We start from the raw sequence: 229,428 nt of genomic DNA on the forward strand, positions 1-229,428 counted from the left end.
GCGGGCACGGTCGAGTTCATCGTCCCCGGGGGCGACCCCTCCTCGTACTACTTCATGGAGATGAACACCCGCCTCCAGGTCGAGCACCCGGTGACCGAGCTGGTCACGGGCGTCGACCTGGTGGAGTGGCAGCTGCGGGTCGCGGCGGGCGAGCGGCTGGCCTTCGGGCAGGAGGACGTCACGCTCACCGGGCACGCGGTCGAGGCCCGTGTCTGCGCCGAGGACCCGTCCCGGGGCTTCCTCCCCTCCGGCGGCACGATCCTGCGGTTGCGCGAGCCCCAGGGCGCCGGTGTGCGCACCGACTCCGGTCTCACCGAGGGCACGGAGGTCGGCTCGCTCTACGACCCGATGCTCTCCAAGGTCATCGCCTACGGCCCCGACCGGCCCACCGCCCTGCGCAGACTCCGCGCGGCGCTCGCGGAGACGGTCACCCTGGGCGTGCAGACGAACGCCGGCTTCCTGCGGCGGCTGCTGGCCCATCCGGCGGTGGTGGCGGGCGAGCTGGACACCGGGCTGGTGGAGCGCGAGGTCGAGCGACTGGTCCCGCGGGAGGTGCCGGTCGAGGTCCACGCGGCGGCGGCGCTGCTGCGCCAGGCGGCTCTGACCCCGGCCCGCGTCGACGGCACCGGCTGGACCGATCCGTTCGACACGGCGGTCGGCTGGCGGCTGGGCGGCGAACCGGCCTGGACGGCCCACCACCTGCGGCTGCCGGGCCACGACCCGGTGACCGTACGGGTGCGCGGCACAGCGGACGGCGGGACGGAGGTACTGCCGGACGGGGCCGAGACGCCTCTGCGGGGGTCCGGGGGCATGCCCCGGCCCGGCGGGGACACGGGCCGGTTCACCTTCCTTCTCGACGGCCTCACCCACACCTTCCACCACGCGGGCGAGTGGCTGGGCCGCGACGGAGACGCCTGGCAGGTGTCCGCTCACGACCCGGTGGCCACGTCGCTGAACCGGTCCGCCCACGCGGGCGCCGACTCGCTCACCGCCCCCATGCCCGGCACCGTCACCGTCGTGAAGGTGGCGGTGGGCGACGAGGTGATGGCGGGTCAGAGCCTGCTGGTGGTGGAGGCGATGAAGATGGAGCACGTCGTCTCCGCGCCGCACGCCGGGACGGTCGCCGAGCTGGACGTGACGCCGGGCGCGACCGTCGCCATGGACCAGGTGCTGGCCGTGATCGCACCGCACGAGGAGCAGGAGCAGCAGCACGAGGAGGTGGCGCGGTGACCCTGCCCATGACGGTCCCCGAGCCCGGTCTGCCGGCCCGGGTCCGCATCCACGAGGTCGGCGCCCGTGACGGCCTGCAGAACGAGAAGTCGACCGTGCCCACCGAGGTCAAGGCGGAGTTCGTCCGCCGCCTGGCCGACGCGGGGCTGACGACCATCGAGGCCACCAGCTTCGTCCACCCCCGCTGGGTGCCTCAACTGGCCGACGCGGAGCAGCTGTTCCCGCAGGTCGCCGACCTGGCCGTGGACCTCCCGGTCCTCGTCCCGAACGAGCGGGGCCTCGACCGCGCCCTCGCCCTCGGCGCCCGCCGGGTCGCCGTCTTCGCCAGCGCCACCGAGTCCTTCGCCAAGGCCAACCTCAACCGCACGGTCGACGAGGCGCTGGCGATGTTCGAACCGGTCGTCGGCCGGGCGAAGGCCGACGGCGTCCACGTCCGCGGCTACCTGTCGATGTGCTTCGGCGACCCCTGGGAGGGCGCCGTCCCGATCCCGCAGGTCACCCGGGTCTGTCACGCCCTGCTCGACATGGGCTGCGACGAACTCAGCCTCGGCGACACGATCGGGGTGGCGACCCCGGGGCACGTGGGGGCGCTGCTGAGCGAACTCGACGTCCCCGTGGAGAAGCTGGGCGTGCACTTCCACGACACCTACGGCCAGGCGCTCGCCAACACCTACGCGGCGCTGCGGCACGGCGTCACCACCGTGGACGCCTCCGCGGGCGGCCTGGGCGGCTGCCCGTACGCGAAGTCCGCCACCGGCAACCTCGCCACCGAAGACCTCGTCTGGATGCTGCGCGGCCTCGGCATCGACACGGGCGTCGACCTCGGCCGCCTCGTCGCCACGAGCGCGTGGATGGCCGGACACCTGGGCCGACCCAGCCCGTCCCGCACCGTACGAGCCCTGTCCCACGAGGACGACGAGGGCATCGAGGACAGCAAGGAGCAGTGACGTCCATGAACCACCGCCTCTCCCCCGAGCTGGAAGAACTCCGCCGCACGGTCGAGGAGTTCGCGCACGAGGTCGTCGCGCCCAAGATCGGCGACTTCTACGAGCGGCACGAGTTCCCGTACGAGATCGTGCGCGAGATGGGCCGCATGGGGCTGTTCGGGCTGCCGTTCCCCGAGGAGTACGGCGGCATGGGCGGCGACTACCTGGCGCTGGGCATCGCGCTGGAGGAGCTGGCCCGGGTGGACTCGTCCGTGGCCATCACCCTCGAAGCCGGGGTCTCCCTGGGCGCGATGCCGATCCATCTCTTCGGCACACCGGCCCAGAAGGCCGAGTGGCTGCCGCGTCTGTGCTCCGGCGAGGCGCTGGGCGCGTTCGGTCTCACCGAGCCCGACGGCGGCTCGGACGCGGGCGCGACCCGGACGACGGCCCGCCTCGACGAGTCGAGAGACGAATGGGTCATCAACGGCAGCAAGTGCTTCATCACCAACTCGGGCACGGACATCACGGCCCTGGTCACGGTGACGGCGGTGACCGGCCGCACCCCGGAGGGCAAGCCCCTCATCTCCTCGATCATCGTCCCGTCCGGCACCCCGGGCTTCACGGTGGCCGCCCCCTACTCGAAGGTCGGCTGGAACGCCTCCGACACCCGTGAGCTGTCCTTCTCGGACGTCCGGGTCCCGGCGGAGAACCTCCTCGGCGAAGCCGGCCGCGGCTACGCGCAGTTCCTGCGCATCCTCGACGAGGGCCGCATCGCCATCTCGGCGCTCGCCACGGGTCTCGCCCAGGGCTGTGTGGACGAGTCGGTGCGGTACGCCAAGGAGCGGCACGCGTTCGGGCGTCCGATCGGCGCCAACCAGGCCATCCAGTTCAAGATCGCCGACATGGAGATGAAGGCCCACACGGCCCGCCTGTCCTGGCGGGACGCGGCCTACCGCCTGGTCGCCGGCGAACCCTTCAAGAAGGAGGCGGCGCTGGCGAAGCTGTACTCCTCCACCGTCGCCGTCGACAACGCCCGCGACGCCACCCAGATCCACGGCGGGTACGGCTTCATGAACGAGTACCCCGTCGCCCGTATGTGGCGCGACTCCAAGATCCTGGAGATCGGCGAGGGCACCAGCGAGGTGCAACGCATGCTGATCGCCAGGGAGTTGGGCCTCGTCGGCTGACGGACAGCCCCGACAGACAGCTTGTGTTCGAATGATGGTCGGAGCGCGCCGGGACGGCGCTGCTCCGGCATCCCCCCACCCGGCCCGCCGCCAGCGAGCCGGGTTCCCTTTCGTCCGCTACGAGAGGCCGTCCAACCACGGACGAAGCCCTGCGCATCAGCGACACAACCCAGCACTTGAAAGATCAATGACACCCCGCGAGCCCGACCGACCTTTGATTCACAGGTAATTCAAAGATTGAGGTGGAGCTGGACGCGGGAACTCCACTTCCTGGAACCCCTCGCTGGACAAGCAGTGAGGTTAGGCTAACCTACCTTCGAACTCGCCCTCGGGCGGCCCGCCGCCCCGTTCGAAAGTAGCCATACACATGTCCAACGCCAGAGCCGCTCACCTCACCCGCCGTGGCGTCCTCGCCGCCGGTGGCGCCCTCGGTCTCGGCGCCGCGCTCGCCGCCTGCGGGGACGAGAAGTCGACGAGCGGCGGCACTGGCTCCGGCAAGGAGACGGCTGCCGCCACGTCCGGCCCCTGGTCGTTCAAGGACGACCGCGGCGTGACCGCCAAGACCGACAAGGTCCCGGCGAACATCGTCGCCTTCGTGGGTGTCGCCGCCGCGCTCCACGACTACGGCATCGGCGTCAAGGGCGTCTTCGGGCCCACCAGAACGGCCGACGGCAAGGCCGACGTCCAGGCCGGCGACCTCGACATCGGCAAGGTCACCGTCCTCGGCAACGTCTGGGACGAGTTCAACGTCGAGAAGTACGCCGCCCTGGCGCCCGACGTCCTCATCACCACGATCTTCGACGACGCCGGCACCCTCTGGTACGTGCCCGAGACCTCCAAGGACAAGATCGCGGGGCTCGCGCCGAGCGTCGGCATCTCCGTCTACGACCGCCAGATGACCGAGCCCCTGCAGCGCATGCTGGAGCTGGCCAAGTCGCTCGGCGCGGACACGGGGTCGCAGAAGATCACCGCCGCCAAGAAGCGGTTCGAGGACGCGGCGGCCCGGCTGCGCGCGGCCACCAAGGCCAACCCCGGCATCAAGGTGCTCGCGGGCTCCGCCAGCCAGGACATCTTCTACGTCTCCGGCTCCAACCTCTCCATCGACCTGGAGTACTTCAAGGCCCTCGGCGTGAACTTCGTCGAGCCGAGCGCCGCCGCGCTGAAGGCCAGCGGCGGCTGGTTCGAGAACCTCAGCTGGGAGAACGTCGACAAGTACGACGCGGACCTCATCATCATGGACAACCGCACCTCGGCCATCCAGCCGGACGCCATCGAGAAGGCGACCTGGAAGAAGCTTCCCGCGGTGAAGGCCGGTCAGGTCATCGGGCGAAACCCCGAGCCGATCCTGTCCTACGACAAGTGCGCGCCGCTGCTGGAGGAGCTGGCCGAGGCGATCGAGAAGGCGAAGAAGGTCGGTTAGGGCCGAGACCGTGGGTGAGCTGCGCGTGCGTCGGGGTCGCTCGTGAAAGCAACGGCCCCTGCGGGCCGCTGAAGAAGCACGGGGCGCAGCCCCTGCTTTTCAGGGGCGCGGGGAACTGCGCGACCAGCCCCCACCGGACCCGCACGCGCACCCGCACCCGCACCCGCACCCACCGACGAACCCGCACCCCCGAGTCTCCCGGGCCAGCCCTCCCGCGCACACGCTCCCGCCCCCTATCCAGGAGCCCCCATGACGACGGCCGTAGCCGCTCCCTTCCGTTTCTTCTCCCTCCAGGTCGTGCGGACGGAGCGGCTGGGGCCGTCTCTCGTGCGTGTCTCGTTCGCGGGGGACGACCTCAGGTTCTTCCTCTCCGACGGCAAGGATCAGTCGCTCTCCCTCTTCCTGCCGCACCCGGGGCAGGAAGCCCCGGCCGTGCCCTACGAGTTGGGCGACGGCTGGTGGCAGGCGTGGCGGGAACTGCCGGACGACGTGCGGGCGGTGATGCGCTCGTACACGCTGCGGGGGCTGCGCTCCGACGCCCACGGCGACACCGTCGAGATCGACATCGACTTCGTGCTGCACGGGGTCGAGCCGGGGGCCGCCGTGCCCGCCGGGCCCGCCTCGCGGTGGGCGTCCGAGGCCGCCACCGGCCACCGGGTCGTGCTGCTCGGGCCCGCGATCGCCGACAACCGCGCGATCCGTTTCCGTCCGCCGGCCGACACCGACCTGGTGCTGATCTGGGGCGACGACACCGCGCTGCCCGCCGCCTCGGCGATCCTGGAGTCGCTGCCGGCCGGTACGCCGGCCCGGGTCTGGCTGGAGGTCCACCACGCGGGGGACATCCAGGACCTGGCCACCGAGGCCGACGCCGAGATCACCTGGCTCGTGCGGAGCGAAGGGGCGCCGGCCGCCCTCGACACCGTCCGTGCCGCGCGGTTCCCTGCCGGCCAGTCGACGTACGCCTGGATCGCAGGCGAGTCCGGCCGGGTGAAGGAGTTGCGCCGTCATCTCGTGCGGGAGCGCGGGATCGACAAGCGGCGCGTCACCTTCGTCGGGTACTGGCGTGAGGGTCTGACGGAGGAGCAACTGCGGGAACGCGGCGCGTAGTCAGGCTCGCGCGGACGCCGAAGCCGGAGTGGGTGAAGTGATCACAGTCACGGCAGGGCCAGGGCTTCGCGCAAGTTAGTTAGGTTAGGCTTACCTAAGTTGGACGATGTGATGTCACCCCCTCACCTCTCCGTCCCATCCGGACCGCCCCGCTCGGAGGACCTCCCCATGCGCTCGCACCTGCTCAATGACACGACCGCGGAGCGGTACCGCCGCACCGTGACCGAAGGCGTGGAGCGGGTGGCGGCCAGAATCGCCACCACCGACCGACCGTTCACCGGTGTCACCGTCGACGCCCTCTCCCCCGCCATCGAGAGGATCGACCTCGACAAGCCGCTGCACGACACGGCCGCCGTCCTCGACGAGCTGGAGGACGTCTATCTGCGCGACGCGGTCTACTTCCACCACCCGCGCTACCTCGCCCACCTCAACTGCCCGGTCGTCATCCCGGCCGTGCTCGGCGAGGCCGTCCTCTCGGCCGTCAACTCCTCCCTGGACACCTGGGACCAGTCGGCGGGCGGCACCCTGATCGAGCGCAAGCTCATCGACTGGACGAACGAGCGCATCGGCTTCGGACCGTCCGCCGACGGCGTGTTCACCTCCGGCGGCTCGCAGTCCAACCTCCAGGCCCTGCTCCTCGCCCGTGAGGAGGCGAAGACCGACGACGCCGCGAAACTGCGGATCTTCGCCTCGGAGGTCAGCCACTTCAGCGTGAAGAAGTCGGCGAAACTGCTGGGCCTCGGCCAGGACGCCGTCGTCTGCGTCCCGGTCGACGGCAACAAGCGCATGCAGACGGTCGCCCTCGCCCGTGAGCTGGAGCGCTGCCGGAACGACGGCCTCGTCCCCATGGCCGTCGTCGCCACCTCGGGCACCACCGACTTCGGCTCCATCGACCCGCTGCCCGAGATAGCCGAGCTGTGCGCCCAGTACGACACCTGGATGCACGTCGACGCCGCCTACGGCTGCGGCCTGCTCGTGTCCCGCAAGCGCCGCGACCTGCTGAACGGCATCGAGCGCGCCGACTCCGTCACCGTGGACTACCACAAGTCCTTCTTCCAGCCGGTGAGTTCGTCCGCCGTGCTGGTCCGCGACGCGGCCACGCTGCGCCACGCGACCTACCACGCGGAGTACCTCAACCCCCGCCGCATGGTCACCGAGCGCATCCCGAACCAGGTCGACAAGTCATTGCAGACCACCCGCCGCTTCGACGCGCTCAAGCTGTGGATGACGCTGCGCACGATGGGCGCCGACGGCGTCGGACAGCTCTTCGACGAGGTCTGCGACCTGGCCCGGGAGGGCTGGCGGCTGCTCGCCGCCGACCCGCGCTACGACGTGGTCGTCGAGCCCCAGCTGTCCACGCTGGTCTACCGCTACATCCCCGAGGCCGTCACCGACCCGGCCGAGATCGACCGCGCCAACCTGTACGCCCGCAAGGCCCTGTTCGCCTCCGGCGACGCCGTGGTCGCGGGCACCAAGGTGGGCGGCCGCCACTACCTGAAGTTCACCCTGCTCAACCCCGAGACCACGGCCGGCGATATCGCCGCCGTGCTCGACCTGATCGCTGGCCATGCCGAGCAGTACCTGGGAGAATCCCTTGACCGCGTCGCTTCCTGAACCCGCCGAATCCACGTTGCGCGTCCACGACTTCATCGGCATCGGACTGGGACCCTTCAACCTCGGCCTCGCCTGCCTCACCGAGCCCATCGCCGAACTCGACGGCGTCTTCCTGGAGTCGAAGCCGACCTTCGAGTGGCACTCGGGGATGTTCCTCGACGGCGCCCACCTCCAGACCCCGTTCATGTCGGACCTGGTCACCCTCGCCGACCCGACCTCCCCGTACTCCTTCCTGAACTACCTCAAGGACTCGGGCCGGCTGTACTCGTTCTACATCCGCGAGAACTTCTACCCGCTGCGGGTCGAGTACGACGACTACTGCCGCTGGGCCGCGAACCGGCTGAGCAACGTCCGCTTCGGCACGACGGTGACGGAGGTGACGTACGAGGACGAGGACGAGGTCTACGCCGTACGGACGGCCGACGGCGATGTCCTGCGCGCCCGGCACCTCGTCCTCGGCACGGGCACTCCCCCGTACGTCCCGGAGGCGGTCCAGGGCCTGGACGGCGACTGGATCCACAACTCCCGCTACCTGCGGCACAAGCGGGAGCTGCAGCGCAAGGAGTCGATCACCCTCGTCGGCTCGGGGCAGTCGGCCGCCGAGATCTACCTCGACCTGCTCAGCGAGATCGACGTCCACGGCTACCGGCTGAACTGGGTGACGCGCTCCCCGCGCTTCTTCCCGCTGGAGTACACCAAACTCACGCTGGAGATGACCTCCCCGGAGTACATCGACTACTTCCACGAGCTGCCGGAGCCGACCCGCTACCGGCTGACCCAGGAGCAGAAGGGGCTGTTCAAGGGCATCGACGCAGACCTCGTCAACGAGATCTTCGACCTGCTCTACCGGAAGAGTCTCGGCGGCCCGCTCCCCACCCGGCTGCTCACCAACTCGGCCCTGCACAGCGTGCGTCACGAGAACGGCACCTACACCCTCGGTCTGCGTCAGGAGGAGCAGGAGAAGGACTTCGAGCTGCACTCACAGGGCCTGATCCTCGCCACCGGCTACAAGTACGCCGAGCCGGAGTTCCTCAAGCCCGTCCGCGACCGTCTGCGCTACGACTCCCGGGGCAACTTCGACGTCGCCCGCAACTACGCCATCGACACCACCGGCCGGGGCGTCTTCCTGCAGAACGCGGCCGTCCACGCCCACAGCATCACCTCACCCGACCTCGGCATGGGCCCGTACCGCAACGCGTACATCATCCGCGAGCTGCTGGGCACGGAGTACTACCCGGTGGAGAAGTCCATCGCCTTCCAGGAGTTCGCCGTATGAGCGGCCCGCACGGCACGTCCTTCACCTTCCGCCCCCTCGACCCGCCGCACGACGCCGAGCTGCTGCACCGCTGGGTGACGCACCCCAAGGCGGCGTACTGGATGATGCAGGACGCCCGGCTGGAGGACGTCGAGCGCACCTACCTGGAGGTCGTGGCCGACCCGCACCAGCAGGCCCTGCTGGGGCTGCTGGACGGCGAGCCCGTGTTCCTCATGGAGCGGTACGACCCCGCCCACCGCGAACTGGTCGGCCTGTACGAGCCCGAGCCGGGTGACGTCGGCATGCACTTCCTGGTGCCGCCGACCAACACCCCGGTGCACGGCTTCACCAGGGCCGTCATCACCGCCGTGATGGCGCACCTCTTCGCGGACCCGGCCACCCGCCGGGTCGTCGTCGAGCCGGACGTGTCCAACAAGGCCGTGCACGCCCTCAACGAAGTCGTCGGTTTCGTCCCCGACCGCGAGATCGACAAGCCGGAGAAGCGCGCACTGCTGAGCTTCTGCACGCGAGAGCAGTTCGTCGAGGCTGCCCGAGGAGTCACCGTATGACCCTGTCCGATGCCGTGGCGCATCTGTCCCCCCACCGCTGGGCGCGGGCCAACCGCCTGCTGATCCGCAAGGCCCTCGCGGAGTTCGCCCACGAGCGGCTCCTCACACCGGAGGCCACCGCCGACGGCCGCTTCGAGGTCCGCAGCGACGACGGTACGACCCGCTACGGATTCACCGCCGTCCGGCGCGCCCTCGACCACTGGCAGGTCGACGCCGACTCGATCACCCGTCACCGGGACGGCGTCGACCTCCCTCTGGCCGCGCTGGACTTCTTCGTCGAGCTGAAGCGGTCCCTCGGCCTGAGCGACGAGATCCTCCCGGTCTACCTGGAGGAGATCTCCTCCACCCTGGCCGGCACCTGCTACAAGCTGACCACACCGCAGACACCGGTCGCCGAGCTGGTCGACGCCGGCTTCCAGGCCGTCGAGACCGGGATGACCGAGGGCCACCCCTGCTTCGTCGCCAACAACGGCCGCCTCGGCTTCGGTGTCCACGAGTACCTCGCGTACGCCCCCGAGACGGCGAGCCCGGTCCGCCTGGTCTGGCTGGCCGCGCACCGCTCACGGGCGGCGTTCACGGCGGGCGTGGGCATCGAGTACGAGACGTTCCTGCGTGACGAGCTGGGCGCGGAGACGGTCGCCCGCTTCCACGCCGTCCTCACCGGCCTGGGGCTGGACCCCGCCGACTACCTCTTCATCCCGGTGCACCCCTGGCAGTGGTGGAACAAGCTCACCGTCACCTTCGCCGCGGAGGTCGCGCGGCGGAACCTGGTGTGTCTGGGCGAGGGCGACGACGAATACCTCGCCCAGCAGTCGATCCGGACCTTCTTCAACAGGTCCGCCCCCGAGAAGCACTACGTCAAGACCGCCCTCTCCGTCCTCAACATGGGCTTCATGCGCGGCCTCTCGGCGGCGTACATGGAGGCGACCCCGGCCATCAACGACTGGCTCGCCGGGCTCATCGACAACGACCCGGTCCTGAGGTCGACGGGCCTGTCGATCATCCGCGAGCGGGCCGCCGTCGGCTACCGGCACCTGGAGTACGAGGCCGCCACCGACACGTACTCCCCGTACCGCAAGATGCTGGCCGCGCTGTGGCGCGAGAGCCCGGTCGCCTCGCTCCGGGAGGGCGAGTCCCTGGCGACGATGGCCTCCCTGGTCCACGTCGACCACGCGGGCAAGGGTTTCGCGGCGGCCCTGATCGCCCGCTCGGGCCTGCCCCCGACGGAGTGGCTGCGCCGCTACCTGCGGGCCTACTTTACCCCGCTGCTGCACAGCTTCTACGCCTACGACCTCGTCTTCATGCCGCACGGCGAGAACGTGATCCTGGTCCTGAGGGACGGCGTGGTCGAGCGGGCGATCTACAAGGACATCGCCGAGGAGATCGCGGTCATGGACCCGGACGCGGTGCTCCCGCCGACGGTCGAACGCCTGCGCGTGGACGTCCCCGAGGACATGAAGCTCCTCTCGCTCTTCACGGACGTCTTCGACTGCTTCTTCCGCTTCCTCGCGGCGAACCTCGCGGAGGAAGGGGTCCTGGGCGAGGAGGAGTTCTGGCGCACGGTCGCCGAGTGCGTCCGTGACTACCAGCACGCGATGCCCGAACTCGCCGACAAGTTCGCCCAGTACGACATGTTCGCCCCCGAGTTCGCACTGTCCTGCCTCAACCGTCTACAGCTCCGCAACAACAAGCAGATGGTCGACCTGGCCGACCCCGCGGGCGCGCTCCAGCTCGTCGGCACCCTGAAGAACCCCATCGCGGGCCTGTAGCCCCGGGCACGGCCCCGACGAGCAGACGGGCACCTCGCAGTACGGTCCTGCGAGGTGCCCGTCGCGTTCCGCCGCTCCCCGTACGGGCGCGGCCTCGTCGTCAGTACCCGTGGGGAGGCCGGTTGGGGTCGAACTGCTGGACCCTCCTGGCGAGATTGGACCCGTCGATGGCGACGCCGTACCGGTTGCGGACGTACCGCATCGCGGCGGCGATGCACGCCACCGGGTCATAGATGTTCACCGAGGTACCGGGGGCGTGACGCTGGGCGAACGTCTGCGGGATGCACTGCACGATGCCCCGGGAGCACTGGAAATGCGTGAGCGCGCCGTTCAGCCGCACGATCCCGTCCCTCCGGTAACCGTCCCCGTAGTCCTTGACCTTGCTGAAGCCGGCAGGTGTCCTGGCGTTGGAGTCCCACAGATTGCACGCGTTGGGGTTGCCTGACGACTCACGCGAGACGGCCAACGTGAAGCCATTCACCCAGTAGCGGCTCGCCTGGACTCCGGCCGCCCTGCTCGCCTGGTCGATCCACTCCTCCAGCGTGCCCTCGCCCGTGAACCGGTGGAACGTCACCTGCTTCGGGTCGATCTGACCCAGGTCCTCGATGCCGCCCCCACCCGACGGCCCGCCCGCCGGGAACCCTGCACGGACCCGGAACAGCCCGGCGCGCTGCCCGAGTTCCGTCAGCGACTGCATGCCGGGGGTCCCGACGGCGTCGCTGCCGGAGAAGTGCAGCACCGTCCGGCGGAACTCGTCGTAGAGGGCCTGGGTCCCGGTTTCGAAGATCCCGCGTTCGTCGGCCACGTCCGTGTGCATGACCTTCTCCAGCCCGTCCTGCACCAGCGTCACATCGGCCTTCGGGCCGGCGTCCCCGCCCGGCTGCGCCCGCTCCTCCTCGGCACTGTGCGTCGAGGCCCAGACCACCTGGTTCAGGCTGACGAAGGGCTGCTCCGCGGCCGGGGAGGATCCCGCTCGGACGTTGAACAGGTCCGACCGCCTGCCCAGTTCGGCCAGCTCTCCCGCCTGGGGAACGCCGTGGCCGTTCACGCCGGAGTGCCCCAGTTTCTCCGCACGGAACCGCTCGAAGAGTTCCTGGGTATCCACCTCGAACACGGAGTGCGGGTCGTCCGGGGCGACGCCCATGACCTTCTCCAGTGCGTCCTGGACGAGAGCGACGTCGTCCGCCGTCGCGCCGTGGCCGTTGCCCGTCACCTGGTCCTCGGCCGTGGGGTGCGTGGCCGCCCAGGTGATCTGGTGCGCGGACACCCAGGGCAGCGCCTCCTCGGCCTCCGCCGCGAACAGACCGTCGGACTCACGGGAGACGGCGGTGGCCATGTAGGTGAATCCGGGTCTGTTCTTCAGCCCCGGATCGGCCGTGACGACGCCCTCCTCGAACTGCGGCAGCCCGTATCCATAGAGATGGGAGTCGCGGCGGGCACGCTTCTTCAGATACACCCCGTTGCCCTCGGCCGAACCGTTGGCGTTGGTGTTTCCCTCGATGGTGTACGTGTAGTCCGCGTCGTACTTGTGGACGAGTCCGACGTGCTGCCCTCCCGAAGGGCCGAAGAACACCATCGCCCCGATCGCGGGATAGTACGAGAACCTGCCGCGGCTCTTGTACCAGTTGACCGCCGCGACGCAAGAGGCGGTCACAGGAGCCAGGCTCTTCACGCCGGCCTGCTGGAAGGCCCAGGACTGGAAGGTCTGGCACCAGGCCTGGTTCTGGGACCACTCCAGTCCGGGAACTGCGGGGGAGAACTTCTGATGGTTGTTGTAGTGCCCGTTCGAGAAACCTTCGCGGTATCCCACTTCGGTGGTCTCGATCGCGATGAGGGTGTCCGTCTGACCCATCGTGTCCCATCTCCTCTCCCGCGGTGTGCGGGCCCAGGGAACGGGAGGAACACTCAGGCGCGCGAAGGATCGAACACGAGGAACGCAAGGAAACGCCACGGGGATTCGGCACCTGACACTGGGCTCGCGCGGCTTTCGTTCATGCTATCGCCGGGCCCACGACGCCGCATCTCACCCGCCCGGCGCCCGAGAAGCCCCCGACTTCTACCGCGCGGGCCACGGCACCTGTGACGTCCGGAAGTACCCGATCCCGAGCGCCTCCCACCTCGGCCCCTGCGAAGCGAGCCGCACCCGGTACCCCGCCCAGTCGAGCGCGGACACCGGCGACCACCCCAACTCCGCGACCCCCGGCAACCGTGGAAACACCATGTACTCCACGTCCGCCGAGGAATCGATCGTCTCCGTCCACAGCGGCGCCTCGACCCCCCGCACCGCGGCCCCCGGCACCCCCGCCAGATACGCCCCCGGATCCCAGTCGTACGCCCGCCGCACATCCACGTACCCGGCCCAGTCGAGCCCCAGCGGCGTGTCCTTGTCGTACTTCATGTCGAGGTAGATCCGGTCGGCCGGCGACAGAACGATCCCCGTCCCGTTCCGCGCGGCGGCGGCCACCCGCTCCTTCTCCTCCGCCTCCGTACCGTCCAGCCCCCAGTACTGCGCGAGAGCGCCCCGCACCGGAGTGGCACCGGTCAGCTGGTGCCACCCGATGACCGTCTTCCCGTACTTCTCGACCACCGGCTGCACCCGGTCCATGAACGTCGCGTAGTCCTCGTGGCTGGTGGAGTGCGCCTCGTCACCGCCGATGTGCAGGTACCGCCCCGGCGTGAGCGCGGCCAGCTCCCGTACGACGTCCTCCACGAAGTCGTACGTCACGTCCTTGTCGACGCACAGGGAGCTGAAGCCGACCTCGGTGCCGGTGTAGAGCGGCGGCGCGACCCCGTCGCAGTTCAGCTCGGCGTAGGACGCGAGGGCCGCGTTGGTGTGGCCGGGCAGGTCGATCTCGGGGACGACCTCCAGATGGCGGGAGGCCGCGTACCGGACGATCTCCCGGTAGTCGGCCTTCGTGTAGTACCCGCCGGGACCACCGCCGACCTGCGTGGAGCCGCCGTACGAGGCCAGCCGCGGCCAGGAGTCGACGGCGATGCGCCAGCCCTGGTCGTCGGAGAGGTGCAGGTGCAGCTTGTTGAACTTGTAGAGCGCCAGCTGGTCGATGTAGCGCTTGACCTGGTCCACGCCGAAGAAGTGGCGGGAGACGTCCAGCATGGCGCCGCGCCAGCCGTAGCGCGGGAGGTCCCTGACGGTGCCGCCCGCGACCAGCCAGGGGCCCGGTTGCACGGAGTCCTTCTCGACGGCGGCGGGCAGCAGCTGACGCAGGGTCTGCACGGCGTGGAAGAGACCGGCGGGCGCGCGGGCGGTGAGGGTCACCCCGGAGGGGCGGCTCTCCAGGCGGTAGCCCTCCTGGCCGAGACTCGTCTCCTCTGCGGCCAACCGCAGGCGGATTCCGGCCTCCTGGCGGTCGGTCACCGGCAGCCGGTATCCCGTCGAGGGCCGCAGGACGCCCGCGAGGTACTCCCCGATCCGGCGGGCCTCGGGCCCGCCGTCCACGACGATGCGCGCGGCGCCCGTCAGCCGGTACGGCGATCCGGCGGGCCGGACCGAGGCGGGGGCCGGGATGACCTGCCCGAGCGGGATCGTGACGGCGGCGGCTTGCGTGTTCTCGGACACGGGTGCGGCTCCCACGGCGAACATCCCGGTCGCCACCAGCAGCAGCGAGCCGAGCAGGCGGGTCGATCTGTGGCGCGGATTCACGGCGTGCTCCCTCCACCCATCGAACTGTGCGCTCCCCACCCTCGCCCCTGCACCCCCTCCAGGTCTAGACCACATTGCCCCGCAGCCGGTGGAACAATCCTGCGCATGGCGGAAATCATCCAGCGGGACGGCACGTGGACCTTCGACGGCGACACCCTGCGACTGACCCCGGGCCGCGACAAGGGCGTGAGCCTGCTCCGCAAGACCCTGGGTGAACTCACCGTTCCCCTGGGCGCGTTGGCGGGCGTCTCCTTCGAGCAGGGAAGGAAGTCGGGACGGCTGAGGCTGCGGCTGCGCGACGGCTCCGACCCGCTTCTGCAGGCCACCGGCGGCCGGCTCACCGACTCCGACGACCCGTACCAGCTGAGCGTCGACTCCGACCGGTACGGCGTCGCCGAGTATGTCGTGGACGAGGTGCGTAACGCGCTCCTCCTGGACGAGGTGCCGGGCGACGCGGTGGACACGTATCTGCTCGCCGGGCCGGCCGTCCCGCTCTCCGTCTCCGCCGGGGACGGCACCGTGAGCTTCGACGGCGACCACGTACGCCTGGAGTGGAACTGGAAGACCGAGGACGCGAAGGCCTCGTCCGGGCCGCGGACGCTGCCGCTGGCCGACATAGCCGGCGTCGAGTGGCACCCCTCGGTCGGCCTGGAGAACGGCAGCCTACGCTTCACCGTGCGGAACGCGCCGACCAAGGCCCCGCCCAAGTACGACCCCCACTCCGTGGAGCTGTGGGGCTTCAAGAAGGACCCCCTGATGGCCCTGGTCGCGGCGGCCGTCCAGGCACGGCTCCCGCACCCCGCGGCCCCGGCGCCGAAACGGCTCGCCCCGTCCCCGTCGCCCCAGGACCGGCCCGCCCCCGAGGTGGACCACGACGCCCTGCTGCGCCGGCTGCGCGAACTGGGCGACCTCCACCGGTCCGGGGTGCTCACGGACGAGGAGTTCACGAGAGCCAAACAGGCGGTCCTCAAGCGCATCTGACGCGCGGATGGACCGCCTGCCCGGCACTGCACGGATCAGGTCGACGGGGCCGGGAGGCGCGCAGGAGGGCGGCGGCCGGGCCGATCGCGCCGGGCCCGAACCTCTTGCGGATGCGGTCGCTGACCGCTTCCGCGACCAGCCGGTCCTCCCGCGCTTGGTCGAGGCTGATCTGCTCAGCGACCTGGTCGGCGTCGGCCAGGTCGTCGCCGCGCAGGGCGAGTCCGGTCAGGCGGCCACGCTGGAGACCGGCGGCGTCGATCAGCCGGTAGGCCAGGGTGCGCAGGTCGTCGTCGTGCGCGGAAGCTTCCGGCAGGCGGCGCGTTCGGGCCGAGGGCATCCGGTCGGTTGCGCGTTCTTCGGGGGGAGGGGCGCCCGGCGGCTTCGCCGCCGTGAGGCGATGCCGCCCGCCGGGCTGCACCGGCCGTCCGGCCGACGCGGCCGCCGCCTGTGGCGGCGGCCGGCACGATGCCGATGGCGCCCGGCATCGGCAGACGCGCGCTGCCCCGGCCGGACGGCCGTCGCCGCCCGCGGGGCGACGCCGCTGATCCGGCCGAAGGGCACCCCGCTGGGCTACGCGTTCGGGTCGAACGTGATGCCCGACGGCATCGCCGCCGTGAGGTTGGACGCGAAACTGCCGTCCTTGAGGCCGAAGTTGGCGCTGCCGAAGTCGTAGGCGACGAGGGTGTCGCGGATGGCGGTCGACGGGTAGCCGTTCCAGCCGACGAGCGGCGGGTACTGCCAGGTGCCCTTGTGGTTCTCCGGCGGCTCGTCGTTGGAGCCCGCGAGGCGGAAGCAGTGCGTCCGGATGCCGTCCTTGTGGTAGACGATCTTCGCGTGAGTGCCGTCCCAGCGCACCGACGACGCGGCGTGCACGGTGAAGCCGCCGTGGTTGGAGGTCGAGACGTACCGGGCCGTGCCGTTCTGCACCCAGACGACGACGTGCTCCCAGTCGTGGCGGTGGCCGCCGATGCTGCTGCCCGCGACCGCCTGGTCCTTCTCGAAGTAGAGGTCGTACATGATCGCGCACCAGCCGTTGTTGCACTTGTAGCGCGAGTAGCCGTTGGTGTTGTCCAGGTCGGACGCGTCCCGGCAGTCACCGCTGAGCGAACCCGTCGGGTTGAGGCCACCGTTGACCGTGCCCGTCGGGCCGATCGCGGGGGTCGGGTAACAGCCGTCCGTGTCGTAGTCGTACGCCGGCTGCCACGTCTTCTCCAGCGTGTCCGCGTTGGCCGGCAGTGCGGCGGGCGGTGCCGCGTACGCGCTGCCCGCGACACCGACGACCAGCGCGACGGTGGCGCCCAGGGTGACTGCGGATCTGCGGAAACGACGCGAAGTACGCGTGCGCGAACCTGTCTTCACTGCGACCTCCTGATGGACCGCGGCGCGGGGGGAGACGGCCGGGAGCCGGGTGGGGGCACGCCGACGGGGGATGGCATGCGCAGGTCAGGTTCGCCTTACTCGCGGGTAATGCACAAGGGTCGGGAGGTGTCGGAGTGATGAAGAATCAATCAATGTGGAAAGCCTGTGGGTTGGCTGTCGGGCCCCGCGACCCGGCGTCACAGCACAGGGAGATATCCGCCACGTAGTTGTCGTGTGCGAAGTCGCCGCGCACGCCCGCTCGGAGATCGTTCCGCGCCCGCCCGCGTGCATAGTGGTCTCCGCCCCAGTCAAGCGGGGGCATGACAGGTTTCGTCGTCCGTGCCCACGGCCCGGGGCTGACCGACGCCCACGCGTCGTCCACGACCGGGAGATCTTCCTCCAGGGCCCTTTTACATAGGCTCATCACACTGATCAAGCAGCTCTCACCAACCAACGGGAGAACCCATGAACGACGCCTTGAGCCGCCGCACCCTGCTCCGCGCGGGAGGAGGTCTCTCACTGGCCGCGGTAGGGCTCGGATACGGCACGGGGGCCGCGTCGGCCGCGGTACCGACCTCTCAGCGGTTCACGCTGACCACGACCTCCTCGAACGACCTCTACCGGGGCCGGGCGCTTCGGGACGGCACGGTGATGCAGAGCTTCGCCTTCGACCAGACCAACCAGCGGTTGTTCGTGGCCCAGTTGCGCCAGGGCTCGGGGGCCGACTCGGGCGACCTGTGCATCACCGAACTCTCCTGGTCGACCTGGAACGCGATCGGCCACATGTACCTGACGGGCTTCGGCCACGCGGTCTCCATAGGCGCGCAGGCCGTGGGCTCCTCGACGTATCTGTGGGTCGACGCGGTCGCGGACACCAGCGGCTTCGGACAGCGGCTGGGGCGCTTCAAGTACACCGCCGGCACTACGCTGAGCGCCTCGTCGTCGGCGGTCACGAAGCACACGCCCGTCTCCTCGGCGAACCGGCACACCTGTGCCATCGACCCCACGCACAATCGCCTGATCGTGCGCTACCGGCCGACGGGCTCGGCCACCCACCGCTTCGCCGCGTACGACCTGACCGACGCCACCAACGGCAACTTCGGCAGCCGCCTGGTGGACTTCCAGGAACCGTCCCGGATCGACGCCGCGAACTTCCAGGGGTACACGGCATACGGCCAGTACCTGTACTGCCTCACGGGCCACAGCAAGGACGTCACCGGCGAGGCCAACACAGACGCGGTGCTCTGGAGCGTCAACATGAACACCGGACAGATAGCGGAGGAGTTCCTCACCGGGGCCGGCTCCACCCTCGCCTTCCGTGAACCGGAGGGCATGGCCGTCTACACCACCGCCGGAGGAGAGCCCCGCCTCTTCTTCGGCTTCGCCTCCGGTGAGGAAGAGGGCGAACGCCTCTCCAACGTCTTCTACAAGAACGTCCTCGTCTGACGGTCGTCCGGTCCGGTCGACCTGGCCGGACCGGCAGCCCTGAAGTCGCGTCAGACCCACCGGGGAGAAGGGGCTCTCGAGGGATGTACGCGAAGGCGGAATGGCCGATTTCCCGTGCCTCGTGCGCCTGCCGTGACAGAAAAGCATTCTTGTGGTGAGTGGGAGATCGTGTGACGGTTAGGGAACTGACCTGTACATGCGGTCAATGCCTGACCAGTGAATTCACCGCATGCGCCGTATCGGAACGGGCCGGTCGACCATCGGCCCGGAATGGGGGAAAACATGAACGCATTGCGTGCATCAGCCGGATCGGTTCTCGCTGCAGGCCTGTTGTTCGGCGGCGTCGTCGCCGTACCGGGACAGGCAGGGGCTGCCGAAGGGACCAACGGACACTGCGTGTACAACGTGTCCACGGGTGCTACGGCATGTCACAGCACCTTCCGCGCGGCCGTCGTCGACGCCACCAACGGGAAGGTGACCAACGCGTCGCCCGTGGCCCGTACAGCCCTTTCCGACACGTCGTTCCTGAGGCGGCTGGAGGGGCCCATGCCCGCGAGGGAGTCCACCGCCGCAGCGGTCGACTACGTCCTGTCCATCGAGTACGACATCGCCAACCTCAGCCCCTCCGGCGGCTCCCTCACCATCACGGCGGGCGGGCCCTGCGTGGAGGACGGGCAGCGGGACTTCACCGTGAACGACGTCCGGGACGCCTGGCCCTCGTGGAACGACCGGATCTCGTCCTTCCAGGGCTTCAACACCTGCGACGTCAACCACTACGAGCACCAGGTCCGCAACGGCGGTGACACCACCGGCCCGAAGCGCTCCATGACGACCATGGGCGACATGTCCAACAAGACGACCGGGCTGACCTTCGGCTGACCCGAGCCGATCGCCCGCCGGGCCGGTGGCGTCCCTTGCCACCGGCCCGGCGCACGCGTGTACCGCCGGCGCGAACCCGCGCACCACCGGGACGGCCGGTCGGGCGTGACCCCGACCGGCCGCATCCCGCACGGGTCGGCATGGCGCTGTCGACGACGAGCGGGCGCACCCACGGCACTACTTGGCCCTGCGCGCCACCGTGAAGTGGTCGACCCGCGCCCCCGTCTCCGCGATCCCCCGCACGGTCAGCGTGGCCCAGTGCCCCTTCGGCGCGGGCTTCACGTCCACCCGCAGGAAGGAGTAGTCGAGGTACCGCACCCGCGACCAGGTGACGGTCTCGTTCTGCTTGCCCGCCTTGGTGTTGATGTAGGAGGGGACGGACTCGACCTCGTTCTCGTGGCCCTCGTACGACAGCGGGGCGGTGAAGGAGTAGAGGCTGCGGCCGGCCGCGCCCGCCGTCACGTAGACCACGCCCTCGGTCTCCGGGTACGCCGTGCCGCCGATCGGGAGCTTCTTGGTGACCGCGCCCGCCTTGATGACGTCGGTGCGCTCGTACTGGTGGTTGTGGCCGTTGATGACGAGGTCCACGGAGTACTTCTCGAACAGCGGCACCCACTCCTGGCGCACACCGCCCTCGGAGGCGTGCGCGGTGGAGGTGCAGTAGGCGCAGTGGTGGAAGAAGACCACGACGAAGTCGACGTCCTTGGAGGCGCGGAACCTCTTGAGCTGTGCCTCCAGCCACGTGGTCTGGGTGCCGCCGGAGATGCCGAGGTTGGCCGGGATCTCGAAGGAGATGTCGTTGGCGTCGAGCGAGACGACGGCCGTGTTGCCGTAGACGAAGGAGTAGACGCCCGGCAGGTTCTTCGGGTCGGGGCCGTTGTCGGGGAGGTTCCAGCGGGCCTCCTCGCCGCCGTAGCCGTTGGGCGAGTACCAGGCCTCCATGTCGTGGTTGCCGTAGGCGGGCATCCACGGGACGGACTTGGCGACGGACTCGGTCTGGGCGAGGAACTGGTCCCACACGCGGGAGTCGAAGCCGGTGTCGGCGGTCTTGCCCTGGCCGGCCGGGTCGGCGTAGGCGATGTCGCCGGCGTGCAGGTGGAAGGCCGGGCTCTGGCCGAGGAGGAGGCTGTTGTTGGCGAGGCCGTGGTAGCCGACGCCCTCGTCGCCGAAGGCCGTGAAGGTGAAGGGCTCCTTGTGGGCGGGGGCGGTGGTGAAGGTGCCGATCGTGCCGGCGAACCGCGGCGAGGCCGGGTCGAAGCCGTCGTGGCCGACGCCGTAGAAGTAGGTCCTGCCGGGCTTGAGGTGGGTCAGCTTGGCGTGCACGTAGTACTGGGTGTGGTCACCGCTCGCGCCGACGCCGGCCGGCGTGTGGAGGGTGCGGACCTCGGCGTCGATCTTGACCGAGAGGTGTGAGGCGTGGGTGCCGACCCGGACGAAGGGCTTCTTCACCGGGAGCGGGACCTGCCAGGAGACGGTGATCTCGGTGCGCGGGTCGTTGCCGTAGGCGAGGTGGCGGCCGAAGGGGGCGACGAAGGAGCCGTCGACGTGCTCGGCGCTCGCGGTGGCCCGGGCGGGCGCCGAGGTGCGGAGGGCGGCCGGGGTGGCGGCCTGGGCCGCGGCCGGGACGAACGCGCCGCCCGCGACGGCGCCGAGGGTGACCGCGCCGCCTCTGATCATCGAGCGCCGGGAGAACGTGGAGCGCAGGTACTCGTGCTGCTCGGCCATGCTCATGCGCTCGGCCAGCCGCTCGGGTACGCCCATACGAGGTGTGTCCATGGTGTCCGAAAGTCGTCGCCTCAGGCGACGAGATGCGGGACGCCGGATGGACGGCGCACGAACAGCCACTCATAACACATTCAACGTTCCCCCAAGAGGCGGTAACTGCGCCCTGCCCGATATCGGGCAGGATTCTTGCGAAACGCCCGCCGTTCCCCCAGGATCTACCGAGTGCACGACGACCTCGTTGATCATTTGACGCGATCCTCGCCCCTCAACCGGGGCGAGGCGCTGCGGGTGATCCAGGACGTGCTCGCCTACTTCGACGAGACGACCGAGGCCTACGTCCGTCGCCGCCACCGCGAACTCCAGGCCCAGGGCCTGGTCAACGCGACGATCTTCGAACGGATCGAGGCGGACCTGAAGTACCGGGCGGTCGCACCGCCGGAGCTCACGCTCCGGCAGCTGCGCCGCATCGTCTACGGCTGACCGGCCGCGACCGGCCGGCCGGGGCCGACCACCTACAGCTAGGGGATACGTCTATATGTGCGGGATCGTCGGTTACATCGGCAAGCGCGACGTGGCGCCGCTGCTCCTCGAAGGCCTGCAGCGCCTGGAGTACCGGGGCTACGACTCGGCGGGCATAGTGGTCACCTCGCCCAAGACGGCCGGTCTGCGGATGGTCAAGGCCAAGGGCCGGGTCCGCGACCTGGAGGCCAAGGTCCCCGCGCGCTTCAAGGGCACCACCGGCATCGCGCACACCCGCTGGGCCACCCACGGCGCCCCGTCCGACGTCAACGCCCACCCGCACATGTCGGGCGACAACAAGGTCGCCGTCGTCCACAACGGCATCATCGACAACGCCTCCGACCTGCGCAGGAAGCTCGAAGCGGACGGCGTGGAGTTCCTCTCCGAGACGGACACCGAGGTTCTGACCCACCTCATCGCCCGCTCCCAGGCCACCACCCTGGAGGAGAAGGTCCGCCAGGCGCTGCACATCGTCGAGGGCACGTACGGCATCGCCGTCATGCACGCCGACTTCAACGACCGCATCGTCGTCGCCCGCAACGGCTCCCCGGTCGTCCTCGGCATCGGCGAGAAGGAGATGTTCGTCGCCTCGGACATAGCCGCTCTGGTCGCCCACACCCGCCAGATCGTCACCCTCGACGACGGCGAGATGGCCACACTGAAGGCCGACGACTTCCGCACCTACACCACGGAGGGCACCCGCACCACGGCCGAGCCCACCACCGTGGAGTGGGAGGCCGCCTCGTACGACATGGGCGGCCACGACACGTACATGCACAAGGAGATCCACGAGCAGGCCGACGCCGTGGACCGGGTGCTGCGCGGCCGGATCGACGACCGCTTCTCCACCGTGCACCTCGGCGGCCTCAACCTGGACGCCCGCGAGGCGCGCCAGATCCGCCGGGTGAAGATCCTCGGCTGCGGCACCTCGTACCACGCGGGCATGATCGGCGCCCAGATGATCGAGGAGCTGGCGCGCATCCCCGCGGACGCCGAGCCGGCGTCGGAGTTCCGCTACCGCAACGCGGTCGTCGACCCCGACACCCTCTACATCGCCGTCTCCCAGTCCGGCGAGACGTACGACGTGCTGGCGGCCGTCCAGGAGCTGAAGCGCAAGGGCGCGCGGGTCCTCGGTGTGGTGAACGTCGTCGGTTCGGCGATCGCCCGCGAGGCGGACGGCGGCATCTACGTGCACGCCGGCCCCGAGGTCTGCGTGGTCTCCACCAAGTGCTTCACCAACACCACCGTCGCCTTCGCCCTGCTGGCGCTGCACCTGGGCCGCACCCGCGACCTCTCCGTCCGCGACGGCAAGCGGATCATCGCGGGCCTGCGCAAGCTCCCCGCCCAGATCGCCGAGATGCTGGAGCAGGAGGAGGAGATCAAGAAGCTGGCCGCGAGCTACGCCGAGGCCCGTTCGATGCTCTTCATCGGCCGCGTCCGGGGCTACCCGGTGGCCCGTGAGGCCTCCCTGAAGCTCAAGGAGGTCTCGTACATCCACGCCGAGGCCTACCCCGCCTCCGAGCTGAAGCACGGCCCCCTGGCCCTCATCGAGCCCGCCCTGCCCACGGTCGCGATCGTCCCGAACGACGACCTGCTGGAGAAGAACCGCGCCGCCCTGGAGGAGATCAAGGCCCGCAGCGGCAAGATCCTCGCCGTCGCCCACCAGGAGCAGGAGAAGGCCGACCAGACGATCGTCGTCCCGAAGAACGAGGACGAGCTGGACCCGATCCTCATGGGCATCCCCCTGCAACTCCTCGCCTACCACACGGCGTTGGCCCTGGGCCGTGACATCGACAAGCCGCGCAACCTGGCGAAGTCGGTGACCGTGGAGTAGGTCCCCCGCGCGACACACGACAACGGACCCCCACGTGATGCCCCATCACGTGGGGGTCCGTTCACGACGCGCCGGGGTCGCCCAACATCCCGACGCCGCTGCCAACTACCCGTGGCCGTCACGCCACTTTGTCAGGCATCACGCGGGTTATGCCCTTCACAAGGGCACAAACACCTCTACGCGCCAGTAGACTTACGCGCTTCGGGAAGCGGGCGGAAGGACGCCCGGATGAACGGAAGGGCGGACGGAACGTCACGGAATGACGATGACCGGCCGCTGCGCCCGCTTGGCGAGCCGCCCCGCGACGGATCCGAAGATCCGCCCGACGATCCCGTGCGTGGACCCGACGACGATCGCGTCGGCCTCGTACTCCCGCCCGACCTCCTCGAGTTCGTGGCAGATGTCGCCACCACGCTCGACGAGGATCCAGGGCACCTCGGCGAGATAGTCGGCGCAGGCGAGTTCGAGGCCGAGGACCTCGGTCCGGTGATCGGGGACGTCCACGAACACGGGCGGCTCGCAGCCGGCCCACACGGTCGTGGGCAGCCGGTTGGCGACATGCACGATGATCAGGCCCGAGCCGGAGCGGCGGGCCATGCCGATGGCGTACGCGAGGGCGCGCTCACTGGACGTCGAACCGTCGAAGCCGACGACGACGCCGTGCTTGAAGGCGGGATCACAGGAGGGACGTGCCTCTTCCGCCGCAAGGGGTTCGGCCGCCGTGTGATCGGCGACGGGCCGCCGCTCGCGGTCCGCGGATTCGAAGAATTCTTGACCGGCCATGGGTGTCTCGGCGTTCGGATCCTCGTGTGGGACGACGTGGATGGGATGTCAGTGTGCGGCGGAGCGGTGTCCGGGAATCATCTTCCCCACCCCATACCCCCAAGGGTACGACCGCACGCCTCCTCCGCCCAGATCCCGCACCGGCTGCGCGGGGTTCCAGGGAGCATGCACGAGCACCACCCCGTAACGCAATGGTTGCTGCCACGTACAGCCGGTTCACCCGGTCCGCCGGGTCTCGGTGCCCGGCGCGGGTGAGTGAACCCGGGCCCCGCGGCAACCCGATCAAGCGGTACCAGTGACCGACAGGTCGAACACGCGTTGAACCCCGGTAAGCCGATCGCACGGGAGCCAGGAGGGAGCCCGCAGTGTCCGCGCACCGCACCGCGCCCCAGTCCGCCCCTGAGACCGACACCGGCGAGATCCCCCCGCAGCCGCCGCGCGCCCCCGAACGCACTCCCGAACGCGCCCCCCAGCCCGCACCGCATCTCGCCGACCCCGCCACGGACGTGGTTCGCTGGGCGGCGTTCAGCTGCGTCCTCGTGCCCATCGTCCTCGTCTGGTACGGCACCTCCCTCGCCGGCGCGACGGGCGCGGCCCTGGGCCTGGCCGCGGTCACCGGCGTCTGCCGCGTCCTTCTGCGCCAGTCCGAACGCGGCGCGGCCCGCGCGGCCCACGCCACCACGGCCCGCCCGCCGGCGCCTCGCGCAACGCCCGCCCATGCGACGTCCGCCCGCACGACACCCGCCCATGCGATGCCCGCCCGTTCGATGGCCGAAGATCGCGCCCCGCAGCGCGGCCGGCACGGACGCCCCGCTTCCGGGGCGCACAGGGGCGGACGGAATCCGGGTCCGAGTACGCCGGTCGACTGACCGGTTTCCGCGCACACTCCCGTATCTTTTCAGCCAACTTCGGTTACCTGCGTGTTCCTTGGTCGAACACCCCCCCACCCCCCGTTCGACCTGCGCCGAAAGGGGTCCGGGGGCCTCGCGCACCCTACGTGGACCGGCCACGGGGACGAGGCGTACTTCCCTGCACGGCCCACGAGTGCAACGCTTCGTGATCGAATGCTTTACGCCAAGTTGCCATGTCGACAATGTGCCGGTTGGCGATCTGGTCACGTCGGCACCACGGGACACAGTAGATTCGATCATGACTGTCTTACGGCGGGGGACTCGTGCAGGACCAAGGGGAAACGTGCAGGAGCGACACAACCGAGGAGCCGCGACCACCGAGGGGGGCTTAGCAGTATGAGCCACGACTCCACCGCCGCGCCGGAAGCCGCGGCCCGGAAACTGTCCGGGCGACGCCGCAAGGAGATCGTCGCGGTGCTGCTGTTCAGCGGCGGCCCCATCTTCGAGAGTTCCATACCACTGTCGGTGTTCGGGATCGACCGCCAGGACGCCGGCGTACCGCGCTATCGGCTGCTGGTCTGTGCGGGCGAGGAAGGCCCGCTGCGGACCACGGGGGGCCTGGAACTCACCGCACCGAACGGCCTTGAGGCGATCTCGCGTGCGGGCACGGTGGTCGTGCCCGCATGGCGTTCGATCACCTCACCGCCGCCGGAGGAAGCGCTCGACGCACTGCGCCGAGCGCACGAAGAGGGAGCCCGCATCGTCGGGCTGTGCACCGGCGCATTCGTGCTGGCCGCCGCCGGCCTGCTGGACGGCAGGCCCGCGACGACGCACTGGATGTACGCGCCGACGCTGGCCAAGCGCTATCCGTCCGTCCACGTCGACCCACGAGAACTCTTCGTGGACGACGGTGACGTACTGACATCGGCCGGCACCGCGGCCGGAATCGATCTCTGTCTGCACATCGTGCGGACCGACCACGGGAACGAGGCGGCAGGCGCGCTGGCCCGCCGGCTCGTCGTCCCGCCCCGTCGATCGGGCGGCCAGGAGCGCTACCTCGACCGGTCTTTACCGGAGGAGATCGGCGCCGACCCACTGGCCGAGGTCGTCGCCTGGGCGCTGGAGCACCTCCACGAGCAGTTCGACGTGGAGACGCTCGCGGCGCGGGCGTACATGAGCCGTCGTACGTTCGACCGCCGGTTCCGCTCGCTCACCGGGAGCGCTCCCCTGCAGTGGCTGATCACTCAGCGCGTACTGCAGGCGCAGCGTCTGCTGGAGACGTCGGACTACTCGGTGGACGAGGTCGCGGGCCGGTGCGGCTTCCGTTCGCCGGTGGCGCTGCGCGGGCACTTCCGGCGGCAGCTGGGTTCGTCCCCGGCGGCGTACCGGGCGGCCTACCGCGCCCGTCGCCCCCAGGGCGAGAAGCACAGCGACCACCATGACGGTCCGCACGGCGTGCCGGGGCCCTCGGTGTCGCCGGAGCACGCTCCGGTGCCGCTCCAGGCACGGCGCACGGCCGCGGCGAGCGCCCTGGCACCGTCGGCGTCGCTGTCCACGGAGGGCGCCAAGCCGGAGCTGTACGCGACGGGCCGCCTGCCGGGCCAGCGCAGCGCCCCGTAGCACCGATCGGCCCGTACGGCCCGGTCCCGCACCTGATCACCCCGGTGCAGGACCGGGCCGTACGGCTGTCACGGGCCGTAAGGTGAGACACATGAACGATCGCATGGTGTGGATCGACTGCGAGATGACCGGCCTCTCGCTGTCCGACGACGCGCTCATCGAGGTGGCCGCCCTCGTCACCGACTCCGAGCTGAACGTGCTCGGCGACGGTGTCGACATCGTCATCCGCCCGCCGGACTCGGCGCTGGAGACGATGCCGGAGGTGGTGCGCGAGATGCACACCGCGTCCGGCCTGCTCGACGCCCTGGCCGGCGGCACGACACTGGCCGACGCCGAGGCGCAGGTCCTGGCGTACGTGCGCGAGCACGTGAAGGAGCCGCGCAAGGCCCCCCTGTGCGGCAACACGGTGGGCACGGACCGCGGCTTCCTCCTGCGGGACATGCCGACGCTGGAGAGCCACCTCCACTACCGCATCGTGGACGTCTCCTCGATCAAGGAGCTGGCCCGCCGCTGGTATCCGCGGGCGTACTTCAACAGCCCCGAGAAGAACGGCAACCACCGGGCCCTCGCCGACATCCGCGAGTCCATCGCCGAGCTGCGCTACTACCGCGAGGCGATCTTCGTCCCGCAGCCCGGCCCCGACTCGGACACGGCCCGCACGATCGCCGCGAAGCACGTCCTGCCCGCGCTGTAACCCCGTCCACCGGGCCCCTCCGGGCCCCCGAACGCCCCCCACCGAAACGTGTGCGCGGGCACCCCTTCGGACCCTGTACACTTTTTCTCGGCCGGTCGGTGAAACCTTCGGATGAACCGCCGGTCATGGTGGGTGTAGCTCAGCTGGTAGAGCACCTGGTTGTGGTCCAGGATGCCGCGGGTTCGAGTCCCGTCACTCACCCTGAAGTACGAGCCCCGACCTGGGAACAGGTCGGGGCTCGTTCGTGTGCCCCCCGAAGGACACTCAGCAGTCGTCGTAGCGCCGGACACCGGCCTCGCGCGTCCACCGCGGCCGGAGGGCATCCTGACACGGCCGGGGCGGGGGGACTTCAGGCCCCCGTGGCCCTCAGCCAGGCGTCCGCGAACTCCCGTACGGCCGCGAACCGTTCGCGGGGATCCGGGTGCGTGGCCCGCTCCAGCACGCCCAGCTGGGCCGCCGAGCCCCGCCAGGCGCGCTCCTCGTCCTCCGCGTCCAGCAGAAGCCGGGCCATACGGCCCAGCGCGTGCACGGTGGTGCGGATGTCGATCGTCGCACCGCGCTCGAACTCCTCCGGGGCCATGAACCGGGTCGACCCCGGCAGCCGGTCGGCGTCCAGCACGAAGGGGCCGGGCCGGTACTCGTCGAGGTCGATCAGCCGCATCTCCCCGGCCCCGAAGTCGTACAGCAGGGCCCCGTCGTAGAGATCGACGGCGACGTAGCCGGCGTCCTCGACGGCGAGGTGGGCGTCGAGGACGCGGGCGAAGGCCGCCTCGATCCGGTCGACGGGCAGGGAACGGAAGCGTGTCATCGGGCTGCCGGGGCTCGTACGGTCCCCGCTGCCGCGCTCGGCGGGGTCGTACAGCACCTCGCCGTCCAGCCACGGCATGACCACGGCCGTCCCGTCCCGCAGGGCGATCCGGTGCACCTGCGGGACGATCGCCGGGTGCCGCACGGCCCGGTGGAAGTCCCAGGCCCGCTCCAGCGACCGCCGGCCCACGGCGGAGAACGCCGTCTTCACGAACCACCGCTCACCGCGGTCCGGCAGCCGCACGCCGTAGGCCCTGCACCCCGAGTCCTGTCTCCCGAACACCCGGAAGACGTCGCCGATCCGGGCGAGACACTCCGTTGCCGGGCCGTCGATCCGTTCCAGGCCCAACAGCGGGTGGCTGCCCGCGCTTTGCCCTCCACCAAGGTTCTCCATGGAGGCCAGGCTGCCAGCAGCACGCCCCCGCCACAGCGGGGTGTGCCGCCACAGGCGCCCGGACGTCAGGCCCGCCGCTACAGCCTCTCGCCTCTCGACCGCGCGTTGCTCCTGGCGACGCCCTCACTCAGCGCTGCGGACCGGGTCACCGACATGAGCCGTTCCGGTCGGGCGTCCCACTCCCGCCCGCCTCCGACCGGACGCAGTTGCGCGTACGGGCCGACGAATCCCATCCCCTTGCCGATCCGTCCGGTTCCCTCGTCCCGCACGGTGTCGCCGACGCCCACCAGCGGCGTCCCGGGGTGGTGGGGAGGTTCGCGGGCGCCCCTCATGCCACCGCCTCCGCGCCGATGACGTGCGCATCGAGGTCGATACCGAAGTCCGCCGCGAGCACCAGCGCGAGCCTGCGCCGAGACTGCCGGTGCTGCTCCCGCTCGGCCTCGACCACGTACGGCCGGACCATGACGGCGGCCCCGCCGTCGAGCGGGTCGTGGAGGCCGTAAGGGGATCGCTGGGACAAGGGTCGTGGCGGAGCCGCAGCCGCCGTGCAGGGACGGGAGATCGGCGGTGATACGGCGGGGAGGGCGGCCCGGCGCCTCCCGGTGCCGGGGACGAGTACGCCCAGGGCCCATCGCAGGAACGCGTGGATAATGCTCGCTGTCGTCGGCTCCTTCGAAGCTGGTGGCCACGCCCCCGGACGTTCGCCGCGTCGCGGGGGTCGTTTCGTGTCACACCCGACGTTGGCGCAACCTGGTCATGCCCTGCCCTGCCATGGCATGACACAGAAGAACACTGTTTTGCATGGGCACATACGGTCTAGCCATGGTGGACATCCCAAAGGGTTACGGCCCGGACTCCGAGCTGGACCCGGAAGCGGCCGACCCGCTGTACCTTCAGCTCGCGGCAGTGCTCATCGCCCGGATCGGCAACGGCACCTACGCACTGGGCCGCGCGGTGCCCGGCGTCGACCGGCTGACGCAGGAGTTCGGGATCGCCCGCGGAACGGCCCGCAAGACCTTGGTGCTGCTGGCCGAGATGGGTTACGTGCGGACGGTCGTCGGCAAGGGCTCGTTCGTCATCGAACGCGCCGCCGCCGAGCCTGCCGACGACGCCGGTTGACAACACATCGTCAGCAGCCCCGTCCGAGCGCCCAAGAGCCGGGTGCACCCCCGGCCCCGCACCCGCCCTCAGGACGAGTCCCGCCCCACCAGCTCCGTAGGCAGCACCACCTGCCGCCGCTCCAATCCCCGTGACACCGCCGGCCGGCGGTCCGCGATCTCGTCGAGGAGGAGGTCGATCATCGCGCGGCCCATCTCCTCTATGGGCTGGCGGACGCTGGTGAGGGGCGGGTCCATGTGGCGGGCGATCGCCGAGTCGTCGTAGCCGACCAGCGCCACGTCGTCGGGTATACGGCGGCCCGCCTCGCGCAGGATCTGGCGGGCGCCGGCGGCCATGACGTCCGACTCGGCGAAGACCGCGTCGAGGTCCGGGCAGCGGGCCAGGAGTTCGCGCATCGCCCTGCGTCCGCCCTCCTCGGTGAAGTCGCCGGGGGCGATGAGGCGCTCGTCGACCTCGCGGCCCGCGTCCTCCAGGGCGTCGCGGTAGCCCTCGATGCGCCGCTGGGCACCGTAGACGTCCAGGCGCCCGGTGATGGTGGCGATCCGGGCGCATCCCCGGGCGATCAGGTGCTCCACCGCCGAGCGGCCGCCGCCGTAGTTGTCGGAGTCGACGGAGGGAAGCGTCTCGTGCTCCGAGCGGGGGCCGCTGATGACCGCCGGGATCTCCAGTTGCGACAGCAGATCGGGCAGCGGGTCGTCCGCGTGGACCGAGACCAGGAGGACACCGTCGACGCGGTGCGCGGCCAGGTACTGGGCGAGGCGCCGGCGCTCGCGGTCGTTGCCCGCGAAGATCAGCAGAAGCTGCATCTCCGTGTCGGACAGCTGCGCGCCGACACCCTTGAGGATGTCGGAGAAGTACGGCTCCGAGAAGAACCGGGTCTCCGGCTCGGGCACGACCATGGCGATCGCGTCGGTGCGGTTCGCCGCGAGCGCGCGGGCCGCCGTGTTCGGGACATAGCCCAGCTCCGCGACGGCCGCCTCGACCACCGCCCGGGTCGCGTCGCTGACCCGGGGCGAGCCGTTGATCACCCGCGACACCGTCCCCCGGCCCACTCCGGCCCGTGCGGCCACCTCTTCCAACGTGGGCCGCCCACCGCTCCGGCCCCGTGCTCCGTGGCCTGCCACCATGGTCGCCTCCCGTCAACACCGCGCTGGCGTGGAATCTAACAGTCCTGATCCTCGTACGACGTCCCGGAAGTGCTCGTCCGGGACTCGGCGCCGTCGTGACGCCGGTCCGGCTCCCGCGCCGGCCGTCCCGCGTGGGACGGCCGTTCGACGACTGGTTACACGAGTCCAACAGTGCCGCCGTCCCGGAATCCGGCGTTCCGGCGGCGGGCCGGCGCCGTCGCCCCGTCCGTCCGTACCGGCCCGGGCACCCCGTACAGGGGCCGTTCCGTCGATCTTCGACGCCCCGTGGGGCCCCGCCCGACCGATTTCGGGCATGATCGGCCACCGGCACCGGGTTAGTTAACAGCCCGATAACCGAAGACATCTCTCCGCGTTCGCTCCCTTGACACCCCCGCACGAACCGACGACTCTTCAACACATCACTCGTGGGAGCGCTCCCACAGTACCTGGCACTTACACATCCCGCACGTTCCCCGCCCGAGCCGCAGCATGAACGACAGGGCCCAACAACGCAGTTGGCCGGGGGGTCGGCACGTCAGGGCATCAGGAGGACGCAATGCGAGCACGTACCCTCCCGCACTCCCGGCTCCGGTCGGGCGGGGGCACCCGCACCGCCCGCAGGACGCGCAGGGCGGTGGTCGTCGCGACCGTCGCCGCGCTGGGCGCCGGGCTGCTGGCCGGCTGTGCCGATGACGGCAAGAACGAGTCCGACGACCCGGCGTCGGGCGGCGGCAAGGGCAAGACCACGATCACGCTCGGCCTGTTCGGTACCTTCGGCTATCAGGAGGCCGGGCTCTACGCCGAGTACGAGAAGCTCCACCCCGACATCAAGATCGCCCAGAACGTCACGGTGGAGAACGCGAACTACTACCCGGCGCTCGTCAACCACCTCACCACCAACAGCGGCCTGTTGGACATCCAGGCCATCGAGGTGGGCAACATCGCCGAGGTCGTGGCCACCCAGGCGGCCAAGTTCGAGGACCTGTCGAAGGTCTCGGGCATCGACAAGAGCCAGTGGCTGGAATGGAAGTGGTCGCAGGCCAGCACCAAGGACGGCCAGACGATCGGGCTCGGCACCGACGTCGGCCCGATGGCCCTCTGCTACCGCAAGGACCTCTTCAAGGCGGCCGGTCTGCCCACCGACCCCGAGAAGGTCGGCGCGCTGTGGTCGGGTGACTGGAACAAGTTCATCGACGTCGGCGAGCAGTACAAGAAGAAGGCCAAGGCGGGCACGTTCTTCATGGACTCCCCCGGCGGCCTGCTCAACGCCGTCCTCAGCAGTGAGAAGGAGAAGTTCTACGACGCCTCCGGCGAGATCATCTACAAGACGAACCCGGCGGTGAGGGACGCGTTCAACCTGACCGCGAAGGCCGCCGAGAGGGGCCTGGTCCAGCCCCAGTCGCAGTTCACGCCGGCCTGGAAGACGACCATCTCCCAGAGCAAGTTCGCCACCGTCGCCTGCCCGCCGTGGATGCTCGGCACCCTCAAGGAGAGCGCGAAGGCCGAGGACGCCGGCAAGTGGGACGTGGCCGTCGCGCCCAAGTCCGGAAACTGGGGCGGCGCCTTCCTGGGTGTGCCCAAGAGCGGAAAGCACGTGAAGGAGGCCACGGAGCTCGCCAAGTGGCTGACCGCGCCCGAGCAGCAGGCGAAGCTGTTCAAGGTGCAGGGCAACTTCCCGAGCGCGCCGGCCGCGTACGCGATGCCCGAGGTCACCGGCGCCAAGAACGAGTTGACCGGTGACTCACCGATCGGCACGGTCTTCTCCGAGGCCGCCAAGACCGCCCCGGTGCAGGTGATCGGCCCGAAGGACCAGGTCATCCAGGACGGCCTGGCCAACAACGGCGTCATCCTGGTGACGAAGGGCAAGTCGGCGGCGGAGGCCTGGGAGACGGCCACCAAGACCATCGACAACAACCTGGACAAGTGACCCGGATGACCACCCGCCACGTCACCGCCGCGTCCCCCGTCAAGGAGGGGGGCGCGGCCCCGGGCCGCCCGCCCGCCGTTCCCACGGAGGCGGAGCAGCGGCGCCGGGACCGGTTGTCCCGCCGCTGGCGGCGGGACAAGCGCTGGAGCCCGTACGCCTTCGTCTCGCCGTTCTTCCTGCTGTTCGTCGCGTTCGGCCTGTTCCCGCTGGTCTACACCGGCTGGGCGTCGCTGCACCAGGTGGAGCTGACCGCGCCCACCGACATGACGTGGGTGGGGATGCGTAACTACTCGCGCATCTTCGACGACGACTTCTTCTGGAACGCGGCGCAGAACACCCTGATGATCGGGGTCATCTCGACCGTTCCGCAGTTGGCGATCGCGATGGGCATCGCGCACATCCTCAACTACAAGCTGCGCGCCTCGACCTTCTACCGGGTCGTGATGCTCGCGCCGTACGCGACCTCGATCGCGGCCGCCTCGCTGGTCTTCGTGCTGCTGTTCGGGCGCGACTACGGCATGATCAACTGGGCGCTGCACTTCGTCGGGATCGACGCGATCGACTGGCAGAACGACAAGTGGCCGTCGCAGATCGCGGTGTCGACGATCATCATCTGGCGGTGGACGGGCTACAACGCGCTGATCTACCTGGCCGCGATGCAGGCGATCCCGCAGGACCTGTACGAGTCGGCGGCGCTGGACGGCGCGAGCCGCTGGAGGCAGTTCCTGCACGTGACGCTGCCGTCGCTGCGGCCGACGATCCTGTTCACGGTCGTCGTGTCGACGATCGGCGCGAGCCAGGTCTTCGGCGAGCCGCTGCTGTTCGACACCAACAAGGGCGCGTCGGGCGGCGCGGAGCACCAGTTCCAGACGCTGGGCCTGTACCTGTACGAGCAGGGCTGGGTGAACCAGCACCTGGGCCGGGCGTCGGCCATCGCCTGGGCGATGTTCCTGATCCTGATCGTGATCGGCATCGTCAACTACGTCATCTCGCGCCGGCTGCGCGCCAGTAGTTAGGAGTACCGGCCGTGACGACGACGACAACGACCGCGAAGTCCGTGGAGCCCGAGGACGCCGTGCCGACGGCCCGGAAGGCGCTCCGGCCCAAGTCCGCCCGGGCCGGCGGGCACATGCACGCCGGACCGATCGCCTACATCATCCTGGGCGTGTTCACCATCGTTTCGCTGTTCCCGCTGGTGTGGACGGCGATCGCCGCGTCCCGCGACAACAACCGGCTGGCGGAGAACCCGCCCCCGTTCGTGTTCGGCTCCAACCTCTTCCACAACCTGGATCTGGCCTGGAACGACGCGAACATGGGTAAGGCGTTCTTCAACACGACCATCGTGGCAGGGACTTCGGCGGCAACCATCGTCTTCCTGTCGACGATCGCCGGATTCGCCTTCGCCAAGCTCCGGTTCCGGGGCAGGGGCGCGCTGATGCTGATCGTGATCGGCACGATGATGGTGCCGCCGCAGCTGAGCATCATCCCGATGTACATGATGGTCGCCAAGCTGGAGTGGACGGACCAGCTTCAGGCGGTGATCCTGCCGTCGCTGGTGAGCGCGTTCGGTGTGTTCTTCATGCGGCAATACCTCATCCAGGCACTGCCCGACGAGATCATCGAGGCGGCCCGGATGGACGGCGCGAGCAGCTGGCGCGTGGTGTGGCACGTGGTGTTCCCCGCGGCGCGCCCCGCGATGGCGGTGCTCGGCATGCTGACGTTCGTCCAGACGTGGAACGACTTCCTGTGGCCGTTCCTGGTGCTGAGCCAGACCGGCAACCCGACCGTTCAGGTCGCTCTCGCGGGCCTGGGACGCGGGTACACCCCCGACCAGTCCCTGATCATGGCGGGTGCACTGCTGGGCACCCTGCCGCTGCTCCTGGTCTTCGCGATCTTCGGCAAGCAGATCGTGGGGGGCATCATGCAGGGCGCGGTGAAGGGCTGAGGCCCGGGTTCGCCCGCGTACGTCTTCTCACCGGGGGTCGGGTCACCGCCGCCTCGACCCCCGTTCTTCGCCTTCGTTCGCGCTTTCGCCTTCGCGCGTGCACCACTCCCCCCACCCACCTCCGTCGGTCCACACGACCACCAATGGGAGCGCTTCCATGCCTGAGCCCGTGAACCCGGCCACCCCGGTGACCTTTCCTCCCGCCTTCCTCTGGGGCGCGGCCACCTCCGCCTACCAGATCGAGGGAGCGGTGCGGGAGGACGGCCGTACGCCCTCCATCTGGGACACCTTCAGTCACACGCCGGGCAAGACCGCCGGCGGCGAGACCGGTGACATCGCTGTCGACCACTACCACCGCTACCGCGACGACGTGGCGATGATGGCGGACCTGGGCCTCAACTCGTACCGCTTCTCGATCTCCTGGTCGCGGGTGCAGCCCACGGGCCGGGGTCCCGCGATCCAGCGCGGCCTCGACTTCTACCGCCGGCTGGTCGACGAGCTGCTCGACAAGGGCATCAAGCCGGCCGTCACCCTCTACCACTGGGACCTCCCGCAGGAGCTGGAGGACGCGGGCGGCTGGCCCGAGCGGGACATCGCGCACCGCTTCGCCGAGTACGCGCGGATCGTGGGCGAGGCGCTCGGCGACCGGGTCGAGCAGTGGATCACCCTCAACGAGCCGTGGTGCACGGCGTTCCTCGGCTACGGCTCCGGGGTGCACGCGCCGGGCCGCACGGACCCGGTGGCGTCGCTGCGCGCGGCCCACCACCTGAACCTGGCGCACGGGCTCGGCGTCTCGGCGCTGCGTTCGGCGATGCCCGCCCGCAACTCGATCGCGGTGAGCCTCAACTCCTCGGTGGTACGGCCGATCACCAGCGCCCCCGAGGACGTGGCCGCGGCCCGGAAGATCGACGACCTGGCCAACGGCGTCTTCCACGGGCCGATGCTGCACGGGGCGTACCCGGAGAGCCTGTTCGCCGCCACCGCGTCGCTGACGGACTGGTCGTTCGTGCAGGACGGTGACGTGGCGGCCGCCAACCAGCCGCTGGACGCGCTGGGGTTGAACTACTACACGCCGACGCTGGTGGGCGCGGCGGACGCCGACGCCGTCGGGCCACGCGCGGACGGCCACGGGGCGAGCAACCACTCGCCGTGGCCGGGCGCGGACGACGTCCTGTTCCACCAGACCCCGGGCGAGCGTACGGAGATGGGCTGGACCATCGACCCGACGGGCCTGCACGAGTTGATCATGCGTTACTCGCGGGAGGCGCCGGGTCTGCCGATGTACGTGACGGAGAACGGCGCCGCGTACGACGACAAGATCGACTCGGACGGCCGCGTCCACGACCCCGAGCGCATCGCCTACCTGCACGGCCATCTGCGGGCGGTCCGGCGCGCGATCGCCGAGGGGGCGGACGTGCGCGGGTACTACCTGTGGTCCCTGATGGACAACTTCGAGTGGGCGTACGGGTACGGCAAGCGCTTCGGCGCGGTGTACGTCGACTACGCGACCCTGACGCGCACCCCGAAGTCGAGCGCGTACTGGTACGCGCAGGCGGCGAAGACGGGCGCGCTGCCGCCGCTGGTGACGACACCGGCGTAACGGACCACAGGGCCGGGGGCTGGGGAGCCCCCTGGGGGGAACGGGGGGCCGGGGGTCCGGGGCGCGGCGCGCATAGGGGAAGCGCCGCGCCCCGGAGGGGGTGGTCAGAGCCGCCGGTAGTAGTGCGCGGTCGGGAACAGGACGCAGCCGAGGCTCTCGTAGAGGGCGCGGGCGGGAGCGTGGAAGGCGTCGCCACCGGTGCCGATCTCGACGAGCTTCGTGCCGCGTCCGCGCAGATCGGCGAAGGCGTGCTCGCACAGGGCGGTGCCGACGCGGTCGCCGCGGTGCTCCGCGTCCACGGCGAGCAGGGTGATCTCGCCGTGGCGGCGGGTGGGGCCGGCCCTCCAGGCGACGTAGCCGGCGATGACGCCGTCGGCCTCGGCGACGGCCACGTACTTGTCCTGGGCCGGATCGTGGAGGGTGGGGACCAGGGCGCGGTAGTCGTCACGCCAGTCGGCGTGCAGCGCGGCGAGGACGAGCCCGTCGAGCAGCGATCCGACGGAGTCCTCGAAGAACGGGCGGAACGTGTCGATGGTGAGTTCGGCCAGTCGGGCCACATCGTCCTGACCCAATGCGCGGACAAGCATGGAGTGGACCTCTTGGGAACCGAGGGAGGAAAGGGACGCCTCTGGCCCGCCGGTCACGTGAGACGTGTCGGTGGGCCGACCTCAGTGGCGGGTACGCCAGGACGCGAAGCACTCCATACGCGTCATGCTAGGGCCTGCCGACCAGAAAGGACGTGCCCGTGACGCTGTTGGTCGCCGCCGTCATCGTCCACGACCGGGCCGCGGGCCGGGTCCTCCTCCTCCAGCGGGGCGAGCACGCCAGGTTCGCCCGGGGAAGGTGGGATCTGCCCGTCGGAAAGAGCGAACCCGGGGAGCCCGTCACCGGGACCGCCGTGCGGGAGCTGTACGAGGAGACCGGGCTGACCGTGAAGCCGGAGGCGCTGGAGGTCGCGCACCTCATCCACGCGGCCCGCGGCGTCGATGCGCCGGACGGTTATCTCACCGTCGTGTTCGTCGCCCACGAGTGGACGGGCGAGCCCGGGAACCGGGAACCGCACAAGCACGCCCAGGTCCGCTGGTTCGCCACCGACTCCCTGCCCGAAGACTTCGTGGAGGGCAACGCCGGCGCGTTGCGCGGCTACCTGGCCGGCGGTTCCCGGATGTCCCTGTACGGCTGGGCGTGACGTCGGGGCGTCACCGCAGCAGCTCGTCGCGCCTCGGAACGCCGCAGGGCCGCGCCCCCGAAGGAGCGCGGCCCTGCGGCCGTCATGAGCGGGGTCAGCGGGGTTCGCGGACGACCGCCACGTCCCCGGCCGGTACCAGCACCGTCGCCGGGGCGTCGGTCGTGGTGACGGGCTTGCCCGTCAGCAGCTCGACGGACCCGGCGGCGACCTCGACCTCGGCGTCGTCGTCGCCGTGGTTGATCAGGAAGAGGTAGTCCGCCTCCGGGCCCCGGCGCAGGGCCGCCTCGACGTGTGCGGGGGTCGTACGCACCGAGGTCACGCCCGCCTCCTCGCGGACGCGGTCCAGGAGGGCGGCGAGGGTCGTCGGGTCCGGGCGGGTGGCGACGTACCAGGCGGTGCCCGCGCCATGGGTGTGGCGGGTGACCGCCGGGACCCCGGCCAGGGGGCCGGAGGTGTACGAGGTCACCGCCTCCGCGCCCGCCAGGGCGACCCGCTCCGACCACAGTCCGGCCGTACCGCCGTCGCTCAGGCCCACCGACTCGCCCGGCAGCAGCGGGAACAGCTCGTCCGTGCGCACGCCCAGCGCCTCGCGGAACGCGCCCGGGTAACCGCCCAGCCGGACGTGGCAGTTCTCGTCCACCGCGCCGCTGTGGAAGCCGACGGCGAGCGTGCCGCCGGTCTCCGCGAAACCGGTGAGGTTCGCCGCACCCGCGTCGTCCACCAGGTACAGGCTCGGCGCCAGCACCAGCTTGTACGCGGACAGGTCCGCGTCGGGGCGGACGAAGTCCACGGCCACGCCGGCCCGCCACAGCGGCTCGTACCAGGCGCGGACCAGGTCCTGGAAGCGGAGTTCGCCGCTCGGCTGGGACGGGAGTTCCACCGCCCACCAGGCGCTCCAGTCCCAGGCGATCGCCACCTCGGCGACGCCCGTGCTGCCCCGCACCTCCGCCAACGAGCCCAGATCCGCGCCCAGTCGCACCACGTCCCGCCAGATCCGGCTGTCGGTGCCCGCGTGCGGGAGCATCGCCGAGTGCCACTGCTCGGCGCCGGCCTTGGCCGCCCGCCACTGGAAGTAGGCGATGCCGTCGGCGCCCCGGGCCACATGGGACAGGGCGTTGCGGCGCAGCTCGCCCGCCGTCTTGGCCCGGTTGACCGGCTGCCAGTTGACCGCGCCGGTGGAGTGCTCCATCAGCAGCCACGGACTGCCGCCGGCCAGCGAGCGCACCAGGTCGCCGCTGATCGCGATGTCGATCTCGGACTCGGGGTCCGTCGACTGGAGGTAGTGGTCGTTGGAGACGATGTCCAACTCCGGTGCCCAGCGCCAGTAGTCGAGCTTGTCGAAGTTGAACATCACCATGAAGTTGGTGGTGGCGGGGGTGGTGGGGGCCGCCTCCAGCAGCACCTCGCGCTCCGCCTTGCACAGCGAGAGCAGCGCGTCGCTGCAGAAGCGGCGCCAGTCCAGCTGGTGGGTGGGGTTCGGGACCGCGCCCGTCGGGCGGGGCGGGATGATCTCGTCCCAGTCGTAGTACCACTGGCTCCAGAACGTCGTGCCCCAGGCGTGGTTGAGCGCCGCCAGGTCGTCGTACTTCTCGCGCAGCCAGAGCCGGAAGGCCGCCGCGCTCGTGTCGCAGTGGCACTCGCCGTTGTGGCAGCCGTACTCGTTGTGGACGTGCCACATGACGACGGCCGGGTGGTCGGCGTACCGCTCGCCCAGCACGCGGGCGATCCGCAGGGCGGCCTCGCGGTAGGCGGGGCTGGACGGGCAGAAGGTCTGGCGGCTGCCGTACGAGAGGGCGCGGCCGTCCTTGTCGACCGGCAGGGCGTCCGGGTGCTTGACGAAGAACCAGGCCGGCGGGGCCGCCGTCGGGGTCGCCAGGTCGGCGGCGATGCCGTTCTCGTGGAGCAGGGCGAGGATCTTGTCCAGGCGGGAGAAGTCGTACTCGCCCTCGCGCGGCTCCAGCAGCGCCCACGAGAAGATGTTGACGCTGACCATGTTCACGCCCGCCTCGCGCATGAGGCGTACGTCCTCGGCCCACACCTCCTCGGGCCACTGCTCGGGGTTGTAGTCCCCGCCGTAGGCGATGCCGGGGACGTTCAGTTCGCGCTTCATTCGGAGGCCTCCGGGCCCTTCGTCAGCAGTCGGCGGGTCGTTTCCACACCCCAGGTGTCCAGGGAGAGCAGGCGGTCGCTGGAGGCCGTCAGGCCGCCCGTCGCCTCGACGTGCGCCGCCCAGCGCTCGCGCGTCTCGACGGCGGGACGGGCCATCAGGCAGTCGGGGTCGTTCACCCAGAGGCGCCCGTGCTGCCACTGGCGGCCGGCGCCCGTGAACTCGGCGGAGTCCTGGCCGGGCTGGCTGTGGTCGTCCGCCTCGGGGCGGCGGTGCGGGGCCGTGTCGGGGCTGACCCGCATGGCGTCGAACAGGCCGAGGGACGGCAGGATCGGCGCGCCGCAGCCGAGGAGGTAGGCGTCGGGGCCGATGGCGTCGCGGATCAGCTCGATGCCCCGGCGGTACGCCGTGAGGGCGTCCACGGAGGCGTGGCGTACGCCGTCCAGCGCGCCCGCGTAGAGGAAGTCGACCTTGAAGTAGTCGTAGCCCTCCGAGCGGAGGGTGGTGAAGACCTCGGTGAGGTACGCCGCCGCCGCGGGGTGGGTGGTGTCGAGGACGTACAGGTCGTGGCCCCAGTTGTGGCCGGCGTGCGTGGGACCGCCGTCCTCGTCGCGCACCAGCCACTCGGGGTGCTCGGCGGCCAGGGCGCTCGACGGGTCGACGAGGAAGGGCGCCGTCCAGATGCCGGCGCGGCGGCCTCGGGCGCGGATGGTGTCGGCGATGCCCGCGCGGGAGCGGAAGCGGCCGGAGAGGGTGAGCCAGTCGCCGAGGGCCTTCTGGTAGCCGTCGTCGATCTGGACGACGTCGATGGGGAGGTCGAGGGTGTCCATCGCACGGAGGTTCTCGTGGATGTCGTCCTCGGTGACGGAGGTGAAGTACTCGTACCAGGAGCACCAGACGGTGGGGGCCGGGCGCGGGGCCGCGAGGCCGAGGCTCGCCGCCCACTCGCCCAGCACCGCCTGGATGTCCGTGCCGGTCCACTCCTTCACCGGGCCGTCGGAGGTGACCTCGGCGACCTGGTCCCTCACCGTCAGGCGGATCGAGGGGACCTGGTGGGCGGGGTCGGGGGCGGCCCAGAGGCGGACCGGTGTGCCGTCGCCCGGGTCGAGGGCCAGCAGTCCCTCGCCCTGGAAGGTGCCGGCCGGGGCGGTGACACCCGGGCGGTAGCAGACCGTGGCCCAGTTGTCGCCGGTCGGACGGTACGGGGTCGCGTCGAGGGCGTAGGAGCCGCTGGGGCTCCAGGACTGCCAGCCCTCCTCGTGGACCCGTGCCGTACTGGTGTCCACGGGCACGGAGGCCACGTGGGTGAAGGGGTGGTGCACGAGAACTTCTCTTTCACACAGTGGGCCGCCGCGGGAGCGGTCAGCCCTTGTTGGCGCCGAGGGTCAGTCCGCTGACGAACTGCCGCTGGAGCGCGAAGTACACGATCAGGGTGGGGATCGCGGTGAGCAGGGCGCCGGCGGCGACCAGGTTGGGGTCGGTGAAGTACTGGCCGGAGAGGTTGTTCAGGGCCGAGGTGATCGGCATGTTCTCGCCGGTGGAGATCAGTACGAGCGCCCAGAAGAAGTCGTTGTAGATCCAGATGGAGAGCAGGGTCGCCAGGGCGGCCATCGCGGGCTTGCACAGCGGCAGCACGATCTGCCAGTACAGGCGCCACACGGACGCGCCGTCGACGAGGGCCGCCTCGGTCAGCTCGTGGGGCAGGGAGCGCATGTAGTTGCTGAGCACGAAGGCGCAGAACCCGGACTGGAAGGCCACGTGGATGAGGACGAGGCCGAGCGCGGAGTCGTAGAGCTTGCCGGACATGGTGATGCCGGGCAGGTCGATGAGCAGGTACATGCGGTACAGCGGGGTGATGATGACCTGCTGCGGGAGCAGGTTGCCGGCCGTGAAGACCAGGAGCAGGAAGAGGTTGACGCGGAAGTCGAAGCGGCTGACGTAGAACGCCACCATCGAGGACAGGAACAGCGTCAGCAGCACCGCGGGGACGGCGATGATCAGGGTGTTCACGAAGTAGTGCGTCATGTCCGACTGGGTGAACGCGTTCGTGAAGTTCTCGAAGTTCAGCGTGTCGGGCCACGAGACGTAGCCCTTCTCGCTGGTCTCGCCGTAGGGGCGCAGGGCCGCGTACAGGGCCCACAGCAGGGGTCCCAGCCACGCCAGTGACATGCCGACGAGGAAGACGTGCAGCAGGATCCGGGCGGGGCGCAGGGGTGTGCGCTCCTTGGGAGCGACGGCCGCGGCGGTGGTGTCGACGGTGGTGCTCACGCTTGCCGCTCCTTCCGGAAGGTCGCGATCAGATACGGGATGATCACGGCGAGGGAGATCACCAGGAGGACGACGGCGATCGCCGATCCGTATCCGATACGGCTGGACTCTCCGATGATGTTGTTGGTGACGAGGATGGAGAGCAGTTCCGTGCCCTCGGCGCCCTTGTTGAAGACGAAGACGAGGTCGAAGGCGCGCAGGGCCTCGATGATGGTGACGACCAGGACGACGGTGTTGGTGGGGCGCAGGGTGGGGAAGATGACGTTCTTGAACGTCTGCCACTCGTTCGCGCCGTCCAGCGCGGAGGCCTCGCGCAGGGACGGGTCGACGCCCTTGAGGCCGGCCAGGTAGAGGATCATCATGTAGCCGGTGTGGCGCCAGGACGCGGCGATGAGGATGGCCCAGAGGTTGAGGTCCGGGTCGCCGATCCAGTCGATGTAGTGGCCCGGCTCGTTGGCGCCGATGAGGCTGTTGATCAGGCCCGTGTCGGGGTTGTAGATCAGCTGCCAGACGAAGCCGATGACCGCCAGCGACATCACGACGGGCAGGAAGAACGCCGTCTGGTAGACGCGGCTGAAGCGGATGTTCTTGTCCAGCTGCACGGCCAGGAACAGCCCCAGCGGCGTCGGGATCAGGATGAGCACGACGAACCAGATGATGTTGTGCTCGACGGCGGGCCAGAACTGCGGGTTGTTGGTGAACAGTTCCTGGAAGTTGTGGAGCCCGACCCACTTGATGGAGTCGAAGCCGATGCCGTCCCAGGTGGTGAAGGCCAGCAGGATCGACGCGAAGGCCGTCACCCAGACCAGGGCGACGTGCAGGAACGTCGGCAGACCGGCCATCAGGCCCAGCGTCAGCCGGTCCCGGCGGGTGAGGAGCCGCCGATGCCCCTGGGGCACCTTGGCGGCCTTCCCGTTCTGTGCGGTTTTTGCGGCAGGGCCGGAGCCCGGAGGCGGCGTGGCCGCCTCCGGGCTCTCGGTGGGGGTGGTCGTCATGTCAGGAGGTCATCCAGTCGTGAGGACGGTCGGTCGTCAGGACGGTCGTCAGGACGCGAAGATCGTCTTCTTCTGGCGCTCGATGGACGAGAGCAGGCTGTCGACGCCCTTGGGGTCGCGGATGAACTTCTGCAGCGCCGGCTGCATCACCGTGGAGGTGAAGTCGGGGCGGCTGTCGCGGTCCATGAACTGGGTGAGGCTCTTGGCGCCCGAGATCATCTCGTACGCCTTCTTCTGCAGCGGCGAGTACGAGGAGGTGTCCGCCTTGGTGGAGGCGGCGACCACGTTCGGGTCGGCCTTGAGGTAGATCTGCTCGGCCTCGGGGGTGCCGAGGAACTCCATGAGCTTGGCCGCGCCGGACTTGTTCTTCGGGGCCTTGCTCATCATGTAGCCGTCGGTGGGCGCCTCGACGGTGTCCTGGCCGTACGCCGGGTCTATCTCCGGGAAGGCGAAGAAGTCCAGGTCCTCCAGGTCGGCCTTGTTGGTGAACTGCTGGCCCACGAAGGTGCCCAGCAGGTACATGCCCGCCTTCTTCGACACCAGGGTCTGCGCGGCGTCCTGCCAGGTACGGCCGACGGCGCCCTCCTGGTGGTACGGCAGCAGCTCGCTCCAGTGGTCGAAGACCTTGCGGACCTTGGCGTCGGTCCAGGACGCCTTGCCCGCCATCAGCTCGACGTGGAAGTCGTAGCCGTTGGTGCGGAAGTTCAGCTGGTCGAAGGTGCCCATCGCCGGCCACGCGTCCTTGTCACCGAAGGCGATCGGGACGAGCTTGTCCTTCTGCATCTGCTTGCACAGGGCGATCAGCTGGTCCCACGTGGTGGGAACCTCGTAGCCCTTCTCCTGGAAGACGCTCTTGCGGTAGAAGAGCGCCCAGGGGTAGGTGTACAGCGGCACGAAGTAGTACTTGCCGTCCGCCCCCTTGCTGAGCTTCTTCATCGCGTCGGGGAAGTTGCCGCCGATCTTGTCCCACACGTCGTCGATCGGGCTGGCGAGGCCCTTGGCCGCGAAGAACTGCATGCGGTAGCCCGCGAACCAGTGGAACACGTCGTCCGGGGTGCCCTGGAGGTAGGAGTTGATCTGCTCCTGGAACGTGTTGTGGTCCTTGGTGTTCACGTCGACCGTGATCCCGGACTGCTTCTTGAACGCCGCGTAGATCTCGGCGAACGCCTTCTTCGGCACCGCGTCCGACGCGTTGGAGCCGAGCGAGACGGTCTTCGAGTCACCGGCCGAACTGCCACTGCCGCCACAGGCGCTGAGCAGGGGGACGCCGGCGCCGAGCGCCACCGCCCCGCCGACGCCGCGCAGCACAGTGCGGCGGCTCGGGCCGGGGACGGAGAGACCGGAAGGTGTGAGGTGCATGTACGGCTCCCTGGGGACAGGTCGTTCGGTCTCAATGGCCCTCGCCGGCGACTGATCGAAAACAATCAGAAACCAACTCGACCGAACATCGGTGGCCGCCATAACAGCTCTATGTCATGTCATGCGTCAAGACTTCTTGTCCCCCTTTGTTGAAACGTAATCCCTGGATGTCGAAACGTGACCGACACATACGTGACCCGTGTCACACCTGGGCGGGGCCGCATCCATGGAGCACGTGATCGCGCAAGATCGCCCACCGAGGTCAGCCACCGCCGTCCCCCACCCGCGCGGAGGCCGTTCCGAAGTGTTTGCGTCGGCGTATCGGCACTCCCCGGCGTCCCCTGCGCGCCGGCGCCCCGCCGCCGCCCGCAGCCCCGCCCCCGTCGAGCTGGATCCAGATCCGCACCTCGGTGCCGCCCAGCACCGACGACCCGAGGCGGACGTCACCGCCGGTCGACTCGGCGAGCCTGCGCACGATGTCCAGGCCGAGCCCGGTCGAGCCGTCGCTGCCGGAGCCCCGCCCACGGGCCATGGCGGCCTCGGGATCGGCGATGCCCGGCCCCGCGTCGGAGACCAGGACGATCACCGCGTCCTCGGCGTTGTGCACGTCCACCGCGAAGGCCGTGCCCTGGTCCGTGTGCCGGAAGACGTTGCCGAGGAGGGCGTCCAGCGCGGCGGCGAGGTCGGCCCGGGCGACGGGTATGCGGACGGGCCGCTCGGCCCCGGCCACCCGCCACGTGCGGCCCTCGTCCTCCGCGAGCGCCGACCAGAACGCCATCCGCTCCCGCACCACCTCGGCCGCGTCGCACCCGGCGCCGGGCCCCGCCACCGCCGTCCGGGGCTTGGCCTCCCGCGCCGTACGGATGATCGCGTCGACCTCCCGCTCCAGCTGCTCGACCGCCGCCCGCGTCTGCTCGGCGGCCGGCCCGTCGCCGAGCGAGGCCGCGTTGAGCCGCAGCACGGTCAGCGGTGTGCGCAGCCGGTGCGACAGATCCGCCGCCAACTCCCGCTCGTTCGCCAGCAGTTGCACCACCTGGTCGGCCATCGCGTTGAAGGCCGTCGCCGCCAGGCGCAGTTCCTTCGGCCCCTTCTCCGGAACCCTCGCGCCCAACTGCCCCTCCCCCAGTTCGCGGGCGCTCTCCACCAGCCGCCGCGCGGGCCGGACCATACGCACCCCGAGCCGGTCGGCCACCGCCACCGAGCCGACGATCAGCAGGGCACCCACCCCGGCGAGCACCGCCCACGCCGTGGCGAGCCCCCGGCTCACCTCCGACGCGGGCACGTACACCTCCACCACCGCTATCGCGCCGGAGCCGATCGCGGTCGGCTGGAGCAGCGTGGACCCGCCGGGCACCCGCGTGGTGGAGGCCCGGCCCAGCTCGCGGACCGTCGCGATGTCCCGGTCGGACGCCCGCTGCCGGCCCAGGTCGAGCGCGGCGGTCCCCGTGCCGTCCGCCGGCAGGTGCACCGCCATCCCGTCGTCCGAGCCGGCCGAGGCGACGACCCGCTCCAGCTGCTCCCGGCCGGTGGTGATGGAGAGCGCCGGGGCGATCGCGGCCGCCTCCCGCTCGGCATGGGAGAAGGCCCGGTCCCGTGCCATCTCCTTGACGACCAGCCCGAGCGGCACCGCGAAGGCCACCACGACCATCGCCGTCACCGCCAGGCACACCTTGACCAGGGCCCACCTCATGGCCCCGCTCCCGCCCCCGGCGGCTCCAGCTTCACACCGACCCCGCGCAGCGTGTGCAGATAGCGCGGCTCGGCCGCCGTCTCCCCCAACTTCCGCCGCAGCCACGACAGATGCACGTCGATGGTCTGGTCGTCCCCGTACGACTGCTGCCACACCTCGGCCAGCAGCTCCCTGCGCGCGACGACCACACCGGGCCGCCCGGCCAGGAACGCGAGCAGGTCGAACTCGCGCCGGGTGAGGTCGAGTCGTACGCCGTCCAGCGCGGCCTGACGGCGCAGCGGGTCGATCGCGAGGCCGCCGACCCGGATGACCGTGGAAGGGGGCCCCGCACCGGCGAAGGCGCGGGAGCGGCGCAGTACGGCGGCCATCCGGGCGGACAGGTGCTCGACCGAGAACGGCTTGGTCAGGTAGTCGTCCGCGCCCGCGTTCAACAGGCGGACGATCTCCGCCTCGTCGTCCCTCGCCGTCGCGATGATCACCGGGACGTCCGTGATGCCGCGCAGCATCTTCAGCGCCTCCGAGCCGTCGAGGTCCGGCAGCCCGAGGTCGAGGACGACCACGTCGAAACGGACGTGCGCGACCTCGCGCAGCGCCTCCAGGGCCGTACCGACGCTGCGCACGGTGTGCGCGGCGTCCGTCAGATGCCTGATCAGCGCCGAGCGTACGAACGGGTCGTCCTCGACCACGAGCACACTTGCCATGCGCCGCACCGTACGCCATGCGCGGGAGCCCGGTCGGGGCCTGTGGACAACTCACGCGGGAGCCCCGCGCGCAGGCCCGTGAACGGACCGGCGACCCCCTGCCCCACGACACCGCCGGGGCGCGTGGGGCAGGATGGCCGCGATGCGCAGAGGACTCCTACACGTACTGGCCTGGCTGCTCGCCACGGGCGCGGCGGTCACGGTGACGTGGTGGGGCGTCCACACGGTGATGGCCGGCACGGCCTACGACCCGCCCCGCGCCCTGCCCATCACGGCCGCCGACGCACGGGCCGAGGCAGCCCCGACGCCGGTCACCACGGCGCCCCTGCCGGAGCCCTCGAAGAGCGCCAGGGCACCGGCGAGGCGCGACGCGGACGAGCCGTCCCCCACCCCCTCGCAGCCGCCGGGGTCCGCGGAGCCCGGCCCCGGTCCGAGCACCGGCGCCCCGGCCGATGAGGGCGAGATCAAGGCGTACGACACCGAGGGCGGCCGGGTCGTCCTCTCGCTCGGCGAGCAGTACGCGACGCTCGTGTCGGCGACACCCGGCTCGGGCTGGTCGATGCAGGTGTGGAAGACGGAGACCTGGATCCGGGTCGACTTCGCCGCCGGCGCGGACCGGGTGTCGGTGTTCTGCACCTGGCACGACAGCGCGCCCCGGGTGGACGTGCAGAACTTCTGAGGAGGAGCGGCGCCTCCCGCGAGCCGGCGCGTCCCACGGGCCGACGCGTCCCACGGGCCGACGCGTCCACGAAGCGAGGCGTCCACGAAGCGGCGCCCTCAGGGCCGTTACTTCTGGAAATCGGGGAACCTCAGCGGAACGCCGACGACGGCGGCGCGGGTGAGGCCACCGCGCCCGCGTCCGTCACCGGCTGGGCCCCGCCCGTGAAGTCGGTGAGCGCCCTGCCGTGTTCGACCCGGCCGGGGTGCGGGTCGGAGGCGGCGCGGCGGGTCAGTTCGGCGACGGGCAGGGGCAGGCCGGAGGCGACGAGCACCGCGTTGCCGAACCGTCTGCCCCGCAGCACGGTGGGGTCGGCGATCAGCGCCAGTTCCGGGAAGACGACGGCGGCGGTGGCGATCTGGCCGCGCAGATGGGCCAGCGGCGGGCCGTCGGCGAGGTTGGCGGCGTAGTACCCGTCGGGCTTGACCACCCGCCGCACCTCCGTGAGGAACTCCGTCGACGTCAGATGCGCCGGAGTGCGAGCCTCGCTGAACACATCCGCTATGACCAGGTCCGCCCACCCGTCGGGCACCTTCGCGAGCCCCTCGCGCGCGTCCGTGGACCGCACGCGTACGCGCGCGTTGGGGTCCAGGGGCAGTTCGCGCCGGACCAGCCGGACGAGGGCCGCGTCCCGCTCGACGACCTGCTGGGTGGAGCGGGGGCGCGTGGCGGCGACGTACCGGGCGAGGGTGAAGGCGCCTCCGCCGAGGTGCACGGCGTGCACGGGCCGGCCGGCCGGGGCGACGAGATCGATGACGTGCCCGATCCGGCGCTGGTACTCGAACGACAGATACGCGGGATCGTCGAGATCGACGTGCGACTGCGGCGCCCCGTCGACCAGCAACGTCCACGCCCGGGGCCGGTCCCGGTCCGGCAGCAGCTCGGCGAGCCCCCCGTCGACCTCCTCGACGACCGCGTCGGCCCCCTGCCCACGCCGCCCCTGCCCCTGCCCCTTCTTCGACCTGCCCATTCACCCATTATCGAGGGTGGAGGGCCCCACGACGCACCGGGCACCTGGAAGGGCCCCTTCAGGGGCGCGGGGCTCTGACATATGCGGCTCCGCCGCGTGGGCGCGACAAGCCACGACGAATCCGCACCCGCCGACACCCGGAAGCCCTACGTCGAGGACGCGCACCTCAACGGCAGTTGTCCGCCGCCTCGATCAACCGCGCCGCCTCGCCCAGCGCGGCGCGCAGCACCGCCGGATCCGTCGCGAGGTCCGCCTCCCCCGGCGGCAGCAGCCAGTCCGCCCCGTCCGCGGGGACCAGGACCGCCCCGCGCCCGTCGCTCTGCGTGCACGTGCTCCCCGGTACGTCCCACGCGTCGGCCGTACCGGGCGGCACCAGGAACCCGAGGGTGTCGCAGGTGTCGTCGTGCAGTACCGGCCCGACCGCCATGACGGGCCCCACCACGTCGAGGGCGCCCCGGCGGAGGATGTCGACCGCCTCCAGCCCCTGCCGCGCGGGCACGGTCACCAGGTCGCACTCGGAACGGGGTTCGTGGTTCTTCATCCGGGCCTCCCACGCCTACCAGCCCCCTGCCCAACGCGCCGCCCCGTCAACGGCTACGGCGAAACTGCGCCGCAAAGGATGGCAGTTCATGGCATATCCGGGATGAGATATCCGGTTTGTAGCCAAACCTCGCGTGGGGGCCTCGATCGGGCGGGTACGTTCTTGCCCCGCCGGACACAGCGGAACCAACCGTGCAGCACGCACACAAGTCCTCCTGAATCCGGCATGGTTCGACGGTTCGCGAGAGAGGGCCCGGCCATGACGTCGTCATCGGTGACCTCGTCCCAGTTCCCCCGGCCACAGCGGCCGAACCTCGCCTTCAGACGGCTGCGCGGGCAGCGTTCGCCGGGCGAGTTCGCCTCGGCGGTGCGGCGGGCCGCGCTGGAGATCGGCGAGCGGGTGAGCTGTGACGCTCGTTACGTCGGGCGGGTCGAGTCGGGCGAGATCCGCTGCCCCAACTACGCCTACGAACGGGTGTTCCTGCACATGTTCCCCGGCCGGACACTGACCGACCTGGGGTTCGCGCCCCGCGCGGAGGTACGCGGTCGGGGGGCGCGCGCCGCCGAGGACGCGCCCTCCCCTCGCAACGAGAGCCGTTCTCACCCCGCACCCGGAGTGAGGGGTGAGACGGAAGGGACGTACGAGCCGTATGACACGCAAGAGATGTACGACATGCAGGACCCGCGGGGCGACACGGGCTATGTGCGCGGCCGGCGGGGCACGCAGCACACGTACCGGAACCACGAGGAGAGCGACGTGCAACGTCGCGCATTCATGACCGGGGGTACCGCCGCGATGGCGGCCGCCTCGCTCGGCCCCTTCACCCTGGGGGGCGCGGCCTCGGCCGCCGACCGCCCCGTCCACCGGGCGGGCACGGGGGAAGCGGGGGCGCTCGAAGCCGCCGTGCGCAAGATCCGGCTGCTGGACGACCGGCACGGGGCCGACGGGCTGTACCGCAGGGCCTCGGCACCGCTGCGGGCGGCGTACGCGCTGCTCGACGCGGGCACCACCCGGCAGGCCACCGCCGACCGGCTGTACGCGGGAGCCGGGGAACTGGCCATCTCCGTGGGCTGGCTGGCCCACGACTCCGGGCGCTTCGACGACGCCCGCTCGCACTACGCGGAGGCGCTCGCGACGGCCCGGATGTCGGGGGACCCGGGTCTGGAGGCGCACGCGTTCTGCAACACGGCGTTCCTCGCGCGCGACGCGGGCCGGCCGCGCGAGGCGGTACGGGCGGCGCAGGCCGCGCAGCGGGTCGCCCGGCCGCTCGGGTCGCCCCGGCTGATGTCCCTGCTGGCGCTGCGGGAGGCGGGCGGCTGGGCGGGGCTCGCCGACCGCACCGGGTGCGAGCAGGCGCTGGCCCGGGCGCACGCCCTGTACGGACGGGGCGCCGCCGAGGCCGACCCGGAGTGGATGAGCTTCTACGGGGAGGCCGAGCTGGAGGGCCTGGAGGCGCAGTGCTGGTCCACGCTGGGCGACTGGCCCCGGGCGGCCCGGCACGCGCGCCGGGCGGCCGGTCTGCAGAACCCGCACTTCACCCGGAACATCGCGCTCTACACGGCCGAACTGGCCGACGACCTCGCGCGCGGGGGCCGGCCCGACGAGGCCGCGGCGGCCGGCATGCGGGTCCTCGACCTCCTCGACGAGGTCCAGTCCTCCCGCGTCCAGCAGATGCTGGCGGGCACGGCCCGGGTGCTCCTGCCGCACCGCCGGGCCACGGGGGTGTCGGCGTTCCTGGAACGGCACGCGGGGGTCGCGCGGACGGCGTAGCGGGCCGTCCCCGGCCGCCGGGGTCCGTCAGTGGCCCGCCAGGTGCCCGGTGTCGTTCCAGGACTCGATCGCCGGGTCGCCGTAGGCCCAGCCGAGGACCGACAGGGACGTGGGGCTGAGGCGGATCCGGGCGGCGAAGGTGAGGTCGAGGCCCAGCCAGCGCGCGGCTATGGAGCGCAGGACGTGCCCGTGGGCGAAGACGAGGACGTCGCGTTCGGCGGAACGCGCCCACGCGACCACCTCGTCCGCGCGCGCGGAGAGCTGTTCGAGGGTCTCCCCCTCGGGAACACCGTCACGCCACATGAGCCAGCCGGGCCGGAAGGTCTGGATCTCGGCGGGGGTCAGCCCCTCGTACGCCCCGTAGTCCACCTCCATCAGCGTGTCCCACTCGGTGGCGCGGTCGCCGAAGCCCGCCAGATCGCAGGTCTCACGCGCGCGGGAGAGGGGACTCGTCCTGACGTCGACGCCGGGCAGCCCGTCCAGGGGTGCCCGGTGCAGGCGCTCCCCGAGAAGCTTGGCACCGCGCCGGCCCTCTTCGAGGAGCGGGATGTCCGTCCTGCCGGTGTGCTTCCCGAGCAGGGACCATTCCGTCTGTCCGTGTCGGGCCAGCAGGATGCGCGGTGCCATGAGCGACCTTTCGGGGGCCTTCTGCGAGAAGGAAGAATGGGGAGGCGGATGCGTCCATCATCGCTCACGCTGTCGGGGGGCAACCCGGGAGGCGATCTGTGCGTCTTGGACATCGTCTTGCACAAGGGCCACAGCCGAACCACATATGGATGAACACCGCACGCAGGTGACCACCGAGGCACGCAGATGGGGGAGACGTCGGATGCCGCAGACCGAGGCGACCGAGGCACCGGTTACCAGAAGGACCGGCGCACCGGTTACCGAGGAGGCGCCGGCCGCGCGGCCCCGCTGGTGGACCGAGCTGCCGCTGATCCTGCTGGTGTACGGGGCCTACTCGGCCGGCCGGCTCCTCGCGCGCGGTGACACCGCCCACGCCGTCGACCACGGTCTGTCGATCCTGCGGATCGAGAAGGCCCTGTGGCTCGACGCCGAGCACCCGCTGAACCGCCTGTTCACCCGGGAGCCCTGGATCGGGATACCCGCCGACTTCTGGTACGCGTCGCTGCACTACCTGGTCACGCCCGCGCTGCTGGTCTGGCTGTTCCGGTCCCGCGCCGTGCGCTACCGCGCGGCCCGCACCTGGCTGCTGACCTCCACCTTCATCGGTCTCATCGGCTTCACCCTGCTCCCCACCTGCCCGCCCCGGCTGCTGGACCCCGCCCACGGCTTCGTCGACACGATGGCCCAGTACAGCGCGTGGGGCTGGTGGGGCGGCGAGGCCAGCGCGCCCCGGGGGCTGGGCGGCATGACCAACCAGTACGCGGCGATGCCGAGCCTGCACGTCGGCTGGGCCCTGTGGTGCGGGGTGATCCTGTGGCGCTTCGGGAGCGGCTCGCGCCTGGTGCGGACGGCAGCCGTCGCGTACCCGCTGATCACCACGATCGTGGTGATGGGCACCGCGAACCACTACTTCCTCGACGCGGTGGCGGGCGCCGCCGTGATGGGGGCGGGTCTGCTGCTGACACCGCTGGTGCTGCGGACCGCGGACCGGTGCCGGGCGGCGCTCGGACTCGCGGCGGCGGCCGAGGACCGGTTCGGCGGCTTCGGCGGACGGCCCGCGGAGGAGCCCGTCGCTCCCGCCACCGCCGCCTCGCGGGGCTCGGTCTCCCCCATTGTCAGTGGGGAGTGCCAGACTTCCCCGGGTGAGCGAATTCCACGGCAGCGGATCATCGAGCCCGAGCCGGGTGCCGTCCCCGCGGAAGCAGGGGACGGCGCTGCGGCAGCGGCTCGCTGAGCTGCGCGGCCCCGAGGTCCCCCCCAAGGCGCTGGACGCGCGCGCCCTCGCCGCGCTCGCTGCCAACCCGGGCTGTGAGCGCCGCGCGCTGCTGGACGGCGCCGGGGTGAACAAGGCGGTGCTGGCCGACGCGCTCGGCTCGCCCTCCGCCTTCGGCCAGTCCCAGTTCGCCTTCATGCGGGGCAACGCCTTCGAGGCCCGCGTCAAGGCGGACGGCGGCGCCGAGCTGCTGCGGCTGGTGCACGAGAGACTGGACCCCGGCGCCGAGCCCCCGGCCTCGGCCTCGGTCCCCGACCTCACGGCCGTGGGCCCCGAGGGCCGCGCCGCCCGCACGGCCCTGGCGCTGCGCGAGGCCACCGACACCGGCGGCTGGACGCTGCTCGACCACCCGATGCTCGCGCTCGACGTCGCGGGTACGCCCGCGTTCCTGGAGCCGGACGCGGTGGTGGTCCACCCCGACGGCACCTGGTCGGTCGTGGAGATCAAGTCCTTCCCGATGCTGGACGGTTCGGCGGACGCGGCGAAGGTGAGCGCGGCGGCCCGCCAGTCCGCGGTGTACGTGCTGGCCCTGGAGGAGGTCGCCGCCCGGCTCGGCGGCGCGACGCGCGAGGGCGCCCCCGCGCCCGAGGTCCGCCACCGGGTGCTGCTCGTCTGCCCCAGGGACTTCTCCAACCTCCCGACGGCCGCCGCGGTGGACATCCGCAAGCAGCGGGCGGTCACCCGCCGGCAGCTGACACGGCTGACCCGGATCGAGGAGATCGCGGACACCCTCCCCGAGGGCACCTGCTTCGCCACCGACCTCCCGCGCGAGCGGCTGACGACGGCCGTCGAGGCGCTGTCCGCCACCTACGCCCCCGAGTGTCTCGCCGCCTGCGAGCTGGCCTTCCACTGCCGGGACCGCTCCCGTACGGAGGGCGCGGTGACCTCCCTGGGCCGGGGCGCGCGCGCCGAGCTGGGCGGCCTCACGACGGTCGACGAGGTCCTGGCGGCCGCCCACGGCAGGGCCGGCGACCCGGACGACCCCGCCGTGGCGGCGTTGCGCCGGGCGGCGGAGCTGCGGGCGGAGGCGCTCGGCACCGCGGGCGCGGCACGGGAGGGCGCCGCGTGTCGCTGATCACCACCCTCGCCCGCCTCGAAGCCGTCAGCTCGGGCCGCGCCCAGCCCACGGCCACCGTCCTGCACCGACATCTGTCGGACCGGCCCCTGGTCCTCGTGCCGCTCACCACCGCCGGTGAGGCCGGGGCCCCGCTCGGCGCGCTCGTCGGCACCGACCGGGACGCGCCCCGGCTGCTGGTGGTGCCCCAGCCCCGCGACCGCGACCTGCGATTCGCGTTCCTGGCCGAGCTGGCGGACATCGTGCTGCCGTACGTGGACTCGTACGCCGACGTCGTGGAGGCCGCCGAACGCAGCGAGACCGACCCGGAGACCGGCAAGCGGGTCAAGGTCGAGGTCGAACTGTGCGCGGACGCCCCCCAGTTGATCCTGCCGAGCCGGACGGGCATCGATCTCGTACGGCTCCTCGGGCGCTCCATGCGGTTCCGGCGCACCGCCGAGCAGGACCCGGAGGCTCCCCATCCGGCGCCGCCGCGCGTGCCGTTGCTCGGGCGGTGGCTCACCCACTTCGGGGAGCGCGCGCGGGTGCCGGGCTCCTCGCTGCTGCTCGCGCTGACCGATCTGCTGTCACGGCACTGGGCGACCGGGCAGTCCGGGGTGGAGGACCAGCACCTGGGGTCGCTGCTGGCCTGGATCGACCCCCCGGAGGGGGAGTCGGGGGAGGTGGCGGCGCGGCGGGCCGAGCTGGCGCGGGACGCCGAGGGCCAGTTGCTGTGCCCGCCCGCCGGGCCCGCGACCGACCCGGCGTTCGACAACAGGCTGCTGGCCCCGGCCATCGAGCGGTACGACCGGGCACGGCTCGCGCTGGCCGCCGCCGAGGACGGTCTGGAGGCGGACGACCGGCTGGGCTCCCTGACCGCCGCCGAGCGGGAGATCCGCGCCCTGGTGGAGAGCCGCACCCGGCCCACCTGGGACGCGGTCTGGCACGGCCTGGACCTGCTGCGCGCCCTGCCGGAGGGCGCCCACGCGGCCGACCGGTGGACCCGCGACCGCTGGTCCTTCACCGGCCACCGGGACCGGATCGTCGCCGGGGAACCCCCGCAGCCCCGGATCGACGACGCGGTCACGGCGGCGAACAAACTGGCCGCGCGCGAGCGGGAACAGGCCCGGCTCGACGCCCAGGAGGCCCTGGACGACCCCCTGGTCATGGCCGGGCGGCGGCTGGCCGGGGAGGCGTTCGCCGGTGAGGTCACGGACGTCGTGATGGCGTACAGCGAGGGCAAGCGGCCGAGCCCTCGGCCGCTGGTCACCGTACGGACCGAGGACCGGCCGCATCTCGGGGAGCGCGCGAAGGTGTACCGCTCGCTGGGCGGGAAGCCGCAGACGGCCGAGTTCGTGGGGTACGAGACGGACGCGGAGGGCGAGGGCCCGGACGGCGGCCTAGTGGTGCTGCGGATCATGGACAAGATGGGGCGGGGCAAGGAGCCGGAGGCGGGGTCGGTCCCCGAGAAGGGGGACGCGCTCTGTTTCACCCTGTTCGAGCACGACCAGCGGGGCGGGGCGAAGCTGCCGGACCCGGAGGAGACCCCGTGGACGCACGGCGGGCCGCCGGGTGAGCCCGGCGCCGTGCCGCTGCCGGACCCGGTGACCGAGGAGGACGTCCTGTGAGCCCCACCGAGGCCGTGCTCGACCCCGGGGCCGCGGCGGGCCGGGCCACCGACGCCATCCTGCGCGACACGCTGCACGGCGACGCGCGCGGTGTCGTCGTCGACTCGCCGCCCGGTGCCGGGAAGTCGACGCTCGTCGTCCGCGCCGCGCTCGAACTCGCCTCCGCCGGGCGCCCGCTGATGGTGATCGCGCAGACGAACGCGCAGGTCGACGACCTGGTGATCCGGCTCGCCGAGAAGGACCCTGACCTCCCGGTCGGCCGGCTGCACAGCAGCGACAGCGACCCGTACGACAAGGCGCTGGACGAACTCGCGAACGTACGGAAGTCGACGAAGGCGACCGATCTGGCCGGGCTGGACGTGGTGATCTCCACGGCCGCGAAGTGGGCGCACGTCAAGGGCGTCGAGCCGTGGCGGCACGCGATCGTCGACGAGGCGTACCAGATGCGGTCGGACGCGCTGCTGGCCGTGGCGGGGCTGTTCGAGCGGGCGCTGTTCGTGGGCGACCCCGGGCAGTTGGACCCGTTCGCGATCGTGGGCAGCGAGCAGTGGGCGGGGCTGTCGTACGACCCGTCGGCCTCGGCGGTGACGACGCTGCTGGCCCACAATCCCGAGCTGCCCCAGCACCGGCTGCCGGTGTCGTGGCGGCTTCCGGCGTCGGCGGCGCCCCTGGTGTCCGACGCGTTCTATCCGTTCACCCCCTTCCGCAGCGGTACGGGCCACGGGGACCGGCGGCTCGGGTTCGCGGTGCCGTCGGACGGCTCCGGTCCGGACCGGGTGATCGACGAGGCGGCCGAGTCGGGGTGGGGGCTGCTGGAGCTGCCGGCTCGGCACACGCCACGGACCGACCCGGAGGCGGTGCGTGCGGTCGCCCTGGTCGTACGGCGGCTCCTCGACCGGGGTGGGGCGGCCACCTCCGAGCGGTCCGAGGAGCCCGTGCCACTGACCGCCGACCGGATCGCCGTCGGCACGGCCCACCGCGACCAGGCCGCCGCGGTGCGCGCCGCGCTGGCCGAGCTGGGCGTCCGCGACGTGGTCGTGGACACGGCGAACCGGTTGCAGGGGCGGGAGTACGACGTCACGGTCGTCCTGCACCCGCTGTCCGGGCGGCCCGACGCGACGGCGTTCCACCTGGAGACCGGGCGGCTGTGCGTCCTCGCCTCCCGGCACCGGCACGCGTGCGTCGTGGTGTGCCGGGCGGGCGTCACCGACCTGCTCGACGACCATCCCTCGACCGAGCCGGTGCAGCTGGGGGTGACCGTGAAGTTCCCGGACGGGTGGGAGGCGAACCACGCGGTGCTGGCGGAGCTGGCGGAGCACCGGGTGGGCTGGCGGCCGTAGGTCCCCTCCCCCTTCGGGCTCGGGCGGAACTGAGCGGGGCGGCGCCTGCGGGACGTAGGTGTGTGGGGGGCCGCGGGTGGGGAGCCTGGGCAGGGTCGGTGCCCACTTGCGCGGTCACGAGAGAATGGACGGTGGCCCTCCACCCGGGAGACCCCCGGGGACCGGCCCACCGAACCGTCGTACGAGGAGGAGAAGACATGGCGGAGCCCACGTCGCGTCGGAACGAACCGCGGCTACGCCCCGCGCCCCTGCTCTTCGAGCCGGCGGAAGCGGCCGGCGATCCCGAGCACTTCTTCGATCTGGAGTCGATCGACGATCCGCGGGCCCTGCTGTCGCGGGCGACGGAGTTGGCGCAGGCGTTCCGGGCGGCGGCGGACCGGGCCGTGGAGTTCCAGGCGATCGCGGCGGCACAGCTGGCGGACCCCCGGCGGTTCGACCGGCTGACCTCGGCGGACATCGCGGAGCGGGCGGAGTGGACCGAGGACTACGCCAGGAAGATGGTGGAGTACGGGCGGGAGCTGCTGCGGGGGCGGGACGTGAGCGGGCCGGAGTCCCTCTGAGCGGGGATCGCGGGGCGGGATGATCCGAGGACCGGGGACGGACGGGCCGCGCGGACGCGGCGGCGGGTGATCCAGCCCGGTCCGAGCGCGGCCGGGTGTGGTGCACCGGCGCTCGACGGGCGCCCGCCGCCACTCTCGCCGTCCGGCGGCCACTCCCGCAAGGCCGCGGCCACTCCCGCCGCCCGTGCGGCACACCCGCCCGCAGCTGGGAGAACGGGGCCGAAAACAGCGTCTGGCATATGCCGGGTGGGCAAGATACCCCACTTGCCCACCTCCCGTCCCAGTTTCCTGCAACTGCCCGGAGTCGGGCGCTCACGGGCGGTAGATCTGGATGCATGAGCGCTGGAGTGGGGACGGGCAGGTACCCGCAGGACGGGGACGACGTCGCGGGGGTCACGGCGGACGGGGCGGCTTGGCTGGCCTCGGCAGGAACGTATCCGCGCAGCACCCTTGCCCTGTGGGAGGAGCGGCCGTCCGCGCCGGTGGTGCTGCCGTGCGGGAGCGTCTTCGATGTCGTCAGCGTGCCGGCGATCTTCGGGCGGCGCATGCTCGACCGGCTGTGGGGCGAGGGCCCCGGCTCCGGACCGGTCGCCGTCCACCGCGGGCGCATGCTGCTGTTCGCCTCCCCCGGCACCGCCCAACGGCTCCCCACCCTGCTGGAGTGGGAGGAGTGGGGCTCCCCCGGCCGCACCGGAGCCGTACCGCCCCTCCTCTGTCACGGCACCGGCGACGCGGTCACCGTCCCGGCCGTGCTGCGCACCGCCTCCGAGGACGGCGGAACCGACACCGGCGAGGGCTGCGGCGGCGCCCCGGACGGACCCGGAACCAGTCGGCTCGGAACCCGCTGGCTCGTCGCCCCGGACACCCGCCGACCTTGGCTTCCGGGGCCCGAGGTGGTGCTCTGGGCGGCCGTCCGGGCGGCCCGCGCGAGCGCCTCCGCGACCGTGCGCGTATCGATTTTTCCTCCCGCCGATCAGGGTGCTAAGGTCTACGACGTCAGCAGGCGCCGCTAGCTCAGTTGGTTAGAGCAGCTGACTCTTAATCAGCGGGTCCGGGGTTCGAGTCCCTGGCGGCGCACGACACGAAAGAAGCCCCTCGCGGAAGCGGGGGGCTTCTTTCGTCACGTCGGCACCGACCACTCCCCGCGCTCCGGCACCCCCCACTCCCCTGCGCCCGCTCCCTACACCCCCGTCGTGATCCGCACCGTCCAGGCCCCCGTCGCCGTGCGCCCCTCCACCGTCACCCGCACGTCCTCCCCCGGCACCGTGAAGCTCTCGCCCACCGCCACCGGGGCGTCGGCCAGCGGCGGATAGACGGACTCCTCCCAGCACGCCTCGGTGCGCGGATGCGCGTCGAGCACCTCGATGGGGCCGCCGCCCGACTCGGTCCCGCCGCGGATGCGGTAGACGAGGACGCCCTGCGTGCAGACGGACCCGTCGTTGCCGACCGCCCCGCGCGCCTCGATCGCGAGCACGCTGTCCGGACCGGTGCGGACGACCGCCAGCTTCGTCCCCCGTCCCGCGCCGAAGGCTCGCGCCCCGGCACCGGCCACCACCCCGCCACCGGCCCCGCCGCCCGCCCGCCCGACGACCTGACCGTCCCCGGCCTCGCCCGTCCCGCCCCCTTCGGCCTCCCCCTCGTACGCCCCCCTCGGCCCCGCACCGACCGCCTCCAGCGTCAACCGGGTGCTCCCCGCTCCCCGTACGCACATCACCTGGCGCGGTTCCAGCCAGCCCAGCTTCCACTTGTGCCAGGCGAACAGGTCCGGGGCGAGGGCGAACTGGCTGCCCATGAGGTCCCAGTCGCCGACGTGGGTGTCCCAGTCGCCCTTGCCGTCCGCGGGGCGGTGGTAGAGGTCGGGGAGGTCGAAGACATGGCCTGTCTCGTGGGCGAGGACGAGACGGTCCGGGGGGTGCCGCTCGAACACGGTGACGACCCGGCGAAGGCCCGTCCCGTCGATGTCCAGCGGGGTTTCGAGGTTGACCACCTTCGTCGCGTCCGAGTCGACACCGGGCGCGTGCGGGTCGGCGACGAAGTACACGACGTCGTAGCGGGAGAAGTCGACGTGCGGGTCGGCCGTGGCGAGCGCGTCCCTGAGGTAGGCGGCCCGGTGCGTCGCGTTCCAGTCACGTCGTATGGCGTACGCCGTCGACGGCCTGGGCATCTCCAGCCACTCACGGCGCGGATGGGGGTGGAGCGCGAACTTGCCGTACGACGCGCGTTCGAAGAACTCACTGGTGGCCGGAAAGTGATCCGCGGTCAGCTCGGCCGGTGTGGTGAGAGGGGCCGCGTCCGGGAATGACAAGAATACGAGTACGGCGTCGAGGTCGCGGGTGGGGCGCGGATACGCGGAGTTCCAGGTGTCGAGACCCTCCGAGTGGTGCGCCTGGGTGCGTCGCAGCGTGCACGGCTCCGACAGCGGCACGGCGGAGGGGGCCGCGATCAGGGAGGTCGCGGCGAGCGCGGTGAGGGAGGTGAGCATGGCCGCTGTACTGCGCAGAGCGGGCGCCCGGTCGCCGAGGAGTTCCTTCCAGAGGAGCGGACGCTGCACGGAGACCTCCGGATGCGGATCTTGTGGATACCGCATCCAGATTTTCTGAATTAGTAGTACTTTGCCCTGTTTGTCTGCACCAGAAGGGTGAGGACGAGGCGAGAGGGAGCCGGATGACCCCTGATGGCCGACACCCCGGACACTCACGGAACGTCACAAGCGGTCGACGGAGCGGGGAAGCCGTTCAGCTCGGGGCAGAAACGATCTGTCAGATCTGGTCGTTGTTCAGGGAGACTGGAGAGTGGCTGGAAGGCCTTGGGGGCAGCCTCTATGATCGGCACACTTTCCTGCACGGACACGGCTTGAGCGCCCCTACGTACCGGTTCGGCCGCTCCGACGAGACACATGAGATCCGTACGAAAACGAGTGCACTGCGGGAGCGAACGGTGAGCGGAACGTCCCAAGGGCCGGCGCCCGCGCCAGACCTCGCCCGGCCGGCGATCACAGAGCGTCACGCCAATGCGTCAGCTCAGCCGACACGGTCGTCGGAGGAGAGTCCCACGACACCCGCCGCCTTCTCCGTCGCGCCGCTGGCCATGGCCGTCGTCGACCGCGACGGGCTGGTCGTCACCGCCAACGGGGCGATGGGGACCCTGCTCGGCACGGGCGCGGAACCGCTGGCCGGGCGGGTCGCCGCCGATCTGGTGGACCTCGCCTCGGACACCCGCACCTGGCACGCGTACCGCGAGGTGCTGCGCGGCAGGCAGGCCCGGCTGCGTTGTACGCGCCGGCTCAAACAGCCCGACGGCACCTGGCTGTGGGTCCAGGTGTCGGTGGCTCCGCTGCCTGAGGAGGAGCGGGCGGTGCTTCTCTCGGTCGCCGACATCAGCGCCACCCGTCAGCTTCAGGCCAGGCTCCGTCACCTGCAGATGCACGACCCGGTGACCCGGCTGCCCAACCGCACCCTCTTCTTCGAACAACTCTCCGCCGCCCTCGAACGGGAGGCCTACGACGAGGTCGGCACCGGGCGGATCGGCCTGGTCTATCTGGACCTGGACGGGTTCAAGGCGGTCAACGACACCCTCGGCCACCGTGTCGGCGACCGGCTCCTCGCGGCCGTCGGCGAGCGGCTCACCCGGTGCGCCGACGAGGCCGCCCTCCAGCGCAAGGCCGGTACGACCGCCGGGGCGCCGTTGGTGGCCAGACTCGGCGGTGACGAGTTCGCGCTGCTGGTGGAGGACTCCACCGGCACGGAGCAGCTCGCCGACCTGGCCGACTCGGTCCTCAAGGCGCTGCAGGCGCCCTTCGACCTGGCCGGTCAGCGGCTGTCGGTCTCCGCGTCGATCGGGGTCGTCGAGCGGCAGTCGACGAGCACGACGGCGACCGGGCTGATGCAGGCCGCCGACACGACGCTGTACTGGGCGAAGGCCGACGGCAAGGCCCGCTGGACGCTGTTCGACCCGGAGCGCAACGCCCACCGGATGACCCGTCAGGCCCTGTCGTCCACCCTGCGGGCGGCCGTCGGGCGGGGCGAGTTCGTCCTGGAGTACCAGCCGCTGGTGGGCATGGCGCAGGGCGAGGTGCGCGGGGTCGAGGCGCTGGTGCGCTGGCATCACCCGCAGTTCGGCCTGCTGACGCCGAATCGGTTCATCTCACTGGCCGAGGAGGACGGCTCGATCGTCCAGCTCGGGCGGTGGATTCTGGCCACCGCCTGCCGGCAGGCCCGCCGCTGGCAGATCGACCACCCCGACCGGGCGCCGATCTTCGTCAGCGTGAACGTGGCCGTCCGCCAGGTCTGGGACTCCGACCTGGTCGCCGACGTCGCCGAGATCCTCGCGGAGACCGGCCTCGCCCCGCATCTGCTGCAGCTGGAGCTGACCGAGTCCGCGCTCATGGGCTCCGCCGGCCGCCCCCTCCAGGCGCTCAGGGCCCTCAGCGACATGGGCGTACGCATCGCCATCGACGACTTCGGCACCGGGTACTCCAACCTCGCCTACCTGAGCCGGCTGCCGGTGTCGGTGCTGAAGCTGGACGGGGCGTTCGTCCGGGGGTTCCAGTACGAGGGCGCGCAGGAGGGCCCCGCCGCGGGGGACGACCAGGACTCCGGGCAGCCCAACCCCGCCGACGAGATCATCGTCGAGGCGCTCGTCCAGCTCGCCCACCGGCTCGGGCTGTCGGTCACGGCGGAGGGCGTGGAGACCGACGCGCAGGCCTCCCGGCTGCGCAGACTCGGCTGCGACACCGGGCAGGGGTGGCTGTACTCCCGCGCGGTGTCGCCGGAACGGATCGCGGAACTGCTGGGGGCCGCGGCCTGCCCTCAGGCCTGAGGGGCGCCCCCGGCTCCCGGCAGGTCGTAGGCGTCGGCGATCAGTTCGTACGAGCGCAGGCGCAGGTCGGGGCTGTGGGCGTGGGAGGTGAGCATCAGCTCGTCGGCGCCCGTGCGCTTGTGCAGGTCGTCGAGACGGGTGCGGACCTCGTCGACGGTGCCGTGGACGACGTCGGCGTTCCAGGAGTCGATGAAGTCCTGTTCGACCGCGCTGAACTCGTACGCCTCCGCCTCCTCGGGTGTCGGGACCAGACCGGGGCGGCCGGTGCGCAGACGGACCATGTTGAGGGCGGCGGCCCTGACCTGGCGGCGGGCCTCCTTCTCCTCGTCGGCGGCGAGGGCGGAGACGCCGATCAGCGCGTACGGGGCGTCGAGGACCGGCGAGGGGCGGAACGACTCGCGGTACAGGTCGAGCGCCGGGATCGTGTTCCGCGCGGAGAAGTGGTGGGCGAAGGCGAAGGGCAGGCCGAGGGAGCCGGCCAGCCGGGCGCTGAAGCCGGAGGAGCCGAGCAGCCAGATCGGGGGGCGGTGCGGGGACTGGACGCCGCCGGGCGAGGTGCTCTGGACGGGACCCGGGACCGCGTGGATACGGCGGTAGGGGTGGCCGTCGGGGAAGTCGTCGTCCAGGAAGCGGGTCAGCTCCGCGAGCTGCTCGGGGAAGTCGTCGGCGCCCTCGTGGAGGCGGGCGGAGCGGCGCAGGGCGGCCGCGGTGGCGCCGTCCGTGCCGGGGGCCCGGCCGAGGCCGAGGTCGACCCTGCCGGGGGCCATCGCCTCCAGCGTGCCGAACTGCTCCGCGATGACCAGGGGGGCGTGGTTGGGGAGCATCACGCCGCCCGAGCCCAGGCGGATGCGGGTGGTGTGGGCGGCGAGGTGGGCGAGGATCACGGCGGGCGAGGAGGAGGCCACGCCAGGCATGGAGTGGTGCTCGGCGACCCAGTAGCGGTGGAACCCGCGGGCTTCGGCCTGGCGGGCGAGGGTGACGCTGGTGCGGAGGGCGTCCGTGGCGGTGCGGCCGGCGCCCACGGTGACCAGGTCGAGGACGGAGAGGGGGACCGGGGCGCTGCCCTTGGCTTCGCCTCGTATCTCGGCTGTGGTCACGGTGGGGCCTCCTGGGGCGTGCGGGGGTTCGGTGCCGGGGTTCGTGCGGGGTGCGCGCGTACGGGGTGGGGTAACAGGAGGGTGACTCCGGTTATTCCCTCGCCCCCGCCGCCCCTACCCGTCCCATCCCCCAGGGGCCGCGCCCCTTCGACCTCCAGCCGCCCGTCCGGTGGGGCTTCTCGCGCAGTTCCCCGCGCCCCTGAACGGCCTGCGGCCCGTCCAGGGGCGCGGGTGGTCACACCTGCACGATCGGTTCCCTGGTGAACAGTTGGCCCAGTCGTGGTGCGTTGACCCTCCTGTCGGCCAGCCTCAGGGCCTCCCAGACCGTGACCTGGTTGGCGGTGAGGACCGGTTTGCCGAGTTCCTTCTCCAGGGTGGGGAGGTGGGAGGCGGTGTGCAGGGCCGTGTCCGGGAGGAGCAGGGCCTCCGCCTCCGGGTGGTCGGCCGCGCGGGCGAGGGCGAGGATCTCGTCGAGACCCCAGGTGCCCACCTCCGCCGCCGTGACGATCCCGGCGCCCCGCACGGAGAGGACCTCGACGCCGGCCGCCGCCAGGAAGTCGACGAAGAGGCGGGCCACATCGTCCGGGCAGGTCGCCGCCACGGCGACCCGCGTGGCGCCGACCTCCCGTGTCGCGTGGGCGAACGCGAAGGACGTGGAGGAGGCCGGGAGGCCCGCCGCGCGGGCGAGGGCGCGGATCTGCTCGTGGGCGCCTTCGTAGCCGTGGACGAAACTGCCGCTCGTGCAGGCCCAGACGACGGCCTCCGAGCCGGAGAGGCGCAGGGCCTCGCAGCCGGCGGCCAGGCGTTCGGGGGCGCCCATCTCACGCAGGGCGTCCACGCGGTGGGCGTCCTCGCCGATGTCGGTGTGCACCACGTCCACCCGGATGTCGCTGCCGAGCAGTTGCTCCATGCGCGGATAGTCGTCCTCGGCGGAGTGGCCCGGGTAGAGGAAACCGAGTGCGGTCATGCCCAACCTTCCTGTTCTTCCGGCAGTACCGGCGGTGGCGGAACAGGCCCCGCACCGAACGACTGCCTGGCCGACTCGTCGAGCAGAGCCTGGTACGGACCCGCCGGCCGGGTACCCAGATGACGCAGTGCCGCCCACATCGTCACCTGGTTGGCCGAGATCACCGGCATCCGCAGCTCCGCTTCGAGCTGGGGGATGACGTCGTACGTGGGCAGATTGGTGCAGGAGATGAAGAGGGCGTCCGGGGTCGTGGCGCGGACGGCCCGATGGGCCATGGCGACCACGTCGCGGTAGGGCACCTTCCAGATGTGCCGGACCAGGCCCAGCGAGGCGCGGCCGGTGACCAGGATGCCCGCCTCGGCCAGGTACTCCTCCAGGGACCGGGTGACCGAGACGGTGTAGGGGGTGACGAGGGCGACACGGCGCGCGTGCAGCTCGGCCAGCGCGGTGAGCAGCGCGCCCGAGGTGGTGACCGCGTGCGCGGCGCCCGCGCGGGTCATCGCCTCGCCCATCGCGCGCTCCCCCGCGACACCGCCGACGAAGCTGCCGCTGGTGCAGGCGTAGGCCACGATCTCGGGCGCGACCTCGTTCAGGGCGCGGACCGCCTCGTGGAGCGTCTCGTGCTCGGAGACCAGGCGGGCCAGGTGGAGGCTCACCTCGACCGGGACGTACGGGGTCCGGGTGAGGTGCAGGGAGACGTCGTCCGGGACCCACCGCCACAGTTCGCGGTCGAGGGCGAAGTCGAAGGGAGCGATGACACCGATGCCGCGCTGCGGCCGGGGCCCACCGAGGAAGGAGACGTTCATGACGGTCACCGGCCTCACGGAGAGAGATGTGCGGACGACAGAACGTGCGCAAGTCCGTGTTGACGAAGGTAGGTTCGGGTGCGAGCGTGGTCAATCAGTGCACGTCACACGCATCTTCGTGGTGGCGGTAGAGCCGCTTTTCGATCGTGAGGGGTTGCCTTCGCCCATGACCTCGTCGCAGCGCCCGCGCCTCCTCGTCCTCGACACCGAACCACGTCCCCGGCTCGGGCGGCTCACCGGGCGGGCCACCGTCGAGTACGCCGACGCCTCGACGCTGGCCGAGCGGCTGCCGTACGCCGATGTGCTGCTGGTGTGGGACTTCGCGTCCCTCGCGGTGCGGGACGCCTGGCCGCGCGGCGGGCCCCGGCCCCGCTGGGTGCACACGGCGAGCGCGGGCGTGGACCATCTGCTGGGCCCCGGGCTCGTCGCCGACGAGGAGACGGTGGTGACGAACGCGCGCGGGATCTTCGAGGCGCCGATCGCCGAGTACGTCGCCGCGCTCGTCCTCTCCATGGCCAAGGATCTGCCGCGCAGCTGGGAGCTGCAGGGGCGGCGGGAGTGGCGCCACCGGGAGGCCCTGCGGGTGTCCGGTGGCCGGGCCTGTGTGGTGGGGTCCGGGCCGATCGGGCGGGCGATCGCACGGTACCTCAAGGCGCTCGGCCTCCACACGGCCGTGGTGGGCCGGGCCGCGCGGGCGGGGGTGCACGGCCCGGGGGAGCTGGACCGGCTGCTGGCCCGCGCCGACTGGGTGATCGCGGCCGCGCCGCTGACGGAGGCGACGTACGGCATGTTCGACGCCCGGCGGTTCGGGGTCATGCAGCCGTCCGCGTGGTTCGTCAACGTGGGGCGTGGGCAGCTCGTGGTGGAGGACGCGCTCGTCGAGGCGCTGCGCAAGCGGTGGATCGCGGGGGCCGCGCTGGACGTCTTCGACCGGGAGCCGCTGGGACCGGACGATCCGCTGTGGGAGGTGCCGGGGCTGATCGTCTCTCCCCACATGAGCGGGGACACGGTGGGGTGGCGGGACGAACTCGGCGCCCAGTTCGTGGAGTTGTTCGAGCTGTGGGAGGCGGGCAAACCGCTGCCCAACGTGGTCGACAAGCAGCGCGGGTACGTGCCCGGGCACTGAACTCCCCTGGGAGGGGCCGGATGTCGGAGCTCACGGAACTGTCCGCCGTACGACTGGTCGAGGGGTACCGCAAGGGCGAGTTCGGTCCCGTGGAGGTGGCGCGGGCGGCGCTGGAGCGGGCCGAGCGGGTGCAGCCGGAGGTGAACGCCTTCGTGCGGATCGACACCGGGTCCGCCCTCGCGCAGGCGCGGGAGTCGGAGGAGCGCTGGCGGCGCGGGGAGCCGGCCGGGGCGGTGGACGGGGTGCCCGTCACGGTGAAGGACATCCTGCTCGTGCGGGGCGGGCCGACACTGCGGGGCTCCAGAACGGTCTCGGCGGAGGGGAGTTGGGACGAGGACGCGCCCTCCGTGGCCCGGCTGCGGGAACAGGGGGCGGTCTTCCTGGGCAAGACCACGACGCCCGAGTTCGGCTGGAAGGGCGTCACCGACTCACCCCTCAGTGGTGTGACGCGCAATCCGTACGACCTCTCGCGTACGGCGGGGGGCTCCAGCGGGGGTGCCGCCGCGGCCGTCGCGCTCGGGGCCGGGCCGCTGGCGCTGGGCACGGACGGGGGCGGCAGTGTGCGTATCCCGGCCGCGTTCTGCGGGGTGTTCGGGATGAAGCCGACGTACGGGCGGGTGCCGCTGTATCCCGCGAGCGCGTTCGGCACGCTGTCCCATGTGGGGCCGCTGACCCGGGACGCGGCCGACGCCGCGCTGATGCTGGACGTCATCTCCGGGCCGGACGCGCGGGACTGGTCCGGGCTCGGACCGCCCTCCGGTTCCTTCGTGGACGCGCTCGACGGTGGGGTGCGGGGGCTGCGGGTGGCGTACTCGGCGTCGCTGGGCGGGCAGGTCGCGGTGCAGCCCGGCGTCGCGGGCGCCGTGCGGCGGGCGGTGGAGGGGCTCGCCGGGCTCGGCGCGTACGTCAGCGAGGCCGATCCCGACTTCTCCGATCCCTTCGCGGCGTTCCACACGCTGTGGTTCAGCGGGGCGGCTCGGGTGACGCAGCGGCTCGGGGCGGGGCAGCGGGGTCTGCTGGATCCCGGGTTGCGGGAGGTGCGGGATCTCGGGGCGCGGCTGTCCGCGCTGGACTATCTGGCCGCGGTGGATGTGCGGATGGAGGTCGGGCGGCGGATGGGGGCGTTCCATGAGCGGTACGACGTTCTTGTCACGCCTTCCCTGCCGGTGACCGCGTTCGAGGCGGGGGTGGAGGTGCCGGGGGGTTTCGGGGGGCGGCGGTGGACTGCCTGGACGCCGTTCACGTATCCGTTCAATCTGACGCAGCAGCCTGCGGCGAGTGTGCCGGTGGGGGTGGACGGGGGTGGGTTGCCTGTGGGGGTGCAGGTGGTGGCGGCTCGGTATCGGGACGATCTGGTGTTGCGGGTGGCTCATGCGTTGTACGGGGCGGGGGTTGCGGGGGTGGGGGTGCCGGGGGCCGTCGGTTCTTCGGGGGGTTGATCCGCCCCCGCCTCCCTCCCCTACCCAGGGGCTGCGCCCCTTCGACCCCCCGGCTGCCGGCACGGTGGGGGCTGGTCTTTCAGGGGCGCGGGGAACTGCGCGAGAAGCCCCACCGGGCCGCAGCCGGATGTCAGGCTCGGCGGAAGGTCAGGGTTTCGCCCAAGGCCCCCGATCGCCATAGATCGTTGCAGGCCTGGGCCATCTCGCGCAGGCCCTCGGTCACCTGGCCCCAGACGATGCCGGGTACCCAGCCCACGTCCCCGTTCAGCAGCAGGTTGTTGCGTTCGTAGAAGAGGGCCAGGTCGACGAGGGTCGCGTCGGGGCGGACGTCGCGGTCGTAGCCGTAGGCGCCGGTGGCCAGTTCCGTGCCGGCGAAGGAGAAGTAGCAGAGGTCGCCCGGGATGGGCGTGACCGTGGGGTTCTCCAGGGGCGGCTCGCGGTCGGCGAAGGGCGGGAAGAGGGCGTAGATCTCGTTGCGGGCGTACTTGGCGTGGTAGACGTCGCCGGACAGGGGCAGCGCGTCCCACACCGCGGCGCAGGTGATCGGCGCGCGGTCGTCGAGCAGCAGGGCCGTGCAGCGGACCCCGCGCCGGTCGAGCGCGATCTCGATGTGCCGTTCCGCCGGTTCCGCCACCGCAGCCTCCTCGCGTCGACACACCCGCCCCGCGCCTGCCCGGTATCCCGGGCTTCAACCCGCGCGTGAAGGACCGGAAAAGACCTGGCATACCCCCTGCCGCGTCGGGTAGCCGCGCGGCCATGGCTCGATTGCACACACACGACAGGAAAAGCCGACATCCCAGCAGACCCGGCATCCCCCGCCGCACCCTGCTCACCGGCACCGCCGCCCTGGTCGGCACGGGCGCGGTGGTGGGCGCGAGCAGTGGATGCAGCCGGGTGGCCACCGCGGACACCGGCGACGGCGGGCAGCTCCTGCAGCAGCTGCGCGCGAAGGGCACCGTACGGCTCGGCATCGCCGGCGAGCAGCCGTACGGCTACATAGGCAAGGACGGTCAGGTCACCGGCTCCGCGCCGGCCATCGCGACCCGGATCTTCCGCAGACTGGGCGTCGATCACGTCGAACCGTTCCCCACCGAGTTCGGTTCGCTGATCTTCGGGCTCAACTCGCTGCAGTACGACGTGGTCGCCGCCGGCATGTACATCAACCCGGAGCGCTGTGAGCAGGTGCTCTTCGCGGACCCGGAGTACCAGATGAAGGACGCCTTCATCGTGCCCAAGGGAAACCCGAAGAAGCTGCGCACCTACGCCGACATCGCCCGCACCGGCGCCCGGATGGCGGCCGGCATCGGCTACGCGGAGATCGACTACGCCAAGGAGGCCGGGGTGAAGCACATCGACACCCTGCCGGACCAGCTGGCCGGTCTCCTCGCCGTCGAACAGGGGCGCGTCGACGTGTTCGCGGGCACCGCCGTCACCGTGCGGAACGTGGTCGAGCAGACCGGGAGCACGAAGGCGGAGGCGACCGACGAGGTCACCCCGCTCGTGGACGGCAAGCCGGTCATCGACGTCGGCGGCTTCGCGTTCCGCATGCCCGAACGCAATCTGCGGGACGCCTTCAACCGCGAGCTGCACAAGATGAAGCGGAGCGGGGAGCTGCTGGAGGTCATGCGGCCCTTCGGGTTCACGAAGGACCAGATGACCGACATCAGGGCAGAGGAGAAGTGCCGCTCATGAGCGCCTTGAACGACACGGCGCACATGAGCGCCGCCCACGAGGCGACCACCGCCGGGTCTGCCCATGAGGTCACCACCGCCGGGCTCCTCGACGACTTCGCCTTCGGCTCGGGTCTGTGGGAGCTGCTGCTGCGCGGTGTGTGGATCACCGTCCAGCTGACCGTGTACGGCGCGGCCCTCGGCGCCGCCGTCGCCTTCGCCGTGGGCCTCGCCCGGCAGCACCGGCTGTGGGCCGTGCGGTTCGTGGCGGGCGCGTACTTCGAGATCTTCCGCGGCACCTCCGCCCTGGTCCTGATGATCTGGGTGTTCTTCGTGGTGCCGCTGACCCTCGGCTGGCAGCTCGTCCCGATGTGGGCCGCCGTGCTCACCCTGGGCTGCACCTACGGCGCGTACGGCTCGGAGATCGTGCGGGGCGCGGTGGCCGCGGTGCCGGCGGCGCAGCGCGAGGCGGGGGTGGCGCTGAGCTTCACGCCCGCCCAGCGGATGCGCAAGATCGTGCTGCCGCAGGCCTGGCCGGAAATGGTGCCGCCCTTCTGCAACCTGCTCATCGAGCTGCTGAAGGGCACCGCCCTGGTGTCCGTGCTCGGCGTCGCCGACACGACCTTCGCCGCCCAGCTGGTGCGCAACGCCACCGGGCAGAGCGCCCCGGTCTACACGGTGATCCTCGTCATGTACTTCCTCCTCGCCTTCGCCATCACCCGGGTGATGCGGCAGGTCGAGCGACGGGCCAAGGCCGGCGTCGGCCGGGCCCCCGCCGAGGGCGTCCCCGGGCCGCGCGCGGCCGTCACCGGACGCCCGCAGGACCTGGCCGGAGCGGGCGCCGCAACCGGTGGTGCCGGAGCCGGTGCCGCAGCCGGTGGTGCCGGAGCGGCCTCGAAGACGTCGGCCCCCGGAGGTGCCTCATGACCTGGAACTGGTCCACACTGGGCGACTTCATGCCGGCCTTCCGCGACGGCGTACTGGTCACCCTGCAAGCCCTGCTGTGGGGTGCGCTGCTCGCCTTCTCCCTCGGCCTGGTCTGGGCCCTCGCCCAGCGCTCGTCGCTGAAGGCGGTGCGCTGGCCGGTCAAGGCGGTCACGGAGTTCATCCGCAACACCCCGCTGCTGGTGCAGCTGTTCTTCCTCTTCTACGTGCTGCCCGAGTGGGGCCTGACCCTGTCCGCGCTGGCCACCGGCGTGCTCGGTCTCGGGCTGCACTACTCGACGTACACCGCCGAGGTGTACCGCGCCGGTATCGACGGCGTGCCCGCCGGCCAGTGGGAGGCGGCGACCGCGCTCAGCCTGCCGCGCTCGCGCACCTGGACCGCGGTGATCCTGCCGCAGGCGCTGCGCCGGGTCGTGCCCGCCCTCGGCAACTACGTCATCGCGATGCTGAAGGACTCGCCGATGCTCATGACCATCGGTGTCCTGGAGATGCTCGGCGAGGCCCGCCAGTTCGGCTCCCGGACCTTCCAGATGAACGAGGCCATCGTGACCGTCGGCCTCGCCTTCATCGTCATCGCCTACCCCGCCTCCCTCCTCCTGCGAGCCCTGGAGCGTCGTCTTGTCCGCTGACACCCCGCTGATGAACGAACCCGATTCCTCCGACGCGCGCGTGGCGGACACGAAGGAACTGATCCGCTTCGAGAACGTGACCAAACGATTCGGCAGCAACACCGTCCTCGACCGGCTGGACTTCTCGGTCGACGCCGGCAAGCACGTCACGCTGATCGGCCCGTCCGGCTCCGGCAAGACGACGATCCTGCGGCTGCTGATGACCCTCGCCAAGCCCGACGAGGGGAGGATCACCGTCGGCGGGCAGCAGCTGTACCCGGCGAGCGACAAGCAGTGCCGCGAGGTCCGCAAGAACATCGGGATGGTGTTCCAGCAGTTCAACCTCTTCCCCAACATGAAGGTGCTGCGCAACATCACCGAGGCGCCCGTCACCGTCCTCGGGCTGTCCAAGGACGAGGCCGAGGCGCGCGCCCGCGAGCTGCTCGACCTGGTGGGACTCGCCGACAAGTGCGACTCCTACCCGAGCCAGCTCTCCGGTGGACAGCAGCAGCGCGTGGCCATCGCGCGGGCGCTGGCGATGCGTCCGCAGGTGCTGCTCCTCGACGAGGTGACCTCCGCGCTCGACCCCGAGCTGGTCGCGGGCGTCCTCGACCTGCTCAGGGACATCGCGCGCACCACTGACATCACGATGCTCTGCGTGACCCACGAGATGAACTTCGCCCGGGACATCTCGGATCAAGTTCTGATGTTCGATTCCGGCCAGGTGATCGAATCGGGCAGTCCCGAGAAGATCTTCGGCGATCCGTCACACGAACGTACGCGCGAATTCCTCGGCGCGGTCAACTGACTACACCGAGTGAACGGGTGAACGCGTGGGAACATGCGAGGTCCGCTCGCCGGGCCATGCCCTCGACATATGCCAGAGTGCTGGTCCGGCAGTTGGGAGGCTCGGGGGCGGGCGGAAATTCTCGTGAACAACCCCTCCGTGCACGGCTCTTGGGCCGTATCGTGGGAAGCGGCAAGCTGTCCGAAAAACGGCCCGAGAAGCGCAGGGGGAAACCGTGGCGCTCAAGCACGAGCCGACCGCGCCGTACCACTCGGCCCAGGACGCCCTGCGCGTCCTGGAGACGGTGGCGCGGCACGCAGGTGGCGTCACCGACGCCGAGATCGCCCGTCGCACCGGCGTCGACAGCGAGCGGCTGACCGCGCTCCTGCGGATGCTGCGGCGCGAGGGGTATGTGGAGCAGACCACCGACGGTGCCTACGTCAGCGGTGCCGCACTCGCCCGGCTGGACTCCACGGAGGGTCATGACCAGGCCCTGCGCGAGCAGCTCCAGCACACCCTCGACCGGCTGCGCGACTCGGTGGGCGCCGCCGTCTACGTCACCCGCTATCTGGACGGGGAGATCCAGGTCACCGGCTGGGCCGACAGCGCGGACACGCCCGCGGTCCACGAGTGGGTCGACTTCCGCTCCTCCGCCCACGCCACCGCCTTCGGCAAGGGCCTGCTGGGCCAGCTCGACCTCAACGGCCGGCGCGACCATCTCTCGCGCCACCGCCCGGCCCGGCTCACCGCCCGCACGATCACCAACGAGAAGGTGCTGCTGAGCAAGCTCGACGCGCAGACCCCCACGGTCCCGGTCCTCGACCTCCAGGAGTACGCGCCGGGCACGGTCTGCGCGGCCGTCCCCATCACCGCGGGCTCCGCAGTCGGCTGCCTCGCGCTGTCCCTCCCGCTGGAGCACGCGCACCGGCTGCGCGCGGCGGCGAACACGTTGAACCGGGGGGCGGCGCCGGTGCTGCTGTCGTTGGCGATCTAGCGGGGCCGGGCGACTCGTCGGCGATCCGCCGTCCACCGCCCGTCGCCCGTCGCCCGTCGCCCGCCCCCCGTCGGAGATCCAGCTCACGTTTAAGTGGTCGAAGGCACCCCCGCGGACCAGGTAGTATTTTCTCTGTCGCCAGCCGCGAAAGCACGAAGGCGACAGAGTCTGCGCCGCTAGCTCAGTTGGTTAGAGCAGCTGACTCTTAATCAGCGGGTCCGGGGTTCGAGTCCCTGGCGGCGCACAGCAAGAAGGCCCCTCGCTCCGGCGAGGGGCCTTCTGCGTGTCTCCTCCTGCGCGGTTCTCCTCCTCCGCGCGTCACGTCACCCCCGCAGGTACGCCAGGACCGCCAGCACCCGACGGTGTGTGTCCTCGGCCGGTGGGAGGTCCAGCTTTCCCAGGATGTTGCCGATGTGCTTGCCGACCGCCGCCTCGGTGACGACGAGTTCGCGGGCGATCGCCCCGTTCGACCTCCCCTCGGCGACCAGCGCGAGCACCTCCCGCTCGCGCGGGGTGAGCGCCGCCAGCGGATCACGCCGGCGCCGCAGCAGCTGCCGTACGACCTCGGGGTCGACGACCGTCCCCCCGGCCGCGACCCGCTCCACCGCCTCCGCGAACTGCTCGACCTGGCCGATACGGTCCTTGAGGAGATAGCCGACGCCGGTGCCGTCTCCGGTGTCCAGCAGCTCGGCGGCGTAGGCCCGTTGGACGTACTGGCTGAGGACGAGGACGGGCAGGGCGGGGTTCGCGGCACGTAGTGCGAGGGCGGCGCGCAGACCCTCGTCGGAGAGGCCGGGCGGCATCCGTACGTCGGTGACGACGAGGTCGGGAACGTATGACCGTACGGCCGTGACCAGCATCTCCGCGTCCCCGACCGCCGCGACGACCTCGTGCCCGAACCGGGTCAGGACACCCACGAGTCCTTCCCGCAGCAGCACGCTGTCCTCGGCGAGCACGATCTTCAGCGCTGCGGGCACGGGATCTCCAGGGACAGGACGGTCGGGCCGCCGGCCGGGCTGCGGACGGACAGTGTCCCATCGAGCACGGCGAGCCGGTCGGCGAGTCCGGTGAGGCCGGTCCCCCGTGCGGGGTCGGCACCGCCCGTCCCGTCGTCCTCCACCTCCACCCGCAGCAGCCCGCCCGCGTACCGTCCGACGATCCGGGCCCGACGGGCCCCGCTGTGCTTGCCGATGTTGGCGAGGGCCTCCCGGACCGCGAAGTACGCGGCGGACTCGACGGATTCGGCGAACCGGGGGAGGTCGACGTCCAGTTGCACGGGTACGGCGGACCGGTCGGCGGCGTCGGCGAGGGCCTCCGGGAGGCCGTAGTCGGCGAGGACCTGGGGGTGGATGCCGTGGATCAACTCGCGTAGTTCGCCGAGGACCTGTTCGGCCTCCTGGTGGGCGGCGGCCAACCGGCCGGCCAGGTCCGGCGGGGCGTCGAGCCGGGCCAGGCCCAGGGTCATGCTCAGGGACACGAGCCGCTGCTGCGCCCCGTCGTGCAGATCGCGCTCGATCCTGCGCCGCTCGGCGTCGAAGGCCGCCACCAGCCGCGCCCGCGACCGCGTCACCTCGGCCAGCCGCCGTTCCGCCTCGGCCTCGCTGGGGCCGAGCAGCAGCCGGGCGAGCGCGGCGCGGGCCCGCGCGTACCGGACGAGGGGCCACAGCAAGGCAAGGAGGAGGACGACGCCGGCGAGCGTGCACAGCAGGGCCTGGCCGTAGGAGTCGATCAGCCAGAGCTTGGCGATCCGCGCGTCCGCGCTGTCACTGCCGCTGGTCGCCAGCTGCGCGGGCGCCGCGATCATCGCGCCGGGCAGGCCCAGCGCCCCCGCCACCACGATCGCGTCCAGCGGCCACAGCACGAGGCCGAGGAGCCCGGTGTACGCCAGCTCGCGCCAGGTCGCCCGCTCGGCCAGCCGCAGCCGGGCCCACGCGGCGAGTCCGGGTTCGGCCGGGGTGGCGTGCGGGTCGGGCGGCGACGGGGTGCGCGTCAGGGCCAGCCGCCGCCGTTCGAGCGCGCCGACGGGGATACCCGACAGGACGGCCACCGCGAGCAGCGGCAGCCCGACGAGGACCGGCGCCAGGGCGAGTCCCAGGGCACCCAGAACCAGGAGCACCAGCAGCAGCGGGGCACCCACCAGCACGCCGCTGAGCAGGTACGCCACCGCGCGCGGCACATCCCGTACGACCGTTCGGATCATGGTCGTCACGGTAGGCGGGGGCGGCCGGGGGTGGCCATGGGGGTGGGGGGTGTTCGGGGGGTGGGGCTGGGCATACCTGCCCGCCGCCCCGCCCGCCACCACCCCTCTACCGCACCAGCAACCCCTCCCGCCCCCGAGCCCGGTACTCCGTCACCAGCCGTGCCAGATCCACCGCCGAGAACTTCCGGTACGCCCACTTCCCCGGTGGACGCCACCAGACCGGATCCGGGCAGCGGAAGCCCTCCCGGCGGAGGGTGGCGCGCTGGATCTTGTTGGTGGCGGTGACGGGCATGGACGCGACGACGCGTACGAAGCGAGGGGTCATCTTGGTCCCCAGGTCGGGCTGGGAGACGAGGAACTCGGCGAAGCCGTCGGGGTCGAAGTCGCCCGCGATCGTCGCCATGACCTGGTCTCCGGCGACCGGGTCGGGGACGGCGTAGACGGCGACGGCCTCGGCGCCCTCGTAGCGGGCGAGGATGTTCTCGATGACGGCGGCGGCGAGGTTCTCGCTGTCGACGCGGAGGCGGTCGTCGGTGCGGCCGGCGAAGTAGAGGAAGCCGTCCGGGTCGCGGTAGAAGAGGTCGCCGGTCCAGTACCAGCCGTCGTGGCGGCGGGCGGCGTCGGCCTCCGGGTTGCGCCAGTAGCCCTCGAAGGGGTTGGGGCCGCGGTTGACCAACTCCCCTATCGCCGCACTGCCGTTGAGCAGGCGGCCGTCGTCGGCGAGGAGGGCGGGCGGGCACTCCTCGCGGGTCTGCGGGTCGACCACCGCGAGGTCGTCGCCGGGTGCCGCCCGACCGATCGCCCCCGGCGGCGCCCCGGGCGTCCGCTGGATCGCCGCCCCGCCCTCGGACGACCCGTACCCCTCCACGAGCCGGACCCCGAACCGCTTCTCGAACGCCGCCGCGTCCACGGCCCCCGCCTCCGTGCCGAAACCCATGCGCAGGGGGTGGTCGCGGTCGTCGGGGCGGGGTTCGGTGGCGAGGACGTACTGCACGGCGCGTCCGACGTAGGTGAAGTACGTGGCCCCGTACGCCCGTACGTCGTCCAGGAACCGGGAGGCGGAGAACCGGCGCCGCAACGCGATCCCGGCGCCGGCGACCAGGGCGGGGGCCCAGTCGGCGATGACCGCGTTGCCGTGGAACAGCGGCATGCAGATGTAGTGCACGTCGTCCCGCCGGACCCCGAAGCGGTCCACCAGTGCCCGGCCGGCCGCCGCGAGCCGGCCCTGGGAGCAGAGGGCGGCCTTGGGGGCGCCGGTGGAGCCGGAGGTGAAGTAGAGGAGAAGCCGGTCGGCGGGGGTGGCACGGGTCGGGTCGGGTGTGGCGTCGGCGTACGGGGCGAGCAGGTCGGCGTACGCCTGGGTGTCCGTCACCAGCACGCGCACGCCGATGAGGTCGAGGTTCTCCAGCAGGGGCAGGTGGGCCCGTTCCGTGATGAGGAGCCGGCATTCGGTGTGCAGGATGTCGCGGGCCAGCTCGGGGCCCCGGCGGGTGGGGTTGATACCGGCGACGGCGGCGCCCGCGAGGGCCGCCGCGCTCAGCCAGAGGGGGAATTCGGGGGTGTTGTCGAGGAGGACGCCGAGGTGCGGTTCGGCGTCGGGTGGCAGGAGGTCGGCGAGCAGGGCCGCGCGGGCGGCGGCTCCGGCGGCGACCTCGTGGTGGGTCAGGATCTGTTCCTCGAACCACAGCCCGGGCCGGTGGTCGTCCCACCGGTCGGCGACGAGCTGTGCGACCGTGCGCCTCGTGGACTCCATGTCCGCGCACGGTAGTTGACGGACCGTCAGTTGAGGAGGGTCACGGCGTCGGGAACGAGGAGTCCGTGGAGTACTGGTGGTAGGTGACCATGAAGAACACGCAGAACGCGAAGGCCACCCCGAGGAACGCCAGGATGCCGAGGCCGGCCGCGGCCTGCTTGACCCGCTCGCCGGGGGCGTGGGCCGTGGCGATCACGTTCGGGCCGTCGGTGTAGTACACGGTCACGAAGTCGCCTTCGACCGTCGCCATCGGCCCGTCCTCCTCCTCGAAGCGGATGGCGCGACCGTCCCGGGTCGTGAACTCGTACACGTGGTGGATCGTCGTGTGTACGCTGCTGTGCCCGCCCGCGTTCCGGCTGACCGTGGTGAACGTCCTCAGGCAGCGCGCCTCGGCCGTCAGCCCGCTGTTCCAGGCCCTTCTGATGCGCAGCCAGCGACTCAGTACCCGGAACGCCATGAAGCCGATGAAGGTCATCATGACCACGGGAATGAGGTAGAAGAAGGCGTCCATGGTGTTCCCCCCGGATTCGGCGGCCGCCCTGGTAGGCGGCGTGTGGGGAACGTACCCGGGTGGGGGCCCCGCGCAGCTCAAGTGAGGCTCAGAACTCGCGGGGCCGGCGGTGCCGAGGCTCAGAAGGTGACGTCCGAGCAGGCGTAGAACGCGTTGGTGGTGTCCGCGATCGTCCAGACCGCGAGGATGACGTGGTGGCCGCTCAGCCCGGACGGCAGACGGCCGGTGTGGGAGAGCGTGGACGGGGGGCGCTGCCCGTTGTAGGGGACGGTGAAGAACGGGGTCAGGTTGAGGTCGGAGCGGGTCAGGGCGTGATTCTGGTTCCAGCCCGCCCTGGTGACGTAGTACTTGAAGTCCGTGGTGGCGTGCATGGCGGTGAACTGCCAGCGGAACGTGTAGTTCTGACCGCCCGTCACCCTGGTGGTGGGCCAGGCGCCGCCGCCCGGCCTGGTGGACGCGTCGAGCTGGTTGAACCTGCTGTTGCCACCGGAGCACAGCCGGCCGTCAGCCGGCCCTGAGCCCGGGAAGCCCTTCGGTCCCTCGACGCTCTGCGGTTCCCACTGGATGTCGCCGCAGTTCGTCACGGAGCCGTTCTGGCAGAGCTTCTGCCGGCTGACGGGGAGGTCGGTGTAGCCGTGGCCGGTGGCGCCACCACTGGAGAGCACGAACGCTCCGGTGGTGGCCAGGCCGACCGCGGCCGCGTACCACTTGGTCCTGTTACGCGCGTGATGGCGCATGCTGCCGCTCCCTGGAGTACGTGGGGAAGTTTCCAGGTCTAGACCAAGTCCCAGATTATGGGCGACCGTTGGCCGTGTCCATATCAAAAGCACGGCCATGTCGATTCAGCGGTGCGGGGCGGCTTCGGCGGTTCGGGCAGACTCCGGCAGTTCAGGGCGACACCTCGCGACGCCCTGTGTAGAACGCCACCGTCAGGTCCTTCACCAGCGCCTTGCGCTCGTAGTCGTCCAGTTCGACCAGGCCGCGCAGGGTCAGCCGGGTCACCGTGTCCTCGACCGAGTCGACGACGGAGGTGAGGACGGTGTCGCGGTGCTGGGCGTCGAGCGCGGCGATCCGGCGGCGCTGCATCACGGCGGCCACCTCGGGCGCGTACTCGATGCGGGTCGGCTGGACCGAGAAGACCTCCACCCCGGCCGGCGCCGCGTCCGCCGCCACCAGCCGCGTCAGCGCCTCGCCCACCGCCTCCGTGTTCCGCAGCGTCGCGTCCCGGACCAGCGCGCCCGGCGGTACGTCCGCGGGCAGTTGCGCCAGCACCCGGGAGACCGCCGCCTCCACGCACTCCCGCAGATACCGCTCGTGGTCCTCGACCCCGAGCACCGCCCGCGCGGTGTCCCTGACCCGCCACGCCACCAGGACGACGACGCGCATCGCGACCCCGTTCGCGTCGACGGCCGCCATCGGCTCGCTGCGCCAGTGCCGCAGCCGTACGTCGACCCGGCGGCGCAGCACCAGGGGGTTCACCCAGAGCAGGCCGGTGCGGCGGACCGTCCCCCGGTAGCGCCCGAAGAGACCGAGCACCCAGGCCCCTCCGGTCCGCCCCCGCGCCAGCCCGCCGAACCCGAACATCGTCAGGGCCCCGGCCCCGGCGTACGCGGCCCACTGCGCCGGCCCGAGTCCGGCACCCGCGTACGCCGTCGGCAGTCCGAGCCCCCGCGCCGCGAGCTCCGGCAGCACCCCGGCCCACCAGGAGGTGAGGACGCATCCGGCCATCCCACAGGCCCCGCCCAGCACGCCCAGCACTCCGGGCACCACCCGCGCCGGCCGTTCGACCAGCTCGGGGTCGACCTCGACGGCGGGCCGCGGCTTGGCGGACGCGGGCCCCTGCCGCACCCGCGGCTGCTCGCCGGTACCCCGCCGCCGGCCCACGACGGCGGGCGTGACCGGGACTACGACCGGGACGGGGTCGTCCCGGAAGAGCAGGTGTACGGGGATCTCGGTGGTGGTCTCGTTCTGGATGAGCCGTGCGGGCCGCGCGGGCCGCGCGGGCCCCTCGGGCTCCGGTGTGAGTGGGGTGGTCGTACTCATACGTGCCTCCATGCCTCCGCGCAGGAAGAACCGTGCTGAGAGCTTTCGGTGGAGAGGGGGAGAAGAGCGTGGGAGAGGGCGAGGGGTGGGCCGAGGGCGAGGGGTGGGCCGAGGGTGGGAGAGGGCGAGGGGTAGGTCCGCGTTCTGGAGGGCGTGGGTCCGGAGGGAGCGGGTCTGGAGGGAGCGGGTCTGGAGGGAGCGGGTCCGGAGAGAGCGGGTCCGGAGGGAGCGGGTCCGGAGAGAGCGGGTCCGGCTGTCGGTCGTCTGCCGTCAGGAGAACAGCCGGCGCCAGGTCTCGGGGCCCGGATAGCCGTCCGCCGCGCCGCCCCGCCACCCCTGGGCCCGCTGGAACGCCTCCACGTTCCGCCGGTCTGACTCGCCCCAGCGCGACCCCGGGCCCGAGGTGTAGTACTTGCCGAATCCCTTCTTCACCAGCTGCTTCCCCAGCCGGGTGACGTACGCGTTGTCCGCGCCCGGCCGGAACATGCCACGCCCCGGATAGCCGAGGACGCCGTGCGAGGCGGGCGGCACGGGGGCCCTGGGAGCCATGGGGGCCCCTGGAGCCAGGGGTTCCCCGGCGATCCTCGGCGGGGCCGACTTTCCGGGGATCGCGGGCCGCTGCGGCGCGCCGGGCGGGGCGGGCCTTCCCAACGGGGTCCTGGAGGTGCCGGAGGTGCCAGTGGTGCCGGAGGTGCCGGGCGGGCGTGAAATCCCGGACGCTCCCAGCCTTCCCGACGGCCGGTGCACCACCGGCGGCTTGGGCGTCGCCGGCTTCCCGCTCGGGCCCGGGTTTCCGGCCGGCGGAATGTTCCGGCCCCGCCCGGTGACCAGATACGACCAGGTCAGGGGCCCCGGAATGCCGTCGGCGAAGTGGCCCGACCAGCCCTGCGCCCGCTGGAACGCCCGGGTGGCCCTACGGTCGGCGTCCGACCAGACCGGCCCCGGCCCGCCGGTGTAGAAGCGGGCCCCGCCGCGCTGCACCAGCATCTGCCCCAGCCGGGCCACGTACGTGTTCTGCGCGCCGGGCCCGAAGGCCTCGAGGCCCGGAAAGCGGTCCTCGCCGGACGGCCCGGCGGCCCCCTTCGCGCCCGGCGTCCGCGGTGCCTCCGGCGGTTCGGCGGACGTGCCGGTGCCCCCGGCGTCGTCCGTCCCGTCGTCCGGCCGCTCCGCGCCGTCGTCCGTGATCAGCCCCTTGTAGCGGTACGGCACATAGCGGGCGGCGTTGTCCCAGTACCCGTACGGGGTGGCCTGCCTGCGGGCGTACGGGCGGGCCGACTCGTAGGCGATGTAGCGGGTCTCCGCGTCGTCCGTCCAGCCGCCGAAAATGACGACGTGCGAGCCCTTCCGAGGGTCCTTCTGGTTATGGAAGAGCAGCATGTCGCCCGGCTCCAGCCGGTCCTTCGAAATGCGCTGCGCGAACTTGTCGAGGCTTCCCGTCCATTCGTTCCCGGGGAGGTTCCAGGCCATCGAGACGAACCCCGAGCAGTCCTGCCGATAACCGTCGGACCAGTACTCGCGCATGCTGTACGGCACCTCGGCCTCGATCCAGCTCTTGGCTCTCCTGATGATTTCGGCGCGGGTGGTGGGCGGCATCGTCACCTCCCTCGGCGGCTTCTCCCCGTCCGCCGGACGACCGCGGGGGCCGTGCAGCGGAGCCTTCTTACCCTGCGGGGTGTCAGGGCCCTCACCTGCGGGAACGACACCTGGGCGAGCCGGGCCATGGGCCGCCGCGACGGCCGGCACGACATGCCCCGCGCCGAGTGCGGCACCGGCGGCGGTGGCCACGACGAGGGCGTTCCTGACAGTTCTGGCCGCCGGGTGACTCGCATGGGCGTAGTGGGCCGCATAGGGCATGACCCGTCGCCAGTGGACACAGCCGGGGCATTCGCAATCGGTCCCGGGATCGATCTCCTCGAATACCGGAGTCCCCATACGATTCCCCTCGCGAACCGACCGAAGAATTGCACGCTTCTGCACGCCCGTCAGTTTCTCAACTGTCCTCCGGTGTCGCATGCTGACGGTCCAAATGATGTACACGCCCGCGCCGCGTCCGGTCGACACCGGCCGCGACGGAGTGACGGAGCCTCGGTGCCGCTCACTGTCGCCCGGAGTCCCCCGGTGCCGCCGGCCGGCGACCTCGGCGGGGCCTCGGGGGGACCTCGGAGGAGCCTCGGAGGGTCACCGACCGCAACCCGTGGGTGCGCCGAAAAAAGAAGAAACCTTTCAGCAATTCCCGGTTACCGGACGGTCCAGTAATGAATGGTTACCCGACGGTCCGGTAATTACGCGAAAGTGACTGCAGGGTAGCGTTTCGTTCATTGAGTCCGTTGACGACTGATCTTGACGCTCGGGCTCCGCCGGCTGCATGATCAGCGCTGCACCAGAGCCGTGTACCAAAGACCCCCCACCTTCTTTGGGAGCCGTAGAGCCACCCCCACCCACCCCCACCCGCACACGCGCAGAGCCACCCTTTTCGCGACCCCTTTTCGCGACCCCTTTTCGCGCCTTCTTCTCGCGACCCCTTTTCGCGTTTCCCTGCCCTTTTCCGGAGACGCTCAAGGGGTGCTTCGGCATGCCCGGGAATAGCTTTCTGACGCGATTTCAGAAGCCGCTCGAATAAGGTTCTTGAAGTCTTGACTTCACACCGCAAGGCGCTCCATATTGATGGCCGACCACCCCCCACCCTCGAATGCGGACCTCTTCGGAGGCCCGTTTCGCGGACCCCAAGGAGACATCAATGGCGATCGCACTCCCGTTCAGGCGCAAGGCGGTCCTGGCCGCTCTTGTGATCACAGCGGCGGCGGCCACCACGGTCACGCTGCCGGGCACGGCCGCGGCACAGTCGGGATCCCGCATCTGCGGGAACTACTGGGAGGCCCGTGCCAACGGCAAGACGGTCGGGATCATGGCCAAGGTGCTGGAGGTGCCCAAGGTCGACTTCGGCATCTGCCTGCGCGTCATCGACAAGACCAACAGCATCAACGGCCGGGAGCTGCCGGGCTACGGCAAGGTGACGTGGAACCCGCGCCAGCCCCTGCGGTCCTGGACCTGCGAGGACGCCGGCGACCTGTTCAACGACAAGTACGGCGAGGACCCGTGCCTGACCATGAACCGGGTGGACCTCATCGGCCAGGTGGCGAACCGCACGCCCGTCGAGTGGTCGCAGGTGTACTGACATGCGCGGCAGAACGATGTGGCATCGCGTCCTGATGTGCGGAGCGCTCGTCCTCGCGACGGTGGCCACGACCGAGGGCACGGCCAGTGCGGCCACCCAGTGCTTCGGCCAGAGCCATTCCGACGGCGCGCAGATCGTCCCCGGCACCGGCGGCGGCCAGGTCACCCGCTCGATCACCCGCCAGCGGGCGGCCAACACCTGGGACGACTGGATATGGCGCGGCACCGAATTCCAGTGCCCCCGAGGCCGGACCTGCGAATACGCGTGGGAGAAATCCAAGACGACCACGACCGGCTGGGCCATCGGCGGCGGCACCAATCTGGGCAACACCAGTTCTCCCTCCGGGAAGTGGTACAACGCCCTGATTCCACTGGTGGTCGGCTACCAGAAGACCACACAGATCAGGACCTCGTTCACCTGGACCGTCCATCTCAATGGCGGCGATATCGGCCAGCCCATTCAGGTAGCGGTTCGACGTTGGACCCAGGGCGATTTCTCCGGCGGCTGGGTACGGACGAACAGGGGTTGCCAGGGAGGCACCGTCTACGAATGGGACGGTGATATCAGGTTCGGCAGCTGGACCCGGAACGTATTCGAGAAGGAAAAGGTCGGCTACGCCGTCAACGGCCGTATGTGACCGCCCGCCTCCCGGCACGCTCGACATTCACGCGGTACATCATCCTCCAGGAAAGGACATGATCATGCCCGGTAAAGCGATGTGGCATCGCATGCTGATGTGCGGGGCTCTCGCCGTCGCCGCACTGGCCACGACCGAGGGCACGGCCAGTGCCGCCACCCAGTGCTTCAGCCAGAACTACTCCGACGGCGCGCAGATCGTCCCCGGCACCGGCGGCGGCCAGGTCACCCGCTCGATCACCCGCCAGCGGGCGGCCAACACCTGGGACGACTGGGTCTGGCGCGGCACCGAGTTCCAGTGCCCCCGGGGCCGGACCTGCGACTACGCGTGGTCGAAGTCGAAGACGACGAACACCGGCTGGGCGGTCGGCGGCGGTACCGATCTCGGTAACGCCAGCTCCCCCTCCAAGAAGTGGTACAACGTCGTCCTTCCGCTGGTCGGCGGCTATCAGAAGAACACCGAGATCAGCACCAACTTCACGTGGACCGTGCACCTCAACGGCGGTGACGTGGCCCAGCCCATTCAGGTCGCGGTCCGCCGCTGGACCCAGGGCGACTTCTCCGGCGGCTGGGTACGGACGAACCGCGGCTGCCAGGGCGGCACCACCTACGAATGGGACGGAAGCGCCCGTTTCGGCAGCTGGACCCGGAACGTGTTCGAGAAGGAAAAGGTCGGCTACGCCGTCAACGGCCGTATGTGACGCGGCAGTTCACTTACACATTCTTTTTCCGAGCCAAGGAGACACGCATGAGGATCAAGCTCGTGAAGCGGCGCACGGCGATGCTGGCCGCCGCCGGAATGGCGGCCGGGGCACTGTTCGCCCTCGCGGTCCCCGGCACGGCCGAGGCCCAGTCCGGCTCCCGTATCTGCGGGAACTACTGGACGGGCTACTACGACAACGGCCAGAAGGAAGTCACCTGGTCCCGGGTGATCGAGGTGCCCAAGAGCGATGGCGTCGCCTGTGACGTCGCCATCAACAGGACGGACCGGGTCGGCAACCCTCCGCAGGAGACCGTGAACCTCGGCGTGAGGTGGGGCTCGCGGCAGCGGCTGCAGAACGTGACCTGTGAGTGGTACTCCCAGGACGTCCTGAACTCCAGGCACGGGGACGACGTCTGCAACAGCATGCTGCGCGCGGACAACGTGTTCGAGGTCAGGAACCGGACGATCAGCCAGTTCTACGTCAAGGGCTGAGCACGCCGGCCGGTCGCCCGACTCCCCTGCCGGGAGCCGGGCGACCGGCCGTTTCCCGTCCGATGCGCCCGGGCGCAGGCGGTCAGGAGCACCCCCGCCCCTCCGCTAGACTTTTCCTCGCGCGCCGCTAGCTCAGTTGGTTAGAGCAGCTGACTCTTAATCAGCGGGTCCGGGGTTCGAGTCCCTGGCGGCGCACCACCTGGAGAGGCCCCTCGCGAGCGCGAGGGGCCTCTCCTTATGTGCGCCTATCCGCACGCGCACCCTCCCCTTCACGCCCCGACGGGTTCTCCGGCAATGCCCCCATGAGGGCGTTACGACCGGTAAGTACCGAAGACGCGCCCGCACTAAAACACATGACGTAGGCGCTCAGGAACAAAAGATGCCGAGGGGGCATCAATGCAACCGGATGGCCGCCGTCCCGTGTCTCCATGGTGTAGATCACATGGTGACGATGACGCACTGATGTGTCCGTAACGGTCGAGGGGGACCGATTCGGATGAAAGACCGACGAACACACACTCGATGTGTGTGCGGGGGGAATGACTCATGACGTCGACGCCGACGGGCGCCCGGCACAGCAACGATCCATCCGAAACGACCCGGCCCAAGATGCCGTCGCACCGGACCGGAGCATTCCGCAAGCTGCGCAAGAACCTTCCCAGATACGACTACGAGCACTACAGCCGCCTCGCGGGACCACTCACCCAGCCCGATCCGACCAAGCCCTACACGGTGCAGTACCGCTCCCTGATCTCGCAGGAGCCGCACCGCCTGCGGGTCGCCCTGATGCTGGCAGCGGCGCCGCTGCTCTCCCTGGTCCTGCTCGGCTGGCTGCTGCAGCAGGAACACTGGACCAAGCGCGACTACGTCGAGTACGACTTCCTGCCCGCCCTCGACATGGTCATGCTGGTCTCGATCGGCCTGATCGAGTTCTTCCGCTGCATGAACGTCCTGTCCAACGCGCACGCCACCCTGGTCGCCCGCGACCCGATCCCGGTGGTGCCCGAGACCGGCACCAGAGTCGCCTTCCTCACCTCCTTCGTGCCCGGCAAGGAGCCACTGGAGATGGTGACGAAGACCCTGGAGGCCGCGGTGCGGCTGCGCCACCGCGGGCTGCTGCACGTGTGGCTGCTCGACGAGGGCGACGACCCCGCCGTGAAGGCGGTCTGCGCGCGCCTCGGCGTGCACCACTTCTCCCGCAAGGGCATCGCGAAGTGGAACCAGCCGAAGGGCCCGCACCGCGCCAAGACCAAGCACGGCAACTACAACGCCTGGCTGGACGCCCACGGCGACGACTACGACTTCTTCGCCTCGGTCGACACCGACCACATCCCGCTGCCCAACTACCTGGAGCGGATGCTCGGTTTCTTCCGCGACCCGAACATCGGCTTCGTGATCGGCCCGCAGGTGTACGGCAACTACGACAACTTCGTCACCAAGGCCGCCGAGTCCCAGCAGTTCCTGTTCCACGCGCTGATCCAGCGCGCCGGCAACCGGTACGGCGCCCCCATGTTCGTCGGCACCTCCAACGCCGTGCGGATCAGGGCGCTCAAGCAGATCGGCGGGCTCTACGACTCCATCACCGAGGACATGGCGACCGGCTTCGAGATCCACCGGCACAAGAACCCGGCCACGGGCAGGAAGTGGCGCTCGGTCTACACGCCGGACGTGCTCGCGGTGGGCGAGGGACCCAGCGCCTGGACGGACTTCTTCACCCAGCAGATGCGCTGGTCGCGGGGCACCTACGAGACGATTCTCAAGCAGTACTGGAAGGGCTGGTACTCGCTGCCGCCGAGCAAGCTGTTCAACTACACGATGATGATCATCTTCTACCCGATGTCCGCCCTCAACTGGATCCTGGCGGCGCTGAGTTGCGCCCTGTTCCTGGGCCTGGGCGCCTCGGGCGTGAACATCGATCCGACCGTGTGGCTGATGCTCTACGGCAACGCCTCGGCGCTCCAGATAGGCCTGTACGTCTGGAACCGCCGGCACAACGTCTCCCCGCACGAGCCGGAGGGCTCCGGAGGTGTGGCCGGCATGGTGATGTCCGCGCTGTCCGCGCCGCTCTACGCGAAGGCACTGATCGACTCGGCCCTGCGCCGCAAGAGCAAGTTCGTGGTCACGCCCAAGGGCGACTCGGCGAGCCCCGACCGATGGTTCGGCACCTTCCGGTACCACTGGTACTTCATCCTCATCTTCGGGGCCTCGATCGCCGCCGGTTTCGTCTTCGGCAACTCGCACCCCGCGATGATCATCTGGGCCACCTTCGCCATGATGATCACCGCTCTTCCCATCGTCGCCTGGCGCTACATGCTGCGGCAGGACAGGAAGAAGGCCTCCGCGTCCGCCGAGCTGCGGGGTTCGATGGTGGCACCGCCCGAGGCGGCGCCCGCGCCCTTCGCGCCACAGCCCGCACCACACGCCCCACCCGCACCCCACGCTCCCCATCACAAGCCGAGCTGGGCCGCGTCCGGGTCAGGCAGCGGGGGTAGCGAGCAGACCATGCAGATCGCCCTGGGCGGACTGGGGGGACGTAAGGAATGAAGGACCGTGCAGGCCGCCGCCGCGCCCGTCGCCTCGCGATCGGCGGGGCGGTGGTCCTCGCGCTCGCGGGGACGAACGGGCCCTGGGTGTACCGCTTCAGTACGGAGAAGTACCACGAGTACAAGATCAACAGGCCGGAGTACAAGGCCGCCAACGGGCAGTGGAAGGTCGTCGAGTTCCCGCCGGAGTACCGGCAGAACACGATCCACGCCGCGCTTCTGCACACCGGCAAGATCCTGCTGATCGCGGGCTCCGGGAACGACGCCGACAACTTCGACAAGAAGAAGTTCGACACCCGCGTCTGGGACCCGGTCAAGCAGACGATCAAGCGGGTGCCGACCCCGGCCGACCTGTTCTGCACGGGGCACACCCAGCTGTCCAACGGCAATCTGCTGATCGCGGGCGGCACCAAGCGCTACGAGAAGCTGAAGGGTGACGTCACCAAGGCCGGTGGGCTGATGATCATCCACAACGAGAACCCCGACAAACGGATGAGGATCGAGGCGGGGACCCGGTTCGTCGGCAAGGAGAACGGCAGGACGTTCGTCCTCAAGGACACCGTCGACATCAAGAAGGCCGTCAAGACCTTCGATCCGGACACCGGGAAGTTCACCGGCAACAAGCCGGGAATCGCGCGCGCCTACGTCGAGGCCGAGCGGCGCGGCAAGAGGTACGAGACCGGTACGGAGGACAACTACCGGGTCGTGGGCCTGAAGGGCGAGGACGCGCGGAACACGTACGGCATCGCGCAGAAGCTCGCTCTCGACAAGAAGGACTTCCAGGGGATCAGGGACGCCTACGAGTTCGACCCGGTCGCCGAGAAGTACATCAAGGTCGACCCGATGAACGAGGCCCGCTGGTACCCGACGCTCACGACGCTGTCGGACGGCACCGTGCTGTCGCTGTCCGGCCTCGACGAGATCGGTCAGCTCGTGCCGGGCAAGAACGAGACCTACGACCCCAGGACGAAGAAGTGGACGTACACGAAGGGCGTCCAGCAGTTCCCGACGTACCCGGCGATCTCCCTGATGCAGAACGGCAAGCTGTTCTACTCGGGAGCGAACGCGGGGTACGGGCCGGACGACATCGGGCGCGACCCGGGTGTCTGGGACCTGAGGACCAACACGTTCACGAAGCTGCCCGGCATGAGCGACGGGAAGCTGCTGGAAACCGCCGGGACCGTGCTGCTGCCTCCGGCGCAGGACGAGAAGTACATGGTCATCGGGGGTGGCGGGGTCGGTGAGTCGGAGCGGTCCAGCAAGCGGACCCGGCTGATCGACCTGCTGGCCGACGAGCCGAGGTTCGTGGACGGGCCGGAGATGGCGAAGGGCACGCGGTATCCGCAGGCCTCGATCCTGCCCGACGACACGGTGCTCATCTCCGGGGGCTCGGAGGACTATCGCGGGCGCGGCGACTCCAACATCCTGGAGGCGCGGCTGTACGACGCGAGGACGGGCGGGATGCGGCGGGTGGCCGACCCGCTGGTCGGCCGGAACTACCACTCCGGGTCGATCCTGCTGCCGGACGGGCGGGTCGTCTTCTTCGGGTCGGACTCCCTGTACGCCGACAAGGCCAACACCAAGCCGGGGGAGTTCGAGCAGCGGATCGAGATCTACACGCCGCCGTATCTGTTCCGGGACGCACGGCCGACGCTGACGGGTGGGCCGAAGACGGTCGCGCGCGGCGGGACGGCGACGTTCGGTGCGCGGGACGCCTCGTCGGTCAGGTCGGCCCGGTTGATCCGGCCGAGTGCGTCGACGCATGTGACGGACGTGGACCAGAAGTCGATCGAGGTGGACTTCGTGGCGGACGGCGACCGGATCACGGTGACCGTGCCGAAGAACCGGAATCTGGTGCAGTCGGGGTGGTACATGCTGTTCGTGACGGACGAGGCGGGGACGCCGAGCGCCGCGCGGTGGGTGAAGGTGCCGTAGGGGTTGGTCGGGGGTTGGTCCTGGGGTCGTTTCCGGGTGCGGGGGCGTGGGGGCGGGTCGCGCGGTTCCCCGCGCCCCTGAAATTCAGGGGCGCGGGGAACCGCGCGACCCGCCCCCACCGGACCGTCAGTCGGACGGCTTGGTCTCAGTCGGACGCCTTCGCCAAGGCCAGCGCGTACTCCGGCCACCACTCCCCCGCCTTGGGCCCGCCCTTGCACTCGCCGTCGGACTCACCGGGGCGCTTCACCCACAGAAACGCGTCCACCAGTTCGTCCGGGGTCTTGGTCGTAGGGGTCTCCCCGAGGGCCCGCCCCGGGGGGTTGCACCAGCGTTCGTCCTCGTCGCCCTCGGTCCAGGGGCCGTTGCCGTTGCGGCTGGTGTCGATCACGAACGGCTTGTCGCCGATCTTCGAGGAGAGCTGCCTGCCGTACTCGATGGAGTCCTCGGTGGTGTAGAAGTTCGAGACGTTGACGGCGAAGCCGTCCGCCTGCTCGACCCCGGCCCACTTGAGGGGGTCGTAGATCTCCTCGGGGTCACCCCACCCGGCGTTGCCCGCGTCCAGGTACACCTTCGTGTTCTTCAGCGCGCCGAGCCTCTCGACCGCGCCTTTCAGCAGGTCGTACCGCTCGCCGTGGAACTCCTCCGGGGTGCAGCCGTCCACCACGTGGAGCACCGCGTCGGGCTCCAGGACGACCGTGGCCGCCCGGTCCCCGATGCCCCGGGCCACGCCGTCGATCCACGCCCGGTACGCGTCGCCGTCGGCCGCGCCGCCGCCGGAGTACTGGCCGCAGTCGCGGTGCGGGATGTTGTAGAGGACGAGGACGGTGTCCCGGTCCGCCTCCTTCGCGGCCTCGGTGAAGCCTCTGGCCTCCCGCTCCGGGTTCTCGGGGCCGATCCACTCGCCGGTGGGCTGCTCGGCGATCATGCGGATCAGCTGGGCGTCCTCGTCCTTGCCCGCCTTCTCGTAGGCGGCGACCTGGGCCGCCGCGTTCCCCCGCGGATTGACCCAGAACGGGTCCGTGCCGCTTGGCTGTTGGGTGATGCCGGATCCGGAGGCGCGGTTCTTCTCGCCGTCGCCGTCGTCTCCCCCGAAGCAGCCGGCGAGCGATAACGCCGCCACCACCGCCACGGACGCCCGAACCCCGGCCCCCCTACTGCCGTACATCCAACTCCCCCTTGGGTGCACCGTGTCGTAAGCCCCAATCCTGGCATAAATCCCGCCTCGCCCACGAGGTCGTCACGGCCTTGGCCAGGTGCTGTCGACTCCTGATCACGATGGTGGGGCGACACGTCCGGACAGGGGCGGAAACCGCTCGTACGGCCCCGCGGAGCACCGACCGGAGTGCGGGCTTCCGCCGCAACTCCTCATCCGTGCCGCGATTATGACGCCCAGTCACGGGCGCCGTTCCGGCAGCGGCCGACCTCTGGCCGGTGGCGCCCACGCGCTCTAGAGTCGGGAGGGATACGGCCCCGGCCTCGGCCTCTCGTGGCCCCGGGGCCGCCGCGTCGCGAACCTCCCGTGTCGGCGCCGGGTCACTCCCGCAGCCCGGCGCCCACGGTCGAGGACCGGCCCGGCCGACGGCCCCGGGGGGAGCGGGTCGTCGACCGGGCCAGGTGCCCGCTCAAGGTCCCGTGCCGCTCAGGTACGCGGAGACGACGACGTTCGCCGTGTAGGTGCGGGTCGTCTTGTCGAAGGTGCCGCCGCAGGTGACGAGACGGAGTTCGGCGCGCCCCGACTGCCGTACGCCGTAGGCCCGTTCGGCGTCGAAGTCGTCGCGGCCGATGACCTGGACGTCGTCCACGGTGAACTCGGCGATCCTGCCGTCGCTGCGGGTGACCCGGATCTTCTCGCCGATGCTCAGCGCGCTCAGCTTGTAAAAGACGGCGGGCCGGGTCTCGGTGTCGACGTGTCCGACGAACAGCGCGGCGCCCGTCGCCCCCGGCCGCGCACCGCCCGCGTACCAGCCGACGACGCCCGGCTGACCGTAGGAGGGCGGTTCGATCGCCCCGTCGCGGTCGAGGCCGCGCGCCACGACCGGCGCCTGTACGCCCATCGCGGGGATGTCCAGCCGCTGCGGCCGCGCGTCTCGCAACGGCTGTGCGGCGGGCGGCAGTTCGGCCTGGGCGGGGCGCCCGACCGCCGCGACGTCTCCGGTGGTGGGCGCGGACTCGCCCGCACGAACGTCGGTGATCTCGCGGCCCCACAGCCACAGACCGAGCAGCAACACGGCCCAGGCGACACCGGCGACGACGCGGCCGGTGCCGCCGCCCGACCGGCTTCCGGCGATCGCCCCGAGCGTGCTCCCGTCGTCGGAGTAGTCCCGTTTCGACACGGTGACCCCTACTCCGTACCGCGGCCGTGGCCGTGACTGCGGCTGCGGCGCGCGCCCCGCGCCACGACCACCGCCGCCGCGACCCCGGCGAGGACCAGGCCGACCACCGCGTGGCGGGCGCCGGGACCGGCGTGCCGGGCGTCGTCCATGGAGCTGGCCGGGTCGGCCGAGCCCCGCGCGTCCACCGGACCGGCCGCCGCGAGCCGTTCCGCGGCTCCGCCGCCGCCCGCGCGCACGGGGGCGACCGGGGAGGCCGGGGACATGGGCCGCCGGGGGGACTCGGACTCGGTGCCCGGCGGCCGAGGGGCCGAGGGGCCGGCGGCCTCGGGCCTGCCGTGACCGATCTTGACGGTCCCCCTGATCCGGTCCGCGGCCACTTCGCCGGCGCAGGTGAGCCGCACCTCGTAGGTGCCGGGTTCGAGCGAGGACCGTACGCGGGTCTCTCCGGCGAGCGTGCCGAAGCCCTCGGCGCCGGTCCGGGTGAGCAGCGCGTCCGCGACGAACGCCTCCGAGACGGCCGTCGCGGTCTTCCCCCCGCAGCCCGTGGCCCGCACCCGGATGTCGCTGCCGGGGGACGGCGAGGCCGGTACCACCGAGACGTTTCCCGGGTCGGCCGCGAGGGCCGGGGGTGCCGACGCGGTCAGTGCGGCGGCGACCACCGCACCGGCACAGAGAGTGACTCGTGGTGAGCCCATGGTGAACCTCCAGACACCCTGAGACTCCCCCACCGCCCGCCGGGCCGCACCCGGGGAGGGGCCGCGACTGCTCCGTCCGGGTGTCGGGGGGTTTATCCGGTGGCGGGAGTCGTGTTCAGGTGGCGGGAGTCGTGTTCAGGTGGCAGGAGTCGTCTTCAGGTGGCCGGAATCGCGTTCAGATGCGGTCGACCAGGTCCGCGATCGAGTTCACGACCTTCGACGGGCGGTACGGGAACTTCTCGATCTGCTCCGGGGTCGTCAGGCCGGTGAGGACGAGGTAGGTCTGCATCCCGGCCTCGATGCCCGCGAGGACGTCGGTGTCCATGCGGTCGCCGATCATCGCGCTGGTCTCGGAGTGCGCGCCGATCGTGTTCAGGCCGGTGCGCATCATCAGGGGGTTGGGCTTGCCCGCGAAGTACGGCTTCTTCCCGGTCGCCTTGGTGATCAGCGCGGCCACGGCTCCGGTCGCGGGCAGCGCGCCCTCGGCGGAGGGGCCGGTCTCGTCCGGGTTGGTGGCGATGAACCGGGCGCCGTCGTTGATCAGCCGGACCGCCTTCGTCATGGCCTCGAAGGAGTACGTGCGGGTCTCGCCGAGGACCACGTAGTCGGGCTCGTGGTCGGTGAGGACGTACCCGATGTCGTGCAGCGCGGTCGTCAGTCCGGCCTCGCCGATGACGTACGCCGTACCGCCGGGCCGCTGGTCGTCCAGGAACTGGGCGGTCGCGAGGGCGGAGGTCCAGATGTTCTCCACGGGCACGTCCAGGCCCATGCGGGACAGACGGGCGTGCAGGTCGCGCGGGGTGTAGATCGAGTTGTTGGTGAGCACCAGGAAGGGGCGCCCGGACTCGCGCAGCTTCTTGATGAAGGCATCGGCGCCGGGGATCGGCACGCCCTCGTGGATGAGCACACCGTCCATGTCGGTGAGCCACGACTCGATGGGCTTGCGCTCTGCCATGTGCGATCTCCTGCCGACCTGTGCTGATTCCCGCGTACGTCCATGCGTTCCGGGCCCGCCCCAACCCTAGTGAGGCCTGGCCGAAAAGAGGAGGCCGATCTTGGCCGCTGAGACCGTCCTCATCAGGTCAGCGGGGGTGTGTACGGGTCTCAGGCGTCGAGCCGCGTCCCGGAGTCAGCCGGCCCGCCGGCGGACCGCCGCGACCAGCAGCCCGCCGACGGACAGGAGCAGCAGTCCGGTCACGTACGGCAGCGCCGCGCGGACACCCGACGCGGCCAGCTCGTCCGGGCGCTCCTCGGGGTACGGCCTCGGCTCGCCGCGTACGACGCCGCCGCCCTCCTTCGCGGTCCCGCCGCCGTCCCGGCCGTTGCGCTCCTTGCCGTGCTCGTTCCCCTCCTCGTTCTCCTGCTCGCTCCCGTCCTCCTCCTCGCCGCCGGTGATCCGGAAGCGGTAGTCGCCGGACTCCCCCACCCACTCGCTGTCGTCGCCGCGCCGCTCGACCACGGCCGCGTTGGCCACGACGTCGTTCGGTACGACCGCGTCGGAGGTGACGGAGAGGCGGACCCGGACGGTGAGGGTGCGGCCCGCGGGCACGGTGAAGCCGGTTCCGTCTCCGCCGAGGACCCCGACCAGTTCGTCGGAGTCGGTCCGCTCGAAGGTCACCGGCCGGGGGGCCGTGTCCTCGGCGTCCGCGTAGTACTCCAGCTGCGGCTGCGTCCGCTTCAGCGTGCGCGCGGCGTCCACCAGCACGACCACCGGGTGGATGTTCCCGCAGGTCCGGGTGGTGGTGTTGGTCAACTCCAGCGCCCAGTCGTGGAAGCCGCCGCCGGCGACATAGGTGGCGGGCCCGCCGCGGATCCGGGTCCGGAGGGGAAAGGCTCCCCTGTCGGCACCGGCACACGTGGGCCGCCGGTCGTCCAGCACCGCGCGCGCGGGCCCACCGGGAGCGGGGACACTGCCGAGCGCCACCGCGGGACCGCTGACGAGGGCGGCTGCGCCGGCAAGAACAAGAGCGGTCAGACAGATAGACGGTCGCATGAACACATGACCATGCCATCTACTTGCGCGGGGGAGCGCCGCCACGCCTTGGGGCGATGAGGTTCGGGGCCAAGTCCGCTCGATCAGCGGAGTAGAAGGGGGAAGCCCGCAATGCCGCTGGGCGCCGCCCGTGGCTCACGGCAGCACCGGCTTTCAGGGGCGTGAGGCCCTGCGCGGGAACCTGCGCGAGGCCTACGCGGAAACCTGCGCGAGGCCTACGCGGAAACCTCCGCGGGCAACTGCACCCAACCCGCACTCACCCGCCCACCAGGCCCCCGCCCACCCCTCACCTCACCTCACCCGTCCTCCCGCCCGAACAGCGGCGCCAGCAGGAGCTGAGCCGCCCCCTCCGCAACCGCGGACGTCCCACCCCCCACCACCCGAACCGGAACCGCCGGATCCTCCCCCTGCCGCCGAGCCCACTCGTCGAGCACGAACCCCACCCCCCGCACGAACGCGTCGGGCCACGCCTCGACCGTGCGCCCGCCCAGCAGCACCAGCTCGATGTCGAGCAGCCCCACGAGATTCGCGACCCCCGCACCGAGCACCCGCGCGGCCTCGTCCACGTCCCCGCGCCCCACCGCCGCGAGGCACAGCGCCTCGATGCACCCCCGGTTCCCGCACTCGCACAGCGGCCCGTCCAGCTGGACGACCTGGTGCCCGAACTCACCGGCCCGGGTCCGCGCCCCCCGATGCACCGTCCCGTCGATCACGAGCCCCGCCCCCAGCCCCGTACCGAGGTGCAGATAGGCGAAGGACCCGTGCGCCCCGGCGGTCGCCGCGAGCCCCAGCGCCGCCGCGTTGGTGTCCTTGTCCACCACCACCGGCATCCCCAGCCGCCGCACCAGCGCCGCTCGCAGCGGGAACCCGTCCCACTCCGGGAACCCGGTGACCCGGTGCAGCACGCCGTGCAGATGGTCGAGGGGGCCGGGCAGGGCGACGCCGACGCCGAGCACAGGCAGGAGTGAGGAGCCGTGGGCATCGCCGTCGGGGTCCTTCGACGCCGCCGGACGCCCCTCGCTCGCCCGCGCCAGCAGCGCCTCCACCTCACGGGCCGCGCCCTCGACCACGGCGTCCGCCCCGGCCCCGAGGTTCAGCTCCGCCCGCCGCTCCCCGACCACCGTGCCGGTCAGGTCGCACAGGACGGCCGTCAGCTCGTCGCGGTCGAGGTGGAGACCGACCGCGTGCCCGGCGTCGGGCACGAGCCGCAGCACGGTACGCGGCTTGCCCCCGGTGGAGGCCCGGTACCCCGCCTCCGTCAGCAGCCCGTCCGCCCGCAGCCGGGCGGTGATCTTGCTGACCGCCTGAGGGGTGAGCCCCGTCCGCTCGGCCAGCTCCAGCCGGCTTATCCCGGCCGTCCCGGCGCCACGCAGCAGGTCCAGGACCAGCGCGCCGTTGTGGCTGCGCAGGGCGAGCAGATTCACACCGGTCACCCCTGGGGGACGGCCCCCGTTGCCCAGGCCGCCGCCCGCACCACCACCGTTGCCGATCCCGTTGCCGATCCCGTTGCCGTTCACCCTTCCATTGTCCCTCGCGCTTGCACTTTGGCAACAGCGTTGCTTAAGTGGGCGCCATGACAGGCACCAGCACAGGCAGAACCCCTCGCGTCGCGCTCGTCGGCTACGGCCTCGCCGGCTCCGTCTTCCACGCCCCGCTGATCGCCGCGACGGAAGGCCTGACCCTCGACACGGTCGTCACATCGAACCCGGAGCGGCGGGCCCAGGCCCGCGCCGAGTTCCCGGAGGTGCGGTTCGCGGCCACGGCCGACGAGCTGTGGAGCCGGGCGGACGAACTGGACCTGGTCGTCGTCGCCTCCCCGAACAAGACGCATGTCCCCGTGGCCACCGCCGCCCTGGAGGCGGGCCTCGCGGTCGTCGTCGACAAGCCCGTCGCCGGAACGGCGGCCGAGGCGCGCGAGCTGGCCGCCCTCGCGGACTCCCGCGGCCTGTTCCTGTCCGTCTTCCAGAACCGCCGCTGGGACAACGACTTCCTCACCCTGCGAGGGCTCCTCGCCGACGGCGAACTGGGCGAGGTCCGCCGCTTCGAGTCCCGCTTCGAACGCTGGCGCCCCCAACTGAAGGGCGGCTGGCGCGAGTCCGGCGATCCCACAGAGATCGGAGGTCTCCTCTACGACCTGGGCAGCCACGTCGTCGACCAGGCCCTCACCCTCTTCGGCCCCGCCGCGCTCGTGTACGCCGAGTCGGACCTGCGCCGCCCCGGCGCCGAGACGGACGACGACACGTTCATCGCCGTCACCCACGCGAACGGCGTCCGCTCCCACTTCTACGCCTCCGCCGTCACCCCCCAACTCGGCCCGCGCTTCCGCGTGCTGGGCTCCGAGGCGGGCTACGTCAAGTACGGCCTCGACCCCCAGGAGGCGGCCCTCCGCGAGGGCGAGCGCCCCGTCCCCGGCGCCGACTGGGGCGTGGAGCCCGAGGACCTCTGGGGCCACGTCGGCGCCGGCGACTCCCCCCTGACCGGCGGCGGCCGCCCCGTCCCGACCCTCCCCGGCGACTACCCCGCGTACTACGCGGCCGTGGCCGCCGCCCTGCACGGCACCGGCGAGAACCCGGTGACGGCGTACGAGGCGGCCGCCGCGCTGGACGTACTGGAGGCGGCACGCAGGTCGGCGCGCGAGGGCGTGGCGGTGAAGCTGTGACGACCGACGCGAACGCCCCCGCCGCCCCGACCATCGAGGAACTCGAAGCCCAGGAACGCCGTTTGGTGCTCCCCCGGTTCACGCACGACGACGCCTGGGCGCTGGGCTCCCTGCTGGTGGAGCTGGCCCGCGAGGGCGAGGCTCCGGTCGCCATCGACATCCGACGCGGCCCCCAGCAGCTATTCCACGCGGCCCTGCCCGGCTCGACCCCGGACAACGACGCCTGGATCGACCGCAAACGCCGCGTGGTGGAGCGCTACGCCCACGCCTCCTACCTCGTCGGCGCCCGATTCCGGGCCAAGGGCACGACCTTCGAGGCCTCGTCCCGCCTGGACCCCGACCGGTACGCCGCCCACGGCGGTTCGTTCCCGCTGGCCGTGGAGGGAGCGGGAGTGATCGGCACGGTGACCGTCTCAGGTCTTCCCCAACTGGAGGACCACGCCATGGTGGTGGAGGCCCTGGAGCGCTTCAAGGGCACGCTGTAGGCGCGGGGTTCGGGCCGCGCCCCCAGCCTTTTGTCTTTGTCTTTTGTCTTTGTCTTTGTCTTTCAGGGGCGTGGGGAACTGCGCGACAAGCCACGACGAACCCGCAGCCGCCAACGACCCGCAGTCCCCCCTCGGTTACCCGGCACCCGAGCGGAGCGCCTACGCGTCCCTGAACTCCTGCCTCTGCCGCCCGAGCCCGTCGATCTCCAGCTCGACCACGTCCCCCGCCCGAAGGAACGGCTTGGGCTCGGGCTCCCCCAGCGCCACGCCCGCCGGCGTCCCCGTATTGATGACATCCCCGGGGTACAGCGTCATGAACTGACTGACGTACCGCACGACCTCACTCACCGCGAAGATCTGCTCCCCGGTCGTCCCGTCCTGCTTCAACTCCCCGTTGACCCAGAGCCGAAGCCCCAGCTTCTGCGGATCGGGAACCTCGTCCGCGGTCACCAGCCACGGCCCCAGCGGATTGAACGTCTCGCAGTTCTTGCCCTTGTCCCACGTGCCGCCGCGCTCCAGCTGGAACTCCCGCTCGGACACGTCGTGCGACACCGCGTACCCGGCGACATGCGCGAGCGCCGCCTCACGCGACTCGACGTACCGGGCCGTACGCCCGATCACGACCGCCAGCTCGACCTCCCAGTCGGTCTTGGCCGACCCGCGCGGCACGAGGACCGTGTCGTGGGGCCCGACCACGGTGTCCGCCGCCTTGAAGAAGATCACCGGCTCGGCGGGCGGCTCGGCCCCCGTCTCGCGCGCGTGGTCGTGGTAGTTGAGCCCGATGCAGACGATCTTGCCGATACGGGCGAGCGGCGGCCCGACGCGCAGCCCCGCCGCGTCCAGGGCGGGCAGCTCACCGCTCTCGGCGGCGGCCCTGACCCGCCCGAGCGCCTCCTCGTCCGCGAGCAACGCGCCGTCGATGTCCGCGACGACGCCCGACAGGTCCCGCAGGACTCCCTCGGCGTCTAGCAGCGCGGGCCGCTCCGCACCCGCCGTACCGACTCGCAGCAGCTTCATGATGGCCATCTCCCTCGGTCGTCCGCCGCCCGACCGATGGGTGCAGCCATCGGAGGACTGGTCGATCGTCCAAGGTCACGGTCCACTCCGCAATACCCGGTTCACGTAGTGGACCGCCCTGCTCGCCCGGCTCGTAGCCGCCCGTCCCCGCCCGCCGCCCGCTACCGCGCCGTGGCGGTCGACGAGGCACCGGTGCCGGTACCCGCCGCGGCCCCGGCCGCCGCCGGCAGGGGGTAGAGCAGCGCCCGCTCCACCGCGCTCCACGTCGTACTGGTCACCACGTACAGCGCGGCCGCCAGCGGCACCACCGCCACGCTGAGCAGCGTGAAGAAGGACATGAACGGCATGAACTTGCTGACGGCCCCCAAGCTCGCCGCCATCCCGGGCAGCTGCTCGTCCGACCCGGCCGGCAGACCGGCCGTACCCGCCGCCATCATCCGCTTCGTACGGCGGAAGTTGAAGGTCGCGACCCCCGCGACGATCACGAAGAGGCCGACGTAGACGAGCCCCTGCGGCCCGAGCACGCCGCCGTGGCCGAGCGCGTCGGCGAAGCGGTCGCCGAGCGGGGCGGCGAAGAGGCGGTGGGTGAGGAGCGCGTTGGCCTCGCCGCCGATCGTCCGGTTGGAGAAGAGGTGGTAGAGGAGGAAGAAGGCGGGCAGCTGGCAGAGGCTGGGCAGGCAGCCGGACAGCGGCGACACCTTCTCCTTGGTGTGCAGCTCCAGCATGGCCTTCTGCAGCTTCTCCGGGTTCTTCGCGTGCTTCTTCCGCAGCTCCGCGATCTGCGGCTGCAGGGCGATCCGGGCCCGCTGCCCCCGCGCCGCCGCCCGGGACAGGGGGTGCACGAGCAGTCGTACGAGCGCCGTGAACAGGACGATCGCGAAGGCCGTCGCGGAGGCGTGGAACAGCGGCTGGAGCAGATCGGCGAGGTGTCCGACGAGGTCGGCGAAAACGGACATGGGTGGGAGCCCTCCAGGGGGTCTCGTCGTGCCAGGGACCCGTCCGTCCGGGACGGATCGGGGTCAGGAACCGGCGCGACGGCCCGCGCGAGGAGCACGTGCCTGGGAACAGCCTGCACAGCTTGCACAGCTGGGAACAGAGGAGGCGTGCCCTACGCGGTGGCCGTCAGGAGGGCGTGTCCGGGCGCCCGGGGCCGCGTACGGCCGCGTGCGTCGGGATCGCGTTGGGGCAGGAACGCCGTACGGCGCTCACGGTCCCGTATGGCCGTCCGTACGCGGGTACGAGGCACGACGGGGGCGCAGCGTGAGGCGATCACCGCACAGGCGGCGAACGCGGATCCGGCGGCGGCGGTCGCGGCGAAGGCGACGGCCGCGGAGAGCGTGCCGGTGTCGAGGACGGCGACCTCGAAGAGGAACAGCAGCAGCACGGCGGCGGGACGCAGGTCGATCCAGCTCCGGATCATCGCCACCCCTTCCTGCTCCGTGCTCTGGTTGCCGCACCGCGCTCTGTCGCACACATGCTCTCATCTGAGCCGCACCGAGCGTAGCTTCCCCCAGACTACGAGGCGGTACGTCGAGGTGTACGCGGGCGTGCAGGTGGTGAGCGTGAGGTAGTGGCCTCGCTCGGCGTACCCGTACGACGGCCGCACGTCGCTGCGCGGGACGGGCCGCAGAACCCCGCGGTCGCCGGGTGCGGTCTGCGGGAGCGTCCGGTCGACGACGTAGGTGTGGACGGTGTCCCGGGTCTCGATGTGGACCTCGTCACCGGGCGCGAGCCGGTCGAGGTGGCGGAAGGGCTCGCCGTGGGTGTTGCGGTGCCCGGCGAGGGCGAGGTTGCCGGGCCGGCCCGGCTGCGCGGTCCCCGGGTAGTGCCCGACGTACCCGCTGTCGAGGACGTCCGCCCGGCCGACCCCCTCGGCGACGGGCACGCGGAGGTGCAGGCGGGGGATGGCGAGGACGGCGTAGGCCCTGGCCGGGTGCTCCCGCTCCCCCCTTCTCTCCTCCCGCTCCCCGCTCCCCTCCGTGTCCGCGCCCCACTCCCTCTCCAGCGCGGCCACCTCGCGGGCCGCACTCTCCTGGGCCTGCCGGTTGGTCCACCACAGCTGATGGGCGAGAAGGAGCAGGAGGACGAGCCCGAGGGTGACGGCAGCCTCGGCGGCGACCTGGAGCGCACGGAGGTGGGCGACTTTCATCTCCCCTTCTCACAACCGTTGAAAGAAAGAGGAGAAAGCGCTGTCACACCTCTCGACAACCTCACCTTTCACCCCTGACTCTTCCGATGTCGCTACAGAGCAGTTGTCCCCACTGATGTCCCCCTGAGCAGTTCGGAAGGTGGCCGGTCCCCCAGCCCCACCTTTCCCTCCCCTCGGCACCCGCATCCCCCGGAGCTGACATGACTGCATCCCCCGAGCCCACGGACGACCGGACGAGACCGGCCGCGCAGACCCCGTCGGCCGAACGCCCGCCGGCCGCCTTCGGCCGCAGAGCCCTCCTCGCCGCGGCCGGCGGCGCGGTGGTCGGCACGGCCCTCGGCACCGGCACGGCCCACGCGGACGCGACCATCGCCGTCAACCCGGCCACCAAGTACGGCACTTGGGAGGGCTGGGGCACCTCCCTGGCCTGGTGGGCCAACGTCTTCGGTGCCCGGGACGACTTCGCCGACCTGTGGTTCACGACGAAGACGACGACGTACAACGGCACGGCCCTGCCCGGCCTGGGCATGAACATCGCCCGCTACAACCTCGGCGCGTGCAGCTCGAACTCCATCAACGGCGAGTCGATGGTGAAGTCCCCCAACATCCCCGCCTTCAAGCAGATCGAGGGCTTCTGGCAGGACTACACCAACGAGAACCCGACCTCCTCGGCCTGGAAGTGGACGGCGGACCCGAACCAGCGCGCGGCCCTGACGAAGGCCGTGGCGCGCGGGGCGACGACGGAACTCTTCGCCAACTCCCCCATGTGGTGGATGTGTTCGAACCACAACCCCTCGGGCGCCTCCGGCGGCGGCAACAACCTCCAGACCTGGAACTACCGCCAGCACGCCTCCCACCTCGCGGCGGTGGCCCTCTACGCCAAGAACAACTGGGGCGTGAACTTCGCGACGGTGGACCCCTTCAACGAACCGGCGTCCTCCTGGTGGACGGCGACCGGCACCCAGGAGGGCTGCCACATGGACCCGGCGGTCCAGGCAGCCGTACTCCCGTACATGCGCAGCGAGTTGGACGCGCGCGGCCTGAACTCGGTCCGCATCTCGGCCTCCGACGAGACGAACTACGACACGGCCCGCTCGACGTGGAACTCCTTCAACTCCGCCACGAAGGCCCTGGTCAGCCAGGTGAACGTGCACGGCTACCAGGGCGCGGACGGCCGCCGCGACCTCCTCTACACGGACGTGGTCACCACCGCCGGCAAGAAGCTCTGGAACTCGGAGACGGGCGACAGCGACGGTTCGGGCTGGACCCTCGCGCGGAACCTCTGTTACGACTTCCGCTGGCTGCACCCCACGGCCTGGGTCTACTGGCAGGTGATGGACCCGACGGCGGGCTGGGCGATGATCGCGTACGACCAGAACACCCTCCAGCCGACGACGGTCCAGACCAAGTACTACGTGATGGCCCAGTTCAGCCGCCACATCCGCCCGGGGATGACGATCCTGGACACGGGCTCCAGCTTCACGGCGGCGGCGTACGACGCGGCGGCCAAGCGCCTGGTGATCGTGGCGATCAACACCGCCTCCTCCGCCCAGACCTTCACCTTCAACCTCGCGAACTTCACGACGGTGACGGGCGGCGCGAACGGCCTGGTCCCCCGCTGGAACACCCACACCTCGGGCGGCACCGACCGCTACCGCGCGTACTCGGACACGCGCCTGAGCGGCAAGACGGTGGCGGTGCCGTTCGCGGCGGGCGCGGTGCAGACGCTGCAGATCGACGGGGTGACGATCTAGAAGGACCGGCGCGCGGGCCGGAGGGCGCCGGCCCGCGCCCCATGTGCCCCTGGCCCCACCCCCGGGAGAGAGCCGAGGCAAAGGTGGGGAGGTGGGAGGGAGCGCGCCCCTGGCCCGCTCCCTCCCACCTCAGCCCGTACCTCACCTCCATCCCCCTACCTCCCCCACGGGCAGTACGGTGTCGTCCATGCGCCCCGACACGCCTGCCGAGAACGTCGACCACAACGCCGAAGCGGCACGCCTGGAGCGGACCGCCGACCTCTACCCCGAGGACGCCGAGCACCTCCTCCTCCAGGCCGCCGCCCACCGCGAACTCTCCGGCGACCGCCCCACGGCGACAGCCCTCTACGACCGCCTGCTGTCCTCCTCCACCCCCCTGGACAACCCCCACCTCGTACGAGCGCTGAAAGCGTCCAACCTCTGGGAGTACGGCCACGAGGCGGAGGCCCGCGCGATCATCGACGGCGTCCGCGCGGCGGCCCCCCGCGACCCGGCCCCCTGGGTGATCGTCGCCGAGGCCCTGGAGGCCCACGACGAGCTGGAAGCGGCCCAGGACACGTTCACGGCGGCCGTGACCCTGCTGCTGACGGACGTGGCGGAGCCCCCGTACGCGACCCGCGCGCTGCTGTTCGGCCGCCACCGGGTCCGCCGCATGCTGGGCGCGATCCACGACGAGTGGGACGCCCTGGCGGACACCCAGCACTCCTCCTCGGTCTCCCTGGACGAGCTGCACGACCCGAAACGGGTCTGGTCCCTGGGCTCGGACAACCCGGCGGAGCTCCAGGCCGAGATCTCCCGCCTGCGCGCGGAGCTGGGCGCGTACCGGGAGGCTTTGTCCCGCCCGTTCCCGGTGGCGGTCCTGCACTGGCCGGCCGGCGAACTCGCGGAACTGATCTCGGCCTACCCGGGCCTGACCGCCGAATACCCGTCGCACGAGGAGCACCTGGCGACGATAGAAGCCTCGCTACGGGAACTGTCGACCTCCGGCACCCCGAACCTGGGCATCGTCACCGGCACGGTCCCGTCCTACGAGGCCTTCGCAGCCTCGGAGGGCTCATCCCCGGCCGACGCGACCCTGCTCCCGCAGTACGCGACGACTTTGGCTGCGCGGGGGTTGGCTGTGGAGTGGCCGCCGCAGCGGGGAAGCGCGTGCTGGTGCGGCTCGGGCCGACCGTACGAGACGTGTCACGGCGCGTAGCCGCAACCACTCCCACTCACCGCAAGCCGCCAAGCAATCCCGGCGTGCTTGCGAGACGCGAACGCGCCAGGCACCCCGCCCCACAACCCAGCCGACCTCGCCTCACCCAACCTGGACCACGCACCCTTCCGGGCCGCTCGCCCGCTTCTCCCCCCTCGCCGGAGCGGCCCGGGTCAAGGGTGGCCCGAAGGGCCATCGCCGCAGGCGACACGCAGCGCCCTTGAGGCGGGCCGCGGAGGCGCGACACTGCCATGAAGCGAGCGGCCCAACGGCACCTCGACAACCCTGTCCCCGCTCACGCCGCCATCTCGATCACCAAGATCCGGAGCGGCTGCCCCTTCCGCTGTGGTGGAATCGAGCTGCAACCGACCGGACCGAGCCGCGATCGTGAGGCACAGCCGCCTTGAGCACGATGAAGCCGTTGTCGCCCGCCGTCTCCGCACGCATGAGCAGGCAGGTCAGCAAGGACACGGCCGCCGAACTGGCCGTTCGTCGCCTGCTCCACGCTGCCGGGTTGCGCTACCGCGTGGAGTTCCCGGTCCCGGGCATGGCTAGACGCCGTATAGACGTGGCGTTCACCCGAGCCAAGGTGGCCGTGCTGATCGACGGATGCTTCTGGCACGGTTGCCCTGAGCACGCCACGCAGCCGAAGTCGAACGCAGAGTGGTGGCGCAACAAGCTGGACCGGAACATGGCCCGCGATCGGGAGACTACGGAGCATCTGACCGCGGCGGGGTGGACGGTGCTGCGGTTCTGGGAGCATGAAGCCCCTGAGGAAGTGGCCGTGCGGGTGACCGCAACAGTGGAACGACGTCTGACAGAGGGCACGAAGGGACGTGAAGCGTGGGGGGACTGACCTTTGTGGATGTGTGCTCCGGAGCTGGTGGCCTAGCCCTCGGCCTGGAGCGGGCGGGATTCGAACCGCGTCTGCTGCTGGACGAGGACGAGGTGGCCGTCAGGACCTTGAAGGCCAACCGGCCTCAGTGGAACGTACTCTGCGCCGATCTGCTGGACTTCGACCCGGCCGAGCACCCCATGAGCTACGACGTGGATCTCCTCGCGGCAGGCCTACCACGGGTGAAGTCGAGCGCGACCACCGAGCGGACAGATTCGGACAAAGAGGAAGAATTGCTGAGGGCGACCGTTCTGCTCGCCCATGCGATCAAGCCTCGGGCCATCCTCATCGAGAACGTCCCCGGGCTCGCCGACTCGGACAGGTACCAGCCCTTTCGCGACTTCGCCCGGGTCGAACTCGCCCATCTGGGATACGAGTTCAGTTGGTTCGTCGTCAATGCGGTCGACTTCGGCGTACCGCAGAACCGGAGGCAGGGAGTCCTCGTAGCAGTCGAACAGTCGCTGGCCGAAGCGTTCCGGCAGCCGACGCCCACGGTGAGCGAACCGGCTACGGTCGGCGTCGTTCTGGGGCCGTCCATGGCCGCACACGGGTGGCAGGATGCTGCGCGCTGGGCCGCCCAAGCCGATCAACCGGCTCCGACATTGGTCGGAGGCTCGAAGAACCGAGGCGGCGCCGACCTCGGCCCGACGGGCGCCAAGCGCAAGTGGGCGACCATGGGTGTCAACGCACACACGGTGGGTGACCGAATTCCCGGTCCGGACTTCGTATGGGATCCCGAGCTCGGCAGGGACAACATGGTGAAGATCACGACTGAGCAGGCCGCGCTGTTGCAGGGTTTTCCCGAATCATGGCAGATCGCCGGACTCAAGACCGCACGATATCGCCAGGTCGGACACGCGACACCGCCGCCCGTCGGAGAGGCTCTGGGGCGAGCCGTCGCCGAGGCGTTGAACCGGGATCCGGCAGCCTCCCCGGCCGGCTAGACTTCCGCCACATGACCAGCACGGCGCCACACCAGTCCATCCTCGACAAGCCTTTTGTCCTGGATCTCTTCGCGGGACCCGGAGGGCTGGATGTCGCGGGGCACACTCTCGACATCCCCAGCCTCGGCATCGAGTGGGACAGGAGCGCCTGTCTCACTCGATACGCGGCCGGGCTGGAGACGCTGCACGCCGATGTGAGCGCGGTCCGCAGAGACTCCTTCGAGTCGCTGCCCCCTGAGATCAATGTGCTGGCCGGTGGACCTCCCTGCCAGACCTACTCCGTTGCCGGGCACGGCGCCGGCCGTAAGAACCTGAACAAGGTCAAGGAGTACATCGAGCGACTGACGGCAGGCGAATCCGACGAGACGATCGACGAGGACCTGAAGACTCTCAGCGATCCACGCACCGCGCTGGTCCTCGAACCACTCCGATACGCCCTCCAGGCGACCAGAAGTCCGAACCGCGGCAGGCGCCCGTACGACGTGATCGTCCTGGAACAGGTCCCGGCGGTCGAGGAACTCTGGCACCACTACGCCAAGGTGCTGCAGGAAACGGGTCTTCCCGACGGCACCAAGTACAAGGCCGTCGTCGGCCTCCTCAACACCGAGACCTACGGCGTCCCTCAGAAGCGATCACGGGCGGTACTGATCGCTCGTCGTGAAGGACTCGATACGCCGTCACTTCCCAAGCCGACCCACCATTCCTACGAGGCCAAGGCGTGGAATCGTAGGAACGAAGATGATCAGGCCGCACCGAGCCAGGTTCATCAGCCGACCTTCGACGAGGACTCGGCGACCTTGGCGGAAGAACACGATGCAACCGATGACGAAGACCTGCAGCCCTGGAGGTCGATGGGTGACGTGCTTGCCGAACCGGTGGGCACACACCCGGGACGCGACACTCCGTTCCTGGTCCGCTCGAACTACGGCAGCTCCGGAATCCCCGGAAGGCGTGGAGTTCGGAGCGATCGGCAACCCGCGTTCACCGTCACCGGTCGCATCTCCCGCTTCGTGGTCTTCCAGCACCTCGACGCGAACTTCGTCTACGAGGGTGCGCGGTTCAGCATGAACGAGGCGGGGATGCTGCAGAGCTTCCCACCCGACTACCCCTGGTCCGGTAAGGCACAGGCGCAGCAGGTAGGCAATGCCGTACCCCCCCTGTTCGGGGCGCACCTGCTGAGCGCCGCGCTCGGGCTCCCCACACCGGACGCTGCTGCGCTGAGCAAGCCGTGGCCGGCGGCCACGGAGGAGCAGCGGGCCAAGTTGCGGAGTCACGGCTGCGGGGCGGCGGACGACTGCACCGCCAGGTGCCCGCGCCCGGAGGACCAGGCGCCGGCACCCTCCTCCGAACGGCCGCGCCGGAAGAAGAACTAGCAACACCGTTCGCGGGTACGGCTGTTCCTGGGCCGGCAGCCACGGCCGGTCAGTCCACGCTCTTCCTGCCCCGGACCGGCGCGGTCTCGAACAGCTCGGCGAAGTACTCGGTGAGTGAGGCCACGGACTTCTCCGGGACAGGATCCTCGTCGGGTCCGTCCGGGAGATGACGTCGATCAACCGGTGGTGCCGATGCGGCCTCCGCGATCCAGTCCCGCAGACGAGCAGGGTCCCTCGGCTCGTCCCGTGCGAGGACGTCGTACACCAGCGTCGCTCCGGCCGCATTGATCGCGACACTGAGGCCGAAGATCTCTCGCCCGGTGGTGATCTTCCCGCCTATCAGAAGACGGACGAGAGCCTGGGCAGTGGGACGATGGTCGATCAACTCCATCCGGAGAACCGTGTGGATGAGGTCCTGATTCCCACAGGCCGCGACAACCGGCTCGTAGTCCGGCCCGTTCCTGAAGAGTTCTGCCGCCCACCACAACCGGGAGAAGCACTGGCGGTCGGCCGGGCCCCGGAACCGTTCTGCGGCGATACGCCTCTCCGGCCGCTTCGCCGACGGCTCCGACAGGTGACGCCATGCGACGTAATCGGGAGCAACCGCCAAGGCGAGGTGGTTCCAGAGACGTTTGTCCGCCGCCTCCCGCCGTGTCAGACGCAGGGTGGCATGGAGGCGTGGCGCGAGCCACGCGTCAGCGCGGGTGCGGTCCGCCCGGAACTCGTACATGGCGTCCTCCACCAGGCTTCGGATCGGCTCGACCGACCACCTGGCGTCGTCCTCCGGGAGCGGCTCGACGACCTTGGCGAGATCGATGCCGCCATGCACCTGTTCGCCTCTCAGCAGCTCCTCCGTGAGGAACGGGTCGACGGCCGAGGTGGCGAGCAGCGCCAAGCGCTCCGGAACGTAGCTCGGTGCGGTGATCACGTCTCGCTCTCCCTGTTCATCTGTTCAAGACTGCGGATGGCGTAGGCGAGCGCCTTGTAGGCATCGGCACGGCGCACCGCCGCATAGTGGATGCGGGTCTGGAGCTCCACCCAGCCCGATTCGCCGGTACGTCGTCGATGCACCTGCCGTAGGGCCTCCTCGACGTGCACGCCGGGGATCACGTCCGGGAGCATCTCCCGCAGCACCTCGCCCTGCCAGTCGGTCGGGAACACCGGACCGCCCCCGGGCTCCATCTCCAGATCACCGATGGCGCCGTGGAACACCGCGGTCCAGACATCGGTGGCCATCTGGGCGACCAGAAGGTCTCGCACCTTGCTGTCCACTCCGGAGCCGTTGCTGTCCAACAGCCCTATGACTCCCTCGACGTCCGTGTTCACGAACACGGTGGGAACTCTGGTCGAGGTGTCCACGATCCAGGGAGCGTCCGCGTACGCCTGCAACCACTCCCGGGCACTCTTCTTGAACGAGGCTTTCTGGACGTCCAGTTGAAGGCCGCGAACCGGCTCTTCAGAGACTGTGTCGACGATCCAGCTCCGGTCGGTCTCCGCGATCGAGCGACCGGGTACCTCGTCCACCGTCCCGACGGCGTACACGGCGAGGGAGGCCCGACCCATGTGGTCGTCGCGGAACACTTCAAGGGAGCCCGACCAGTCACGACCGTCCTCCGCGTCCCGTGTGAGAGGCACAGAGGTGCGGACATTGGTCTCGCCGTCCGTCAGAACGGCGAGGACCTTCAGGTCGGACCAGGCGGCGTCCGGTGCATTCGCCCCGGGCGGCAGCGTCGCCGAGAGGCCGACCGTGGCGCTCACCCAGTCGGTGTGGCCGGCGATGCCGAGGGCGACCGTCTGCTGCTGGGTGGAGTAGGCGGTGGTCTCCAGTTGGTCGCGGGTGCCATCGGCGAGCTTGAGGGACACCGAGGTCACCCTGAGGACGACCGGCCGGTTGAGCCGCTTGTAGGGGTAGATCTTCACGTGCTCATTCCCCCTTGCCGGCGCGGAGTTCGACAACGAGACGCGTGAGCGCCGTCCTGACCGGGTGGCTGGTCACGTCGGTGGATCCCCGGAACTTCGCGCGACGGGTGCCGGGCGCGAAACGCAGGATGCCGTCCTCCACCTCACAGCCCTCTACCGCCTCCAGCTCGGCCCAGTCCAGTTTCGGGCGTCCGCCCGAACGCACGTCGAGTTGGGCGACCGGCGCCATCGGAACGATCTCGTCACCACGCGGGATGCTCACCTCCGCGGTGATCCTCCACTCCCCGTCGTCGCCAACTGTCGCATCAAGCCCGTCCAGGACCGGAACCACCGGTCCGGAAGGTGCCTTGGCCTTGGGCTTGGGCTTCACGGTCAACGCCTTGCGCAGAGCCTCACCGCCTTCGCTCCGGTTGGCGCGCTTCGGCCGCGCGACGAGTTCTCTCACCGCACTGTTGACCTCGGCGGTCAGCGTGTTGATCCGCCGGTACGCGGAGGGCGACCAGCGCAGGGTCAGCTCCTCGGTCTGCCCCCAGCGATCGTGCTCGGGTGGTTCCGCCGCGCGCAGGAACTCCTCAGCCTCCTTCGCGAAGGGCGCGGCTTCGCCGGCAGCCTCACCCACGAGCAGTACGGCCTGGAACAGGTTCGTGCCGAGCGGCAGGTTGGGGACCCCTGCCGTCTTGACGGTCATGCGGTTACCCCGTAGCGAATGCACCTGGTTCTTCGTTCCGCCTTCGCTCTCGGCGTCGTTGACCGACTCGGTGACCAGCAACACCGCTTGGTGTGTCCCGAGAGTGCCTCTGGCGCCTCCCGACAGCGGTAGCTTCAGCGGCACGTTTCGCGCCGCCACCTGGCCGGCCTCGACGAGCCTGTCCACGGTGGTGCCTTCGTAGTGCGCGCGCAGGGCACGGGTCCGTGCGGGCTGCTCGGCGGACGGGTCGACCTGCTTCTCCGGGACGATCACTTCGCCGTTGCGAAGGGCTCGGACGGAGACCTCCAGGAGGGGAAGCCGGTTGCCCCCGGCGGTCATCGCGGCCCAGAAGTCGCGGCCCAGCGCCTCCACCAGGCGTCGGTGCATCCTGCGGATGTCGCGCGTGTCCTCCGCGCTCTCCTCGTCCCTGGCCTCGTCCTCGGCGTCGACCCCGTTCTCCTCCAGGCTGGCCACGTCGTGCGCGCCAACGATGAGGAAGGAGGTACCGGGTTCGTCGCTCTCCCGGGCGAGATGCAGTCGCGCGACGGTCTCCTCGTCCGCCCACCAGGAGCGGGCGACCCTCGCGCCGGGAGAGTCGGGATCGGGGCGCCCCAACCAGGCGGGACCCGCGTACGACTCACCGTCCACCTTGCGCCAGGGGAGTTCGAGGCGCCCGATGACCCGTCGCTCGGTACGACCCTCGTGGGGCTCGGACAGAGTGGAGTTGATGAGTACGAGTCCCAGGGCGCTCGTGGCCCACAGGGTCGCCTTGCCGAGGCCGTACGAACCACCCGCGCTGTGCCCCGACTTGAGACTCTCCAGTTGCCGCCTGACCACAGCGGCGAACTTGCCGTCCTCGTAGTCGTCCCCGGTGAGCCCCGACGCGTTGTAGTCGTCGACACGCAGCAGGACCAGGCGGCCCTTCTCGTACATGTCGCGCACTCCGGCGTCCACGACCCGGCCGACCTTCTGACTGCCCGCCCCCTCGGAGACCGCGGAGTAGTGCGGAAAGAGATCGTTCCAGAGGATCGTCTCGCGGAAGGCGTCGAGCGTCTCGCCGGTCAGCTCGTGCAGGGTGTAGCGGACCCTGACAGGTCGGCCGTTCTCGGTGAGGCGCTCGTCGAGGCTGTTCTGACAGGTCTCTCGGGCGAGTACCTGCACGTCGGCGTCGAACGCGAAGGCCGCGGCGTTGCCCAGCTCACGACCGCCGTCGGGGTATCCGGGACGGTGGTACCAGGTGATCGGCAGACCGGCCTGGGTGTCGGTGGTACGGGTGTGCACCGTGCCGACGTCGGTGCCGAGCGCCTTGGCGATCTCCACCATGACGGTCGGGCGGGGGGTCGACCTTCCGGTGATCCACGCGGAGATGGCGGCCCGCGTCAGCTTGAGTTCCTGGGCCAGTTCGGCCTGTGTCTTCCCCGCGAGCTTGAGCTGACGGGCCAACCAGGGCCCGAACTCTTCACCTGTGTCCAACCCGTGCCACCCGCTCTTCCCTCGGCGTCGCCTGCGGCGCGCAGGCTGACCAGGAGGCTAATTTGACGCGACGAACGTTGTCAACCAAAAGTTGATCGGATCGAGGCGCCAGGATCACTTAGACCGATGGGCTGGGATGCCCGACTTTCACACACTTTGGGCGGATTCTCGAATGTGGAGGGTTCAATTCCCCGGCAACGAGAGGCAGTTGGGTTGACCCCCACGATCGACATCCGATAGGATTTTATGGACGGCATAGCTCTCGTCTCGCCCGGGAACTCGAAAAGTCGAGCGAACCAGGCGACCCTGTCAGAAGTGTGTCCAAAATCGACCGGCAAGCACGGTCTCCAGCCGCATATCGAGGCTCACGCAAGCGCCCTCCCCATTGATTCTGACGACTAGTCAGGCAGACCAGGATCCTGCTAGTCTGATTTTCATCGCGGAACGTTTTAACGAGATTTCTACACCTATTTCCACGAGGGGTCGATTGTTCCTTTACGCACCCCTGCGCGGCCGATGCGACAGGGGGACCTGATAATGGACGAGTACAGCAGTCACGACTTGGATTCGCAGCGTGGCCTGAGTGCACTCAACTCGGCCATCGCCATGGGGAGCATCGAACCCAAGGTTGCAGCGGACCTGCTGAGAGGGCACCCGTGCGAGGAGGAATTCCTGGCTCGGTTTCCGGAGCTGAGGGACTGTACGGAACCGCCGGACGACGACACCTCGTCCTCGGACTGACCTCCTCCGTATCCACCGCGCGCGAGAGACCTTCGAAGCATACGCCCTACTGCCTTCACCAGCACAAACATGCGAAGGCGGGAATTCTGCGCATCCACCGGCATCTCTCGCACGTCCCTGCGGGGCCGGCTGTACAAGGCGACAGTCGGCCCCACACGCACACCACCGCCCGAATTCTTGACAACTCAGGAGTGCAGGACCGTGTCACATTCATCCTCTCCGGTAATTGACACCGTTATCGAACAGTCTTCCCGTGTCCTCAAGACGTATGCCGTCGACCCCGGTCTCGTAGCCGAGCACGCCAACGGAGAGCGTCGCATCACTCAGGGCGGATACGGAGATCGCCAGCTTTTCGAACTCGTCCAGAACGCGGCCGACGAAATCGCTGACGAGCCCGGTGGTAGGGTCCACGTCGTCCTCACCAGTACCCACTTGTACTGCGCGAACGAAGGAAATCCTGTCACTCCCGAGGGCGCTGAGACAATTCTTCGGATGAGTATGTCGAAGAAGCGCGGCGGGCAGATCGGCAGGTTCGGCGTGGGCGTGAAATCAGTCCTCGTCGTGACCGACACACCGGAATTCTTCAGCAGCACCGGGAGTTTCGGTTTCGACCGTGCCTGGTCGTACGAACAAATCAAGAGCGTGCCCGGCGTGACCGCGCGATACGGTGCGGACTTCGACGCCCCTGTGTTGCGGATGGCTCGCCCTCTCGACGTGCAGGCCGAGCGTGCCGGCGACCACGTCCTGAACGAGCTGCTGACCTGGGCTACCACCGTCGTACGCCTGCCCTTGCTCCCGAAGGCGGACCGCCGGCTAGGGCTGGACATGCACGGTGGGAGCGCCAAGGAGCACGGCGAGCCTCGTGACGAGTTCCCGGTGGGCTTCCAGCTCTTCTCACCGCACGTCGCGAAGGTCTTTCTCGAGGACCGACGTCACGTTCCTGCGGCCCGTCGGGTCCTGACCACGCGGCAGACCGGTGATCTGCACACCGTGACCGAGGAGAGGACCGGCAAGACCACCAGCATCCACTGGCGGGTGTTCACCACCACCCACACACCCGGCCGAGCGGCACAGGCGGACGCCGGTGAACTGCACGACCGGGTCTCGCTCGACCTCTCCTGGGGTGTCCCCGCCCTGCGGAAGAACCCGGAGACCGGCCTGTACGTCACGCAGAGCCGTGGTCGCGGCAGGTTCTGGTCCTTCTTCCCGACCAAGTACGAGATGTCGTTGAGCGGCATCCTCAACGGCGCGTGGAAGACCAACGAGGACCGGCAGAACCTGCTCGACTCCTCGCCCTTCAACCAGGAGATGATCAGGGCGTCGGCGGCGTTGGTCGTCGACGCCCTTCCCGCTCTGTCGCCCGCCGAGGACCCGGCCGCCTACCTCCCGTTGCTGCCGGGGCGAGTCAAGGAGGCGATCAGCTGGGCCGACGAGTTCCTGACCCGGGAGATCTGGGCACGAGCCTCGACCCGTCCGTCGCTGCCCGACCAGGACGGTGTGCTGCGCGCCCCCGTCGAGCTGCGCGTGCACCCCCGGTTCGACAAGAAGGACCTGAAGAGGGTGGCCGGGTGGCTGCGGATGTGGCACGAGTGCCCCGGTCGCCCCTCGAACTGGCTGCACCCGAGCGTCGAGGCCGACTCCCTGCGTTCCGGAAAGGTCGAGCACATCCTCGACGCGGCCCGGCACGAGCGGGCGGATGTCCGCACATGGCTGGAAGCGCTGGTGGGGAGCGGTACCGCCGAGGCCTCGGCGACGGCGATCCGGATCCTCGCGAACATGATCGAGGTCGGCTCGCCTTACGCGGAGGAGGCCCGCAGGGCACACATCGTGCTCACGGAGGAGCACGGACTTGTCGCGCCCGTACGCGGCCGGGTGTTCCGTCGTGCCGACCAGGGCGGGCTGCGCGAGTCCCTCGTGTATGTGGACGACGCACTCGCCCAGGATCCGTCGTTGGCCCACGCGCTCAACGTTCTCGGCATCCGCGAGGCGGACCTCGAAGGGCGCTTCGTCAGCGTCCTCGACCAGGGCTTCGACGGCTACCGGGACGCGGAATGGCAGCGGTTCTGGGAGCTGTTCCGCAAGGCCGGGATCCGGCAGCTGGCGCACAGGGTGCTGGAGCGGGTCGCCACGCCGGGCTCCACTCTGCGCGTGCGTACCGCCGACGGGAAGTTCCGGCCCATGGAGGACTGCATGCTTCCGGGCAAGGTGGTCGACGCGCGGCGTGACCCGACCATCGCCGTCGACATGACGTTCCATTCAGACGATGTCGCCTTCTTCGCCCAGGTCGGCCTCAAGGACCGGCCCAGCACGGGAGTGCGGCCGACGGACGGCGAAGCGTGGTTCGAGGAGTACCGGCAGACGGTCCACTCGGCCTATCTGCGCACGTTGAAAAGCGACGCGCAGCGCCCCGCTCTGAGCCGGATGAGGGTCGAAGGGGCCGCGATCGGGGGGCCGCTCCACCTGTTCCGAGGGCTCTCCGACGAGTCCCGTGCCGCGTTCCTGAAGGCCGTTCCCGACGACGCCGTGGTGGACAACTGGACGCTCCAGATCGGCGCGCAGAGCAGCACGCGGCAAGCGGTGGCCTCGCCGATCCGTTGGATGCTGCGGACATACGGCACCGTCGCCACCTCGCAGGGCATCAAGCCGCTCAACGAAGCCGTCGGCCCTCAGCTCACCGCCTATCGCGACGTGCTCCCGGTCGCCGACCTGACCCCCGAGAAGGCTCGTAAACTGCGGCTTCCGGCGACGGTCGACGAGGTTCCGGCAGACCGCTGGAACGCGCTCCTCGACGAGGTGTCCCGGAGCGAGGACGACTCCTTCGTGGGCGCCACCTACGTGATGCTGACCCGGTTCGGCGCGGACTTCCCCGAGGACGCCCTCACCCGTTGTCGGATCGGGGACACCTGGGGAACCCGTCCCGACGACGAGATCACGCTCGCCGTCGGAACCGCCGAGTATCGGGTGCTCCGTGCCGAGCAGCTGCCCGCGCTGCTCGTGCCGACCGCGGGGGACGCTGAGCTGATGGTCGAGAAATGGGGCATGCGCCGCTACTCCGACATGATCAGCCGTGAGACCCGTGAAGTGGTGGAGGGCGATCCGGTGCCACTGGTCGAGCTGTATCCCGGCCTGCGTCGACACCTCAACAGCTCCAATCGGAACGCACTGGTGCAACGCTGCACCGAGCTGGAGGAGGTCACCCGCACGCCCAACGGCACTCAGGCCACTTCCCTGGACGCCGTCCGTCAGGACGCCACCGTCAAGGTTCGCGTCCCGCTGGACCCCGAACCGATGCTCCGCCTGATCGACCGGGAACTCGTGCTGGGCCTCGGTGCGTCCGGCTGCCGGGCCGTACTCGAACATCAGGACCGCATGGCTCGGGACAGCGCGATGCAGGCGGCCCGGAAGGCCGTGCGTGACACCGAGGACGTGGTCACCAAGATCGAGCTGCTGATCGGGGCGGAGGCGCTCCGGAGCGGTCTCCCCGAGGGGTTGATGGAGGCGGAGCTGCAGGCGACCGGTGGCGTACAGCCTTCGGGCCGGCGGATCGCGCAGATGGCTTTCAACGCCCACGGCGACGGTGTACTCCATCAACACGCCCGCGACATCCAGGCGCGGCTCCCCGACGCTCCCGTCGCCTACACCGGCTCCTCGCCCGCCGTCTCCTTCGTGTCGGACCTGAAGCTACCGGGGTCCTTCGCGGGCTCCCGCACCCCGCCCCGACCGGCGTTCGAGATCATCGAGGGTCCTCGCGACTTCCCGAGTCTCCACCCGTACCAGGAGGATCTGGTCCGCAACATCACCACCATGCTCGACCGCCTCGCTCCTCAGCGCGGGATGCTGTCGCTGCCGACCGGCGCGGGCAAGACCCGGGTCACCGCAGAGGCCGTGATTCGCTGGGTCAAGCGCGTCGGCGACCTGAACGGGCCGTTGCTGTGGATCGCGCAGACCGAGGAACTCTGCGAACAGGCCGTGCAGAGCTGGAAGTTCGTCTGGAGCAAGGTCGGTGCGGAGCGTCCGCTCACCATCAGCCGACTCTGGGGCGGCAACGAGGTCGGAAACGTCGTCGATCACCCCCACTTGGTGGTCGCCATCGACGCCAAGCTGGAGCGCTGCCTGGACACCGAACCGTACGCATGGCTGCGTCAAGCCTCGCTGGTGGTCGTGGACGAGGCCCACACCGCCGTCTCCCCACGGTATACCGCACTCCTGCGGCAGTTGGGGCTCACCCAGTACGAGACCGGTCGGCACCTCCTCGGTCTGACGGCCACACCCTTCCGCAACACCAACGAGGAGGAGACACGCCGTCTGGTCGGCCGCTTCGGGAACCGGCGGCTCGACGAGGGTGTCTTCCCGTCCGGTGATCCGTACCGGGACCTTCAGGACTGGGGGATGCTCGCGCAGGTGGAGCACCGCACCCTGGAAGGCGGCAGGATCGAGCTGACCCGTGACGAGAAGGCGCAGGCCGAACGGATGGCGGTGCTGTCCCGTGCCGCCGAGCAGCGGCTCGCCGACGACCACGCTCGAAGCAGGCGCATCGTCGACTCGGTGGCCGGTCTGGCCGACGAGGGCCCGACACTGCTCTTCGCCACCTCGGTCGACCATGCCAAGTACTTGTCGGCCATGCTCAACGACCGGGGGGTCCGATCCGCGGCGGTGGACTCGACGACCAGCCAGCAGGACCGCCGCACACGCGTCGAGCAGTTCCGCGAGGGACGCATCCGGGTGCTCACCAACTACGGCGTGTTGGCCCAGGGATTCGACGCCCCGGCCACCCGTGCCGTGGTGGTGGCCCGCCCGGTCTACAGCACCAACGTCTACCAGCAGATGATCGGTCGCGGTCTGCGTGGTCCGCTCAACGGTGGTAAGCCCACCTGCCTGATCCTCAACGTCAGCGACAACATCGCGAACTTCGACACCCGACTCGCCTTCACCCAGTTCGAGCACCTCTGGAGCAGAAAGTGACCGACGCCTACCTCGACAGTCCGCCGCTCACCGACGAGCAGCGGGCCGTGGTCGAGCAGCCCTGGGACGCGCGTGTCCTGGTCACCGCGGGAGCAGGTGCGGGAAAGACGCACACCCTGGTGCGCCGGCTAGACGCGCTGTGCGGTCACGAGGACCCCGACGAGGCGCTGGAGGCCGCCGAGATCCTGGTGCTCACCTTCTCCCGGGCCGCCGCCCGCGAGTTGCGCGAGCGCATCGTCCGGCACGGGGAGCGGGCCCACAGGGTGCGGGCCCAGACCTTCGACGCCTGGGCCTACGGGCTGCTCCTCCAGTCGCAGCCGGACGGCGAGTGGGGTGCGCTCGGCTTCGACGAGCGGATCGACGCAGGCACCCGTGCGATCGAGGCAGGTGTGTTGGAGGTCGGAGATTCCGTCCCGCCCTCCCATGTCGTGATCGACGAGGTACAGGACCTGGTGGGCCGCCGCCGAGAGCTGGTGGAGACGCTGCTCGACCGGTACCAGGACAGCTGCGGCTTCACCGTCGTCGGCGACGCCGCCCAGTCCGTCTACGGCTTCCAGATCGAGGACCCGGCCGAACGCGCGGACGAGACCGGGCGCTTCTTCGACTGGCTGCGTGGCTCGTACCTCGACGAACTCGTGGAACTGCACCTCACCCGGAACTTCCGAGCCGTCACCCCCGAGGCCCGCCTGGCGTTGCCGCATGGGCCCCGACTCCAACAGGTCATCACAGCGGACGAGGCGGCCACGCTCTACGAGGAACTCCGCGAGCTGCTCGTGGATCCGACGAACGACATGGGCGACCTCATTGATCCGTTCACCCTGGAAGGACTGCGGACCTTCCCCGACACCTGCGCGATCCTCACCCGCGACAACCGAGAGGCCCTGGTGGTCTCCGGCCTGCTCCACGAGCACGGCGTCGAGCACATGCTGCGGCGCCCGCTCGAAGAGCGGCCGGTGCCGTACTGGGTCGCCGAGCTGTTGCGCCGCACCGAGGCGACCGGCCTCACCGAGGACCGGTTCCGCTCGCTGCTCGCGGAGATCCCCCTGCCGTACGAACCGAACGTGACCGGCCTGTGGACGGTGCTGCGGCGAGCCGCGCGCTCGGCCGGGCGCGGTGTGCTCGATCTGGAGCGACTGCGCCGCTCGGTCACCGACGGCAGGTTTCCCGACGAGGCTGCCGACCCGGAGACCGCGCGTATCGTCGTCTCGACCGTGCACAGGGCCAAGGGCCTCGAGTTCGACCGGGTGATCGTCCTGACCCCCCCGACCGTCGCCGAGCTGCGCAGGCAGTACAAGGGCGACTTGGACTTCCCCGCCGAGGCCCGAGCCCTGTACGTGGCGATGACTCGCGCCCGTGAGGATCTGTACCACGCCCGGTCACCCGAGCTGCCGGTCCTCAAGCGGGCGGGCGGACGGACGAACGGCCGCCGCTACGTCGGCGGATGGCGGCCGTACGAGAGATACGGTCTCGTGGCCGAGGCGGGGGACATCTGCCGGGACAACCCACCCGGCCACGACTCCGACGCCGTGTCGGCCCAGGCGTACCTCCTGACGCAGGTCGCCTCCGGGCATGACGTGGTGCTGCGCAAGCGTCACGATCTGCCGATGGGTGAGTACCAGAGCCCGCCGTACGCTCTGATGCACGGCGGCCGTGAGATCGGTGAGGTTTCGGAGCGGTTCCGGGAGGATCTGTTCCAGGTGCAGAAGGTGAACAGGACGTGGGACCCCTGGTGGCCCGACGAGATTCGCGGCATCCGGGTCGACACTCTGGAGACGGTGACCGGCAGCGCCGCCGCCGGCGCCAACGCGGGCCTCGGTGACCGTGGGACGTGGATCGCCCCCCGGATCACCGGTATCGGAAGGTATCGGCGGGCCGACACGGACGAGGAGCAGCGCGCATGACGCAGGTGGCAGGTCGGCACTCCGAGCACTATCGGGTCCGGGACGAGGAACTGCTGGCGGGACTTCGCCGCGAGCTTCTCGGTCCGGCCACGGACGCCACGCCGGAGGACCGGGACGAGGTTCTCACCGAGGACGCGCCGATCGACCGCTATCTGACCGGCGTCCTCTACCCGCGATCGGCCGACCCGACCGCTGAGCAACGGATCCGTGAGGACGAGGCCGAGCACGACGGCCTCGACATCGCTCCGCTGCGCACGGGTGACAGCGTGGAGGAGTCGGGCACCGCTCAGGAGGTGGGAGCCGCCGGCTCCCGCCGCCCCTCTTCGATGGGCCTCACCTTCGCGGTCGACCCGGCCATAAGCGACACGGTCGTGATCTCGGCACGTGCGGCGGTCTACGAGCCCACCGATCCTGAGGGCAGGCCGATCTCGGCTCGGCGTGCCGAGGCTCGCACCACCTCCGAGCAGCGGGAGCGGTGGCGTCGCAAAGAACTCGTCCTTCCGGACTCCCCGGTAGACGTGACCTCACCCGCTCCTGACAGGAAGTTCGACCTCGGCGCGGGGGCCGCCTTGCGCGTCAACGTCCGGCGCCCTCACCCGACCACCGGCACGGTCACCGTCACGGTCACACTCGTCAACACCCACCAGGTCGGCGAGCGCGAACTACAGGACGCTTTCTCCCTGTTCCAGTGCGGTCTCACCGTCCGCGCGGTCGACGACTCCACCGCGTTCGTCGAACGTCCCGCCCCGACCTTCGCCCATGATGCCGACGTCGCGGCGAGCAGACTGCTCCACCGCCACGCCCCGACTTTCGCCGTCGGCCACGGCTGCGCCGCCGAATGGGACTGGACTCCGCCGCCGATCGGCATGACCGACACCCGAAGGGCCGCCGTCGCCGAGGTGCGGAGCGAGTTCGTTCCCACCCTGGAGGTACTGCTCACCGACTCCAATCCGGAGATCGACAGCTCGGCGCTGTCCATGCTGGGGCTTGCGGAGAGGTCCGAGACCGAGGTCCTGGCAGCTCTGGAGGATCTGGCCACGGGGTACGAGAGCTGGATCGAGCGCAAGGCGGTGGAAGCGGAGGCGCTCACGGGCGATACGCACGAGAAGCCCGCGCAGGCGCAGGTGAGCGCCTGTCGCGAGGCGCTCGACCGGATCCGCGAGGGCATCGAGCTGTTGCGGACCGAACCGGACCTGATGAGGGCGTTCCGACTGGCCAACCGTGCCATGGCCGACCAGCGCGCCCGCAGCGCCTGGGTGAAGAGCGGACGCGTGGGCGCCCCCGACCCCGCCGTCGGTCGCTGGCGCCCCTTCCAGATCGCGTTCGTGCTGCTCTGTCTGGCCGGCATCGACGACCCCGGCCACCGTGACCGAGAAGTCTCCGACCTGCTGTGGTTCCCCACGGGTGGTGGCAAGACTGAGGCCTACCTCGGGCTCATCGCCCTCACGTCCTTCCTCCGTCGCATCCGCAAGGGCGCGGACGGAGGTGGCGTCACCGTCCTCATGCGCTACACGCTGCGGCTGCTGACCCTCCAGCAGTTCGAGCGCGCGGCCATCCTGTTGTGCGCCATGGAGAACATGCGGCGTCACACGCCCGAGTTGGGGGACGAGGAGTTCTCCATCGGCATGTGGGTGGGACGTTCGGCCACCCCCAACACGCTGGCCGTGGCCGCCCAGAAGCTCGACGAGCTGCGCAAGAACCTCGACAAGCGCCTCGCCACCGAGAACCCCGTCCAGTTGCACGCCTGCCCGTGGTGCGGGACCCGCCTCGACGCCCGGAACTACGAGGCCGACGAGGACGCCGGACGGATGCACGTCCGCTGTTCCGGCACGAACTGCGAGTTCACCGACGGCCTGCCCGTCCACCTGATCGACGAGACGGTGTACGACGCGCGGCCCACGCTGGTGATCGCCACCGTCGACAAGTTCGCGTCGATGCCGTGGCGTCCGGCCACCGCGGCACTGTTCAACCTCGACGACCTGACGGGCGGCACTCCTCCCCCCGAGCTGATCATTCAGGACGAACTGCACCTGATCTCCGGCCCGCTGGGCACCCTGACGGGCCTCTACGAAACGGCTGTGGACGCGCTCGCGAACCGCCCCAAGGTGATCGCCTCCACGGCCACCATCCGGCGCGCAGCCGACCAGGGACGCCACCTCTTCGCGCGTGGTGTTCGCCAGTTTCCGCCCGCGGGTCTGGATGCCCGCGACTCGTGGTTCGCCGTGGAGACACCGCGCGAGGAGAAGGCGAGCCGCCGCTACGTCGGCCTCCTGGCCCCCGGCACCAGTCAGTCCACCCTGTTGATTCGCACCTACGCCACGCTGCTTCATCGGGCCGCGCACGCGAAGACCTCCGGCGAGGTGCGCGACGCGTACTGGAGTCTCGTCGGCTACTTCAACAGCCTCCGGCTGCTCTCCGCGGCCGAACTCCAGGTCCACGACGACGTGGTGGCCTATCTGGAGCTGCTCGCCGAACGCGAGGGGGTGACGGTCCGTTCGGTCGTCAACTACTCGGAGTTGACAAGTCGTGTCGACGCCAGCGAGATCCCGGCCCGCCTCAAGGGCATCGAGAAGAGGCTCCCGGACGAGGACACGGTGGATGTCCTCCTGGCGACCAACATGATCGCGGTGGGTGTGGACGTGGATCGCCTGGGGCTCATGGCCGTGATGGGCCAGCCGCAGACGACCGCCGAGTACATCCAGGCGACGAGTCGTGTCGGCCGCGCGCACCCCGGACTGGTCACGGTCATGCTCAACTCGACCCGCTCTCGGGACCGCTCCCACTACGAGAGCTTCCAGCATTTCCACTCGGCCCTCTATCGCGAGGTCGAGTCCACCTCTGTGACTCCGTTCTCCGCGCGCGCTCGTGATCGGGGCCTGCACGCGGTGATCGTGGCTCTCACCCGCATCCTGATCCCGGCCGCCCGCCCGAACGACGGCGCAGGCAAGGTCGACTCCTACGAGCACATCCTCCGGGGCCGTATCAAGTCCGTGCTGCTGGACCGAGTCGCTGCGGTCGCCCCTGAGGAGAGCGAGGCCGCGTCCCATGCCTTCGACGAGTTCGTCGAATGGTGGTGCGCGGAGGCCGACATCGACAGCGGCCTGCTCTTCGAACCTCAGAGGGGAAGCCACGCGCCCTCACTCCTGAAGGCGTACGACGACGAGTCCGAGGACGCCGAGGGGTGGGCCACACTGTGGAGCCTGCGCGATGTCGACGCCGAGTCCGCGCTGTTCATGGAGGCAAGCCGATGACCCCGCCCCCCGCCCGCCGTCGCCGGACCGGCGCGAGTGGCTCCACGCCTGCCCACAACCTGCCGCGGCGCGGTACGGTCCGCCGCGCCCAGGCGATCACCACCTACGGGGTCGGATCGCTCATCGCCGTCGACGCGGAGTCCTTCGTCGTATCCGGCCTGGACGACGCCGACCGGAGCTGGAGCGCCCACGAATCTCCCCGGATTCACGAACGACGCCTGGCGCGCCTGCTCGATGTCGACTACTTCCGGCTGCCGCCCGCGTCCGACGACAGCAGCAAGGACGGCCTCAGGGTCCGGCGCTTCCCGTTGATGCACTCCTGCCCCGACTGCGATGACCTACAGCGACACCGCGACTTCAATCCGCCGACCGGTCGAAGCGTCTGCGGCACGTGCGAGGTCGAGCTCGTCCCGTCCCGCTTCGTCGTCGCGTGCGAGGCCGGACACCTCGGAGAGTTTCCGTACTGGCAGTGGGTGCACCGGTCGATGGACCGCAGCGCCTCGACGACCGGGCAGTGTGGAGGGAAGCTCAAACTGCGTACGTCCGGCCGTACGTCCTCGCTCCGCTCGATCCTCGTCTCCTGCACCTGTGGAAAAGCTCCCGAGGTGTCGATGGAGGGATCCTTCCGCAGGACCGCCCTCAAGGATCTGGGCCTCAAGTGCTTCGGCCCACGCCCGTGGCTCGGATCGTCCGCACCCGCCCAGGAGTGCGGCCTTCCTCTGCGCACTCTGCAGCGAGGTTCCTCGGCGGTGTGGCAGCCGGTACTGAAGTCCGCGCTCTCCATCCCGCCATGGAGCAACGGCCGCGCGGATCCCCTCGCCGAACACTGGGACGCCCTTCGCGAGTACGACGAACGTGAGCACGTCGAGATCTATCTCAAGGGCGTTTTCAAGGGGAGGTGTCCTGTCCCCCTGGACGAGGTGATGGACCTGCTCGACGCGGAGCGCGAGGAGGACTCCGACGGCGAGGCGAGCCCCACTTTCGACCACCACTATCGCGCCCTGCGGAACAAGGAGTACGAGCGGCTCCGCTCGGGCAACGACGAGAGCGAGCACTCCCACGAGGAGCAGTTCGTCTGTGAGACTCCGCTGGGCGACCAGGGCATACTCGGTCCGCTCGGCGTCACCGGTCCGATGCTGGTCAAGAAACTTCGCGAGGTTCGGGCGCTCAAGGCATTCACCCGGCTGGCCGATCCCGACTCGACGACCGAGTCGAAGGAGATGCCGCTGTCCGGCTCCCCCCTGCGCTGGCTCCCGGCCATGGAGGTCCACGGCGAGGGGGTGTTCCTCCGCCTGGACGAGGACCGACTGGGCACTTGGGAGAAGACCGCAGCGGTGACCGCTCGGGTCGAGCGGATGCGGGCCGCTCACCAGCGAGTGCTGGAGCAGCGGGCCGGAGACCCCAGCCGTGTCGTTCCCTCCCCGGCCACCCCTCGCATGGTGCTGCTGCACACCCTGGCGCACGTCCTCATCAACGAGTGGAGCTTGGACGCGGGCTACCCTTCTGCCTCCCTGCGGGAACGCCTGTACGCCGCCGACGACATGGCGGGAGTGCTCATCTATACGGCGACGAGCGACTCGGCGGGCAGTCTCGGCGGGCTCGTGGCCCAGGGCGAGCCGGAGCGTCTCGACCAAGCTATTCGTTCAGCCGTCCACCGTGCCGAGTGGTGCTCCTCCGACCCGCTCTGTGTCGAATCCGAAGCGTCAGGCACAGGCGGCACGAACCTCGCCGCGTGCCATGCCTGTGTGTTGCTCCCGGAGACGAGCTGCGAGCAGAACAACATCCTGCTCGACCGCGCGCTGCTCGTCGGCACACCGGAAGATCCGAGTCCGGGCTTCTTCGCGCACCTGTTGGACCGGTGAGGTCAGTACTGTCCGATCGTGACCGACAGGAGAGCTGACCTCTCTTGTCCCTCGATCGCGGATCGCCAGTCGAGACGGCTCCCGCCAGACCCACACGGTATCCGGTGGCTCTGCTCGATGACCTGTTCGTCCGGGCGTGCCTCTGCGGCGTGCGCGCCCTCCTGCGGCGTTGAACGACTGGGCGGGATCAACCCTTCTCCGTGGCTCTCGGGTGCCCCGTGCCCGCGAAAGTGATCCAGCAGGTGTTGCGGGCCGTGTCCAGGAGGTACCAGACGCGACCGCCGCCGGTCACCTCGATCTGCCACTGCTCGCAGGTCTGTCCGCGGTGGGTACCGTGCGCCAGCGCACCCTTGAGCCGGTGGTGCCGGGGCGTCTCCATCGTCGGCCTGGGGTCCGTTCGCATGGCGAGCCAGGCTCGATAGGTGTTCTCCCGGACCTGCTGGGCGAGACTCTCCCAGCCTTTGGCCGATGCCGCGTCCGCGAAGCGCACCTCCCAGTGGCCGTGAGGTGCTGGTGGTGCGGCGCGGTCCCCGCGGCCCGTCGTCATGCGATGTCCCGAGGGTCCGGTACCGAGCCGTAGTCCTCGGAGTGGTGTCGGGTGAGTGCGGCGAGGAGTTCGGGGTCGGAGTGGACCTCCGCGGTGTGCTGCCAGGCGATGAGCAGTTGGGCGACGGACGCGCTGTTGCCGATCGAGTCGGCGGCGCGCATGGTGTCGACCAGTTCGACGGCGAAGGCATGGAGGTCGGACTCCGGCAGGAAGCGGACCCAGGGGAAGGCATCCGGCAGTATGTCGAGGAGGAGTTCCATGCTGCCGGGCTCGCGGCGAGCCATCGCGGTCAGCATGCGGGTGGCCGCGGACACCACGGTCTGGTCCTGCTCGGCCCGCGACGCCGTCGTGAGGATCAGATCCTCGCCGTCTCGGCGGTGAAGGAGCAGTCTTGGCGACTCTTGGAGGCGGGCCAGCGTCTGCTTGTTCTTGTTCACCAGCTCGGAGAAGTTCACGGCGGCGACGCCTTCGGTACTCATGAGTTTGAAAGTACTTCGAAACTGGCGGGACCGCCATCACTCGAAAGAGGGGCGCGGGGGCACTGGACCGGCACACGCCTCGCGAGCGACAGGCCGCCCTGCGGCCGTTCCCGACCTCCTCCGACCACGGCCGTCGGCTCCAACGCCGGGTCCGTGCCCGACAGTCCCACCGGGAACCATCCCGGGAAGTCACCCGACCGAGAGCGCCCGCGTCTCCGCGGCATCCGGGAACGCCTTGGCCCACCAGTGGTCGTAGCGGCGGTACGGCGTGGGGTCGGTCCGTGTGTTGAGGAAGGTTCGTAGGGCGGTCGCCTCTGTCGACAGGGCGTCCCAGACCGAGGCCGGGAGCGGACGGAAGGCCGTGGCCTCGATCGCGTCGGCGAGCGGGCGCCAGACCCCCGCCACGTAGCCGTCCACCAGGAGCGTCGGGAGGACGTCGCCGTTCATGCGGGTCACGTACCTGCGGTACTCGGCGGGGAGGAGGCGGCCCCGGTCGACGTAGGCCAGGAGCGTGCTGTCCCACATGGGCAGCAGGCGGGGTGGGGCGGGGGTGTCCTCCGAGGGGCGTCGGGCGCCCGGAATGTCGTAGAGGGTCTGGTCGGTGTCGGCGGCTTTGAGGGTTTCGAGTTCCTTCTTCAGGGCGGCCAGGGCCGTCTTGATGCGTCCCTGCTGGACCAGCGCGAACTGGGCCATGTCCGCCACCGATGCCGGGCCGAAGCCCTGGAGGTAGCGGCGGATGAGAGCGCGGAGGCCCTCGGCGGCAGCGTCCTGGTCGGTGAGGGTGGGGCGGGGGGACGCCGCCACGTACGACTGGCGGGTGTCGAAGGACCAGGGGCCGCCGGTGGGAGCGTGCCACAGGGGGGCGTAGTGGCGGAGCATGCGGTGGCCGCCGGTGTCCAGGGCGGTGGTGGTGCCGAGGTGGTCCTCCAGCCAGGTGCGGATCTCGGCGGCCGTCCGCACCGTGCCGTCGGCGTGGTCGAGGAGAGGCGGGAGGAAGGTGTCGGCGTCGGCGGGGGTCAGGCCGGAGGCGCGGTAGCGGGGGTCGCCCAGGCGGGAGCCGCGGAGGGTGGGTTCCATCGCCTCGCGGAACGGGGTGTAGTCGTCCGCGTGGACGGTGTGGACCGTGATCCGCATCAGGGTCGCCCTGACCAGGCTGTGGTCGGTGAACGCCGCGTCCAAAGCCGCCGGGTCGAAGGGGGACAGGCGGTTCCACAGGGCGATGTACGGGGAGGCCGGCTGCTGGGCCTGCAGCGCCACGACTCGCCGCACCGCCTCCGGCACGGTCAACGGCTCGCGTGCGAGGAGGAGTTGGCGGGCCAGAGTGGCACGGTTGAGTGCGCGGGCGGTGAGCTTCGGGGTCCCCATGGCGTGATTCTCTCCCCCCGCTCGGGTGGAGGGCCCTGTCCCATGCGGCGCGGGCCCTGCCCTCCGCGGAGGGCAGGGCCCGCGCCGCATGGGACAGGGCGACCAACGCAACTACACCTTCGCCTCGCCCTTCGTCAGCAGCCACTCCTCGTGCACCGCGCCGAGCGGGATCTTCTTCTGGAAGATCGGCGTGCCGAAGATGGAGAGCTGGATGTTGAGGGTGCCGGTGAGGTCGATGCCGCCGTACAGGGCCCAGGAGCCGGAGGCGGAGCCCGTGCCGTCGGCGGAGCCCTCGGCGGTCGCGTCGGCCTCGGCGCGGAGGTAGGGGGCCACGTCGGCGGTGACGCCGACCGTGCCGTAGAGGCCGACCGTCGCCTCAGCGCCCATGGCCGCCTTGACGTCGCCGACGGCGGTGACCGTCGTCTTCAGGGGCTCACCGGTCATGTGGGACTCGCTGACGCCCTGCCAGCCCTTGGACCAGGTGAAGTTGCCGCCGACCTTGAAGTCGCCCTTGAGGTCCTGCTCGACGTCGACCGTGACGCGGCCGTCGGCCTCCACCTGGAAGTAGCAGACGAGGTCGAGGTTGACGACGATCGGGACCGGGCCGACCTGGATCACGGGGTCGGCGTGCAGTTCGGCGAAGGGGATACGGATCGGCTTGCCGTCGGTCGAGCCGGCCGCGCGGCCCTTCAGCGACCACTGGGAGGCCCAGTCGCCGGTGAGGCCCAGGAACGCGCCGCCGGGCGAGGAACCCGTGCCGGAGCCGGAGCCGTCGTAGGAGAAGGCGACCTCGGGGGCGAGCTGGACGAAACCCTCGACCGACGCGGCGGCCGAGGCGGGGGCGCCGGGGGCGGTCTCCACGGCGGCGCCCACGTCGATGCGCAGGCTGCCCAGCGGGAGCTTCGCGCCCTCGGGGCCGAAGGCGAGGTCGCCGGTCTTCGCCCAGGAGACCTTCACGCCCTGGACGAGCGGGTCGACCTCCAGGGTGGACGGGTCGACGGGGACCGTACCGTCCGCCTTGCTCTCGCCCAGGACCGAGTCGAGCTTGGCCGGCTCCGTCTCGACCGTCGTACCGCCGTCCGCCGCCGTGTCGACGATCTCCGTCACCTCGGCCAGTACGCCGTCGGGGGCGCCGGGGGCGGGGGCGCTGGCGATGACGTCGCCCACGGCCACGGCGGCCTTGGGCTTCGCGGCGCCGGAGCCGGTGTCGGAGGGCGTGTCGGGGCGGTCCGGACCGGAGGTGGCGGGGGTGCCCGTCCGCGAGGGGGTCGCCGACGGCTCGGCGTCTGCGCCCGACGGCGGTGCCGCGATGACCGCCCGGCCGCTCCTCCTGTCGTACGACGCGACCTTGAGCGCGGACTTCTCGGCCTTGCCCCGGACGACGGCGTCCGCGTCGGCCACGGCGGTGGGGGTGGCGTCGCCGGTGGGGGCGGAGACGACGGCGAGTCGGTCCTCGGGCGCGCCGGGGGCGCCGGGCGCGCGGGTCTCGGCCGTGGTGGCGGCGGCCTTGTCGGTGGTGGCGGGGGAGTCGGTGGAGCAGCCGGTGGCCAGCAGGGTCGCGACGGTGATCGCCGACAGTGCCGTGACCAGGGCATGTCTTCTGAGCTTGTGCACGCGTGAGTCCTCGGGAGCGGTGACAGGGGGGTGCGCTTCAGGAGGGACGGCTGGTCGACCTGGCGCGGGGGCCGTGACGACATGCCGGAGAGCAGGCGCGAGTGGTGAGACGGCACCTGGCGGTGGGAGGTCGGCCGGGCGGCACAGCTGTCCTCATGACAGTGCGCACGCGGTGGTTACCTCCCAGTAGCCAGCCATGAGCATGCCAGGCTTCGCGGGGCTTCATGAACCACTTCCCCCGCGACCCGGGGGTGACGTGGGCCACATTCAGGCAGTCTCAACTGTCATCCACGGAGGGGGAGTTGAGGGATGCGAGGAATCCAGCCACTGCCGCGTGCGGACGTAGCGGCCGGTCCGGGTGCGTGTACGTCATGGCCCGGGTCCTCGACACATGCGGCAGGGGTGCCCGGCGCCACCGCCGGCCTCGGCGGCCTCGGCGGCAGGGCTCCGGGCACCCCTGCTGATGGTGCGCTGTCAGCGGTTGATCTGGCGCCGGCCGGTGCCGCCGCTCACCTGGATCTTGCGCGGCTTGGCCTTCTCGGCGACCGGGATGCGCAGGGTCAGGACGCCGGCGTCGTACGAGGCGTCGACGCGGTCGGCGTCGAGGGTGTCCCCGAGGAACAGCTGGCGACTGAAGACACCCGTCGGGCGCTCGGCGGCGACCATCTCGGCGCTCTCGGGAGCCGGGGAGCGGCGCTCGGCACGGACGTTCAGGACGTTGCGCTCGATGTCCAGGTCGATGGTCTCCGGATCGACGCCCGGGAGGTCGAAGTGGACGACGAAGTCGTCGCCGGACCGGTAGGCGTCCATCGGCATGACGGCGGGCCGGTTGTCGGAACCGAACACCTGCTGCGCGAGTCGGTCGAATTCGCGGAAGGGGTCGGTACGCATGAGCATCACGGGCACTCCTCTCTGCTGACGTTGGGTGCGATGCCCTCTGAATTCCTACGGCTTCTTATATAGCCCGGAGGAGGAAACTTGACAACCCCCGACTCAGGTTCGTCCGTCGTGGGCGCCCCGGAGCTAGCCTCGATCACGCCGGTCAGCCGGTCGGCAGCGGCGATGAGGGCATCGCGTGCGCGTCAGGAACAGCGGGAGGCAGTGATGGCGAAGGTCCCCACGGCGGCGGTGGCCGCGAGCGGGCTCATCGGTGGGTACGGCGTGGCCCGCTGGACGAAGAAGCGGCCGCTCGGCGGGGCGGTGCTGGCCGTCGCCGGGGCCGCGGCGGCTCGGCAGTGGCAGCAGGCGGCCGGGGGCAGGGCGGCGGGGGCGTTGACCGCGGGGTACGTGGCCGCGTTCGCCGGGTCGCATCCGCTGGCGAAGAAGGTGGGTGCCTGGCCGGCGGTGTTCGGGGTGGCCGGGGTGGTGGCGTTGGCCTCTTGGGTGGTGGCCGACCGGAAGGAGTAGGGGGATCTCGTCCGGCCGATGGGTGCGGGTCGTCTGTGGTCGCTCGCGCAGTTCCCCGCGCCCCTGACGAGGCTCTCAAGAGCGCCCTCCGGTCCCCTCCCCCCGAAAAACCCGCCGGTACGCGTGCGGGCTCGTGCCCACCACCCTCTTGAAGCGGTCCCGGAACGCCGTCGGGGAGCCGAAACCCGCCTGGGCCGCGACGCGTTCGACCGTGTGGTCGGTGGACTCCAGGAGGTACTGGGCGCGGCGGACCCGCGCCCGGTGCAGCCACTGCAACGGCGTCGTGCCGGTCTGTTCGCGGAAGCGGCGGTTCAGGGTGCGGGCGCTGGTGCCGGCGTGCAGGGCGATGTCGTCCAGGGTCAGATCCCGCTCCGCGTTCTCCTCCATCCAGCGCAGCAGGGGCTCCATCGTCGCGCCGGCGGGGGCCGCGGGCTGGTCCTGGACGATGAACTGGGCCTGGCCGCCCTCCCGTTCGAGGGGCATGACACACATCCGGGCGGTGAACGCGGCGACCGCCGAGCCGTGGTCCCGGCGGATCATGTGCAGGCACATGTCCATGGCCGCGGCGGCACCCGCCGAGGTGAGGAACTGGCCGTTGTCGACGTAGAGGACGTTCGGGTCGACGGTGATCTCCGGGTGGCGGGCCGCCAGATCGGGGGCCGCGATCCAGTGGGTCGTGGCGCGCAGCCCGTCCAGCAGGCCCGTCGCCGCGAAGAGGAACGCGCCGACGCAGATCGAGGCGATCCGCGTCCCGCTCGCCGCCGCCGCGTGCAGCGCCTCCGCCACCCCCGGCGGCAGCGGCGCGGTCGGGTCGGCCGTCCCCGGGAGGATGATCGTGTCGGCCTCGGCCAGCGCCTCCAGCCCGTAGGGCGCCCGCACGCTGAACGGCCCCGCCTTCACCTCCCCGCCCCCTTCCACCGAGCAGACCCGCACGCGGTACGCCTCCCGGCCGTCCGGCAGCCGGGCCCAGCCGAAGGTGTCGACGGGGGCCGACATGTCGAAGGGGATCACGTCGTCGAGCGCCAGTACGGCCACGATGTGCATGGCGGGAGCGTAGGCCTGCACCGGTTTTCCGCCAAGCGCTGCTCGCCCTGTTGAAACCGGCAGCGCTCCTTCCGACTGCCCGGAAACACGCTGGCGAGAATCCGTTGACCTCTGGCAATCTCGCCACTTCCATGAGATCTTGGCGCGTCCTACCGTCCCACCGTGACCAAGTTCCTGCTCTCCCTCCACGTCCTCGCCGCGATCATCGCCGTCGGGCCCGTCACCGTCGCGGCCAGCATGTTCCCGCCGAGCGCGCGCAAGGCGCTGGCCGAACCCGGTAGCGAGCGGGCGGTGGCGGCCGTACGGCTGCTGCACCGGATCTGCCGGGTGTACGGCGGTGTGGGCATCGCCGTGCCGGTGCTCGGGTTCGCCACGGCGATGAGCATGGGGGCGCTGAACGACACCTGGCTGATCGTGTCGATGCTGCTGACCGCCCTCGCGGCGATGGTCCTGCTGGCGCTGGTGCTGCCCCGGCAGGAGGAGATCCTCGCGGGGATCGGGGGCACCGCCGCCGGCCTCGGGGACACCACCACCGACACCGGCGGCACCACAGTCGACCTCGGAGGCACCACCACCGACACCGGAGCCACCACCGTCGACGCCAAGGGCACCACCGTCGAGGCCCGGACCACGGCCCGACTCGCCATGTTCACCGGGGTGTTCAACCTGCTGTGGGCGACCGTCACGATCCTGATGATCGTGCGGCCCGGTTCGACCACGGGAGCGTGACTCGACCCCGCCTTCCCAACGCCGGCCGGGTGGGGGCATGATCCGGCCATGCATCCACAGCAGTCGCCCTCCCAGGCCTACCTCGCCTCCGTGGCCGCCCGTCTCGCCGCCGACGAATGCCGTACGTGGTGGGAGGAGTGGGCCGGGGTGCCCGTGCTCGTCGGGCGCCGGGCCGACTTCCGGTGGAGCTGGATGGGGACGAAGCTGCATCTGTTCACGGTCGCGGCGGCGGTCCAGGAGATCACCATCCCCACCATCGAGACCTTCACCGACCAGGTGCTGACGTACGCGAAGAAGACCAAGGGCGGTCTGCCGGCCGGGATCCAGAACGGTGTCGGCGCCTTCCCCGTGCTGGTCAGCGACCGCGTGGACCCGGCGGCCGTCCGGTGGGCGGAGGCCCAGCAGCGCAACAAGTGGGCGTGCATGGCCCGGCCCGTGGTGGTCGACAGCACCCAGCAGTACGTGGGCTCGTACCGGGGCACCCCGGTCGTCGGCCTCGCCTACTCCTCGTACTTCGAGGAGAAGGCCCGGCGGTACTTCTACGGCTGACCGGTGGCCGAACGGTCCTGGGACCGGCTGTGGATCAGCCACCTCTCGTCCACCGGCTCCGTCCGGAACCGTCGCGCCACCGAAGCCGCGACCAGTACCCACGCGCCCAGGACCAGCGTGAAGAAGGCCCAGGACAGGGGCCATACGGCCGCGTCCGGGGGCTCGGCGGGGGCGTGGAAGGACACGTACATCAGCGCGGCCGGCGGGACGGCGACCAGGAGCACGGGCCAGGCCAGGGCGTCCCGGTGGCCGAAGTAGGCCGCGAGGAGCAGGAGGACGAGCGCGAGGACGATCACCCCCGTGACGGTCACGGGGGTCGTGTCCGTCGGAGAGCCCTCCAGTTCGGGCCGGTCGCGCAGGTCCCACGGGAGACAGAGGCGGTACGCGGCCGCGGCGAGGGCGGCGCCGAGCAGGCGGGTCAGCCAGCGTTCCGGCCAGGGGCGCGTGCGCAGGGGGCGGAGCAGCTTCTCGGTCATGCGTACGAGGGTTCCGGGGCGAGGGGCGGGCCGACAGAGTACGGGTACTCAGACCGGCCCGCTCCCTCGTACCCAGAAGGCGCCCGGACGGGCCGCGGCCCGCAAGGGGCGCGGCCCGAAGAGGGCGCGGGGAACCGTGCGACCGGCCACGACGGCGCGGCAGCCGACGAACGACCCGATCCGGCCCGCCCCGGCCTACCCCAACCCGACCCGCCCTGCCCCGACCCGCCCCCGCTAGGCGGGGCTCCGCGCCGACAGCGGCTCCGCGATGTCCTCCAGCGAGCGCTGCTCCGCGCGCACCGCGAGGAAGGCCGCCACCAGGCCCGCCGCGCACATCAGGCTCGCGCCGATCCGGAAGGCGAGGACGGTGTCGCCGACGACGCCGGACTCCGTCAGCTCGGCGAAGATCAGCGGGCCGCTGATACCGCCGGCGGCCGTGCCGAGGGCGTAGAAGAAGGCGATGGCCATCGCGCGGGTCTCCATGGGGAAGACCTCCGAGACCGTCAGGTAGGCGCTGCTCGCCCCGGCCGACGCGAAGAAGAGGACCACGCACCAGCAGGCCGTCAGGGTCACCTCGTCGAGCGAGCCCCGGCCGAACAGCCAGGCGGTGCCGAAGAGCAGCAGCCCGGAGAGCAGGTACGTCGACGAGATCATGATCTTGCGGCCGACCGTGTCGAACAGCTTGCCGAGCAGCAGCGGGCCGAGCAGGTTGCCGGCGGCGATGACGGCGAAGTAGTAGCCGGTGTCGGAGGTCGGGACGTCGTAGAACGTGGTGAGGATCGCGCCGAAGCCGAAGGTGATCGCGTTGTAGAGGAACGCCTGGCCGATGAAGAGGGAGAAGCCGAGGATCGCGCGGCGGCGGTACCGGGAGAAGACCGTACGGGCGATCGTGCCGAAGCCGATGCTCTCGCGCTGATGGACGGTCATCTCCTGGTCGGTCGTCGGCAGCGGGCGGCCCTTCTCGGCCTCGATCCTCTCCTCCGCCTCCCCCACGAGGCGTTCGGCCTCCTGTTCACGGCCGTGGATCAGCAGCCATCGTGGGCTCTCGGGGACGTTGCGGCGGACCAGCAGGATCACCAGGCCCAGGACGACGCCGAGGGCGAAGGTCAGCCGCCAGCCGACGTTCGCCGGGAAGAGGTCGGTGTTCAGGGCGACGATCGACAGCAGCGACCCGCCGATCGCGCCGAGCCAGAAGCTGCCGTTGATGACGATGTCGACGCGGCCCCGGTACTTGGACGGGATCAGCTCGTCGATGGCGGAGTTGATGGCCGCGTACTCGCCGCCGATGCCGAAGCCGGTGAGGAAGCGGAAGAGGAAGAACCACCAGGTGGAGAAGGACACGGCCGTCAGCGCGGTCGCCGCCAGATAGACCAGCAGGGTCACCATGAACAGCTTCTTGCGGCCGAACCGGTCGGTCATCCGGCCGAAGAAGAGGGCGCCCGCACAGGCGCCCGCCACATACAGCGCGGCCGCCATACCGGTGACCTGCGCGGACGTGATCGGCAGTCCGCTGCCCTCCTCGGAGAGCCGGCCCGCGATGTTGCCGACGACGGTCACTTCCAGACCGTCGAGGATCCACACGGTGCCGAGACCGATCACGATCGTCCAGTGCCAGCGCGACCAGGGAAGACGGTCCAGGCGCGCCGGAACGGCCGTGGTGATCACACCCGGTGACTTCGGGTCAGTGACGGACATGGGCTGGGGCTCCCTCCACCTGAGCGAACCCGATCCGTGTGCCCCGACGAACAGGGACTACGCCCCGGCCGCCGGCGGAGCACCGGGGCTCCCGCCGCCTCCTACGCCCCCAGCGCCCGCGACACCGTGTAGATCAGCAGGCCCGCCAGGGAGCCCACGACCGTGCCGTTGATCCGGATGAACTGCAGGTCGCGGCCGATGTTGGCCTCGATCTTCCTGGTGGTGTGTTCGGCGTCCCAGCTCGCGACGGTCTCGGTGATCAGAGAGGTGATCTCCGCGCGGTAGGTGGTGACGACATGCACCGCCGCCCCCTCGATCCACTTGTCGAGCTTGTCCTGCGCGCTCGGCTCGGTGGCCATCCGGGTGCCCAGCGACAGCAGGGACGAGCGGACCCGCAGCCGCAGCTCGCTGCGCTCGTCCTCGGCCGCGGACACGATCATCGACCGTACGGCCGTCCAGGCGGAGGCGATGAGGTCCTGGACCTCGCCCCGGCCGAGGACCTCGCCCTTCAGCCGCTCCACCCGCGCCCGGGTCTCCGTGTCGGACTGGAGGTCGGTGGCGAAGTCGGTGAGGAAGCGGTCCAGGGCGCCGCGCGCCGGATGGGTGGGCGAGTCGCGCATCTCGGTGGTGAAACGCAGCAGCTCCTTGTAGACCCGCTCGCCGATGCGCCGGTCGACGAACCGGGGGGTCCAGCCGGGGGCGCCGCCCTCGACCGCGTCCATGACCTGCTCGTCGTGCAGTATCAGCCAGTTCTGGGCGCGGGCGCAGATCAGGTCCACGATCCGCCGATGGCCGCCGTCCGTGACGATCTTTTCCAGCATCTTGCCGATACCGGGCGCGATCTCCTGGGCGTTCGCCCGCCGGGTGATCGCCTCCCCGACCACGGCCTGCACGTCCGAGTCGCGCAGCACGGTCAGCGCGCCCCGCAGCGCGGTCGCCAGCTCGGCCGTCACCCGGTCGGCGTTCTGCGGTTCGGCGAGCCAGGCACCGAGCCGGCTGCCGATGCCGACGGCCCGCAGCCGCTGTCGTACGACGTACTGGGAGAGGAAGTTCTCGCCGACGAACTCACCGAGCGAGACGCCCAGTTGGTCCTTCTTGGTGGGGATGATCGCGGTGTGCGGGATGGGCAGTCCGAGCGGATGCCGGAACAGCGCGGTCACGGCGAACCAGTCGGCGAGCGCGCCCACCATGCCCGCCTCGGCGGCCGCCGCGACATAGTCGGCCCAGGCGCCCGCGCCCTCGTGCGAGGCCCACTTGGCCAGCACGTACACCACGGCCACGAAGAGCAGCAGCCCGGCGGCGATGAGCTTCATCTGCCGCACGCCCCGCTGTTTCTCCTCGTCGGCGGCGCTGAACGTGGTCATGGTGCGGTGCGAGGCGGGCGACCGGGCACCGGCCGCCGCCTCCGCCGCCCGCCGGGCCCCTTCGGCCGGTTCCGCGGGTTCTGCCTGTTCCGCTTCCGTACGGTTCATTCGCTCCACCCGTTCCTGTCCCCCGTACACATTGTCCGTTCTTCGACGCCTTCCCCGGCGCTGCGACGCTTGGTGACGTACTCCATAGGCCTACCGAGACCTACTCCTGGAACGGAACAGGAGTTCCCCGCGTCTGTCCGGGCGGGGGAACCGATGGGGGTTCTCGCAAGCAACCCCCATCCCATGCCGCATCATGGGGTGATCACATCGGAGCCACCGGGCTCCACAGCCCGAGGAGTAACCCACCGCATGACCAAGCGTCACGGTTATGCACTTCTGGCGGCCGTCGCCGCCCTGGTCGTGGCGATCTCGGCCGCGATATACACCGGTGTCGGCACCGACCACGGCACCCCCCGGCAGGAGACCTTCGCCCGCGCGCCCCACAACAGCGCCGCCCCCGCCTCCACCGGCGTCTGGGTCGGCGCCTGGGCCGCGTCGCCGAGCGGCTCCGAGCCGGGCACCGAGCAGGACGGCCTCGCCGGCCGCTCGGTGCGCAACGTGGTGCACACGACCGCCGCCGGCACGAGTGCCCGCGTCACCCTGTCCAACCTCTACGGCCAGCAGCCGCTGACCATCACCCACGCCTCGCTCGCCGTGGCCGCCTCGACGGACACCCCGGCCGCGGCGGCCGACACCATGCGCCGGCTCACCTTCGGCGGCAACCCGACGGTCGTCGTCCCGCCGGGTCAGCAGGTGGTGAGCGACGCCGTACGGGTGGCGATCCCGCACGACGGCGACGTACTGATCACCACCTACTCCCCCACGCCCTCCGGCCCCGCGACCTACCACGCGCACGCCCGGCAGATCTCGTACACCGCCGAGGGCGACCGGGCCGAGGACGTCACCGGGGAGCCGTACACCACCCAGTCCCTGCACTGGCGTTACGTCACCGCCCTGGACGTCCTGAGCAACGAGTCCGACGGCACGGTCGTGGTCCTCGGCGACTCGCTCACCGACGGCGTCACCTCCACGGTCGGCGAGAACCGGCGCTGGACCGACGTCCTCTCCGGCCGCCTGCGCGCCGCCCCCGGCTCCTCGGACGTGCCCCGCTACAGCGTCGTCAACGAGGGCATCAGCGGCAACCGCGTCCTCACCGACGGCTACGGCCGCCCCGCCGAGAACCCCAGTGGCCTCGCCCGCTTCCAGCGCGACGTCCTCGGCCGCACCGGCGTCAAGGCCGTCGTCATCGACCTCGGCGTCAACGACATCCTCAAGAACCCCGGCCGCGCCGACCCCGACGCCATCACCGCGGGCCTGCGCCGGCTCGTCGACCTGGCCCACGCCCGCGGCCTGCGGGTGGTCGGCGCCACCCTCATGCCCTTCCACGGCCACCGCGGCTGGTCCGACCAGCGCGAATCCGTCCGCCAGGCCATCAACGCCCGGATCCGCTCCGGCCAGGTCTACGACACCTACGTCGACTTCGACAAGGCCCTGCGCGACCCCTACGCCCCCCGCCGCCTGCGTCCCGACTACGACTCGGGCGACCACCTCCACCCGAGCGACCAGGGCTACGAGCGGATGGCGGACGTCTTCGACCTGGAGAAACTGAAGGGCGCGGCACCGGCGGAGCTGTAGCCGGGGCCTGGGCCGGAGTCGTAGCCCGGTCCGGGTCCCCGGGAACCGCGCGACCGGCCGCGGCGCGACCGCGGCCGGACCCGGCCTACCGCTCCCGTCTGCGCCGCCGTTCCCGCTCCTCCTCGCGCCGCGAGCGCACCGCGTCCCGGATCTGGTCCATGGCCTCGCGGTGCGCCTCGTGCCTCTCGTGCGTGTGGTCACGATGGGAGGCGTGCAGTTCGCGGCGGGCCTGCCGGCGCTCCAGCCGCTCCTGGCGCCGCGCCTCCTTCAACCGCTGGCGCTCCGCCTTCGGCACCTTCCGCTCCACACCGACCCCGCCCCAGAACGCGAAGCCGGTGATGATCACGCGGGGCGCGCCGGGCTCACCCGGCACGCCCTCCTGGCCGTGGTCGAAGCCGCCCATGATCCCGACGCCCCGGACGACGACCTCGACCCCCGGCGGCACGACCACATTGATCCCGCCCATGATGGCCACGCAGTTGATCGTGACCTCACGGCTCGCGAAGTACGCGTCCCGCAGGTCCAGTTCGCCGCCGCCCCAGAACGCGAAGCAGTCGAACCGCTCGGGCACGGTCCACCGCCCCTTGCGCTCGAACCCGGACAGGACTGCCACGCCCCAGGTGGACGTCCCGTCACCGCCGACGATCCGCTCGGGCCAACTCACGTCCACGGCAGGCCCCTTGACCAGTGACACGGACGGCTGCGGCACGAGTTCCGGCGGTGCCACGGCCCCCGCACCGGGCAGGTCACGGGTGATCGGCGCCAACTCCCCGTAGGTCCGCGCCTTGTACGTGGCGTCCAGCCGCTCCTCGAACTCCTCCATGTCGAGCCGCCCCTCCGCGAGGGCGTCCCGCAACTGCTCGGAGACTCGTTCACGATCGGCGTCGGAGGCACGAAGATCCGCGGCGGCCGGAACATCCGGCAGGTCGTCCGTCATACGGATCAGCGTACGAGGAACCCCCGCGCCGGGCTATGACACGGCCTGTTCCGACTCCCCCACCCGCTCGGCCTGTTGCGCGTACATCCGGGCGATCACGGCCTCGATGTCCGGCTCCCGCACCGACAGGTCCACCAGCGGATACTCCGACGCGATCCGCGCCACCAGCGGGGCCGCCGACTCCGACGCCGGGAAGGCGAGCCACTGCCGGGGCCCGTCCACCCGGACGACCCGGGCGGGCGCGGCCTCGATCGGCGGCAGTTCGCGCTCCAGGTCGACCACGAGGGTCCGCTCGCTCTCGCCCACCTCGTGCAGCCCGGTCAGCGGCCCGTCGTACATCAGACGCCCGTGGTCGATGACCATCACCCGGCGGCACAGCTGCTCGATGTCCTGGAGGTCGTGCGTGGTCAGCAGCACGGTCGTGCCCTGCTCGGTGTTGAGCTCCCTGAGGAACTCCCGGACCTTGGCCTTGCTGATGACGTCGAGCCCGATCGTCGGCTCGTCCAGGTACAGCACCTCGGGGTCGTGCAGCAGGGCCGCCGCGATGTCCCCGCGCATCCGCTGGCCGAGCGAGAGCTGCCGTACGGGTACGTCCAGCAGGTCGCCCAGTTCGAGGAGTTCGACGCAGCGGTCGAGGTTCTCGCGGTAACGGGCGTCGGGGATGCGGTACATACGGTGCACCAGCCGGTAGGAGTCGATGAGCGGCAGGTCCCACCACAGGGTCGTACGCTGCCCGAACACCACCCCGATACGCCGGGCCAGCCGTGTCCGCTCGCGGGACGGGTCGATGCCGGCGACCCGCAGCCGGCCCCCGCTCGGCGTCAGGATGCCGGTCAGCATCTTGATCGTCGTCGACTTCCCGGCGCCGTTCGGCCCGATGTAGCCGACCATCTCGCCCCGCGCCACCGTGAAGGAGATCGAGTCGACCGCCCGCACCTCACGCCGCTCCCGCCGCAGGAACCCCGTCTTCTTGCGGACGTCGAAGACCTTCTCCACCTGGTCGAGTTCGATGAACCCGCTGTCCGTCACGCCTGTCCCGTCTGACTTCCTGCCTGGCTCCACGCTTGGCTCCCTAACTCCCCGTACTCCGATACGAACGCAGCCCCGCCCGCCACGCGACCCCCGCCAGCGCACAGCAGGCCACACCGACCAGCGGCGGCGCGAAGGCCAGCCAGGCCGGCAGGTCGAGGGGGTAGGGGCGGCCCAGGACATACAGCCCCGGCACCCAGTTGACGAAGGCGAGCGGCAGGACGAAGGTCACCCCGCGCAGCAGGTCCTTGGCGAAGAGGGCCGGGGGGTACTGCAGCAGGGTCGAGCCGCCGTACGTGAAGGCGTTCTGCACCTCGGAGGCGTCCTGGGCGACGAACTGGAAGGCCGCGCCCCCGACGAACACCGCCGCGAAGATCAGTCCGCCGCTGCCCACCATCAGCGGGATCATCAGCACCTTGGCCGGTGTCCAGGTGATGTCGAGCGTGGTCAGGGCGTATCCGAGGACGAACAGGCCCTGCGTGATCCGGCCGAGGCGGCGCAGCGCGAACTTGTCGGCGGCGACCTGGGCGAGCACCGGCACCGGGCGGACGAGGAGGGTGTCCAGCGTGCCGTCCCGGACCCGGCGGCCGAGCCGGTCCATCGAGCCGATCATCAGATCCGCGAGGCCGAAGGCGGCGGCGGAGGTGCCGTAGAGCAGGGCGATCTCGGACAGGGAGAACCCGCCCAGCTCGTCGACCTGGGAGAACATCAGCAGGATCGCGACGAAGTCGAAGGAGGTCGCCGCGAAGTTCCCGAAGGTCGTCATCGCGAAGGACGCCCGGTAGGCCATCGTGGAGCGGATCCACATGGCGGCGATCATGCGGTAGGCGCGCAGCCCGTCGCGGACTTGGCTGTACGTGCCGTACTCGGCGAACGGGTTCTCCCGCTCGGCGCCCGTGGCGGGGCGCTCGTCGACGTCAGCCACCCTGGACCACCACCTTCCGCGTCGCCGCCGACTGGATCATCCGCCCGGCCGCCAGCAATACCACCGCCCAGGCGAGCTGGAAGGCGTACGTCCGCCAGGGGTCGGCCTCGCCGAGCAGGACGTCCGCCGGGGCCTGAAGCAGCGCGGACCAGGGCAGGACGCGGGCGAGGTCGCCGAGTACACCGGGGAAGACGTTCAGCGGGAGGAGCATCCCGGAGAAGAAGACCCCGGTGAGCCAGGTGACCTGCATCGCTCCGGCGCCGTCGAGGAGCCAGAACCCCCACAGCGCGACGATGTACCGGATCGCGAAGCTGACGAGGGCGCCCAGGGCGACCGCGACGAGACAGGCGAGCCAGGGCAGCGGGCCGTCGGGCAGGGCCAGGTCGAAGAAGAGGGCGCCGCACGCCATGGGGGCGACACCGCGTCCGAGCAGCTGGAACAGGGCCCGGCCGAGGTCGGCGGCGAGCCACCACAGCTGGAGGTCGACGGGCCGGTACAGGTCGACCGCGATGTCCCCGGTACGGATCCGCTCGATCAGCTCCTCCTCGAAGCCGACGCTGCCCAGTACCATCACCGCGAACATGGCCTGGCCGACCCAGACATAGGTGAGGGCCTGCGCCTGGTCGTAGCCGCCTAGGTGGGGCTTCTCGTGCCAGAGCGCCAGGTAGGTGTATGCGAGGATGAAGCCGAAGACGGTGTTGGTGAACACCCCCGCGGCGGTGGCCACCCGATATGTCGCGTACCGCCTGAAACCACCGGCGGCGACGGCGGCGTACAACCGCCCTGTGCCCACGAGGAAACTCCCATCCGCTGCGAAGTGTTAGGCGAAAGGCCGAGGCCTGGACCGATTCGGGCCGAAGCGAAGAAGCCTAGTCCGCGGCCGGAGGGGCCTGCCACACGTTTTCGGGGGCGGACGGTGGTGCTCGTTGTGGTGTGCGGGGCACGTGCCGGGATCCGGGAACGGATCGAACGGAACGGGAGTCTTACTCCGGGGTGCAGAACCGACCCGGAGTGGGCGCAAAGCGTACGAGTCCGTACGGAAATGAACGTACGACGCGAAAACAGGAGCACGGCAGCACGATGAGCGACGAGCCGCAGCCGAAGCGGAACGGCCCGGGCTGGACACCGAGAGACCCGGAGCGACGCACTCCGGGCACGACTCCGGGGTCCGGCGACCACGCCGCCAAGGGGAACACCGACGGCCGACCCGGCCCGGCACCAGGCGACGGCCCGAAGGGGAGGCCCGACACGGCCGCCCCGCGCGGGGGCGCCGCGGCGTCCCCGGGGAAGCCTGTCGGGGCGTCAGCCGGGGGGCCTGACGCAGCGTCCACCGGGAAGCCCGGCACGCCGTCCACCGAGCGACCGGGCACGACGCCCGGCGGGGGGCGGGACGGCCGGTCCGATGGGCCGACCGGGGGGCGGTCGGGCGCGGCGGCCGGGGGGTCGTCGGGTGGCTCCGGCTCGGCGTCCGGGAGGTCGTCGGGTGGCCCCGGCTCGGCGCCCGGCGGGCAGTCCGGTGCGGCTGGCGGCGGGAGGCCCGATGGGAAGTCCGGCGCCGCCGATGGCGGGAGGCCTGGTGGGCGGTCCGGCTCGTCGTTCGGTGGACGGTCCGACAATCGGTCCGGTCCGGCCGGGGGCGCGTCCGGCGGCAAGCCGGGCGCGCAGTCCGGCTCGGCGTCCGGCGGCGGCTCCGGCGCCGTGACCGGCGGTGCGCCTGGTGGGCCGTCCGGCTCGGCAGCCGGTCGGCAGGTCGGTACACCGTCCGGTGCGACGTCGGGTGGACGGCCCGGCGCGGCGCCTGGCGGTAAGCCGGGCGCGCAGTCCGGTGCACAGTCCGGCGCGGCAACCGGTCGGCAGCCCGGCGCGCAGTCCGGCGCGGCGGCCGGCGGGAAGTCCGGGTCGGCTCCCTCCGGCTCGGCGCCCGGGGGGAAGGCCGGTTCGGGATCCGGCCGTACGCCGGAGGCCAAGGCCCCGGTCTTCGACGGCAAGCCCGTCGCCGGTGCCGCCGGCAGCCCCGCGGCCGCAGGCGGTGGCAGCGCCGCCGGTGTCCCCGACGCCAGGGCGGCCAGAGCCGCTCGGGCGGCCAGGGCCGCCAAGGCCGCCGGCGCGACCGCGGAGGGCGGCTCCGTCGGTGCCGCCCCCCGAACGGCGGCGGCCGGAGCCGGGGACGACACCCCCACCACCACCCTCGCCATCACCCCGGGCCGCAAGCCCGCCGCGGCGTCCGCGGGGGCCGGGGGCGACACGCCGACCCAGGCCCTGGGCGTCATCTCCGCCACGAAGGCCGCCGCCCCGGCGTCCGCCCCGGCGCCCGCCGTCTCCCCCGCCCCCCAGGCCGGGGGTGGCAAGGCCAAGAAGGGCAAGCGGCCCAAGCGCACCGGCTGGAGACGACTGTTCCCCACCTGGCGCATGGTGCTCGGCGCCTTCGTCATCGGACTCATGCTGATCGTCGGCGCCTTCGTGCTCGGCTACAACATGGTCCACATCCCCAAGGCGAACGCGTTCGCGACCAAACAGAGCAACGTCTACCTCTACGCCGACGGCTCCCAGATCGCCCGCGACGGCGAGGTCAACCGCGAGAACGTCCCGCTGTCGAAGGTCTCCAAGGCCGCCCAGCGCGCCGTACTGGCCGCCGAGGACCGCGACTTCTACTCCGAGCCGGCCATCGACCTCAAGGCCATGCTCCGCGCCGGCTGGAACACCGCCACCGGCAAGGGCAAGCAGTCCGGCTCGACGATCACCCAGCAGTACGTGAAGAACTACTACCTGGCCCAGGACCAGACCGTCACCCGCAAGGCGAAGGAGTTCTTCATCTCCATCAAGCTGGACCGCGAGGTGACCAAGGACGAGATCCTGGAGGGCTACCTCAACACCAGCTTCTTCGGCCGCAACGCCTACGGCATCCAGGCCGCCGCCCAGGCCTACTACGGCATCGACGCCGACGAACTCACCGCCGAGCAGGGCGCCTACCTCGCCGCCCTGGTCAACGCGCCGAGCATGTACGACGTCGTCGCCCACCCCGAGAACAAGAAGGCGGCGCTCGCCCGCTGGAACTACGTCCTCGACGGCATGGTCAAGGAGGGCTGGCTCAAGCAGTCCGAGCGGACCGGCGCGAAGTTCCCGATGCCGAAGCAGGCCACCACCTCCACCGCCTTCTCCGGCCAGCGCGGCTACCTCGTCGAGGCCATCAAGTCGTACCTCATCGAGCACAAGATCATCGATGAGAAGGCGCTGGAGAACGGCGGTGGCTACCGCATCACCACCACCATCCAGCCCAAGATGCAGGACGCCTTCATCAAGGCCGTCGACGACCAGCTGATGGACAAGCTCGACAAGAAGAACCGCAAGGCCGACAAATACGTGCGCGCCGGCGGCGTCTCCATCGACCCGAAGACCGGCAAGGTCATCGCGATGTACGGCGGCATCGACTACACCAAGCAGTACGTGAACAACGCGACCCGCCGTGACTTCCAGGACGGCTCCATCTTCAAGCCCATCGTGTTCGCCTCCGCCGTGGACAACTCCTCCAACAACCAGAGCGGCCAGGCGATCACCCCCAACACCGTCTACGACGGCACCAACAAGCGCCCCGTCGTGGGCTGGCCCGGCCCGGCGTACGCCCCCGAGAACGAGGACTACGTCAACTACGGCAACATCACCGTCCGTCAGGCCACCCAGAGCTCCGTGAACTCGGTGTACGCGCAGATGGCCGTGGACGTGGGCCCCGAGAAGGTCGAGAAGACCGCGATCGACCTCGGTCTGCCCAAGAACACCCCGGACATGAACCCGTACCCCTCCATCGCCCTGGGCACCGCCACCGCCAGCGTCCTGGACATGGCCGAGGTGTACGCCACGCTCGCCAACCACGGCAGGCACGGCACGTACACGATGATCGAGAAGATCAGCAAGGACGGCCAGGCGGTCGACCTGCCCTCCACGGAGTCCACGCAGGCCGTCAGCCGCCAGGCCGCCGACACCACCACCTCCGTGCTGCAGAGCGTCGTCCAGAGCGGCACCGCCACCGCCGCGCAGGCCTCCGGCCACCCGGTAGCCGGCAAGACCGGCACCGCCGAGGAGGACAAGGCCGCCTGGTTCGCCGGCTACACCCCCGACCTCGCCACCGTCGTCTCCGTCATGGGCCAGGACCCCAAGACGGGCGCCCACAAGCCCCTGTACGGCGCGATGGGTCTGCAACGCGTCAACGGCGGCGGGGCGCCCACCGACATCTGGGCGCAGTTCACCAAGACCGCCCTGAAGGGCAAGAAGGTCAAGCAGTTCGACCTCGACCTCCAGGTCGGCGCCGACGTCGTCTACACCCCGCCGAGCACGCCCGCCGACGAGCCGGGGGCCACCGGCGACGAGGAGACCGGCGGCGCCACGGGTGACGAGGAGACCGGCGGACCGTCCGACGACGCCACCGGCGACGGCACCACCACCGGCGGCACGCCCACCACGGACGGCGGCACGACCTCCACGGGCGGCGCGGCGACGGACGGCGGTGCCACGTCCACCGGCGGCACCTCGACGGACGGCGGCGCCACGTCGACGGGCGGCGCCACGACCGACGGGGGCACGGGCTCCACCGGGGGCCCCACCACCGACGGCGGTACGACGGACGGCGGAGCCACCACGCAAGGCGACACCTCGGTGGGTCCGTTCGGTTGACCGGGGCTGCTCAGTGGCCGGAGGTGGCCTTCAACCCCACCACGGCCACGAGCAGCAGACACACGAAGAAGATCCGGGCGGCGGTGGCCGGCTCCCCCAGCCACACCATGCCGCACACCGCCGCCCCGGCCGCACCGATCCCCACCCACACGCCGTACGCGGTACCGATGGGGAGCGTCCTCGCGGCGTGGGAGAGCAGCAGCATGCTGGCGACGATCCCGGCGCCGGTGAGCACGCTGGGCAGCGGCCGGGTGAAACCGTCGGTGTACTTCATCCCGATCGACCAGCCGACCTCCAGCAGTCCGGCGACGACGAGCAGAACCCAGGCCATGAGGGCACCTCCGTGATCCATGAGCGGAATCGGGGTGCGTCGTCTTTGCGGATCCCGGTACGGCGCGTCTCGTCGGGCTACGCCAAAGTTAGCAAAACGGAGGCGTGAGGGGCTGGTGACCATGGTCACCAGCCCCTCACGCCTGTGAAAGCAACGATGCAAAGATGATTCAGAGATGATTCAGAGATACAGGCCGGTGGAGTCCTCCGACCCCTCGAACCGGTCCGCGGCCACGGCGTGCAGATCGCGCTCGCGCATCAGGACGTACGCGACACCCCGGACCTCGACCTCCGCCCGGTCCTCCGGGTCGTAGAGGACACGGTCGCCGGGCTCGACGGTCCGCACGTTCTGGCCGACCGCCACGACCTCGGCCCAGGCGAGGCGCCGGCCCACTGCCGCGGTCGCGGGGATCAGGATGCCGCCGCCGGAACGCCGCTCGCCCTCGGCGGTGTCCTGGCGCACGAGCACGCGGTCGTGCAGCATCCGGATGGGCAGCTTGTCGTCGTGCTGGGTCTTCTCGCTCACGCCCCGAACCTACCTGCCTTCGTCCCTGTCCTCGTCCTGTCCTCGTCCCGGCCGGCGCCGCTGTCCGCGTCAGGCCCTGCGGCGCCGGGTGCCGAGGGCGAGAAGGCCGACGACACCGACGACCACGAGGGCCACCGGCACGATGCGCTCGACCCGGGGCGCCCCGTCCTCGTCGACGAACTGGCCCCTGACGTCGCTGACCACACGGTTGACCGAGACGTAGGCCTTGCCGAGGGTGTGGTCGATGTTCGAGACGACCTTGGCCTTGGCGTCGCCCACGATCGTCCTGGGGTGCACGCGGACGCCGATCTCGTCGAGCGTCTCGGCGAGGTTGTCGCGGCGGCGCTTGATGTCCGCCTCGATCTCGGCCGGGGTTCTGATGTCCGAGGTCTCCGCCACCGCGCGGCCTCCCGTTGTCGGTTGTCGGTGAATTCTCTTGGTTGCGGACAGTCTGTCAGCTCCACCCCGCGCCGCACCGCCAGGGCCCGCCATTACGCTGGACCGATGAGCGAGCGACTCCAGCCCGGCGACGTGGCCCCCGCCTTCACCCTCCCGGACGCCGACGGCAACGAGGTGTCCCTGTCCGACCACAAGGGCCGCAAGGTCATCGTCTACTTCTACCCGGCCGCCCTGACCCCCGGCTGCACCAAGCAGGCCTGCGACTTCACCGACAACCTGGAGCTCCTCGCGGACGCCGGGTACGACGTCCTCGGCATCTCCCCCGACAAGCCCGAGAAACTCGCCAAGTTCCGCGAGAAGGAGTCCCTGAAGGTCACCCTCCTCGGCGACCCCGACAAGACGGTTCTCGACGCCTACGCGGCCTTCGGCGAGAAGAAGAACTACGGCAAGACCTACATGGGCGTCATCCGCTCCACGATCATCGTCGACGAGGAGGGCAAGGTCTCCCGCGCCCTCTACAACGTCCGCGCGACGGGGCACGTGGCGAAGATCATCAAGGACCTGGGCATCTGACCCCACCAGCCCGCCCACCCGAGAACGGCTCGCACCGGAAACCCCGGTACGAGCCGTTCCGCATTCCGGACGTGACTGTCCGATGAACGGCTCGTTACTCCGTACGAGCCACGAACGGGTGGCCGGAACGGAGAGGGTTCCATGGGGGACAGCGTTTACAGCGAGGAGCGGCTCGCACCTGCCGTCGCCGAAGCTCGCAACCGGACCGACCTGATGCGAAAGCTCGGACTCAAGGCAAGTGGGGGGCAACGGCGCGTACTCCAGGAGAAAGTGGCGCGCCACGGACTCGACACGAGCCACTTCGCCAAGCGCAGCCCGTGGCGCAAGTACCCGGACGTCGCCATCGCCGAAGCCGCCGCCTCATCCTCCTCACTGCGCGAGCTGGCGCTGAAGCTGGGCGCCACACCGGCCACCGGCACGCTTTCCCATATCCGACGCCGCGTCGACGCAGCAGGAATCGACATCAGCCACTTCCCCGGCATCGACCGCGCCGAGCTGGACCTGCCCTTCAGCACGGAGGAGTTGAGCGCCGCCGCAGCCACAGCGCACAGCGTGCGCGGCGCGCGCACTGAACATCCCGGACGACAGCCGCTCGCGCGCCACACTGCTACGCATGTTGCGCGAGCAGCACATTGACACTAAGCACTTCACCCACGCCCGTGCACCAATTGACGAGGCGGCACTTCGCACCCTGATCCCCCAGGCATCCAGCTATGCCGAAGTGATGCGTGGCCTTGGTCTGGTTGTCGACGACACCAGCCATCGACGCGTGCGACGCACTGCGGCGCGCCTCGGATTCGACACCAGCCACTTCAAGCGCCGCGCCTGGGGCAAGCCGGACAGGCCAGCCCCCACACCGACGGCTCACCGCGTACTCGTCGTCCTGCCCGCGCATGCCGGACGAACAGGCAGGGCCCAACTCCACCGCGCCCTGACCGAAATCGGAGTGCCGTACGCGTGCGCAAGTTGCGGCAGCACCGGCGAATGGCTGGGACGCCGGATCACCTCGCAGATCGACCACGTCAATGGTGACTGGCACGACAACCGCCAGGAGAACTTGCGGTACCTGTGCCCGAACTGCCACGCGTTGACAGATACGTGGTGCCGACAGAAGGAACGAAGGTCACTCGCCGGATAGGCGCCGATCACCGTACACTTGCAGCCGCCCGTCATACTCGACGACGGGCGGCTAGCGGCCTTGGCGGAACTGGCAGACGCCTCGCGTTTAGGGCGCGATGGGAGCAATCCCGTGAGGGTTCGAATCCCTCAGGCCGCACCCACCTTCACTTTCAAGGTCTGGCTTGCGACTGCCGCAAGCCGGACTTTCCAGTGGGCACCTTCAGCCCACCAGCTCCCGCAGCACCGGCACCAGCCCCCGGAACGCCTTGCCCCGGTGGCTGATCGCGTTCTTCTCCTCCGCCGTCAGTTCGGCGCAGGTTCGGGTGTCGTCGTCCGGCTGGAGGATCGGGTCGTAACCGAAGCCGTTCGTGCCGACCGGGGTGTGGCGAAGGGTGCCCCTCAGCTGCCCCTCGACCACCCTTTCCGTGCCGTCCGGCAGGGCCAGGGCCGCCGCGCAGTTGAAGTGGGCGCCGCGGTGTTCGTCGGCGATGTCGCCGAGCTGGGCGAGGAGGAGGTCGAGGTTGGCCTTGTCGTCGCCGTGGCGGCCGGCCCAGCGGGCGGAGAAGATGCCCGGGGCGCCGTTCAGCACGTCCACGCACAGACCCGAGTCGTCGGCGATGGCGGGGAAGCCCGTGGCCGTGGCCAGGGCGTGGGCCTTCAGCAGGGCGTTCTCGGCGAAGGTGACGCCGGTTTCCTTGACGTCGGGGATGTCCGGGTAGGCGTCCGCGCCGACGAGCTCGTGCGCGAGGCCTGCGTCGGCGAGGATGGCCTTCAGCTCGGTGAGCTTTCCGGCGTTGCGGGTGGCGAGGATCAGGCGGGTCATGCCCACCAGTATCGCGATCCCCGCCGCCCGGTTCGCATGGGTTACGAGGTGCAGACCTTCGTCAGTTCGCCCGCCGCGTCCGTGATGCCGCTGATGTCGGGCGTCGCGTCGCCGTTCTCGACGGCGGTGCGGGTGTCGGTGACGGCCTTCTGGAGGGAGTCCACGGCCTTGTTGACGTCGGTGTTGTCCGTCTTGTCACCGATCTCGTCGAGGTTCTTGTCGATGGAGGCGAGGGACTCCTCCAGCTGCGTGGGGTCGTCCGCCGCGTTCTGCACGGCCTGCTGGAGGTCGTCCACGCTCCGGGCGATGGCATCGGCGGTCTGGACGCAGTCCAGGGCCTTGTTCACGGCGTCGCAGCCGGTGGTGAGCCCGGCCGTGAGGGCGACGGCAGCTACGGCTCCGGCGATGGTGGTCATGCGACGTCGTCGACTCGCGGCCATGGAACGGTCCTCCTACTGGTTGCAGGCCTGACGGCCCCGGGTACGGCTGGCGCCGTGTGGCCGGGCGCACGGAGGTGTGCCGTGCGCCCGTATGGGCAAGGACGCGGGCGGGGCCGCCGTGGTTGCCGTCCGCGGCCGCGCTCTTGGGGTGCCCTTTACCTTTCGAGGACCGTATCAAGCGCCTTGCGCTGCAGGAGGGCCAGCTCCGTGCAGCCCGAAACGGCCAGGTCCAGCAGCGAGTTGAGTTCCTCGCGGGCGAACGGCTCGGCCTCGGCGGTGCCCTGGACCTCGACGAAACGGCCGTCGCCGGTGCAGACGACGTTCATGTCGGTGTCGGCCTTCACGTCCTCCTCGTAGCGGAGGTCGAGGAGGGGGACGCCTCCGACGATCCCGACGGAGACCGCCGAGACGGTGCCGGTCAGGGGCTGGCGGCCGGCCTTGACCAGCTTCCGGCCCTGGGCCCAGGTGATGGCGTCGGCCAGCGCGACGTACGCGCCGGTGATGGCCGCCGTACGCGTGCCGCCGTCGGCCTGGAGAACGTCGCAGTCCAGGACGATCGTGTTCTCACCGAGCGCCTTGTAGTCGATGACGGCGCGCAGGGAGCGGCCGATGAGGCGGGAGATCTCGTGGGTGCGGCCGCCGATCCGGCCGCGTACGGACTCGCGGTCGCCGCGGGTGTTGGTGGCGCGGGGAAGCATGGAGTACTCGGCGGTGACCCAGCCCTCGCCGCTGCCCTTGCGCCAGCGGGGGACGCCTTCGGTGACGGAGGCGGTGCAGAAGACCTTCGTGTCGCCGAAGGAGACGAGGACGGAGCCCTCGGCGTGCTTGCTCCACCCGCGTTCGATGGTGACCGGGCGGAGCTGTTCGGGGGTGCGGCCGTCGATTCGAGACATGGCGCTGAGCCTATCGGCACATACGGAGGGGGCCCCTCCCCCGGCGGTCCGGGGAAAAGGGCCCGTGTGGGCGCGTGTGGCTCACATCATGTCTTCGATCTCCGCGGCGATGGGGTCGGCGTCCGTACCGATGACGACCTGGATCGCGGTGCCCATCTTGACGACGCCGTGGGCGCCGGCGGCCTTGAGGGCGGCGTCGTCGACGAGGGCGGGGTCTCGGACCTCGGTGCGCAGGCGCGTGATGCAGCCCTCGACCTCTTCGATGTTGTCGAGGCCGCCGAGCCCGGCGACGATCTTCTCAGCCTTACTGGCCATGGCCACTCTCCCTGTCTTGCCCAGCGGAACCTGGTGCGCAACCGTACGCGGGACAGTCTGCGGGACTGTCCCGGACTGGTCTACACCACTGAGGGAATGGTCGCCAAACGCGACCGGGGCTCAGCCCGATGTCGTGTCGGCGGTTTCGGAGCCCTGGCCGGGGGTCGTGGAGCCGGGACCGGGGCCGGGACCGATGCTCGCCGGGGTCACCGGGCCCGTGTCGAGGCTGCGGAGTGCGGGCAGGGCCCGGATCGCCGGGGCGACCAGGCACCAGGCGGCGAGGAGGCGGCCGGTCTGCCGCAGGCCGATCAGGTCCACGGCGAGCCCGGCGGCGAGGGTGCCGAGCGGAACGGCGGACATGGACACGGCGTCCTGGAGACCGAGGCCGCCCTCCGCCCATCGCAGGCCGCCCCGCCCCGCCCCGCAAAGGGACTCCCCCGCAGGTCCCGGACCGCCGCGCCGCTCACCTCACCGGTGTGCACTCGCACAGCGGTCTGGCTGAAATCGGTCCCGTACGGCGATTCCCGCTTGCGATGACCGACCTCCGGCGCGGTACTCGTAGAGGACCACGCGGTGCCCGTAGAGGACCACCGTGCACAGCGCCCCCGTACAACGCCGCACCCCGCACCGGAAGTTGATCACCATGACCACGGCTCCCACCGAGGACCAGCCCCGCACCGAGGACCTGCCGCCGTCCTGCCGCGATCTGATCGGCGTCCTCGCCCAGACCGACCGGCGCGACGCCTTCGCGGCTCTCGCGCTCGGCGCGACCTCCGTGACCGAGGTGGCTCAGCGGGCCGGCCTGCGCCCGGCGGCCGCCGCCGTCGCCCTGCAGAAGCTCGTCGACGGGCGGATCGCCGCGTACGACGCCGACGCGCACGCCTACCGGCTGATCGAGGACACGTTCCGGCTGGCCGTCCAGGCGGAGGTGCGGATCTCCGGGCGGGGCGGCGGTGACGGCGCGGGGGCCTACTTCCGCAAGGGGCGGCTGACGTCGATCCCCGGCAAGGCCGAGGTCCGCACCCGGGTCCTCGGCGTCGTGGCCGACTCCTTCGAGGCCGGGGTCCCGTACTCCGAGGCCAAGGTCAACGCGATCTGCGGGCAGTGGTTCGACGACTGGGTCACCCTGCGCAGGGCGCTCGTGGACGAGGAACTGCTGCGGCGCGACGAGTCGGGCACCCGGTACGCACGCGGATGACCGCATGACCCGGGTCGCGGCCGTGACGTCACCGCCGCCCCGGCGGGCCGGTCGGCCGAGGCCGTCGCCCACGGCCGCCACACCGGTGCCGCCGTCAGCGCGTTCTGCCGCCGCCGGGGTTGCGCGGCCCGGCCCGGACAGGTGGCCGCCGGCGGACGTTCGGCGGTGCTGAACGCGGGCCCGCGCGCGGGCCCGGCCCGCACGCTCCGCCCGGAACCCTCCCCACCCGGCGACGGCCTTCCTTCAGGACGTCGGACGTCGTTTCGCCCGCCGGGGTCCGCCGGACCCACCTGGACGTCGCCGCGCCCGCGTACGACGACGAGGGCCCGTACGCCGAAGTCCCCTACGACGGCACCGGGTTCGTGGTGCGCACGCCGGCCGAGACGCCGCACACGCCGACCGAGACGCCGCGCGCGCTGCGCGGCGGCGCACCGGACGCGGGCCCGGACCTGCGCGAGCCGTCCGGGAGCGGCGCGGAATCCCGTTCGGAATCCTGGTAAGAATCGAGGGTTCCTGATCCCGTCCCCCATCTGCTACAACAGGTCTACACCACTGAGTGGTGTAGACCACCACCCGATGGAGGAAGTCCATGAGCACTGCCACCGCGCCAACGGCGGCTCCCCCGAAGAAGTGGGGATCAGGCCTGATGCAGGGCCTGCAGAAGGTCGGACGCAGCCTGCAGCTGCCCATCGCCGTGCTGCCGGCGGCGGGCATCCTGCTCCGTCTCGGCCAGGCCGATGTCCAGGAGAAGCTGAACCTGCCCGACAAGGTCACGGCGGTCTTCGCCACGGCCGGTGGCGCGATCTTCGACAACCTGCCGATGCTGTTCTGCATCGGTGTCGCGATCGGCTTCGCCAAGAAGTCGGACGGATCGACCGCGCTGGCCGCCCTGGTCGGCTTCCTGGTCTACAGCAACGTCCTGAAGGCCTTCCCCGTCACCGAGGCCAAGGTGCAGGCCGGCGCCGACATCGCCGCGACCTACAACAACCCGGGTGTCCTCGGCGGCATCATCATGGGTCTGCTGTCCGCCGTGCTGTGGCAGCGCTACCACCGCAAGCAGCTGGTGGACTGGCTCGGCTTCTTCAACGGCCGCCGACTCGTCCCGATCATCATGGCCTTCGCCGGTACCGCGATGGGCGTCTTCTTCGGTCTGGTCTGGGAGCCCATCGGTGGGGTCATCTCCGACGCCGGCGAGTGGATCACCGGGCTGGGCGCGGCTGGTGCCGGTCTGTTCGGCCTGATCAACCGCGCGCTGATCCCGATCGGCATGCACCAGTTCGTCAACACCGTCTCCTGGTTCCAGATCGGCGACTTCACCAACGCCGCCGGCACCGTCGTGCACGGTGACCTGAACCGCTTCTTCGCCGGTGACCCGACGGCCGGTCAGTTCATGTCGGGCTTCTTCCCGATCATGATGTTCGGTCTGCCGGCCGCCGCGATCGCCATCGCGCACTCCGCCCGCCCCGAGCGCCGCAAGGCCGTGATGGGCATGATGATCTCGCTCGCGCTGACCTCCTTCGTGACCGGTGTGACCGAGCCCATCGAGTTCTCGTTCATGTTCATCGCCCCGCTGCTGTACGTGATCCACGCGGTGCTCACGGCCATCTCCATGGCGGTCACCTGGGCACTCGGCGTCCACGCCGGCTTCACGTTCTCCGCGGGCGTCATCGACTACGCGCTGAACTGGAACCTGGCCACCAAGCCATGGATGATCATCCCGATCGGTCTGGTGTTCGGCGCCATCTACTACTTCGTCTTCCGCTTCGCCATCGTCAGGTTCAACCTGCCGACGCCGGGCCGTGAGCCCGAGGAGGAGGTGGAGGACCTCACGAAGGCGTGAGCCGCGGCAGCCGAACGGCGGCGGGCCCCCGGAGCGTGTCGCTCCGGGGGCCCGCCGCCGTTCGCGTACCGGGCTCAGATCTCGTACGTCACCCTGGGCACCGCCAGCTCCACCGGGCCGTCGTACACCGCGCGGGCGTCGACGAGGTTGACCTGCGGGTCGGTCCACGGCGGGACGTGGGTGAGGACGAGACGGCGGGCACCCGCCCGGGCGGCCGTCTCACCTGCCTCGCGTCCGTTGAGGTGGAGGTCCGGGATGTCCTCCTTGCCGTGCGTGAAGGCGGCCTCGCACAGGAACAGGTCGGCGTCGCGCGCCAGTTCGTCCAGGGTGGCCGTGACACCGGTGTCCCCGGAGTACGTCAGGACCCGGCCGCCGTGCTCGATGCGGATGCCGTACGCCTCGACGGGGTGGGCGACCCGCTCCGTGTGGACGGTGAAGGGGCCGATCTCGAACGTGCTCGGCTTGACCGTGTGGAAGTCGAAGACCTCGCTCATGGAGGAGGCGGACGGGGTGTCGGCGTAGGCCGTGGTCAGGCGCTGTTCGGTGCCCTCCGGTCCATAGACCGGGAGGGGGTCGCAGCGGCCGCCGTCATGGCGGTAGTAGCGTGCGACGAAGTACGCGCACATGTCGATGCAGTGGTCGGCGTGCAGATGGCTGAGGAAGATCGCGTCGAGGTCGTAGAGACCGCAGTGGCGCTGCAGCTCGCCGAGGGCACCGTTGCCCATGTCGAGGAGCAGCCGGAAGCCGTCGGCCTCTACGAGGTAGCTCGAACAGGCCGATTCCGCGGAAGGGAACGACCCCGAGCAGCCGACGACGGTGAGCTTCATGAGAGCTGGAACCTCCGCGCTGGCGTGAAGTCGTGACAGTCGTGTCAGTCGTGACGTGCAGACGGGTTGCGGATTGCAGTTAGCGGGGTTGCGAAGTTCGGGCGTGGGTGCAACGAGAGTGGTGCGGTCCGTTGAGCGTAAGGCGCGAAAGGGTGGGTCGCTCCTCCGCCAGGGGCCGTTGTGGGCGAACTCACCTGTGCTGTCACCGGTTCGGCTGGTCATAGGGCCATTGGGGCGCGCGTGGGCCGGGGTGAGGTGGTGCTCAGGAGCGCGCGAGCGCGTGAGGGGGCGGACGTTGCGTGGTGTGCGCCGGTACGGTCGTGGCTATGGACACGTCATGGTGGCCGGCGCTCGCGGCCGTGGTGTTGCTGGCCCTGCTCGCCGCGGTCGTCGACGGGTGGGGGCGTTCGCGACGGCCGCCCCGGCGGAACGGGCGAACGGGACGGACGGGGCGGACTCGGCCCCCCGGGCGCCCCGAGCGGCAGCGCGGGCCGGTGCCGGGACCCAGGCCCGCCGAGATCTGGTGGGCGAGCGTGCCCTTCGAGGACGGGCCCGGGGAGAAGGACCGGCCCTGTCTCGTACTGGCGGTACGCGGGAACCGTGCCCGGGTCGCCAAGATCACCAGTCGCCACCGTGACGAACGGCCCGGCGTGATCCCGCTGCCCCCGGGCGCGGTCGGTGACGCACGCGGCCGTGCCAGCTTCCTGGAGACGGACGAGCTGCGGGAGGTGCGGCTGCGTGACTTCCGCCGCAAGGCGGGCGAGGCGGACCCGGCCCTGTGGGCCCGGGTCCGCCACCTGTCGAAGTGACGGGGACGGGCAGCAGTCCGACTACGGCGAACCAGCCCCTGCGCCCCTGAGAAGCAGTGGGCGCAGCCCCTGCTTCTCAGGGGCGCGGGGAACTTCGCGACCAGCCCCCACTCACCCGCACCCGGCAACGCTCCCGGACCCGCACCCGACCCCGCACCGCCGCGCGCTCACGCCCAGAGCTGCCCCTGCAACGTCTCGATCGCCTCTTCCGTCGTCGCCGCCGTGTAGACGCCCGTCGACAGGTACTTCCACCCGCCGTCGGCGACGACGAACACGATGTCGGCCGGCTCCCCGGACTTCACCGCCTTGTTCCCCACCCCGATCGCCGCGTGCAGCGCGGCCCCCGTGGAGACGCCCGCGAAGATGCCCTCCTGCTGCAGCAGCTCACGCGTGCGGGTCACCGCGTCGGCCGAACCGACCGAGAACCGGGTCGTCAGCACGGACGCGTCGTACAGCTCCGGCACGAACCCCTCGTCGAGGTTGCGCAGGCCGTACACGAGGTCGTCGTAGCGCGGCTCGGCGGCGACGATCTTGACGTCCGGCTTCTGTTCGCGCAGGAAGCGGCCCACGCCCATCAGCGTCCCGGTGGTGCCGAGACCGGCGACGAAGTGCGTGATCGAGGGCAGGTCCGCGAGGATCTCCGGACCCGTCGTCGCGTAGTGGGCGCCCGCGTTGTCCGGGTTGCCGTACTGGTAGAGCATCACCCAGTCGGGGTGCTCGGCGGACAGCTCCTTGGCGACGCGTACGGCCGTGTTGGAGCCTCCCGCCGCCGGGGACGGGATGATCTCGGCCCCCCACATGGCGAGCAGCTCACGCCGCTCCTGGGAGGTGTTCTCGGGCATGACGCAGACCATGCGGTAGCCCTTGAGCTTCGCCGCCATGGCCAGGGAGATGCCCGTGTTGCCCGAGGTGGGCTCCAGGATCGTACAGCCGGGAGTGAGACGGCCGTCCTTCTCCGCCTGTTCGATCATGTGCAGGGCGGGCCGGTCCTTGACCGAACCCGTCGGATTGCGGTCCTCCAGCTTCGCCCAGATACGGACGTCGGCGGACGGCGACAGCCGCGGCAGGCACACCAGAGGGGTGTTGCCCACCGCGGCCAGCGGGGAGTCGTAGCGCATGGGTGATCAGGCCATGCCGCCGGCCACGGCCGGCAGGATGGTCACGTTGTCGCCGTCGGTCAGCTTGGTGTTGATGCCCTCCAGGAAGCGGACGTCCTCGTCGTTCAGGTAGACGTTGACGAAGCGGCGCAGCTCACCGCCGTCCACGATCCGGGCGTGGATGCCCGTGTGACGGCTCTCCAGGTCGGTGAACAGGTCGGCGAGGGTGGCACCGGCTCCCTCCACCGCCTTCTGACCGTCGGTGTACTGGCGGAGGATGGTGGGGATGCGGACCTCGATGGCCATGGTGTGCGGCTCCTGTCGGGAGTGGTGGTCGGTGGCGCGCGGCAGCGCGAAGTGCGTGGTCACACGGGTGTCGGCTCCCCCGGTTCTCGACTCGCTCGAATCGGGAGGTACCCCCATCGGCTCACGGCCGTACGGCGGTGGGGCCGGCGTCAACAGATGGCGCTGGCAAGCCTGCACAGGTCGACGTGCAGCCGCGCCACGAGCAGTGCGCCCGGCGTCTTCTCGCTCACGTCGTCAAAAACCATGCGCTCATCGTATCGATTCCCGGTCCGGGTCCTGGAATGTGATCCCACATGCCGGACGGATTCGGGCCGGAGATTGAGACGGAGGGCGGAACCACCCCGTCGGACGCAGGTCAGGCCGACCGTCGGACGACCAGCCGCGTGGGGGTGACCACCGAGGCCAGAGGGCTTTCCGCCCCCGCCTCCCCCGGGCCCGCCAGGTCCTCCGTGTGACGGAACAGCAGCCGGGCCATCAGCCGGCCCATGCCCTCGATGTCCTGGTGGACGGTGGTGAGCGGGGGGTCGGTGTGCTCGGCGATGGGGGTGAGGTCGTCGAAGCCGACGACGGCCACCTCGTCCGGCACCCGGCGTCCGCGCTCGCGCAGCACCTGCAGCGCGCCGGAGGCCATCAGGTCGGAGGCGACGAAGACGGCGTCCAGGTCGGGGCGGCGGTCGAGGAGCGCGGTCATGGCGGTGACGCCGCCCTGCCGCGTGTAGTCGGAGTGCTCGATCATCTCGGGCGGCGCGTCCGGCAGAAGGTCCCGGTAGCCCTCCAGGCGGTCGAAGGCGGACGCCTCCCGCTCGACCGGGCCGGTGATCGTCGCGATGCGCTCCCGGCCCAGGGCGAGCAGGTGACGGACGGCCTCGCGGGCACCGCCCCGGTTGTCGGCGTCGACGTACACACGGTCGTGGACGGGTTCGCCGTCGCGCAGCATCGGCCGGCCGCCGAAGACGGCGGGCAGGCCGAGCCGGTCGATCATGCCGGGCAGGGGGTCGTCGGACCGCAGGGAGAACAGCAGCGCGCCGTCGACGTGGCCACCGCCCAGGAAGTCGCCCACGCGCGGGTACTCCTCGGGCTCCTCCAGGAAGAGGAGGACGGGCTGGGCCCCGTGGGCGACCAGTTCCTTGCGGATGCCCCTCAGGTGGAGGTCGAAGAAGGGGTCGATGAAGAGGCGGTTCTGCGGCTGGCTCGCGACGACGGCGATGGCGTTGTTGTGGCGGGTGACCAGCTGGCGGGCGGCGGAGTTCGGTACGTAGCCCAGCTCCGCGATGACCTCGCGGACCCGTTCGACGACCGCCGCGCGCACCTTGTCCTCGCCGTTGATCACTCGTGACACGGTGGACTTGGACACCCCCGAGCCGCGTGCGACGTCGTCGAGCGTGGGGCGCCGGCCGTGCGGTCGCCGCGTCTGTCGAGTCAAGACCGTCTCCGTGGCGGGCAGTTGTGTGAGCGTGCGTGCGCGCGCGTACGGACACCGTAGCCGCGAAATTCCTGTGCCGCCGGTCAGTAGGCCGCCACGATGCGCACCTCCTCCTCGGTCACCTCGCCCTCGACGATCCGGAACGAGCGGAACTGGAACTCGCCGAGACCGTCGGTGTCGGCGGTCGAGACGAGGACGTAGTGGGCGCCGGGCTCGTTGGCGTAGGAGATGTCGGTGCGGGACGGGCGGGCCTCGGTGGCGGTGTGGGAGTGGTAGATGACCACCGGCTCCTCGTCACGGTCGTCCATCTCGCGGTAGAGCTTGAGCAGGTCGCCGGAGTCGAACTCGTAGAACGTGGGCGACATGGCCGCGTTCAGCATCGGGATGAAGCGCTCGGGGCGGTCCGAGCCCGCAGGTCCCGCGACGACGCCGCACGCCTCGTCGGGGTGGTCCTTGCGCGCGTGGGCGACGATCTGGTCGACGAGGTCCTGGGTGATGGTCAGCATGGTCGCCAGGATAAGCAGAAGGGCTGTTCCGTACCGGGGGGTGGTACGGAACAGCCCACATGCTGGGACCAGGGCCGCGGAGGCCCGTGCTCGTCCGGTCAGCCGATCTTCTCGAAATCCGTCTCGCGGCGCTCGGTGACCGCGGGGTTGCGGCTCTTGAGCACGGCCCAGCCGATGCCGAGGGCCGCCGCCCAGCCCGCCATGACGTAGAGGCAGACGCGGGAGTCGGCGTCGTAGGCGATGAGGCAGGTGACGAAGAGCAGGAAGACGATGGCGACCCAGCTGCACTTCGCGCCGCCCGGGGCCGGGAAGGACGAGGCGGGCAGGCGTCCGGCGTCCACACCGCGGCGGTAGAGGACGTGGCTGATCAGGATCATCAGCCAGGTCCAGATGCCGGCGGCGGTGGCGACGGAGACGACGTAGCCGAAGGCCTTCTCCGGGACGATGTAGTTCAGGATCACGCCGATGCCCATGAAGAGCACGGAGACGGTGATGCCGAACGCCGGGGTCTTCGTCGACGACAGCCTGCTGAAGGCCTTGGGGGCCTCGCCGTTGTCCGCGAGGGTGCGCAGCATGCGGCCGGTGGAGTACATGCCCGAGTTGCAGGAGGACAGGGCCGCCGTCAGCACCACGAAGTTGACGATGCCGGCGCCCGCCGGGATGCCGATCTTGGCGAAGGCCTCGACGAAGGGGCTCACGCCGGGCGCGAACTCGGTCCACTTCACCACGCAGAGGATGACGGTGAGGGCACCGACGTAGAAGAGCGCGATCCGCCAGGGCAGGGTGTTGATGGCCTTGGGGAGGGTCTTCTCGGGGTTCTCCGACTCACCGGCCGTGACGCCGACCAGTTCGACGGCGAGGTAGGCGAACATCACGCCCTGGAGGGTCATCAGGGACGAGCCGACGCCCTTGGGGAAGACGCCGTCGAAGGCCCACAGGTTGGAGACCGCGGCGGTGTCGCCGGCGCTGCTGAAGCCGAAGGTGAGGACACCGAGGCCGATCACGATCATGCCGAGCAGGGCGGTGACCTTGACCATCGAGAACCAGAACTCGATCTCGCCGAAGAGCTTCACCGAGATCAGGTTGGCGCCGAAGAGGACCACCAGGAAGACCAGGGCGGTGACCCACCGAGGGATGTCCGGCCACCAGTAGTTGACGTAGATCGCGGCGGCCGTGAGTTCGGCCATGCCGGTGACGACCCACATCAGCCAGTACGTCCAGCCGGTGAAGTAGCCGAAGAACGGGCCGAGGAACTCGCGGGAGTACTCCGCGAACGAACCGGAGACCGGGCGGTACAGGAGCAGCTCGCCGAGGGCGCGCATGATGAAGAAGATGATGACGCCGGCGAGGGCGTACATGAAGATCAGGCTGGGGCCGGCCTTGGCGATGTTCGCCCCGGCTCCCAGGAAGAGGCCGACGCCGATGGCGCCGCCGATCGCGATCATCTGGACCTGACGGCTGCCGAGCCCGCGCTCGTACCCCTCTTCGGGTGCGTCGCCGCGCACGGCTTCGTCGCCGTTCTTGTTGACCTGAGCGGAGGTCATGTGTTGTGCGCCTTTCTCCACGCTGGGCCGATCCGGGCCGTTCGTCGACCCCGGATCGGGTTCCGATCCCCCCGGATGTGATGGAGCTGAGCGGGCTCAACGCCGAGCCCGCTCGTGCCTGGCCGACGGTCGTCGGCCGGTGGCGCACCCGAGCGGACATGGGTGTCGTCCGGTCGAGCGATCGTGCAGATCTATCACGGCCGCCATCTTGATCCACCGGTTCTCCTGTGGCGCACAACACAGGGAGAAGCGGACAAAGAACACCCGCGAGGGCATCCCTCGCGGGCGTGGTGACGCGATCGTTATCCGGATTTGAGTGTCCTCTGAGCGAACACTGAGCGTCCGTGGAGAAGACGTGGAACGCCCGTGCGGCGGGCGTGGAGGCCTCAGACCCCCGGGACCCCGGACCCCGGGACCCCAGACCCCAGGTACCCCGGACTCCCGGAACTCCGGACCTCCGGACTCCCGGAACCCCGGAGCCTCAGAGAAGCGGCACCCTCAGGGCATGAGTGTCGTGACGAGCGAGTCCTGGAGGCCGCCCAGCCACAGGTACGCCATCACCATCGGCTTGCGCGGGTCCTCGTCCGGCAGGCGGTAGAGGAGGTCGGTGTCCTCCTCGTCGACGACGTCCAGCCGGGAGCCGATGGCGAGCCGCAGGTCGTTGAGGCAGCCGAGCCAGTGCCGGGAGTCGTCCGCCGACAGCTTCAGCACGGCCCCGCCCTCCCCGGTCGCGGAGAGCGCGTCCAGGGAGTGGATCACCGCCAGGGCCTTCTCGCGCTTGCCGGCCCGCAGATCGTTCTCGGTGAAGCGGCGGAACTCCGAGGAGTACGCCCGCTGCTCCTCCGCCTCCCGGGCCGTCGGGGTGCCCTGGGGGTCGCTGTAGGCGTCCGGGAACAGCCGCAGCAGGACGGGGTCCTTGGGCGGCTCGCTCGGGCCCTCGGTGAAGAGTTCGGCGAGCGGGTCCTCGTCGGCGTCCTCGGCGGGGCCGGGGCCGATCAGCTCCAGGAGCTGTACCGCCAGCGAGCGGATGATGGAGATCTCGACCTCGTCGAGCGCGACGGCGGCGCCGCCGCCGGGGAGCGATTCGAATTGTCCTGGCATCAGGTGCGTCGCTACTTCCGGTCCTGCTGGAGGGTGGCCCACAGACCGTAGCCGTGCATGGCCTGTACGTCGCGTTCCATCTCCTCGCGTGATCCGCTGGAGACGACCGCGCGGCCCTTGTGGTGGACGTCGAGCATGAGTTTGTTGGCCTTCTCCTTCGAGTACCCGAAGTAGGCCTGGAAGACATACGTCACATAGCTCATGAGGTTCACCGGGTCGTTGTGGACGATCGTGAGCCACGGAACGTCCGGTTCGGGTACGGCGAAGGTCTCCTCCGCCGACTCGGTCTTCTCGATCTCCATGGGAACAGCTGCCGTCACACCGCCCATGCTGCCACCACAGGGGGGTCCCCGCACAAACGCGGCCCCGCGACCAGGGCACACGGGAAACGGCCACCCAGAAATCGTCAGATTGACGAGATGGGAGTACGATCCCTTGCCATGAACACAGCGGACCTCGGTTTGCCGGTCGACGTCCCCTCGACCGCGCTCTTCACGGACCACTACGAACTCACGATGCTGCAGGCCGCCCTGAAGGCCGGTACGGCCGAGCGGCGCTCGGTGTTCGAGGTCTTCACACGGCGGCTGCCGGAGGGTCGCAGGTACGGCGTGGTGGCCGGCACCGGACGGGTGCTGGACGCGGTCGAGAACTTCCGTTTCGACCCGGCCGTCCTCGGCTACCTGCGCGAGCGCTCCATCGTCGACGCGCAGACCCTCGACTGGCTCGCCGGCTACCGCTTCGCCGGAGACGTGTGGGGCTACCAGGAGGGCGAGGTGTACTTCCCGGGCTCGCCGATCATCCGGGTCGAGGGCACCTTCGCCGAGTGCGTCCTGCTGGAGACGGTGATCCTCTCCATCCTCAACCACGACTCGGCGATCGCGGCCGCCGCCTCCCGGATGTCCAGCGCGGCCGGGGGGCGCCCGCTGATCGAGATGGGCGCCCGGCGCACGCACGAGCTGGCCGCCGTGGCCGCCTCGCGCGCCGCGTACGTGGGCGGCTTCACCTCCACGTCGGACCTGGCCGCCGGCTTCCGCTACGGCATCCCGACGGTCGGCACCAGCGCCCACGCCTTCACCCTGCTCCACGACCGCGAGCGGGACGCCTTCCAGGCCCAGGTGGACTCGCTCGGCCGGAACACCACGCTCCTCGTCGACACCTACGACGTCACCGAGGCCGTGCGGACCGCCGTGGAGATCGCCGGGCCCGAGCTGGGCGCCGTGCGCATCGACTCCGGCGATCTGCTCCTCGTCGCCCACCGGGTGCGGCAGCAGCTGGACGAGCTGGGCGCGCGGGACACCCGGATCATCGTGACCTCGGACCTCGACGAGTACGCCATCGCCTCGCTGGCGGCGGCGCCGGTGGACGCTTACGGCGTCGGGACGCAGCTGGTGACCGGCTCCGGGCACCCCACCTGCTCGATGGTCTACAAGCTCGTCGCGAGGGCCGAGTCCGCGGACCCCACGGACCCGCTCGTGCCGGTGGCGAAGAAGTCCAGCGGCGGGAAGACGTCCATCGGGGGCCGCAAGTGGGCGGCCCGGCGGCTGGACGAGCACGGCGTCGCGCAGGCCGAGGTGATCGGCACCGGGCCGGTGCCCGAGGAGCTGCGGGAACATCAGCTCCTCGTCCCGCTGATCAAGGACGGCCGGGTGCTCTCCCGGGAGCCCCTGGACCTCGTACGCGAACGGCACGTGGCCGCCCGGGCGAAGCTGCCGCTGTCGGCGACGCAGCTGTCGCGCGGGGAAGCGGTCCTTCCGACGGAGTACGTCTGATCCATCCGCGGGCGCACACGGGGAGTGGGCCGGAGTGAACCTGTTCGGCACGCTCTCCCGCGAGCCCCCGAGCGCCCGCGTGTTCGGTTCGTGCTCCGGTCCGCGCACCGGGCGAGCGCCGGATGCCCCCTCCCGAACGGCTCCCGAAGTCTCTAGGCTCGGAAGTTCGTAGATGCGAAGCCCGGCGTTCGCGCTCCGGCGTTCGCGCTCCATCCCTCGGCCGACCCCACCCACCCCGAAGCACCGAAGAGTCTAAGGACACCGACACCATGCGCCGCGCCTTGATCGTCGTCGACGTACAGAACGACTTCTGCGAGGGGGGCAGCCTCGCGGTGGCCGGTGGTGCCGATGTGGCCGCCGCCGTCACCGAGCTGATCGGCCAGGCGGCCGGCCCCGGCTACCAGCACGTGGTGGCCACCCGTGACCACCACATCGCGCCCGGTGGCCACTTCTCCGACAACCCCGACTACGTCCACTCCTGGCCCGCCCACTGCGTCGCCGGGACGGAGGGCGTCGGCTTCCACCCGAACTTCGCCCCTGTGATCGCCTCCGGCGCGGTCGACGCCGTCTTCGACAAGGGGGCGTACTCCGCGGCCTACAGCGGCTTCGAGGGCGCCGACGAGAACGGCGTGACCCTCGCGGAGTGGCTGCGCGCCCGTGACATCACCGAGGTCGACGTCGTCGGCATCGCCACGGACCACTGCGTACGGGCCACCGCCCTGGACGCCGCGCGGGAGGGCTTTCGCGCCCAGGTGCTGCTGGACCTGACCGCCGGGGTGGCCGAGGAGACGACCGAGCGGGCCCTGGAGGAGCTGCGGGAGGCGGGCGTGGAGCTGTCGGGCAAGCCGGTGGTGTGAGACCCCGAGAGGGGCGCCGCCCGGGTCACACCGGCACCGTGGACCTCCTCAGCAGCGCTCTGATCGGGTGCCACAGCTCCGGGGTCGTGGAGGCCGGGCAGACCGGTGAGGTGCGCCATATCAGGCCGTCGGGATGGTGCAGGACGGCCGTGATCTCGTCCGGGGTCGGGGGCGCCGCGTTGCCGCGGAGGTAGATCGCTCGCATGCCCAGGTTGCGGAGCCGGGTCAGGGCCCTGGCGCGGTTCGCGGCCAGGACGAGGACCCGTACGGCACCGTCGTCCTGCGGCACCCAGGTCGTACCCGGTGCCGCCGCCCCGGACAGGTTCAGGGCGACGACGACATTGCCGTCCGGCAGTTTGCAGAAACCTCCTGCGGCCATGCAGGTCACACCCCCGTGCGTGTCAGTGTCAATAAGAAGACCACACCACGCACCTAAACACGTCCGGCCGCGACCCGCCAAGGGGGTCGCGGCCGGACATGCTCTGACCTGCGTAAATGCGAGCTACTTCACCGCGGGGCCGACCTTGACCGACATCGTGGAGCCGTCCTCGGCCTCCTTGACGATCTCGATCTTGGTGTTGGTGTCAGTGATCTTGACACCGGCCAGCGGGGTGGCCGCGTCGTAGTAGGTGTTCGTCCGGTCGTTGAACACGGACACACCCGCCGACGACGGGATCGTCGTCAGGACGTCCGCCTTGTGCAGCTTCAGACCGTCCGTGCGGTAGAGGCTGAACGGCGAGTCGTAGGCCTGGATGCGGCTGCGCATCACCGTGCCGTCGGCCCACTTCAGCGCCGCCGGGTGCGAGTCGACCGGCAGGACCAGGCCCGCGCCCGGGTGGACGCTGGTGTTGTTGTCCGCCTGCGAGGTGTCCCACTTCCAGATCAACAGACCGTTCTGGTAGGGGAAGTGCTCCACCCAGTCCGGACGCGTGGTCGAGAAGCCGAAGTTGTACGGGCCGACCTTCAGGGTCTTGTCGTACGACACGTACTGACGGTTCTCGGCGATGTAGTACTGCGCGTAGTCGTCCGTGATCGACGCGCCCACGCGGGAGAAGCCCTTGGCGGTCCAGGCCGCGTCCGCGCTCTCCGCGTTGTCCGAGAAGAGGACCGAACCGTCGGCGGTCAGCGCGATGGAGTCGGCCGCGAAGCCCTTCGGGGCCACGCCGCCGTCCGTCTGGTAGCGGAAGCGGAGGTCGAACTTCTTGCCCGCGTAGGCGTTCAGGGAGTACGACAGCTTCTTGTACGCGGCGGAGGAGCCGGTCAGCGCGGGCTTGCCGCTGGCGTCGCGCGGGATCGCCGCGCCGTCCACCGTGCCGTCGACGGCGGTCCAGTTGGCGCCGCCGTCGGTCGACACCTCGGTGTAGAGGTAGTCGAACTCGGCCTCGATGTCGTACCAGCCGTCGAGGGTGAGCGCGGCCGAGGACTTGCCCGTGAGGTCCACGGAACGGGTCAGCGTGTTGGAGAGGTTGTCACCGCTGCCGCTCCACCACTGGGTCGAGCCCTGCGCCGGAACGACGATCTCGGTGGAGACCTCCTTCTTCGGCAGCTCGACCACGAGGGCCTGCTTGTCCTTGGAGTTGTACTCCGCGACCCCGAGCTTGTGCCGCGACTTCGTCGCCGCCTTCGCCGTGTCGTAGTCCAGCCAGCCGAGCTGCAGCTTGTCCCAGGCGGTCATGTCGCCGGGCAGGTCGCCGATGGCTTCCTCGCCGGTGCCGAGCCAGGAACCGGACGACATCAGCGTCCAGAAGCCGGTGGAGTTGTCACCGCCGGCGGTGTCGTAGTGGTCCGGCAGACCGAGGTCGTGGCCGTACTCGTGGGCGTAGACACCGAGTCCGCCGTTCTCCGGCTGGACGGTGTAGTCGCCGACCCAGATGCCGGTGTCGCCGATCTTGGCGCCGCCGAGCTTGTTGCCGGCCGGGCCGGTCGCGCCCGCGTCGGTGCCGAACGCGTACCAGCGGTGGGCCCAGATGGCGTCCTCGCCCTGCGCGCCGCCGCCGGCGGACTCGTCCTCACCGGCGTGCACGACCTGGAAGTGGTCGATGTAGCCGTCGGGCTCGTTGAAGTCGCCGTCGCCGTCGAAGTCGTAGCGGTCCCACTGGTCGAACTCGGCCACGTCCGCCTTGATCTCGGCGTCGGTGCGCCCCGCTGCCTTCTGCTGGGCGACCCAGGACGTGACACCGTCGCTGACGATGTTCCACACACTGGAGCAGTTGGTCTGGCCGCACTTGTTGTTGCCGTAGCGGGCCTCGTTGTAGGGGACCTTGACCCAGTCGGAGACCTCGCCCTCGACCGAGTAGCGGCCCGAGGACTGCTTCTCGTAGTACTTCTTCACCGACTCGTCGTTCTTGCCGGTGCCGAAGTAGAGGTCCTGGAAGTACTTCTGGTCGTAGTCCGCCCGCCAGGCCGTGGAGTTGTCCTGGGCCCGGTCCGGCTCGGCGATCTCGTTGTGCGCCGGGCCCGCGGTGCCGCCGTAGCGGCTGTCGATCTTGTCGCCGAACTCGACCAGGATCGTGAAGATCTTGTCGGTCTTCTCGCGGCCGAGTTCGACGTACTTGCTCTTGCCCTTCTTGCTGTCCAGCTTCACGACCTGCGAGCCGTCACGGTCCTTGACCGTGGCGTCGCCGGATATGACCTGCTGCAGGGCCTCCTCGCGCTGGGCCTCCCGAGTTTTGCTCAGGGGTCCGTCGAGGTCGTGCTCGCCGGCGTGCTCGTGGTCCGCCGGGTCGTGCCGGTCCACAGCCGCCGCCGGTGTGCCGTCGGCGGCCTGCGCCACCGTGAGGGCCGACATGGTCGCCGCCGCAGTGGCGACCGCGACGCCGATGGCCGCAGCTCTGAACGTCCAGGGTCTACTGGTCACTTGAGGTCCTCCCCCGCGTCCGTTCGCGCGGAGGAGGATGGTCCTGTGTGGAGGAGTCCGCGCGCGGTATACGCGTGTAGTCAAGTGACGCCATTCGATCGGAGTTTCGAGAGAAAAAACAGATCTTGACTTGGACAGGTCAAGTGCATTATCGGCGTCTACGGGAAGCGCTTGTTCGTTATACGGCCGTTACGCGCACCGCTCCCGCGCCTTCCGGACCGGCGCGCATATGCGTTGACTTGCCGGACGGCATGAACCCGTGCGCCCCCTGTGCCCCCGGCACCGTGTGTCAGGTCACGCTTACCCGTCGTTCCACTCGGGCACCCTGGCGAATAGAGTCGATTGGCGGAGCGCCGGAAGTCGGTGAATGCCAAGTCGACACCCCTGCTTCACCTTTGCTTCGTATCCGCACCCTCCCCTTCATCCTGAGAGGCACGGGGAGACCCCACCCGAGGACACGATTGCCATGCCTCGTCCGACGACCGCACAGCTCGCCTACGGCTCCTGCACCGTGATCTTGTCCACACTCGCCATGCTGCTGCTGTCCCAGACGAGTTCCGGCGCGGGCATCGCGGTGATCGCCCTGGCCGCCCTGGCCCTGGGCCTGCTCGTCTCCCTGACCGTGCCGCAGCCCAAGCCCGCGCCCGGCTCCGCCGTGCCCCGCGCCCGCGCGTCCGCCGCTCCCGTACCGGCCTCCCCGGCCGCGCGGTCCGAGGCGGTCCGTGAGCCGGTGCACGAGCGGACGGGCTCCTGAACCGGCACCCGGTGACCGTGTGCTGAAACGTCTCGGCGGGCCCGTGTGCCACGGACCCGCCGTCGTCGTTCGCGGACCGCGTGCTCAGGCGGTGCTGACCACCACCGTCTTGGCCGCCTTGTCGTGCAGACCCTGCTTGTAGGGCTTGTCGAAGAAGCTCCAGCCGCCCGCGATCGCCGTCCAGACGCAGGCGCAGCAGAAGGCGAAGGGGATCCACAGCACGGCCGCGCGGATCAGCGCGGTCTGCGTGGAGGGCGTGGACCCGTCGTCGAGGTCGGCCACCCGCAGTTTCAGCAGTTTCTTGCCGAGGGTCTGGCCGTTCCTGACGGTGAAGAACGTGTCGTACGCGATGTAGAGGACCGCCGCGAGCGCCTCCTGGGCCAGGGACCTGCCGAACTCGAAGTCGTCCGAGTCCACCGTGTACTGGCTGATCCTGAACGCCCACGCCAGCAGCCCCACCACGATCCCCACCAGGATCATGTCGATGATCCGCGCGAGCACCCGCTTCCCGCTGTCGGCGAGCGGCGGCATGCCCGAGAGCGGATCGTTGGGGTACTGCCCGCCGCCGTAGGGGTCCCCGCCGTAGGGCGGGGGCTGACTCCCGTAGGGCGGCGGCTGGTTGCCGTAGGGCGGTTGCTGCCCGCCCCCGTCCGGCGGCGGCTGCCGGGGCGGCGGGTCGTACGGGGAGCCGCCGCCCTGGTGCGGCGGGGGCGGCTGCTTCCTGAACCGGTCGTCGTCCGGGGACTGACCGGAGCCGAAGGGCGGCGGTTCGCTACTCATGGCCCGAGTCGACCGCGAACCCCCCGGCTCCGCATCCGGCACGGGGCCGTACGGAGTACGGAGTGCTACCTGCCCGCCACGAAGGTGTGCGCCGACTTGTCGTGCCAGCACTGGCGCCACGGCTTGTCCCACACGCACCACAGGACGCCGATCACGCCGATGCCGAGCAGCCCGGGGACGGTGTGGACGAGCCAGCGCCGCAGGGAGCGCCCGAACGACGGGGGTTCGTGGCCCTCGATGTCCCGGACGTCGAGCCCGAACAGCTTCTTGCCGAGGGTGCGCCCCCACCGGGCGGTGGGCAGCACCTCGTACAGCGCGCTGACGAGGAACAGGACACCGAGGACGATGCCCAGGTAGACGGAGGTCGTGCCGTCGACCAGCCAGACCGTGACCCGCTCGCCGGAGAGCTTGGCCGCGTCGATCTTCTCGTCGATGTGGTCCATCGTTTTGGTGCCGAACGGCACGGCGGCCGCGGCCGTGACCGTGCCGACGACCAGGCTGTCCACGAGCCGGGCGGCGAGCCGTCTGCCGAGCCCCGCGGGCCTGGCCTCCGCCTGCCGCCGCGCCGCCGCCTGGAAGGGGTCCTCCACCACCGGCTTCCACGGCGCGACCGGCTGCTCGTCCTCGCCCCCGGCCAGCCGGTGCACCTGCTGCGCCCAGGAGGGCTGCCCGCCGCCGTACCCGACGGCCATGGGGGTCTCGGCCGGCGGCCGGACGGCGGCCTGCTGGGGTACGCCGGGCGCGGACGGGGCGATCTGCGGATCGACGACCGCCGGTGCGGTCTGCGGGGCCTGCTGGGGGAAGGCGCCGCCGAACTGGGGCTGCTGCGGCTCCGCCGCGGGCGGGGCCGGGGCCACCGGGACGGCCGGGGCGACCGCCGCCGGGGCGGTACCCGTCTGCGGACCCTGCTGCGCGGGCGGCGGCCCCAGCTGGGGGCCGGACGCCGAGGACGTGGCGGACTGCGGGCCGAGACCCAGGGCCTGCTGGGCGGCGACCTGGGCGGGAGTCAGGGGCGAGCCGAAGGGCACGGGGGCCCCGGGCGCGCCCCCGTCGGACTGCGGGGGTTCCGCGCTCTCGGCGGTCCCCGGCCCCCCGGACGGGGCCGGGCGGCGGAACACCACCGTGCCCGGGGTGGCCCCGGCGTCCTCGTCGGTGTCCGCCGGCGGGATCGTCGCCGTACCGTCCGTGCTCGCCGTACGCCCGGGGGCACCGCCGTCGGCGGGGGCGCCCGTGTCCGCCGCGAGGGGCACCCGGGGATCACGCGGGTCCGGGCCGGAGGCCGAACCCCAGGACACCCGGCGGTCCTTGTCGCCGCCGAAGCCGGTCTGGCGGGAGCGGTCGGCGCCCCACGCGGAGGCGGGCTCGGGGCGGGAGCCGTGCAGGGCGTTGTCGGAGGCCGGGCGGCCCTGTTCGCCGTCGGGCGCGGGGTCCTCGTCGAAGAAGTGCGGACCCGTCTCCTCCACGGCGCCGGACGGGCCGGAGCCGGACGGCGGGGCGATCGGCCTGCCGTCGGAGGGAGCCGGACGGCTCGTACCCGGCACCCAGGCCGCGCCGTTCCAGTACCGGACGTATCCAGGAATGGACGGGTCCGGGTAATACCCTTCGCGGGGCCTGTCGTCGCCGGGGGCCGGGGTTGGGGCGCTCATGTCCGTCGTCCCGTATCTGCTCGTGGGTTTGGTGGAGGCGTCCAGATCTACCAGACGCCGGCCCGGTCCATGACCGCTGCCTCCGGACCCGCCCCATTCACGCACGGATCTGCTACGGGCCCGCGGGGGCGCCGGCCACCGGGAGCCGCCCGGTGGACCCGTCGGAAAAAAGTTCCGCGAACCCGCGTAATGCGCGGGGGTCCTCGCCCCTCTCACTCGTACGGGCCCGCGCACAGGGCCCGCCACGAGAGAGGAACGATCACCATGCGGCACACCGTCGTGGAGCGCGAACTGGAGCTGGGACTCGTCCTGTCGCCCGAGCGCAGCATCCCCGTACCCGCCAAGCTCGTCTTCCGCAGCGACGACCCGTACGCCGTCCACATCACCTTCCACATCAACTCCGACCGCCCGGTGAACTGGACGTTCGCCCGGGAGCTGCTGGTGGAGGGAGTGTTCCGGCCGTGCGGGCACGGGGACGTGCGGGTGTGGCCGACGAAGGTGTCGGGCCGGAGCGTGGTGCTGATGGCACTCAGCTCGCCGGACGGGGACGCGCTGCTGGAGGCGCCGGCCGCCGCCGTGTCGGCCTGGCTGGAGCGGACCCTGCGGGTGGTGCCGCCGGGTGCGGAGTTCGACATGCTGCGGATCGACGACGGCCTGGCGGAACTCCTCGCCCAGTGAGGGGTGGCGCAGGGGGCGCGGGTCAGAACAGCTTGCCCGGGTTGAGGATGCCCAGTGGGTCGAAGGCGGCCTTCACCGCCCGCTGCATCTCCGTCCCCACCGGGCCCAGCTCCCGCGCCAGCCATTCCTTCTTGAGGATGCCCACACCGTGTTCGCCGGTGATCGTGCCGCCGAGTTCCAGGCCGAGGGCCATGATCTCGTCGAAGGACTCGCGGGCGCGCCGGGACTCGTCGGGGTCCGTGGCGTCGAAACAGACGGTGGGATGGGTGTTGCCGTCGCCGGCGTGCGCGCAGACCCCGATGGTCAGGTCGTACTTCTCGGCGACGCGTTCCACGCCCTCGATCAGCTCGCCGAGCTTCGAGCGCGGCACGCACACGTCGTCGATCATCGTCGTGCCCTTCACCGCCTCCAGCGCGGTGAGCGACATCCGCCGTGCCTGGAGCAGCAGTTCGGACTCGGCCGCGTCGTCCGCCGGGACGACCTGGGTGGCGCCCGCGGCCTCGCACAGCGCCCCCACGGCGGCGAGGTCGGCGGCCGGGTCCGGGGTGTCGAAGGCGGCGAGGAGCAGTGCCTCGGTGGTCTCGGGCAGCCCCATGTGCCCGAGGTCGTTGACGGCCTTCACCGTCGTACGGTCCATGAGTTCGAGCAGTGAGGGGACGTGCCCGCCGGCCATGATCCGGCACACCGCGTCGCACGCGGCGGCGGCCGACGCGAACTCCGCCGCCAGCACCAGTTGCCGCGGCGGCTGCGGCTTCAGGGCGAGGATCGCCCGTACGACGACACCCAGCGAGCCCTCGGAGCCGACGAAGAGCCGGGTGAGGTCGTAGCCGGCGACGCCCTTCGCGGTGCGCCGGCCGGTGGACATCAGCCGTCCGTCGGCGAGCACGACGTCCAGGCCGAGGACGTACTCGGCGGTCACCCCGTACTTCACACAGCACAGGCCGCCGGAGGCGGTGCCGATGTTCCCGCCGATCGTGCACATCTCCCAGCTGGAGGGGTCCGGCGGGTAGAAGAGGCCGTGTTCGTTGACCGCGCGGGAGAGCGTCGCGTTGACGACGCCGGGTTCGACGACGGCGATGCGGTCGACGGGGTTGATCTCCAGGATCCGGTCCATCCTGGTCAGGGACAGGGCGATACACCCCTCGGAGGCGTTGGCCCCGCCGGACAGACCGGTGCGGGCGCCCTGGGGGACGACCGGCACACGCAGGTCGGTGGCCACGCGCATGACGTGCTGGACCTGTTCGACGGTCCGGGGCAGCACGACGACCGCCGGGACGCCCGCCTCGCAGAAGCTCGCCATGTCGTTGGCGTACGAGGCCGTGACGTCGGGATCGACGAGGACCGCCTCCGTGGGCAGTCCGCTCAGCAGACGGTCGACGAGGTCGCCGGTCGTCACGGCGTCTTCGATGAGCGGGGCTTCGCTACGGCTCATGATCACAGGGTCGCATTCCAGGGCCATCGGTGTGAACCCGTCGACGCGAGCCATCGGGAGTACGTGATGTGGTCGTCGTATTGACGCACAGTGAGCGGCATGTCTGTGGAGAACGTGGTGCGGGCGGTGCTGCGCCGGGTCGCCGGGTGGGCCCAGGGGCCGGGTCGGGGGCCGGGCCCGGGAGTGGCCGGGGCCGTCGTCGGGTGCCTGGTGCTCGGAGGTGTGCTGATGGTGGTGCCGCCGGACGGGGGTGACGGTGGTGGCGGGCGGGCGGCCCGGGTGGTGGGCGCGGCCGGACCCGAGGGGCGCCCGGCGGGGGCCGCGCTCGTCGCCGGGCTGCCCGTCGCGTCGGCCGAGGTCGCGGCGACCGTGCGGGAACGCGAGGCCCGGGTGCGCGCCCGTCCGCGTGATCACGCCTCCTGGGCGGTGCTCGGCGTGGCGTACACCGAGCGGGCCCGGCGGACCGGCCGGGTCGCCGACTACCCGAAGGCCGAACGCGCCCTGCGGACCTCGCTGCGGCTCGGGCACGACGGCAACGCGGCCGCCCTCGAAGGTCTGACCGCTCTCGCGAACGCCCGCCGCGACTTCCGGACGGCGCGGCGCTGGGGCGAGGAGGCCGTACGGGTGGCGCCGCCGCGCTGGACCTCGTACGCGCTGCTCGTCGACGCGTACGACGGGCTCGGCCGGTACAGGGCGGCCCGCGCGACCCTGGACCGGATGCTCGCCCTCCACTCCGGCCCGGCGGCCCGGGCGCGGGCCGCGCGGGTCTACTGGGACCGGGGGGCGCGTGAGGACGCGGCCACGGCGATCTCGGACGCGGCGGCCTCGGAGACGACGCCGGCGGGGCCGTCGGCCGCGGGCGCCGCGTGGTGGACGCTGGCCGGGGAGCTGGCGTGGGAGCGGGGAGAGGCGGCGGAGTCGCTGCGGTACTGCGAGGGCGCCCGGAGCGAGCCGGACGCCGACGCCTGCCGGGGGCGGGCGCTGGCCGCGCTGGGGCGGCCGGCGGAGGGAGTGCGGGCGTACCGGACCGCGCTGTCGCGGCGGCCGTCGGCGGAGGTCGCGCTGCGGCTGGGCGAGCTGCTGGAGTCGCTGGGCCGGCGGAAGGAGGCGCGCGAGCAGTACGGCGTGGTGCGCGCCCTGATGGCACGGTCCGCCGCGGCCGGGGTCGACGAGTCGCTCGTCCTGGGCGCGCTGGAGGCGGACCACGGCGATCCGGAGGTGGCCGTGCGGGTGCTGCGGGCCGAGTGGGAGCGTCAGCCGGGGGTGCGGGTGGCCGACGCGCTCGGGTGGGCGTTGCATCGGGCCGGGGAAGACCGGGAGGCGCTCGGGTTCGCCCGGCGGGCGACGGATCGGGCGCGGGGTGGGGAGGCGCGGAGTGCGGTCCGCGCGTATCACCGGGGGGTGATCGAGCGGGCGCTGGGGCTGGCGGCCCCGGCGCGGCGGCACCTCGCGGAGGCGCGACGGTGGAACCCGTACGTCTCGGTGGGCGGGCGGGGCGCGTGAGGGGGTGGGGGGTGCGCGTGAGGGGGTGGGGGGTGCGCGTGAGGGGGTGGGGGGTGCGGGGTTCGTCGGCGGGTGCGGGTCCGGTGGGGCTTCTCGCGCAGTTCCCCGCGCCCCCAAAAGCCCAGGCCCTTACTGCGCGACCAGCCCCCACGCACCCGCACCCGCACCCGCACCCGCACCCGCCGACGAACCCCTCACCCCCACCCCCTCACGCGCCCCTCACAGGTTGCCTCTCTTCTCCTGCTCCCTCTCGATCGCCTCGAACAGCGCCTTGAAGTTGCCCTTCCCGAAGCCCATCGACCCGTGCCGCTCGATGATCTCGAAGAAGACCGTCGGCCGGTCCTGGACCGGCTTGGTGAAGATCTGCAGCAGATACCCGTCCTCGTCCCGGTCCGCGAGGATCCTCAGTTCGCGCAGGGTGTCGACGGGCACGCGCGTGTCGCCCACCCACTCCCCGAGCGTGTCGTAGTACGAGTCGGGCGTGTTCAGGAACTCGACCCCCGCCGCCCGCATCGTCCGTACGGTCCGCACGATGTCGTTCGTGTCGAGGGCGATGTGCTGGACGCCCGCGCCGCCGTAGAACTCCAGGTACTCGTCGATCTGGGACTTCCTCTTGGCGACGGCGGGCTCGTTGATCGGGAACTTGACCTTGAGCGTGCCGTCCGCGACGACCTTCGACATCAGCGCGCTGTACTCGGTGGCGATGTCGTCGCCCACGAACTCCTTCATGTTCGTGAAGCCCATGACCCGGTGGTAGAACTCCACCCACTCGTTCATGCGCCCGAGTTCGACGTTGCCGACGCAGTGGTCGATGGCCCGGAAGGTGCTCCGGGCGGGCGGCTCGACGACGGGGTCGGCGGCGACGTGGCCGGGGAGGTACGGGCCGTCGTAGCCGGAGCGGTCCACGAGGGTGTGCCGGGTCGTGCCGTACGTGGCGATCGCGGCCAGGACGACGGTGCCGTGCTCGTCCTTCATTTCGTACGGCTCGGCGACCGGACGCGCGCCGTGCTCGACGGCGTAGGCGTACGCGCGCCGCGCGTCCGGGACCTCGATGGCGAGGTCGACGACGCCGTCCCCGTGCTCGGCGACGTGCTCGGCGAGGAAGTGGCCCCAAGGGGTGGTGGGTCTCACGACCGACGTGAGGACGAACCGGGCCGAGCCGTTCTCCAGGACGTAGCTCGCCGTCTCGCGGCTGCCGGTCTCGGGGCCGGCGTAGGCGACGAGACGCATGCCGAAGGCGGTGGAGTAGTAGTGGGCGGCCTGTTTGGCGTTGCCCACGGCGAAGACCACCGCGTCCATTCCCTTGACCGGGAAGGGGTCTGCCTGCCGGGCGGTGCCGGGGACGCGCCGGGTGTGCGCGGAGGTGGCTGCCATGTGCCGCAGACTCCTCCGCGCCCGCAAGGTGCGCAACACGTCGGGTTCACGCAGGACAATCTGTGCAAGGCAGTACGCCTACACCTGCTTGTTCTGTACAGGGTGACCATCCGGGGAGGTCTGATGGCGATCGATCATCTGGACGGGCGGCTTATCGTCCTGCTCGCGCGGGAGCCGCGGATCGGGGTGCTGGAGATGTCACGGCGGCTGGGGGTCGCACGGGGCACCGTGCAGGCCCGGCTGGACCGGCTCCAGTCGCACGGAGTCATCCGCGGGTTCGGCCCCGAGGTCGATCCGGCCGCGCTCGGCTATCCGGTCACGGCGTTCGCGACGTTGCAGATCAGACAGGGACAGGGCGCCGACGTACGGGCCCACCTGGCGACCGTCCCGGAGGTGCTGGAGCTGCACACGACGACCGGCAACGGGGACATGCTGTGCCGGCTCGTGGCCCGTTCGAACGCCGATCTCCAGCGGGTGATCGACCGGGTCGTCGGCATCGACGGCATCGTCCGGGCCGCCACGGCGATCGTCATGGAGAACCCCGTTCCGCTGCGGATCATCCCGCTGGTGGAGCAGGCGGCACAGGCGGCGCAGGCGGCGCACCCGCCGGCCTCGGATCCGACGTCGGAGGAAGGGGTCGGGGGGACGGGGTGAGGACGAGGCCGCCGTTCAGCAGCTCGGGACCTTGCCCCTGCCCGTCTCCAGCGCCACGAGCGAGCCGACCGCGCCCTTCAGCGTCGTCACCGGGATGAGCCGCAGCCCCTTGGGCAGTTCGTTCCGCGCGTCGGCGCACTCGGCCTTGGGGACGAGGAAGACGGTCGCGCCGTCACGGCGGGCCGCCTGGGTCTTGAGCGCGACCCCGCCGACGGGGCCGACCCGGCCGGCGGTGTCGATGGTCCCCGTACCGGCGATGACACGACCGCCCGTGAGGTCGCCGCCGCTGCCGTCGCCGTCGAGCTTGTCGACGATGCCGAGGGAGAACAGCAGCCCCGCGCTGGGGCCGCCGACGTCGGCGAGCCGCAGGGTGACCTCGATGTCGCCGGAGTCCTCGCCGAGGTAGGCGAGCGCCGCCTCGGTGGCCGTGTCCTGGGACTCCTTCATCTCGGCCTCGTTGTGCTTCCGGATCTCCTCGGTGGTGTCGCCGCTGGGGTAGACCGCCTCGCGCGGCATGACGGCCTGGTCCGTGCGGAACCAGCCGTCGAGCACGTCGCCGAGTCCGACGCGGGTGTCCGGTCCGGTCGCCTCGATCGTCGTCATCCGCAGCTGCCCGCTGGTCTTCCGGGCCTCCGCGCCACTGATCGTGATCACCGGGTCCCCCTTGTTCTCGCCCAGCACGTTCGCCGTCATCCCCGGCTGCGCCACGGAGAACGGCAACGGCGCGAACACCGCCGTGGCGAGCAGCCCCACCACGGGAAGGGCGCAGACGGCTACGGCCACGGGACGCGAAAGGCTGGAGAGACGAGAGAGCACGGGGTCAATCTAACGTGAGGCCGGTTCCGGCCAGGGGGCGGTCGGTCGAGGGCGGAGCCGACGCCGGGGGTCCGGTGGCTGGTGTGCCGGGACCGGTCGTGGGCCCTGGGGCTCAGTTGACGTCCACGTCCTCGAAGAGCGCGAGGAGTCGCGTCAGCACCCGCACGCAGGCGTCGATGTCGGCGGCGGTCAGATCGTCGCCCGCCTGCCGCAGCAGCACGCGCTCCCGGGCCACCAGCGCGTCGATGGTCGACCGGCCGGTGTCGGTCAGCCGGATCAGGGAGGACCGCTGGTGCGCGGGGTTCGGGACCGCCTCGACGAGGTCCCGGCCCGCCGCCTCGTTGACCATGCGCTGCACGAACTGCCTGCTCAGCGCCAGGGTCCGGCCCATCTGCGGCACGGTCATGGGTTGCCCGCCCATGCGCAACAGCTCCAGGACGGCGCGTACGCCGACGGGGAACCCCTCCTTGCGTTCCTTCAGCTCCAGCGCACGGGTCGTCCGCCGGTAGAGGGGGCCGAGGACGGCGAACACCTCGGACAGCCGCCCGGCGAGCAGGTCGGGCGGCAGCGGCTCATCGTTCTCTGTCACGGGGGTCACGGGGTCATTCTCCGTCCTTCGCCACGGGGGCGGTCACCTCCGCACTCCACCCCACCTCACCCCATAATGACAACCTGGTTGTCATCATGGGGTCAACATGACACCCTGGTTGTCATGACCAAGACCTCGCAGGTCACCCTGCGCACGTTCGCGTCCGACGACGGCCCGCTCGCCTATCAGGACGTCGGTTCGGGCCCCCCGCTGGTGCTGCTGCACGGCGGCTTCACGGACCACCGCATGTGGCGCGATCTGGTGCCCGCCCTCGCGGCCGGCCACCGGGTCATCGCCCCGGACGCGCGGGGGCACGGCGCCTCCGCCAACGCGAGCGGACCGTTCCGGTTCACCGACGACCTCGCCGCGCTGCTGCGCCACCTGGACACCGGCCCGGCGATCCTGGTCGGCCTGTCGATGGGCGGCGGCACCGCCGTCGACACGGCACTGGAACATCCCGGGCTCGTACGCGCCCTCGTCGTCAGCGGAGTCGGGACCAGCGAACCCGAGTTCACGGACCCGAGGACCAAGGACAGCACCGCCCGGTACTACGGCGCGCTGATGTCGGGCGACATCGAGGGGTGGCTGGACATCGTCGGCGAGACCGTCGCGGGACCGCACCGGGCGGTCGACGACGTGGACCCCGAGATCGTGCGGCGCGTGCGGGAGATGAGCCGCGCCACCGCCGCCAAGCACACCCTCGGCGAGACGGACTGGCACGTCCCGGTGACCGACACCTGGGCCCGCGCCGCCACCATCACCGTCCCCGTGCTCGCCCTCAACGGCGCCCTGGACGCCCCCGACCTCATCGCCATGGCCGAGCGCCTGACCAGGACGGTCGCCGGCGATGGCCGGGCCGTCTCGATCGAGGGTGCGGCCCACTACCCCAACATGGAGCAGCCGAAGGCCTTCACCGATCATCTACTGGACTGGCTGAGCACGCTGGACGACCGGAGCGACCAAAGCAACCGGGGCGACCGGACCGGCTGAACGAGGAGAGGGAGGAGTGGGTCGAGGCGGCGGGTCTCGCCACCCCCACGCGTCACCGCAGCGCGTCGGCCACCTCTCGGGCCGCGTCCATGACGCGCGGCCCGACCCGCTCCGGCACCGCGTCCGCCAGCATGACGACGCCCACGCTGCCCTCGACCCCGGTCACCCCGAGCAGCGGCGCGGCGGCCCCGCTGGCCCCCGCCTCCAGCTCCCCGTGCGTGAGCGTGTACCCGGGCCAGTCCCCCGGCTGCTGCCGGCCCGACAGGATCGCGCGTCCCGCGGCCCCCCGGTCCAGCGAGTGCCGGAAGCCGGCCCGGTACGCCACGTGGTAGTCCGTCCAGGTCGGCTCGACGACCGCGACGGCCAGCGCCTCGGTCCCGTCGACGAGGGTGAGATGGGCGGTCGCCCCTATGTCCTCGGCCAGCGACCGCAACGCGGGCAGCGCGGCCTCCCGCACCAGGGGGTGCACCTGCCGTCCGAGCCGCAGCACGCCCAGCCCGACCCGGGCACGTCCGCCCAGGTCACGGCGGACGAGGGAGTGCTGCTCCAGAGTGGCGAGCAGGCGGTACACGACGGTTCGGTTGACCCCGAGCTTGTTGGACAGCTCGGTGACGGTCAGTCCGTGATCGGTGTCGGCCAGCAGCTTGAGGACACGCAGTCCCCGGTCGAGTGTCTGAGAGGTCTCCGCGGTCACGACACCCACTCCTTCTTGGGTGAGGCGGCGACCCCTGTCACGGCTGATGCGTCACCGGTCCCGTCGGCGTCGCGCCACAGAGGCCGCCGATCGGCTGAACCCGGATGATCCGGGCGGAGTCGCTTCACGGCTGCGCTCCGCGGCGGCGCTGCCACGGGGCGTGTGCGTAGCGGGACAGTAGACGAGCCGGTTCGCTGAGCGGAAGACTCCGTCCAGAATCCGGTCAGCGACCGGTACGGACTACTTGTATTTGTCGCGAAATGTGCGGGCGCACCGACGCAGAGCGCACGCCCCGCACAGGACCTTCGGAGCGCGCCTCGAAGGTCGGTCACTTCATCCGGGTGGCCCACTCCTGCACCTTGGCGATGCGCTGCCGCAACTGCCCGGCCGTGGCCTCGGCGCTCGGCGGTCCGCCGCACACCCGCCGTACCTCGGTGTGGATGACACCGTGCGGCTTGCCGCACTGGTGGGAGTACGCGCCGACCATGCCGTTGAGCTGTTTGCGCAGCTCCAGCAGTTCCTTGTGGGTGACGACGGGCCGCCGGTCGGCGGGCAGCTCCACGAGGTCGGCCTCCGCGTCCGGCTTCTTGCGGCTGTGCGCGATCTGCCGCGCCTGCCGCTTCTGGAGCAGCAACTGCACCTGGTCCGGCTCCAGCAGACCCGGGATGCCGAGGTAGTCCTGCTCCTCCTCGCTCCCGGGGTGGGCCTGCATGCCGAACTCGGCGCCGTTGTACATGACCCGGTCGAACACCGCGTCCGACTCCAGCGCCTCGAACGGCAGCATGTCCTGGTCGCCGGTGTCCTCGTCCTGCTCCCGCTCCGCCTCCGCGAGGAGCTTGTCCTCCTCGGCGTACGGGTCCTCCTCGCCCTCCTTCTTCGGCTTGTCGAGGGCGTGGTCCCGCTCCACCTCCATCTCGTTGGCGAAGGTGAGCAGGTCGGGGATGGTCGGCAGGAACACGGACGCGGTCTCGCCGCGCCGCCGGGACCGTACGAAGCGTCCGACGGCCTGGGCGAAGAAGAGCGGGGTGGAGATGGTGGTGGCGTAGACCCCCACGGCCAGCCGGGGCACGTCGACGCCCTCGGACACCATCCGCACGGCGACCATCCAGCGGTCGGTGCCGTGAGCGAACTCGTCGATACGGTTCGAGGCGCCCGAGTCGTCGGAGAGGACGACCGTCGCGCTCGTCCCCGTGATCTCGCGGATCAGCTTGGCGTAGGCGCGGGCGGAGTCCTGGTCGGTGGCGATGACGAGGGCGCCGGCGTCCGGGATGCCCTTCCTGACCTCGGTGAGCCGCTGGTCGGCGGCGCGCAGCACGCTCGGCATCCACTCGCCGCGCGGATCGAGGGCCGTACGCCAGGCCTGACTGATCGCGTCCTTGGTCATGGGTTCGCCGAGACGGGCCTCGATCTCGTCGCCCGCCTTGGTCCGCCAGCGCATGTTGCCGCTGTAGGAGAGGAAGATGACGGGCCGCACGACGTTGTCGGCGAGCGCGTTGCCGTAGCCGTAGGTGTAGTCGGCGGACGACCGCCGGATCCCGTCCGCCCCCTCCTCGTACGTCACGAACGGGATGGGGTTGGTGTCGGAACGGAAGGGTGTGCCGGTGAGGGCGAGCCGCCGGGTGGCGGGCTCGAAGGCCTCCAGGCACGCCTCGCCCCAGGACTTGCTGTCACCGGCGTGGTGGATCTCGTCGAGGATGACGAGGGTCTTGCGCTGCTCGCTGCGGTTGCGGTGCAGCATGGGCCGCACGCCCACACCCGCGTACGTGACCGCGACGCCGTCGTACTCCTTGCTGAGCGGCCCCGCGCTGTACTCCGGGTCCAGCTTGATCCCTATCCGCGCCGCGGCCTCGGCCCACTGCTTCTTCAGATGCTCGGTGGGCGCCACGACCGTCACCTGCTGCACGACATGGTGGTGCAGCAGCCAGGACGCGAGCGTCAGCGCGAAGGTCGTCTTCCCGGCGCCGGGGGTCGCGACCGCGAGGAAGTCCCGCGGCTGCTCCTGGATGTACCTGTCCATCGCCCCCTGCTGCCAGGCACGCAGCTTGCTTGCGGTACCCCAGGGGGCACGGCCAGGGAAGGCGGGCGAGAGGTGGTGGTTCGAGGAGGTGGCGGTGGTAGTCACGGTCTCCGGTCTGGGGGTCGAGCGGCAGATGGCAGCCCCGGGCGACTCGCGCGGCGACGCGGAAACCCCGGCTACGTATGACAACCGGGCCACCCTACCGGCGGCGGGGTCGCGACGAGGCGCCGATCCCGCCGGGCCGCCCTCAGGTGGGATCCACCTCACAGAGGGCGGCCTCCATGTCAGCGCGCGAAGCGCGGCAGCTGGGCAGCGATCTTGGGTACGTCCAAGGCCCCCTGGCAGACGTCCAGCACGAAACGCTCCGCTTCGTCCACATCGAAGTCGGCGTCCAGCGGGTGCCCGTTCATGTGCAGGAACACCCAGGTCGCGTACCAGGCGATACGCTTGTTCCCGTCGACGAGAGCATGGTTGCGGGCCAGGGACTCCATCAGCGCCGCACCCTTCTGCCACACGTCCGGGTAGGCGTCCTGCCCGAACACGCTCGACCGGGGGCGCGCCAGCGCCGAGTCCAGCAGTCCGTAGTCCCGCACTTCGTCGGCCCCGAGCCGCTTCGCCAGATTCAGCACCTCCGGCAGCGTGAGGTAGTGCATCAGGCGAGCCTCCGGTTCAACTCGCCGCTGGCCTTCAGCACGTGCTCGGCCGCCTCGTTGAACAGTCTTGAGTGCTCGTTTATGGCCGCGATCACCGCGTCGTGCGCAAAGGCCTGCATGCTGCGCCCTTCCGCCGCCGCACGGTCGCGCAGGGCGTCGAGCTCTTCATCCGTAAACCGCAGGTTCAGTCCAGCCATGAGTAAACGGTACTACTTGGTACCACGAAGTGTCATCCCATCTCCGACAGTGGCCCCCACTGCCGGCGCCCGCAACCGCGTGGTCACCCACGCCCCCACCAGCGCCACCCCCGCCATCGGCAGGAACACCGCGACGAAGGCCGCCGGGTGGGAGGCGGTGCCGGCGGACGTGGCGGCCGTATGGCCGACCGCGCCGCCGCCCAGCGCCGCGAAGGCGGCGCCGCCCGCCGCGAGGAGCAGTGCGTTGGTGAGACCGTCGGAGATCTGGAGCGCGGCGGAGTTGGTCCCCGCCTCCTCGGGGGCGGACAACTGGAGCAGAAGAACGCTGGTGGAGGAGATGACGAGCCCCATCCCGAAGCACCCGAAGGCCCACGCAACGGCCACGGTCCACACGGGCACGGAGTCGACCAGCACTCCCGGCAGCGTGGTGATCGCCGCCGCGACCAGCAGCATCCCCACCGTCATCAGCCGCTCCCGGTACGGCTCCACGCGCGCCCGCGCCTGCACCCAGGAGCCCAGCGCCCAGGTCGCCCCGCCCGCCGCGAGCGAGAACCCGGCGAGTGTCGGCGACAGCCCCCGCTGGGTGACCAGCATCAACGGCACGAACGACTCGGCCGCCACGAACGACCCCGCCGACACCCCGCGCAGCAGCACCACCGACGGCAGCCCCCGCACCGCCCGGTACGTCCCGCGCGGCAGCAGCCCCAGCACCGCCGGCACCAGCAACCCTGCCCCCGCGACCGCAGGCACGGCCGACCACCACCGCAGGTCCTGGGCCGCGTACTGCAACAGCCCGGCGCCGAGCGAGATCGCGAGGGCGAGCCGGATGCGACGGCCGCCGAAGACGAAGGCGGAGGGGGAGACGGGGGCGGAGGGGGAGGTGGACGTCGAGGAGGGGTCGGCCGCCGCTCCCCGCGACCGCACCGGCCCGGAGGCCCTGCGCCGTATCTGCGGCAGCGCCAGCCCCAGCGGCAGCAGGACGAGCACCGGGATGCCCAGGAACACCCAGCGCCAGCCCAGCTGTTCCGTCACCGCGCCCGAGGCGAGCGGACCGACCACGGACGGGACGACCCAGCTCGCCGCGAAGGCCGCCATGATCGACGGCCGCAGCCGCTCCGGGTAGGCGCGCCCGACCACCACGTACAGCGCGACGATCACCAGTCCGCCGCCGAGCCCCTGCACGGCCCGCCCGAGGACGAACAGCCACATCGCCCCGGCGGTCCCCGACAGCACCAGCCCCACGGCGAAGGCGCCGATCCCCGCGGTCAGCGACCCCAACGGCCCCCGGTGATCCGCCCATTGGCCCGCCAGCACCATCCCGAACAGGCTGGTCGTGAAGTACGCCGAGAACGCGAACCCGTACGCCGGGATCCCGTCCAGCTCCCGCGCCGCGACCGGCATGGCGGTGCCGACCGCCATCGCCTCGAACGCGATCAGCAGCACGACCGACACGATCCCGATGCTGAGCCCCCGGTGGGAGCGGCTCAGCACACCGTCCGCGTCGTCGGGGACGGCGGGCGGGGCGGGGTTCGGCGTGACGCCCGTGTCACGCGCCTCGGAGTCGGCCATGCCCGCCAGCGTAAGGGGCACCACCGACATACGCCCCTGTCCGAAGTCCCCCACCACCCGGGACCTTGGTCGTACGCCCCGCCGTTCATGAACGGCGTGTGGCAGTCCCGTTGCAGCGCCCCCGGACCTCTTGAGCCCCCGCCGGAGCCCGGCCTACGGTCTTTCCATCGAGTTCGAAGCGACAGGAATCACGCCCCTGACGCGTCGACCCGGCCGTGTGCCCGAGTGGTTCAGGGACTCGCCTGCAAAGCGAGTTACGTGGGTTCGATTCCCGCCACGGCCTCAACTGCCTGACCAGGCAAAAGAAAGGGCGGTACCCCCGAGGGGGTACCGCCCTTGTGGTCGTCCGTCTCAGTTCCCGTCTCAGTGAGCTTCTTCGAGTCGGCCACCGATCGGGTGATGGCCGACTCGAAGAAGCTCACTGTCCTAGTTTTTGTCCAGTGCACCGACGGCCGCCTTGGTCCGCCGACGTACGCGCCCCCTGCCACGGCCTCCAGCGCGATATGACGGCCGACCGCTTCCAGCGGTCGGCCGTCTTCGTGTGGCCGGTGGTGTCAGAGGCCCGCGCAGGCCTTGTTGCGCAGGGTCTCCACCCAGCACCCCGTGGCCGTCCCCTCGCGCTTCTCGCGGTGGAGGAGCCAGAGGGTGAAGGCCAGGGTGGAGAGGTCGGCGTCGAGGGGGCGGAGGGTCGACTCGGACTCGCTCCAGTTGAGGATCGCGCCGGTGGTGCCGTCGACGACGAGGCTGCTGCCCTCGACGAAGTGGCCCAGGCGGATCAAGTGGGCGGCTCTGTCCGGGAGTCGGCCGCGGCCGGACTCGCCGGAGCACTGGTTCGCCCCGTACTCGGCGAGCGTCGGAAGCGGGATGTCCGTGTCGAGCTGGAAGAAGCCGTGGTCCTCGGGCAGACCCATGTCGCGCAGGAAGCGGCGGGTCGGCTCGTGGGTGAGCGTGGCCGGGAAGTCGAAGTCCTCGAAGCGCCACACCCTGCTCCGGCCGAACTCCTCGTCGAGCAGTCGGGCGGGCAGGTCGAGCGCCAGTCCGGAGCGCGTGGCCGGTCCTCCGGTCAGCACCGCCAGGTCGTTCAGGTCGTTCAGATTGTTCAGGTCGTGCAGATCGTTCAGGTCGTTCAGGTCCGTCAGGCCCATTGTCCCCATCGTCATTGTGCTCATGGCTCCCCCGGCACATGGTTCGCAGTGTGCGTCCCCCCGTGGGCGATCACGCGCCGCCGAGCGGTCGTCGTCCCCACTGCCGAGAACCATACGCCGCCCCACTGACAACGCCGGACGTACACGCGAACACGCACCTCAGGGGCTGCGCCGGGGCAGCCCCCGGGCCCCTAGGTCCCCGTCACCACCGCGGCCTGCGGCCGGATCGGCAGACGGTTCACAGGGCGTCCGGTGGCCGCCCGGACCGCCGCCGCGATGGCCGCCGGGGACGTGACCACCGGCACCGCGCTGGCCGCCTTCGCGCCGAAGGGGGCCACCACGTCCCGTTCCTCCACCAGCTTGACGATCTGGATGTCGGGAGCGTCCAGGGCGGTGGGCAGGGCGTAGCCGGTGAGGTCGGGGTGGCGGATGAGGCCCCGGGGGGTGCGGAGGTTCTCCGTGAGGGCCACGCCCACCCCCTGGGTGACGCCGGCCTCGATGCGCGCGGCGAGCTGCGCCGGGTGGAGGATCCGGCCGACGTCCTGGGCGACGGCCAGCTCCACGACCCGTACGGAGCCGAGTTCGATGTCGACGTCCACGACCGCGCGGATCGCGCAGAACGCCAGGCCCACGAACGCGTCGCCCTGGCCGGCCTCGTCCAGCGGCTCGGTGGGGTGCGGGCGGCACTGGGCGGTGGCCCAGAGTTCCTTGCCGTCCATCGCCTCCGCGACCGTGGTCGACAGGACCCCGTCGTACGACGTGATCTTGCCGTCGGTGATCTGCAGCAGTTCCGTGGACATGCCGAACTTGTGGGCCAGGGGCTGGAGGAGCTGGGTGCGGACCATCTTGGCCGCGCGTTCCACCGCGCCGCCCGAGACCCAGGTGTGGCGGCCCCGGCAGCTCGGGCCGGCCGGGGGCTGGTCGGTGTCGACCTGGGCGATGTGGACCTCGTCGATGCCCAGGGTCTCCTGGACGATCTGCCGGGCGAGGGTGGAGAAGCCCTGGCCGGTGTCGACGGCCGCGCACAGCACCGTCGCGATGCCGTCGTGGACCTTCACGGTGGCCGTGGAGACCTCGTCCGCGCCCTCGGCGCCGAGCATGTGGACCATGCCGAGGCCGTAGCCGACCCCGCGGCGCACGGCACCCGGCTCGCCCGCGCCCTCGGGGCCGCCGGGCAGCAGCCACTCGTCCTCGGGGGTGTCCTTGGGCAGCGCCGGGAGCGGGAACTCCTGGACGGCCTGGAGGAGTTCGGCGACCGGGGCCGGGCAGGTCACGGACTGGCCCGTCGGCAGCACGTCGCCGGTGGACATCACGTTGCGCATGCGCAGTTCCGCCGGGTCGATGCCCAGCTTCCTGGCGAGCTTGTCCATCTGGGCCTCGTACGCGGCGCAGACCTGCATCGCGCCCTCGCCGCGCACATGACCGGAGGGCGGGTTGTTGGTGCGGACCGCCCAGCCCTCGATGAAGGCGTTGGGGATGACGTAGGGGCCGCAGGCGAACGAGACGGCGGCGGCCAGCGCCTCCGAGGAGGTGTCGGCGTAGGCGCCCGCGTCGAGCAGGATCTGCGCCTCGACCTTGATCAGCTTGCCCTCGGCGTCCGCGTGGTGGCGGTAGCGCAGGAGGGTGGGGTGCCGGTGGGCGTGGCCGAGGAAGGACTCCTCGCGGGTGGCCGTCAGCTTGACCGGGCAGCCCGTCTTCAGGGCGAGCAGGCCGAGCGGGAGCTGGAAGCCCTGGTCCTCACGATCGGCGGTGGCGCCCGGGACGCCGGTGACGACGATCTTCACGCGGTCGGGGGCCAGGCCGTAGCAGGCGGCGGCCGCGTCGCGGTCGGTGTGCGGGTCGGTGGAGGCCACGTACAGCTCGACGCCGCCGTCGGGGCGGGGCACGGCGAGACCGGCCTCGGCGCCGACGGGGGCCGGGTCCGCGCGGCCGATGCGGTACTGGCCCTCGACGACGATCTCGCCGGACGCGTTCGGGTCGCCGTGGCGCAGCGGGATGTGGCGGATGAGGTTGCCGTCGGGGTGCAGGGGCTCGGCCTCGAAGGCCTGCTCCGGGTCGATCACCGGGTCGAGCACCTCGTACTCGACGATGACGGCGGCGGCGGCCATCCGCGCGGTGTCCGGGTGGTCGGCGGCGACGGCCGCGATGGGCTCGCCGTGGTGGCGGACGACCTCGGAGGCGAACAGGGGCCGGTCGGCCTTGCCGCGGCCGTGCAGGGCGACGCCCGGCACGTCCTCGTGCGTGATGACGGCCCGTACGCCGGGCATCTCGCGCGCGTGGGACGTGTCGATGGACACGATCCGCGCGTGCGGGTGCGGCGAGCGGAGCACGGCGGCCCACAGCAGGCCCTCGGCCCACAGGTCGGCCGCGTACGGGAAGGTGCCCTCGGACTTGGCCCGGGAGTCGGCGGACGGCAGGGACACGCCCAGGCCGTGCGGCAGCTGCTCGGGTGCGGCCGCGGTCTCGCCGGGGCCCACGGGCGCCGCGATGACGGTTTCGCTGCTCACGTCTGGCCTCCGTCCTGGCCGAACGACCGGCCCTGACCGCCGTACGAGTCGTCCTGGCCGCCGGCGAAGGACTGGCCCTGGCCGCCGTAGGTGTCGTTCTGGCCGGCGAAGGACTGTCCCTGACCGCCGTACGTGTCGCCGTGCCCGGCGAAGGACTGTCCCTGACCGCCGTACGAGTCGTCCTGGCCGCCGGCGAAGGACTGGCCCTCGCCGCCGTAGGTGTCGTTCTGGCCGGCGAAGGACTGTCCCTGGTCGCCGTACGAGTCGTCCGGGCCGGTGAACGACAGCCCCTGGCCGCCGTAGGACCGGTCGGGGTCGTGCGGTGCCGGTGGGGGTGCGCTCCGGGCGTCGTACGCCGCCGTGTTGACGCCGCCGGCGCCGGGGCCCGCCTGGTGCGGGATGCGGGCCTCGTCGGGGTCGGCGGCCGCCTCGTTCTCGGCGGCGGAGTTCGCCTCGCGTTCGGCGACGACGTCGCGGACGGCGGCGAGGACGCCCCGGTAGCCGGAGCAGCGGCAGAGGTTGCCGCACAGGGCCTGGCGGGTCTCCAGGTCGGTGGGGGCGGGGTTGCCCTCCAGGAGGTCGTGCACGGTCATCGCCATGCCGGGCACGCAGAACCCGCACTGGACGGCACCGCACCGGGCGAGGGCCCGCTGCACGTCCGAGGGCTGTCCGTCGGCGGCGAGGCCCTCGACGGTGCGCACCTCGCTGCCCGCGGCGGTGACGGCGGGCACCAGGCAGGACGCCACGAGCCGGCCGTCGACCTGCACGTTGCAGGCGCCGCACTCGCCCTGCGAGCAGCCGTCCTTGGCGCCCGCGAGACCGAGCCGCTCGCGCAGCACGTAGAGCAGTGACTCGCCGATCCAGGCGTCGCTGACGGGCCGCTCGGTGCCGTTGACGCTCAGGACGTAGGAGGCGAGGGGGTGGTCGTCGTGCGGGGGCGGGGCCGGGGCGGGCTCGTCGGCCGACGGCTCCGCGTCCTCCTCGGTGTCGGCCACGGGGGCCGTCTCCGCCGTCCCGGGCCGCTCGGGTCCGTCCTCGGTCCCCGTGTCGGCCCCGACCGGCTCAGCGGGCTCCTGGGCGGCTTCGGGGGTCGGCCCGGCGGTCTCGGGTGCCGCGTCGGCGTACGCCTCCCCAGGGGCCGCCGAGGGCTCCCCCGCGGCCTCGTGGGCCCCGTCCGCCGCGCTCTCCTCCGGCGTCCGGCCGTCCGCCGCGCGCTCCTCGGGGCGGTCCTCCTCGGGCCGCGCCGGGGGCGGCGCGGTCCACGCCGTGCCGATCTGCTCGGTGGCCCAGGGCGCGGCGGCACCGCCGGGAAGCGTGGCGGGCGGATTGCCGCCCCACTGCTCGACAAGGGCCGAGGTGCTGAACTCGCCGGATTCGTCCGGAAGATCACCTCCCGCGACCGGAATCGACCACTCGCCCGTCACATCGTGACCGGGAGCGGCGCCTTCCTGCGCGGCCGGCTCCTCGAACGTCCACTGCCCGGTCGAGGCGGGGTTGTACGTGAACGCGTCCTGCGTCGGGGGCTGCGGCTGCCCGGCGTTCGGGTCGTGCCACTCGGCACCCCCGGCCGGCATCGCCCAGGTACCCGGGACGGACGGGTCGGTCCCGGCGGTGTGGGCCGTGTCGATGGAGTTGGACGCTATCTGCGGCGGGACGTAGCCGTGCCCGGGAGCGGCCAGCGGACTGTCGGCGGCGAGCAGCGCGTCGATGCCCCCCTCGGGAAGCTGGACGAACGTCGTGGCGCCGTCGTCGTAGTCGCCCTGCGGCAGCCGCTCCCAGCCGCCCTGGCCCCCCTGCTGCGGGGTGCCTTCTCCGTGCTGGTCGTCGGTCACGACAGTGCCCTCCCCAGTGCTCGTCGGGCCAGCGCGGCGACGGTGCGCCGCAGATGCAGTACGGCGGGCGGAAGTGGTGCCACGGTGCCGTCGACCTCGGGGGCCGGGTCGGGGATGCAGGCGGCGGCGACGTACTCGCCGAAGGCCTGCAGCGCCTCGGGGACGAGGGTGCGCTCGCCGTCCCAGTCGATCAGCTGGCCGACCCAGGTCTCGGCGTCCAGGGGCCGCAGCGGCATCGGCGCTATGGCCCCGACGGCACACCGCACCCCGCGCCGGGCGGGGTCGAGGACGAGGGCGACGGAGGCGACCGCGCGGCCGGGGCCGGTGCGGCCGGTGGCCTTCAGGAAGACCTGGGGCGCGTGCAGCAGGGGCACGCGCACGAAGCCGATGAGTTCGCCGGGGCGCAGCATCTCCATGCCGGCCAGCAGATGCGAGACGGGCATCTCGCGGCGGGCCCCGCCCGGGCCCGCGATGATCAGCGTGGCCTCCAGGGCGGCCAGCACGGGCAGCGCGTCCCCGGTGGGGGCGGCCGTCGCGATGTTGCCGCCGAGGGTGCCGGCGTTGCGGATCTGCGGGGGTCCGGCGGCGCGCGCGGCGGCGGCGAGCGCCGGAATGAGCGCCGCGAAGTCCGGGCGCCCCATCCGGGCGTGCGTCAGTCCGGCACCCAGCAGGGCGTGTCCGTCCTGGTACTGCCAGCCGCGGATCTCGCTGATCCTGCCGAGCCCGACCAGTGCGGCGGGCCTGAGTTGTCCGGAGTTGACCGCGGCCATGAGGTCCGTGCCGCCCGCCACCGGAACCGCCCAGGGCATGGCGGCGAGAGCCGCCACGGCCTCGTCGAGCGAGCCGGGCAGGGTCACGGCCTGCGCCGCCTGCGGTGCGTGCGTGGTCAAACCGGCTGCCCCTTCCCGCTGCCCCACCTGGTCCGCCTGTGTTGCCGTACGGTACGTGCTGACAGGGCGGACGTGGCAACTCTGGCACATTCTCGCGAGGTCCGAACGCGGGGGTCCGTCACGAGGCATTCGCCCACCTCACCCGAGAGATGGTCCGTTTTGGCACGGCATCACCCATAGGTGCGTATTACCACTTACGTTGCCCCTCGGGCCCCTTGTATCCCTTGCTCCTCTCGGCGGCCACCGTCGCAGGGCGCGCGCTCCCGGTCACACCGTTCGCGGTCGTCTCACACGTTCGGGGGCGTTCCCTCGATCGGACGTCCGAGCACGCCGGGCCGCCGCTGCCACGGACGCGGGCCCGAAGGCGGCCGATAACCGACCCCCAGGGCGTCAAGTCGCCGGTAGTGCGCCGTCATCCGGCGCTCGAAGTCGGCGAAGTCGCGCTCGGCGGGGGCCGGCAGCCGGCTCCAGGCCACCTCGGCGAAAGCGGCCAGGCGCGGGAACGTCTGGTAGTCCACGCGCGCGGGGTCCTCCATCACCTCGGTCCACACGTTGGCCTGGGTGCCGAGCACATGCCGGGCCTCGTCGGTCGTCAACTCCCGGGGCACCGGCTCGAACCGGAAGACGTCCTCCAGGGTGCGCACGAAGCCGATGGGCACCGGCTCGTCGGGGCCGCCGTCCTGACGGTGGTCCAGATACACCTGCTGCTCGGGGCACATCACCACGTCATGGCCGGCGCGGGCCGCCGCGACGCCGCCCGCGTACCCCCGCCAGGACGACACGGCCGCCCCCGGCGCGAGGCCGCCCTCCAGGATCTCGTCCCATCCGATCAGGCGACGCCCGCGCGCGGTCAGCCAGTTGTCGAAGTGCCGGACGAACCACGACTGCAACGCGTCCTCGTCGGCGAGTCCCAGCTCCCGGATGCGGGCCTGCGCGGTGGCCGACTCCCGCCACTGGTCCTTGGCGCACTCGTCGCCGCCGATGTGCACGAAGGGCGAGGGGAACACCTCCAGGACCTCCTCGAACACCCCCTCGTAGAAGCGCAAAGTGGTGTCGGTGGGGGCGAGTACGTTCGTGTTGATGCCCCAGGTGTCCCAGACGGCGAGGGAGGCCGTGTCGACGACGTCGGTGTTGCCGAGTTCCGGATACGCGGCGATGGCGGCCTGGCTGTGGCCGGGGACGTCGATCTCGGGGACCACGGTGATGTGCCGGGCGGCCGCGTGGGCGACGATCTCGCGGAGGTCGTCCTTCGTGTAGTGACCGCCGTGCGGTTTCTCCTCCCACAGGGGTGACGCGCGATGGCCGATTTTGGTGCGCGTCCGCCAGGAGCCGACCTCCGTCAGCCTCGGATACCGCTCGATCTCGATCCGCCAGCCCTGGTCGTCCGTCAGGTGCAGGTGCAGGACGTTGAGTTTGTGCGCCGCCATCAGGTCCAGGTAGCGCAGGACCTGGTCCTTGGGGAGGAAGTGACGGGCGACGTCGAGCATGAGGCCGCGCCAGGCGAAGCGGGGGGCGTCCGTGACCGTCTGCCGCGGGACTCCGTAGGGGGCCCCGGGGCGTACGGGGGCGCGCCGGAACGCCTCGGGCCCGAGGAGCTGGCGCAGGGTCTGGGCGCCCCAGAAGACGCCCGCCGGGCCGCCACCGCGGATCTCGACGCCCCGGTCGGGGACGGCCCGGAGCTGGTACGCCTCCGGCTCCAGGCTGCCGTCGAGGTACAGGCGCACGCCGCCCCGGGCGTCCTCGGGGCCGGGCGGCAGCCAGAGCCCGAGGGCGGCGCCGAGGGTCGAGCGCAGCCAGTGGGCCGTGCTCCGCGTCCCCGGCGCCGCCCACAGGGTGGTGTTCCCGTCGAGTGGTACGCCGCCGGGCAGGAGGCCCTCGACGGTGAGGGGTGCCGGAACCAGGTCCGTCGCCGTCGCGTCCGTCGTCGTCACGTCCGTCGTCATCACGTCAGTCCTTGACCGCGCCGCCCAGTCCGGAGACCAGCCGTCGCTGTACGAGTACGAAGAAGACCAGCACCGGGACGGTCATCACCGTGGAGGCCGCCATCACGCCTCCCCAGTCCGGGTCCTCGGGTTTGTAGAACACCAGCAGGGCCATCGGCAGGGTCGACCGGGACGTGTCGCTGATGATGAACGACTTGGCGAACAGGAAGTCGTTCCACGCCGAGATGAAGGAGAAGACGCTGGTGGCCACCAGCCCCGGGAGGACGAGCGGGAAAAGGATCTGCCAGAGGAATCGGGAACGGCTCGCCCCGTCGAGCTGCGCGGCCTCCTCCAGCGCCTCGGGGACGGCCTTCACGAAACCGCGCAGCATCCAGATCGCGAACGGCAGCGAGAACGCGATGTGGGGCAGGATCAGCGCGCCCAGGGTGTTGAGTTGGCCGAGGTCCCGCATCTGGAAGAAGAGCGGGATGGTGAGTGCCTCGACGGGCACCATCTGGGCCACCAGGAACATGACGAGCAGGGTGGTCCGGAATCGGAAGCGGAATCGGGTCACCGCCGTCGCCGCGAGAAAGGCGATCAGCGCGGAGACGACCACCACCGTGCAGGCGACGACAAGGCTGTTGACGAAGTAGCGGCCGAATTCCTGCTGCCCGAAGACACGGCGGAAGGAATCGAGGGTCGGCGCGAGAGTCCAGGGCCGGGGTTCGGCCGACTCGATCTCCCCCGCCGGCTTGACCGCGCTCAGCACCATCCAGTACAGCGGAAACGCCACCACGACCGCGATGACCAGGGCCGATGCCTCGGCGACGAACCGCCAGGGGCGTCGCGGGAATGCCCGTGAATTCACAGCTCCTCCCCCTGTCGGCGCAGCAGTCGCAAATAGACCAGGGTGACCGCCAGCAGAATCACCAGCATCACCACGCCGATCGCCGAACCGAGGCTGTACTGGGAGGACGCGAAGGCCTTCTGGTAGGCGTACACGTTCAGGACGAGGTTCTGGCCGGCGATACCGCCACCGCCCGTCATCACATAGATCTGGGTGAAGACCTTGAAGTCCCAGATGATCGACTGAATGGTGACGACGACGAGGATCGGCCGGAGCATCGGTGCGAGGACCGACCGCCAGATCCGCCACTGCGAGGCGCCGTCCAGGGCCGCGGCCTCCAGCACCTCGGAGGGTACGGAGCGGATGCCCGCGTAGACGGTCACCATCACGAACGGGAAGGAGCACCACACCACTTCGAGCAGGACGAGGAGGAAGGCGCTGTAGCGCCCGTAGGTCCAGGAGTGGTCGCCCAGCCCCAGGACGCGGTTGACCGGGCCGAAGTCCGGGTCGAACAGCAGCAGCCACACCGTGGAGCCGGTGATCGCGGGCGTCGCCCACGCCCCGAGCGCCGCCAGCATCAGGGCCAGGCGCGGCACGGCCCGTACTCGTGTCAGCAGGACGGCGAGCGCGCACCCCACGGCGAGCGTGGACACCACACAGGCCGCCGCGAAGACGACCGTGGACAGGAGCACCCGCCAGAACTCGGCGTCCGCGAACAGGCGCTCGTAGTTCCCCAGTCCCTGGAAGGAGGTCGGTTCACCGCCGCTGACCTGGGCCTGGGTGTACTCCAGCAGCGAGATGAGGCCGAGCTGGTAGACGGGGTAGACGAGAAGGGCACCGAGGACGACGAGCGCGGGGGCGAGGTAGAGCCAGGGGGTCACTTCAGGCCTGCGGGGCGGACGGGCCGCGGCTCGGATGAGCGCGGCCCGTCCGGCGGTCTTGTCGACCGTGTCGTGCACCGCCATCGGGTCAGCCGACCGTGCCGAACACGTCGTTCATCTGCTTCGCCGCGTCCGTCGACGCCTCGGCCACGTCCTTCTTGCCGCTGACGACCTCCTGGAACATCGTCGGCAGCACCAGCGAGGCGTCGATCTGCGCCCAGGCCGGGGAGGCGGGCACGAACTTCGTGCCGGAGGAGAGCGTCTTGACGAAGGGCTCGATGAACGGCTCCTTCTCGGCCGCCGCGGCCCGTGCGTCGGTGTACGTCGGCAGGAAGCCCATCGCGTCGAAGAGTTCGCCCTGGGTCCTCTTGGACGCCAGCCGCTTCATCAGGTCGACGGCGAGGGTGCGGTGCGTGGTGCTCTTCAGGACGCCGACGTTGTTGCCGCCCGCGAACGCCGGTGCCACCGAGCCGGGCTTCACCCCCGGAAGCGGTACGACCGCGTACTTGCCCTTGACCTTGCCGGCCTCCACGGCCGCGTGGCTGAAGTCGCCGCCGATCGCCATGCCCGCCTTGCCGGCCGCGAACGCGGTGACCGTGTCGTTGCCGCCCATGCCCGCGCACTTGGCGGCCGGGCAGTTGTCGTCACCGAAGAGCGAGGTGTAGGCCTCGATGCCCTTGCGGGCGGCCGGGCTGTCGATCGTGGACGCGTACGAGCCGCCCTTGCCCTCGGCTATCTCGCCGCCGTTGGCCCAGACGAAGGGCATCGCGCCGTAGGTGTAGGCACCGCCGACGACGATCCCGTACAGGTCGGGCTCGGCGGCGCGGATGCGCTTGGCGGTGGTGGCCAGTTCGGCCAGGGACTTCGGGGCCTGCAGGTTCAGGCGCTCGAAGACGTCGGTGCGGTAGTAGAGCGCGCGGACGCCCACGAAGAAGGGCGCCCCGTAGATCTTGCCGTCGACCGTCACGGAGGTTCTGGCGGTGGGGTCGGAGTCCTTGGCGTCGGACCAGTCGTTGAACTCCCGGGTGATGTCGGCGAGTCCGCCGTCCTTCACATAGCCGGCGGTGTCGGTGTTGCCGTACTCGATGAGGTCCGGGGCGCTCTTGGGGTCGTTGAAGGCGGCCTTGATGCGCTGGGCGCGGGTCTCGACGGGGATGTACTCGACCTTCACCTTCGCGCCGTCGTGCGCCTTCTCGAAGGCGGTGACCACCTTGTCGACGACCTTCTGCTTCGGTGCGTTGCTCACCTCCTGGAAGAGCCAGACCCGCAGGGTGCCCGTCGTCTCGTCCTCCCCGGAGGAGGAGTTGTCGGAGGTCTGGGGGGCGCAGGCGGTGAGCCCGGCGAGGGCCACGGCCGCGAGGGGCACGACGAAGCGGGCGGCGAGCTTCATGAAGCTGTTCCTCCGGAGGGGGGAGCGGAGTGTTGCATTCTCTGCAACGGGCGTTCTGCTCTACACAACACACCGGAGGCTATGGAGTACATGAACATGACCACAAGAGGTCTCAACCACCTTGTGATCGGGGGAAGCGCTCTGCGCAACGGAGTTCAGCTCAAAGGGCGCGACAACGCACGGATGCGCCTGTCTCGCGGGCGGGTGCGGGTGGTGTGGAGCTGCTCGCCCCCACCTACCCGCACCCGCCGACGCAGCAGACGCTCCCGAGCCGATCGCGCCCCGTGTTACTTCTTGCCGTCGCCCTGGTCGTCGCCGCCCGCGCCGAGGGACTCGAAGATCTCCTTGCACATGGGGCAGACGGGGTACTTCTTCGGGTCACGGCCAGGGACCCACACCTTGCCGCACAACGCCACGACGGGCGTGCCGTCGAGGGCGCTCGCCATGATCTTGTCCTTCTGGACGTAGTGGGCGAAGCGCTCGTGGTCGCCGTCGCCGTGCGACGTCTGCGGCGTCGGCTCGACGAGGGTCCCCGTACCAGTACCGCGCTCGGGCTCAAGAGTGCTCATGACGCAAGGGTACTGAAGCTCACGGGCATCAGTTGAGCGACGGGTCGTCGGGGTACGTGGCCACCATCGCGAGTTCGCTGCGCTGGCGGCGCAGGACCTCGCGCCACAGTCTCTCCGGGCAGGGCGAGGAGACGTCGCCGGGTTCGGACTCGACGACGTACCAGGCCCCCTCCGCCAGCTCGTCCTCCAACTGGCCGGGCCCCCAGCCGGCGTACCCGGCGAAGATGCGCAGCGAGCCGAGCGCGGAGGCGAGCAGCTCCGGCGGGGCCTCCAGGTCGACGAGGCCGATCGCGCCGTGCACCCGCCGCCAGCCGAGCGGGGACCGGTCCACGGAACCGCCGCCTGGGATCACCCCGACCCCCAGCGCCGAGTCCAGCTGCACCGGGCCGCCCTGGAAGACGACCCCCGGTTCGCCGGCGAGTTCCGCCCAGTCCTCCAGGATGTCGCCGACGCCCACCGGGGTGGGCCGGTTGAGGACCACGCCGAGCGAGCCCTTCTCGTCGTGGTCGAGGAGCAGCACGACAGCGCGGTCGAAGTTCGGGTCCGCCAGGGCGGGCGTGGCCACGAGCAGCCGCCCTGTGAGCGAGGACACCTCGGTCATGCCAGACATGATCCCGCATCCTGCCCCCGCGCGGGGAGCCAATGCCGACAGCGGTGTGCGCGCAGCTCACCGTGGGGGGAGGCGCGGGGGGCGCACGGCCGCGACGGTGACCCCGTGTGGCCGGTGATGAACGGTTCGTGTTGTGGCGAATCCATGACGTGGCTGAGAAGTCCCTGGGCTTCCGGAAGGGGGGTGGGCGGCGATTACGCTAGCTCTCCGGCCCACGCCGCGCCGGCCCCGCACCACGGGTCCACCGGCCGTCCGTCCACGCCGGAAAGCCTCTGCCCAACTCCACGGAACGCGAGATCCATGACCGTCAACGGCTCTGACGACGTACTGCTTGTACACGGCGGCACCCCGCTCAGTGGCGAGATCCGTGTCCGCGGTGCGAAGAACCTCGTACCCAAGGCCATGGTCGCCGCGCTGCTCGGCAGCGGTCCGAGCCGGCTGCGCAACGTGCCCGACATCCGCGACGTCCGGGTCGTGCGCGGGCTGCTGCAGCTGCATGGCGTAACGGTCCGCCCGGGTGACGAGCCGGGCGAGCTGGTGATGGACCCGACGAACGTGGAGAGCGCGAACGTCGCCGACATCGACGCCCACGCGGGCTCGTCGCGCATCCCGATCCTGTTCTGCGGCCCGCTGCTGCACCGGCTCGGCCACGCCTTCATCCCCGGCCTCGGCGGCTGCGACATCGGCGGCCGGCCGATCGACTTCCACTTCGAGGTGCTGCGGCAGTTCGGCGCGAAGATCGAGAAGCGCGAGGACGGCCAGTACCTGGAGGCGCCTCGGCGGCTGCGCGGTACGAAGATCCAGCTGCCGTACCCGTCGGTGGGCGCGACCGAGCAGGTGCTGCTCACCGCCGTCCTCGCGGAGGGCGTGACGGAACTCGCGAACGCGGCGATCGAGCCGGAGATCGAGGACCTCATCTGCGTCCTGCAGAAGATGGGCGCCATCATCGCGATGGACACCGACCGCACGATCCGCATCACCGGTGTGGACTCGCTCGGCGGCTACAACCACAAGGCGCTCCCGGACCGCCTGGAGGCCGCCTCCTGGGCGTCCGCCGCGCTGGCGACCGAGGGCGACATCTACATCCGGGGCGCCCAGCAGCGCTCGATGATGACGTTCCTGAACACCTACCGCAAGGTGGGCGGTGCCTTCGAGATCGACGACGAGGGCATCCGCTTCTGGCACCCGGGCGGCCAGCTGAAGTCGATCGCGCTGGAGACGGACGTCCACCCCGGCTTCCAGACCGACTGGCAGCAGCCCCTGGTCGTCGCCCTGACGCAGGCCACCGGCCTCTCGATCGTCCACGAGACGGTCTACGAGTCCCGCCTCGGCTTCACCTCCGCGCTGAACCAGATGGGCGCGCACATCCAGCTGTACCGCGAGTGCCTCGGCGGCTCGAACTGCCGCTTCGGCCAGCGCAACTTCCTGCACTCGGCGGTCGTCTCCGGTCCCACCCGGCTCCAGGGCGCCGACCTGGTGATCCCCGACCTCCGCGGCGGCTTCTCGTACCTCATCGCGGCGCTGGCGGCCCAGGGCACCTCCCGGGTCCACGGCATCGATCTGATCAACCGGGGCTACGAGAACTTCATGGAGAAGCTCATGGAGCTCGGAGCCAAGGTCGAGCTGCCGGGCAAAGCCTTGGGCTGACAGCACTCCCCGCGCCCCGTGAGGGGCGCGGGGAACTGCGCGACCAGCCACGACGGACCCGCAGCCGTATACGCACGACGATGGGGGCGGCACCTGGAAGACCAGGTGCCGCCCCCATCAGGCGTTCCACACCATCCCTCGTGGGACGGACGGCAAGGTTACTTGCCCTTCGCCGCTTCCTTGAGCTTGCTGCCCGCGGAGACCTTCACGCTGTAGCCGGCCGGGATCTGGATCGGGTCGCCGGTCTGCGGGTTACGAGCGGTGCGAGCGGCACGGTGGGTGCGCTCGAAGGTCAGGAAGCCGGGGATGGTGACCTTCTCGTCGCCCTTGGCGACGATGTCGCCGACGACCTCGGCGAACGCGGCCAGCACGGCGTCGGCGTCCTTACGGGTCACCTCGGCGCGGTCGGCCAGGGCGGCCACCAGCTCACTGCGGTTCATGTTGTTACTCCCGTGTTCTTCTTGCCGTTGAGGCGGACCCGGGTCCGTCGTCAGACCCTCGCGCCCAGAAACGCATCCTGCACTCACCTGCGGCGGGAAAGCCAATCCAGCACCCCTGGGAGTCACACGAATACCCCTGGGAGTCACATGCACACCCCTGGGAGTCGTGGCAGGCCTGAGCTTGGCCGCCACACTAAAGGGCGGCACAAGCCCTCCGGCCCCGCGACGCGCCGACGGCGCGGGGCGTGGCAACCGTCACAGCGACGGCCGGCGACGGGTTCAGGCCGACGCCGCCGCCTTCGCGGCCTCGCGCACCGCCCCGGCGACCGCGCCCGCGACCTTGTCGTTGAAGACGCTCGGGATGATGTAGTTCGGGTTCAGCTCGTCCTCGGTCACCACGTTCGCGAGCGCGGTCGCCGCGGCGAGCATCATCTCGGTGTTGACGGTGCGGGACTGGGCGTCGAGGAGACCGCGGAAGACACCCGGGAAGACCAGCACGTTGTTGATCTGGTTGGGGAAGTCGGAGCGGCCGGTGGCCACGACGGCCGCCGTCTGCCGGGCCACAGCGGGGTCGACCTCGGGGTCGGGGTTCGCGAGCGCGAACACAATGGCGTTGTCCGCCATGGCGGCCACGTCGTCGCCGTCGAGGACGTTCGGGGCGGAGACGCCGATGAAGACGTCGGCGTCGCGCACGGCCTCCTTGAGGGTGCCCGTGAGGTTCTCGGGGTTGGTGTTGTCCGCGATCCAGCGCAGCGGCGAGTCGGCGGCGGCGTCGACCAGGTCGGCGCGGTCGCAGTGCACGACACCGTGGATGTCGGCCACGACGGCGTTCTTCACACCGGCGGCGATGAGCAGCTTGAGGATGGCCGTACCGGCCGCGCCGGCGCCCGACATGACGACGCGGATGTCCCCGATCGCCTTGCCCGCGACGCGAAGTGCGTTGGTGAGGGCGGCGAGGACGACGATCGCCGTGCCGTGCTGGTCGTCGTGGAAGACGGGGATGTCGAGGGCCTCGCGCAGGCGGGCCTCGATCTCGAAGCAGCGGGGCGCGGAGATGTCCTCCAGGTTGATGCCCGCGAAGCCGGGGGCGATGGCCTTGACGATCTCGACGATCGCGTCGGTGTCCTGGGTGTCCAGGCACAGCGGCCAGGCGTCGATGCCGGCGAACCGCTTGAAGAGGGCCGCCTTGCCCTCCATGACGGGCAGCGCGGCCTTGGGGCCGATGTTGCCGAGGCCCAGCACGGCGGAGCCGTCCGTCACGACCGCAACGGAGTTGCGCTTGATGGTGAGGCGGCGGGCGTCCTCGGGGTTCTCGGCGATCGCCATGCAGACGCGGGCCACACCGGGGGTGTAGATCATCGACAGGTCGTCACGGTTGCGGATGGGGTGCTTGGACGCCATCTCGATCTTGCCGCCGAGGTGCATCAGGAACGTACGGTCGGAGACCTTGCCGAGCGTCACGCCCTCGATGTGCCGCAGCTGCTCGACGATCTCGTCGGCGTGCGCGGTGGAGGTGGCGGCGATGGTGACGTCGATGCGGAGCTTCTCGTGGCCGGATGCGGTCACGTCGAGGCCCGTCACCGAGCCTCCGTGGGACTCGACGGCTCCGGTGAGCTGGGAGACCGCGGTTCCGCTCGCGGGCACCTCCAGCCGGACCGTCATCGAGTAGGAGACGCTGGGCGCCGTTGCCATGGCCGACTTCCTCTGCTTTCGCGTACTTCTGCTACTGCGTTTGCTGCGTTTTGCCGTCCGATCGTCGCACCTACCGCCGGGTAGGCGTTAGCCGTCCGGGGTTGAGAACGTTTTGTTCTCAACAAGAAGAGGTCCACGTCACATTCGACGTGGACCTCTTCGTACGTTCAGTGGCACCGACCCGCCATGCTCGCCTCGCGGCAAGTGGTCGCTCGTAGCGACGAAGGTTGGGCCCGGGGGCTTGGATCGAGCCGGTGCCTTATTCAGGTTAACAGGCGCCTGAGAACTCGGGGAGGTGCTGGTGCGTCGGCGGGTGCGCGTGGTGTGCGGTTGCTCGCGCAGTTCCCTCTCCGCCGCCGACGACCGGCTTCCCCCTCAGTCCCGCAACAGGTCGGGGATCCCGTCGGCGTCCGGGTCGTCGCGGTCCGCCGAGACGACCGTCAGCTGCTGCGTCGCCCGGGTGAGTGCGACGTACAACACACGCAGCCCCGCCGGGCTCTCGTCCGCGATCTCCGCCGGGGAGACGACCACCGTGGCGTCGTACTCCAGTCCCTTCGCCTCCAGGCTGCCGAGGGCGACGACGCGGTCCCCGAGGCCGGCCAGCCAGCGGGCGGCCTCGTCGCGGCGGTTCATGGCGACGACGACGCCGACCGTGCCGTCGACGAGGTCCAGCAGGCGCGCGGCCTCCGCGCGGACCGTGCGGGCCAGGGTCTCGCGGGCGGCCGTGACGAAGCGCGGCTCGACGCCGGTGGAGCGGACCGCCGAGGGGGACTCGGAGCCCGGCATCGCCAGCGCGAGCACCTTGGCCGCCAGTTCGGCGATCTCGGCCGGGTTGCGGTAGTTGACGGTGAGGGTGAACCGGCGGCGCGGGCGGGTGCCCAGAGCCTCGTCGCGGGCCTCGGCCGCCTCGTCCGGGTCGGACCAGGAGGACTGGGCGGGGTCCCCCACGACCGTCCAGGTGGCGTGGCGGCCGCGGCGGCCCACCATGCGCCACTGCATCGGGGTGAGGTCCTGCGCCTCGTCGACGATGACGTGCGCGTACTCGGTGCGCTCCTGCGCCAGCCGCTCGGCCCGCTCCCGCTGGGTCTCCTCGCGGACGGGCATCAGCTCCTCCAGACCCGTGAGCTGGTCCAGGGGGTCGAGGTCGCGCTTCTTCCTGGGGCGGGCCGGGACACCGAGGACGGCCTGGAGTTCGTCCAGCACGGCGACGTCGTGGACCGAGAGGCCCTCCCGTTTCAGGGAGCGGGCGACCCGGCGGACCTCGCTCGGATTCAGGATGCGCCGGGCCCAGCGGCCGAGGCGGCGCTCGTCGGACATGGCCGCCAGCACGCCGCGCGGGGTCAGCTCGGGCCACCAGGCGTCGAGGAAGGCGATGAAGTCGTCCTCGCTCGTGATGTCCTCGTCGAAGGAGGAGCGCAGCTCGGCGGCCAGCTCCGGGTCGCTGTGCCGGCCCGCCGCTCCCGACCGGGCCCACAGGGCGTCGAGGAGGAGCTTGCGGGCGCGAGGGCGCAGCAGGTTGACGGGGGCCGTGCCGCCGAGCGCGTTCTGGCGGACGCGGTCCAGTTCGGGGGCCTCCAGCTCGATGCGCCGGCCGAAGGCGACGACCCGCAGGCGGGTGGGCGCGTCACCCGACTCCAGGGCGCCCCGCGCGGCCTTCCGCAGCACCTTGAGCATGCGGTACGAGCCCTTGGCCCGGGCCACGGCCGGGGAGTCGTACAGCGTGGCCCCGACGCCGTCGACCAGGGAGCCGATCGCCCGGATGGCGACCTGGCCCTCCTCACCGAGGGACGGCAGCACGCCCTCGGTGTAGGCGACCAGCAGCGGGGTCGGGGAGACGATCAGGATGCCGCCCGCGTACCGGCGCCGGTCCTGGTAGAGGAGGTACGCCGCCCGGTGCAGGGCGACGGCCGTCTTGCCCGTCCCGGGGCCGCCCTCGACATAGGTCACGGAGGCGGCGGGGGCGCGGATGACCAGGTCCTGCTCGGCCTGGATGGACGCGACGATGTCACGCATGGTGTGGCTGCGGGCCTGGCCGAGGGCGGCCATCAGCGCGCCGTCGCCGATGACGGCCAGCTGACCGCCGTCGAGGGAGGCCTTCAGCTCGGGGCGCATCAGGTCGTCCTCGACGCCGAGCACCTTGCGGCCCTTGGAGCGGATGACCCGACGGCGGACGACCCGGCCGGGGTCGACCGGGGTCGAGCGGTAGAAGGGAGCGGCGGCCGGGGCGCGCCAGTCGATGACCAGCGGCGCGTACTCCGAGTCCAGGACGCCGATACGGCCGATGTGGAGGGTCTCGGCGATGTCGGCGGTGTCGTCGGGGCGGACGGCGCCCTCGGCCGGTTCGACGGCGGTGTACGCGCCGTCGGGGCCCTTCTTGCCGTCCTTGCCGAGCAGCAGGTCGATACGGCCGAACAGGAAGTCCTCGAACTCGTTGTTCAGCCGGTTCAGATGGATGCCGGCGCGGAAGACCTGGGCGTCCCGCTCGGCGAGTGCGCCGGGGGTGCCGACCTGGCCGCGCTGGGCCGCGTCGTTCATCAGGAACTCGGCCTCGTGGATCTTCTCCTCAAGGCGCCGGTACACCCGGTCCAGATGTTCCTGTTCGACGCCGATCTCCTTCTCACGTACCGAGTCGTGAGCGGAGTCGAGCGTTTCCTGCTGAACCTGAGCGGCCACCCGGGCCCCCTTCTGACGTGCTGGGCAGCCGTCCACCGTACGCGAAAAGGACCCCGTCAGGCTATGTGCCCGACCGGGGTCCCTTCACCACGCGTTCCGACGTGTCATGCCTTGACCGAGACGAGCTTCTTCCCGCTGAAGGTCAGAACCTCGAAGTGGTCGATCTGGTCCGGCGTGAAGGCGGCGCCGCCGTGGGTGTAGAGCGGCTGTTTGGCCTGCTCGGTCTTGGCGTCCTTGATGCCGTAGCCCCACTTCGGAACCGACCAGGAGGTGACCGTCTCGCGCTCGCCGTTCTTGCCGACGGCGATGAGCGAGCACTTCTCCGGGCCCTTGACGTTCTTCAGCTCCAGGACCGCGTGCGTGCCCCAGGCCTTGGGCTCCATGGCGATCGTGGCGCTGACCTGGGTGGCCGCGTCGGTGCCCGAGACCTTGTCCTTGTCGGCCATCTTGACGAAGGCCTCCTGGGCGGGGCCGGTGGCGGTCTGCTCCGTGCCCGAGTCGCCGCCGCCCGTCGTCGCGAAGACGGCCGTCGGGCCGCCGACGATCAGGGCGACGCCCGCCGCCAGCATGAAGAAGTTGCGCCGGCTCTTCTTCGCGCGGTGCTGGACGACCTCGCCGACCAGTCGGTCCGCGAGTCCGGTGGTCGGTTTCGCGGACAGGGACTCGCCGATCGCGGGGGTGCCCTGAGCGGCGGGCAGGTCCGCGAGCGCGGCCAGCATCGGTTCCATACCGGCCAGCTCGTCGAGCTGCTGGCCGCACCACTCGCACGTGGCGAGATGGATTTCGAACTGTGTGGCCTCGGCGTCGTCCAGTATCCCGAGGGCGTACGCGCCTACGGTCTCGTGGATGTTGTCGCCGGACCCCTGGGCTCCTTGCACAGATCCGGGCATTCCCGGTCCATACCCCCCGTAGATGTTGCTCATGCCGTCACCCCGCGCTCCTCTAGAGCCAGCTTCATCGACCGCAGGGCGTAGAACACCCGGGAGCGGACGGTGCCACTGGGGATGCCAAGCGTCTCGGCCGCCTCATTGACCGTACGCCCTTTGAAATAGGTCTCGACCAGGACTTCCCTGTGAGCAGGGGTCAGGTCGTCCAGCGCGTCCGACAGTGTCATCAGCCACAACGCCTTGTCGATCTCGTCCTCCGCGGGGATGACCTCCAGCGGCGACGGGTCGACCTCCTGCGGCCGGGCCTGCCGGCTGCGGTGGCCGTCGATGACGATGCGACGTGCGACCGTCACCAGCCAGGGGCGTACCGATCCGGTAGCTCGATTGAGCTGACCGGCGTTCTTCCAGGCCCGGATGAGAGTTTCCTGCACAACGTCCTCGGCGCGCTGGCGGTCGCCCGCGACCAGACGCAGCACGTACGCGAGCAAGGGTCCAGCGTGCTCGCGGTACAGCGCGCGCATCAGCTCCTCATCAGGCTCTGAGGGCTGCGATGCGCGATGTCGTGCCCTGTGCGGGCGTTCATCGGCCACAGCGGAATCCTTGCGCACGGCTACCTCCGGTGTCCGGGGGTTCCCCCAGTCGGTCGCTCACATCGGGATACGTAGGTAACCAGTTGTGTGTTCAGAGTTGAGCCACAACTTTCTCGATTAAACGCGGTGCGGGTGGGGCAGCTGGGGGACAAGTGGCCCCATATCCGCGCTTAAACCGGCACGCATGGACGGGAATTGTGAAGACACCCGCGTCGCGATGTGAAAAACAGCACTGCTGCTTCTTTACGCCGACCTGATGTTTGCCCAACTGTCGGTAGGGGTACGGCGGCTGGGCATTTCTGCCCCGACTAGGCGCGGGCCAGGGCCGCTCGGCGGCGGTGACGGGCCACGCGCTCGCGATTGCCGCAGACCTCGCTGGAGCACCAGCGGCGGCGCCGGCCGCGGGAGGTGTCGACGTACACGATGGGGCAGTTGTCGCCCGCGCAGCGGCGCAGGGCGGTGCGGGCCACCGGGTCGGTGAGCAGTTCCACGGTGTCGCGGGCGATCAGGGCGAGCAGGGCGGCGCAGTCGGGGGTGTGGTCCAGGACGCGGGTGAGGGTGCCGTCGTCCGTGCGGACGGCCCGGGGGGCCGGGACGGGGGCGCACGCCAGGTCGTTGACCCTCGCCAGGGACAGGTCGAAGGGGCGGGGGTCGGGGGCGCGGTCGGGAGCGGGGGCGCGGTCGGGAGCGGGGGCGCGGTCGGGAGCGGGGGCGCGGTCGGGATCGTCCCGGACCAACTGTCCGATGTGTCCGCGTAGTTCCCTGAAGTCCACCAGCCAGTGAGGGGTGATGTGCGCGAGGGGGGTGTCGTCGGGGACCAGGCGGGCGGCGGTGATCCAGGTGCGCAGGCCGCCCGGGGAGTCGAGTTGTTCCTCGGGGTGGGTGGTGGCGAGGAAGTCCAGGCAGAGGTGGCCGCAGTCGAAGCGGGGGGTTTGTTCCATGGGGCTGTCACCGCCGTGGGGTTGCCGGCCGGCAGGGGTGCGCTGGGGAGGTGCGTACCCCTTACAGTGCCTGGGCTCACTCCGTGCGGGAAGCCTCCGGGGTGCGGGGGATTCTGGTCGCCCCCGCCGCCCTTACCCGTCCCGTCCTCAGGGGCTGCGCCCCTACGACCCCCGGCCGCGGGTCCGGTGGGGCTGGTCGCGCAGTTCCCCGCGCCCCTTGGGCAGCAGGGGGCTGCGCCCCACTGCTGCCCAAGGGGCGCGGGCCTCTTACGCGTCGTACTTCGTGTCCGCCGCCGGGTCCAGGGCCAGGCGGTAGCCGCGTTTGACCACCGTCTGGATGAGTTTGGGGGTGCCCAGGGCTGTGCGGAGGCGGGCCATGGCTGTTTCCACGGCGTGTTCGTCGCGGCCCGCGCCGGGGAGGGCCTTGAGGAGGTCCGAGCGGGGGACGACCCAGCCCGGCCTGCGGCACAACGCGCGCAGCAGGGACATCCCGGCCGGGGGGACGGGTCGGAGGTCGCCGTCGACGAGGACGGCGTGGCCGCGGATCTCCACACGGTGGCCGGCGATGGGCAGGGTGCGGGCGCGGCCGGGGAGTTCCTGGCACAGGAGCTGGACGAGAGGGCCGAGACGGAAGCGCTCGGGCTGGACCGTGTCCACGCCGTGGGCCTGGAGGGGCAGGGCCGTCACCGGGCCCACGCAGGCGGGGAGGACGTCGTGGTTGAGGGCGTTGAGCAACTCCGGGAGCAGGCCCCGGTCTTCGGCGCGGGAGAGCAGGGACGCCGCCGCCGGGGCGCTGGTGAAGGTGAGGGCGTCGACGCCGCGGCCGATCGCCGAGTCGAGGAGGCGGTCCACGGGGGTGATGTCCTCGGGGGGCATCCAGCGGTAGACGGGGACGCCCACGACCTCGGCCCCGGCGGCGCGCAGGGACTCCACGAAGCCGGGGAGCGGTTCGCCGTGCAGCTGGATGGCGAGACGGCGGCCCTCGACGCCTTGCTCCAGCAGCCGGTCGAGGACTTCGGCCATGGACTCGGAGGAGGGGGACCATTCCTCCGTGAGGCCGGCGGCCCGGATCGCGCCCTTCACCTTCGGTCCGCGCGCCAGGACCTCGACTCCCCGCAGGCGGTCGAGGAGCGCCTCACCGAGGCCCCAGCCGTCCGCCGCCTCGATCCAGCCGCGGAAGCCGATGGCGGTCGTCGCCACCACGATGTCGGGTGCCTGGTCGATCAGGCCCTTGGTCGCGGCGAGCAGTTCGCTGTCGTCGGCGAGCGGCACGATGCGCAGGGCGGGCGCGTGCAGGACCGCGGCGCCGCGGCGCTGGAGGAGTGCTCCGAGTTCGTCGGCCCGGCGGGCGGCCGTCACCCCCACGGTGAAGCCCGCGAGCGGCCCGTGTTCCGGCTGCGCTGTTCGATCCATCCGATCCATCAGAACCGTCCTGTCTGGTCGATCGGCTCGATCTGATCGCTCGGGTCGCTGCTGTTCGTCGTACATGGCTCTCGTCCCGCAGTCGAATCGTTGCCCTCAGTACGGTGGCACGGGCTGGTGCGCCCCCATGCCGAACGAGCCTGTCAACGGCGCGTGACAGGCTCGGTTCGGGTTGATGTCGCTGGTGTTACGTCGCACGTGTCACGGCATGGGCGATGTCACACCTCGGCGTAGCTGAGCTGCGGCTTCGCCTCCGTCGTCGCCGCCGCCGCAGAGGTGTTCGAGGCCGGGCGGCGAAGGTATACGGCCCAGGTCACGGCGAAGCAGAGTCCGTAGAAGGCGAGGAAGGTGACGAAGGCGCCGGTGCCGGAGCCGACCGTGAGGAAGGACTGGCGGAAGGCCAGGTTGATGCCGAGGCCGCCGAGCGCGCCGACCGCTCCGATGATGCCCATGGAGGCACCGGACAGGCGGCGCCCGTAGGCCGCGGCCTCCTCGCCCTCCAGGCCCTTGGCGAGGGCCTTGGCCTGGAAGATGCCCGGGATCATCTTGAAGGTGGAGCCGTTGCCGAGTCCGGTGAGGACGAAGAGCGCGATGAAGGCGCCGGTGAACAGCGGGAGCGACTTCTGCATGGAGGCGATGACGATGATCCCGGTGGCGGCGGCCATGCCGACGTAGTTCCACAGGGTGATCTTGGCGCCGCCGTACTTGTCGGCGAGTGCGCCGCCCACCGGCCGGATCAGCGAGCCGAGCAGCGGGCCGATGAAGGTGACGTACGCGGACTCCAGGGGCGTACGGCCGAACTGGGTCTGCAGGACGAGACCGAAGGCGAAGCTGTAGCCGATGAAGGAGCCGAAGGTGCCGATGTAGAGGAAGGACATGATCCAGGTGTGGGCCTCCTTCACGGCGTCCTTCGCGGCACCGGTGTCGTTCTTCACGGACGCGATGTTGTCCATGTAGACGGCGGCGAGTACCGCGGCGATGACGATGAAGGGGATGTAGATCCCGAGCAGGACGCGGGGACCGCCGGAGGCACCGATGACGGCGAGACCGATGAGCTGCACCACCGGGACGCCGATGTTGCCGCCGCCCGCGTTGAGACCGAGCGCCCAGCCCTTCTTCCGCAGCGGGAAGAAGGCGTTGATGTTCGTCATGGAGGAGGCGAAGTTACCGCCACCGATGCCGGCGAGCATCGCGCAGATCAGGAACGTGTTGAACGAGGTCCCGGGCTCCATCACGACGAAGGCCGCGACGGTGGGGATGAGCAGCAGGCTCGCCGAGACGACCGTCCAGTTGCGTCCGCCGAACAGTGCCACCGCGAAGGTGTACGGGATGCGGACGATGGCGCCGACCAGCGTGGCCATCGAGACGATGAAGAACTTGTCGGCCGGGGTGAGCCCGTACTCGGGGCCCATGAAGAGCACCATCACCGACCAGACGGTCCAGATGGAGAAGCCGATGTGCTCCGAGAGCACCGAGAAGAAGAGGTTGCGACGGGCGACCTTCTCACCGGTCTCGTTCCAGAAGGCCTCGTTCTCGGGATCCCAGTGCTGGATCCAGCGGCCTCCCCTGCTCGATGCGGGCGCAGTGCTCGGGGCTGTCATGACGCCTCCACGTTCTCCGGCTCAGGTGTTGCGGTACGGGGATGAGGGGTGATGAGTCCCGAAGGTAGGGAGAGCGCGTTTCCTGTTCTGTGGCACCGGGTGACCGGAAGGGAACTTCGCTCTCACGGATGCGGGGACCGGCCGGTGAGGAATCGGTGAGCGGGGCGTCATACCCGGTGGTCATGCCGCCTTCGGCCAGGCCCTCATGCCAATGTACGGGCACCGGATGCCGTCGCTCAGCGTGGCGAAGACCACAGGCATCCGTGCCGGGCACGCACGGGACCCCCCACCGGGACGATCGGCGCCGACGGCCGGGCGGGGTCGGGTGCCGGTACGGCTGGGGGCACGTGCCGGTCCGGCTGGGGACGGATGCCGGTACGGCTGGGGGCACGTGCCGGGCTGGGGGTCATGTGCCGGTACGGCCGGGGCAGGTCGGGTGCCGGCACGACCGGAGGCAGCTGCCGGTACAGCTGGGGCGCGGTCGGGTGCCGATACAGCCGGGGGCAGCTGCCGGTACAGCTGAGGTGAGGCGAGGTCGGGTGCCGGTACCGCTGAGGCGAGGTCGAGTGCCGGTACCGCTGACGCGAGGTCGGGTGCCGGTACCGCTGGGACGGGGTCAGGTGCCGGTACCGCTCGGGCGGGGTCAGGTGTCGGTGTGGCCGTCCGTGGCCGGCTCCGGAGCGGCCGGGGCGGCTGCCGTGCCGCGTCTGAACTGTTCGGTGATCCGGACGAAGGCCGCACGGAGGTGTTCCGGGATGCCGAGCGCGGTCGCCGCCTGCTCGGCGGAGAGCGTGGGGCCGCCGGGGGCCGTGCCGGTCCCGGGTGGCTCCGGCGCCTGCGGCAGGTCCTGCTCGGTGAGCTTGCCCGAGCGGATCAGGACGTCGCGGACCGGGATGCCGAGCGCGCGGGACAGGCCCCGCATCGTCTCCAGATCCGGCATGCTCCGGCGCTGCAGCAGCCGGGTGATGGCCGCCCGGTGCACCCCCGCGTCCTCGGCGAGCTTGGTCCTGCCGCCGCCGCGCGGGCTGTCGAGGTCGTACCCACGGGCCCGCATCACGCCTTCGATCCAGGCCGCGAACCCGTCGATGTGCTCGGCATCGCTCCTCATGTGTGAACGCTCCCCGTCTCTCCTTTCCCCTCAGTCGCCGCCGCCCGGCTCCGGGTTGCCTCCCATCCGCCATGACCTCGACGCTCGCTGCCCGGGACGCCCAACGGGAGGTGGCCGCCCCGGAGTCGGAGCGGCCACGCGTCTCGGCGGGGACGACGGGCCCGCGCCCGTCGGGTGAACGGTCAGCCCGACGCCTCGCCCACATAGCTGAGCGTGTCCGTGCCGCCGGCCTCCCAGGTGATGACCACGTCGTCGCCGGAGCGGCGGACCGTGGCGAAGGTGACGTCGTCCTCGCTGACGTCCTTCGAGGCCATGGGGGTGAGGGCCATGCGGAAGTTGTTGTCGTCGCGGTACTTGCCGACGCCGGTCATGATGCCCTTGCCGCCGACCATGTCGATGTAGGACAGCGGGTGCTGGCCCTTGGCCTCCCCGGCGGTCTGCTCGGCGCCGATCGTCAGGGTGCGGGCCTCGTCGTCCTGCCACTGGCCCTCCACGCCCTTGGCCGGCGCGGTGGTCGAACCCCCGTCGTCCAGACCGCCGTCGGGCGTGTCGGTGGCCTCCTCCGTGGCCTCGTCGGTGGCCTCCTCCGTCTCGGCCGGGCTCTCGGACTCGGTGGCCACCGCCGACGCGCTCCGCCCGGGCCTGGCCGTGTCGGTGTCGTCCCCGTCGCTGGTGAGGAGGAAGATGCCGCCGCCGATCACCGCGAGCGCCGCCACGGCGGCCACGATGATCAGCGCGATCCTGCCGCCACCACCGGAGGGCGGGGGCGGCGGCGGGTAACCGCCGTACTGCGGGCCGTAGTTGGGTGCCCCAGGCGCCCCCGGCCCGCCCGGCGCGCCGTACGGCGGCTGTCCGCCGCCCCCGTACGGCTGCTGCGGAGCCGTCGCGTACGGGTTCGGCGGCTGGCCGGGGGCCTGGCCCGGGGACCCGTAGGGTCCCGGGTACGGCTGCTGCGGCGGCTGGGAGCCGTACCCGTCGTACGGCGGGCCGGGAGGCTGAGTCATCGGCGGGTGTCACTCCTTGAGTCGCTTCGGCGAGGCACGCAGTGCGCGGAACACCTGCCTCCAGCGAGCCCAACATCCACCACCCGCTCAGTCGCACGCAAGTGCGTATCCCGGTGTGTTACCGGGTCAATACATGTCCGAGCACACGTAACCGGCCGCCCGGGTCAGGACCTGCCCCGGGCCCTCCCGGCATCCCCACGCCTCGGCCACAACCGCGGCCTGCGCCGGGCCGCCAGATCCTCCGCCCAGCCGAACGCGACGACACAGGCGACGACCAGCAGCCAGGTGAGGGCCAGCACGGGCCAGACGCTCTCCAGCAGCCACGGGGCGTGTTGTTCGAGGAAGACCACGTCCCACAGCCGGTCCCACTGCGTCGCGGCGATCATGATGCAGGTGGTGTGCCAGAGATAGATCGTCACCGCGCGGGAGTTGAGGAAGGTGATCACCCCGTCCCAGCGGCGCAGCCGGGGCGGCCACTGCGACCACGACGGGCTCAGATGCAGCAGCAGCGCCACCGCGGCGACGGACCACAGGGACTGGGCGAACGGCATGTCGTCCAGGTCGTGGCCCTGGCCGTAGTCGTGGCGCACGGCGTACCAGAGCCCGAAGAGGGCGACGGCCGGGGCCACGGACGGCACGACGTACCTCGGCAGGCGCTTGAGGATGCCCTCCTGGTGGGCCATGCCGAGGATCCAGCAGGCACCGAAGGTGGCGAAGTCCGTGAAGCCCGCGGCGAGCCGCTCGCCGGGGACGGCCAGCCAGCCCAGCTCGAACACCGCCGCCAGGGCGAGCGGCGCGAGGACCGTCACCACCGGCGTCTTGCGCAGCGCGCGCAGCAGCACCGGGGAGAGCACGACGTACCAGATGTAGGTGCGCACGTACCAGAGGGGTCCGGCCAGTTCCACGGCCCAGTCGGCGCCGATGAAGCCGTGCACCCCGGGCAGGCCGTCGGCGTACGGCGGCTCGCTGACCGGGAGGATCCAGAACGCGAGGTGGAACCACCACCAGAGGGGATGCCAGTACGGATCCGGCGCCCAGCCCTGGGCCACCATCCCCGTCACGCCGACGACGCCCAGCAGCCACACCGGGGGCAGCAGACGGCGCAGCCGGCCCCTGATGACACCCAGCGCCGGGCGCTTCAGCGAGCGCGCCATGAGGTTGCCGGCGAGCGCGAACATCACGCCCATGGAGGGGAAGACGAGCGGCAGCCAGCTCCAGCCGGCCAGGTGGTAGAGCACCACCCGGAAGATGGCGAGGGCCCGCAGCAGGTCGAAGTAGCGGTCCCGGCCGGAGACGGCCGGGGCGGCCGGGGTCTGCGGTGCGGAGTCCTGGGTGAGGGTGCTCATCCGACCGGCCTCCGCTCTCCCGACTGCTGCCGCGGCACGGCGGCCGCCTGTTCCTGCGGTACGCCGGGCAGCCCCACGGCCCCCGTCCGCCGCAGCTTCTGCCAGCGCAGCCGGCCGCCGGTCAGCGCCGTGATCCACGACTGCAGCAGGACGACGTACATGAGCTGGCGGTAGAGGATCTGCTGGAGCGGGAGCGAGATCAGATGGGTCATGCGCTCCTTGTCGAGGTGGAACGCCAGCGCCGCGCACACCACCTGGACGGCCAGGACGCCCAGCCAGGCACCGACCGTCTTCTCGGTCGGCCCGAAGACCAGCCCGTAGAGCAGGAAGACGTCGATGAGCGGGGCCAGCAGCGGGGCCACGACCATGAACAGCGACACCAGCGGCAGGCCCACGCGCCCGAAGCGGCCCGAGGGGCCCCGGTCGAAGAACGAGCCCCGGTGCTTCCAGATCGCCTGCATCGTGCCGTAGGACCAGCGGTAGCGCTGCGACCACAGCTGCTGGACGGATTCCGGGGCCTCGGTCCAGGCGCGCGCGTTCTCGGCGTAGACGACGTGCCAGCCGTCCCGGTGCATGGCCATGGTGATGTCGGTGTCCTCGGCGAGGGTGTCCTCGCTCATGCCGCCGACGCGTTCGAGGGCCTCGCGCCGGAACGCCCCGACCGCGCCGGGGATGGTCGGCATGCAGCGCAGGACGTCGTACATCCGGCGGTCGAGGTTGAAACCCATCACGTACTCGATGTGCTGCCAGGCGCCGATCATGGTGTCGCGGTTGCCCACCTTGGCGTTGCCGGCGACCGCGCCGACCCGGGGGTCGGCGAACGGCTGGACCAGCTCGCGTACGGTGGACGGTTCGAAGACCGTGTCGCCGTCCATCATGACGATGATCTCGTGACGGGCGTTGGCGATGCCCCGGTTGAGGGCGGCCGGCTTGCCCGCGTTGAGCTGGCGTACGACACGGACGCCCGACAGGTCCTGGCTCAGTTCCTCCACGATGCGTGCCGTGCCGTCGCTGGAGCCGTCGTCGATGACCAGCACCTCGATGGGGTGGTCGCTCGCCACCAGCGAACGGACCGTCTTCTCGATGCACTTGGCCTCGTTGTACGCCGGGACGAGCACCGACACCGGTTCCGTGACGGGCCCGTCCGTGCCCCAGCTGAAGCCACGACGCCTGACCTTGCGGGCGTGCGCGATCGACAGGATCAGCATCAGGCCGAAGCGGGCGAGGACGAGGACGCCGACGACCGCGAGGGCGACCACGAGGACGCTCGTCGTCCTCTCCGACACCTGCACCAGCGTCACCCACACCTTGCCCTTCACCAGACCGAGGCCGGTGACGGGGGTGTGCGCGCTGGGCGCCTCCAGGGCACCGGTGAGGGTGTCGAACGTGTAGCCCTCGGCCTGGAGTTTGCTGATGTACCGGTCCAGAGCGGCGACGGTCTGCGAGCGGTCGCCGCCGGCGTCGTGCATCAGCACGATGTGACCGTCACCGCGGCGCTCGGGCGTGGCCCGGCGGATGATCTCGTCGACGCCGGGACGGGCCCAGTCCTCGCTGTCGGTGTCACTGACGACGGTGATGTAGCCGCGGCTGCCGATGTACTCCGTGACCGGCCATGTCCGGTTGTCCATCTGGTCCGAGAACGAGGAGTACGGCGGCCGGAACAGGGAGGTACGGATGCCCGCCGCGCCCGCGAGCGCGAGCTGGTTCTGGGACAGCTCCCAGTCGATGCGGTCCTTGCTCTGGAGCGAGAGGTCCGGGTGGTTGAAGGTGTGCAGGCCGATCTCGTGGCCCTCGTCGACCATCCGCTGGACCAGGTCCGGATAGCGCGAGGCCATCGTGCCGGTGATGAAGAAGACGGCCTTGGCGTCGTGCCTCTTCAGCATGTCGAGGACCTTGGGGGTCCACGTGGGGTCGGGCCCGTCGTCGAACGTCAGGACCAGCTCGTGATCGGGGATGTCCAGGCTGATCCGGCGGCCCGAGCGGGTGTCGATCACGGGCCCGCCCTTGAGTATCTTCTTCGGCACCCGGTCGTTCGCCACCGGCGGCCCGACCCGGTGGTCCGCGAGGATCTCGCTGTGCACGTATCCGCGCAGCATCAGCATGGCCATCAGGGCGAGGAGCAGCACGCAGGGCAGCAGATAGCGCAGCGGCACGCGGCGTCCGGAACGCTTGCGCACCCGCTTGCGCGGGCTCTTGCCGGGGCTCTTGCCCGAACTCGGGCTCGGGCTCGGCCCTTCGGCCGTGTCGCCTGCCGAGTCGCCGGCCGTGCCGCCCTCGGGGACTTCGGGGACCTGCGGTGCTCGCGGTGTGCGGGTACGGCGTGGGGCGGCGGCACGCGAAGGCGTGCCGCCGCGCTGGGAGCGGGTCATCAGGCGGGGCTCTCCGGGTTCTGCGGGTCCTGCGGGCCCGACGGCTCCTGCGGACTCTGCGAGTCCTGCGGCGTCGACGGGGCGGGCTCTACGGGCGCCGGGGACGCCGGTCCGTCGGCGACGGTGTCCGTGCCGGGGCCCGGTCCCGGGTCCGGTGAGCCGGTCTCGGAGGGCGAGGGCGAGGGCGCGGGCGGCTCCGCGGGACTGGGGTCCGCCTTCGGCGGCTCGGGCGCGGGGGCGGACGGCTCGGGGTCCTTCGCGCCGCCGCTCGGCTTCGGCTGCGGCTTCGGCGTCGCCTTGGCGCTGGGCCCGGCCGACGGCTCGGCACTGGCGGACTTCTCCGGCTGCTTCGCCTTGCCGGACGAACCGGCCGGGGACTTGGCGCCGGGCGAGGACGTCGCTCCCGTACGGCCCCCGCCCGGACCCGCGTCCGGTACGAAGCCCTCCGCCTCGTCGGACCGGTCGTCCGACTCGGCGGGCAGCGGGGGCGTGTCCACCTTGCCCGCCGGTTTGTCGTCCTTCTGCATCGGCACCGGCAGCCAGGGCGCGTCGGAGTTGCCCGACACGAGGGTGCCGACGATGACCACCGCGTACGCGGCGCAGGCGGTGCCGACGGCGATGCCGAGGCGCCGGTAGAGGTTCCGGCGGCGGCCCGACTCGTCCACGAAGACCGGGCCGTCGGAGTCCTGAGCGGCTCCCGCGGCGTCCCCGTCCTTGCCGGCGTGCCTGCCCTGGCCCTCGTCCACTTCGCGCCCCACACCGTCGAGTTGCACGGTCACCTCGTGCGGATCGTGATTACGGCCCGGCTGGTCGGGCTGCTCCCAGGGCGCCGGGACGACACCCGACAGGGCCCCGGGCGTCGCGGAGGCGGTCGGCTGCCGGGGCACTCCGCTCCCTCGGCCCGCCCCGCTCCGGGAGACGGCTCCCGTTCTGCCGGCGGCCTCGGGCCAGACCACCTCGCCGCCGGAGCCACTACCACCACGGCCTGGACCGAGGCCTTCACCTTCGCCGTCGGTCCGCTTCGGCTGAATGCCGTTGGGCCAGTTGTCGACGTGCACGCACTTCCCCCCACGGGATCGTTCCGGGCGCGTGTTCGATGCCGGGCTGTCGCACTTTCCTGTACCGGACCGGGCCCCCACCCGATCCGGGGCGCCCCGCCCATCACACGCACCCTGGCCAACGAATGTATGGGTGGGAAAGATGTGTATGTGTGTGCTGTCAGGTGAAGGTCATCATGATGAGTGCATCTGTGGGCGAAATCCCCCCGTCCTCCAGATCCGCCAGCCATAATCCCGCCCCCACCGCCACGGCCCCCGACCCGACCACCGGCTCCGGCCCCGGCCCCGGCTCCGGCCCCGGCTCAGGCCCACCGCATGCCACGAGCGGGCACGCCGCCACGCCCCGGCGAAGGTCCAGCTGAGCGCGTCGCCCCGGCGGCCGAACCCCGACACCCTCACCGCCTCCCCCACCCCCGCAGCACCCCCACCCCCCGGAGACGGATCCCGTACGCCCCATTGACGCGCCCCCGGCCCGCCTCTACCTTCCGTCGAAGCGCTTCGACTTCATTCATCGAAGCGATTCGACGACACCTTTCGACGATCCATCCGACTCCCCCGGAGGCGCAGGATGTTGACGGCACGAAGGCGTACGGCGGCGGCCGCGATGGCGCTCGGTGGAGCGCTGCTCCTGGTCTCCTGCGGCGGTTCGGACAGCGGCGGCGGTGGCGACGGGCGGACCCTCCGCCTCTGGCACTACGAAGGTCCGGACAGCGCGATGGGCGTGGCCTGGAACGCGGCGATCAAGGAGTTCGAGAGGACCCACCCGGGCGTCGAGGTCGAGTTCGAGGAGAAGGGGTTCGAACAGATCCGGAAGACCGCCCCCATGGTCCTCAACTCCTCCGACGCGCCCGACCTCATGGAGTACAACAAGGGCAACGCGACCGCGGGTCTCCTCTCCAAGCAGGGCCTCCTCACCGACCTCACCCCGCAGGTCGGTGAGCGCGGCTGGGACAAGAAGCTCAGCGCGGGCGTCCGTACCACCAGCCGCTACGACACCGACGGCGTCATGGGCTCCGGCGCCTGGTACGGCGTACCGAACTACGCCGAGTACACGATGGTCTTCTACAACAAGGACCTCTTCGCCGAGCACGGCATCGAGGAGCCCACCACGCTCGCCGAACTCACCGCCGCCATGGACGAGTTCGTGAAGGCGGGCATCACCCCGCTCGCCAACGCCGGCGCCGAGTACATGGCGCAGCAGTACCTGTACCAGCTGGCGCTGAGCAGGGCCGATCGTGCTTGGGTGGACTCCTACGAGCTGTACGAGGGCGAGACCGACTTCCACGACGCCGCCTGGACGTACGGGGCGGAGACCTTCGCGGACTGGGTGGAGAAGGGGTACATCGGCGAGAAGTCGACCGGGGCGAAGTCCGAGGACGCGGGCGTCTCCTTCATCCAGGGCAAGGCGCCGATCCTGTTCTCGGGGAGCTGGTGGTACGGCCGGTTCCAGGCGGAGAACACCTTCGACTGGGGCACCTTCCTGTGGCCCGACACGAACCTCACACTCGGCTCCGGCGGCAACCTCTGGGTCGTCCCCCAGGGCGCGAAGAACAAGGAACTCGCCTACGACTTCATCGACATCACCCTGTCGGAGAAGATCCAGAACCTGCTCGGCGACAAGGGCGGTGTCCCGGTGGCCGCGGACCCCGGCGCGATCACCGACCCCCGGGCCAAGAAGCTGATCGCCGACTTCAACACCCTCTCCGAGAAGGACGGCCTGGCCTTCTACCCGGACTGGCCCGTGCCCGGTTTCTACGACGTCCTCGTCTCCGAGACCCAGAAGCTGATCACCGGCGACACCGACCCGGACGCCTACCTGGACGCGATCGGGAAGGCGTACGAGAAGGACGCACCGAAGCGATGACGGTGACCGTGGAGCGGGGGCGGGCGGTCGCCGAGGAGGGGCGCGACGGCGGCACCCGCCGGACCCGAGCCGACCGTGACTCCTACGCGCTGTTCCTCCTGCCCGGCGCCCTCGCCTTCCTCGCGGTCGTCGTCGTGCCGTTCCTGATGAACACGGGGGTGAGCTTCACCGACTGGCAGGGGGTCGGCGGTCCGGAATGGTCGGGGCTCGCCAACTACCGGGAGCTGCTGGACGACTCCGCGTTCTGGGCGTCGTTCCGGCACAGCCTGTTCATGGTGGTGGCGATGGCCGCCGTGCCGACCGCGCTCGGGCTGGTCCTGGCCGCCGCCCTGTTCGACTTCGTCGGCACGCACTTCGGCAGCCGGGTCACCGCCGTGCTGCGGGCCTGCTTCTACCTGCCCCAGGTGCTGCCGATCGCGGTGGCGGGCATCGTCTGGAGCTGGATCCTCGCCCCCGAGAACGGCTCCCTGAACGAGCTGCTGAAGGCGGTGGGGCTCGGCGGATGGCAGCAGGACTGGCTCGGCGACCCCGACCTCGCCCTCTACACGGTCATGGCCGTGATGGTCTGGGTGCAGCTCGGCTTCCCGCTGGTCGTCTTCATGGCCGGGCTGCAGCGCGTCGACCCGGCGCTGTACGAGGCCGCCGAACTGGACGGCGCCGGCTGGTGGCGCCGCTTCCGGCACATCACGCTGCCGCAGATCCGGCCCGAGATCCATGTGGTCCTGCTGTGGTGCACGATCGCCGCGCTGAAGGTGTTCGGCGCGGTGTACGTCCTGACGAAGGGCGGCCCGGGCGGCGCCACGGACGTGCCGTCCTACTTCTCCTTCACCACGTTCTTCGAGAAGACCCAGGTCGGCTACGGCGCCGCGATCTCCACCGTCCTGACCGTGATCGTCCTGGCCCTGGCCCTGGTCGGCCTGCGGCTCCAGACCCGAGCCGAGGACGCCGAGGAGGGAGCCCGCCCATGACCGGCACGACCGGCTCGACCGGCATGACCGGAGGGATCACGCGTGCGAGCAGAGCGCCGCGTACGCGCGCAGGCACACCGCGCGTGACCACCGTCCGCCGCTACCCCGTCCTCGTGGCCCTCTGCGTCGCCGCCCTCTTCATGGTCGTCCCGTTCCTGATCGTGGCCGTGAACGCGGTGAAGTCCCCTGCGGAGTACTCGCGCGGCGGCCCGCTCAGCCTCCCCGACGGCCTCTACCTCGACGGGCTGAAGGACTTCTGGCAGCGGGTCGACTACGGCCGGAAGCTGTTCAACTCGGTGCTGATCAGCGGCTCGGTGGCGGTCCTGGCCGTCGTCCTGTCCGTGCTCAACGCGTACGCGATCGGCATCGGCCGGGTCCGGGGCCGCACCTGGATCCTCGCCTTCTTCGTGCTGGCGAACATGCTGCCGCAGGAGGCGCTGGTCTACCCGGTGTACTTCCTCGCCAAGGAGGCCGGCCTCTACGACACCCGGCTGAGCGTGGTCATCGTCTTCACGGTGATCCAGGCGGCCTTCGGCACCTACCTCCTCTCCTCGGTCCTCGGGCGGTTCCCCCGCGAGATCGTCGAGGCGGCCCGGATCGACGGCGCGAGCAAGTGGCAGATCCTGTGGCGGATCGTCGTCCCCGTCAGCCGGCCCACCCTCGGCGTGCTCCTGGTCTTCTTCTTCATCTGGACCTGGAACGAGTTCCTGCTGCCCCTGGTGATGCTGATCTCCAACGACAACCAGACCGTCTCGGTGGCCCTCGGCGTCCTCCAGGGCCAGCGCCTGATGGACGCCACGATGACCAACGCGGCGGCCCTGCTCGGCCTGCTCCCCGCTCTCGTGTTCTTCCTCCTCTTCCAGCGCACGCTCACCCGCGGCATCGCGGTCGGAGCCGTGAAGTAGGCCCCGGAAAGGAACCCCCCACCCATGAAGTTCACCGACGGCTACTGGCTGCTCCGCGAGGGCGTCACCGCGGCCCATCCGGTCGAGGTCCTCGACGTCACCGCCACGGACGGCGCCCTGCGGATCCACGCCCCCACCCAGCCCGTCCGCCACCGCGGCGACCTGCTGAAGGGACCGGTCGTGACGATCGACGCGCACGCCCCGATGCCCGACGTCGTCGGCGTCACCTTCACCCACTTCGAGGGCGAACGGCCACGCGGCCCGCGCTTCGAGGTGACGACCGAGGAGTTCACCCCGCACATCTCCTACGACGACGAGCACGCCACCCTGACCGCCGGAGAGCTGTCGGTCCGCGTGTCCCGCACCGGCTCCTGGCGCGTCGACTTCCTCGCCCACGGCCGCACCCTCACCACCAGCGGCCCCAAGTCGATGGGCATCATGCGGGAGGCGTCCGGCACCCACCACCTGCGCGAACAGCTCAACCTGGGCGTCGGCACCTCGGTGTACGGCCTCGGTGAACGCTTCGGCCCGCTCGTCAAGAACGGCCAGGTCGTCGACGTCTGGAACGCGGACGGCGGCACGGCCACCGAACAGGCCTACAAGAACGTGCCGTTCTATCTGACCGACGCGGGCTACGGCGTCTTCGTCGACCACCCCGGCAAGGTGTCCTTCGAGGTCGCCTCGGAGGTCGTGTCGCGGGTGCAGTTCAGCGCGGAGACCCAGCGGCTGACGTACTACGTGATCTACGGCCCGACCCCGAAGGAGATCCTCCGCAAGTACACGGCCCTCACCGGCCGCCCGGCCCTGCCACCCGACTGGTCCTTCGGCCTCTGGCTGTCGACCTCCTTCACCACCTCCTACGACGAGGAGACGGTGACCTCCTTCATCGAGGGCATGCGGGAGCGCCGGCTCCCCCTGTCCGTCTTCCACTTCGACTGCTTCTGGATGCGCGAGTTCCAGTGGTGCGACTTCGAGTGGGACCCCCGGGTCTTCCCGGACCCGGAGGGGATGCTGGCCCGCCTCAAGCGCCGCGGCCTGCGGATCAGCGTCTGGATCAACCCGTACATCGCCCAGCGCTCACCGCTCTTCGCGGAGGGCAAGGCCCTCGGCCATCTCCTGCGCCGCCCGGACGGCGACGTCTGGCAGTGGGACCTCTGGCAACCGGGCATGGCCCTCGTCGACTTCACCAGCCCGGCGGCCCGCGAGTGGTACGCGTCGAAGCTGGAGGCGCTGCTCGCCCAGGGCGTCGACTGCTTCAAGACCGACTTCGGCGAGCGGGTGCCCCTGGACGTGACCTGGTCCGACGGCTCGGACCCGGAGCGGATGCACAACTACTACACCTACCTCTACAACCGCACGGTCTTCGACGTCCTGCGCAAGCACCGGGGCGAGGGCGAGGCGGTGCTCTTCGCCCGCTCGGCGACCGTCGGCAGCCAGAGCTTCCCCGTGCACTGGGGCGGCGACTGCGAGTCGAGCTACGAGGCGATGGCCGAGTCGCTGCGCGGCGGGCTGTCCCTGGGGCTGTCGGGCTTCGGGTACTGGAGCCATGACATCGGCGGCTTCGAGGGCACGCCGACCCCCGCCCTCTTCAAGCGGTGGATCGCCTTCGGCCTGCTGTCCTCCCACAGCCGTCTGCACGGCTCGTCGTCGTACCGGGTCCCCTGGCTCTTCGACGAGGAATCGGTGGACGTCCTGCGCGAGTTCACCCGGCTGAAGCTCAGCCTGATGCCCTACCTCCGCGCGGCCGCCCGCACCGCCCACACCGAGGGCGTCCCCATGATGCGCGCGATGGTGCTGGAGTTCCCCGACGACCCGGGCTGCGCGCATCTGGAGCGTCAGTACATGCTCGGCCCCGACCTCCTCGTGGCCCCCGTCTTCAGCGACGAGGGGGACGTCACGTACTACGTCCCCGAGGGCACCTGGACCCGCTTCCCGGCCGGCGGGACGGTCACCGGGCCCCGCTGGGTCCGGGAGCGGCACGACTTCACCAGCGTGCCCCTCCTGGTCCGGCCGGGCGCGGTCGTCCCGGTCGGCGCGGTGTCCGACCGCCCGGACTACGACCACGCCGACGGGGTCACGCTGCGTGCGTACGGCCTCGCGCACGGCGCCCAGGTCACCGTGCCGGTGGGTGACGTGACCTTCACCGTCGTACGGGAGGGCCGGGTGCTGCGGGCGTCGTGCGACGACCCCAGGGCGCCGTGGGGGCTCGCGGCCGAGGGCCGGGAGGTCCGGGCGGAGGCGGGCACGGGCTTTGTCACGATGGACCTCGACGGGGAGTCGGACACCGCGGGGACGGGGCCGGCGTGACGGTGAAGATCACGGACGTGGCCCGGCACGCGGGCGTCTCCCCCAGCACCGTCTCGTACGCGCTGAGCGGCAAGCGGCCGATCTCGGCGCAGACGCGGGCCCGGGTCGAGGCGTCCATCCGCGAGCTGGGCTACCGTCCGCACGCGGGCGCCCGGGCCCTGGCCAGCAGCAAGTCGAACGTGCTGGCGATGGTGGTGCCGTTACGGGCCGGGATCCATGTGCCGGTGGTCATGCGGTTCGCGGTCTCGGCCGTCACCGCGGCGCGCGCGCACGACCACGACGTGCTGCTGCTGACGCAGGAGGAGGGCGAGGAGGGTCTGCGGCGGGTCGCGGACTCGGCCCTGGTGGACGCGCTGATCGTGATGGACGTCCGACTGCATGATCCCCGGCTGCCGCTGCTGCGCTCCCTGGACCGCCCGTCGGTGCTGGTCGGCTTCCCCGCCGATCCCTCCGGCCTGACCTGTATCGACCTGGACTTCAGGACGGCGGGCGAACTGTGCGTGGAGCACCTGGCCGGACTGGGGCACCGCGTGGTGGCCCTGATCGGCTCCCCGCCCGAGGTCTACGTCCGGCAGACCTCCTTCGCCCAGCGGGTCGTCCAGGGCTTCACCTCGGCCGCGACCCGCAACGGCATGTCCTCCACCGTCCACCCCTGCGAGGCCACCCCGGCGGCCGCCCGGGCGGTGGCGGAGCGCCTCCTGCGCGAGCAGCCGGCGCTCACGGGTGTGGTGATCCACAACGAGGCGATCCTGGGTTCCCTCGTCGACGCCTTCGAGCATCTCGGCCTGCGCGTCCCGGCCGACCTCTCGGTCACCGCGCTCTGCCCGGACGACCTCGCCGCGGGCCTCCGGGTCCCCCTCACCTCCATCGCCATCCCGGCGGCGGAGGTGGGCGAGCAGGCGGTCGCCCTGCTGATGAGGAAACTGGACGGCACCCCCGTGCCCGAGGCGACGTTGCTCCCGCCCCGCCTGACCGTCCGGGCGAGCACGGCCCGCCGGGGGACGGGGTGACGGTGTACCGGTTCACGACATGACGAAGCCCCGCTGCCGTAAGGCAGCGGGGCTTCGTCCACATGGGAATTGTGGAGATGGCGGGAATCGAACCCGCGTCCAACGGTGCGGAATCAGGGCTTCTCCGTGTGCAGTTCGCTGTGATTTTCTCAGCCCCGGCGATCACGCGAACAAGTCGCCGACGGGCTCAGTCACTGTGAGATTTCCCTTTTCACCCCGTGACCGGGATCAAGGTTTAGTTCCCTAGATTATGCCAGGGTCCGGGTCGGGAACACTCCCGGGCTGACACCCATTAGGGCCTTCTCTCACTGGTTATTAAGCAGCGAGGGCGAAGGTCTGGGAATCGCGCTTGGTGTTGGCGATTATTGGTTGCGACATATGGTTAACGAGATCATTGCCGCTTCCTCGACACGCTTCCCCTGCTTCGACAGCCGCTGTCGAAACCGATCATCCCCATGCTTCACGCTCTTCAGTTGAATACATGCTCACACCGACCGCGGCCGGTGTCGTCACCATCGTACGTGAACGACGCACGACGATGCCACCGTATTCCCGGCGGCCTCGCCCTACTGGCCCCGCTGCCTCCGCTTGGCCGCCGCGATCGCCCGGTCCGACTCCCGCCGGTCCTGCTGCTCCCGCAGGGTCTGCCGCTTGTCGTACTCCTTCTTGCCTCGCGCGAGAGCGATCTCGGCCTTGGCCCGGCCGTCCTTGAAGTACAGGGCGAGGGGCACGATGGTGTGACCCGTCTCCTGCGACTTGGACTCCAGCTTGTCGATCTCCTCGCGGTGCAGCAGCAGCTTCCGCTTGCGGCGCGCGGAGTGGTTGGTCCAGCTGCCCTGGTGATACTCGGGGATGTGGGCGTTGTGCAGCCACGCCTCCCCCCGGTCGATCTGGACGAAGCCGTCGGTCAGCGAGGTCCGGCCCTCGCGCAGCGACTTGACCTCCGTGCCGGTGAGCACGAGCCCCGCCTCGTAGGTGTCCACGATCGCGTAGTCGTGCCGGGCCTTCTTGTTCTGGGCGACGATCTTCTTCTTGCCGCCCTTCTCGCCGTCCCGGCCCTTGGTGACCGCCCCGCCCTGCTTGGGCTGGGACTCCTTCGGTACGTACATTCCCTTGCTCATAGTGCGCCCATTTTCGCACTACGAAGGGGGTCCGCGGGAAGCCGATTAACGAGGGCGGTTCACTGCCCGAGGCCGCTCAGCACCGTCTCGGCCCGCTGGAGGGCGTCCTCGTCCGCGTCGAGGTCGGGGGTGATGCCACGGCCGTCGACGCCCCGGCCGGAGGGGGTGCGGTAGTGGCCGACGGTCAGTTCGGCGACGGAGCCGTCGGGCAGACGGCTCGGCATCTGCACCGAGCCCTTGCCGAAGGTGCGGGAGCCGACGACCACCGCGCGGCCCCGGTCCTGCAGCGCTCCGGTGAGCAGCTCGGCCGCGCTCATCGTGCCGCCGTCCACCAGCACCACCAGGGCCCTGGTGGTGTCGCCGCCGGGTTCCGCGTGCAGGGCCCGCTGCTCGCCGTTGACGTCGTACGTGGCGACGAGGCCGCCGTCGAGGAAGGCGGAGGCGGCGGTGACGGCCTCGGAGACCAGGCCGCCGGAGTTGCCCCGGAGGTCGAGGACGAAGCCCGCCGTACCGGAGGACTGCTCGACGGCGGCTCGTACGACGTCCCCGGAGCCCTTGGTGAAGGCGTCGACCGTGATGACCCCCACCCCGCCGGCGGTGCGGCTCACGGTCACGTCCTCGGTGGACAGCCGGGCCCGGCGCAGGGTCTCGTGCCAGCTTCGGGTGCCGCGCCGCAGCTCCAGCGACACCTCCGTACCGGCGGCCGCGCTCTCGGGGGAATCGGTGTTCCCGGTCCCCCCGTCGATCGCGTCGCCGCGGAGTAAGGAGACGACGTCGGTGACCGGACGCCCGTCGACCTTCTCGCCGTCGACGCCGACGAGCCGGTCGCCCGCGCGGATCCCGGCGTCGGCGGCGGGGGAACCGTCCTGCACCCGGGCCACCTCGACATGGCCGTCGCGCCGCAGCCGGGCCCAGAGGCCGACGCCGGTGTACTCGCCGTCCAGGGCCTCCTCGAACTGCTCGTACTCGCCCTCGGAGTAGACCGCGCCCCACCGGTCGCCACTGCGGCTGACGGCCCGCTCGGCGGCCTCCACGGGGGACTCGCCCTCGGCCATGGCCTCGGCGGCGGCGTCCGCGACGTCCCGCTCCCGGCCGACCGGGGCGGAGCGGGAGGGCTTCACGACGGCGGCGGTGTCGCCGCGCGGGTCGTCGAAGCAGCCGGTCGCGGCACCCGTGGCGAGCACACTCGCGAAAACCAAGGTCAGGGCGGCCCCGCGGCGGATGCGGCGGGTCGAATGCAGCGGGGTCGCACGCACCGCGTCGAGCAGGGTGGCGGCGGGTGACGGGCGGGAAAACAGGTCGCGGCCTGACATGTCGGCGAGTCTAGGACAACGCGAAGGGCCGTACCGGCCCTTGCCGGTACGGCCCCAGGGGCATGCGTCACACCTTCAGGTACTTGCGCAACGCGAAGAAGGCGGCCAACGCGGGCATCAGGAAGCTCGCCGCGAGGATGAGGGGCAGCTTGGTCAGGACCGCGTCCCAGCCGACGAAATTGATCAGCGGCAGGTTCTGGGACAGTGACACCCCGTTGTCGATCACGAAGTACTGCCCGAGGATCAGGAAGGCACAGGCGATCGTGCCGCCGATGACCCCGGCGACGGCCGCCTCCATGATGAACGGCGCCTGGATGTAGAAGCCGGAGGCGCCGACCAGCCGCATGATCCCCGTCTCACGCCGGCGGCTGAACGCCGAGACGCGCACCGTGTTGACGATCAGCAGCAGCGCCACGATCAGCATGACGGCCATGACACCGCGCGCCGCCCAGTTCAGATAGCCGAGCAGCCGGAAGAGGTTGTCCAGGATGCCCTTCTGGTCCTGCACCGACTGCACACCGTCACGGCCGTTGAAGGCGCTCGCGATGACCTGGTACTTCTCCGGGTCCTTCAGCTTGATGCGGTACGACTCCTGCATCTGGTCCGGGGTGAGGCTGCTGGCCAGCGGGGAGTCGCCGAACTGCTCCTTGTAGTGCTTGTACGCCTCGTCCTGGGACTCGTGCTCGACGTTCTCGACGACCCCCATCTTGTCCAGATCGGACTTGATCTGCTTCTTCTGCTGGGTCGTGACGGCGCCCTTGGCGCAGTTGGGGTCGGACTCCGCGTCGCTCTTGTTGCAGAGGAAGACGGAGACGTTGACCTTGTCGTACCAGTAGCCCTTCATCTGGCCGACCTGGTCGCTCATCAACAGCGAGCCGCCGAACAGGGCGAGGGAGAGGGCGACGGAGACGACGACCGCGAAGGTCATCGTGAGGTTGCGGCGGAGACCGACACCGATCTCCGACAGGACGAACTGGGCGCGCATGGCGTTCCGCTAAGCCTTTCCGTGGACTGGGGCGGTCAGTGCTGGTAGCCGTAGACGCCGCGTGCCTGGTCGCGGACGAGGCGGCCCTTCTCCAGCTCGATGACGCGCTTGCGCATCTGGTCCACGATGTTCTGGTCGTGGGTCGCCATCACCACGGTGGTGCCCGTCCGGTTGATCCGGTCGAGCAGCTTCATGATGCCGACGGAGGTCTGGGGGTCGAGGTTGCCGGTGGGCTCGTCCGCGATGAGGAGCTTGGGGCGGTTCACGAAGGCCCGCGCGATGGCCACGCGCTGCTGCTCACCACCGGACAGCTCGCCGGGCCTGCGCTCCTCCTTGCCGCCGAGGCCGACCAGTTCCAGCACCTGCGGCACGGACTTGCGGATCTCGCCGCGCGACTTGCCGATGACCTCCTGCGCGAAGGCGACGTTCTCACCGACGGTCTTGTTCGGCAGCAGCCGGAAGTCCTGGAACACGGTCCCGAGCTGGCGGCGCATCTGCGGCACCTTCCAGTTGGACAGGCGCGCGAGGTCCTTGCCCAGGACGTGCACCTGTCCCTGGCTGCACCGCTCCTCCCGGAGGATCAGCCGCAGGAACGTGGACTTGCCGGAGCCGGACGACCCCACGAGGAACACGAACTCGCCCTTCTCGACCTCCAGGGAGACATCCCTGAGTGCGGGGCGGGTCTGCTTGGGGTAGACCTTGGACACGTTGTCGAATCGGATCACGGATGCACCACAAGCCGTCGGGGATGGATGGACGAGACTGTACCGCCCCCGGCCCCGTCAGGGGCGCGGGGAACTGCGCGACGAGCCCCCACCCGTCCACGGCCGCGTGACGAAGGGCATCCGTCCCTTTCCCGGGCCCCCGCGCAAGCGCCGGGGGAACCTGGCACAGTGGTGGGGAGGAACGGTCCGCTTCCGCGAAGCGTTGAGGTATGTGTGAGGCCATTGCAAGGAGGGCGAGGCGCATGACGTACGACCGGTTGGTGTGCGCGAACTGCGCGTCCCCCGTAGCCGAGGGCCGTTGCCACGTGTGCCGGGCCAGCCGCGAGCGACTCCAGCAGGAGAACCCCTTCGCGAGCCTGAGCCCCATGACCCTGATCGCCCTGCTGGCGATCCTGATAGCGGCGGTGGCGCTGCTGGCGCACCAGACGGCATAGAGCGGCCGCAGAGACGAGAGCGGCACAGCGGTACGACGAAGGCCCGGGGCTGGCTGCCCCGGGCCTTCGTCTGTGTACGGCTGTGCCGATCGCGGACGATCAGGCGGCGGCGCCGCGGCCGACCATCAGGCGCGGCAGCAGACGGAAGCCGATACCGCCGGCGATCATCGTGGCGGCGCCGATCACCAGGAACGCCGTCTCGGTGGCACCGGTCTCGGCCAGCTCGCCGGTTCCGGCGCCCTGGGCCTCGGTCTCCGAGCCGGTGTCCGTGAGGGCCGAGGAGCCCTCCTGCTGGACGGCCTCGTCGTTGCCACCGTCGGGGTCGGTGCCACCGGAGGTGGAGCCGCCGTCGGAGGAACCACCGGAGGTGGAGCCGCCGTCGGTCGAGCCGCCGGAGGACGAGCCACCGGAGGACGAACCGTTGGAGGACGAGCCACCGGAGGACGAACCACCGGAGGACGAACCGTTCGAGCTCGAACCGTTGGAGGACGAACCGTTGGAGGACGAGCCACCGTCGGTGGTGGTGCCACCGTCGGTCGTCGTCCCGCCGTCGGTCGTGGTGCCGCCGTCGGTGGTGGTGCCGCCGTCGGTCGTGGTGCCACCGTCCGTGGTGGTCCCGCCGTCGGTCGTCGTCCCGCCGTCGGTGGTGGTGCCGCCGTCGGTCGTGGTGCCACCGTCCGTGGTGGTCCCGCCGTCCGTGGTGGTCCCGCCGTCCGTCGTCGTCCCACCGTCCGTGGTGGTGCCACCGTCGGTCGTGGTCCCGCCGTCGGTCGTGGTGCCCTCGGACGCGCCGATGCTGGTGCCCTCGGTGTCGTTGCCGGTCTGGACCGAGACATCGGCGTCGACGGAACCACCGTCGTCGGTGCTGACATTGACGCCGACACCGAGGTCCAGCGCGGAAGCGGCGCCCGCGGCGGTCAGCGACGCGCCGGCGGCGATCACGGCACCGGCGGCTATTCGCGCCACACGGATCCGCGTCTTCTTCGTCATATGGCTGCTACCCCCAGTAGCTATCAGTAGATGGAGCAGCGCCCGGGGCCGCGATCAACGGGAGCAGTCGGTTGGATCGAAGTCCCCCGGTTCACATGCACCCCAGTAATGCGCATGCCATACGCCAGACTTCCCAGTTTTCGCAGCAACGTCAAGGTCGTTGCGCGCGCGATGTCCCGTTCATCGCTTTTGGTCACGACAACGACATGTGAGTGTGACGTAATACCCAGACATCCCCCCACACACAAGACAACTGCCTTCCGATGGAAGGCAGTTGCCTTGTCGACATAGCGCTGTATCGGGACGCCCTACTTCTCCTGCTGCTTGCGCCAGCGAATTCCGGCCTCCAGGAAGCCTTCGATCTCGCCGTTGAACACGGCCTCCGGGTTGCCGACTTCGTACTCGGTGCGGAGGTCCTTGACCATCTGGTACGGGTGCAGGACGTACGAACGCATCTGGTTGCCCCAGGAGTTGCCGCCGTCGCCCTTGAGCGCGTCCATCCTGGCCTGCTCCTCCTGCCGGCGCCGGTCGAGGAGCTTGGCCTGGAGCACGTTCATCGCGGACGCCTTGTTCTGGATCTGCGAACGCTCGTTCTGGCAGGAGACCACGATGCCGGTGGGGAGGTGGGTCAGCCGCACCGCGGAGTCGGTGGTGTTGACGCCCTGGCCGCCGGGTCCGGACGAGCGGTAGACGTCGACGCGCAGCTCGGACTCGTCGATCTCGATGTGGTCCGTCTGCTCGACCACGGGCAGCACCTCGACACCGGCGAAGGAGGTCTGCCGCCGCCCCTGGTTGTCGAAGGGCGAGATACGCACGAGCCGGTGCGTGCCCTGCTCCACGGAGAGCGTGCCGTACGCGTACGGCACCTGCACGGCGAAGGTGGTCGACTTGATGCCGGCCTCCTCCGCGTACGAGGTCTCGTAGATCTCGGTCTTGTAGCCCTTCTGCTCCGCCCAGCGCAGGTACATCCGCTGCAACTTCTCGGCGAAGTCGGCCGCGTCCACGCCACCGGCCTCGGCGCGGATGTTGACGAGCGCCTCGCGGGAGTCGTACTCGCCGGACAGGAGGGTACGGACCTCCATCTCGTCCAGCGCCTTCTTGACGGAGGTCAGCTCGGACTCCGCCTCGGCGCGGGTGTCCGGGTCGTCCTCCTCCTCGGCCATCTCGAAGAGGACACCGAGGTCGTCGATGCGACCGCGCAGCGCCTCCGCCTTCCTGACCTCGGCCTGGAGGTGGGAGAGCTTGCTGGTGATCTTCTGCGCCTCGTCCGGGTTGTCCCACAGGGACGGCGCGGCCGCCTGCTCCTCGAGCACGGCGATGTCTGCCCTCAGCTTGTCGAGGTCCAAAACGGCCTCGATCGACTCCATGGTCGAGGAGAGGGACTTCAGCTCTTCGGATACATCGACGACTGCCACGACCCCAGCCTAACGGCTCCGCCGGGTGAGCCATGCGGGTGTGCGCCCGGCGCCGGTCCTCGGCCGGGGCGGCGGCGGGCTCGTTCCTGGGCCGCGGGTGAGTGGGGGCCGGTCGCACAGTTCCCCGCGCCCCTGAAAAGCAGGGGCTGCGCCCCGTACTTCCATCCCACCGAGCCCCGCCCTTCCGGACCCGCCGAGCCGTCGCCCTGCGGGCCCGCGGGGCCGTCGACTCTCAGACCCACGGGGGCTTCGCCTTTTAGACCCGCAGGGCTTTCGCCTCTCGGGCCCGCGAGGCCGACGTTCTTCGGCCCGCAGGGCCGGCTTTCAGGGGTGTGGGGAACTGCGCGGGACGACCCGCCGGGCGCGCGGCCGGCATTCCGCACGCGCCCCGAGCCATCGGGCTGCCCGGTCAGGGGTTGCCCGGGGCCGAGTTCTTCGTGTCGGACGGGGGGCCGGTGCCCTCGTCCCCGGAGGTCGCCGCCCATGCCCCCACCCCGACCGCCGCGATGAGTGCCACCGCCGCCGCGCCCAGCGTGATCCGGCGCCGCCGCACCGTACTCCCCCGGTTCCGTGCGGACCCCGGCCGGGGCGCCCCCGCCGCGCGAGGCACCCGCGCGGTCCCCCGCGCACCGCCGGCCAGTTCGTCCGGCCCCGGTACCCGCATCGACGTGTGGGTGTCGCGGTTGGAGTCGGGCTTGGCCCCCGGCACCAGCGGCACCGCCCCCCGCCGTACCCGCTCGCGGGGCGCCTCGGCCTCGGCGGGCGCCTCCTCGTACCCGTCGCCGGACTCCGTCCCGGGCTCGTCGACGTCCAGCGGCGGCATCCCCGCCAGCAGCGGCAGCTGCTCCCGCAGCCGCGCGGCCAGCTCGGACGCGCGCAGCCGCGAGGCCGGCGCCTTGGCGAGGCACTGCACGAGCAGCTGCCACAGCTCCTCGGGGATACCGGGCAGCGGGACGACCGTCTCGGTGACATGGCGGCGCAGCACGGCGCCGGGGTGCCCGCCACCGAACGGCGTGAAGCCCGCCAGCAGCTCGTACAGCACGGTCGCGAGGGCGTAGATGTCCACCGCCGCGCGGGGCGGCAGGCCCTCCACGATCTCGGGAGCGAGATAGTCGGGCGTACCGATGATCTTGGTGGCGCGGGTCCGGCGGGGGGAGTCGATCAGCTTGGCGACGCCGAAGTCGGTCAGGAGGGCCGGGTGCGCGCCGCCCGGGCCGAGCGGGCCCTGCATGTCCAGCAGCACGTTCTCCGGCTTCACGTCCCGGTGGACGACTCCGGCCGCGTGCGCCGCTGCGAGGGCGTCCGCGATGTCGGCCACTATGGCGACCGCGGCCTCGGGGGCCATGCGCCGCTCCCGGTCCAGGCGGGTGCGCAGGTCGGTGCCCCGGACGAGGTCCATGACGAGGGCGAGGTCGTTGCCGTCGACGACGAGGTCGCGTACGGAGACCACGTTCGGGTGGTCGAGGCCCAGCAGCGCGGTGCGCTCCTGGACGAAGCGGCTGACGAGTTCCTGGTCGGACGAGAGGTCCTCGCGCAGCAGCTTGACGGCGACGGGGCCGTCCGGGCCCTCACCCAGCCACACCGTGCCGGCGCTGCCCCGCCCCAGAATCTGGTTCGCGGTGTACCGGCTTCCGATCTTCCGTCCCAAGACTGCTCCTACAGGCCGCGTGTTGGCGACAAAGCTACGCGCCCCGGACCCCAACCTTCACCGTCGCGGCGGAAATCACCCCTCAGATGTCGACAAGTCCCCAACGTCGGGGTGAGGGGCGGGAGGCGGGGGCGTGGTCGGGAGGCGGGGGCGTGGTCGGGGCGCGCTGTCGGGTGCGGGTCCGGTGGGACTTCTCGCGCAGTTCCCCGCGCCCCTAAAACATCAGGCCCCCACGCCCCTGAAAGCATCAGGCTCTTGCGGGCCCTGAAAGCCCAGGCCCCTGCGGGCCCTGAAAAGCATGGGGCGCAGCTTCCCGGACTTTCAGGGGCGCGGGGAACTGCGCGACCAGCCCCACCGGGCCGCAGCCGCCCAAGCACCCGAACCCCCGAGCCATGAGGCGGCCTACTTCCCCGAGCCGTTGTCCAGCTCCCGGACCCACTTGCCCACATCGCCGACCCAGTCGGAGAGCTGGCCCCACCAGCTCTGACCGGTGCCGATCCAGCTCTGGAGGGGCGTGAACTCCCAGATCAGCCAGCCTCCGACGAGGAACAGGACGATCATGAAGAGACAGCCCTTGAGGCAGCCGAGCCCCGGGATCCTCATCGGATTGGCGCTGCGCTGACGCGGCTCGCGCGGCGGCCGGGGCTCACGCTGGGGCCGGGGCGCCGGCTGCTGGGGCTGCGGCGCGGGAGCGTACCGCTGCGGCTGCTGGCGCTGGGGCTGCGGCGGAGGCGGGGGCGCGGGGGCGTACGGCTGTTGCTGCTGCGGGTGCCCGTACCCGGCGCCCGGCCCGCCCTGGGCCCCGCGCTGCTGCCGGCGCGGCGGCTGCTGCGGAGGGCGCTGGGGCTGCTGCTGGGGCTGCTGGCGGTTGGCCTGCCGCTGGGGGCGGCGGCGCAGCGGGTCCTCACCGGGGTCGAGGTACTGCTGGATCTGGGTCTGCTCGTTGCGGTCGCGGGCCGCGCGCAGCTGGTTCTGCCAGGGGTGCGGCTCCTCCGGCGGCCGGCCGCCGGAATCGTGCGACGGCACCGGCGGCATGACGGACGTCGGGTCGGCGCCGCCGGTGTGCGGGAGCACGGTGGTGGGGTCGCCCGAGCCCGCCGGGCCGGAGGTGTGCGGGAGCACGCTGGTCGCGGCGTTCGGGTCGTACGCGCCGGCGCCGTGCGGCAGCACCTGCGTCGCGTCGGCCGAGCCGAACGGGTCCGGGGCGGCGCCCGGCACCTGCGCCGGCGCCGGGTCGGGGGCGAGGATGTGGCCCACCCCGTCGGCGGCGGCGATCTGCATGGAGTT

General features: G+C 70.9%; 199 protein-coding genes, 6 tRNA genes, 1 other RNA gene, 2 pseudogenes and 1 riboswitch (2 of these 209 running past the window's edge). Of the genes and pseudogenes, 87 read left to right on the forward strand and 121 right to left on the reverse strand.

All coding sequences use genetic code 11. The features are described from left to right. The 9 genes from H4687_RS17960 to H4687_RS18000 form a co-directional block, all read left to right on the forward strand. Positions 1-1,230, forward strand: the 3' portion of a protein-coding gene (locus H4687_RS17960; protein WP_046913327.1) for an acetyl/propionyl/methylcrotonyl-CoA carboxylase subunit alpha. Its footprint begins 810 nt before the window's first position; only the last 1,230 of its 2,040 coding nucleotides appear in the window; its start codon lies off the left edge, out of view; it ends in the stop codon at positions 1,228-1,230. Next, complete coding sequence (locus H4687_RS17965; protein WP_046913328.1) at positions 1,227-2,177, forward strand: hydroxymethylglutaryl-CoA lyase; 951 nt, start codon at positions 1,227-1,229, stop codon at positions 2,175-2,177. The genes H4687_RS17960 and H4687_RS17965 overlap by 4 nt, the downstream gene beginning before the upstream one ends. A gap of 5 nt (positions 2,178-2,182) precedes the next feature. Then, positions 2,183-3,343, forward strand: a complete 1,161-nt coding sequence (locus H4687_RS17970) for an acyl-CoA dehydrogenase family protein (RefSeq protein ID WP_046913337.1) — start codon at positions 2,183-2,185, stop codon at positions 3,341-3,343. A gap of 367 nt (positions 3,344-3,710) precedes the next feature. Beyond that, a complete protein-coding gene (locus tag H4687_RS17975; protein ID WP_046913329.1) occupies positions 3,711-4,763 on the forward strand; it encodes an ABC transporter substrate-binding protein in 1,053 nt (350 codons plus the stop codon). 249 nt (positions 4,764-5,012) lie between these two features. Next, complete coding sequence (locus H4687_RS17980) at positions 5,013-5,870, forward strand: siderophore-interacting protein (RefSeq protein WP_046913330.1); 858 nt, start codon at positions 5,013-5,015, stop codon at positions 5,868-5,870. Positions 5,871-6,038: 168 nt separating this feature from the next. Continuing rightward, positions 6,039-7,484 (forward strand): lysine decarboxylase DesA, encoded by a 1,446-nt coding sequence (desA, locus tag H4687_RS17985; RefSeq protein ID WP_046913331.1) that lies wholly within the window; start codon positions 6,039-6,041, stop codon positions 7,482-7,484. Beyond that, positions 7,438-8,760 carry a lysine N(6)-hydroxylase/L-ornithine N(5)-oxygenase family protein gene (locus tag H4687_RS17990; protein WP_373560640.1) on the forward strand — a complete coding sequence of 441 codons (1,323 nt, stop codon included), beginning with the start codon at positions 7,438-7,440 and terminating at the stop codon, positions 8,758-8,760. The genes desA and H4687_RS17990 overlap by 47 nt, the downstream gene beginning before the upstream one ends. Continuing rightward, positions 8,757-9,308 carry a GNAT family N-acetyltransferase gene (locus H4687_RS17995; RefSeq protein WP_046913333.1) on the forward strand — a complete coding sequence of 184 codons (552 nt, stop codon included), beginning with the start codon at positions 8,757-8,759 and terminating at the stop codon, positions 9,306-9,308. The genes H4687_RS17990 and H4687_RS17995 overlap by 4 nt, the downstream gene beginning before the upstream one ends. Beyond that, a complete protein-coding gene (locus H4687_RS18000) occupies positions 9,305-11,077 on the forward strand; it encodes an IucA/IucC family protein (RefSeq protein ID WP_046913334.1) in 1,773 nt (590 codons plus the stop codon). Before H4687_RS17995 ends, H4687_RS18000 begins: the two co-directional genes overlap by 4 nt. Positions 11,078-11,177: 100 nt before the next feature. Here H4687_RS18000 and H4687_RS48060 read toward each other — a convergent pair whose 3' ends face one another. Then, positions 11,178-12,929: a hypothetical protein gene (locus H4687_RS48060; RefSeq protein WP_050398189.1), complete on the reverse strand. Its 1,752-nt coding sequence runs from the start codon at positions 12,927-12,929 to the stop codon at positions 11,178-11,180. Positions 12,930-13,133: 204 nt separating this feature from the next. Continuing rightward, positions 13,134-14,738 (reverse strand): beta-N-acetylhexosaminidase, encoded by a 1,605-nt coding sequence (locus H4687_RS18010; protein ID WP_050398188.1) that lies wholly within the window; start codon positions 14,736-14,738, stop codon positions 13,134-13,136. 105 nt (positions 14,739-14,843) lie between these two features. Here H4687_RS18010 and H4687_RS18015 point away from each other — a divergent pair, with 105 nt between their 5' ends. Beyond that, a complete protein-coding gene (locus tag H4687_RS18015; RefSeq protein ID WP_046920182.1) occupies positions 14,844-15,719 on the forward strand; it encodes a DUF4429 domain-containing protein in 876 nt (291 codons plus the stop codon). Here the strand turns inward: H4687_RS18015 and H4687_RS18020 are convergent. Both H4687_RS18020 and H4687_RS18025 read right to left on the reverse strand, forming a co-directional pair. Then, a complete protein-coding gene (locus H4687_RS18020) occupies positions 15,706-16,056 on the reverse strand; it encodes a hypothetical protein (RefSeq protein ID WP_046920181.1) in 351 nt (116 codons plus the stop codon). The two genes, H4687_RS18015 and H4687_RS18020, sit on opposite strands and share 14 nt — an antisense overlap. Positions 16,057-16,289: 233 nt before the next feature. Then, the gene (locus H4687_RS18025) at positions 16,290-17,078 is read right to left on the reverse strand and encodes an NPP1 family protein (RefSeq protein WP_192781687.1); all 789 of its coding nucleotides are present in this window, start codon (positions 17,076-17,078) and stop codon (positions 16,290-16,292) included. 465 nt (positions 17,079-17,543) lie between these two features. Here H4687_RS18025 and H4687_RS18030 point away from each other — a divergent pair, with 465 nt between their 5' ends. Further along, entirely contained in the window at positions 17,544-18,524 is a 981-nt protein-coding gene (locus H4687_RS18030; protein ID WP_046918792.1) for a phage baseplate protein, read from the forward strand. Positions 18,525-19,070: 546 nt separating this feature from the next. Further along, entirely contained in the window at positions 19,071-19,403 is a 333-nt protein-coding gene (locus H4687_RS18035) for a hypothetical protein (protein WP_046918791.1), read from the forward strand. 177 nt (positions 19,404-19,580) lie between these two features. Here H4687_RS18035 and H4687_RS18040 read toward each other — a convergent pair whose 3' ends face one another. After that, entirely contained in the window at positions 19,581-21,164 is a 1,584-nt protein-coding gene (locus H4687_RS18040) for a purple acid phosphatase family protein (protein ID WP_046918790.1), read from the reverse strand. A gap of 186 nt (positions 21,165-21,350) precedes the next feature. On the opposite strand from H4687_RS18040, the gene H4687_RS18045 reads away from it, so the two are divergent. Both H4687_RS18045 and glmS read left to right on the forward strand, forming a co-directional pair. Continuing rightward, positions 21,351-21,608, forward strand: coding sequence for a hypothetical protein (locus H4687_RS18045; protein ID WP_005486507.1), 258 nt, complete (start codon positions 21,351-21,353; stop codon positions 21,606-21,608). Between the two features lie 55 nt (positions 21,609-21,663). After that, positions 21,664-23,481 (forward strand): glutamine--fructose-6-phosphate transaminase (isomerizing), encoded by a 1,818-nt coding sequence (gene glmS / locus H4687_RS18050; protein ID WP_046918789.1) that lies wholly within the window; start codon positions 21,664-21,666, stop codon positions 23,479-23,481. 252 nt (positions 23,482-23,733) lie between these two features. Here glmS and H4687_RS18055 read toward each other — a convergent pair whose 3' ends face one another. Beyond that, positions 23,734-24,264 carry a universal stress protein gene (locus tag H4687_RS18055; protein ID WP_046918788.1) on the reverse strand — a complete coding sequence of 177 codons (531 nt, stop codon included), beginning with the start codon at positions 24,262-24,264 and terminating at the stop codon, positions 23,734-23,736. 365 nt (positions 24,265-24,629) lie between these two features. Here H4687_RS18055 and H4687_RS48065 point away from each other — a divergent pair, with 365 nt between their 5' ends. From H4687_RS48065 to H4687_RS18075, 4 genes are all read left to right on the forward strand, one after another. Further along, positions 24,630-25,133, forward strand: coding sequence for a hypothetical protein (locus H4687_RS48065; protein WP_050399228.1), 504 nt, complete (start codon positions 24,630-24,632; stop codon positions 25,131-25,133). A gap of 378 nt (positions 25,134-25,511) precedes the next feature. Then, complete coding sequence (locus tag H4687_RS18065) at positions 25,512-26,735, forward strand: helix-turn-helix domain-containing protein (RefSeq protein WP_005486515.1); 1,224 nt, start codon at positions 25,512-25,514, stop codon at positions 26,733-26,735. A 91-nt stretch (positions 26,736-26,826) separates the two neighbouring features. Continuing rightward, positions 26,827-27,429, forward strand: coding sequence for an oligoribonuclease (gene orn, locus H4687_RS18070; RefSeq protein ID WP_046918406.1), 603 nt, complete (start codon positions 26,827-26,829; stop codon positions 27,427-27,429). Positions 27,430-27,557: 128 nt separating this feature from the next. Then, positions 27,558-27,630: transfer RNA gene (locus H4687_RS18075), tRNA-His, on the forward strand. 148 nt (positions 27,631-27,778) lie between these two features. Here the strand turns inward: H4687_RS18075 and H4687_RS18080 are convergent. The 3 genes from H4687_RS18080 to H4687_RS48070 all read right to left on the reverse strand — a co-directional run bounded on the left by H4687_RS18080 (position 27,779) and on the right by H4687_RS48070 (position 29,150). Then, positions 27,779-28,630 carry a serine/threonine-protein kinase gene (locus tag H4687_RS18080; protein ID WP_046918407.1) on the reverse strand — a complete coding sequence of 284 codons (852 nt, stop codon included), beginning with the start codon at positions 28,628-28,630 and terminating at the stop codon, positions 27,779-27,781. 77 nt (positions 28,631-28,707) lie between these two features. Beyond that, positions 28,708-28,962, reverse strand: a complete 255-nt coding sequence (locus H4687_RS18085) for a hypothetical protein (RefSeq protein ID WP_046918408.1) — start codon at positions 28,960-28,962, stop codon at positions 28,708-28,710. After that, on the reverse strand, positions 28,959-29,150 hold the full coding sequence (locus tag H4687_RS48070; protein ID WP_306459057.1) for a hypothetical protein: 192 nt from the start codon (positions 29,148-29,150) through the stop codon (positions 28,959-28,961). Before H4687_RS48070 ends, H4687_RS18085 begins: the two co-directional genes overlap by 4 nt. 302 nt (positions 29,151-29,452) lie before the next feature. On the opposite strand from H4687_RS48070, the gene H4687_RS18095 reads away from it, so the two are divergent. Further along, the gene (locus H4687_RS18095) at positions 29,453-29,749 is read left to right on the forward strand and encodes a GntR family transcriptional regulator (RefSeq protein ID WP_046918410.1); all 297 of its coding nucleotides are present in this window, start codon (positions 29,453-29,455) and stop codon (positions 29,747-29,749) included. Between the two features lie 68 nt (positions 29,750-29,817). Here H4687_RS18095 and H4687_RS18100 read toward each other — a convergent pair whose 3' ends face one another. Further along, entirely contained in the window at positions 29,818-30,873 is a 1,056-nt protein-coding gene (locus H4687_RS18100) for a LacI family DNA-binding transcriptional regulator (protein WP_046918414.1), read from the reverse strand. A gap of 559 nt (positions 30,874-31,432) precedes the next feature. On the opposite strand from H4687_RS18100, the gene H4687_RS18105 reads away from it, so the two are divergent. The 4 genes from H4687_RS18105 to H4687_RS18120 all read left to right on the forward strand — a co-directional run bounded on the left by H4687_RS18105 (position 31,433) and on the right by H4687_RS18120 (position 36,348). Next, the gene (locus tag H4687_RS18105) at positions 31,433-32,803 is read left to right on the forward strand and encodes an ABC transporter substrate-binding protein (protein WP_046918411.1); all 1,371 of its coding nucleotides are present in this window, start codon (positions 31,433-31,435) and stop codon (positions 32,801-32,803) included. A 5-nt stretch (positions 32,804-32,808) separates the two neighbouring features. Next, positions 32,809-33,819, forward strand: a complete 1,011-nt coding sequence (locus H4687_RS18110) for a carbohydrate ABC transporter permease (RefSeq protein WP_046918412.1) — start codon at positions 32,809-32,811, stop codon at positions 33,817-33,819. Positions 33,820-33,830: 11 nt separating this feature from the next. Continuing rightward, complete coding sequence (locus H4687_RS18115; protein WP_373560639.1) at positions 33,831-34,748, forward strand: carbohydrate ABC transporter permease; 918 nt, start codon at positions 33,831-33,833, stop codon at positions 34,746-34,748. A 157-nt stretch (positions 34,749-34,905) separates the two neighbouring features. Next, positions 34,906-36,348, forward strand: a complete 1,443-nt coding sequence (locus H4687_RS18120; protein ID WP_046918413.1) for a GH1 family beta-glucosidase — start codon at positions 34,906-34,908, stop codon at positions 36,346-36,348. Positions 36,349-36,452: 104 nt separating this feature from the next. Here H4687_RS18120 and H4687_RS18125 read toward each other — a convergent pair whose 3' ends face one another. Next, positions 36,453-36,935, reverse strand: coding sequence for a GNAT family N-acetyltransferase (locus H4687_RS18125; RefSeq protein ID WP_046920360.1), 483 nt, complete (start codon positions 36,933-36,935; stop codon positions 36,453-36,455). Positions 36,936-37,093: 158 nt separating this feature from the next. On the opposite strand from H4687_RS18125, the gene H4687_RS18130 reads away from it, so the two are divergent. Beyond that, positions 37,094-37,537 carry an NUDIX domain-containing protein gene (locus H4687_RS18130; RefSeq protein ID WP_046920359.1) on the forward strand — a complete coding sequence of 148 codons (444 nt, stop codon included), beginning with the start codon at positions 37,094-37,096 and terminating at the stop codon, positions 37,535-37,537. 94 nt (positions 37,538-37,631) lie between these two features. Here the strand turns inward: H4687_RS18130 and H4687_RS18135 are convergent, their stop codons facing one another. The 7 genes from H4687_RS18135 to H4687_RS18165 form a co-directional block, all read right to left on the reverse strand. After that, entirely contained in the window at positions 37,632-39,647 is a 2,016-nt protein-coding gene (locus H4687_RS18135) for a beta-galactosidase (protein WP_050399233.1), read from the reverse strand. Continuing rightward, complete coding sequence (locus H4687_RS18140) at positions 39,644-40,966, reverse strand: glycoside hydrolase family 36 protein (protein ID WP_046917703.1); 1,323 nt, start codon at positions 40,964-40,966, stop codon at positions 39,644-39,646. The genes H4687_RS18135 and H4687_RS18140 overlap by 4 nt, the downstream gene beginning before the upstream one ends. A gap of 40 nt (positions 40,967-41,006) precedes the next feature. Next, positions 41,007-41,912, reverse strand: coding sequence for a carbohydrate ABC transporter permease (locus H4687_RS18145; protein ID WP_046917702.1), 906 nt, complete (start codon positions 41,910-41,912; stop codon positions 41,007-41,009). After that, the gene (locus tag H4687_RS18150) at positions 41,909-42,907 is read right to left on the reverse strand and encodes a carbohydrate ABC transporter permease (protein ID WP_005486540.1); all 999 of its coding nucleotides are present in this window, start codon (positions 42,905-42,907) and stop codon (positions 41,909-41,911) included. The genes H4687_RS18145 and H4687_RS18150 overlap by 4 nt, the downstream gene beginning before the upstream one ends. 48 nt (positions 42,908-42,955) lie before the next feature. After that, complete coding sequence (locus H4687_RS18155) at positions 42,956-44,266, reverse strand: ABC transporter substrate-binding protein (protein WP_020115520.1); 1,311 nt, start codon at positions 44,264-44,266, stop codon at positions 42,956-42,958. A 262-nt stretch (positions 44,267-44,528) separates the two neighbouring features. After that, on the reverse strand, positions 44,529-45,956 hold the full coding sequence (locus tag H4687_RS18160) for a sensor histidine kinase (protein ID WP_046917701.1): 1,428 nt from the start codon (positions 45,954-45,956) through the stop codon (positions 44,529-44,531). Then, positions 45,953-46,657: a response regulator transcription factor gene (locus H4687_RS18165; RefSeq protein ID WP_046917700.1), complete on the reverse strand. Its 705-nt coding sequence runs from the start codon at positions 46,655-46,657 to the stop codon at positions 45,953-45,955. Before H4687_RS18165 ends, H4687_RS18160 begins: the two co-directional genes overlap by 4 nt. Before the next feature lie 133 nt (positions 46,658-46,790). On the opposite strand from H4687_RS18165, the gene H4687_RS18170 reads away from it, so the two are divergent. Next, a complete protein-coding gene (locus H4687_RS18170) occupies positions 46,791-47,336 on the forward strand; it encodes a hypothetical protein (RefSeq protein WP_097250106.1) in 546 nt (181 codons plus the stop codon). Positions 47,337-47,466: 130 nt separating this feature from the next. On the opposite strand, the gene H4687_RS18175 is transcribed toward H4687_RS18170, so the two are convergent. Beyond that, positions 47,467-48,345 (reverse strand): spermidine synthase, encoded by an 879-nt coding sequence (locus H4687_RS18175; RefSeq protein ID WP_046917698.1) that lies wholly within the window; start codon positions 48,343-48,345, stop codon positions 47,467-47,469. A gap of 166 nt (positions 48,346-48,511) precedes the next feature. Further along, a complete protein-coding gene (locus H4687_RS18180) occupies positions 48,512-48,886 on the reverse strand; it encodes a hypothetical protein (protein WP_005486548.1) in 375 nt (124 codons plus the stop codon). 258 nt (positions 48,887-49,144) lie between these two features. Between H4687_RS18180 and H4687_RS18185 the strand changes: the two genes are divergently transcribed. Next, a complete protein-coding gene (locus H4687_RS18185; RefSeq protein WP_046917697.1) occupies positions 49,145-50,656 on the forward strand; it encodes a hypothetical protein in 1,512 nt (503 codons plus the stop codon). 27 nt (positions 50,657-50,683) lie between these two features. Here H4687_RS18185 and H4687_RS18190 read toward each other — a convergent pair whose 3' ends face one another. After that, complete coding sequence (locus H4687_RS18190; RefSeq protein WP_046917696.1) at positions 50,684-51,283, reverse strand: histidine phosphatase family protein; 600 nt, start codon at positions 51,281-51,283, stop codon at positions 50,684-50,686. Between the two features lie 202 nt (positions 51,284-51,485). Between H4687_RS18190 and H4687_RS18195 the strand changes: the two genes are divergently transcribed. The 7 genes from H4687_RS18195 to H4687_RS18225 all read left to right on the forward strand — a co-directional run bounded on the left by H4687_RS18195 (position 51,486) and on the right by H4687_RS18225 (position 58,215). Further along, complete coding sequence (locus H4687_RS18195) at positions 51,486-52,517, forward strand: phosphatase PAP2 family protein (protein WP_046917695.1); 1,032 nt, start codon at positions 51,486-51,488, stop codon at positions 52,515-52,517. After that, positions 52,468-53,631: a hypothetical protein gene (locus H4687_RS18200; protein ID WP_046917694.1), complete on the forward strand. Its 1,164-nt coding sequence runs from the start codon at positions 52,468-52,470 to the stop codon at positions 53,629-53,631. Before H4687_RS18195 ends, H4687_RS18200 begins: the two co-directional genes overlap by 50 nt. Beyond that, positions 53,622-55,238, forward strand: coding sequence for a hypothetical protein (locus H4687_RS18205; protein ID WP_046917693.1), 1,617 nt, complete (start codon positions 53,622-53,624; stop codon positions 55,236-55,238). The genes H4687_RS18200 and H4687_RS18205 overlap by 10 nt, the downstream gene beginning before the upstream one ends. Beyond that, a complete protein-coding gene (locus H4687_RS18210) occupies positions 55,235-56,578 on the forward strand; it encodes an AAA family ATPase (protein ID WP_046917692.1) in 1,344 nt (447 codons plus the stop codon). The genes H4687_RS18205 and H4687_RS18210 overlap by 4 nt, the downstream gene beginning before the upstream one ends. A 197-nt stretch (positions 56,579-56,775) precedes the next feature. After that, complete coding sequence (locus tag H4687_RS18215; protein ID WP_020115524.1) at positions 56,776-57,138, forward strand: hypothetical protein; 363 nt, start codon at positions 56,776-56,778, stop codon at positions 57,136-57,138. Between the two features lie 335 nt (positions 57,139-57,473). After that, entirely contained in the window at positions 57,474-58,151 is a 678-nt protein-coding gene (locus H4687_RS18220) for a bifunctional DNA primase/polymerase (RefSeq protein WP_097250103.1), read from the forward strand. Then, a tRNA-Lys gene (locus tag H4687_RS18225) sits at positions 58,142-58,215 on the forward strand. The genes H4687_RS18220 and H4687_RS18225 overlap by 10 nt, the downstream gene beginning before the upstream one ends. A gap of 103 nt (positions 58,216-58,318) precedes the next feature. Here the strand turns inward: H4687_RS18225 and H4687_RS18230 are convergent. Then, the gene (locus H4687_RS18230) at positions 58,319-59,725 is read right to left on the reverse strand and encodes a M6 family metalloprotease domain-containing protein (protein ID WP_050399235.1); all 1,407 of its coding nucleotides are present in this window, start codon (positions 59,723-59,725) and stop codon (positions 58,319-58,321) included. 350 nt (positions 59,726-60,075) lie between these two features. On the opposite strand from H4687_RS18230, the gene H4687_RS18235 reads away from it, so the two are divergent. Next, a complete protein-coding gene (locus H4687_RS18235) occupies positions 60,076-61,956 on the forward strand; it encodes a putative bifunctional diguanylate cyclase/phosphodiesterase (RefSeq protein ID WP_078907445.1) in 1,881 nt (626 codons plus the stop codon). Here H4687_RS18235 and H4687_RS18240 read toward each other — a convergent pair. From H4687_RS18240 to H4687_RS18250, 3 genes are all read right to left on the reverse strand, one after another. Beyond that, the gene (locus H4687_RS18240; protein ID WP_046917484.1) at positions 61,947-63,053 is read right to left on the reverse strand and encodes an LLM class flavin-dependent oxidoreductase; all 1,107 of its coding nucleotides are present in this window, start codon (positions 63,051-63,053) and stop codon (positions 61,947-61,949) included. The genes H4687_RS18235 and H4687_RS18240 overlap by 10 nt on opposite strands. 235 nt (positions 63,054-63,288) lie before the next feature. Then, the gene (locus H4687_RS18245) at positions 63,289-64,020 is read right to left on the reverse strand and encodes a maleate cis-trans isomerase family protein (RefSeq protein WP_046920024.1); all 732 of its coding nucleotides are present in this window, start codon (positions 64,018-64,020) and stop codon (positions 63,289-63,291) included. Continuing rightward, positions 64,017-64,826, reverse strand: coding sequence for a maleate cis-trans isomerase family protein (locus tag H4687_RS18250; RefSeq protein WP_192781817.1), 810 nt, complete (start codon positions 64,824-64,826; stop codon positions 64,017-64,019). The genes H4687_RS18245 and H4687_RS18250 overlap by 4 nt, the downstream gene beginning before the upstream one ends. 166 nt (positions 64,827-64,992) lie before the next feature. Here H4687_RS18250 and H4687_RS18255 point away from each other — a divergent pair, with 166 nt between their 5' ends. Beyond that, positions 64,993-65,952 (forward strand): D-2-hydroxyacid dehydrogenase, encoded by a 960-nt coding sequence (locus H4687_RS18255; RefSeq protein WP_046920026.1) that lies wholly within the window; start codon positions 64,993-64,995, stop codon positions 65,950-65,952. A 20-nt stretch (positions 65,953-65,972) separates the two neighbouring features. Next, the gene (locus H4687_RS18260) at positions 65,973-67,391 is read left to right on the forward strand and encodes an amidase (RefSeq protein ID WP_192781688.1); all 1,419 of its coding nucleotides are present in this window, start codon (positions 65,973-65,975) and stop codon (positions 67,389-67,391) included. A 130-nt stretch (positions 67,392-67,521) separates the two neighbouring features. Here the strand turns inward: H4687_RS18260 and H4687_RS18265 are convergent, their stop codons facing one another. Further along, positions 67,522-68,025 (reverse strand): DUF3830 family protein, encoded by a 504-nt coding sequence (locus H4687_RS18265; protein ID WP_046919103.1) that lies wholly within the window; start codon positions 68,023-68,025, stop codon positions 67,522-67,524. A 122-nt stretch (positions 68,026-68,147) separates the two neighbouring features. Between H4687_RS18265 and ehuB the strand changes: the two genes are divergently transcribed. The 6 genes from ehuB (at position 68,148) to H4687_RS18295 (ending at position 72,639) form a co-directional block, all read left to right on the forward strand. Beyond that, positions 68,148-69,083 (forward strand): ectoine/hydroxyectoine ABC transporter substrate-binding protein EhuB, encoded by a 936-nt coding sequence (gene ehuB / locus H4687_RS18270; protein ID WP_046919102.1) that lies wholly within the window; start codon positions 68,148-68,150, stop codon positions 69,081-69,083. Then, complete coding sequence (gene ehuC / locus H4687_RS18275; RefSeq protein ID WP_046919101.1) at positions 69,080-69,988, forward strand: ectoine/hydroxyectoine ABC transporter permease subunit EhuC; 909 nt, start codon at positions 69,080-69,082, stop codon at positions 69,986-69,988. Before ehuB ends, ehuC begins: the two co-directional genes overlap by 4 nt. Then, the gene (gene ehuD, locus H4687_RS18280) at positions 69,985-70,635 is read left to right on the forward strand and encodes an ectoine/hydroxyectoine ABC transporter permease subunit EhuD (protein WP_046919100.1); all 651 of its coding nucleotides are present in this window, start codon (positions 69,985-69,987) and stop codon (positions 70,633-70,635) included. Before ehuC ends, ehuD begins: the two co-directional genes overlap by 4 nt. A gap of 10 nt (positions 70,636-70,645) precedes the next feature. Continuing rightward, positions 70,646-71,422 (forward strand): ectoine/hydroxyectoine ABC transporter ATP-binding protein EhuA, encoded by a 777-nt coding sequence (gene ehuA, locus H4687_RS18285; RefSeq protein WP_046919104.1) that lies wholly within the window; start codon positions 70,646-70,648, stop codon positions 71,420-71,422. Positions 71,423-71,636: 214 nt separating this feature from the next. Beyond that, positions 71,637-72,395 carry an IclR family transcriptional regulator gene (locus tag H4687_RS18290; protein WP_046919099.1) on the forward strand — a complete coding sequence of 253 codons (759 nt, stop codon included), beginning with the start codon at positions 71,637-71,639 and terminating at the stop codon, positions 72,393-72,395. A 170-nt stretch (positions 72,396-72,565) separates the two neighbouring features. Then, positions 72,566-72,639, forward strand: a tRNA-Lys gene (locus H4687_RS18295). Positions 72,640-72,718: 79 nt separating this feature from the next. Here the strand turns inward: H4687_RS18295 and H4687_RS18300 are convergent. The 7 genes from H4687_RS18300 to H4687_RS18330 all read right to left on the reverse strand — a co-directional run bounded on the left by H4687_RS18300 (position 72,719) and on the right by H4687_RS18330 (position 80,834). Then, positions 72,719-73,372 carry a response regulator transcription factor gene (locus H4687_RS18300; protein ID WP_046919098.1) on the reverse strand — a complete coding sequence of 218 codons (654 nt, stop codon included), beginning with the start codon at positions 73,370-73,372 and terminating at the stop codon, positions 72,719-72,721. Further along, entirely contained in the window at positions 73,357-74,595 is a 1,239-nt protein-coding gene (locus H4687_RS18305; RefSeq protein ID WP_050399236.1) for a sensor histidine kinase, read from the reverse strand. The genes H4687_RS18300 and H4687_RS18305 overlap by 16 nt, the downstream gene beginning before the upstream one ends. A 106-nt stretch (positions 74,596-74,701) precedes the next feature. Then, complete coding sequence (locus H4687_RS18310; protein WP_050399237.1) at positions 74,702-76,348, reverse strand: long-chain-fatty-acid--CoA ligase; 1,647 nt, start codon at positions 76,346-76,348, stop codon at positions 74,702-74,704. Positions 76,349-76,388: 40 nt separating this feature from the next. After that, positions 76,389-76,859: a DUF3592 domain-containing protein gene (locus H4687_RS18315; RefSeq protein WP_046920220.1), complete on the reverse strand. Its 471-nt coding sequence runs from the start codon at positions 76,857-76,859 to the stop codon at positions 76,389-76,391. Between the two features lie 119 nt (positions 76,860-76,978). Next, a complete protein-coding gene (locus H4687_RS18320; protein WP_046920221.1) occupies positions 76,979-77,596 on the reverse strand; it encodes a lytic polysaccharide monooxygenase auxiliary activity family 9 protein in 618 nt (205 codons plus the stop codon). Positions 77,597-77,747: 151 nt separating this feature from the next. Beyond that, positions 77,748-78,902 (reverse strand): SPFH domain-containing protein, encoded by a 1,155-nt coding sequence (locus H4687_RS18325; RefSeq protein ID WP_046920222.1) that lies wholly within the window; start codon positions 78,900-78,902, stop codon positions 77,748-77,750. A gap of 270 nt (positions 78,903-79,172) precedes the next feature. After that, entirely contained in the window at positions 79,173-80,834 is a 1,662-nt protein-coding gene (locus tag H4687_RS18330) for a peptidoglycan-binding protein (RefSeq protein WP_046920105.1), read from the reverse strand. A gap of 805 nt (positions 80,835-81,639) precedes the next feature. Between H4687_RS18330 and H4687_RS18335 the strand changes: the two genes are divergently transcribed. From H4687_RS18335 to H4687_RS18365, 7 genes are all read left to right on the forward strand, one after another. Next, positions 81,640-82,077 (forward strand): hypothetical protein, encoded by a 438-nt coding sequence (locus H4687_RS18335; protein ID WP_046919523.1) that lies wholly within the window; start codon positions 81,640-81,642, stop codon positions 82,075-82,077. A 1-nt stretch (position 82,078) separates the two neighbouring features. After that, positions 82,079-82,714, forward strand: coding sequence for a hypothetical protein (locus H4687_RS18340; protein WP_046919524.1), 636 nt, complete (start codon positions 82,079-82,081; stop codon positions 82,712-82,714). A gap of 58 nt (positions 82,715-82,772) precedes the next feature. Next, positions 82,773-83,414 (forward strand): hypothetical protein, encoded by a 642-nt coding sequence (locus H4687_RS18345; RefSeq protein WP_097250094.1) that lies wholly within the window; start codon positions 82,773-82,775, stop codon positions 83,412-83,414. 47 nt (positions 83,415-83,461) lie between these two features. After that, positions 83,462-83,908, forward strand: coding sequence for a hypothetical protein (locus H4687_RS18350; RefSeq protein WP_046919525.1), 447 nt, complete (start codon positions 83,462-83,464; stop codon positions 83,906-83,908). Between the two features lie 121 nt (positions 83,909-84,029). Further along, positions 84,030-84,106, forward strand: a tRNA-Lys gene (locus tag H4687_RS18355). A 348-nt stretch (positions 84,107-84,454) separates the two neighbouring features. Further along, complete coding sequence (locus H4687_RS18360) at positions 84,455-86,452, forward strand: glycosyltransferase family 2 protein (RefSeq protein WP_046919526.1); 1,998 nt, start codon at positions 84,455-84,457, stop codon at positions 86,450-86,452. Then, entirely contained in the window at positions 86,449-88,386 is a 1,938-nt protein-coding gene (locus H4687_RS18365) for a radical copper oxidase GlxA (protein WP_046919527.1), read from the forward strand. Before H4687_RS18360 ends, H4687_RS18365 begins: the two co-directional genes overlap by 4 nt. A 145-nt stretch (positions 88,387-88,531) precedes the next feature. Here H4687_RS18365 and H4687_RS18370 read toward each other — a convergent pair whose 3' ends face one another. The 6 genes from H4687_RS18370 to H4687_RS18395 form a co-directional block, all read right to left on the reverse strand. Continuing rightward, complete coding sequence (locus H4687_RS18370; protein ID WP_107082391.1) at positions 88,532-89,551, reverse strand: glycoside hydrolase family 6 protein; 1,020 nt, start codon at positions 89,549-89,551, stop codon at positions 88,532-88,534. Positions 89,552-90,008: 457 nt separating this feature from the next. Continuing rightward, positions 90,009-90,719: a class F sortase gene (locus tag H4687_RS18375; protein ID WP_046918765.1), complete on the reverse strand. Its 711-nt coding sequence runs from the start codon at positions 90,717-90,719 to the stop codon at positions 90,009-90,011. A gap of 8 nt (positions 90,720-90,727) precedes the next feature. Then, positions 90,728-91,414, reverse strand: a complete 687-nt coding sequence (locus H4687_RS18380; RefSeq protein WP_046918766.1) for a hypothetical protein — start codon at positions 91,412-91,414, stop codon at positions 90,728-90,730. Between the two features lie 175 nt (positions 91,415-91,589). Further along, on the reverse strand, positions 91,590-92,369 hold the full coding sequence (locus H4687_RS18385) for an HAD-IIA family hydrolase (RefSeq protein WP_005486608.1): 780 nt from the start codon (positions 92,367-92,369) through the stop codon (positions 91,590-91,592). Positions 92,370-92,543: 174 nt separating this feature from the next. Beyond that, positions 92,544-93,407 carry a hypothetical protein gene (locus H4687_RS18390; protein WP_063778560.1) on the reverse strand — a complete coding sequence of 288 codons (864 nt, stop codon included), beginning with the start codon at positions 93,405-93,407 and terminating at the stop codon, positions 92,544-92,546. Between the two features lie 296 nt (positions 93,408-93,703). Continuing rightward, the gene (locus H4687_RS18395) at positions 93,704-94,924 is read right to left on the reverse strand and encodes an ROK family transcriptional regulator (protein ID WP_404819282.1); all 1,221 of its coding nucleotides are present in this window, start codon (positions 94,922-94,924) and stop codon (positions 93,704-93,706) included. A gap of 56 nt (positions 94,925-94,980) precedes the next feature. Here H4687_RS18395 and H4687_RS18400 point away from each other — a divergent pair, with 56 nt between their 5' ends. Beyond that, on the forward strand, positions 94,981-96,066 hold the full coding sequence (locus H4687_RS18400) for a Gfo/Idh/MocA family oxidoreductase (protein WP_046915992.1): 1,086 nt from the start codon (positions 94,981-94,983) through the stop codon (positions 96,064-96,066). After that, complete coding sequence (locus H4687_RS18405; protein ID WP_046915993.1) at positions 96,063-96,551, forward strand: heme-degrading domain-containing protein; 489 nt, start codon at positions 96,063-96,065, stop codon at positions 96,549-96,551. The genes H4687_RS18400 and H4687_RS18405 overlap by 4 nt, the downstream gene beginning before the upstream one ends. Positions 96,552-96,710: 159 nt before the next feature. On the opposite strand, the gene H4687_RS18410 is transcribed toward H4687_RS18405, so the two are convergent. From H4687_RS18410 to H4687_RS18425, 4 genes are all read right to left on the reverse strand, one after another. After that, positions 96,711-97,568, reverse strand: a complete 858-nt coding sequence (locus H4687_RS18410) for a fumarylacetoacetate hydrolase family protein (protein WP_046916014.1) — start codon at positions 97,566-97,568, stop codon at positions 96,711-96,713. A gap of 161 nt (positions 97,569-97,729) precedes the next feature. Further along, positions 97,730-98,524 (reverse strand): YidC/Oxa1 family membrane protein insertase, encoded by a 795-nt coding sequence (locus H4687_RS18415; RefSeq protein ID WP_046915994.1) that lies wholly within the window; start codon positions 98,522-98,524, stop codon positions 97,730-97,732. Between the two features lie 152 nt (positions 98,525-98,676). Further along, entirely contained in the window at positions 98,677-98,988 is a 312-nt protein-coding gene (locus H4687_RS18420) for a DUF6412 domain-containing protein (protein ID WP_046915995.1), read from the reverse strand. Between the two features lie 60 nt (positions 98,989-99,048). Further along, the gene (locus tag H4687_RS18425) at positions 99,049-99,717 is read right to left on the reverse strand and encodes a class E sortase (RefSeq protein ID WP_046915996.1); all 669 of its coding nucleotides are present in this window, start codon (positions 99,715-99,717) and stop codon (positions 99,049-99,051) included. Between the two features lie 200 nt (positions 99,718-99,917). Between H4687_RS18425 and H4687_RS18430 the strand changes: the two genes are divergently transcribed. From H4687_RS18430 to H4687_RS18450, 5 genes are all read left to right on the forward strand, one after another. After that, positions 99,918-101,471, forward strand: coding sequence for a glycoside hydrolase (locus H4687_RS18430; RefSeq protein WP_046915997.1), 1,554 nt, complete (start codon positions 99,918-99,920; stop codon positions 101,469-101,471). A gap of 187 nt (positions 101,472-101,658) precedes the next feature. Next, positions 101,659-102,669, forward strand: a complete 1,011-nt coding sequence (locus H4687_RS18435) for an SEC-C domain-containing protein (RefSeq protein ID WP_046915998.1) — start codon at positions 101,659-101,661, stop codon at positions 102,667-102,669. 445 nt (positions 102,670-103,114) lie between these two features. After that, the gene (locus tag H4687_RS18440; RefSeq protein WP_046915999.1) at positions 103,115-103,525 is read left to right on the forward strand and encodes a very short patch repair endonuclease; all 411 of its coding nucleotides are present in this window, start codon (positions 103,115-103,117) and stop codon (positions 103,523-103,525) included. Further along, the gene (locus tag H4687_RS18445; protein ID WP_046916000.1) at positions 103,513-104,508 is read left to right on the forward strand and encodes a DNA cytosine methyltransferase; all 996 of its coding nucleotides are present in this window, start codon (positions 103,513-103,515) and stop codon (positions 104,506-104,508) included. Before H4687_RS18440 ends, H4687_RS18445 begins: the two co-directional genes overlap by 13 nt. A gap of 11 nt (positions 104,509-104,519) precedes the next feature. Next, on the forward strand, positions 104,520-105,881 hold the full coding sequence (locus tag H4687_RS18450; RefSeq protein WP_046916001.1) for a DNA cytosine methyltransferase: 1,362 nt from the start codon (positions 104,520-104,522) through the stop codon (positions 105,879-105,881). Between the two features lie 49 nt (positions 105,882-105,930). On the opposite strand, the gene H4687_RS18455 is transcribed toward H4687_RS18450, so the two are convergent. From H4687_RS18455 to H4687_RS18465, 3 genes and pseudogenes are all read right to left on the reverse strand, one after another. Then, entirely contained in the window at positions 105,931-106,809 is an 879-nt protein-coding gene (locus H4687_RS18455) for a DUF6339 family protein (RefSeq protein ID WP_046916002.1), read from the reverse strand. After that, positions 106,806-107,801 carry a hypothetical protein gene (locus tag H4687_RS18460; RefSeq protein WP_046916003.1) on the reverse strand — a complete coding sequence of 332 codons (996 nt, stop codon included), beginning with the start codon at positions 107,799-107,801 and terminating at the stop codon, positions 106,806-106,808. The genes H4687_RS18455 and H4687_RS18460 overlap by 4 nt, the downstream gene beginning before the upstream one ends. Positions 107,802-107,805: 4 nt before the next feature. Further along, positions 107,806-109,980: pseudogene (locus H4687_RS18465) on the reverse strand (helix-turn-helix domain-containing protein); the annotation flags it as partial. A 924-nt stretch (positions 109,981-110,904) separates the two neighbouring features. Here H4687_RS18465 and H4687_RS18470 point away from each other — a divergent pair. Genes H4687_RS18470 through drmB form a run of 4 tightly spaced genes read left to right on the forward strand, consistent with a single transcriptional unit; the run spans position 110,905 to position 122,679 of the window. Next, a complete protein-coding gene (locus tag H4687_RS18470; RefSeq protein WP_046916006.1) occupies positions 110,905-115,665 on the forward strand; it encodes a DEAD/DEAH box helicase in 4,761 nt (1,586 codons plus the stop codon). Continuing rightward, complete coding sequence (locus H4687_RS18475; protein WP_192781689.1) at positions 115,662-117,566, forward strand: UvrD-helicase domain-containing protein; 1,905 nt, start codon at positions 115,662-115,664, stop codon at positions 117,564-117,566. Before H4687_RS18470 ends, H4687_RS18475 begins: the two co-directional genes overlap by 4 nt. Next, positions 117,563-120,817 (forward strand): helicase-related protein, encoded by a 3,255-nt coding sequence (locus H4687_RS18480; protein WP_046916008.1) that lies wholly within the window; start codon positions 117,563-117,565, stop codon positions 120,815-120,817. Before H4687_RS18475 ends, H4687_RS18480 begins: the two co-directional genes overlap by 4 nt. Further along, the gene (gene drmB / locus H4687_RS18485) at positions 120,814-122,679 is read left to right on the forward strand and encodes a DUF1998 domain-containing protein (RefSeq protein ID WP_046916009.1); all 1,866 of its coding nucleotides are present in this window, start codon (positions 120,814-120,816) and stop codon (positions 122,677-122,679) included. The genes H4687_RS18480 and drmB overlap by 4 nt, the downstream gene beginning before the upstream one ends. A gap of 187 nt (positions 122,680-122,866) precedes the next feature. Here the strand turns inward: drmB and H4687_RS18490 are convergent, their stop codons facing one another. The 5 genes from H4687_RS18490 to H4687_RS18510 form a co-directional block, all read right to left on the reverse strand. Next, positions 122,867-123,226 carry a hypothetical protein gene (locus H4687_RS18490; protein WP_046916010.1) on the reverse strand — a complete coding sequence of 120 codons (360 nt, stop codon included), beginning with the start codon at positions 123,224-123,226 and terminating at the stop codon, positions 122,867-122,869. Continuing rightward, the gene (locus H4687_RS18495) at positions 123,223-123,705 is read right to left on the reverse strand and encodes a hypothetical protein (RefSeq protein ID WP_046916011.1); all 483 of its coding nucleotides are present in this window, start codon (positions 123,703-123,705) and stop codon (positions 123,223-123,225) included. Before H4687_RS18495 ends, H4687_RS18490 begins: the two co-directional genes overlap by 4 nt. Positions 123,706-123,894: 189 nt before the next feature. Beyond that, positions 123,895-125,070: a winged helix DNA-binding domain-containing protein gene (locus H4687_RS18500; protein ID WP_046916012.1), complete on the reverse strand. Its 1,176-nt coding sequence runs from the start codon at positions 125,068-125,070 to the stop codon at positions 123,895-123,897. A 111-nt stretch (positions 125,071-125,181) separates the two neighbouring features. Beyond that, positions 125,182-126,684, reverse strand: a complete 1,503-nt coding sequence (locus H4687_RS18505) for a hypothetical protein (protein WP_097250081.1) — start codon at positions 126,682-126,684, stop codon at positions 125,182-125,184. Between the two features lie 474 nt (positions 126,685-127,158). Then, positions 127,159-127,581, reverse strand: a complete 423-nt coding sequence (locus H4687_RS18510; protein WP_050399243.1) for an Hsp20/alpha crystallin family protein — start codon at positions 127,579-127,581, stop codon at positions 127,159-127,161. 207 nt (positions 127,582-127,788) lie between these two features. Between H4687_RS18510 and H4687_RS18515 the strand changes: the two genes are divergently transcribed. Next, positions 127,789-128,091: a hypothetical protein gene (locus H4687_RS18515; RefSeq protein ID WP_050399277.1), complete on the forward strand. Its 303-nt coding sequence runs from the start codon at positions 127,789-127,791 to the stop codon at positions 128,089-128,091. A gap of 75 nt (positions 128,092-128,166) precedes the next feature. Here H4687_RS18515 and H4687_RS18520 read toward each other — a convergent pair whose 3' ends face one another. After that, complete coding sequence (locus H4687_RS18520; RefSeq protein ID WP_050399278.1) at positions 128,167-129,135, reverse strand: GlxA family transcriptional regulator; 969 nt, start codon at positions 129,133-129,135, stop codon at positions 128,167-128,169. Between the two features lie 162 nt (positions 129,136-129,297). Between H4687_RS18520 and H4687_RS18525 the strand changes: the two genes are divergently transcribed. Further along, positions 129,298-129,864, forward strand: a complete 567-nt coding sequence (locus H4687_RS18525; protein WP_050399244.1) for a hypothetical protein — start codon at positions 129,298-129,300, stop codon at positions 129,862-129,864. 48 nt (positions 129,865-129,912) lie between these two features. Continuing rightward, positions 129,913-130,413 carry a hypothetical protein gene (locus H4687_RS18530; protein ID WP_046920312.1) on the forward strand — a complete coding sequence of 167 codons (501 nt, stop codon included), beginning with the start codon at positions 129,913-129,915 and terminating at the stop codon, positions 130,411-130,413. On the opposite strand, the gene H4687_RS18535 is transcribed toward H4687_RS18530, so the two are convergent. The 3 genes from H4687_RS18535 to H4687_RS18545 all read right to left on the reverse strand — a co-directional run bounded on the left by H4687_RS18535 (position 130,404) and on the right by H4687_RS18545 (position 134,056). Next, the gene (locus H4687_RS18535; RefSeq protein WP_050399245.1) at positions 130,404-130,889 is read right to left on the reverse strand and encodes a hypothetical protein; all 486 of its coding nucleotides are present in this window, start codon (positions 130,887-130,889) and stop codon (positions 130,404-130,406) included. The genes H4687_RS18530 and H4687_RS18535 overlap by 10 nt on opposite strands. A 234-nt stretch (positions 130,890-131,123) precedes the next feature. Then, positions 131,124-132,584: an MFS transporter gene (locus H4687_RS18540; protein WP_046917503.1), complete on the reverse strand. Its 1,461-nt coding sequence runs from the start codon at positions 132,582-132,584 to the stop codon at positions 131,124-131,126. Between the two features lie 101 nt (positions 132,585-132,685). After that, complete coding sequence (locus H4687_RS18545; protein WP_225966734.1) at positions 132,686-134,056, reverse strand: DUF445 domain-containing protein; 1,371 nt, start codon at positions 134,054-134,056, stop codon at positions 132,686-132,688. A 249-nt stretch (positions 134,057-134,305) separates the two neighbouring features. Here H4687_RS18545 and H4687_RS18550 point away from each other — a divergent pair, with 249 nt between their 5' ends. Further along, positions 134,306-135,631 carry an SGNH/GDSL hydrolase family protein gene (locus tag H4687_RS18550; RefSeq protein WP_046917502.1) on the forward strand — a complete coding sequence of 442 codons (1,326 nt, stop codon included), beginning with the start codon at positions 134,306-134,308 and terminating at the stop codon, positions 135,629-135,631. An 85-nt stretch (positions 135,632-135,716) separates the two neighbouring features. Here the strand turns inward: H4687_RS18550 and H4687_RS18555 are convergent, their stop codons facing one another. Genes H4687_RS18555 through H4687_RS18570 form a run of 4 tightly spaced genes read right to left on the reverse strand, consistent with a single transcriptional unit; the run spans position 135,717 to position 139,315 of the window. After that, on the reverse strand, positions 135,717-136,568 hold the full coding sequence (locus H4687_RS18555) for a DUF1707 SHOCT-like domain-containing protein (protein WP_046917501.1): 852 nt from the start codon (positions 136,566-136,568) through the stop codon (positions 135,717-135,719). A gap of 33 nt (positions 136,569-136,601) precedes the next feature. After that, a complete protein-coding gene (locus tag H4687_RS18560) occupies positions 136,602-137,597 on the reverse strand; it encodes an ABC transporter ATP-binding protein (protein ID WP_046917500.1) in 996 nt (331 codons plus the stop codon). Positions 137,598-137,640: 43 nt separating this feature from the next. Then, entirely contained in the window at positions 137,641-138,522 is an 882-nt protein-coding gene (locus H4687_RS18565; RefSeq protein ID WP_046917499.1) for an ABC transporter permease, read from the reverse strand. Next, on the reverse strand, positions 138,515-139,315 hold the full coding sequence (locus H4687_RS18570; RefSeq protein WP_046917498.1) for an ABC transporter permease: 801 nt from the start codon (positions 139,313-139,315) through the stop codon (positions 138,515-138,517). The genes H4687_RS18565 and H4687_RS18570 overlap by 8 nt, the downstream gene beginning before the upstream one ends. A 905-nt stretch (positions 139,316-140,220) precedes the next feature. Between H4687_RS18570 and H4687_RS18575 the strand changes: the two genes are divergently transcribed. Beyond that, positions 140,221-143,187 carry a transglycosylase domain-containing protein gene (locus H4687_RS18575; RefSeq protein ID WP_050399246.1) on the forward strand — a complete coding sequence of 989 codons (2,967 nt, stop codon included), beginning with the start codon at positions 140,221-140,223 and terminating at the stop codon, positions 143,185-143,187. Between the two features lie 10 nt (positions 143,188-143,197). Here the strand turns inward: H4687_RS18575 and H4687_RS18580 are convergent, their stop codons facing one another. The 3 genes from H4687_RS18580 to H4687_RS18590 all read right to left on the reverse strand — a co-directional run bounded on the left by H4687_RS18580 (position 143,198) and on the right by H4687_RS18590 (position 144,442). After that, positions 143,198-143,518 carry a DMT family transporter gene (locus H4687_RS18580; protein WP_020115549.1) on the reverse strand — a complete coding sequence of 107 codons (321 nt, stop codon included), beginning with the start codon at positions 143,516-143,518 and terminating at the stop codon, positions 143,198-143,200. A gap of 33 nt (positions 143,519-143,551) precedes the next feature. Then, a riboswitch (guanidine-III (ykkC-III) riboswitch) is annotated at positions 143,552-143,616 on the reverse strand. A gap of 82 nt (positions 143,617-143,698) precedes the next feature. Beyond that, entirely contained in the window at positions 143,699-144,043 is a 345-nt protein-coding gene (locus H4687_RS18585) for a GroES family chaperonin (RefSeq protein ID WP_005486682.1), read from the reverse strand. A gap of 69 nt (positions 144,044-144,112) precedes the next feature. Beyond that, positions 144,113-144,442 carry a DUF3618 domain-containing protein gene (locus H4687_RS18590; protein ID WP_046917086.1) on the reverse strand — a complete coding sequence of 110 codons (330 nt, stop codon included), beginning with the start codon at positions 144,440-144,442 and terminating at the stop codon, positions 144,113-144,115. A gap of 105 nt (positions 144,443-144,547) precedes the next feature. On the opposite strand from H4687_RS18590, the gene bcp reads away from it, so the two are divergent. The 4 genes from bcp (at position 144,548) to H4687_RS18605 (ending at position 146,291) form a co-directional block, all read left to right on the forward strand. Next, positions 144,548-145,015, forward strand: a complete 468-nt coding sequence (gene bcp, locus H4687_RS18595) for a thioredoxin-dependent thiol peroxidase (protein WP_046917087.1) — start codon at positions 144,548-144,550, stop codon at positions 145,013-145,015. Positions 145,016-145,156: 141 nt separating this feature from the next. Next, on the forward strand, positions 145,157-145,651 hold the full coding sequence (locus tag H4687_RS46485) for a hypothetical protein (protein WP_225966735.1): 495 nt from the start codon (positions 145,157-145,159) through the stop codon (positions 145,649-145,651). Next, on the forward strand, positions 145,629-146,153 hold the full coding sequence (locus H4687_RS46490; RefSeq protein ID WP_225966736.1) for an HNH endonuclease: 525 nt from the start codon (positions 145,629-145,631) through the stop codon (positions 146,151-146,153). Before H4687_RS46485 ends, H4687_RS46490 begins: the two co-directional genes overlap by 23 nt. A 54-nt stretch (positions 146,154-146,207) precedes the next feature. Beyond that, positions 146,208-146,291 (forward strand) — tRNA-Leu (locus H4687_RS18605). 63 nt (positions 146,292-146,354) lie between these two features. Here the strand turns inward: H4687_RS18605 and rdgB are convergent. The 5 genes and pseudogenes from rdgB to H4687_RS18630 all read right to left on the reverse strand — a co-directional run bounded on the left by rdgB (position 146,355) and on the right by H4687_RS18630 (position 148,965). After that, on the reverse strand, positions 146,355-146,957 hold the full coding sequence (gene rdgB / locus H4687_RS18610; protein WP_050399279.1) for an RdgB/HAM1 family non-canonical purine NTP pyrophosphatase: 603 nt from the start codon (positions 146,955-146,957) through the stop codon (positions 146,355-146,357). 41 nt (positions 146,958-146,998) lie between these two features. Continuing rightward, positions 146,999-147,397: a hypothetical protein gene (locus H4687_RS18615; RefSeq protein ID WP_046920165.1), complete on the reverse strand. Its 399-nt coding sequence runs from the start codon at positions 147,395-147,397 to the stop codon at positions 146,999-147,001. Between the two features lie 155 nt (positions 147,398-147,552). Continuing rightward, entirely contained in the window at positions 147,553-148,290 is a 738-nt protein-coding gene (gene rph, locus H4687_RS18620; protein ID WP_050399248.1) for a ribonuclease PH, read from the reverse strand. 81 nt (positions 148,291-148,371) lie between these two features. Next, positions 148,372-148,632: pseudogene (locus H4687_RS18625) on the reverse strand (glucose PTS transporter subunit EIIB); the annotation flags it as partial. Between the two features lie 93 nt (positions 148,633-148,725). Then, the gene (locus H4687_RS18630) at positions 148,726-148,965 is read right to left on the reverse strand and encodes a hypothetical protein (RefSeq protein WP_050399249.1); all 240 of its coding nucleotides are present in this window, start codon (positions 148,963-148,965) and stop codon (positions 148,726-148,728) included. 283 nt (positions 148,966-149,248) lie between these two features. On the opposite strand from H4687_RS18630, the gene H4687_RS18635 reads away from it, so the two are divergent. Next, positions 149,249-149,803: a DUF2087 domain-containing protein gene (locus H4687_RS18635; protein WP_050399250.1), complete on the forward strand. Its 555-nt coding sequence runs from the start codon at positions 149,249-149,251 to the stop codon at positions 149,801-149,803. Positions 149,804-150,392: 589 nt separating this feature from the next. Beyond that, positions 150,393-151,643 carry a PTS transporter subunit EIIC gene (locus H4687_RS18640; RefSeq protein ID WP_046917605.1) on the forward strand — a complete coding sequence of 417 codons (1,251 nt, stop codon included), beginning with the start codon at positions 150,393-150,395 and terminating at the stop codon, positions 151,641-151,643. A 74-nt stretch (positions 151,644-151,717) separates the two neighbouring features. On the opposite strand, the gene H4687_RS18645 is transcribed toward H4687_RS18640, so the two are convergent. After that, the gene (locus H4687_RS18645; RefSeq protein ID WP_046917606.1) at positions 151,718-152,470 is read right to left on the reverse strand and encodes an MBL fold metallo-hydrolase; all 753 of its coding nucleotides are present in this window, start codon (positions 152,468-152,470) and stop codon (positions 151,718-151,720) included. 326 nt (positions 152,471-152,796) lie between these two features. Between H4687_RS18645 and H4687_RS18650 the strand changes: the two genes are divergently transcribed. Next, positions 152,797-153,279, forward strand: a complete 483-nt coding sequence (locus tag H4687_RS18650; protein WP_046917607.1) for a type II toxin-antitoxin system PemK/MazF family toxin — start codon at positions 152,797-152,799, stop codon at positions 153,277-153,279. Between the two features lie 167 nt (positions 153,280-153,446). On the opposite strand, the gene H4687_RS18655 is transcribed toward H4687_RS18650, so the two are convergent. From H4687_RS18655 to clpS, 8 genes are all read right to left on the reverse strand, one after another. Continuing rightward, positions 153,447-154,397 (reverse strand): PLP-dependent cysteine synthase family protein, encoded by a 951-nt coding sequence (locus H4687_RS18655; protein WP_005486729.1) that lies wholly within the window; start codon positions 154,395-154,397, stop codon positions 153,447-153,449. Positions 154,398-154,403: 6 nt separating this feature from the next. Further along, positions 154,404-154,682: a MoaD/ThiS family protein gene (locus tag H4687_RS18660; protein WP_046917620.1), complete on the reverse strand. Its 279-nt coding sequence runs from the start codon at positions 154,680-154,682 to the stop codon at positions 154,404-154,406. A gap of 149 nt (positions 154,683-154,831) precedes the next feature. Further along, the gene (locus H4687_RS48075) at positions 154,832-154,927 is read right to left on the reverse strand and encodes a putative leader peptide (protein WP_020115562.1); all 96 of its coding nucleotides are present in this window, start codon (positions 154,925-154,927) and stop codon (positions 154,832-154,834) included. Between the two features lie 110 nt (positions 154,928-155,037). Then, positions 155,038-156,105, reverse strand: coding sequence for a LacI family DNA-binding transcriptional regulator (locus H4687_RS18665; protein ID WP_046917608.1), 1,068 nt, complete (start codon positions 156,103-156,105; stop codon positions 155,038-155,040). Between the two features lie 83 nt (positions 156,106-156,188). Then, positions 156,189-156,611, reverse strand: coding sequence for a Mov34/MPN/PAD-1 family protein (locus H4687_RS18670; protein WP_046917609.1), 423 nt, complete (start codon positions 156,609-156,611; stop codon positions 156,189-156,191). 98 nt (positions 156,612-156,709) lie between these two features. Then, on the reverse strand, positions 156,710-158,155 hold the full coding sequence (locus H4687_RS18675) for an amino acid permease (RefSeq protein ID WP_046917610.1): 1,446 nt from the start codon (positions 158,153-158,155) through the stop codon (positions 156,710-156,712). Between the two features lie 498 nt (positions 158,156-158,653). Further along, positions 158,654-159,256, reverse strand: coding sequence for a DUF2017 domain-containing protein (locus H4687_RS18680; protein ID WP_046917611.1), 603 nt, complete (start codon positions 159,254-159,256; stop codon positions 158,654-158,656). 11 nt (positions 159,257-159,267) lie between these two features. Beyond that, positions 159,268-159,585, reverse strand: coding sequence for an ATP-dependent Clp protease adapter ClpS (gene clpS / locus H4687_RS18685; RefSeq protein WP_013003244.1), 318 nt, complete (start codon positions 159,583-159,585; stop codon positions 159,268-159,270). A 111-nt stretch (positions 159,586-159,696) separates the two neighbouring features. Between clpS and H4687_RS18690 the strand changes: the two genes are divergently transcribed. Both H4687_RS18690 and H4687_RS18695 read left to right on the forward strand, forming a co-directional pair. Beyond that, complete coding sequence (locus H4687_RS18690; protein WP_046917612.1) at positions 159,697-161,025, forward strand: nicotinate phosphoribosyltransferase; 1,329 nt, start codon at positions 159,697-159,699, stop codon at positions 161,023-161,025. A 269-nt stretch (positions 161,026-161,294) separates the two neighbouring features. Continuing rightward, positions 161,295-161,882 (forward strand): isochorismatase family protein, encoded by a 588-nt coding sequence (locus H4687_RS18695; protein WP_046917613.1) that lies wholly within the window; start codon positions 161,295-161,297, stop codon positions 161,880-161,882. A gap of 25 nt (positions 161,883-161,907) precedes the next feature. On the opposite strand, the gene H4687_RS18700 is transcribed toward H4687_RS18695, so the two are convergent. Next, a complete protein-coding gene (locus H4687_RS18700; RefSeq protein ID WP_046917614.1) occupies positions 161,908-162,261 on the reverse strand; it encodes a hypothetical protein in 354 nt (117 codons plus the stop codon). Positions 162,262-162,384: 123 nt separating this feature from the next. Then, a complete protein-coding gene (locus tag H4687_RS18705) occupies positions 162,385-164,739 on the reverse strand; it encodes an immune inhibitor A domain-containing protein (protein ID WP_167358656.1) in 2,355 nt (784 codons plus the stop codon). 466 nt (positions 164,740-165,205) lie between these two features. Between H4687_RS18705 and H4687_RS18710 the strand changes: the two genes are divergently transcribed. Further along, positions 165,206-165,493: a hypothetical protein gene (locus H4687_RS18710; protein WP_046917615.1), complete on the forward strand. Its 288-nt coding sequence runs from the start codon at positions 165,206-165,208 to the stop codon at positions 165,491-165,493. Positions 165,494-165,577: 84 nt separating this feature from the next. Here the strand turns inward: H4687_RS18710 and H4687_RS18715 are convergent, their stop codons facing one another. Next, positions 165,578-166,273, reverse strand: coding sequence for an RDD family protein (locus H4687_RS18715; RefSeq protein WP_046917616.1), 696 nt, complete (start codon positions 166,271-166,273; stop codon positions 165,578-165,580). A gap of 65 nt (positions 166,274-166,338) precedes the next feature. After that, positions 166,339-167,919: an RDD family protein gene (locus H4687_RS18720; protein WP_078907451.1), complete on the reverse strand. Its 1,581-nt coding sequence runs from the start codon at positions 167,917-167,919 to the stop codon at positions 166,339-166,341. A gap of 264 nt (positions 167,920-168,183) precedes the next feature. Between H4687_RS18720 and H4687_RS18725 the strand changes: the two genes are divergently transcribed. After that, positions 168,184-168,597: an SsgA family sporulation/cell division regulator gene (locus tag H4687_RS18725; RefSeq protein ID WP_046917618.1), complete on the forward strand. Its 414-nt coding sequence runs from the start codon at positions 168,184-168,186 to the stop codon at positions 168,595-168,597. Positions 168,598-168,619: 22 nt separating this feature from the next. Here H4687_RS18725 and H4687_RS18730 read toward each other — a convergent pair whose 3' ends face one another. Then, on the reverse strand, positions 168,620-170,035 hold the full coding sequence (locus H4687_RS18730) for an FAD-binding oxidoreductase (RefSeq protein ID WP_046917619.1): 1,416 nt from the start codon (positions 170,033-170,035) through the stop codon (positions 168,620-168,622). 93 nt (positions 170,036-170,128) lie between these two features. On the opposite strand from H4687_RS18730, the gene H4687_RS18735 reads away from it, so the two are divergent. Next, positions 170,129-171,532, forward strand: a complete 1,404-nt coding sequence (locus H4687_RS18735) for a tetratricopeptide repeat protein (RefSeq protein WP_225966737.1) — start codon at positions 170,129-170,131, stop codon at positions 171,530-171,532. A gap of 219 nt (positions 171,533-171,751) precedes the next feature. Here H4687_RS18735 and hppD read toward each other — a convergent pair whose 3' ends face one another. Continuing rightward, positions 171,752-172,906: a 4-hydroxyphenylpyruvate dioxygenase gene (gene hppD, locus H4687_RS18740; RefSeq protein WP_050399252.1), complete on the reverse strand. Its 1,155-nt coding sequence runs from the start codon at positions 172,904-172,906 to the stop codon at positions 171,752-171,754. Between the two features lie 123 nt (positions 172,907-173,029). Between hppD and H4687_RS18745 the strand changes: the two genes are divergently transcribed. Continuing rightward, positions 173,030-173,560 (forward strand): Lrp/AsnC family transcriptional regulator, encoded by a 531-nt coding sequence (locus H4687_RS18745; RefSeq protein WP_046919116.1) that lies wholly within the window; start codon positions 173,030-173,032, stop codon positions 173,558-173,560. A gap of 15 nt (positions 173,561-173,575) precedes the next feature. On the opposite strand, the gene H4687_RS18750 is transcribed toward H4687_RS18745, so the two are convergent. Further along, positions 173,576-174,376 (reverse strand): S16 family serine protease, encoded by an 801-nt coding sequence (locus tag H4687_RS18750; protein WP_233443569.1) that lies wholly within the window; start codon positions 174,374-174,376, stop codon positions 173,576-173,578. A gap of 112 nt (positions 174,377-174,488) precedes the next feature. Continuing rightward, positions 174,489-174,974, reverse strand: a complete 486-nt coding sequence (locus H4687_RS18755; protein ID WP_046919118.1) for a MarR family winged helix-turn-helix transcriptional regulator — start codon at positions 174,972-174,974, stop codon at positions 174,489-174,491. Positions 174,975-175,088: 114 nt separating this feature from the next. Here H4687_RS18755 and H4687_RS18760 point away from each other — a divergent pair, with 114 nt between their 5' ends. Continuing rightward, complete coding sequence (locus H4687_RS18760; RefSeq protein ID WP_046919119.1) at positions 175,089-175,955, forward strand: alpha/beta fold hydrolase; 867 nt, start codon at positions 175,089-175,091, stop codon at positions 175,953-175,955. A gap of 52 nt (positions 175,956-176,007) precedes the next feature. Here H4687_RS18760 and H4687_RS18765 read toward each other — a convergent pair whose 3' ends face one another. The 5 genes from H4687_RS18765 to H4687_RS18785 all read right to left on the reverse strand — a co-directional run bounded on the left by H4687_RS18765 (position 176,008) and on the right by H4687_RS18785 (position 181,085). Beyond that, positions 176,008-176,649: an IclR family transcriptional regulator gene (locus H4687_RS18765; protein WP_013003228.1), complete on the reverse strand. Its 642-nt coding sequence runs from the start codon at positions 176,647-176,649 to the stop codon at positions 176,008-176,010. 328 nt (positions 176,650-176,977) lie between these two features. After that, positions 176,978-178,771, reverse strand: coding sequence for a DEAD/DEAH box helicase (locus H4687_RS18770; RefSeq protein WP_046919120.1), 1,794 nt, complete (start codon positions 178,769-178,771; stop codon positions 176,978-176,980). Between the two features lie 179 nt (positions 178,772-178,950). Further along, entirely contained in the window at positions 178,951-179,319 is a 369-nt protein-coding gene (locus H4687_RS18775) for a type II toxin-antitoxin system death-on-curing family toxin (protein WP_046919121.1), read from the reverse strand. Next, positions 179,319-179,516 (reverse strand): hypothetical protein, encoded by a 198-nt coding sequence (locus H4687_RS18780; protein ID WP_046919122.1) that lies wholly within the window; start codon positions 179,514-179,516, stop codon positions 179,319-179,321. Before H4687_RS18780 ends, H4687_RS18775 begins: the two co-directional genes overlap by 1 nt. A 12-nt stretch (positions 179,517-179,528) precedes the next feature. Then, a complete protein-coding gene (locus tag H4687_RS18785; protein WP_192781690.1) occupies positions 179,529-181,085 on the reverse strand; it encodes an MFS transporter in 1,557 nt (518 codons plus the stop codon). Positions 181,086-181,296: 211 nt separating this feature from the next. Between H4687_RS18785 and H4687_RS18790 the strand changes: the two genes are divergently transcribed. Beyond that, positions 181,297-181,368, forward strand: a tRNA-Cys gene (locus H4687_RS18790). A 271-nt stretch (positions 181,369-181,639) separates the two neighbouring features. Here H4687_RS18790 and H4687_RS18795 read toward each other — a convergent pair. The 10 genes from H4687_RS18795 to H4687_RS18840 all read right to left on the reverse strand — a co-directional run bounded on the left by H4687_RS18795 (position 181,640) and on the right by H4687_RS18840 (position 193,669). Beyond that, positions 181,640-182,254, reverse strand: coding sequence for an SUKH-4 family immunity protein (locus H4687_RS18795; RefSeq protein WP_225966738.1), 615 nt, complete (start codon positions 182,252-182,254; stop codon positions 181,640-181,642). Between the two features lie 167 nt (positions 182,255-182,421). After that, entirely contained in the window at positions 182,422-184,737 is a 2,316-nt protein-coding gene (locus H4687_RS18800) for a xanthine dehydrogenase family protein molybdopterin-binding subunit (protein ID WP_046917262.1), read from the reverse strand. Continuing rightward, positions 184,734-186,569: a 2Fe-2S iron-sulfur cluster-binding protein gene (locus H4687_RS18805; RefSeq protein WP_050399253.1), complete on the reverse strand. Its 1,836-nt coding sequence runs from the start codon at positions 186,567-186,569 to the stop codon at positions 184,734-184,736. Before H4687_RS18805 ends, H4687_RS18800 begins: the two co-directional genes overlap by 4 nt. Further along, positions 186,566-187,459, reverse strand: coding sequence for an FAD binding domain-containing protein (locus H4687_RS18810; RefSeq protein ID WP_046915067.1), 894 nt, complete (start codon positions 187,457-187,459; stop codon positions 186,566-186,568). Before H4687_RS18810 ends, H4687_RS18805 begins: the two co-directional genes overlap by 4 nt. Positions 187,460-187,746: 287 nt before the next feature. Further along, on the reverse strand, positions 187,747-189,402 hold the full coding sequence (locus H4687_RS18815; protein ID WP_046915077.1) for a beta-N-acetylhexosaminidase: 1,656 nt from the start codon (positions 189,400-189,402) through the stop codon (positions 187,747-187,749). A gap of 4 nt (positions 189,403-189,406) precedes the next feature. Then, a complete protein-coding gene (locus H4687_RS18820) occupies positions 189,407-190,249 on the reverse strand; it encodes a carbohydrate ABC transporter permease (protein ID WP_046915068.1) in 843 nt (280 codons plus the stop codon). Beyond that, a complete protein-coding gene (locus H4687_RS18825) occupies positions 190,246-191,193 on the reverse strand; it encodes a carbohydrate ABC transporter permease (RefSeq protein ID WP_046915069.1) in 948 nt (315 codons plus the stop codon). The genes H4687_RS18820 and H4687_RS18825 overlap by 4 nt, the downstream gene beginning before the upstream one ends. Before the next feature lie 4 nt (positions 191,194-191,197). Continuing rightward, complete coding sequence (locus H4687_RS18830) at positions 191,198-192,499, reverse strand: extracellular solute-binding protein (protein ID WP_046915070.1); 1,302 nt, start codon at positions 192,497-192,499, stop codon at positions 191,198-191,200. A 287-nt stretch (positions 192,500-192,786) separates the two neighbouring features. Next, a complete protein-coding gene (locus tag H4687_RS18835) occupies positions 192,787-193,068 on the reverse strand; it encodes a DUF3039 domain-containing protein (protein WP_005486786.1) in 282 nt (93 codons plus the stop codon). A gap of 28 nt (positions 193,069-193,096) precedes the next feature. Then, positions 193,097-193,669, reverse strand: a complete 573-nt coding sequence (locus H4687_RS18840) for a YqgE/AlgH family protein (protein WP_046915071.1) — start codon at positions 193,667-193,669, stop codon at positions 193,097-193,099. A gap of 309 nt (positions 193,670-193,978) precedes the next feature. On the opposite strand from H4687_RS18840, the gene murA reads away from it, so the two are divergent. Continuing rightward, entirely contained in the window at positions 193,979-195,325 is a 1,347-nt protein-coding gene (murA, locus tag H4687_RS18845; protein WP_046915072.1) for a UDP-N-acetylglucosamine 1-carboxyvinyltransferase, read from the forward strand. A 158-nt stretch (positions 195,326-195,483) separates the two neighbouring features. Here the strand turns inward: murA and H4687_RS18850 are convergent, their stop codons facing one another. From H4687_RS18850 to H4687_RS18910, 13 genes are all read right to left on the reverse strand, one after another. Then, positions 195,484-195,765, reverse strand: coding sequence for an HU family DNA-binding protein (locus H4687_RS18850; protein WP_005486790.1), 282 nt, complete (start codon positions 195,763-195,765; stop codon positions 195,484-195,486). A 279-nt stretch (positions 195,766-196,044) separates the two neighbouring features. Next, complete coding sequence (locus H4687_RS18855) at positions 196,045-197,457, reverse strand: NAD-dependent malic enzyme (protein ID WP_046915073.1); 1,413 nt, start codon at positions 197,455-197,457, stop codon at positions 196,045-196,047. A 375-nt stretch (positions 197,458-197,832) separates the two neighbouring features. Next, positions 197,833-200,130 (reverse strand): HelD family protein, encoded by a 2,298-nt coding sequence (locus H4687_RS18860; RefSeq protein WP_046915074.1) that lies wholly within the window; start codon positions 200,128-200,130, stop codon positions 197,833-197,835. 104 nt (positions 200,131-200,234) lie between these two features. Further along, the gene (locus H4687_RS18865) at positions 200,235-201,020 is read right to left on the reverse strand and encodes an anti-sigma factor family protein (protein WP_179860107.1); all 786 of its coding nucleotides are present in this window, start codon (positions 201,018-201,020) and stop codon (positions 200,235-200,237) included. A 29-nt stretch (positions 201,021-201,049) separates the two neighbouring features. Further along, entirely contained in the window at positions 201,050-201,625 is a 576-nt protein-coding gene (locus H4687_RS18870; protein WP_013003188.1) for a sigma-70 family RNA polymerase sigma factor, read from the reverse strand. Positions 201,626-201,915: 290 nt separating this feature from the next. Beyond that, the gene (locus H4687_RS18875; RefSeq protein WP_050399254.1) at positions 201,916-202,548 is read right to left on the reverse strand and encodes a CGNR zinc finger domain-containing protein; all 633 of its coding nucleotides are present in this window, start codon (positions 202,546-202,548) and stop codon (positions 201,916-201,918) included. Positions 202,549-202,815: 267 nt separating this feature from the next. Continuing rightward, positions 202,816-203,970: a uroporphyrinogen-III synthase gene (locus H4687_RS18880; protein ID WP_046914036.1), complete on the reverse strand. Its 1,155-nt coding sequence runs from the start codon at positions 203,968-203,970 to the stop codon at positions 202,816-202,818. Between the two features lie 218 nt (positions 203,971-204,188). Then, positions 204,189-205,571, reverse strand: a complete 1,383-nt coding sequence (locus tag H4687_RS18885; protein ID WP_046914035.1) for a nitrate/nitrite transporter — start codon at positions 205,569-205,571, stop codon at positions 204,189-204,191. A 643-nt stretch (positions 205,572-206,214) separates the two neighbouring features. After that, positions 206,215-206,679: a helix-turn-helix transcriptional regulator gene (locus H4687_RS18890; RefSeq protein ID WP_046914034.1), complete on the reverse strand. Its 465-nt coding sequence runs from the start codon at positions 206,677-206,679 to the stop codon at positions 206,215-206,217. 182 nt (positions 206,680-206,861) lie between these two features. Next, on the reverse strand, positions 206,862-207,683 hold the full coding sequence (locus tag H4687_RS18895) for a hypothetical protein (protein ID WP_046914033.1): 822 nt from the start codon (positions 207,681-207,683) through the stop codon (positions 206,862-206,864). A gap of 164 nt (positions 207,684-207,847) precedes the next feature. Further along, entirely contained in the window at positions 207,848-209,029 is a 1,182-nt protein-coding gene (locus H4687_RS18900; RefSeq protein ID WP_046914032.1) for an acyltransferase family protein, read from the reverse strand. Beyond that, a complete protein-coding gene (locus H4687_RS18905) occupies positions 209,026-211,398 on the reverse strand; it encodes a glycosyltransferase (RefSeq protein ID WP_046914031.1) in 2,373 nt (790 codons plus the stop codon). The genes H4687_RS18900 and H4687_RS18905 overlap by 4 nt, the downstream gene beginning before the upstream one ends. Continuing rightward, positions 211,398-212,285, reverse strand: coding sequence for a hypothetical protein (locus tag H4687_RS18910; RefSeq protein ID WP_046914030.1), 888 nt, complete (start codon positions 212,283-212,285; stop codon positions 211,398-211,400). Before H4687_RS18910 ends, H4687_RS18905 begins: the two co-directional genes overlap by 1 nt. Positions 212,286-213,024: 739 nt before the next feature. Here H4687_RS18910 and H4687_RS18915 point away from each other — a divergent pair. The 5 genes from H4687_RS18915 to H4687_RS18935 all read left to right on the forward strand — a co-directional run bounded on the left by H4687_RS18915 (position 213,025) and on the right by H4687_RS18935 (position 219,510). After that, positions 213,025-214,320: an ABC transporter substrate-binding protein gene (locus H4687_RS18915; protein ID WP_050399255.1), complete on the forward strand. Its 1,296-nt coding sequence runs from the start codon at positions 213,025-213,027 to the stop codon at positions 214,318-214,320. Next, positions 214,317-215,288, forward strand: a complete 972-nt coding sequence (locus H4687_RS18920) for a carbohydrate ABC transporter permease (protein ID WP_046913672.1) — start codon at positions 214,317-214,319, stop codon at positions 215,286-215,288. The genes H4687_RS18915 and H4687_RS18920 overlap by 4 nt, the downstream gene beginning before the upstream one ends. A 140-nt stretch (positions 215,289-215,428) precedes the next feature. Next, positions 215,429-216,193 (forward strand): carbohydrate ABC transporter permease, encoded by a 765-nt coding sequence (locus H4687_RS18925; RefSeq protein ID WP_046913674.1) that lies wholly within the window; start codon positions 215,429-215,431, stop codon positions 216,191-216,193. Positions 216,194-216,217: 24 nt separating this feature from the next. After that, positions 216,218-218,500, forward strand: a complete 2,283-nt coding sequence (gene yicI, locus H4687_RS18930) for an alpha-xylosidase (RefSeq protein ID WP_046913671.1) — start codon at positions 216,218-216,220, stop codon at positions 218,498-218,500. Continuing rightward, the gene (locus H4687_RS18935) at positions 218,497-219,510 is read left to right on the forward strand and encodes a LacI family DNA-binding transcriptional regulator (protein ID WP_046913670.1); all 1,014 of its coding nucleotides are present in this window, start codon (positions 218,497-218,499) and stop codon (positions 219,508-219,510) included. Before yicI ends, H4687_RS18935 begins: the two co-directional genes overlap by 4 nt. Before the next feature lie 69 nt (positions 219,511-219,579). Here the strand turns inward: H4687_RS18935 and ssrA are convergent. From ssrA to ftsE, 5 genes are all read right to left on the reverse strand, one after another. After that, positions 219,580-219,965, reverse strand: a transfer-messenger RNA (tmRNA) gene (gene ssrA / locus H4687_RS18940). Between the two features lie 111 nt (positions 219,966-220,076). Then, positions 220,077-220,619, reverse strand: coding sequence for an SsrA-binding protein SmpB (smpB, locus tag H4687_RS18945; RefSeq protein WP_005486821.1), 543 nt, complete (start codon positions 220,617-220,619; stop codon positions 220,077-220,079). Positions 220,620-220,690: 71 nt separating this feature from the next. Further along, positions 220,691-221,944: a S41 family peptidase gene (locus tag H4687_RS18950; RefSeq protein ID WP_046913669.1), complete on the reverse strand. Its 1,254-nt coding sequence runs from the start codon at positions 221,942-221,944 to the stop codon at positions 220,691-220,693. Between the two features lie 67 nt (positions 221,945-222,011). Beyond that, a complete protein-coding gene (gene ftsX, locus H4687_RS18955) occupies positions 222,012-222,929 on the reverse strand; it encodes a permease-like cell division protein FtsX (RefSeq protein WP_046913668.1) in 918 nt (305 codons plus the stop codon). 35 nt (positions 222,930-222,964) lie between these two features. Further along, positions 222,965-223,654 carry a cell division ATP-binding protein FtsE gene (ftsE, locus tag H4687_RS18960; RefSeq protein WP_005486827.1) on the reverse strand — a complete coding sequence of 230 codons (690 nt, stop codon included), beginning with the start codon at positions 223,652-223,654 and terminating at the stop codon, positions 222,965-222,967. A gap of 242 nt (positions 223,655-223,896) precedes the next feature. On the opposite strand from ftsE, the gene H4687_RS18965 reads away from it, so the two are divergent. Further along, entirely contained in the window at positions 223,897-224,088 is a 192-nt protein-coding gene (locus H4687_RS18965; RefSeq protein ID WP_005486830.1) for a hypothetical protein, read from the forward strand. A gap of 99 nt (positions 224,089-224,187) precedes the next feature. Here the strand turns inward: H4687_RS18965 and H4687_RS18970 are convergent, their stop codons facing one another. The 4 genes from H4687_RS18970 to H4687_RS18985 all read right to left on the reverse strand — a co-directional run. Beyond that, positions 224,188-225,078 carry a hypothetical protein gene (locus tag H4687_RS18970; protein ID WP_046913667.1) on the reverse strand — a complete coding sequence of 297 codons (891 nt, stop codon included), beginning with the start codon at positions 225,076-225,078 and terminating at the stop codon, positions 224,188-224,190. A 308-nt stretch (positions 225,079-225,386) separates the two neighbouring features. After that, a complete protein-coding gene (gene prfB, locus H4687_RS18975) occupies positions 225,387-226,493 on the reverse strand; it encodes a peptide chain release factor 2 (protein WP_046913666.1) in 1,107 nt (368 codons plus the stop codon). A gap of 409 nt (positions 226,494-226,902) precedes the next feature. Then, positions 226,903-228,141: a serine/threonine-protein kinase gene (locus tag H4687_RS18980; protein WP_046913665.1), complete on the reverse strand. Its 1,239-nt coding sequence runs from the start codon at positions 228,139-228,141 to the stop codon at positions 226,903-226,905. 402 nt (positions 228,142-228,543) lie between these two features. Continuing rightward, positions 228,544-229,428, reverse strand: the 3' portion of a protein-coding gene (locus tag H4687_RS18985) for a serine/threonine-protein kinase (protein WP_046919769.1). The gene runs 852 nt beyond the window's last position; only the last 885 of its 1,737 coding nucleotides appear in the window; the start codon falls outside the window, past its right edge; its stop codon occupies positions 228,544-228,546.

This window comes from Streptomyces stelliscabiei, assembly GCF_014873495.1.
Taxonomy (GTDB): domain Bacteria; phylum Actinomycetota; class Actinomycetes; order Streptomycetales; family Streptomycetaceae; genus Streptomyces; species Streptomyces bottropensis.

Excerpts from the sequence above, each read along its gene's own strand:
- H4687_RS18645 (WP_046917606.1), bottom strand. The coding sequence starts at position 152,470 with ATGAAGCTCACCGTCGTCGGCTGCTCGGGGTCGTTCCCTTCCGCGGAA.
- H4687_RS18875 (WP_050399254.1), bottom strand. The coding sequence starts at position 202,548 with ATGGAACAAACCCCCCGCTTCGACTGCGGCCACCTCTGCCTGGACTTC.
- H4687_RS18380 (WP_046918766.1), bottom strand. The coding sequence starts at position 91,414 with ATGGGCTCACCACGAGTCACTCTCTGTGCCGGTGCGGTGGTCGCCGCC.
- H4687_RS18035 (WP_046918791.1), top strand. The coding sequence starts at position 19,071 with ATGCCCGCGAGGGAGTCCACCGCCGCAGCGGTCGACTACGTCCTGTCC.
- H4687_RS18180 (WP_005486548.1), bottom strand. The coding sequence starts at position 48,886 with ATGAAGAACCACGAACCCCGTTCCGAGTGCGACCTGGTGACCGTGCCC.
- H4687_RS18385 (WP_005486608.1), bottom strand. The coding sequence starts at position 92,369 with ATGGCAGAGCGCAAGCCCATCGAGTCGTGGCTCACCGACATGGACGGT.
- H4687_RS18710 (WP_046917615.1), top strand. The coding sequence starts at position 165,206 with ATGCCTCGTCCGACGACCGCACAGCTCGCCTACGGCTCCTGCACCGTG.
- H4687_RS18110 (WP_046918412.1), top strand. The coding sequence starts at position 32,809 with ATGACCACCCGCCACGTCACCGCCGCGTCCCCCGTCAAGGAGGGGGGC.
- H4687_RS18775 (WP_046919121.1), bottom strand. The coding sequence starts at position 179,319 with ATGCACTACCTCACGCTGCCGGAGGTGCTGAATCTGGCGAAGCGGCTC.
- H4687_RS18970 (WP_046913667.1), bottom strand. The coding sequence starts at position 225,078 with ATGACGAAGAAGACGCGGATCCGTGTGGCGCGAATAGCCGCCGGTGCC.
- H4687_RS18135 (WP_050399233.1), bottom strand. The coding sequence starts at position 39,647 with ATGAAGCGCGAACTGAACGTCCCCGGCATCGCCTACGGCGGGGACTAC.
- H4687_RS18165 (WP_046917700.1), bottom strand. The coding sequence starts at position 46,657 with ATGGCAAGTGTGCTCGTGGTCGAGGACGACCCGTTCGTACGCTCGGCG.
- H4687_RS18655 (WP_005486729.1), bottom strand. The coding sequence starts at position 154,397 with ATGCGCTACGACTCCCCGCTGGCCGCGGTGGGCAACACCCCTCTGGTG.
- H4687_RS18900 (WP_046914032.1), bottom strand. The coding sequence starts at position 209,029 with ATGAGCACCCTCACCCAGGACTCCGCACCGCAGACCCCGGCCGCCCCG.
- H4687_RS18780 (WP_046919122.1), bottom strand. The coding sequence starts at position 179,516 with ATGGCTGGACTGAACCTGCGGTTTACGGATGAAGAGCTCGACGCCCTG.
- H4687_RS18745 (WP_046919116.1), top strand. The coding sequence starts at position 173,030 with ATGGCGATCGATCATCTGGACGGGCGGCTTATCGTCCTGCTCGCGCGG.
- rph (WP_050399248.1), bottom strand. The coding sequence starts at position 148,290 with ATGTCTCGAATCGACGGCCGCACCCCCGAACAGCTCCGCCCGGTCACC.
- H4687_RS18880 (WP_046914036.1), bottom strand. The coding sequence starts at position 203,970 with ATGGATCGGATGGATCGAACAGCGCAGCCGGAACACGGGCCGCTCGCG.
- H4687_RS18030 (WP_046918792.1), top strand. The coding sequence starts at position 17,544 with ATGAACGACGCCTTGAGCCGCCGCACCCTGCTCCGCGCGGGAGGAGGT.
- H4687_RS18950 (WP_046913669.1), bottom strand. The coding sequence starts at position 221,944 with ATGTCAGGCCGCGACCTGTTTTCCCGCCCGTCACCCGCCGCCACCCTG.
- H4687_RS18175 (WP_046917698.1), bottom strand. The coding sequence starts at position 48,345 with ATGGGCAGGTCGAAGAAGGGGCAGGGGCAGGGGCGGCGTGGGCAGGGG.
- murA (WP_046915072.1), top strand. The coding sequence starts at position 193,979 with ATGACCGTCAACGGCTCTGACGACGTACTGCTTGTACACGGCGGCACC.
- H4687_RS18260 (WP_192781688.1), top strand. The coding sequence starts at position 65,973 with ATGTCGGAGCTCACGGAACTGTCCGCCGTACGACTGGTCGAGGGGTAC.
- H4687_RS17975 (WP_046913329.1), top strand. The coding sequence starts at position 3,711 with ATGTCCAACGCCAGAGCCGCTCACCTCACCCGCCGTGGCGTCCTCGCC.
- H4687_RS17995 (WP_046913333.1), top strand. The coding sequence starts at position 8,757 with ATGAGCGGCCCGCACGGCACGTCCTTCACCTTCCGCCCCCTCGACCCG.
- H4687_RS18640 (WP_046917605.1), top strand. The coding sequence starts at position 150,393 with ATGAGCACTGCCACCGCGCCAACGGCGGCTCCCCCGAAGAAGTGGGGA.
- H4687_RS18695 (WP_046917613.1), top strand. The coding sequence starts at position 161,295 with ATGCGCCGCGCCTTGATCGTCGTCGACGTACAGAACGACTTCTGCGAG.
- H4687_RS18510 (WP_050399243.1), bottom strand. The coding sequence starts at position 127,581 with ATGCTCATGCGTACCGACCCCTTCCGCGAATTCGACCGACTCGCGCAG.
- H4687_RS18795 (WP_225966738.1), bottom strand. The coding sequence starts at position 182,254 with ATGAGCACAATGACGATGGGGACAATGGGCCTGACGGACCTGAACGAC.
- H4687_RS48060 (WP_050398189.1), bottom strand. The coding sequence starts at position 12,929 with ATGGGTCAGACGGACACCCTCATCGCGATCGAGACCACCGAAGTGGGA.
- H4687_RS18720 (WP_078907451.1), bottom strand. The coding sequence starts at position 167,919 with ATGAGCGCCCCAACCCCGGCCCCCGGCGACGACAGGCCCCGCGAAGGG.
- H4687_RS48075 (WP_020115562.1), bottom strand. The coding sequence starts at position 154,927 with ATGGTTTTTGACGACGTGAGCGAGAAGACGCCGGGCGCACTGCTCGTG.
- H4687_RS18895 (WP_046914033.1), bottom strand. The coding sequence starts at position 207,683 with ATGACTCAGCCTCCCGGCCCGCCGTACGACGGGTACGGCTCCCAGCCG.
- H4687_RS18150 (WP_005486540.1), bottom strand. The coding sequence starts at position 42,907 with ATGACGACCACCCCCACCGAGAGCCCGGAGGCGGCCACGCCGCCTCCG.
- H4687_RS18670 (WP_046917609.1), bottom strand. The coding sequence starts at position 156,611 with ATGCTGACCATCACCCAGGACCTCGTCGACCAGATCGTCGCCCACGCG.
- H4687_RS18250 (WP_192781817.1), bottom strand. The coding sequence starts at position 64,826 with ATGAACGTCTCCTTCCTCGGTGGGCCCCGGCCGCAGCGCGGCATCGGT.
- H4687_RS18630 (WP_050399249.1), bottom strand. The coding sequence starts at position 148,965 with ATGTCCGCCGTTCCGCTCGGCACCCTCGCCGCCGGGCTCGCCGTGGAC.
- H4687_RS18020 (WP_046920181.1), bottom strand. The coding sequence starts at position 16,056 with ATGCCCTCGGCCCGAACGCGCCGCCTGCCGGAAGCTTCCGCGCACGAC.
- H4687_RS18435 (WP_046915998.1), top strand. The coding sequence starts at position 101,659 with ATGCGCCCCGACACGCCTGCCGAGAACGTCGACCACAACGCCGAAGCG.
- H4687_RS18040 (WP_046918790.1), bottom strand. The coding sequence starts at position 21,164 with ATGGGCGTACCCGAGCGGCTGGCCGAGCGCATGAGCATGGCCGAGCAG.
- H4687_RS18350 (WP_046919525.1), top strand. The coding sequence starts at position 83,462 with ATGAGGATCAAGCTCGTGAAGCGGCGCACGGCGATGCTGGCCGCCGCC.
- H4687_RS18450 (WP_046916001.1), top strand. The coding sequence starts at position 104,520 with ATGACCAGCACGGCGCCACACCAGTCCATCCTCGACAAGCCTTTTGTC.
- H4687_RS18660 (WP_046917620.1), bottom strand. The coding sequence starts at position 154,682 with ATGGCCATCGAGGTCCGCATCCCCACCATCCTCCGCCAGTACACCGAC.
- H4687_RS18415 (WP_046915994.1), bottom strand. The coding sequence starts at position 98,524 with ATGTCCGTTTTCGCCGACCTCGTCGGACACCTCGCCGATCTGCTCCAG.
- ehuD (WP_046919100.1), top strand. The coding sequence starts at position 69,985 with ATGACCTGGAACTGGTCCACACTGGGCGACTTCATGCCGGCCTTCCGC.
- bcp (WP_046917087.1), top strand. The coding sequence starts at position 144,548 with ATGAGCGAGCGACTCCAGCCCGGCGACGTGGCCCCCGCCTTCACCCTC.
- smpB (WP_005486821.1), bottom strand. The coding sequence starts at position 220,619 with ATGTACGTACCGAAGGAGTCCCAGCCCAAGCAGGGCGGGGCGGTCACC.
- H4687_RS18440 (WP_046915999.1), top strand. The coding sequence starts at position 103,115 with ATGAGCAGGCAGGTCAGCAAGGACACGGCCGCCGAACTGGCCGTTCGT.
- rdgB (WP_050399279.1), bottom strand. The coding sequence starts at position 146,957 with ATGACCCGCCTGATCCTCGCCACCCGCAACGCCGGAAAGCTCACCGAG.
- H4687_RS18825 (WP_046915069.1), bottom strand. The coding sequence starts at position 191,193 with ATGGCGGTGCACGACACGGTCGACAAGACCGCCGGACGGGCCGCGCTC.
- desA (WP_046913331.1), top strand. The coding sequence starts at position 6,039 with ATGCGCTCGCACCTGCTCAATGACACGACCGCGGAGCGGTACCGCCGC.
- H4687_RS18850 (WP_005486790.1), bottom strand. The coding sequence starts at position 195,765 with ATGAACCGCAGTGAGCTGGTGGCCGCCCTGGCCGACCGCGCCGAGGTG.
- orn (WP_046918406.1), top strand. The coding sequence starts at position 26,827 with ATGAACGATCGCATGGTGTGGATCGACTGCGAGATGACCGGCCTCTCG.
- H4687_RS18185 (WP_046917697.1), top strand. The coding sequence starts at position 49,145 with ATGACGTCGTCATCGGTGACCTCGTCCCAGTTCCCCCGGCCACAGCGG.
- H4687_RS18085 (WP_046918408.1), bottom strand. The coding sequence starts at position 28,962 with ATGAGGGGCGCCCGCGAACCTCCCCACCACCCCGGGACGCCGCTGGTG.
- H4687_RS18220 (WP_097250103.1), top strand. The coding sequence starts at position 57,474 with ATGAGCGCTGGAGTGGGGACGGGCAGGTACCCGCAGGACGGGGACGAC.
- H4687_RS18735 (WP_225966737.1), top strand. The coding sequence starts at position 170,129 with ATGTCTGTGGAGAACGTGGTGCGGGCGGTGCTGCGCCGGGTCGCCGGG.
- H4687_RS18680 (WP_046917611.1), bottom strand. The coding sequence starts at position 159,256 with ATGCCAGGACAATTCGAATCGCTCCCCGGCGGCGGCGCCGCCGTCGCG.
- H4687_RS18105 (WP_046918411.1), top strand. The coding sequence starts at position 31,433 with ATGCGAGCACGTACCCTCCCGCACTCCCGGCTCCGGTCGGGCGGGGGC.
- H4687_RS18865 (WP_179860107.1), bottom strand. The coding sequence starts at position 201,020 with ATGCCCGGATCTGTGCAAGGAGCCCAGGGGTCCGGCGACAACATCCAC.
- H4687_RS18190 (WP_046917696.1), bottom strand. The coding sequence starts at position 51,283 with ATGGCACCGCGCATCCTGCTGGCCCGACACGGACAGACGGAATGGTCC.
- H4687_RS18535 (WP_050399245.1), bottom strand. The coding sequence starts at position 130,889 with ATGACCGAGAAGCTGCTCCGCCCCCTGCGCACGCGCCCCTGGCCGGAA.
- H4687_RS18310 (WP_050399237.1), bottom strand. The coding sequence starts at position 76,348 with ATGGAGTCCACGAGGCGCACGGTCGCACAGCTCGTCGCCGACCGGTGG.
- H4687_RS18420 (WP_046915995.1), bottom strand. The coding sequence starts at position 98,988 with ATGATCCGGAGCTGGATCGACCTGCGTCCCGCCGCCGTGCTGCTGCTG.
- H4687_RS17990 (WP_373560640.1), top strand. The coding sequence starts at position 7,438 with ATGCCGAGCAGTACCTGGGAGAATCCCTTGACCGCGTCGCTTCCTGAA.
- H4687_RS18370 (WP_107082391.1), bottom strand. The coding sequence starts at position 89,551 with ATGTACGGCAGTAGGGGGGCCGGGGTTCGGGCGTCCGTGGCGGTGGTG.
- H4687_RS18830 (WP_046915070.1), bottom strand. The coding sequence starts at position 192,499 with ATGAAGCTCGCCGCCCGCTTCGTCGTGCCCCTCGCGGCCGTGGCCCTC.
- H4687_RS18515 (WP_050399277.1), top strand. The coding sequence starts at position 127,789 with ATGGCGAAGGTCCCCACGGCGGCGGTGGCCGCGAGCGGGCTCATCGGT.
- H4687_RS46490 (WP_225966736.1), top strand. The coding sequence starts at position 145,629 with ATGTTGCGCGAGCAGCACATTGACACTAAGCACTTCACCCACGCCCGT.
- H4687_RS46485 (WP_225966735.1), top strand. The coding sequence starts at position 145,157 with ATGGGGGACAGCGTTTACAGCGAGGAGCGGCTCGCACCTGCCGTCGCC.
- H4687_RS18155 (WP_020115520.1), bottom strand. The coding sequence starts at position 44,266 with ATGCACCTCACACCTTCCGGTCTCTCCGTCCCCGGCCCGAGCCGCCGC.
- H4687_RS18675 (WP_046917610.1), bottom strand. The coding sequence starts at position 158,155 with ATGACCTCCGCTCAGGTCAACAAGAACGGCGACGAAGCCGTGCGCGGC.
- H4687_RS18580 (WP_020115549.1), bottom strand. The coding sequence starts at position 143,518 with ATGGCCTGGGTTCTGCTCGTCGTCGCCGGACTGCTGGAGGTCGGCTGG.
- H4687_RS18785 (WP_192781690.1), bottom strand. The coding sequence starts at position 181,085 with ATGGCCGACTCCGAGGCGCGTGACACGGGCGTCACGCCGAACCCCGCC.
- H4687_RS18890 (WP_046914034.1), bottom strand. The coding sequence starts at position 206,679 with ATGAGGAGCGATGCCGAGCACATCGACGGGTTCGCGGCCTGGATCGAA.
- H4687_RS18915 (WP_050399255.1), top strand. The coding sequence starts at position 213,025 with ATGTTGACGGCACGAAGGCGTACGGCGGCGGCCGCGATGGCGCTCGGT.
- ehuB (WP_046919102.1), top strand. The coding sequence starts at position 68,148 with ATGGCTCGATTGCACACACACGACAGGAAAAGCCGACATCCCAGCAGA.
- drmB (WP_046916009.1), top strand. The coding sequence starts at position 120,814 with ATGACCCCGCCCCCCGCCCGCCGTCGCCGGACCGGCGCGAGTGGCTCC.
- H4687_RS18120 (WP_046918413.1), top strand. The coding sequence starts at position 34,906 with ATGCCTGAGCCCGTGAACCCGGCCACCCCGGTGACCTTTCCTCCCGCC.
- H4687_RS18015 (WP_046920182.1), top strand. The coding sequence starts at position 14,844 with ATGGCGGAAATCATCCAGCGGGACGGCACGTGGACCTTCGACGGCGAC.
- H4687_RS18885 (WP_046914035.1), bottom strand. The coding sequence starts at position 205,571 with ATGACAGCCCCGAGCACTGCGCCCGCATCGAGCAGGGGAGGCCGCTGG.
- H4687_RS18245 (WP_046920024.1), bottom strand. The coding sequence starts at position 64,020 with ATGACCGCACTCGGTTTCCTCTACCCGGGCCACTCCGCCGAGGACGAC.
- H4687_RS18430 (WP_046915997.1), top strand. The coding sequence starts at position 99,918 with ATGACTGCATCCCCCGAGCCCACGGACGACCGGACGAGACCGGCCGCG.
- H4687_RS18325 (WP_046920222.1), bottom strand. The coding sequence starts at position 78,902 with ATGAGTACGACCACCCCACTCACACCGGAGCCCGAGGGGCCCGCGCGG.
- H4687_RS17980 (WP_046913330.1), top strand. The coding sequence starts at position 5,013 with ATGACGACGGCCGTAGCCGCTCCCTTCCGTTTCTTCTCCCTCCAGGTC.
- H4687_RS18925 (WP_046913674.1), top strand. The coding sequence starts at position 215,429 with ATGGTCGTCCCGTTCCTGATCGTGGCCGTGAACGCGGTGAAGTCCCCT.
- H4687_RS18520 (WP_050399278.1), bottom strand. The coding sequence starts at position 129,135 with ATGCACATCGTGGCCGTACTGGCGCTCGACGACGTGATCCCCTTCGAC.
- H4687_RS18550 (WP_046917502.1), top strand. The coding sequence starts at position 134,306 with ATGACCAAGCGTCACGGTTATGCACTTCTGGCGGCCGTCGCCGCCCTG.
- H4687_RS18125 (WP_046920360.1), bottom strand. The coding sequence starts at position 36,935 with ATGCTTGTCCGCGCATTGGGTCAGGACGATGTGGCCCGACTGGCCGAA.
- H4687_RS18490 (WP_046916010.1), bottom strand. The coding sequence starts at position 123,226 with ATGACGACGGGCCGCGGGGACCGCGCCGCACCACCAGCACCTCACGGC.
- H4687_RS18390 (WP_063778560.1), bottom strand. The coding sequence starts at position 93,407 with ATGCGACCGTCTATCTGTCTGACCGCTCTTGTTCTTGCCGGCGCAGCC.
- ehuC (WP_046919101.1), top strand. The coding sequence starts at position 69,080 with ATGAGCGCCTTGAACGACACGGCGCACATGAGCGCCGCCCACGAGGCG.
- H4687_RS18855 (WP_046915073.1), bottom strand. The coding sequence starts at position 197,457 with ATGGCAACGGCGCCCAGCGTCTCCTACTCGATGACGGTCCGGCTGGAG.
- H4687_RS18715 (WP_046917616.1), bottom strand. The coding sequence starts at position 166,273 with ATGAGTAGCGAACCGCCGCCCTTCGGCTCCGGTCAGTCCCCGGACGAC.
- H4687_RS18700 (WP_046917614.1), bottom strand. The coding sequence starts at position 162,261 with ATGGCCGCAGGAGGTTTCTGCAAACTGCCGGACGGCAATGTCGTCGTC.
- H4687_RS17970 (WP_046913337.1), top strand. The coding sequence starts at position 2,183 with ATGAACCACCGCCTCTCCCCCGAGCTGGAAGAACTCCGCCGCACGGTC.
- H4687_RS18650 (WP_046917607.1), top strand. The coding sequence starts at position 152,797 with ATGGACACGTCATGGTGGCCGGCGCTCGCGGCCGTGGTGTTGCTGGCC.
- hppD (WP_050399252.1), bottom strand. The coding sequence starts at position 172,906 with ATGGCAGCCACCTCCGCGCACACCCGGCGCGTCCCCGGCACCGCCCGG.
- H4687_RS18500 (WP_046916012.1), bottom strand. The coding sequence starts at position 125,070 with ATGGGGACCCCGAAGCTCACCGCCCGCGCACTCAACCGTGCCACTCTG.
- ehuA (WP_046919104.1), top strand. The coding sequence starts at position 70,646 with ATGAACGAACCCGATTCCTCCGACGCGCGCGTGGCGGACACGAAGGAA.
- H4687_RS18335 (WP_046919523.1), top strand. The coding sequence starts at position 81,640 with ATGGCGATCGCACTCCCGTTCAGGCGCAAGGCGGTCCTGGCCGCTCTT.
- H4687_RS18195 (WP_046917695.1), top strand. The coding sequence starts at position 51,486 with ATGCCGCAGACCGAGGCGACCGAGGCACCGGTTACCAGAAGGACCGGC.
- H4687_RS18320 (WP_046920221.1), bottom strand. The coding sequence starts at position 77,596 with ATGCGCCATCACGCGCGTAACAGGACCAAGTGGTACGCGGCCGCGGTC.
- H4687_RS18905 (WP_046914031.1), bottom strand. The coding sequence starts at position 211,398 with ATGACCCGCTCCCAGCGCGGCGGCACGCCTTCGCGTGCCGCCGCCCCA.
- H4687_RS18345 (WP_097250094.1), top strand. The coding sequence starts at position 82,773 with ATGATCATGCCCGGTAAAGCGATGTGGCATCGCATGCTGATGTGCGGG.
- glmS (WP_046918789.1), top strand. The coding sequence starts at position 21,664 with ATGTGCGGGATCGTCGGTTACATCGGCAAGCGCGACGTGGCGCCGCTG.
- H4687_RS18360 (WP_046919526.1), top strand. The coding sequence starts at position 84,455 with ATGACGTCGACGCCGACGGGCGCCCGGCACAGCAACGATCCATCCGAA.
- H4687_RS18330 (WP_046920105.1), bottom strand. The coding sequence starts at position 80,834 with ATGGGGACTCCGGTATTCGAGGAGATCGATCCCGGGACCGATTGCGAA.
- H4687_RS18400 (WP_046915992.1), top strand. The coding sequence starts at position 94,981 with ATGACAGGCACCAGCACAGGCAGAACCCCTCGCGTCGCGCTCGTCGGC.
- H4687_RS18540 (WP_046917503.1), bottom strand. The coding sequence starts at position 132,584 with ATGTCCGTCACTGACCCGAAGTCACCGGGTGTGATCACCACGGCCGTT.
- H4687_RS18725 (WP_046917618.1), top strand. The coding sequence starts at position 168,184 with ATGCGGCACACCGTCGTGGAGCGCGAACTGGAGCTGGGACTCGTCCTG.
- H4687_RS18000 (WP_046913334.1), top strand. The coding sequence starts at position 9,305 with ATGACCCTGTCCGATGCCGTGGCGCATCTGTCCCCCCACCGCTGGGCG.
- H4687_RS18160 (WP_046917701.1), bottom strand. The coding sequence starts at position 45,956 with ATGAGGTGGGCCCTGGTCAAGGTGTGCCTGGCGGTGACGGCGATGGTC.
- H4687_RS18230 (WP_050399235.1), bottom strand. The coding sequence starts at position 59,725 with ATGCGGTATCCACAAGATCCGCATCCGGAGGTCTCCGTGCAGCGTCCG.
- H4687_RS18255 (WP_046920026.1), top strand. The coding sequence starts at position 64,993 with ATGACCTCGTCGCAGCGCCCGCGCCTCCTCGTCCTCGACACCGAACCA.
- H4687_RS18760 (WP_046919119.1), top strand. The coding sequence starts at position 175,089 with ATGACCAAGACCTCGCAGGTCACCCTGCGCACGTTCGCGTCCGACGAC.
- H4687_RS18095 (WP_046918410.1), top strand. The coding sequence starts at position 29,453 with ATGGTGGACATCCCAAAGGGTTACGGCCCGGACTCCGAGCTGGACCCG.
- H4687_RS18215 (WP_020115524.1), top strand. The coding sequence starts at position 56,776 with ATGGCGGAGCCCACGTCGCGTCGGAACGAACCGCGGCTACGCCCCGCG.
- H4687_RS18365 (WP_046919527.1), top strand. The coding sequence starts at position 86,449 with ATGAAGGACCGTGCAGGCCGCCGCCGCGCCCGTCGCCTCGCGATCGGC.
- H4687_RS18315 (WP_046920220.1), bottom strand. The coding sequence starts at position 76,859 with ATGGACGCCTTCTTCTACCTCATTCCCGTGGTCATGATGACCTTCATC.
- H4687_RS18835 (WP_005486786.1), bottom strand. The coding sequence starts at position 193,068 with ATGAGCACTCTTGAGCCCGAGCGCGGTACTGGTACGGGGACCCTCGTC.
- H4687_RS18690 (WP_046917612.1), top strand. The coding sequence starts at position 159,697 with ATGAACACAGCGGACCTCGGTTTGCCGGTCGACGTCCCCTCGACCGCG.
- H4687_RS18545 (WP_225966734.1), bottom strand. The coding sequence starts at position 134,056 with ATGAACCGTACGGAAGCGGAACAGGCAGAACCCGCGGAACCGGCCGAA.
- H4687_RS18635 (WP_050399250.1), top strand. The coding sequence starts at position 149,249 with ATGACCACGGCTCCCACCGAGGACCAGCCCCGCACCGAGGACCTGCCG.
- H4687_RS18920 (WP_046913672.1), top strand. The coding sequence starts at position 214,317 with ATGACGGTGACCGTGGAGCGGGGGCGGGCGGTCGCCGAGGAGGGGCGC.
- H4687_RS18480 (WP_046916008.1), top strand. The coding sequence starts at position 117,563 with ATGACGCAGGTGGCAGGTCGGCACTCCGAGCACTATCGGGTCCGGGAC.
- H4687_RS18080 (WP_046918407.1), bottom strand. The coding sequence starts at position 28,630 with ATGGAGAACCTTGGTGGAGGGCAAAGCGCGGGCAGCCACCCGCTGTTG.
- H4687_RS18340 (WP_046919524.1), top strand. The coding sequence starts at position 82,079 with ATGCGCGGCAGAACGATGTGGCATCGCGTCCTGATGTGCGGAGCGCTC.
- clpS (WP_013003244.1), bottom strand. The coding sequence starts at position 159,585 with ATGGGCGGTGTGACGGCAGCTGTTCCCATGGAGATCGAGAAGACCGAG.
- H4687_RS18815 (WP_046915077.1), bottom strand. The coding sequence starts at position 189,402 with ATGACGACGGACGTGACGACGACGGACGCGACGGCGACGGACCTGGTT.
- H4687_RS18965 (WP_005486830.1), top strand. The coding sequence starts at position 223,897 with ATGACGTACGACCGGTTGGTGTGCGCGAACTGCGCGTCCCCCGTAGCC.
- H4687_RS18530 (WP_046920312.1), top strand. The coding sequence starts at position 129,913 with ATGCATCCACAGCAGTCGCCCTCCCAGGCCTACCTCGCCTCCGTGGCC.
- H4687_RS18410 (WP_046916014.1), bottom strand. The coding sequence starts at position 97,568 with ATGAAGCTGCTGCGAGTCGGTACGGCGGGTGCGGAGCGGCCCGCGCTG.
- H4687_RS18170 (WP_097250106.1), top strand. The coding sequence starts at position 46,791 with ATGGCCGCGATGCGCAGAGGACTCCTACACGTACTGGCCTGGCTGCTC.
- H4687_RS18555 (WP_046917501.1), bottom strand. The coding sequence starts at position 136,568 with ATGACGGACGACCTGCCGGATGTTCCGGCCGCCGCGGATCTTCGTGCC.
- H4687_RS18495 (WP_046916011.1), bottom strand. The coding sequence starts at position 123,705 with ATGAGTACCGAAGGCGTCGCCGCCGTGAACTTCTCCGAGCTGGTGAAC.
- H4687_RS18065 (WP_005486515.1), top strand. The coding sequence starts at position 25,512 with ATGAGCCACGACTCCACCGCCGCGCCGGAAGCCGCGGCCCGGAAACTG.
- H4687_RS18055 (WP_046918788.1), bottom strand. The coding sequence starts at position 24,264 with ATGGCCGGTCAAGAATTCTTCGAATCCGCGGACCGCGAGCGGCGGCCC.
- H4687_RS18615 (WP_046920165.1), bottom strand. The coding sequence starts at position 147,397 with ATGGCCGCGAGTCGACGACGTCGCATGACCACCATCGCCGGAGCCGTA.
- H4687_RS18425 (WP_046915996.1), bottom strand. The coding sequence starts at position 99,717 with ATGAAAGTCGCCCACCTCCGTGCGCTCCAGGTCGCCGCCGAGGCTGCC.
- yicI (WP_046913671.1), top strand. The coding sequence starts at position 216,218 with ATGAAGTTCACCGACGGCTACTGGCTGCTCCGCGAGGGCGTCACCGCG.
- ftsX (WP_046913668.1), bottom strand. The coding sequence starts at position 222,929 with ATGCGCGCCCAGTTCGTCCTGTCGGAGATCGGTGTCGGTCTCCGCCGC.
- H4687_RS18305 (WP_050399236.1), bottom strand. The coding sequence starts at position 74,595 with ATGATCCGAACGGTCGTACGGGATGTGCCGCGCGCGGTGGCGTACCTG.
- H4687_RS18840 (WP_046915071.1), bottom strand. The coding sequence starts at position 193,669 with ATGACCGAGGTGTCCTCGCTCACAGGGCGGCTGCTCGTGGCCACGCCC.